This is a genomic window from Cellulomonas telluris (assembly GCF_004886325.1).
Lineage (GTDB): Bacteria > Actinomycetota > Actinomycetes > Actinomycetales > Cellulomonadaceae > Cellulomonas > Cellulomonas telluris.
In genome coordinates, this window is sequence record NZ_QXFN01000001.1 from 1 (window position 1) to 227,004 (window position 227,004).

Below are 227,004 nucleotides of genomic sequence, written 5' to 3' on the forward strand. Positions count from 1 at the left end.
AACGTCCTGGCGGCGAAGCAGGGCAGCAACCGCCTGTACTACGTCCAGGATGCGACGGACTCGGTCATCGGAGTGTTCGACGCCGCCGGCGGGTTCACCGGCGGGTACTCCTACTCCCCGTACGGAGAGCTGCGCGCGGCGACCGACAACCCCGTGATCAGGGACAACCCGTTGCGCTTCGCGAGCGGCCTGTGGGATGCGGCGGCCAACCTGTACCGGCTCGGGGCGCGCTACTACGACCCGAGCCTGGGCCGGTTCACGCAATACGACCCGACCGGCCAGGAGCCCAACCCGTACTCGTACGCGGCAGGCAACCCGGCGAACTTCATCGACCCCTCGGGGACGAAGTCGACGCTGTCGTCTCGCCTCGAGCTGGCTTCGGTCCTGCTGACAGGGGTAGGACTGGTGGCGACCGGAGTGGGAGCTCCGCTCGCCGTCGGGCTGGGGATCGGCGCGGCAGCCACCGCGGCCGATGTTGGCTCGAACCTCGCCAGGGGCAACAAGCGCGGAGCGCTGTTCGCCGGTGCGATGGGCGTCGTCGGGATGCGGACCGGCGTGGCAGGACACCTGCTGGGAGCCGGCAAGCTCTCATCGACACTGTACGAAGGCGCCTACGCGGGCATCGGCCTGTGGGGCGGGTCGCTGACATGAGGAGGGGCACTGATCATGGTCGCTGCTGGCAATAGCGGCAACATCCTGCTGGGCGTTGGCACCATCGTGGTCGCGGTTCTCATCGTGCTCGTGGTGAACAAGCTCCGCGGCGGAAGCGGACGCAAGTAGGTCCACCTTCACCGGCGCAACGCCGAGGGGGCCGGCACCGTACGTTGAGTACCGTGCCGGCCCCCGCGGCCGTTCCACTGCTGCTCTCCCACGGCCGATGGCCGCGCTTCGGGTGCCGACGCACGGTGACGCTGATCAGGTGCATCCTTGCCACGGCCTTCCGCGGTGGACCGCCCCACAGCCCGGCTTCGGCTTATGCCCACGACGTCGCTGAGGCGCGCACGGGCTGACCTCGAACAGCTCGTCGAGCTCATCCGGGACATGCACGAGCGTGTGACCGCCGCCCGCAACGGCAAGCGGACGGCAGTCCTGATGTAGCCCGACAGCGTCGCGAACCTCGAGGAGACGATCGCCGCCATGTCGGACGCAACCGCGACGGTCGAGACCCAGGAGGCCGACGCCGCAGTCGCCCGCGATGAGGCCGGTCCGATGCGGCCCCACTCAGGTTGCCGTCCGGCCGCTAACCAGCCCACGCTCGTCCTCCCCGCCTCGGTCGTGCACTTCAACCTGCGCATGGTCCGCAAGTGGGCCAAGCGCATCGGGTTCCAGAGCGACGACATCCTGCTCGCACGCGACCGTGCCATCGCCGGGTACGAGGAGATCCCCTCGACGACGACGAGCCGCCCGCGGCACTGAGCCCGCCCACCGCAGCCTGACCTCGGCGACAACCCAGCACCCTCGACAAGCCCACGGCCCCCGGCCGGTGGGCCTGCCGTCATGTCCGGGCACCGTCGCCTGAGCGAGCCAACGCCGGCGCACGCCGATCGTCCAGCCACGAACGGCCCGAACGAGCCCAGCTGGAACGACTGAACCCCCCGCGAGGAGCCCTTCCGGGCCCCCGCGAGGGGTTCTGTCACTTCAAGGCACTGAGTTCCGTCAGTACCCCCGAGCGGTAGCGGTGGGATTTGAACCCACGGTGGACTTTCACCCACACACGCTTTCGAGGCGTGCTCCTTAGGCCGCTCGGACACGCTACCTCGGCGGGTAACCCTACCCGCTGGACGCCCCGTGGTCCCAATCCGCTGCCCCGTGACCTGCGGCACGTGCCCCGGCGGCCGCCGTGCCGGCCCGCGAGCGCGACGTACCGTGGAGCGGTGAGCACGTCCCCGGCCCGTCCCGCCGCCGTGCGCGGCACCCTCGACGACGTCGTGGCCCTGCTCGCCGGGCGGCGCCTGACCGTGCTCACGGGAGCGGGTGTCTCGACCGACTCCGGCATCCCCGACTACCGCGGCCCCGACTCGCCGCCGCGCACGCCGATGACGTTCCAGCAGTTCGTCGGCGACGAGGCGTTCCGGCGGCACTACTGGGCCCGCAACCACGTCGGCTGGCGGCACGTGCACGGGACGCACCCGAACGCCGGGCACCGCGCGCTCGCGACGCTGGAGCAGCGCGGCGTCGTCCTCGGCCTCATCACGCAGAACGTCGACCTGCTGCACGAGGCCGCGGGCTCGCGGAACGTCATCGACCTGCACGGCCGGTACGACCGCGTGGTGTGCCTGCGCTGCGGCACGGTGGTGCCGCGCGCGGCGCTCGCGGACCGGCTCGAGGCCCTCAACCCCGGCTTCGTGGAGCGGGTCGGCGGGGAGGTCGGCGACGTGGAGATCGCGCCGGACGCCGACGCGGTGATCGAGCAGACGCAGGACTTCCGCGTGCAGGCGTGCTGGGCGCCGGACCCGGACGACCAGGCGCGCGCGTGCGGCGGGATCCTCAAGCCGGAGATCGTCTACTTCGGCGAGAACGTCCCGCGCGAGCGGGTCGACCGGGCGTACGCGATGGTCGACGCCGGGGACGCGCTGCTCGTCGCCGGCTCCTCGCTGTCGGTGCAGTCGGGCCTGCGGTTCGTGCGCCACGCCGCGCAGGCGGACAAGCCCGTGGTCGTCGTCAACCGCGGCGAGACCCGCGGCGACCGCTTCGCCACCCTGACGCTGCACGCCGGCACGTCGGAGACCCTCGCGGCCCTGGTCACCCTCCTCCCCACCCCCTGACCCGCCCCCCGCCCGGCCTCCGCCACCGTCGAGCGCGGTAGATGCGCGACGAGCGCGGTAGTCGTAACGGGTGCGCTCGTGACGCATCTACCGCGGTCGACGGAGGAAGCGGGGCGCCGGGGGCCCGCGCGGGTCAGCGGTGGGGGGCGAAGAACGTGTGCAGGAGGGCCGCCGACTCCTCGGCGCGCACGCCCGCGACCACCTCGACGCGGTGGTTCGACCGGCGGTCGCGGACGACGTCCCACGCCGACCCGCACGCGCCGGCCTTCGGGTCCCACGCGCCGAGCACGAGCCGCGGCACGCGCGCCAGCAGCGTCGCCCCCGCGCACATCAGGCACGGCTCGAGGGTGACGACGAGCGTGCAGTCGTCGAGCCGCCAGCGGCCCAGCGTCGCCGCGGCGTCCCGCAGCGCCAGCACCTCCGCGTGCGCGACGGGGTCGCCGTCGGCCTCCCGCCGGTTGCGCCCGCGGCCGACCACGGCACCGTCCGGTCCGAGCACGACCGCCCCGACCGGCACGTCGCCGGTCGCCAGCGCCGCCCGGGCCTCCTCGAGCGCGGTGGCCATGGCGGCGTCGTCGGCGGGCGTCGACCAGGGCGACGGGGGCGTCACGACGACGTCGCCGTCGCTGCCCGTGCCGTCCACGCCCCGCCTCCGCGCTCCCGTCGGCCGAAGGTCCGCGGCCGTGCGCCGCATCCTCGCACTACCCTGACGACCATGCGCCTGCACGTCGCCGACCACCCGCTCGTCGCCCACAAGCTCGCCGTCCTGCGCGACGAGCGGACGCCGAGCCCGACGTTCCGGCAGCTGGTCGACGAGCTCGTCACGCTGCTGGCCTACGAGGCGACGCGTGACGTCCGCACCGACGAGGTCGAGATCCGCACGCCGGTCGCGACGACCACGGGTGTGAAGATCGCCGACCCCAACCCCATCGTGGTGCCGATCCTGCGCGCCGGCCTGGGCATGCTCGAGGGCATGACCCGGCTGCTCCCTACCGCCGAGGTGGGCTTCCTCGGGCTGCAGCGGGACGAGGAGACGCTCGAGGCCATCACGTACGCCAACCGCCTCCCCGACGACCTGACGGGCCGGCAGTGCTTCCTGCTCGACCCGATGCTCGCGACCGGCGGCACGCTGGTCGCGTCCATCGACTACCTGCTGCAGCGCGGCGCCCGGGACGTCACGGCGGTGTGCCTCATCGCCGCGCCGGAGGGGCTGAAGGTCGTCGAGGAGTTCGTCGGCGACCGCGCCGACGTGCAGGTCGTCGTCGCCGCGGTGGACGAGCGGCTCGACGAGCACGCGTACATCGTCCCGGGCCTCGGCGACGCGGGCGACCGCCTCTACGGCATCGTCTGACCGGCCGGCGGCGCGCCGCCGCCCACTGCCGGCGCGCTCGGTCGTCCCATGACCTGAGACCCCGCGTCTATGGCGTGGACCCGTTCGTCCGTACGTGTCACGATCGTCCCGTGAGCCCCGTCACGCGCCGACCCGTGCATGCCGCCGGCATGCGTGCGTCCGTCGTCGCGTCCGGGTGGTATCCGCGCCGCTGTCGTCCCTGACGCCGCCCACCACCCGCCCCACCGGCCCGCGCAGCGCGCGCCCGCCGGTCCGCTCTCCCGGAGACCTGCCATGACGCCACCCGCGACCGCGCGCGTCCGCCGCCCCGCGGCGGCCGTCGCCGCACCGCCCGCCACACCCCCCGACATCCCGCCGCGCGCGGCGCTCGTCCTGTACGTGAGCGTGCCCGACGGCGGCGATCAGGCCGCCCCCACCCCGGGCGACCTCGCCGAGGCCGCCGAGATGCTGCGCGAGCTCGCGCAGGACCTGCTGCCGACCGCCCGGGCGTCGGTGGCCCTCTCCCTCGTGCCCGGCACCAGCGGCGACGTGCGCCGCATCGGCGACCGGATCTCCCACCTGCGGCTGCTCGCACCCCCGGAGGGGGACGAGCCGGGTGCTGCCGCACCCGCGCCGCCCACCGACGTCCTCAGCGGCTCGGGGGACGCCCGCTGAGGACACGCGCTGCCGGGCCGTCGCCACGGGATCGGGGGACCCCGACCGGCCCGGCAGCGCACCCCCGGGCCAGGCGGACGCCCGCCCGTGCCCGCACCGGCTGAGCCCTACGGCGCGACGACGCCCACCGGCGCAGCCGTCCGCACCGTGACGACGCCGAGCAGGTACTGGTCGGACCCGGTCGTCGGGGTGAGCGTCGCGACGTCGGACGCCATCGTCACGTCGGCGAAGGCCTTCGCGTCGACCCCGAGGGAGCTGGCCCAGCGCCAGCCGGTCGCCGTGGAGTCGAACGCGTCGGTCGCCGAGCCACCCCCGACCACCCGCGTCCCGTCCCAGCGCAGCGGCGTCAGCGGGCCGACGCCCGACATCGTGAGGCGGTCGCCGCCGGTCCCGCGGTCGCCCTCCCAGGTCACGACGCCGACCCGTGCTCGCGCACCGGCCTCCCCGACGAACGCGAACGCCGGTGCGGCGACGGCACGGCCGACCCACGACGGCCCCTCGTGCACCGTCACCGACGCCCCGTCCGGGCCCTCGACGCCGTGCACGACCACCAGCGACCACCCCGCGTAGTACGTGGGGTCGCGGTCCGTGCGTGCGTCGCTCACCGCGGCGTCGGCGAGCGCCCACGCACCGCCGCCGCCGCGGGCGACCAGGGCCGTGACGTCGACCGCGGCCTGGTAGTAGTGCCGGCCTGCGTCGTCCCGCACCTGCCGCACCGCGGCGGGGTCGGCCCGGACGTCGGTCCACGTGCCGTCCGGTGCCCGCAGCCGCGCGGTGGCGAGGTCGCCGCTCCACCCGTCGCGCGGCCCGCGGACGCCCGACCAGTACAGGCCGGCCCGGACCACCGGGCGACCGGCGGGCAGCGCGAGGCGGGTCTGCGAGGACACGGGCACGCGCGCGCGGACACCCGGCGGTGGCGCGTCGTCGAGGGGGTGCATGTCGAGGCCGTTGTTGGCGTGCGGCTGGTGCACGGACGGGCACGGCACGGCACGCCCGCTGCGGCAGACGAGCAGCGGCGCGCCCACCTCGGTGACGTCGAGGTCGCCGGTCCCGGACCACACGGGCGTGAGCCCGGCCGACGACGCGACGACGCGGACCGCCGTGCGCACGGGAGCAGCCCCGGCGGCCGTGACGACGACGTCCGCCGGGCGGTCGAGGGCGCCCGCCACGCGCAGGTTCACCTGCACGGGCACCCGCCCGCCGGCCGCCAGCCGCCCGAGCCGGCACTCCACGGTGCGGCCGGAGGCGTCGGCGCTGCACGCGGCCGTGCCGGGCAGCACCGCGGCGGGGTCGTGCGTGACGCCGCGCGGCAGCGTCACGCGGGCCACGAGGTCGTCGGCGTCGGCCGCCGGGCGTCCCTGCGCGGGACCGGCCACGCTGACGACGAACGCGAGGACGCCACCGCCGGCGCCGTCCGAGACCGCGGTCGCCTCGCCCAGCGCGAGCACCGGGGCGACGCCCCGCACGCCGAGGGCGGTGGGCGCGGGCAGGTCGGCGTCGTCGGCGGCGATCGCGACCGTCGCCACCCCCAGGTCCCCCACCGCGCCGGCCGCGGCGGTGAGCGGCACGAGCACGCGCACCGTCGCCCCTGCCGGCACCGGCTCACCGACGCGGCACACGGCGGAGGCGCCCTCCGGCGTGCACGCCCCGCCGGCGACGGGCACGGCGCCTCCGGGCGCTCCGAGGCGCACGACGACACCGGTGGCGGGCAGGTCGCCGGTGTTCGTCACGTCGACCGGCACCTGCGTCACCGCCCCGAGCGCCACCTCGACCGCGGCGGGTGCCGCCAGCACGGGCGCGGCGGGCCGCACGAGCGTCCAGGGGACGGTGACACGCGGCGGCGGTCCCGACGGCACGGGTCCGAGGACGGCCTCGACGGCGCCCTCCCGCGGTGCGACACGGGGCGCGGCGGTGAGCGCCAGCACGAGCGTCGTGGCCTCACGCCCGGCGAGCTCGACGAGGCGGCAGCGGACGATCCGGTCCTCGGGCGCGCAGGTCCAGGGGGCGGCGGCGCCGGCCGAGACGCCGGGCGGCAGGGCGAGGTCGACGGTGGCGGGGTCAGAGGCGGTCACGGCGGCACCACCGGCGTTGGCCAGCGGGAGCGCGAGGGTCCGGGTGCGCCCGACGACGAGCTCCACGGGGGCCGGGGCCGCGGCCGGCACGAGCCGCGCGGGCGACGGTGCCACGGACACGCGCAGGGGCGGCGGGGTCCAGGTCCTGTAGCGCCCGCTGATGTGCAGGCCTACCGGGTGCTCGCCGCCGGCGACCGAGTCGTCGACGCTGACCCGCAGCACGAGCGGGGCGGACACGCCGGGCGCGAGCTCGGGCAGCGTGCAGGTCGCCGTGTACTCGGCCGTCGAGAGGCAGAGCCAGCCGTCGGTGACGAGCGGGGCGGCTCCCCCGGCGCCCGCGAGGACGCCGCTCACGGCCTCCACCCGGACCCCCGGCGGCAGCGCGACGTCGGCGCGCAGGTCGACCGCGGCGCGCTCGCCGTCGTTGCGCACCGTCAGCGCGATCCGCTGCCCGCCGGACCCGGCGACCAGCGCGAGCCCGTCCCCGGGCTCGACGACCACGACGGGCGCGGGCTCGGGCGGCGGGGTGGGGTCGGGCGGCACCGGGTCGGGCGGGACCGGGCCGGGTGGCGGACCGGCGGACGGCTCGGGGACGGGGGCCTCCGCGTCGGAGCCGGCGAGCAGGGAGCCGGCGGCGGGTCCACCGGCACGGTCCGGCCCGGTCCCGTCGCCCCCCGCGGACCCGTCGCCGAGGACGGGCTCCTCGGGCACGGCGGGCTCGCCGAGGTCGCCGGGCAGGTCGGTCGGGCTGACGGACGGCACGGGCGGCGGGACCGGCAGGACGTCCTCGGTGGGTCCCGGGGACGGCGCGAGGGAGGTCGCGACCGACGTCCCCGACACGCCCGGCATCGCCCCGGTGTCGCCCGGTGCGAGCACCTGCGTCGCCCCGACCACCGCGGCCGCGACGACCGCGACGGCGCCGACGGTGACGGCGGCGGCGGTCGAGACACCACCGAGCACGGTCGCGGCGGCGCCCCCGGCGGCCGCCGCGGTGCCGGCCGCGGCCGCGGCGCCCGCCCCCGCGACGGCGGCGACCCCCAGCGGGGCGCTCGCCACGCCGGTGGCCACGGCACCCGCGGCAGCCGCACCCCCGGCCGCACCGGCACCCGTCACCGCCCCCCCGGCCGCACCGGCACCCGTCGCCGCACCCGCGGCCGCACCGGCGCCGGCCGCTCCGCCCGCACCGGCCGCTCCGCCGGTCGCAGCGGCACCACCGGTCGTCGCCCCGGCGGCGGTCGCACCACCGGCGCCACCGACCGCCGCGGTCCCGGCACCGGCGGCACCGCCCCCCGCAGCCCCCACGGCCCCACCACCCGCCGCGCCGGGCGCGACGGCGAGCGCGGCGCCCCCGGCCCCCAGGCCGCCGCCGACGGGCAGCGGGTGCCGCAGCGCGCCGAGCCCGGCGAGCCCGAGAACGAGGGGTGCGACGACGGCCCGCATCCCGTGGTTGACGTCCCCGAGCTCGAGCACGAGCGCACGGCACTCGCCGCACTCGTCGAGGTGCCGCTCCACGTGCCCGGTGTCCCGCGGACCGAGGCCGCCGCGCACGTACGTCCCGAGCCTGCCGGCGACGGCACGGCACCCCTCGGCGAGCGGGTCGTGCAGGTGCTGCTGGAGGTACGCCTGCCGCAGCCCCTCCCGCGCGCGGTAGGCGAGGGCGGCCACGCTGTTGGCGGTGAGCCCGAGCACGGGCGCGATCTGCGCCGGCGTCAGCCCCTCGACCTCGCAGTGCCACAGCACGGCCTGCCACCGCTCGGGCAGGGAACGGAACGCGCGCGCGACGAGGCTGCGCTCGAAGCCGGCGAGCGCCGGCTGCTCGGCGGCCTCGACGGGCAGCGCGCCGGTCTCGAGCGTCGCGACGTCGTCGGTGGGCGCGACGCGCCGGCCAGCGGTGCGCCGCACGGCGGCCGCGCGGCGGACGGCGGTGAACAGGTACGCCCGGAACGCGACCTCGGGCCCACCGCCGCCCCGGACCGCGCGGTGCACGGCGGCGAAGGTGTCGGCGACGACGTCCTCGGCGTCGGCCGAGGAGTCGGTGTACTGGCGGGCCACCACGAGCGCGGCGCCGGCGTGCCGCTCGTACAGACGGCCGAACGCCTCGCTGTCGCCGCCACGAGTGGCGCGCAGCAGAGCCGCATCGTCCTCGACGACGTCGTCGACTCCCCCGTGACGCACCACGCCGGACCCCTGTCCCCGCCCACCCCGAGCGCAAGGGTGCCATAAGCGACCGATGGGATGAACCCGGCGTACGGGTGACGAGCGGACGGCGGGCCACGCGGAGACGGCGGCGAGGGGGACGCGACGTGGACAGCGGCCGCGCGACCAGCGCGGACGCGCTCCGGCCCCCGAACGGGTGAAAAGCGGCCACTCATCCCGGGACCGGCGTCATGAGTGCGGTCCTGGACGCTCCCATCCACCGTGACGACCCACATCCGCCCCGACGCGCGCGCGGCCGACGACGGGCTGCGCGAGCGCTGGCGCCGCCAGAGCCTGGGCTCGGCGTGGCGCCGGCCGTCCGACTGGTACCACCCGGCCGTCGACGCGCTCGCCGGCGCCGTCCTGCACGACGAGGACCCGGCACCGCCGGCGTGGGTGCTCGGACGCGCGCGCGGCGAGCAGGGCGTCGGCATCGGCGAGGCGATCGACGACCTCGTCTGCCTGTACCGGAGCACGGGACGCAGCGCGCCGCCGATGCCGGCCGTGCGGGCGCTCAACGAGGGCTGGGCGGACGCGCAGGCCGAGCTCGTCATCACGGGTGCCTGCGTCGACGCCGAGACGGGGCTGCCGACGCAGCAGTACCTCGGCGTGCGGCTCGCGGAGGCCTACCTCGCCGCCCACCGCCAGGGCGTGCACCCCGCACTCCTGCACGGGCTCGCGGTGGTCGACGTCGCGGCGGGGCACGTGACGGGGTTCGTGCGGGCGGCACGCTCCGCGGCGGTGGGAGCGGCGCTGCGCACCGTGTTCGGCGCGGGGCACCCGATGGCCACGCTCGGGGACGGCGTGTTCGTCGTGCTCACCCGCACCGAGGACGACCTCGACGGGCAGATCGCGGCGCTGCGGGCGCAGATCGCGGCCCGCTGCAGCGACGAGGACGTGCGGGCGGCGACCCGCCGCCCGGTGCGCGTGTGGCACGAGGCGCTGCCGGGCACGCACGCCGGGGCCCTGCACCGGCTGGCGTCCCTCGCCCGGTCGGCCCCGTGATGTCGAGATGCACGACTAGATCGAGGATCGGCCTCGGACACGTCAAGTACGACCCGGCTTGCTCCGCCGCCGGGTGACGGTGGCGACCGCGATGAACACGGCCTCCGACGTCGGTGCGCTACGTCGACCGCATCGCGGCGCAGGGCGTGGTCGCTCGGCGAACCGTCGGTGATCCCGCGTAGAGCGTCGCGATCTCCGCGGACGCGCGGGCCAGCTCGGCGCGCGCTTCCGGCGGTTCCAGGATCTCGACGTCGGTTCCGAACTGGAGCAACTGCCGAACTGCTTGGACCACCGGGTAGGTCATCGTCACGTGGACCCGGTCGGGCTCGCCGTCTACGGCGGCCGGTGGTGCCGTGAAGTAGCCGCCTGCGATCCGCGTGACCATGTCGAGGCGTCGCCGGCGCACGCTCACCACGATCTGCGGACCGTCGCCGCGGTCCTCGACCATGCGGCGAAGCTCGGCCCACACCCCGATGAGCTCGACGCCCGGCCGCCGACGCACAGCGTCGGGCGCGAGCGACACGGACGTCACGCGGTCCGCGCGGTAGAGCCGCGGCTTGCCTCGGTGGTCTGCGACCAGGTACCAGGTGCCGGACTTGGCGACCAGCCCGTACGGGTCCACGGTGTAGGTGCGCTGACTCGGGTCGTCGCCGTGTCGGTAGCGGATGCGGACGCGGCGGTCGCTCTCGACGGCGGCGTACAGGGTCTCGACGTCGGCGTTCCTGGCGGGAGCGGCGCGCCACCGCTCCGGCTCGACGAGGATCCGACGACTGGTGAGCTCAGCCGCCGGTCGATGGGGGTCCGGCAGGGCGGCCATGACCTTGCGGAGCGCGGACCGCCACGCGTCGTGGAGCCCGAGGGCCGAGTGCGCGCTCTGCGAGGCGAGGACGAAGAGGGCCCGGGCCTCGTCCGCCGTCAGGCCGGTGACGTCGGTCCGGAAGCCGTCCACCAGGGCGATGCCTCCCGTGCTGCCACGCTCCGCGTACACCGGCACGCCGGCCGCCGACAGCGCCTCCAGATCGCGGTAGATCGTGCGCTGCGACACCTCGAGACGCTCGGCGAGCTCCCTCGCCGTGACCTTCCGGCGAGTCTGCAGCAGCAGCACGATCGAGAGCAGGCGGTCGAACTTCACGCTCCGAACCTAGGACGGGGATATGACGGCCGCTGTCAGGTATCGCCCCGCAAGGTGTCCCCGTCCGACCGAGGAAGGAGACAGGCATGATCGTCGAGGGTGTCGAGGGCCCGGTGCTGACGCCGGGGCAGGACGGGTTCGAGGAGGAGCGCACGGGGTTCAACCTGGCGGTGCGGCACCGCCCGGACGTCGTCGTGGGGGCGACGACACCAGCGGACGTGGCCGCGGCCGTCCGGCACGCGGCGGCGCGAGGGTGGGCCGTGGCGGTGCAGGGCACGGGCCACGGGGCCTCCGTCCCGCTGGACGGGGGGCTTCTCGTGTCCACCCGCCGGATGGCCGAGGTGGGAGTGGAGCCGAGCACCCGGACCGCCCGAGTGGATGCCGGTGCACGTTCCGGTCAGGTGGTCGAGGCTGCGGCGGTCCACGGGCTGGCGCCGCTGAACGGCTCGGCGCCGCACGTCGGCGTCGTCGGGTACACGCTCGGCGGCGGGCTGCCGCTGCTGGGCCGCAGCCACGGCTGGGCCGCCGACCGGGTGCGGGCCTTGGAGGTCGTGACCGCCGACGGGCGGCAGCACCGGGTCGGTCCCGACGACGAGCTGTTCGGCGGCCTGCTCGGAGGTCGGGACAACGTCGGCATCGTCACGGCCATGGAGTTCGAGCTCGTGCCGATCACGGAGCTGTACGGCGGTGGGCTCTTCTTCGACGCGGAGCGGGTGCCGGGACTGCTGGAGGGCTACGTCGCATGGGCGGCCGACCTCCCCCGGAGCATGAACACCTCGCTCGCGCTGGTCCCGTTCCCCGACGACCCGGTCCTGCCCGAGCCCATGCGCGGACGGCGCGTGTACCACGTGCGCATCGCGTGCACTGCGGGGCCCGGCGTCGGCGAGCTCCTCGTGCAGCCGCTGCGGGAGCTCGGCCCCCGCCTGCTCGACACCCTCGCGGTCCTGCCGTACCGCGAGAGCGCCTCCATCCACGACGACCCACCGGTCCCGATGCCCTGGGCCGCGGACAACGCGATGCTCACCGGCCTCGACTCCCGGGCCATCGCGACACTGCTCGCACACGTGCGCGACGAAGCGTCCGTGCCGACGATCGTCGAGCTGCGGCGCCTCGGCGGCGCGCTCGCCGACGCCGGCCCGCACGCGTCTCTCGTCGGCCATCGGTCGGCGGCGTACATGCTCGCCGTCCTGACCCCGCTGGAGGGTCCGGACACGCAGCAGGCCCACCGGGTGCTCGGCCGTCTGTTCGAGGACCTGACCCCGTGGACCACCGGGCGGTTCCTCAACTTCATGGGGCACGGGCCGCACGCCGACCACGCCAGGACACGCACGGCCTACGAGCCGGCAGACCTGGAGCGGCTCGCCCGCCTCAAGGCCCTCCACGACTCGGCGAACACCTTCCGTGCCAACACGAACGTCCTGCCCGTCGCCGACCCCGCACCCGAGGAGACGGCGTGAAGCTCACCGTCTTCGGCCCCACCGGCCGCATCGGGCAGCAGCTGGTGGCGCAGGCCCTCGCGGCCGGTCACGACGTGACCGCCGTCGTGCGGGCCACGTCGGCGCCCGTACCCGGTGCCCGCACCGTCACGGTGGACCTGGCCGACCACGACCCGGCACTCCTCGCGCCGGCGGTGGCCGGTGCCGACGCCGTGCTCTCGGCCCTGGGCCCGAGACGCCGGGCCGAGCACGGCATCGTGTCCGCCGGAACCCGGCGGATCGTCGCCGCGATGCAGGCGACCGGGGCGCGCCGCCTCGTCGTCGTCAGCGGGGTCGGCGTCGCCACCGTCCCGGTGCCGGGCCGGCCACGGCCACCGCGACGGGAGCCGGGCACCGGCTTCCGTATGCAGTACGTGACCGTGCCCCTGATCCGGCGCGTGCTCGGGGGGCACTTCGTCGACGTGGCGCTCATGGAGCACGACCTCGAGAGATGCGACCTGGACTGGACCATCATGCGCGTGCCGCGAGTGACGGACGAACCACCGACGGGGCGGGTCCGGACGGCGTACGACCGACCGCTGCGCGCGGCGCTGCGAATCGGTCGTGCCGACGCAGCAGCCCTGATGCTGCACCTGGCCACGCGATCAGACCTCGCCAGAACCGTGGTCACCGCAGCGTCCTGAGAGGATCGTCCAGCCGATCCAGCGGGATGTCGCACAGCGCCGACAGCGTGAGCCCGCCCTACCGTGATCACCCCGTGACGGAGCCTGACCGATGAGAACGCCGTTCGACTGGCTGGCCGAGCATGTCCGGTTCGGGTACCTCAGCCTGCAGGCGGCCGCAGCCACCGCTCTCGCGGCGAGCGTCATGATCGTGGTCACGGGATCGGTCGTCCGGGTGACCGGCTCCGGTCTGGGTTGCGACACGTGGCCGCGTTGCACCGCCGAGAGCCTGGTGCCGACGCCCGAGATGGGCGTCCACGGGGTGATCGAGTTCGGCAACCGGCTGCTCACGGTCGTCCTGTGCGTGATCGTCGGCTGGCTCATCGTCGTCGCTCGGCTACAACGGACGCCGGTGCGCCAGGTCACCCGATCGGCCTGGGTGCAGTTCTGGGTGATCGTCCTCAACGCCGTCGTCGGCGGGATCACCGTGTGGACGCGTCTGAGCCCCTACGTCGTCGCCGCTCACTTCCTGGCTGCCATGCTGCTCGTGACGGTCACCGCCGTCACGTGGCACGAGGTACGCACGCACGACCAACCCCGGCAGCCAGCGCCGCCGGACGTCCGGCACCTCGCAGCGGTGCTGGTCCTCGCCACAGCGGTGCTCGTCGTGCTGGGCACGCTCGTGACCGGGACCGGACCTCACGCCGGTGACTCGGCTGATGTCCCACGGATGCCGTTCGACTGGACGGCCGTGACCGCCCTGCACGCCGTCACCGCCGCGGCCGTCGGCGTCGCCGCTCTCGTGCTGTGGTTCAGGACGCGGCAGGCGCGGGCCTCGACGGTGCACCGACGCGCGACGGCGTACCTCATCGTGTTCGCAGCCCAGGGAGCCATCGGGGGAATCCAGGTAGCCACCAGGCTCCCCGAGCCGATCGTCGTGCTGCATCTACTCGGGGCCGCCCTGGTCTGGGTCGGTGCCATACGACTACTGCTGGACACCCGCGACCACCCGCCTCGCACGCGGGTGGAACTCGGGTCGCCAGCCACGGCGCCAGCCCGCTCCGCCACCTGACACCGGTCTCTCCTGCTGGCAGCCGCCGAGCACGGGACGCGGGACCACCGCTGACCGGCGGCAGTCGCACCGCAGGCAGGCGGGCCGGTGGTCGTCACCTGACCGTCCCGTGACCGGATGCCGACCTGAGCGAGACACGACGTGGCGGCGGGGTTACGGTCGTCCCATGCCTCCGGCCGACGTCGCTCCGACGGACCCGGCGAGCGCTGCCGACGTCCCCGGCGCCGCCGAGGTTCCCGGTCGCCTGCTGATGTCGGGGAGCTCCGCGGACCTGTACGCCCTCGACGACGACCGTGTGCTGCGCCGCTACCGCGACGGGCGGGACGTCGAGCCCGAGCGGGCGCTGCTCGACCACCTGGCGGCGCACGACTTCCCCGCGCCGCGCGTCCACGGCGACGCCGGCTCGGGCCTGGTCATGGACTGGCTGCACGGGCCGACGATGCTGCAGGCCCTCGGCGCCGGCGAGATGTCGCTGCACGACGCCGGCGAGCTCCTCGCCGACCTGCACCGCACCCTGCACGCGATCCCGGCGCCGACGGGCTGGCACGCGGCGGGACTGCCGGTCGGGGCCTCGACCGGGCCGGTGGTCGTCCACCTCGACCTGCACCCGGGCACCGTGGTGCTCACCGAGCGCGGGCCGCACCTGGTCGACTGGTCGCACGCGCGCCTCGGCACCGCGGAGCTGGACGTCGCGGTGACCGCGCTCGTGATCGCCGAGGTCGTGGTGGACGCCGGCGGCGACTACTCGCAGGCCGCGCGGGGGCTGCTCGCGCACTTCCTGCACGCCAGCGACGTCAGCCCGCGCGGCGCCCTCGACGAGGCGGCCGCGCTGCGCGCCGCCGACCCGCAGCTCGTCCCGGGCGAGCGCGAGCTCGTGCAGGACGCCGCCGCACTGGTGCGCACGCTCGTGGAGCTCACCGCGCACCCCTGATCCCCCCGCCCCGGACGAGCCTGTGGCGCTGCACGCCCGCCCGGGGCCGGGGCCGCACCCGGGGCCGCGGTCCGGCCGCCCCCGCGGCCGGACGCGGCGACGGCCGCCCCCGCGAGGGGAGGCGGCCGTCGGCGTGCGGGGTCAGCGCGGGGCGAACGTCAGGCAGTCGGCCAGGTCGTGCCCGGCGCCGACGCGGATGGACTCCGCGTTGCACTCCAGGTGGTCGTTGTGCAGGCAGTCCTGCCGCTGGCACGCGCCGACGTGGCTGACGACCTTGTCGAGGCCGCCCTTGGAGCTGAGGGGGATGAACGTGGCGCACTGCGCGTCACCGGTGCCGCCGACCGTGATCGCCGCGGCGTGGCAGGAGTGGTGCTCGTTGTAGGAGCAGCCGTCGACCGAGCACTCGGCGACGGGAGGAAGCTCTGCGAGGGTGCTCATTCCGGGTCCTCCGAGTCGGATCGCGGTCGTGCCGTGGCACGTCGTCCTTCTCGACGGTAGACCCGTCCCCGCGGTCCCGCCACCAAGGACGGGCTTGCCCAACCGCAGGTCAGGGGCACTTTTCAGGTGAGGCTAGCCTTCCTGCCGCGCGCATCGGCGCAGGTCGCCGCGGTGCGCGACCCGGTCGGGTGAACCTGCGACGCCTCAGCGGTCCCGCGGGTCGTCGTCCGCGTCGAGGGCCTCCGCCGGGCTCGACGAGAGGCGGATGTGGTCCGCAGGCGTGAGCGCGGAGAGCGAGCGACGCAGGGTCGTGACGACGCTCGAGACGACGAGTCCCACGGCGTCCGAGCCGCCGTCCGCCCCGTACCGGTGCAGCGCGGCGACGAGGGCGGCGACGGCGCGGTCGGCGGACCGCCGGCGCCCCGGCTCCGTGTCGGCAGTGGCGGCGTCGGCGGTGGTGGCGGCGAGCTCGCGCAGGGCGTCCGCCATCGGCCCGCGCAGCTCGTCGGGCAGTCCGCGCATGCTGGTCCCCCACGGCGCGTCCTCCCCGATCGCCTGCAGGTCGTCGACGAGCAGCACGGCCCGCTGCAGGGCACGGAAGTCGTCGGTGCGGCGGGTCACCGCGTCGCTCCGGCGGCGAGCGCGCCGGTTCGCGCGGGCTGCCTGGCGCAGCTCGTCGACCTCCGCCTGCGCCCGGGCCAGCGGCGCGCTGAGCAGGTCGCGGGCCGGCACGTCGACGTCGTCGTCCGCGGCCGGGTCGATCGCGACGGCCAGTGCGTCGAGCTGCTCGACGCAGGCCGCCCGCAGCGCGGCGAGCGCGCGGTCGGCGCGCTCCAGCGGCAGGGCGGGACGGATCGCGCTGACGACGACCGTGCACGCCGCGCCGAGCAGGAACAGCCCGGCGTAGGACGCCGCGTACCCGAGCTCCTGGCCGTGACCGATGAGCAGCACGAACATGCCGGCCACCGGCACGTAGGAACGGCTGTCCCCGAGCCAGGGCGCGCCCGCGAGCAGCATGCCGAGGCCCACCACCAGCGCGATCGCGGCGACGCCGGGACCCAGCAGCAGGTTCGCCAGCACCCCGACCGCCGCGCCCAGCAGGATCGCCGCGACCGTGCGCACCGTGGCGGACACCGACTGGACGACCGCGGAGTACGTCGTCGCGACCGCCCCGAACGGGGCGTAGAACGCGTACTCCCGGACCCCGGGCACCTGCAGCGCGATCAGCCACGCGACGGTGGCGGCGATCGCCGCCTTCACCGCCATGTCGAGGCGCGGGTGGCGCAGCAGCCGGCGGACGGTCCCGCGATCGGTGCGCATGCCCCCAGTCCGCATCCCCCCAGTGCAGCCGAGACGACCGGGTCCGGCAACGCGACCCCTCCGGGCCGCCGGCGCACCGCGGCCCCCGTGACGCGAGGGTCACGGGGGCCGCGGCGGTGCCTAGGCGGGGATCAGAAGTCCCAGTCCTCGTCCTCGGTGTTGACGGCCTTGCCGATGACGTACGACGAGCCGGACCCCGAGAAGAAGTCGTGGTTCTCGTCGGCGTTCGGGCTCAGCGCGGAGAGGATCGCCGGGTTGACGTCCGTCTCGTCGCGCGGGAAGAGCGCCTCGTAGCCGAGGTTCATCAGCGCCTTGTTGGCGTTGTAGCGCAGGAACTTCTTGACGTCCTCGGTCAGGCCGAGCTCGTCGTAGAGGTCCTGCGTGTACTCCACCTCGTTGTCGTAGAGCTCGAACAGGAGGTTGAACGTGTAGTCCTTGATGTCGGCGCGCTCGGCCGGCGAGACGAGCTCCAGGCCCTTCTGGAACTTGTAGCCGATGTAGTACCCGTGCACGGCCTCGTCGCGGATGATCAGGCGGATCAGGTCGGCCGTGTTCGTCAGCTTCGCCCGCGACGCCCAGTACATCGGCGCGTAGAAGCCCGAGTAGAACAGGAACGACTCGAGCATGGTCGAGGCGACCTTGCGCTTGAGCGGCTCGTCACCCCGGTAGTACTCGAGGACGATCTCGGCCTTGCGCTGGAGGTTCTGGTTCTCCTCCGACCAGCGGAACGCCTCGTCGATCTCCTTGGTGGAGACGAGCGTCGAGAAGATCGAGGAGTACGACTTGGCGTGCACCGACTCCATGAACGCGATGTTCGTGTAGACGGCCTCCTCATGCGGGGTCAGCGCGTCGGGGATGAGGCTGACCGCGCCGACCGTGCCCTGGATCGTGTCCAGGAGGGTCAGGCCGGTGAAGACGCGGCTCGTCATCGTCTTCTCGGCCTCGGTGAGGGTCGCCCAGGACTGGATGTCGTTGGAGACCGGCACCTTCTCCGGCAGCCAGAAGTTGCCGACCAGGCGGTCCCAGACCTCGAGGTCCTTCTCGTCCTGGAGGCGGTTCCAGTTGATCGCCGACACGCGGTCGACCAGCTTGAGCTTGCCCGTGGGGCTCATCATGTCGTCGTTCCTCGGTCCTTCGTCGTCGTCGTCGCTCGTCGGTCGCCGGGCGTCACAGCATGCAGCTGACGCAGCCCTCGACCTCGGTGCCCTCGAGTGCGAGCTGGCGAAGGCGGATGTAGTAGATGGTCTTGATGCCCTTCTTCCACGCGTAGATCTGCGCCTTGTTGAGGTCGCGCGTGGTGGCGGTGTCCTTGAAGAAGAGCGTCAGCGACAGGCCCTGGTCCACGTGCTGCGTGGCCTCGGCGTACGTGTCGATGATCTTCTCGTAGCCGATCTCGTAGGCGTCGGCGTAGTACTCCAGGTTGTCGTTCGTCATGAACGGCGCCGGGTAGTACACGCGGCCGATCTTGCCCTCCTTGCGGATCTCGATCTTCGACGCGATCGGGTGGATCGAGCTCGTCGAGTGGTTGATGTACGAGATCGAGCCGGTCGGCGGGACCGCCTGCAGGTTCTGGTTGTACAGGCCGTGCTCCTTGACGAGCTCGGCCAGCTCGCGCCAGTCGTCCTGCGTGGGGATGTGCACGCCCGCGGTCTCGAACAGCTCCGCGACACGGGCCGTCCGGGGCTTCCACTCCTTCTCGATGTACTTCTGGAAGTACTCGCCGGTGGCGTACTTCGACTCCTCGAAGCCGAAGAACTTCGCCTGCCGCTCGCGGGCGAGCAGGTTCGACGCACGGATCGCGTGGTAGGCGACCGTGTAGAAGTAGATGTTCGTGAAGTCGAGGCCCTCGTCCGACCCGTAGTGGATCCGCTCGCGGGCGAGGTAGCCGTGCAGGTTCATCTGCCCGAGGCCGATGGCGTGACCGCCGCGGTTCGCCCGCTTCACCGACGGGACCGACTCGATGTCCGTCTGGTCCGACACCGCGGTGAGCGCGCGGATAGCGGTCTCGACCGTCTTGCCGAGGTCGGGCGAGTCCATCGAGAGCGCGATGTTCATCGAGCCGAGGTTGCAGGAGATGTCGCGGCCGACCTCGGCGTAGGACAGGTCCTCGTTGAAGGTCGACGGCGTCGAGACCTGCAGGATCTCCGAGCACAGGTTCGAGTGCGTGATCTTGCCCTTGATCGGGTTCGCCCGGTTCACCGTGTCCTCGAACATGATGTACGGGTAGCCCGACTCGAACTGGATCTCGGCGAGGGTCTGGAAGAACTCGCGCGCGTTGATCTTGGTCTTGCGGATGCGCTGGTCGTCGACCATCTCGTAGTACTTCTCGGTGACGTCCACGTCCGCGAACGGCACACCGTAGACGCGCTCGACGTCGTACGGGGAGAAGAGGTACATCGGCTCGTTCTTCTTCGCCAGCTCGAACGTGATGTCCGGGATGACGACGCCGAGCGAGAGCGTCTTGATGCGGATCTTCTCGTCCGCGTTCTCGCGCTTGGTGTCGAGGAAGCGGTAGATGTCCGGGTGGTGCGCGTGCAGGTACACCGCGCCGGCGCCCTGGCGCGCGCCGAGCTGGTTGGCGTAGCTGAACGAGTCCTCGAGCAGCTTCATCACGGGGATGACGCCGGACGACTGGTTCTCGATGTGCTTGATCGGCGCGCCGTGCTCGCGGATGTTCGACAGCAGCAGGGCCACGCCGCCGCCGCGCTTGGACAGCTGCAGGGCGGAGTTGATGCCGCGCGCGATGGACTCCATGTTGTCCTCGATGCGCAGCAGGAAGCAGGACACGGGCTCGCCGCGCTGCGCCTTGCCGAGGTTGAGGAACGTCGGCGTCGCCGGCTGGAAGCGGCCCGAGACGATCTCGTCGACGAGGTTGGTCGCGAACTCCTGGTTCCCCTCCGCCAGGGCGAGGGCGACCATCGTCACCCGGTCCTCGAAGCGCTCGAGGTACCGCTTCCCGTCGAACGTCTTCAGCGTGTACGACGTGTAGTACTTGAACGCGCCGAGGAACGTCTGGAAGCGGAACTTCTTGGAGTACGCGTACTGGAACAGCGACTTCACGAACTCGCGGTCGTACTGCGCGAGCACGGCGGGGTCGTAGTACTTGTTCTCGACCAGGTAGTCGAGCTTCTCGTCCAGGTCGTGGAAGAAGACCGTGTTCTGGTTGACGTGCTGCAGGAAGTACTGCCGCGCCGCCTCACGGTCCTTGTCGAACTGGATCTTCCCGTCCGCGTCGTACAGGTTGAGCATGGCGTTGAGGGCGTGGTAGTCCAGCCCCGTCAGCTCTACGCGGGTATCTGCGACCGTCGCTGCCAAAATCGTCCCAATCCGTCGCGGACGCGCGTGACGTCCTCGGCTGTTCCCATGAGTTCGAACGCGTACAGGTAGGGCACGTGGCACTTGGCGGCCACGATGTCCCCGGCGATGCAGTACGCCGCCCCGAAGTTCGTGTTGCCTGCCGCGATGACGCCGCGGATCAGGGCACGGTTGCCCTCGTCGTTGAGGAACTTGACCACCTGCCGCGGCACCGCGCCCTCGCCGTTGCCCCCGCCGTAGGTGGGCAGGAGCAGGACGTAGGGCTCGGTGACCCGCAGGAAGGGGTCCGTCGGCTTCAGCGGGATGCGCTCGGCCGGCAGCCCCAGCTTCTCGACGAAGCGGTGGGTGTTGCCCGAGGCGGACGAGAAGTAGACGAGCGAGGCCATGCCACGCTCACCTCCTTCCTGCACCGTGCGGCGGGCACGCCGGAGGGACCCTCTCCTCCGGCGGACGTGCTGCGGTCCGGCGGCCGAGGCCGCCGGACCGAGGAGTGCCCGCCGGGCCGACGCGGCTCGTGGCCTGCGCCGACCCGGGGCGTCCGTGGGTCGGCGCGCCTCGTGCGGCCGCCGACCGGTGGGCGTCGCGTCAGGCGACCTGGCCGGCCAGCTGGTCCGCGAGCGCCTTGATGCGGTCGGGGCGGTAGCCCGACCAGTGCTCGCCACCGGCGACCACGACGGGCGCCTGCAGGTGGCCGAGCGACATGACGTAGTCACGGGCGTCGGCGTCCTCGGAGATGTCGACGACCGTGTACTCGTGCCCGAGCTTGTCGAGGGCGCGGTAGGTCGCCGTGCACTGCACGCACGCCGGCTTGCTGTAGACCGTGATCGTCATCGCGATGTCCCTCGATGCTCGTGTGGCTGATGTCCTGCGGGCGGCCCGCCGGGGCGTCTCCCCGGCCTCGTCGACCCCGTCGCGCGGGACCGCCGAAGCGTCCCGCCGAGGGGTTCGCGGGCCTGGGGGCCGTCGGGCGAACCGTCGATGACGACACTACACCTGGGGTCCGACATCGCAAGACACCACTAGGGCTTGTGTTGCACCCGTGTCGTTTTCACCCTGTGACCACCGTCCTGCACCGCCTGTGGACGCGGCCACGAGGCCCTGACGTGCACCTTCGTACCGCCGCCCACCGACACGCCGAGGACGCACCCACAGCCGTCCACAACCCACCGGGCGACACCCCCACCGTCGTCCACAGCCGATGCGCCCGGCTTGTCCGGAACGCGCGCCGAGGGGGACCCGGCGTGTCGTCCGCGACACGTCGGATCCCCCTCGAACGGAGGACGTCCGCGACGGTGCGGACACCCTGCCGGCTCAGCCGATCGTGGCGAGCACGCGCCCCAGGGCCGCCAGCACGAGGAGCGTGAGCACGGTCCACAGCACGACGCTGAGCGCGAGGTAGCCCACGAAGCGCAGGCGCCGCCGCAGCGGGCCCTCGAAGTACGGTGCGGACGCCCAGCGGACCCACTCGCGCAGGTGGCGGAGGCGGGTGCGCAGGGGCAGCGGGGTGGACGGTCGACGGGCGGTGAGGACGGACACGGCGGACGCTCCTGTAGGTGCGATGGGATCACTGCGCGCCGCGGTCTCCGGCCCTCCCATACTTCCGCCTCGCGTGGAAGCGCTCGGGTCAACGGCCCCGCTCAGGCATTCGAAAACGCAACTCTGCACCAACCACTGGCGCCACAGAACCGGTCATGTTGGGGCATCCGCAGCATTAGAGAATGCGAGATAGTCGATCTCGTTTCTGAACCACTCGTCGCGGAGTCGCCTTCTGCTACCGTCCGCAAACATGAAGCCGGTCCCCTGGAATATGACGAGGTCGAAGCGGCGCCCCTTCCGGGCGTCAACGAGCGCATCCACGAAAGCACTGCCCTCGCGTTGGCGGCTGGGATGCGCTCCCCCCTCGCGCGCCAGCCGCAACTCGACGTGGCACGCGAGCAACACCCACGCGGCCCACCAGGCATCTTCGTCGGCGTCATTCGCTTGCCACGCCTCGCCAATATCTCCTTGAAGCCAGTCCCCGGCGACCCCAAGGACCTCGGGGAAGACCTGCGGCACACGAAGAACGCGTCCTAGCGTCGACATCTGTCGCCAGAGGAACTGCCTGTTCTCATCCGTCTCGTCTACGGACCCCCTCTCCAAGAGCCGCAGCGAACCTTGCGCCCAATCCACATACCCCCAGCCGAACGGCCGGTGCGCCTGGGGGGTAAATAGCGCTCTAAGCACATCCATGCCAAGGGCGTTCAGGACGATGATGAACTCGTCAATGGTCACCGAGCGACGGATTAGCGCCATTGTCCAGAGGTCGAGATAGTGACGGTCCTGAGCGCTAAGCGACTGCACCAACTTACGCAATTGACTGCTGGCCCAATCGACATGCTCACGATCTATATCCTTGGACACTCCCCTCGCGGCAGGAACACCCCACGAGGCCACGACAAAGCGAGCAAATGCGCGCCGATCCTCGTCGGAGTCCATAACCCACTCGCCGACAACGCATTCCAATTCGCTCAGTAGAATTCGGCGAGACTCTTGCATCACTCCCATAGCCTCGAACAGCGCGACGGCCTCTCGGAGTTCGGCGCGCGGCTCGCTCTCGGACAAGAAGGCGGACTCCATCGACGTGGCGATCAGTCCACGAACGAACGTCGCGCCAGTAGGTGCGAAAGCGAGGCATCGCCAGATGAAGGCGCAGACGTAGTTCACGCCCTTCGCTTCCGCCGCCGGCAGCATCGTGAGAAGTTCGTCAAAGAACCGTTGCGCGCCTCGGACGCTGTGGCTGTCAATAATCTGCACAGCCAACTGCGACACCACGTCCCACTCCTGGGCCATGATGCGTGGGCCCAGTTCCCTCGCCAGACCCTCCGGCCCATCGAAGCGGCGAGTAAGTTCGTAGGCTGCGAAGTACTCGAGGAAGGTGCGGTGTGTGAACTTGAACAAAGGCTGCCCGAAAGGGTCGAGCCCTGTCTCAGACAGAACCCAGGCGCGACCGCGGCAGAAATCGACGAATTCCTGGGCGGCCGACTCGCGTTCACCCTCGTCGTCGAAAGTTGTCTGGAGGAAGCTCGCGACTTCAGCCCTAATCTCGGACTCGAGTACCGCCTCAGCCCGGTCTTGATTCGTGAATATCCAAAGCGCGAGATGCTTGATCGCGTTGTCCATTTGACTCGACGTGCGCAGCTCTACACGAATCTGTCTGCTGCGATCCCACGTCTCGAATAGCAACGTGGCGCAGCGCCGGTAGACCTCCGGCCTGTTTCGCGGAAGGTATCCCTGCCCCCTATAGATTATGCACATCAGCGACAGCATCAGGGGTGTCGCGGTCAGGTCCGATATCGCTGCGGACTCCGCCGCGAACTCGGCGGCCTTCCTTCGCGCCACCTCTGCAGGAAGTTCTTCGACATAGGAGAACCACCGAGCGACATAATTACTAACGTCGGACGAATTGAAGCCGGCAAGTTCCCAGACGTCGAACACACTCGGATTCAGCCTGGCTTGCGCGTACCCGACACGGCGTGAGGTGACAAGAATCCGCGCGTGCGGGTACGCCTCAGCGAACAGTTCAACGCGCTCGGCAACATCCCGCCGGCGGCTCGGATCCAGCAACTCGTCCAGCCCGTCGAATATGACGAGGGCTTGACCTGAGAGAAGAGCGTGTTCCACGGCGCCGTCTGGCGGTTGACACTGGTACAACGCTGCACACTGGTCGGCGATGTGCTGAACAACGGAGGTGACTATGGGCGTTGTTTGAGCGTACTCCCTCAACAGCACGACGAACGGTGTCCGGGCGCCCGTCTCGCGCGCTAACTCAGAAGCGATATAGTCTGCAGCGGTTGACTTCCCACCCCCGGGATCGCCCAATAGTACTGTTCGGTCGAGCTTGTTCGCAAACTCGGCGATGTCGACAACGGTTTCGATGTCGTTCGATTGTGCAGATATCCTCGGCGGCACATACAATTCTCGAATTGGCACTCGCCGCTTCTGGTCGTAATCCGGTGGCACAATATGTCCGTGGCGGGCAACGATTTGGCGAGCGAAAGCACTTCGCCAGCGGTGAAGTTCGCCTAGCCGCTCGGCGGTCGCGAAATTGGTCCAAGATGCTCGGTGTCGATGTGCAGAGTCAATGGCCGAGCGGATGCGCGATTGTTGCGCCTCTTGCCTCAACCGGGCGGCGCCCGCTGGATCGTTCGCCGACAGGGCGCCGACCGTCTTCGCCACCCCAAGTCGCACAGTCTCGGCAACGTGGGACGAGACCGGCTCGATATCTTGACTCGGCGCTTCAGGCCATGCTGCTGCCAGCGCGGCCGTCAAATTATCGGTCGCCACCGGTCGATAGGAGACGTCGTCGCACAGCTCAACAGCGATCACATCCTTGAGTGCGGCCTGACAGGGAAGGCTCCGCATAGCGGCATCAAGGTCGCGGACGCTCTTGCCACTCGGGAGGAGGGGCACGACCGACAGAGGAAGCCGTCGTATCGGGCTGTCCGGCTGCTGAATTGTGGCAGTCAACTTCTTTATTGATGCTCTACTAGTGACATCTCGCGCCTCGCCGTAGCATTGCGCTACGAGGTTCGCGGCGATGTCTGACACAATCCCAAGAGCAGCCGTCGCTGCCATCGCCTCGACTGCGACCATCGTTAGCCCCTCTAGAGGATGCCCGCGCGCCCCCTCTGGCTGCGGTGGACGGATGCACGCTATCGGCTCGAGGCGTTTGGGGCGAAGGGCCGCGAACCGATCTCACCCGCGAATGCCGTGAGCGGTCACGCGATGCGCAGGTGCTCCGCCGGCGGGGCCGGGCGCACGCCGTCCGGGCGGTCGGCGACGGCCTTCTCCAGCACCCCGGTGATCTCCTCGCCGATGAGCTCGTGCCGCTCCAGCAGCGCGTCGCGCAGCGCCTCGACCAGGTCCCGGTTGGACGCCAGCAGGCGACGCACGGTGGCGCGCGCGCTGTCGAGGACGTCCTCGAGCTGCGTGCGGGCCCGCGGGTCGCCGATCACCGACGCCACGAGGTCCCTGTCCATCGCCGCGAACGAGACGAGCGAGCCCGCCATGCCGGCCGCGCCGACCATCTGCGCCGCCGTGCGCGTCGCCGCCGCGAGGTCGGACGCCGGGCCCGTCGTCGTCTGCCCGAAGAACAGCTCCTCGGCGACCATGCCGCCCATGGCGATCTGCACGAGCGCGCGCAGGTCGTACTGCGTGCGCGTGTAGACCTCCTCGCAGTCCCCGTGCGCGAGCAGCCCGAGCGCCTGACCGCGCTTGACGATCGTCAGCACCTCGAGCGTGCGGTTCGGCGCGACCAGCCAGGCCGTCACGGCGTGCCCGGCCTCGTGCGTGGCGATGAGCGTGCGCTCCTGCGTCGTGTACGTCACCGGGTGCCCCAGGCCGACGAGCTCGGTGATGCGCGCCTGCTCGACGTCCACGTACCGCATGGCGCTGTCGCCGCGCCGCAGCGCGTTGACGAGGGCCTCGTCGAGCAGGTGCTCGACCATGACCGGGGTCCACCCGTTCGTCGCCGCCGCGACGCGGTCGCGCACCGCCGGCTCGTCGAGCTCGACGTGGTGGGCGCGGCGCGCGAGGAAGTGGTCGACGAGGGCGCGGCGGCCGTGCGCGTCCGGCGGGTTGAAGGTGAGGCGGCGGTCGAAGCGGCCGGGCCGCAGCAGCGCCGGGTCGAGGTGGTCCGCGCGGTTGGTCGCGGCGATGAGCAGGATCGGGGCGCGCACGGGTTTGCGCTGCTTGAGCTGGCGCCCGGACGGCAGCAGCAGGTTGACCGCCGCGACGAGCCGGTTGACGAGGCGGTCGACGCCGACGGGCTCGTCGAACGACTGCATCTGCACGAGCAGCTCGTTGACGACGCCGCCCGTGCCCTCCGAGATCATCGCCTCGCGCACGACACCGGTCCCGTGGCCCGTCAGCAGCGCCTGCGTCGACGGGACCGTCACGAAGGCCGCCTTCTCCTGCATGCCGAGCAGGCCGCCGCGGCGCAGCGCGATCGCGTCGATCTCCTCGATGAAGCCGATCGCACCGCCCTCCTTGCGCGCCGCGGTGCGCAGCGCGCGGAAGTACGTGCGGATCTTGCGGGCGGTCGCGCCGTAGTACATCGACTGGAAGCTCGTCGCGGAGACGAAGAGGAACGGCACGCCTGCCTCGGCGGCCATCGCCTTGGCGGTCAGCGTCTTGCCCGTCCCAGGCGGTCCCTCGAACAGCAGGCCGCGGCGGGGGGTGCCGCCCATCTGGTCGGCGAAGCGACGGTGGGTCTGGAACAGGTCGATGGAGCGGCGGACGTCGTCGACGATCGGGTCGATGCCCACGACGTCGTCGAGCGTGACGTCCACCTGCTCGGGCCGGTACGTGACGTGCGGCGAGCGGCCCGCGCCGACCTGGGTGCCAACGAGCAGCACGATCAGCGCGACGAAGAACAGGATCGGCACGAGGACGAGCGGGTCGACGGACGGGACCACGACCAGCGGGCGCCCGGTGACGGCCGCCCACACGACGTACGCCTCGAGCGCCAGCACCACGAGGCACACCCGCAGGACGCGGCGGCGACGCACGCGCTCCCGGTCGGCGGCGATGTCGTGGGGCGCGAGCGCGGAGCGCGCGACGGGCGCGGCGGGTGCGTCGGACACGGACGGGCCCTTCGTCGGGGGCGCGGCCAGGGGGACGGGCCGCCGCGGGCGACCGCGACCCGCGGCGGTCCGGCCATCGTCGTCCGGTATGTCCGATTGCGACATCGGGGGCGGTGCAGACCACCCGATCGGCCCAGCAGGGTGTCGCCCGGCGGGGTCGCCGGTCCCCCGTCCGCCGCGCGCGCTGCCGGCGAGGCGCCGCCGTCCCGGGCGCTGAGACGCCGAGCCGCCGAGCCGCTCATTCCGTGGCCCTGGAAGCGTGCAGGGCCCATGGACGAGCGGTTCGACGTCGCCGCGTCCCGGCACGTGGACGCGCGAGGGGTCAGGTGTCCCGGCGGGGGGTCGGGCCGGCCATCAGCTGGCGCGGGACCCAGCGCGGGCGGGCCGGCGCCGGGCGCTCCGCCAGGGGGTGCAGGCGGTCGGCGACGACGTTGCCCGTCGGGTCGGCGCGGAACACCCGGCCGCGCGGGTCGACGAGCGTGCGCAGGAACTCGACCTGGCGGCGCATCTGCCGCACCTCCGCCTCGAGCTCGAGGATGCGCTTGATGCCGGCGAGGTTCACGCCCTCGTCCTGCGAGAGACGCTGCACCTCGCGCAGCATCTCGATGTCGCGCTTGGAGTACCGGCGGCCGCGCCCGCGGGTGCGCGCGGGCTGGACGAGGCCGAGCCGGTCGTACTGGCGCAGCGTCTGGGGGTGCATCCCCGCCAGCTGCGCCGCGACGGAGATGACGTAGATCTTCGCGTCGTCGTCCACGGGTCGGTCCTCCTCCCCCGCCGTCGTGCCCCGGCAGCCGCCGGGGCGCGTCTCAGCGCCGCGCCTCCGCCATGAGGCCGGCGCGCACGTCCTCGCCGGACGTGGCGATGCCGAACGCCTGCACCGCCTCGCGGGCGGCCGGCGTCAGCTTCTGCGGCACGACCACCTGCACGGTGACGAGCAGGTCGCCCGTGCCACGGCTCGTGGTGATGCCGCGCCCCTTGACGCGCAGCGTGCGGCCCGACGGGGTGCCCGCCGGGATCTTCACGCGCACGGTGGAGCCGTCGAGGGTCGGCACCTCGATCGTCGCGCCGAGCGCCGCCTCGTCGAACGCGACCGGCACGGTGACGCGCAGGTTGTCGCCCTCGAGCGAGAAGACCGGGTGCGGCTCGACCTGCACGGTGATGACGAGGTCGCCGGCGGGAGCCCCGGGGTCACCGGGACGTCCCTTGCCGCGCAGGCGGATCTTCTGCCCGTCCCGCACCCCCGCGGGGATGCGCGCGTTGACCACGCGCCCCTCGACGTCGAGCGAGACGGTCGCACCCTCGGCCGCCGTGCGGAACGGCAGCGTCGTCGTCGCCGTCAGCTCGACCCCCGGCTGCGGGCCGCGGGCACCGAACCCGCCCCCGCCGAACAGCCCGCCGAGGATGTCCTCGAACCCGGCGCCACCGGCGCCGCCGGCACCGCCCGTCGAGTACCGGACCCGGCCCGCGGGCCCGTTCGCGCCGCCGCCGAACATGCCGCCGAACAGGTCCTCGAACCCCGCGGCACCGGCGCCGCCGCCCGGGCCGCCGGCGCCCGCCCGGAAGCGGGCGCCGCCGGCCATGGCGCGCAGCTGGTCGTACTGCTGGCGCTGCTCGGGGTCCGAGAGCACCGCGTACGCCTCACCGATGTCCTTGAAGCGGGCCTCCGCCGCGGCGTCCCCGGGGTTCTGGTCCGGGTGCAGCTGGCGCGCCAGCTTGCGGTACGCCTTCTTGATCGCGGCGGCGTCGGCGTCCTTGGGGACGCCGAGCACGGCGTAGAAGTCCTTCTCGAGCCAGTCCTGGCCGGTCACGGCGCCTCCCTCCCGCTTCGCTGGGTCATGGTGGTGATGATGGTCAGCCCTCCGGGTCGACGACCGCGACACGCGCGGCCCGCAGCACCCGGTCGGGTGTGCGGTAGCCCGGCTGGAGCACCTGCTGGACGGTCGGCTCCGTGACGTCGGCCGACTGCCCGTGCATGAGCGCCTCGTGCACGGCCGGGTCGAACGGCTCGCCGGCCTCGCCGTAGCGCTCCACGCCGAACCGCGTCAGCGTCGCCTCGAGCTTCTCGGCGATCGACGCGAACGGCCCCGTCAGGTCACCGTGCTGGCGGGCCAGCGCGATGTCGTCGAGCACCGGGATGAGCGCCTCGGCGACCGCCTCCGCACCGCGCTGGTGGGCGGCCGCCGCCTCCGCCTTGGAGCGCTTCACGTACGCCGAGTACTGCTGCTCGAGGTTGTAGTGCGCCGCCTGGGCGCGCTGCAGCTCCTCGAGCCGCTCGGCGGCGAGCCGCTCCGACTCGGACTCCGCGGCCGCACCCTCGTCCACGACGCCCGCGACCGCCTCGGCGGCCTCGGCCAGCACGGCCTCCTCCGGCGTCTGGTCGCGCAGCAGGTGCGTCTCGGGGTCGATCCGGCGCTTGTCGGTCACACGCGGGGTCTCCCCCTCGCGGGGGGCGGACCCGCCCTGCGGCTGGTCCGCCCCCTCGGGGGTCTGCTTCTCGTCCGTCACTTCTTGTCGTCCTCGTCGTCGACGATCTCGGCGTCGACGACGTCCTCGTCGGAGGACGTGGAGCCGGTCGCACCGGCGGTGTCACCCGCGGGCGCGTCGCCGGCCGGCGACGCCTGGTTCTGCGAGTACAGCGCCTCGCCGATCTTCTGGCTCGCGGTGAGCAGCGCCGCGTGCTTGGCCTTCACGGCCTCGACGTCGGAGCCCTCGAGCGCGGTCTTCAGCTCGGTGACGGCGTTGCGGACGTCCGACTTCACGTCGTCGGACAGCTTGTCGTCGTTGTCGGTGAGCAGCTTCTCCGTCTGGTAGACGAGCTGCTCGGCCGAGTTGCGGGTCTCGGCCTCCTCGCGACGGCGCTTGTCCTCGGCCGCGTGCTCCTCTGCGTCGCGCACCATGCGCTCGATGTCCTCCTTGGGGAGGGCCGAGCCGCCGGTGATCGTCATCGACTGCTCCTTGCCCGTGCCGCGGTCCTTGGCGGACACGTGCACGATGCCGTTCGCGTCGATGTCGAACGTGACCTCGATCTGCGGGACGCCCCGCGGCGCCGGCGCGATGCCGGTCAGCTCGAACGTGCCCAGCGGCTTGTTGTCCCGCGCGAACTCGCGCTCGCCCTGGAACACCTGGATGAGGACGGACGGCTGGTTGTCCTCCGCCGTGGAGAAGATCTCCGACCGCTTGGTGGGGATGGCCGTGTTGCGCTCGATGAGCTTGGTCATCACGCCGCCCTTGGTCTCGATGCCGAGCGACAGCGGCGTGACGTCGATGAGCAGGACGTCCTTGCGGTCGCCCTTCATGACACCGGCCTGCACGGCGGCGCCGACGGCCACGACCTCGTCCGGGTTGACGCCCTTGTTGGGCTCCTTGCCGCCCGTGAGCTCCGTGACGACCTCGGACACCGCGGGCATGCGGGTCGAGCCGCCGACGAGCACGACGTGGTCGATGTCGCTGACCGAGATGCCCGCGTCGCGGATGACCTGGTGGAACGGCGCCTTCACGCGGTCGAGCAGCGACTGCGTCATCTGCTGGAACTGCGCGCGCGTCAGCTTGGTGTCGAGGTGGATGGGGCCGTTCTCGCTCATCGACAGGTACTGCAGCGAGACGTTGGTGCTCGTCGCGGACGACAGCTCCTTCTTCGCCTGCTCGGCCGCCTCGCGCAGACGCTGCAGCGCGATCTTGTCCTTCGACAGGTCGACGCCCGTCGTGTTCTTCACCTCGGTGATCAGGTGCGCGACGATCGCCGCGTCCCAGTCGTCACCGCCGAGGCGGTTGTCACCGGCGGTCGCGCGGACCTCGATGGTCGAGAAGCCGTCGTCGTCCTTGCCGACCTCCAGGAGGGACACGTCGAACGTGCCGCCGCCGAGGTCGAAGACGAGGATGAGCTCGTCCTCCTTGCCGCGCTCCAGGCCGTACGCGAGGGCCGCGGCCGTGGGCTCGTTGATGATGCGCAGGACGTTGAGGCCCGCCACCGTGCCGGCATCCTTCGTGGCCTGGCGCTCGGCGTCGTTGAAGTACGCGGGGACCGTGATGACGGCGTCCGTCACCGGCTCGCCCAGGTACGCCTCGGCGTCGCGCTTGAGCTTGCCGAGGATGCGCGCGCTGATCTCCTGCGGCGTGTACTTCTTGTCGTCGACCGTCGTGGTCCAGTCCGTGCCCATGTGGCGCTTGACCGACGCGATGGTGCGGTCGACGTTGGTGACGGCCTGCCGCTTGGCGACCTCGCCGACGAGGACCTCGCCGGTCTTGGAGAACGCGACCACCGACGGCGTCGTGCGCGACCCCTCGGCGTTGGCGATGACCGTGGGCTCGCCGCCCTCGAGGGTGGCGACCACCGAGTTGGTGGTGCCGAGGTCGATGCCGACTGCTCGTGCCATGTGTGATGCCTTCCTTCCGGAGCGCTGGTGCCCGGGGTTGCCGGGCTGCTCTTGAGTCCGCCGGGCTCAAGTCTGCGGCCTGCCGGGGGCGACCGCCAACTCGGATCCGCGAACTTGAGTCTGATGGGCTCAACTACGGAGGAGGCGTGGTTGTTCCCCGCTGCGTCGTCCGCGTGGCGTCATGACGTCTGAGGCGGCCACCCCCGGCGCTCGCCCGACCGCATGGGCCCAGTGGCGTTCGCCGCCGGACGCGCGCAGCCGTTCAGCTCGCGGGCGAGGACGACGTCAGCGATGACGTCGCGCAGCCGCGGCGGGTGTCTCCCTGGGAGCCGGCGGTCGAGGCGGGCGCCACGTTCGCCCTCGGCGGCTGACGGCTCGCGGTCGCGTCCCGCCGGTTCCGGTCGACTCATCGATCGAAGATCGACTCACCTATTGAATATCGAGCGATCTGCATCGATGCTCGATGCATGAGTCGCCTGGTCTTCAACATCCTCACGCTGCTGATCTTCTTCGGGATCGCCGTCGCCCTGTTCGCTCAGGCCGTGATCCTGCCCGGGATCGCCGCCGACGAGGTCAGGCACTTCCCTCCGTACGAGCCCTACCGCGTCCCGCTCCTGACCGCCGGGATCGCCTTCATCGCCTGCGCACAGGTGTCGCTGGCAGCCGTCTGGATGCTCGTGCTCCGTGCCCAGGCGGGCACCTTCTTCCGGCCGGGCACGCAGCGGTGGGTGGTCACGATCGGCGCGGCGGTCGGCGCCGCGACGATGCTCACCAGCGGCTTCTTCCTGTACCTGACGTTTCTCGGGATCCCGACGCCCGACGACGAGGACATGGGGGAGCTGGGGCTGTGGATGGTGAGCGGCCTGGGGTCCCTGATCGGCGTCGCACTGCTCGGTGTCGTGTTCGTGACCCATCGGCTCGTCACGCGAGCGACGGAAGCCCAGACCGAGCTCGACGGCGTGCTGTGATGGCGATCGTCGTCGACATCGATGTGCTCCTGGCGAGGCGGAAGATGTCGGTCGGCGACTTCGCCGATGCGATCGGTCTGAGTCCGGCCAACGTGTCGGTGCTGAAGAACGGCCGCGCGAAGGCGGTCCGTTTCTCGACGCTGAACGCGATCTGTCAGGTGCTCGACTGCCAGCCGGGAGACGTGCTGCGGTGGGTCGACGACGGCACGAGTCCGGGGGCTGCACCTTCCGGGACACGACGACTGACACCCGTTGACCGAGGACGTCGTCAAGCAGGCTGTTGAACTCGACGCGTTCCCGCCCGAACAACGTGCGCGCTCGATCGCGGCGATCCATGATCTCGTCCGCTTCGCCACGGAGTGGCCGGCGTTCGAGGCGCAGTACGGGATCCCGCTGGCCACTGCCGGCAGGGCTTCGGGGAAGCCGTCGAAGAGCGGCGCGTAGGCGCCGCTCCGGCCGTGCCGCTCGCGCACCTGAGCGAGCTCGCCGCCGGCGTGATCCCCGTCGCGGTGACGTGCCGGGTTCTCAAGCTCGCCGGACAGCCCTACTACCGGTGGCTCGCCGCGCCCGTGGGTGCGCGCGAGCTCGAGCGCGCTCACCTTGCCAACGCCCTGTCCGATGCCCACCGCGACGACCCGGAGTTCGGACACCGACTGCCGGCAGACGAGGCCGACCGCGCGGTTGTGCGGCGGCCGGGTCTCGGCGGCTGGAGGCCGGCGGCTCACAGGTGCCGGTGTACCGGGTAGGGCGTCCGCGGACGTCGGTCGACCGCGCTCGGGTCGCGTGCGAGGTCCTGTTCACCGATCGTCCTGAGAAGCTCGAGCTTCTCGGCGGCGTCGGTTCCCGGTGCGGGGGTGAACCACAGGAGCCGTTGAGTCCCGTCCTCGCTGAGGAGGCTGAGGCAGTTCACCTCGACCACGCCCACCTGTGGGTGGACCAGACGCTTGCGGTCCTGTCGCCGCACAGCCACCTCCTGTTGTTCCCACAGCCCGGCGAACTCGGGGCTGCGGCGGGTCAGGTCCCTGACGAGCTCGGTCACGTCACGGGCACCGGCTCGGCGCGCCGACACCGCGCGGAGGTCGGCGACGAGCACGCGTGACTGGTGGTCGTGCTCCTCCGGGTGGTAGCGCCCGCGCACGACGGGGTTCAGGAACCACTGGTGGATGAACCCGGCGCGGGGGCCTGTGCGGTGCTCCGGTCGGCCCAGCAGGGCCGCCGCCATCGGGTTCTGCACGAGGGGCGCGTGCAGGTCCGTGATCACCTGTGCCGGCGTGCCGTGCAGGTGGTCGAGCAGGTCCAGCATGCCGGGGTGCACGTGAGCGGCGGTGGAGGCGTACGACGGCAGTGCGCGTCCCGCGAGGTGGTAGACGTGATCGCGCTCGTCGGCGGTCAGCCGCAGGGCGCGGGCCAGCGACGCCAGCATCTGCTCGGACGGCTGGGGCCCCCGGCCCTGCTCGAGCTCGGTGTAGTACTCGACCGACGCCTGCGCCATCCGGGCGACCTCGTCGCGACGCAGGCCCGGGACGCGCCGCCGAGGCCCGCTGGGTAGGCCGACGTCGGACGGTGCGAGCCGATCGCGCCTCGACTTCAGGAAGGCGCCGAGCGCCGAGACGTCCACCGCTGGAGTATCCCGTGCTGCTCCGGGGCCGAGGCAGGGGGCAGCATCCCCAGGGAGTGCGCCATCTGGTTGGTCGTCGCCCTCCGCCGCAGTCTCGTGCGACACACCGCCCCGCAGCTGGGACCGGTGCATGTCCACACAGACGGGTGCCGCGCCGGCGGGCCACGAGGAGCAGTCATGAAGGCAGTGCAGATCAGCAGCTACGGAGATCGGCCCGCCGTGGTCGAGGTCGACAGTCCACGTCCAGGCCCGGGGGAGGTCGTGGTCCGTGTCGCCGGCGCCGCGCTCAACCCCCTCGACCTGAAGATGGCTGCGGGCTCCATGCACGACGACTTCCCCGTCGAGTTCCCGTACACCCTCGGGACCGACGTGTCCGGGACCATCGCGTCCACAGGAAGCGGGCGCGCAGGGTGGGACGTCGGCGACCGCGTCGTCGCGCGACTCGATCCGAGCCGCGGCGGCGCGTTCGCCGAGGAGGTCGTGGTCCCCGTCGACCAGCTCGTCGCCGCGCCGAGGTCACTGCCGCTGGCCCACGCCGCGGGGGTCGTCACCACGGCGGCGACGGCGTGGCAGGCCCTCACCGAGGTCGCAGGTCTGCGGGCGGGTCAGACGATCCTCGTCCACGCAGGCGCAGGAGGCGTCGGGACGTTCGCCGTCCAGTTCGCGCGCGCGTTGGGTGCGCACGTGATCAGCACGGCGTCCGGACGCGGGCTGGAGATCGCACGCCAGATGGGTGCGCACCAGGTCGTCGACTACACCGCGACCGACTTCCGCACCGTCGTCCCGCGTGTGGACGTGGTGCTGGACACCGTCGGCGGTGCGGTGGAGAAGGACTCACTCGACGTCCTCGCGCCGGGCGGAGTGCTCGTGGCGACCCCGGCGCCCCCTGACGACGAGCGGGCACGCGCCCGGGGCGCCAGAGCCCGTTTCGTCTTCCACCAGTCCGACGCCAAGCGACTCGCCGACGTCGTGAGCAGGATCGACGAGGGCGCGCGGCTCGTCATCGACGGCACTTCCCCGCTCACCGAGGCCCCCGCTGCCCTCGGTCGGCTCGCAGCAGGACGCGCCAAGGGCAAGCTGCTCCTCGTCGTCGACGAGAGCCTGCCGGGGCAGGTCCCCGCCCGTGGTGCGTGAGGGCGAGGTGGGGCAGGCGCCCTCCCCTCCTGGACGTGGACGACCCGACGGCTCCCACGAGCTCCTACAGCTCCTCCGTGCGCCGGACGCGCGGGGGCGGGTGGCGGGCGATGCCGAGGGTGGCGAGGAGGTCCTCGTGCAGCTCGAACCAGACCCGGTGGCAGGAGTCGAGGTCGGTGCGGTCGACCCAGCCGTGCTGACCTGCCTCGGCGTGCCGGAGCGCGGTGCCGAACCGGGTGTCGTAGCCCCGGAAGCGGGTGAGGAGGTCCTCGAGCCGTCGCACCAGCGGAGCCAGGCCGCGGGCGATCGCCTCCAGCTCGGCCAGGACGCCGGCGTCCCACGCCGTGTCGGTGTGGTCGTTGACGGCGAGCGGGTCGGTGGGGGTGGGTCGCATCTGCCAGTCGGTGCAGGCTCTCAGCAGCCGTGCGTTCAGGGGGAGGAACTCGCGAAGGACCGCGTGGACCTCGGCCTCCGCTCCGACGGCGGCGAGCTCGGCGGCCAGCTGCCGTTCGTTCTCGGCACGGCCGGCGTCAGTGAGCGACCACCCGCTCAGGTCGGCGAACCTCGAGTGCGTCACCCAGCCGCGCGCCTGTGCGTCCTCCAACGCCTCGTCGGCCTCGGCCGGCTCGAGGTCGAAGCGCCGCGCGACCGCGGGACTGTCGGCGAAGCCGAGCACGCGTACCGCGTGCAGCGCGAGGAGCTCGGGCGAGGAGTCCCGGGTCACGTGCTCGCCCGGTTCGTCAGCCGCGTGTAGTGCTGCTGGCACGCCTGCGGGGAGTTGAAGCCCATCGCGTCGGCGATCTGCGCCCAGGTCAGACCTGCGCCCCTGGCGACGAACAGGAGCCCGGCCTCGAGACCGTCCATCTCGGCTCGTGCCGCGGGCAGCAGCGCCAGCGCGCCGAGCAGGTCCGGCGCAGGGAGGTCGGGCGACCGCCAGAGCGCGAAGTGAGCCAGGTCGGTGGCCGACGGCGGGACGGGCGCCGGGCGCCACGGACGCGGGGGGAGGTCGTCGGCGCCCTGCCGCAGGAGTCGATCCCGGGCCTCGTCCTCGCGACGTGCGCGGGCCTGGTCGGCGCCCGCAGCGCGTCCGTCGTCGTGCTTGTGCTCCATGCCCCTGACCCTGCAGACTCAACGAACTGTTGTCAACGAATCGTTGAGTACCGAGCCGAAGGAGGAGCCGGGTGCTCGTGCCGCTGCGCGCCGCGAGCACCCCGAGCTGCGGAAGCAAGGCAGGTGCGCTCGGGGCGCTGCTGCGCGCCGGCCTCCCCGTGCCGGACGGCCACGCCGTCCCGCTCGACGTCTACACGTCCGCCGTCCGCGGGCTGCACCCGGGAACGCTGGCTCGTCGGGAGGGACCAGCGGCGGCGCGCGCGGCGATCCTGGGACGCCCGGTGCCCGCCGGCCTCCGCGAGGCGCTCGCGGCAGCGCTCGAGGCGCTCGGCGGCGGCCCGGTGGCCGTCCGCTCGTCGGCGTCGGACGAGGACGCCCACGACGGCGCTGCGGCTGGGCAGTACACAAGCGTCCTGGCCGTGGACGGCCCCGACGAGGTCGTCGAGGCCGTGCGCACCTGCTGGGCGTCGCTCTACGCGGACACCGCCGTGGCCTACCGCCAGGACCGCGGCCACGACGGGGATCCCGCGATGGGTGTCGTCGTTCAACGGCACCTCGACGCCGAGGCCTCCGGCGTCATGTTCACCCCCGCAGCCCCCGACGCCCCGACGCTCGTCGAAGCCTCCTGGGGACTCGGCCCGAGCGTGGTGGAGGGCACGGTGAACCCCGACGCGTACACCGTCGGTGCCGACGGCTCGGTGGTCACGGTCGTGGCCGACAAGCGGACCCGCCTCGACCGCCGAGGAGACCGGCTCGTGACGCGCGACGTGCCCGCTCCCGACCGCGACCGGCGTGTGCTCGACGACGCCGACGCCCGGCGGCTCGCCGAGCTGGGGCAGCGCATCGCCGCCGCGCTGGGTGGTCCGCAGGACGTCGAGTGGGCGATCGCGGACGGCCGGCCCTGGATCCTGCAGGCCCGGCCGATCACCGCAGCGCTCCCCCACCGGACGGCGCCCTCCCCGACCCCGGCCCCGGCCCCGGCCCCGGCTCCGGCTCCGGGGGCGACGGTCCTGACCGGGGCGCCCGGCAGCCGCGGCACGGCCACCGGCCTCGCGCGGGTCGTCCGCGGCCCCGCGAACTTCGGCCGCGTCGGGCCGGGAGACATCCTCGTCTGCCCCTGGACCGACCCCGGCTGGACGCCGCTGCTGCGGATCGCCGGCGGCGTCGTCACCGAGGTCGGCGGGGTGCTGTCCCACGCGGCGATCGTCGCGCGCGAACGCGGGATCCCCGCCGTGCTGGGCGTCCCGGACGCGACGCTGCTCCTCGCCGACGCGACACCCGTGACCGTCGACGGCACCGCGGGCGTCGTCACGACGACGGTGGACTGACCATGGCAGGCAGCACGACGCGACGGCGGCACCGGCGCGGACGTCCGGCTCGGCGCCTCGGTGCTCCTCACGACCAGCGATCCCGGGTGCGCTCGCCGATGACGTCGACCTCCTCCGCCGCGTGCCGTGGTGCCGCACAGCGGAAGGTCCGCGACGAGACCGTCACCTCAGCGGTGCGCGCACCGGCTCGCCCCCGCCGCCGGTACGGACGACGAGGTGGCTGCCTGCGGGCAGGACCTCCTCGGCCAGCGCGCCGCGCACCGCGTCGACGGTGAGCAGGACGTCCTGCGGGTGGACCCACACCTCGCCGCCCTCAGGGTTCGCGAGGGTGCCGTCCACCGCGGCGGTGCCCTGGAGCGCGCGGTGCAGCAGCCGCTCGACGCGGCGCGCCGCGTCGGCCCCCTCGGGTCCGGGGAGGACGACGCCGACGCGGTCCGGGAGACCGGCGGCCGGCGCACCGGTGGGCCCGGCCGTCCCCATGCCGGCGTCGCCTGCGGGACGGTCGGGACGTTCGGCCGGCAGCCGCCACCAGACCTGCTCACGCACGGGACCCAGCGCTCCCCGCTCCAGCTGGAGCGGCATCCACTGCTCGAGGTAGGCGCTTCCCATCGCGCCCTCGGGCTGGCGTCGCCCGCGCTCGGCGACCGGCACGTGACGCACGTCGAACCGGCGCAACGACTCGTCGAGTCGCGCGACCCGCAGCACCGGTCCGCCGGCAGCGGGGACCTCCGTCTCGACCTCGGGCAGCGGCCACGCCGCGGGGTCGAAGCCGTCCCTGCCGCCGAGGAGCGTCCAGGCGCCGCCGATGGCGAGCCCGGACACGGTGACGGCGAGCAACGCGTCGCCCGGATCGACGTCGCGGACCTCGTCGAGCGTCGGCGGCGACGCCCGCGGCGCGAACACGTAGGTCAGCGTCGAGTGGCGCGCGGGGACGCGGACGACGCGCGCGGGCGCGAACGTGCCGCCGGCGAGCGGGACGACCACCCAGTCACCGGGTGCGTACGCGTGTCGAACCACGGGACGCTCCTCAGGTCAGCGGCGGGGTGGCCCCTGGTCGACCACCCCGCCGAGCACGCCACGTCGTCGGCGGCACCGCGCGAGGGAGCTCTCGACCAGACGTGCGCAGGGGCTGAGCAGAGGGTTGCGCACCGAGGGGGATCACCCGAGCGGCGCAGCATGCGACCGTTCGCACGGATGTCGCCGTTCGCCTCGGGGGGTCAGGCACGCAGGAAGCGGGCGTAGAACACGCGCGGGTCCTCCGCCAGGGACGCCTTCACCATCGCGGTCCACTCGTCGACGACCACTTCCAGGTCGCCCGCCTCGACGGCGTCGAGCGTGCGACGCACCACCACGGCCGGGTCCGTCTTCGGCCCCTCGATCCCCCGCGCCATGTCGGTGTCCGCGAGGCCCAGGTGGACGGACGTGACCCGCGTGCCCTGCCCGGCGAGCTCCAGGCGCAGGGCGTTGCTCATGTTCCAGCTCGCCGCCTTGGACACCGCGTACGCGCCGGCGCCGGGGGCGGCGAACCAGGACAGCGCGGAGGCGACGTTGACGATCGCGCCGCCGCCGTTGGCCGCCAGCACGGGGGCGAAGGCGCGGGCCATCGCCAGGGCGCCCCAGAAGTTGACGTCCATCTCGGCGCGCACGGCGTCGAGGTCGCCCAGGAGCGCGGCGCCGGTGGAGATGCCCGCGTTGTTGACGAGCAGGTCGACGTCGTCGGCGAGCGCGGCGGCCGCGGCGACGGCGCCGGGGTCGGTGACGTCCAGGGCGAGCGGCCGGACGCCCGGCAGGTCGATCGCGCGCGGGTCGCGGGCGGCGGCCCAGACGGTGGCCCCCCGGGCGAGGAGCTCGGCGGCGAAGTGGCGGCCGAGGCCGCGGTTGGCCCCGGTGATCAGTGCGGTGGTCATGGGTGGGACGCTAGGACCTGACGTCGACGTCAGGGTCAAGTGTGGGAGGGACGCGTGCGCATCGGCGAGGTCGCGGCAGGGGCGGGCGTCAGCGTGCGCGCGCTGCGGTACTACGAGGAACAGGGCCTGCTCACCGCCGAGCGGAGCCCCGGCGGGCAGCGTCGGTACGCGCCGGGGACGGTCGAGCGGGTGCGGTTCATCCAGAACCTCTACGCCGCAGGGCTCGGCAGCAAGGCGGTGCTGCGGATCCTGCCGTGCATGGAGCACGGCGTCCTCACGGACGAGATGCACGAGCGGCTGGTGGCCGAGCGGGCGCGCGTGCAGGCGCAGCTCGACGAGCTGACCGCCACACGGGACAAGCTCGACGCCGTCATCCGCGCCGGGCAGGCCCACCGCGACCGGCGGGAGGGCGGGGCGGGCGCCGGGGACCCACGGGGCTGCGCGTCCGCCTTCGCCGAGCGCCCCTAGCTCCCACCCGGCACCGGGGCGACCGTCTGGACCCTCGAGCCCGGCTACATCGGTCTCGACACCTACGACGTGCTGCACCAGCGCGTCGTCTCCCACCACTTCGCCTTCGACGAGGGGCGCCAGGCTCGTCTGTACCGCAGCCCGCACCGCTACGTCTGGCCCGCGGAGCTGGACCTGATGGGCCGGCTCGCGGGTCTGGCGCTCGAGACCCGGCACGCGGACTGGTCCGGCGCCGAGTTCACCGCCGACTCGCGCTCGCACGTGTCGGTCTACCGCTCCCCGTCGACGCCGTAGCGCCGTACCGACCAGAACCGGACCGTCCTGCGGGCGTCGGGGCGGCCGCGGCGTGCCGTCGTCGCCGGCACGAGCGCGGAGGGCGGCGGGCCCGCGTCCGCCACCCCGTGGTCCGCGGTCAGGCCGGGGCCGGCACCAGGCGGTAGGAGGGCAGGCCGCGGCGGCGCACCAGCCACTCCGCGACGACGAGGTTGGGCAGCCAGCACAGGAACGGTACGGCGGCGTACGCGTGAGCGAAGACCACCTCGACGTCGGGCTCGGCGCCGGCGAACGGCAGCTGCACGGCGACGAGCAGGCCGAGCCACGCGCGGAGCGTCACCGCGGCGAAGGTCAGGGCGTAGGTGCGGATCATCCACGCCCGGTGGGAGTCGACGTCGCCGACGCGGATCGCGCGGTAGGCGCGGACGGCCGCCATGGCCCACACCACGGCGAGCGCCCCGAACCCGAAGAACCCGACGATGCCGGCGCTGTTGGTGGGCAGCATGAGCACCGCGCTGACCGCCCCCACCGCGACGCCGCCGAGGTACACGCGACCGAGCAGCCGGTGCGTGCGGCGGGAGCGTCGTCGCAGGCGCTGCGAGAACTGCAGCGGGCCCACGAGCAGGGCGACCGACGAGGCGACGATGTGGACGTAGAGCGCCCCCTGGACGAACGCCGGCAGCACGGCGTAGGCGGCTGCGAGCCCCGCGCCGTCCTCGGCGAGCGCCTCGAGACCGGCGAGCGCGTAGGCGCCGGAGGACGCGACGGTGACGCCGAGAGCGAGGAGGCCCACGACGACGAGGCCGGCCGGGCCGGGTCGCCGGGCGGCGGTCGGGCGAGCCGCTGTCCCGGGCGCAGCAGGACCGGGCGCACCGGTCCCGGGCGCAGCCCTGGTGGGCGCGGCGGCCCCGGACACGACCGTCCCGGGTGAGGCGGCGGCGGGATCCGGCGAGGGCGCCGGTGACGGCGGGGCGACGGTCATCGGGACTCCCGGGATGCTAGTGCCATTCACATTGTGAGCACCATGAACATATGCACGCGATGTTACGGTCGTCAACATGCCGTCCACGACGCGTTCCGACGGTGCACGTCCCGCGCGCCCCGCCTACCACCACGGCGCGCTGCGGACCGCCCTGCTCGACGGCGCCCGCGAGATGCTCGTCGAGCGCGGCCCCGACGGGTTCAGCCTCAGCGCGCTCGCGCGCCGGGTGGGGGTGAGCACCGCAGCGCCCTACCGGCACTTCGCCGACCGGGACGCCCTGCTGTGCGCCCTCGCCGACGAGGGCTACGTCGCCTTCGGCGCGGCGCTCGACGCAGCGGTCCGTGCCTCGTCGGGCCCGCGCGACCGTCTGCGACGGCTCGGCATCGCCTACCTGCGCTACGCCGCCGAGAACCCCGCCGTGTTCGCGATCATGTTCACGGCCAGGCTCGGGGGGACGAGCGAGGTCGGGCCGCCGACGTTCCGGCCCCTCGTCCAGGCCGTGGTCGACGCGCAGGCGAGCGGTGACCTCCCCGCCGACGAGCCGACCGCGGCGATCGCCCGCACGCTCTGGGCGTCGCTGCACGGGCTGGCGGTGCTGGGCGAGCGCGGCGGCCTGGCCAAGCTGGGCCTGGACGACACCCCCGAGCGGCTCGTCGACGACCTGCTCGCCCTCGCGCTGCGCTGACGTCCGGCACGGGTCCGTCCGCGTGCCGGGCCCGAGCCGGCCGACCCCGGGGCCGTGCGGGACTCCGTGAAGCGTTTCACTCGCCGCTCGCGCCCTGTCCGCCGCTCGCGTGGCGTGCCAATGTGAGCGCAAACATCCGGCACGACAGGGTCCGGGGTTCGGACACCAGACGACGACGTCTGCCACACCTGCTCACGACCAGGGCGCTCCCGCGGCGGGACCCAGGCAACCGCTGCGACGTGCGCCGGTTCGGAGGAGGTCCGTGTCCCGGCTCTCCGCCGGGTCCTGGCAGAACGTGCACGTCGAGACCCCCGGCCCTCGCACGGCCACGACGACCGGGCGTCGCCCCGAACCCCCGAGTCCCGCTCGAACACCGTCGATCACCAGGGAGTGCTCTCATGAGCTTGACGTCCTCCGGACGGCGCGTCACCACCGTGGTGTCCGCCTTCCTGGCCACCCTCGCGCTGCTCGCCGGCTGGTTGGTGGTGAGCGCCGAGCGCGCCGCCGCGCTGGACCCGTTCACCGGGTACCTGATGGCCCACTTCACCGGCGAGTCGGCCAACGGCGAGCAGATCTACCTCGCCCACAGCACCGACGGCCTCAACTGGACCGACCTGAACAACGGCGCTCCCGTGCTCACCTCCACCGTCGGCACCCGGGGCGTCCGTGATCCCGCGATCGTCCGCTCCCCGAACGGCGACCGCTACTGGATCATCGCCACGGACCTGCGGATCGCGAGCGGCACCTCGTGGGCCGACGCGGCCAACCGCGGCAGCAGGAGCCTGGTCGTGTGGGAGTCCACCAACCTCGTGGACTGGTCCGCACCGCGTCTGGTCGGCGTCGCCAACGGCATCAGCGGGGCCGGAGACGCGTGGGCACCCGAGGCGATCTTCGACCCCGCCACGAACGACTACGTCGTCTACTGGGCCACGAACTCGCCCCTCAACGGTGTCACCAAGCACCGCATCTGGTACTCGCGCACCTCGGACTTCCGCACCTTCACCTCGCCGCAGGTCTACATCGACCGCGGGGGGAACACCGCCACGATCGACACGCAGGTCGTCGAGGTCCCCAACCGCACCGGCGGCTACCGCTTCTACCGCGCCTCCGCGGACGGGATCATCGCCTCCGACGGCGACATCACCATCGAGGCGTCGAACTCGGTCCTCGACTCCTGGACGAACCTCGGCAACCTGCGCCACCTGAACATCTCCAACGCCGGATTCGGCAACGCGGTCGAGGGCCCGATGTGGATGCCGTTCAACAACGGCACCTCCTGGGCGCTCTGGCTCGACCAGTACGGCACCGGCCGGGGCTACATGCCGCTCCGCTCCGCCGACCTCGGCAACGTGCGGAACTTCCAGACCGTCAGCGGCTACAGCCTCGGTGCCAACCGGAAGCGGCACGGCTCGATCCTGCAGCTGACCGCTGCGGAGTCCAGCCGGGTCCAGGCCCGCTGGGGCCGCAGCACCACCGCCGTCCAGCGGCTCCAGTCGTACAACTTCCAGGACCGCTACGTCCGCCACGCCGACTTCGACGTCCGGATCGACCCCAACGTCACCCCCGCCCAGGACGCGCAGTGGCGCATCGTGCCCGGACTGGTGGGCACCGGCACCGTGTCCTTCGAGTCGGTCAACTACCCCGGCCACTACATGCGCCACCGGGACTACGACATGGTGCTGGAGCAGAGCGACGGCTCGAGCGCGTTCCGCGCCGACGCCAGCTTCACGCCCGTCGCGGGCCTGGCCTCCTCCTCGTGGACGTCGTACCGGTCGTACAACTTCCCCGACCGCTACCTCCGCCACTCCGGCTACGTCCTGCGGATCGATCCGATCAGCGACGCGACCGGACGAGCCGACGCCACCTTCCGCGTGGTGAGCTGACGTCGCCAGAGCGTGACGACGACGGGTGGTGCGTCCCGGCACGGGGCGTACCACCCGTCGCGGCGGGGCCTCGCGACCAGTCAGCGCCCGTGGCGCTACCGTGACGACGGCGGGCGTCCGCGGTGGGAGGCAGCCCGTCGCGCGTCGCGTTCTCAGGAGGTCGTGGTCGTCGTGACTCGGCCGGGCCCGTCCGAGCAGGTGCCGCGGGGCCTCGCGCGCCGACTGGGGCGCGGCGTCGCCCTGGTCCTCGCCTGCGCCCTGGTGCTGGTCACACTGGTGGCCGTGCTGCAGCGAGCGCTGATCTACGCCCCCGACCGGACCGACGTCGGCTCGGTCGCGGAGCGCCTGCCCGGCGGGCGAGACCTCACCCTGCGGACCGAGGACGGGCTCGAGCTGACGGCGTGGCTCGTCCCGCCGAGCGGTGCGGACCGGGACGTCGCCGTCCTGTACCTGCCGGGCAACGGCGGCAACCGGCTCGGTCGGCTGGACCTGGCGCGGGAGATCGCGAGCCGGGGGTTCACGGTGCTCCTGCTGGAGTACCGCGGGTACGGCGGCAACCCGGGTCGCCCGAGCGAGGAGGGCCTCGCGCTCGACGCCCGTGCCGCGGCGGCGGCGCTCCGCGCGGAGGGCTTCGAGCCGGCCCGGACCCTGTACGTCGGGGAGTCGATCGGCACCGGCGTGACGTCGCGTCTGGTCACCACGGACCCGCCCGCCGGTGTGCTGCTGCGGTCGCCGTTCCCGTCGCTCGTCGACGTGGCGCGCGCACAGCTCCCGTTCCTGCCCGTCGGACTGGTCCTGCGCGACCGGTTCCCGAGCGCGGAGCACCTGGCCGGCAGCGAGGTCCCGGTTCTCGTGCTGCACGGCACCGCCGACGACGTGGTGCCGTCCCGGCTCTCGGCCGAGCTCGCGTCGCAGGTGGGCAACCTGCAGGGCGAGGTCGTGGTGCCGGGCGCGGGGCACAACGACCGCATCTGGTTCGGCCCCTTCCTGGCCGACGCCGTCGTCGACCTCGCGGACGGGGTCGTCTCGTAGGCGGCTCCGGACGAGCTCGACGAGCTCCCGCGAGCGCGTCGGACAACGCGCGTGGCGGTCGACGCGGGAGCGAGCAGGCTGGAGATCGGCAACCTGCGGGTGGGCGGGCAGCGCACGGGCTGCGCGATGAGACCGCTCCGCTACTCGATCGACGTCACGCTCGACGGCTGCTGCCACCACGAGGCAGGGCTCCCGCCCGACGAGGAGTCGATGCGCTACTGGACCGCCGAGATGGAGCGGGCCGACGCCCTGCTGCTCGGGCGGGTGACCTACCGGATGATGGAGTCGGCGTGGCGGAGGCCGGCCACGGGCACGTGGCCCGACTGGATGGGCGAGTGGGAGATCCAGTTCGCCGAGGCCATCGAACCGGGCGAGGAAGTACGTCGTGTCGAGCACCCTGAGCAGCATCGACTGGAACGCCGAGCTCGTGCGGGGCGACGCCGGCGGAGCGGTCCAGCGGCTCAACCAGGAGCCCGGCAAGGGCCTGTGGGTGGGTGGGGTGACCCTCCCGCTGGCGCTGGCGGACCTGGGGTTGATCGACGAATACGAGCTCCTCGTGCAGCCGGCCCGCGCGGGATGCGGCGTGACGCGACCATCCGGTAGGACGGAGCCGTGATCCACGCCCAGGCACAGCTCGACGACGCGATCCGCGCCTACTACGACACGTCCGACGAGGGCTCCCGGCTCACCCGCTCGGTCGGCGGGCAGATCGAGCTGACCCGGGTCCGCCGGCTCGTCGGTGCCCGGCTCGCACCCGGCTCACGGGTGCTCGACGTCGGCGGCGCGACCGGCGTGCACGCGCGCTGGCTCGCGGCTGCCGGTCATGAGGTGACGCTCGTCGACCCCGTCCCCTCCCAGGTCGCCGTTGCGGCGCGTGCCGGCACGTTCGGCGCCGTGGTCGGCGACGCGCGCGACCTTCCGGCGCCCGATGCAAGCGTCGACGCCGTGCTGCTGCTCGGACCGCTCTACCACCTGGTCACCCGGGACGACCGGATGGGCGCCCTCGCGGAGGCCCGTCGGGTCCTCCGACCGGGCGGCATCGTGTTCGCTCAGGCCATCGGACGCCTGACGGCCTTCACGGACGCCGCGACGGTCCGCGGCTTCCCGACCCTCGACCAGGACGACATGCGTGTGCTGCGCACCGGAGAGTGGACCAACCCCGGACCGGGCTTCCCCGGTGGCCACTTCCACACCGCCGCGGAGCTGCGCGCGGAGGTCGAGGAGGCGGGGTTCGCGGATGTCCTGCTCCACGGGCTGGAGGGACCGAACGTCGGCATGCTCGAGCTCGTCGCCGACGACGAGGCTCTCGTGCGGTCGGGGACGGAGCTCGTCGAACGCCTCGAGGCACGCGTCGGGGCCGACCGCCGCGACCTGCTCGCCGAGGCGAGCCCGCACATCCTGGCCGTCGGGACCCGCTGACGCGCCTCGTCCCCAGGCCGCGGAGGACGTCGAGCCCCCGTCGCGGGCGACGGACGGCGTGGCGCAAACCGCTACCCCGGGGAAGCGGTCGACTGACACCATGCCGCGCGTGGAGACCGTGACGCTGTGGCGACCGACAGGACCGGAGGAGCTGGCGCTCGTGGAGGCGGCGGGGTGGCGCGCATGGCCGGCCCGGCTTCCGGACCAGCCGATCTTCTACCCCGTGCTCAACGAGGACTACGCGACGCGGATCGCCAGGGACTGGAACGTCAAGGCCAGCGGCGTCGGGTACGTGACCCGCTTCGACGTCGAGAAGGAGTTCCTCGACCGCTACGACGTCCAGCAGGCGGGCGGGCAGACGATCCTCGAGTACTGGATCCCGGCTGAGGACCTCGAGGACCTCAACCGGCACATCGTCGGGACCATCGAGGTGGTCGCGGAGTACCGCTAGATGTGCTCACGCAGACGTCACACACCGACGGGGCGCCGGAGGTCCGGCGCCCCGTCGGGACGTGCTCGGCGCCGTGCGCCGTGCAGCTGCGCGCTATCGATCAGATCCGCGTGCCGTCGCCGTCGACGTCGTCCCGCACCACGAGCGGGTCGGCCTCCAGGCCGCTCGCCGGCGCGGTCGTGGGCGTCACGGTCTCGTCGACGACGGGGACGACGGGCGGCGTCGGGTTCGACAGGTCGGCTCCCACCGCCTCGGTCTCGTCGGAGCCGCTGCTCCTGCCGGCCACCACGGCCGCCGCCGCAGCCGCCGCGACACCGAGCCCGGCGGCAGCCGCCTTGCCGGAGACCCCGGCGTGGCCGCTGTCCCCGCGCGACGCCGCTGCGGCCTCGACCCCGGGCGTGCCCGCGGTCCCGGTCCCGATCGTCCCGCGCCAGGCGCCCGTCGCGTAGCCCTCGTCCTCGATGAACGCCTTGAACCGCTCGAGGTCGCGCTCGGCCTGGTTCTCGACGACGTTCAGCTTGTCGCCGACCTTCTCGACGAGGCCCTCGGGCTCGTACTCGAGCGACAGGTGCACGGACGTCTGGCCGCCGCCGACGTCCTCGAACGTCACGGCGCCCGCGTTGGTCGCGCCCGACGTCGCCGCCCACGACACCTTCTGGTCCGGCACCTGGTCGAGGACCTGCGCCTCCCACTCGCGCTTCACCCCGGCGATCTCGGCGACCCAGTGCAGGCGGTCGTCGCCCAGCTGCGTCACCTTCTTCACGCCGCCCATGAAGTGGGGGAACTCCTCGAACTGCGTCCACTGGTTGTAGGCGACGCTGATCGGCACGTTCACCAGGATCGACTTCTCGACCTTCGTCGTCATGAGCTCTCCTCGGGTTGAGCCGTGGCACCGCAGGGGCCCTGCGATGCCGCTCTGTCAGCATCACCCCGGGCCGGTCGTCGTGCCCGACGAGCAGGTGCACGCGTTCTGGAACGAGCACGAGCGGGGCGTCGGCACGTCCCGCGTGACGAGGCGGTGCGCACGATCGACCGCCTGCAGCGGCGCGTCCCGTCACCCCAGCGGCTGCGCCCCCACCACCGACAGCAGCTCCAGCCGCTCGTAGCTCTCCGACCCCGGCACCGCCGTGTAGACGAGCAGCAGGTGCTGCTGCTGGGGGTCGACGAGCGTCTGGCAGTGCAGCTCGAGCACGCCGACCTGCGGGTGCACGAACCGCTTGACGTCGTCCACCCGCACCCCGACCTCATGCGCGTCCCAGAGCTGTCGCAGCTCCTCGCTGCGGGCGAGCGCGAGCTCGGCGAGCTGGGCGGCGCGGGAGCCGGGCCCCCGTAGCGTGACGAGCCGCCGTAGGTGCGAGGCGTAGACGCGGGACAGGTGGTCGTGGTCCTCCGGCGCGTGGAGCGCGCGGGCGGACGGGTCGGTGAACCAGCGGTAGCCGATGCTGCGGGCGGGCCCGCCGTGGACGGTCGCGTCGCCGGTGAGCGCCACGCACAGCGGCGTCTGGCGCAGCGTCTCGCCCAGCTCGGTGACGATCTCGGCGGGCGTGTCCGTCAGGCGGTCGAGGATGCGCAGCAGCCCGGGGCTGACGTGCTCGCTGAGAGCCCCGCGCGGCGGCGGCCGGTGCCCCGCCAGCAGGAAGAGGTGGTCGCGCTCGTCGAGGCTGAGGTGCAGGCCCTGCGCGATCGACGCGACCATCTGCTCCGACGGCCTCGGCCCCCGCTCGCGCTCGAGCCGCGCGTAGTAGTCGGTCGACATGTGGCACAGCGCCGCGACCTCCTCCCGGCGCAGCCCCTCCGTGCGTCGGCGCTGCCCCCGCGGCAGCCCCACGTCCTGCGGCTGCATCGCGTGCCGCCGGCTGCGGAGGAACTCCGCCAGCCCTGCTCGGTCGATCACTCGTCCACGCCCTTCCGGTCCGGTCCCCCGTTCCTACCGTCCCGGTGGTCCCCGTAGCCACGCCCTGCCGATCCCCCGCTGGACCCGTGCGCGCCCCCGACGGCGCGGCGCCAGGGGCGGATCGGCAGGCCCTGGCTGCGGTCCGGCGGGCGGCCGAGGGTGGGAGCACAGCCCGCCCGACCGAGGAGGAACACGATGACCCAGCACCTGGCCGTCGACGCACGAGCCCACCAGCAGCCCGCCGCCGGCGCCCCGCCCGGCGGCGTCAGCGCGACCGTACGGCGGCTGCTCGACCTGCCCGATCCCGTGGAGGAGTCCGCGGCGCGGGCCACGGCGCGGCGGACCCTCGAGCGCCTCGGCGGGCCCGTCGGGCTGGCCGTCGCCACCGCGCCGACCGTCGCGTTCGTGGCGGCCGACGCGGCCGCGGGCCTGGGGCCGGCCTTCGTCGCCCTGGGTGTCACGGCGGTGTCGGCGACCGCGGTCCGGCTCGCCCGCCGCGAGCCGCCGGGCGCAGCCGTCGCGGGGCTCGTCGTCGCCGCGGTGTGCGCCACGGTCGCGGCCGTCGCGGGCGAGGCGCGGGCGTTCTTCCTGCCCACGATGGTGCTGCCCGTCGTGTTCGTCCTCGCGTACGTCGTGGCGTTCGCGGCGCGCCGGCCGCTCACGGGCTTCATGGTGAACCGGCTGGCCGGCGGCCCGCGCGACTGGTACCGGCGCCCCGCGCTGCGGCGCGTCTACGTCGTCAGCTCGCTCGTGGGGCTGGCCATGGCCGCGGCGAACCTCGTCGTCCGGGTCGTCTTCTACCTCGCCGACGAGCCGGCCGCCCTGGCCGCGGTCCAGGTCGGCGCGACGTCCGCGTTCGCCGTCCACTTCGCCGTGACGCTCGTCGTCGCCCGTCGCGTCGTCGGTGGACGGCTCACGGCGGCCCTGCCGCCGGCGCCCGCACCGGCCTCCCGCTGAACCCCGCCGCCCGTTCCGTCCGCACGAGCCGAAGGAGCACGACCATGCCTCGTACCCCGCACCTGCCCCTGCCCGACCTCACCGGCCGCCGCGCCCTCGTCACCGGCGGCAGCGACGGGATCGGCCTCGGCATCGCCCTGCGGCTCGCGGCCGCCGGTGCGGAGCTGCTGCTGCCCGTCCGCAACCGCACCAAGGGTGGGGCCGCCGTGGAGCACATCCGCCGCGCGCACCCCGGGGCGCGGGTGACGCTGCACGACCTCGACCTCGCGTCCCTCGGCTCCGTGGCCGCCCTCGGCGAGGAGCTGCGCGGCGACGGCCGGCCGGTCCACCTGCTCGTCAACAACGCGGGGGTCATGACCCCGCCGGACCGGCAGACGACCGTCGACGGCTTCGAGCTGCAGCTCGGCACGAACCACCTGGGGCACGTGGCCCTCGTGGCGCACCTCCTGCCCCTGCTGGCCGCGGGCCGGGCCCGTGTGACGTCCCAGCTCAGCGTGGCCGCCCGGTACGGCGCGGTGGGCTGGACCGACCTCAACTCCGAGACGTTCTACGACGGCCGGCGCGCGTACGCCCAGTCGAAGGTCGCGTTCGGCCTGTGGGCCCTCGAGCTGGACCGGCGCAGCAGCGCCGCCGGCTGGGGCATCACGAGCAACGTCTCGCACCCGGGCGTCGCCCCGACGAGCCTGCTCGTCGCCCGCCCGGAGATCGGCCGGGACCGTGACACCCCCCAGATCGCCCTGATCCGCCGGCTGTCGCGCGCGGGCGTCCTGCTCGGCACCGCGGAGAGCGCCGGGCTGCCCGCGCTGCTCGCCGCCACGTCCCCGCAGGCGCAGGGCGGGCGCCTCTACGGCCCGTCCGGTCCCGGCAACCTCGGCGGCGCCCCCGCGGAGCACGCCCTGTTCCGCCCGCTGCGCGACGTGGCGGAGGCCGGGCGCGTGTGGCGGGTCTCCGAGGAGCTGACGGGGGTCCCGTTCCGGCTCCCCGCCGCGACCGGGCGTGCCCCCCGCGCGTGAGCCGGTCCGGCCGGGTGCGTCCCGCCGTCGCCGGGCCCGGGGCGCACCCGTCCCGTCCCTCGCCGGTACCCGCCCCCGGCGAGTGGCGCGGCACGGCGGGCGCCGTGGGGCAGGCTTCCGGCATGCGCGCGATCCGCCCTGCCACGCGGTCGAGGGACGACCTGCGCCGGCACTTCGACGACGCGGCGCAGCGGCTCGGGTCGCTGCCCGACCCCGCGCCACCACCACCTCGTCCTGCCCCTCGTCGCTGCGCTCGAGCGCACGTGCGAGGTGCTGGAGGTCGCAGGGCCGGTGGACCACCGCGGTAGGGCACGGCGGCGCCCGTCCGGGCTGGTCGAGCGGCGCGTGGCTCACGCCGGGCAGCGCCGCCCAGCTGGCCGCCGTGGGCCTCGGTGCGCCGGTGCCGCAGGACCGCCGGCAGCTGCGTGTGGGCGGCCGCCCGCTGTGGACGACCGGCGTGGCGGACGACGTCGTCCACCTCCACTTCACGGAGCTCTGCGAGGCCCCACCTCGACCGGTGACCTGCTGGAGCTGGCCGATCGCTACCGGACCCTCGTCCTCGCCGGTGTCCCTGCGCTCTCGAGCGCGACGGAGGACGCCCGTCGCCGCTTCGCCGACCTCGTCGACGTCTGCTGGGACCGCGACGTCCGGCTCGTGGTCCTCGCCGCCCGAGGTGCGACGGAGACCCTGGACGCCGGCGTCACCGACCACGCGCGCACGGCGAGCCGCCTCAGTTTGCTCCGGCACGCGTGAGGACCCGGGCGTCGCGTGCACCGCGGCGTCGTCACGGGCCGCCTCCTGGTGCGCTCGGCCGGCCTGCGGGCGCTCCTCGTCACCGTCCCCCGTCCCTTGCCGGCGCCGCCGCGTCGCTGCCAGCCTGGAGGTCCCGTGGTCCAGGTGCGCCACGCCGTGAGGAAGGAGCCGCGACCATGGCCACGGTGGCCGACCACGACGCCTACGTCGCCGCAGCGCCGGAGCCCTTCCGGCCCGTGCTGGAACGGCTGCGCGCGATCCTGACCCGCGCCCTGCCAGACGCCGAGGAGATCGTGGCGTACGGCATGCCCGGCTTCCGGGTGGGCGACTCGGTGGTCGCGAGCTACGCGGCGTTCAGCAGGCAGTGCGGGCTGTACGTCCTCCCGCACGCGGTCTCCGAGCACGCCGAGGAGATCGCGGCCGCCGGTCTGAAGGCGACCAAGACCGGCATCACCTTCTCGCCGCGTCGCCCGGTCCCGGACGACCTCGTCGAACGGCTGGCGCGGACGTCCCGCGAGGGCGCCGGGGCCTGACGGCTCGGGACGACCGCGACACCATGTGAAGCGCTTCGACGGGGTGTGCACGGGCGCACCGGTCTGGTGGCATGACCTGCCCCCACTCCTGGAAGGAACCCTCCCGTGCACGTTCTGCGCAAGGTGCTGACCGCGACCGCGGCAGCCGTCGTCGCCGTCGTCGGCTCGGTCGCGGCCACCGGGACGGCGAGCGCCGCCGCCGGCTGCCGGGTCGACTACACCGTGGCCAGCCAGTGGCAGGGCGGCTTCCAGGCCAACGTGCAGGTGACCAACCTCGGCGACCCCGTCACCGGGTGGGACCTGCGCTTCTCGTTCGGCGCCGGGCAGGTCGTCAGCCAGCTCTGGAACGGCGTCGTGACGCAGTCCGGCGCGGCCGTCTCGGTGCGCAACGCCCCGTACAACGCGTCCCTGCCCGGCAACGGCTCGGCGTCGTTCGGCTTCACCGGCACGTCCACCGGCAGCAACCCCGTGCCGACCACGTTCACGCTCAACGGCGTCACCTGCACCGGCCGCCCGGTCAGCCCGACCAGCACGCCGTCCACCTCGCCGACGAGCACGCCCACCCAGTCACCGCGGCCGACCACCACGCCGTCCCCCACGCCCACCAGCGGACCGGTCACGGTCGGCGCCCGGCAGCTCGTCGCCGACATGGGCGCGGGCTGGAACCTCGGCAACCAGCTCGAGGCGAACATCGACGGCGTGCCGAGCGAGACGGCGTGGGGCAACCCCGTCGTCACGGGCGCGCTCCTCGACCGGGTCAAGGCCGCCGGCTTCCGGACCGTCCGCATCCCCGTGTCGTACCTCGCGAAGATCGGCCCCGCCCCGAGCCACACGGTCGACCCGGCCTGGCTCGCGCGGATCCAGGAGGTCGTCGACCTCGCGTACGACCGCGGGCTGCACGTGATCATCAACATGCACGGCGACGGCTACAAGAGCGTCGGCGGCGCCTGGCTCATCTGCGACGCGGCGAACCAGGACCAGATCCGGGACAAGTACCGAGCGGTCTGGCAGCAGGTGGCGACCCGGTTCCAGGGGTACGGCGGGCGCCTGATCTTCGAGTCGATGAACGAGAACTTCGACGGGCAGTACGGCGCCCCCACGCAGCCCTGCTACTCGAACATCAACGCGTACAACCAGATCTTCGTCGACACCGTGCGCCGCACCGGCGGCACGAACACCTCGCGGTGGCTGCTCGTGCCCGGCTGGAACACGAACATCGACTACACCACCGGCGGCTACGGCTTCGTGATCCCCAGCGACCAGCACCGGTCCTCCGCGATCCCCGCGAACGAGCAGCGCCTCATGATCTCCGCGCACTACTACGACCCGTGGGACTTCACCGGCACGGAGAGCGGTGCGATCACGCAGTGGGGCCCGAACGCGACCGACCGCGCGCGGACCTCGACCTGGGGCCAGCAGGACTTCATGGACGCGCAGCTGAAGAAGATGCACGACGCGTTCGTCGTCAAGGGCTACCCCGTCTTCATCGGCGAGTACGGCTCGATCGACAAGACCGCGTTCGACGCGTCGAACGACCGGTACCGCGCCGACTACGCGCGGACCCTCGTCGCGACGGCGAAGAAGTACGGCGCCGCCACCGCCTACTGGGACAACGGCCACAACGGTCAGTACGGGTTCGCGCTGTTCGACCGGCGGACCGCGACGGTGACCGAGCAGGGGATCATCGACGCGATCATGGGCCGCTGACCGCGGCCGCCCGGCGGGCTACCCGGCGTCCCGCTGCTCCAGCCAGGTGAGGATCGCCCGGGTCGTCTCGTCGGGGAGCTCCTGCTGGATCCAGTGGCCGCAGTCGAGCTCGACCACGTCGACGTCCGGCACGAACGTGGTCAGGTGCGGCGCGCGCGCGACGGTGTCCCGGGTCCCGTAGACCATCAGGGCGGGGCGGCGGACGACCGGGTCGACATCCGCGAGCAGGTGCCAGTTGCGGTCCAGGTTCCGGTACCAGTTCAGGCCGGCGGTGAACCCGGACGCCTCGAAGGCGGAGACGAAGACGGCCAGCTCGTCGTCGCTCATCAGCGGCTCGCCGAGCGGCGCCTCCTGGCGGGCGACGTCGATCAGCATCATCCCCGAGGGCGGCGCCGCGGGCGGCAGGTCCGTGCGGTACAGGTTGCGCAGGAAGCGGGCCGGGTCAGCCTCGAGCACGGCGTCCGCGACGCCGGGCTGCCGGTTGAGGTGGACGAAGTAGAAGTCCTCGCCGAGCACGTCGGCCATGACCTCGACCCACGGCCGCTCCCCGCGCTCCTGGTACGGCAGGCTCAGCGCGACCACCTTGTCGACCCGGCTCGGGTGCAGCACGGCCAGCCCCCACACGACCATCGCGCCCCAGTCGTGACCGACGAACACGGCGTCGTCGTAGCCGTAGTGGTCGAGCAGGGCCACGAGGTCACCGGTCAGGTGCGTGATGTCGTAGTCCGTCACCTCGGTGGGGCGGGACGAGCCGCCGAACCCCCGCTGGTTCGGCGCGATGACGTGGTAGCCCGCGGCGGCGAGGGCGTGCACCTGGTGCCGCCAGGAGTACGCGAGCTCGGGCCACCCGTGGCACAGGACGACGGGCCGGCCGGCGTTCTCGCGGCCGGCCTCGAACACCTCGAGCTCCACGCCGCCGAGCGGCACGAGGGTGGGCTCGGGGAAGGCGGCGAGGTCGGGGCGGGACGGGGCGGAGGGACTGCTCGGTGAGGTCATGCCGCCATCGTCCGGACCGAACAGGTCACCTCGTGTCCTGCTCGTCCCGGTCCGGTGCGGCGGGCCGTCGTGGACGGCGTGAGCAAGGCCCGGACCGGACCGGGCGACGGCATCCGCGGCGCTACGGCGCGCTGCTAGCGTCGCGCCGTGGCCGGACGCGCGCGCTCGCACCCCGCGACGGGCTCGGCCGCGCAGCTCGCACCCGTGCGGACGTCCCTGCACGGCGGCGGCCTCTGGTCCCGGCGTCTGGCACGCGTCCTGGCCCCCGCGCTCGTCGTCGTCGGGGTGGTGGCCGCCGTCGTCGGGCTGGCGCACTGGCTGGAGCCGACGAGGGACCCCCTGGGCGAGGTCGCCGTGCCGATGCACCTGCGCCACTCGGAGGGGATCGGCGCGGACCTGCGGCTGGAGATCGGCCTCGTCCCGTACTCGCAGGTCCGGGTGAGCGGCGTGCCGACCGGTGGGCTGCCCGATCGGGACCACCGCACCGAGCCCCTCGGCGTCGTCGTCGTGCACGCCCCGGACGCGTCGTCGCGCGAGCAGCTGCTCTCGCGCGCGGACCTGCTGGTCCGGGGCGTCGCCGTGCTGGTCGCTGCCGTGGCCCTGCGCCCGGTGCTCCTGGCGATCGCCCACGCCCACGCCTTCCGGCCGGCGCACCGGCGTCGGCTGTGGGTGGTCGCCGGCTGCGTCGTGGCCGGCGGGTACGTCGCGCCGCTGCTGCCCTGGGGGGCGAGCGCGTCGGTGCTGGCACGGCTGGAGGGCGCGTACGGGCTGTCGGTGAGCCCGACGCACCACGTCGAGGCCGTCGTCGTCGCGGCGCTCGTCGTGCTCGTCGGCGCCGCTCTCCGCACCGAGGGGCCCACGCCGCGTGCAGGAGAGTGAGGCCGTGGACCCGAGACCCAGCCCCTACCCCCTTCCCCCCGTTCCCGGCCGTGTGCCGGCACGCGAGCGGACGGTGCGGGTCGTGACGCACCCGGAGGCGACCCACCACGTCGACGGCCTGGTGGGCGGACAGTTCGACTCGCCCCTGACGGCGCGCGGGGAGCGGGAGGCCGGGCTGATCGCGGCGGCGCTGCGCGACGTCGTCCCGCCAGACCACCGGGTCGCCGTCGCGTCGTCGGACCTGCGGCGCACGCGGACGACCGCGGCGGTCGTCGGCGCGGCGCTCGGCGTCGAGCCGACGCTCGACCCGCGGCTGCGCGAGAAGTCCTACGGGGAGGCCGGTGGGAGGCCGCAGTCGTGGCTCGACGCCCGCTTCGTGCCGCCGCCGGCCGTCGGCGACCGCCTCCGTCACCGCGAGGGCGTGGCCGGCGCGGAGACTCGGCTCGACGTCGCGGTGCGCGCCTACGCGGCCATGACGGACCTCCTCGGGCAGGACGTCGACGAGCTCGTGGTCGTGACCCACGGGTTCACGGCCGGCCTCCTCGTCGCCGCCTGGATCGGCATGCCGGTCGAGGCCGCGGGCCACGTCGCCTTCCCGGTGCCCTCCGGGAGCATCACGACGCTCCGCGAGGACGGGTACTTCCACAACCGCGCCGTGGTGGCCGTCGGCGACGTCGCCCACCTGCGCGGCCCGGGCACGCGCCCCGGGGACGACTGAGGGTCCGGAACCGCTCGGGCGGACGCTCCGGCTCGGCACCGGGCCCGCCGCCCGTCCCGGTCAGCCCGGGACCGGCAGACCCGCCGGCCGGTCCGCGTAGGAGCGCGGCTCCAGCCGGACGCCGGCGCGCGGCCCCGTCGCGAGCCCGAGCCCCAGGGCGGCCAGCACCCGCGCCACCTCGTCGGCGGCCAGCGATCCGTGCCGCTCGAGCACCAGGTGCACGCGGCCGTGGACCCGCTCCGCCCGGTGCACCGCCAGGATCGTCGTGGAGACGGTGGTGTGGTGCGGGAACCGGGCGCGGGCCGTGGCCTCGTCCGCGTGCTCCAGCACCACGAGGCTGCCCGCGCCGGCCAGCTCGGCGCGCAGCGCGTCGGCGCGCCAGTGCGCCGGCGCGTCCACCTCCCCCGTGACGTGCCGGGAGCGGTTCGCGGACGAGATGACGAGCGGCCCGCCGCCGACCGCGTCCGCGGCCGCCGCGAGGAACCGCTGCGACGGGCACCTGTCACCCGGCACGATCACCTGCGTGGTCGTCGTCCTCCCGTCCCGCGCGGTCAGGCCGGGCGGGACGTGCGCGGCGGCCGGCCCGCGGAACCCGAAGGGGCCGAGCTCGCCGAAGGCCGCGACGACGTCCGCCACCAGGCCCGGGGACACGCCGGGAGGCAGCTGCGACAGGTCGAACGCGTCGAGGACACGCCCCGTCGGCGCGGTGAGGCTGCCCGTCTGGTCCCGGGGCCGCCCCTTGAGGGCGTTGAGCCGCTGCACCGCGTCACCGCGGGCGGTCAGGGCGTAGATGTTCCCGAAGCCGTGCGCGACGGCGTGGCCGTCGGCGAGGAGCCTCGCCGCGAGCGCTACGTCACCGGGCCGGTCGAGGACGAGACGTCCGTGGTCGTCGGACATGGCGGGCCTCCCAGGGGTCTCCTGGGAGGACTGCGCTGCCCTGCCCCGGATACGGGGCAGGGCGGGCGATCTCAGGCGGGCTCGACCGGCAGCCAGAGCTCGACCGTCGCCGTGCTGAAGTCGTCGGCGCGCTCGAGCACCGCGACGACCTCAGGACCCGGGCGCAGGCGCCACGGGTTCGAGGGGAACCATTCCGTCGCCGTCGCGGCCCACACGGTCTGCAGCGTCTCCGGGTAGGGGCCGGCGGCGCGGAAGACCGCCCAGGAGCCCGCCTCCACGGGGATGACGTCGAGATCGCCGGGGACCTCCACCGCGTCCGAGACCGCGACGCCGTGCAGGTAGGTCAGCGGGGTGCCCTCGCGCCGGTCCGGGTCGAGGTCCGCGCTGACGGCGAGCAGGCCGTGCGGCTCGGCGTCCCCGAGCGCCTTCAGGCGCAGGTGCTCCTGCGGTGCGAGCGCGGCGACGTGCTCCTGGATCGCGGGGTTGACCCCCTCGTGCCGGAGCGGGACACGGACGGCGTGGCCCGCCAGGCGGAAGGCGGGTCGGGAGGCGATGCGGACGTCCATGGGGTGCTCTCCTTCGACGGTCAGGCGGAACCTGAGGCGTGGTTGCGTGCGGAAGGGCCCGCCGTCGCGCCGGGCCTGGCCCGGGGTGACGCCGTGGACCGCCTGGAACGCCCGCCCGAACGCCTCCGCCGAGCCGTAGCCGTGGCGGACGGCGATGCCCAGCAGGTCCTGCGACCCGCTCACCACGTCCGCCGCCGCGACGGTCATCCGCCGGCGCCGCACGTACTCCGACAGCGGCATGCCCGCCAGGGACGAGAACATGCGGCGCAGGTGGTACTCGGTGGTGCCGACCGAGGCGGCGAGGCGGGTCACGTCGAGGTCCTCGGTGAGGCTCTCCTCGACGAGGTCGACGAGCCGGTTGAGCCAGGCGATCACGGTGCTCCCTTCCGCCGTCCACCCTGACGGCCGCACGGTCCGCCGGACCCGATCATCGGCGTCCGGATCGATCAGGCGCCGCCGGCGGCTCCCGCAGGGCGGGGCCCGAGCGACCACCGGAGGGCGTCGGGGAGCAGGACGCCCCCGTGGTTCGGGTTGTGCCCGCCGTCCCCGAGGACGAGGCGGAGGTCGTAGCCGGCCTCGGCCAGCGCGGCGCCGACCCGCAGGTTCTCGGCCAGCCAGTTCCGCGTCGGCGCGTCCCAGTTCAGGTCGCGGTGCCCGGCCTGCAGGAACACCCGCAGCGGCTTCCTGGCCACCCGGGGCAGGAGCTCGGGGTACGGGTTGCCGCCGGGCATCTGCGCGAAGCTCGACAGGAAGCACACCACCTGGCGGAAGCGGTCGGGGCGCATCCAGGCCGCGGTGAAGGCGGCGTTGCCCCCGCTGCTGCCCCCGCAGACGCCCCACCGCTCGGGGTCGTCCGTCACGGGGTACCGGTCGGTGACGAGCGGGACGACCTCGTCGAGCAGGAACGTCACGTAGCGGTCGTCGAAGGCGTCGTACTCGACGTTGCGGTTCTTCGGCTGCTCGCTCCCGACGACGACGCCGGGCTCCACGAAGACGCCGATGGTGAACGGGATGTCACCGGCGTGGACGAGGTTGTCCAGCACCGTGGCCCCGCGGACCTCCCCGGCCGGGTCGAGGTACCACCCGCCGTCGTTGAACACCATGAGCCCCGCCGGTCCTGCGTCGTCCCGGTGCGCGGGCACGTGGATCCAGACCCTGCGCGACGTCCCGGGGTAGACCTCGCTGCTCGCCCAGCGCAGCTCGACCGTCTCGCCGGCGGGCACGTCGGCCCGTGGGGAGGAGTCGGGGCCGTGGGCGTACCGGACGTCGGAGAGGTCGAGCGGGAGCGGTCGGTACGGCACGGGAGCGGGCACGGTGACGACGCTAGGACACGCGCCCGGCCCGGTTGACCCTCGACCCGCTCGAGGCCGCACCGTGCGGCCATGACCGTCGTCGACGCACCGGGACAGGCGCTGCCGCGCACCTACCTCGCCTGGCTGTCGGGGTTCACCGTCGGGCGTCTCGGCGACGCCACCCTCGCCTTCGCCCTCGCGTGGGCGGCGGCCGGCCACGGCGCGGCGACCGCGGCCCTCGTGCTCGTGTCCGGCGGGTTGCCGCGCGTGGTCCTGCTCGTCGTGGGCGGCGCGGTCGCCGACCGGGTCGGCGCACGGCGCCTGCTGGTCGCCGGGGAGGCGGCGCTCGTCGCGCTGTCGTGCGCCCTCGCCGTGGCGCTCACCCGCTCCGGGACGCCGGCGTGGCTGCTGCTGGGGGCCTCGGCGGCGCTCGGCACGGTGACGGCGCTCTGCCTGCCCGCGTCGGGGTCGATGCCGCGGCGGCTGGTCCCGGACGACCAGCTCTCCCGCGCGCTGGCCCTGCGCCAGGGCGCGAACCAGGTCGTGCTGCTGGCCGCCGCACCGCTGGGCGGCCTGCTGGTGGGCGGCGCGGGCCTCCCCGCCGTCGCCTGGGGCGCCGCTGCGACGTCGGGCGTCGCGCTGTGCGTCCTCGTCGCCGTCCGCGAGCCGCCGGGTCCCGCCGGCCCCGGGGGCCCGGCTCCGCGCCTCGGGCTGCTGGACGGCATCCGGGTGGCCGTCCGGACGCCCGGCCTGCGCGCGGCGCTCCTCGTGACCGGGGCCGGCGCCGCGCTGATCCTGCCGGTGGCGTCCCTCCTGGTGCCGCTGCTCGGCCGCGCGTCGGGATGGGGTCCGGGCCCCACGGGCGCGGTCGCCGGTGCCGTCGGCGTCGGGGCGCTGTGCGCGGCGCTGCTCGCGGCGCGACGCCCCCGGGCGGGGTCCGGGGCCGGGACGCTCCCGCTCGCGGCCGGGCTCACCGCGAGCGCCGCCGGGGTGCTCGTCCTGGCGGTCGCTCCCGTGCTCGGGGGCCCCGGCGCGGCCGTGGTCGGCGGGCTGGTGCTCGGGTTCGGCAACGGCGCGTTCGCCGCGCGGCTCGCACCGGCGGTCCTGGGCAGCGCGCCGCGCACGCACCTGGCCCGGGTTCAGGCCGTGGTGGGGCTGGCGCAGCTGGTGCCGGTGCTCGTCAGCACGGCCGCTCTCGGTGCCCTCGCCGAGAGCACGTCGCCCGGGTGGGCCCTGGGGGCGACGGCCGTGGGCCTGGTCGGGTGCGCGGCGTGGGCGCGCCGCACGGTCACGGCTTGACCCTCGAGCCGGTCGAGGGCCCACAGTGGTCCCGTGCACGACGACCTGCTCAGCATCGGCGCCGTCGCGCGCGCGAGCGGACTGCCCGTCAGCGCGCTGCGGTACTACGACGCCGCCGCCGTGCTGCGGCCCGCGCACGTCGACCCCGTGACGGGCTACCGCTGGTACACGTCCGCGCAGGTCCGCACGGCCCGGCTGGTCGCCGCCCTGCGTCAGGCAGGGCTCCCGGTGCCCGACCTCGTCACCGTCCTCGCCGAACCCGAGGGGGCGCAGGCGGTCCTGGACCGTCACCGCCGCCGGCTGGAGGAGGACCTGGTCGCGGCACGGGCGCACCTCGACGCGGCCGGCGAGATCCTCAGGCAGCCGGGCCGCTGCACGGTCACCGCCTCGGACCTCGTGGGCGCGGTCGCCGCCGTCCGGCACGCGGTGGGCGGCGACGACGCCGAGTGGCCCGGGCTCGCCGGGGTGCTGCTCCACCTCGACGGGACCGCGCTGCGCCTCGTCGGCTGCGACCGCTTCCGCGTGGCGGTCGCGACGGTCCCGGTGCGGCAGGCCTCGGGCCCGCAGATCCGGGTCGTCGCTCCGCTCGCCCTCCTCGACGAGATCGCGTCCGCGGACCTGCCCGACGTCGGACCGGTCGCCCTGGCCCCGGACCGCCTCGACGTCCTGGGCCGCGTCGGCGAGCCGCTCGCGGCCGCGTACCCGGACTACGAGGCGCTCCTCCCGCCGCGGGCGTCACGGGCGGCGACGGTCGCGTCCGGCGAGCTCGTCGACACGGTCGCGCGGGCGGACGACGTCGTGGCCGTGCGGCTCGACGGCGGCCGGGTCGAGCTCGCCCCGCCGCGCGCCCGGGACACGCTCGGCTACTCGCGCTCGTTCCTGCTCGACGCCGTCCGGGCGGCCCGCGCGGAGCACGTCGCCCTCGCGCTCGACGACGAGCGGTCCGCGCTGAGCGTCTCGCCGGCGGGCCGGCCCCACGACGTCGAGTTCCTCATGCCGGTCCTCCTGCGCCGCTGACCCCCGAGGCACCGCGGGGCTCGGCGGGTGAGCGCCGCGGGACGGGCACATGGTGGTGCAGCAGACCGTCCACGCCGCCCGGGCGGGGCACGGCGCCGAGGTCGCGGGCGACCCGCAGCGAGGCCGTGTTCCGCGGGTCGACGCGCAGCACGACGGTGTGCGCGTCGGTGTGCTCGGACAGCCAGGCGAGCAGCAGCCGGACCGCGCGCGCGGCGTACCCCCGGCCCCGCCAGCGCGGGAAGACGGCGTAGGAGACGTTCACGCCCCCCGGCGGCAGGTCGGGCAGCGCCAGGTGCGCCTCCACCGTCCCGGCGAGCTCGCCCGTCGCGGCGTCCGTGATCCCGAGGTGCCGGCGCGGTCCGCCGCCGGCCCACTCCCGGGCGTTCTGCTCGACGAACGCGGCGAGGCGTCCGGGCTCCGACCGGTGGCCCTCGTTCAGCCAGCGGACCTGGTCGTCGTCCTCCCCCGCGAGCACCGCCGCGACGTCCGCCGCCACCAGGCAGCGCAGCGTCACCACGCCGTCGGTGAGCACGGGCGGGGACGGCGGTTGCGAGGGACCATGCACCCCGGAACGATCTCGCGGACCACCGCCGGCGGAGAAGACCTTTGTCACCGGTCGGGGCGGGCGCGCCGGTGCCGGTCGGTAGCCTCGGGCGCGTGCGGCGAGGGCGCGGGTCCCGGACGGCGGTCGAGCTCGTGGAGGAGGGCGTCGAGGACGCCGTCCCCGGCGACGAGACCGCACCTGCCGACGCGCCGCGCCCGCGCGCTCGCGCCTGGCGGTGGCTCACCGGTGCCGCCGTGCTCGCGGTGGCCGTCGCGGCCCTCGCGCAGGCCGGGGTGGAACGTGCGGACGAGCAGCGGCTCGCGCGCGTCGCCGGGGTCGGCCCGTCGCTGGAGGAGCCGCTCGTGCAGTCGTGGCAGACGGGGTTCCGCGGCTCGGTCGGCATGCACGAGGACACGTTGATCGCCGTCGCCCCGGACGGTCAGGGGATCGTGGCGCTCGACGCGCGCGACGGGACGGTGCGGTGGCGCCAGGAGCGCGTGACCGAGGCGTCGATGTGCCAGCTCACGTCACAGGACGCGCCGTCGGGCGTGGCGGCCACCGGGCCGACCGCGGGCACGGCAGCACCGGAGCCGGCGCTCGTCGCCTGCTTCGGCAGCGGTGGGAGCGGCGCCACCACCGTGCACGTCCTCGACCCCGCGACGGGGAGCCTGGAGCACACCCTCCTGGTCGGCGACCGGACGAGCAGCTGGACGCTGTCGGGCGCGGACCTCGTCGTCATCGGCGTCTCCGAGGACGAGCACGTCACCGCCGGGCGGTGGTCGTTGCGGACGGGCGAGCAGCGCTGGTCCTACCGCAGCCCGGATGCGTTGCCGGATGCCGGTGCCGCCCAGCAGGCGTTCGAGGTCGGCGACGAGGTGGTCGGTGCCACGATCGGGAGCTGGGAGGTCGTCCTCGACGCGCGCACGGGCGAGGTCGCGCCCGACCGTGACGAGGAGGTCGTGGTCGTGGAGCCGGGCACGGGTCGGGTCCTGCCCACCGAGCCGTCCGACGACCCTCCCGCCGAAGAGGTCGCCCGGTTCGACCTCGAGGACGGCGCGGTCGCGGTGGTCCGTCTCGGCGGCGGCACCGTGCGCACCGAGGTGACCGCGGCGGACGGCACGGTGCTGTGGGAGCGCGACGGGCACGCGTTCCCGCCGCAGGTGGACGACGGCTCGGCCCCCGGGCTGCTGCTGATGACGTCCCCGGAGGGCGGAGGCCTGCGGGGCGTCGACGCGCGCACCGGCGACGTGCGGTGGGAGCAGGAGGCCGCCGGCTCCGGGCTCACCGGGCAGCCGCTGGTGCTCTCGTCGCTCGTCCTGGTCGCGACCGGCTCAGGCAGGTCCGCGTCCGGGGGCTCCACCGGGATGGTCGCCCTGGACCCCGGCTCGGGCGAGGTCGTGTGGGAGCACACGGCCGGCGACGTCGCCGGGTGGGAGGTCATGACCGACGGGCACCGGGTCCTCACCCTCGAGCACGTCGACGGCGCGCCGCACCTCGTCGCACGCGAGGTCCGCACCGGCACCGTCGCCTGGTCGGTGCCGGCCCCCGACGACGCCCACAGCCTGTGGCCGCTCGGAGACCACGGCGTCCTGGTGGTGGGGAACGACCACTGGACCGCGTTCCGGCCGCCGGACGGCCGGGCCCGGTGACGACCGCGTCAGGGCGCCGGGTCCGGCCGTCCCCTGCTCACAGCAGCTCGACGCGGTCCGCCTGGGGTCCGCGGTCGCTCTGCCGCACGGTGAACCGGACCCGGTCGCCCTCCTCCAGCACCTCGCCGCCGCGGACGACCGACACGTGCACGAACAGGTCGTCGCCGCCCGCGTCGGGGGTGATGAAGCCGAAGCCGCGGTCCGCGTCGTAGCGCGCGACGACGCCCTCGCCGCCGCGGACGGGTGCGCCGGACGACGCCGGGCGCGCCGGGCGGCCGCGGTCCGGCGCCGCGGGCCGGCCGCGGCCGGACGGCGCGGGCGCGCGCCGCGGCCCGGAGCCGCCCACGAGCCGCACCTCGCGGGCCTGCGGACCCCGGTCGCTCTCGGCGACGTCGAACGTGATGCGGTCGCCCTCGACGAGCTCGGTCACGCCCATGAGCGCCTTGGCGTGGACGAACACGTCCTCGCCGCCGTCGTCGCGGACCGCGAAGCCGAAGCCCTTCTCGGCGTCGTAGAACGTCACCGTGCCGTCGGCCCCGTCGGACGCGGCGGCCTGGCGCGCGGCCTCGGGTCCCAGCGGCAGCAGGTGGTCCGCCTGCGGGCCCTTCTCCCCCGGGACGACCAGGAACGCGACCCGCTGCCCCTCCGAGACCACGCCGCCGCCGACGATGGCCGAGCTGTGCAGGAAGATCTCCGCGCCGCCGCCGTCGGGGCTGACGAACCCGTAGCCCTTCGCCGGCTCGTACCAGCTGACGGTGCCGAGCACCCCGAGCGCGGCGTCGGCGGCCACGTCGCCCGTGACGCGCACACGGCGCGCCACCGGGCCGCGGTCGCCCTCGCCGAGCTCGAACTCCACCGTCTGCCCCTCGCGGAGCACCCGCGGGCCGTCGTCGCCGACGACCTCGGACGCGTGGACGAACAGGTCCTCGGCGTCCTCCCCGAGGTCGAGGAAGCCGAACCCCCGCTCGGCGTCGAACCAACGGACGGTTGCCTGGGGCACGGTGCTACTCCTCGGTGAAACGGCGGTTGCTGTCCCCCAGTGTCCCCGACGGATCCGCGGAGCGGCGACCCACGCCCGCCCACGGGTCCCTCCGGCGGTCCCGTCGGTCAGTCGCCGGGGGTCAGGATCTCGTCCAGCAACCGCTCCACCTGGTCGCGGACGTACGCGGCGGTGTCGTCGATGCCGAGCACCCGCTGACGCGACACCTCGAACGCGACCAGCCCCTGCAGGCGCTGGTAGCCCATGACGAACAGGTAGGCCTCGTCGGGCGAGAAGCCGGGGAACCCCGCGTCGGCCCCCGGCACGCTCCCCACCCCCTCGGGCGGCGGGGGGACGACCGGTGTGCGCAGCCGCCCGGCCTGCCGGGCGGCGTCGTAGACCTGGAAGAAGGCGGTGCCCACGCGCCTCGCGGCGGCGTCCGTCGGCCCGCCGGGAGGCGCCTCGTACCCGGGCAGGGGGTACCCCAGGACGAGCTGGTACTCGGCCGGGTGGGCGAGCGCCCACGCACGGAAGGCGAGGGACGTCGCCCGCAGGCGCGCGCGGTGCCCGCCGGCGGGCAGGGCGTCCGTGGCGCGCTCGCAGGCCGAGGCGAGCTCCGCCCAGCACTCGGCGATGAGCAGGGTGAGGATCTCGTCCCGGCCGCGGACGTGCTTGTACAGGGACGACGGCGCGACCCCCAGGCGCCGTGCGACCTCGCGGATGACGACCTGGTCCGGCCCGCCGGTGACCAGCAGCTCGCGGGCGGCCGTGAGGATGCGCCGCTCGGAGAGCCCGGCACCGCGCGGACGCCGGACGGCGTCGGGGCCGTCGGCGGGCTCACCGGTCGGGCCGGGGACCGCCCTGCCGGCGTCGTCGGGGGAGGCGCTGGTCCGCATCCGGAGAGGTTAGCGAACCCTGTTCGCCCCGTCGGCGCGCATGCGGTGGACACAGGCGAACAGCGTTCGCTACTGTCGGCGGCCATCGGCGAACACCGTTCGCCACTCGTTCGGAGGTGTTCTCCCGATGTCGCTCCTCACCGCCGCGTGGGGCGTGTCCCGCGCCTACACGACCCTCACCGCCCTCCACGTCCTCGCGCTCCCGGTGCTCGTCGCGCTCGCGCTGACGGACGCGACGGTCGTCGACGGCGCCCCGCTGTGGGCCAAGCCGCTGAAGTTCGCCCTGTCCTTCCTGGCGCTCGGCCCGGCGATGCTCTGGATCTACGCGCGCGTGACCCGGACACGGGCCGTCCGGGTGCTGCTCGAGGTCACGGGGTGGGCGATGGTCCTCGAGGCCGTCCTGATCACCGGCCAGGCGGCACGGGGACGGGCGTCGCACTTCAACCACGAGACGCCGCTGGACGCCGCCGTGTTCGCCGTGATGGGCGCGGCCGTGGGCGTCTTCGCCCTGGCCGTCGCCGGCCTCGGCCTCCTGCTGACCCGTTCGCGTCTCGGGTCCGGCCCCCTCGCCCTGGCGGTGCGGCTCGCGGTGCTCGTCATGCTCGGCGGGAGCCTCGTCGGCTTCCTCATGCCGAGCCCGCAGCCCGGGCAGGACGTCGAGGGCCCACGGATCGGGGCGCACTCGGTGGGCGGCGCGGACGGCGGTCCGGGTCTCCCGCTGCTCGGCTGGTCGAGCGAGCACGGCGACCTGCGGGTCGCGCACTTCCTCGGCCTGCACGCGCTGCAGGTGCTGCCGCTGGTCGCCCTCGCCGTGGCGTGGCTCGCCGCCGAGCACCGCCTGGACGTGGGCCTGCGACGCCAGCGCCTCGCGGTCGGCCTCGCCGCGGGCGCGTGGGCGGGGCTCACGGTCGTCGCCCTGGTGCAGGCCCTGCGCGCCCAGCCCGTCGTCGCACCGGACGGCGTGACCTGGATGAGCGCCGCCGTCCTCGTCGGCCTGCCGGGCGCGGCCGCCGTCGTCGCGGTGGTGACCGGGCGCGGGTCCGCGGCCGCCTCGCGCACCGCGGCCGGCTCCGCTGCCAGGATCACCCCGTGGACGTCTTCGCGGAGATCGCCGACGAGCGGCGTGCGCTGGCCGACCAGGTCGCACCCCTGACCCCGGAGCAGCGGGCGACCAGGAGCCTGTGCGCGGCGTGGAGCGTCCACGACGTCGTCGCGCACCTGGTCATGCCGCTCGAGGTGAGCACCCCGAGGCTCGTGCTGGCGGTGCTGCTGGCGGGGGGCAGCTTCGACCGGGCGAACGAGCGGGTGACCGGGCGGCTCGCGCAGCGCCCCTTCGCCGAGCTCGTGGACGTGCTGCGACGCAAGGCGGACACCCGGTTCACGCCACCGGGCTCGGGCCCGGAGGCACCGCTGGTCGACGTGCTGGTGCACGGCCTCGACATCCGCCGCCCCCTGGGGCTGCACCGCGACGTCCCGGCGCCGCGGCTGCGCACGGCGCTGACGTTCCTGATGACGTCCCCCTCGGGCCTGGTGCCGAAGGGGGCGCTCTCAGGGCTGCGGCTCGAGGCGACGGACGTCGACTGGGCGCACGGCCGCGGACCGGCGGTGCGCGGCACGGCCGAGGCGCTGCTGCTGGTCAGCACCGGTCGCACCGCGGGGCTCGACTCCCTCGCCGGCGACGGGGTGCCGACGCTGCGCCGGCGGGTCCTCGGCGCGAGGTGACGGCGTCCGGCTCCCCCGAGCGCGTCGCGGTGCAGGCGGGTGGTCGTCGACGCACGCCGCGACCGCCACGGACACCGGCCGGATCATCTCCTCGCTCGCTGCTCCTCCGCCCGTCCACGCACTGGGCCGCACCTCGGACGGGGGCCGGGGTGCGCTGGGACGATGTGCGGATGCACGAGCACGAACGCCCGGCACCGTTGCGCCTCAGGGCGCTCGGACCCCACGACGAGAGCGCCGCCTGGGCAGCGCACGATGAGATGGCGCGCGAGGGCTTCGAGTTCCTGCCCCGTGCCGAGCGCGACGGCGACTGGGCCGCGTACCTGCGCCGGCTGGAGGACGAGCGGACGGGCGCCGACCTCCCCGCCGGCCGGGTCCCGGCCACCTTCCTGGTCGCGGACGTCGCGGGCGTCGTCGTCGGACGGGTCTCGGTCCGGCACACGCTGAACGACCACCTGTCGGTCGTCGGCGGGCACATCGGGTACGTGGTGCTGCCCGCGTACCGCCGGCGCGGGTACGCCACCGCCATGCTGCGCGAGTCCCTGGTCGTCGCGCGGTCCGCCGGGGTGCACCGGGTGCTGGTCACGTGCGACGACGAGAACGTCGCGTCGATCCGGACGATCGAGCGGTGCGGCGGGGTCCTGGAGGACGTCGTGCACGTCCCGGGCGCCCCTGGGGTCAAGCGTCGCTACCGGGTGGCCACGGACGGGAGCTCCTGAGCGACGTCCGTCACCGAGGTGGTGGGGACCGACGCCGACGGCGCGCCGGTCCTGCCGCCCCCCGTCAGCGCCGGCCTGGGTCGCCGAGCGGGGCGAACACGACTCCGTACGCCGGCCGGCTCGGCCCGTGCCAGGCGTAGAGCGGGTGCCCGCGTTCCCGAGCGAGGCGCGCCCAGCCCAACCTGCCGAGCCGGCCGCTCACGTCGACCACGTCCCGGGGCCACTGCGTCGCGCAGAGCCACGCCCGCCCGACCTCGTGGAACCGCCGCACGAACCGGGTGAGGTCCCTGTCGCCGTCCGCGTCGTCGTCGTCCGCCAGCCGGATCATCTCCTCGTTGGCGGCGGCCATCGCGTCGACGAACGCGTCGCTGCACCGGTGCAGCACGCCGGGACCGGCACGGTCGACGACCACCAGCGCGTCGTCCGCCGGCCGGCCGGTCAACGCGGTGTACAGGGCGGCGGTGTGGCGCGGCAGCTCGCCGTCGTCCTGCCGCGTCGGTCCCGCGAGGGCACGTCTGCGGTTGCCCGTGGGGACGCACGGCCCGGTCGCGGTGTCCATCTCGCGCAGCCGCTTCTCGGGCACCGTGAAGACGACCACGGTGATGCTCGGGTCGAGCATGCCCCGCACGCGCGACCACCAGGCGGCCGTCCTCATGGCCGGAGGCTAGCGCCCGCGGCCGTCGCCGGAACGGCGCGATACTGGTCCCGTGGCCGAGCTCGTCGTCGTCACCGGCCCCCCGGGAGCCGGCAAGTCGACGGTCGCCGCCCTGCTCGTGGACCGCTTCACGCCGTCGGCGCTCGTCACCGGCGACACGTTCTTCGCGTTCCTCGCGCGCGGTGCCCTTCCTCCCTGGCTCCCCGAGGCGCACGCGCAGAACACGGTCGTCGTCGACGCGGCCGCGGCGGCGACGGGCCGCTTCGTGGCCGGCGGTCTGCACGTCGTCTACGACGGGGTCGTCGGTCCCTGGTTCGTCGACCGGCTCGCCGCCGAGGTCCCCGACCTGCACTACGTGGTGCTGCTGCCGCCGCTGGCCACGTGCCTCGAGCGGGTGGCGACGCGCACGGGGCACGGGTTCACCGACGCGGACGCGGCGCGGCGGATGCACCGGGAGTTCGCGAACGCCGACGTCGCGGCCCGCCACCTCGTCACCGGGGCGACCGCCGACGCCGCCGCCGTGGTCGACGAGATCGAGGACCGCCTGCGCGACGGGTCGCTCCGGCTACGCGACGGCTGAGCCCGCCGTCGCGGCGGTCCGGGCGCGCGGCCGCAGCTCGACCTCGACGACGAGCACGCCGTCGGCGTCCACCCCGTACGGGCCCTGCCGCAGCGTGCGCCCGTCCCGGCCCACCGCGAGCGACGCGCCGATGCACCCCCAGCCGTCCCACTCGCCCCCGACGACCGGGCCCACGTTGCTCACGCCGACCACCGGCATGTCGTGCGCGGTCGCGAGCTCCCGGTAGGGCGCCTCCCACTCGGCGCCGTACGGGTCGGCCCCGTTGTCGTGGTCCGGCGGCACCGCCCACGCCGACGGCGAGAGCAGGACCTCCGCACCCATGAGCCCCAGCGCGTGCCCGATGCCCGTGGTCGCCGCGGAGTTGTCCGCGCAGATGTTTAGCCCGATGCGGCCCAGCGGGGTGTCGGCCACCGCGAGCGAGGAGCCGGTCGTGTACACCGCCCGGGCGAAGTCGAGCTCGTGGATCTTGCGGTGCCGCAGCAGCAGCTCGCCGGTGGCCGAGAGCAGGACGGCAGAGTTGTGGACGTGGTCGCCCGCCCGCTCGGTGAGGCCGGCGGCGACGAGGACGCCGTGCTCGCGGGCCGCGCCGGCGAGCGCGTCGACGCGCGGCCCCGGGATCGGCTCGGCGAGCGTCCGGGCGCTCTCGTGCGTCCAGCCGAGATCGAGGCACTCGGGCAGGACGACGACGTCGCAGCCGGCCCGCGCGGCCTCGGCGATCGCGGCGCGGGCGCGGGCCAGGTTGTCGTCGGGCCGTCCGGGCACCACGAGCAGCTGCGCCATGCCGACCCGGATCGTCCGGCTCCCGTCGGTCATCGCGCGCGCACCGCCAGCAGGAACTGCCCGCCGCCGGGCTCGACCTGCGTCGTCACCGGCAGGTCGGGCGCGAACCGCGACAGCCGGTCGGCCAGCCAGTCGGCGGCCGCGTCGGCGTCGGACCGGCTGGGGCAGCGGGCGACGACCTCGCGCCCGCCCTTGCGCCGCAGCCGCTCGACCGTCTCCGCGATGGGCGCGGGGTCGATGACGAAGAGGTCCGGCGACCACGGCACGACCGGCTTCACGGCGCCCTTGCGCGTGTTGCAGGCCCGGTGCGCGAGCCGCTCGACGCCCGTCGTCCCCTTCTTGCCCTTGACGAGTGCACCCGAGTCGACGCTCGGGCCGAGGTCGGAGTTCACCGAGGCGTCGGGGTCCACGGGCTCGTCGCACAGCCAGCAGCGCCACCCGTCGCGGGCGCCGACGTCGCTCAGGTTGCTCATGCGCGCACGGTAGCCCTCTCCCGCCGCTCCCTCGCCGCCGGTCCCGCGCGCCGGCCGCTACGGTCGACCGGTGTCCGTGACAGTGCGACCGGCGGGACGGCGCGACCTCCCGGCGCTGCTGCGCCTGTACGCGCAGCTCTACCCGGAGGTCGCCAGGCCCGCCACGGTCGACGACGGCGCGATCTGGGACGCGATCGAGGCGACCCCCGGCAGGACCGTCCTCGTCGCCGAGGTCGCGCAGGGCGTGGTCGGCACGGTCGACGTCTCCGTCGTCCCGAACCTGCCGCGCCGCGGCGAGCCGGTGCTGCTCGTGGAGAACGTCGTCGTCGACGTGCGGCACCGTCGTACCGGCGCGGGGCGCGCGCTGCTCGCCGCGGCCGAGGAGCTCGGACGAGCGGCCGGCTGCTACAAGCTCCAGCTGGCGGCCGCGGACGAGGACGCGTTCCGGTTCTACGAGGGTGTCGGGCTGCGGCCCGGCGGCCGGGTCTACACGACGTACCTGCGGCGGTAGCGGGCGCGCGGTCACCGCCGTCCCGCCGTCCCGCCCTCGCCGGGCGCGACCAGGCCCGCCTCGTACGCGAGCACCACGAGCTGGGTCCGCGACGTGCACCCGGTCCGCCGCAGCAGGTCGTGCACGTAGGTCTTGGTCGTGGCGAGGGTCAGCCCGAGCGCGTCCGCGACCTCCTGGTTCGACAGGCCGCGGGCGACGGCGACCAGCACGTCGCGCGCCCGCTCCGGCAGGCTCCCGACCACGGCTGCCGCGCCCGCGGCCCGACCCGGCGCCGGCGACGCGCCGGCCGACCACCGGCGCCACTGGGACAGCACGAGCGGCGTCACGGCCGGGTCGAGCACGCTCCCGCCGGCCCGCACGCGGCGCACCGCGTCGACGAGCGAGGCCGGGTCGGCGTCCTTGAGCAGGAAGCCGTCGGCGCCCGCCCGCAGGGCCTGCGTCACGTACTCCTCGTCGTCGAACGTCGTCAGCACCAGCACGCGCACGTCGGCCAGCGCGGGGTCGGCCCGCAGCCGGCGGGTCGCCTCGATGCCGTCCGTGCCGGGCATCCGCACGTCCATGAGCACGACGTGCGGCGCGGTGCTGCGCGCCAGCTCGACCGCGACGTCGCCGTCACCCGCCTCGCCGACGGTCCGCAGGTCGGGCTCGTGGTCGAGGATCATCCGCAGGCCGAGGCGGATCATGGGCTGGTCGTCGACGACGAGCACCCGCACCTCCCGGTCTCGGGAGAGGTCGTCGCTCGCGGGGTCGTCGGTCACCCGGTCGCCGCTCACGGGACCGGCACCTCGAGCGTCACGGCCCACCCGCCGCCCGGCGCGGGGCCCGCGGTGACGTGCCCCCCGCAGGCCGCCGCGCGCTCGCGCATGTGCAGCAGCCCGTGGCCGCCGTCGGGCCCGCGAGTGCCGGCGCGGGCGGGGCCGGGGTCCTCGACCCGGAGCGTCAGCACACCGGGTGCGGCCGCGAGCGCGACCCGCGCCCGCGCGGCGTCCGAGTGCACGGACACGTTCGTCAGCGCCTCCTGGGCGACGCGGACCACCGCGAGCCCGGCGGCGGGCGGGCACGCGGGCAGGACGGGCGGGAGGTCGGCGTCCACGGCGAGGCCGGCGTCGCGGACGCGGTCGAGGACGGCGGACAGGTCGGCGAGCCCGGGCAGCGGGGCACGCGGCGCGCCGTCGCCGCCGCCCGCGGGCTCCCCGTCGCGCAGCACGCGGACGACGGAGCGCATCGACGTCAGCGCCTCCTTGCCGGCGGGTGCGATCCAGCGCACGGCGTCGCGGTACTCCTCGGGGCGCTCGCCGCCGACCCGGTCGGCGGCCTGGGCCCGCACGACGATCGCGGTCACGTGGTGCGCGACGACGTCGTGCAGCTCGCGGGCGATGCGCGTGCGCTCGGCCTGCACCGCGGCGCGCGTGCGGACCTCCTGCAGCGCGCGCAGCTCGGCGTTGCGCTCCTCGAGCGAGCGGGCGGTGGCCGACAGGCGCGCGACGACGGCCCCCAGCGCGGTGGCGGCCGCGACCAGCAGGAGCAGCAGGACGGACCGCGACGGGTCCGGCGGCGGCCAGAGCCCGCCGGCCGGGTGCAGGAGCCGGTGGGTGCCGAGCAGGAGCACCGCGAGGGACGCCGCCGCGGCAGCACCGGCGGGCACGGGACGGACGGCGCCGCCGCGCGTGGCCACGTACGCGGCGAGGACGTACGGGGCCGCGTGGATCTCGGCGAGCAGCGGCACGCCGTCGGTCGTGACGAGGTAGCCGAGGGGGTACGCCGTCAGGGTCAGCGCGAGCGCGACGCCCGGCCCGGACCGGTGCAACGCGATCGGCACGGCGAGCCACAGACCGGTCCACAGGTAGCTCCCGGGCGACCGCGGGTGCCAGTAGCCCGAGCCGACGAGCAGCGCGACCGCCAGCGTCCACGCCCCGAGCACCGCCAGGGCCACGAGGCCGTCCTGCACGGCGGCGTGCCTGCGGGCAGGGGTGGGCATGCCGACGACCGTACGGCGCACGCCGCCGGCGGTGGATCCCCCGCCGGACGGCCGCGCGACCCGGTCCGCTCGTCCCCCGGGCGGACGCGGGCCACCGGAGGATGAGGGCGGCGCCCGCGGCGGAAGCGCACCGGGGGACGACGCCCCGGACGGGTGCCCCGCCGGACCGTGGACGCATGACGACGACCACCCGCCGCGCCCCGGCGCGGACCCCCCACCGCCCGCACCGCCCGCGCCGCCCCGCGCGGCTCGCCGCGGTCGTGCTGCTGCTCGCCGCCGGCGGTGCGCTCGCGCACGGGCTCGCCGACGACGGCGCACCACCGGCCGACGCGCTGACGCACCCCTCGCCGGGCGCGGCGCAGCCGCCGACGGCCGCGTCGGAGCTGCACCCCGAGCTCGTGCTCCGCTTCGCGGAGGCGCAGCGCCGCGCGGCGGCCGACGGCGTCTCCCTCACCCTGACGTCGGGGCTGCGCACGGCCGCCGAGCAGCAGCAGCTGGTCGACGAGGCCGTCGACCGGTACGGCGTGCCCGAGGCGTACCGGTGGGTGCTGCCGCCGGAGCACTCCGCCCACGTGCAGGGCCTCGCGGTCGACGTCGGGCCGACCGAGGGCGCCTACTGGCTGCAGCAGCACGGCCCCGACCTGGGGCTCTGCCCCACCTACGCGAACGAGGTGTGGCACTTCGAGCTGCTCGCCGAGGGTGCCACGGCGTGCCCCGAGCCCCGCCCGGACTCGTCCTGGGCCTGGTGACCGCCGAACCGCGCGCCCTCCGGGCGGAGGGCGCGCGGTCCGGCGTCGCGTCCGGTCAGGCCGTCGCGCGCGCGGCCTCGTCGATCACCCGTGCGACGACGTCGGGCCGGGAGACGGTCACCGCGTGCGAGGCGTCCACCTCCACGACGTGCGACGACGCGCGCTCGGCCATGAACCGCTGGGCCTCGGCGGGGACGGCGAGGTCCTGGAGGGTGACGAGCGTCCAGGACGGGATCGTCCGCCACGCCGCCCGCGTCGCCTTGTCCGCCAGTGCGTCGCCGACGATCGGCCGCTGGGTGACGGCCATCAGCGCGGCGACGTCCGCCGGCACGTCGGCCGCGAAGACGGGGTGGAACTTCTCCTGCTCGATGTAGAGGTCCTCCACGGTCCGCCCGTCCGGGCCGGGCACCGGCACCGGGCGCAGCGCCGTGCCGAGCTCGTTGCCGGGGAACCGCCCCGCGAGCTCACCGGTGCTCTCGCCCTCCTCGAGCAGGAAGCTCGCGACGAACACCAGGGCCCGCACCCGCGGGTGCCCCTGGGCGGCCTCGCTCAGGACGCTGCCGCCGTAGGAGTGGCCCGCGAGGACGATCGGGCCCTCGGTCGCGTCGAGGACGGCGCGCAGGAGGTCCGCGTCGCCCTGGAGGGAGCGCAGCGGGTTGGCCACGGCCAGGACGGGGTACCCGTCCCGGCGGAGCCGCTCGACCACCCCGTTCCAGCTCGAGGAGTCGGCGAAGGCCCCGTGCACGAGCACCACCGTGGGGCGGGCATCGGTGCGGGGCTGGAGCGTGCTGCTGGTCATCGGTCAGTCCTCTCCGTCGCGCGGACGGCGCCTCTGGCCGTCCGATCTGTCCACTGCTGCCCTGCCACGCTTACAACACTTGCGGTATGCGATATATTGCATCCTCGTGGGGTGCGACGGCAAGATCCCGTCCCCGATCCACCGCCGCTCCCCGCGGCCCGCACCCGTGAGGTCCCTGATGCCGATCCCCCCGACCGACGCCGGCGTCGACCGCAGCCTGCTGCGCGACGGCGTCTACCGCTGCCTGCGCAACGCGATCGTCGACGGCACGTTCGCCCCCGGCGAGCAGCTCAAGGACCAGGAGCTCGCGGCCTGGCTGGGCGTCAGCCGCACCCCGGTCCGCGAGGCGCTGCTGCGGCTGGCCCAGGGCGGGCTGGTGCTCGCGCAGCCGGGTCGCTCCACGGTGGTCGCACCGCTCGACGTGCGCGAGACCCGCGACGCCCGGGACGTCGTGGCCGCCATGCACGAGCTCGCGGCGCGGGAGGCCGTCCCCGCGCTGTCCGGGTCGGACGTCGCCGCGATGCGCGAGGCCAACCTCCGGTTCGCTACGGCGGTGGAGTCGGACGACGTCGAGGCCGCCCTGCGCGCCGACGACGAGCTGCACGGCGTGCTCGTGCGCCTCGCCGACAACCGTGCGCTCGAGACGGTGCTGGAGCTGTTCACACCCCTCGTGCGGCGCGCGGAACGGCTGCGGTTCGGCTCGCGGGACGGCCACGCGTCGGTCACGCAGCACGACGAGCTGATCCGCCTCTGCGCCGCCGGCGACGCGCAGGCGGCCGCCGCCGTGGCCTACGACACCTGGCACAGCCTGCCGAGCGCCGACCGCTGACCCGCGCGGCGTCAGGGGGCGATGACCAGCTCGGCGACCAGGTCACCCTCCAGCGCGAAGCGGTAGCCGAGCTCGACGACGCCGCCGGGGAAGTCGCCCTCGAGGCGGTTCGTCGCGACCCAGTGCGTGTCGTCGACGCGCTGCGCCGCGACGAGCTCGGTCGTGTACCGGTACCCGGCGCCGGCGCGGGACAGGAACCGGCGGATCTCCTCCCTCCCCCGGTAGGTCGTGCCGTCGTCCACCACGACCGCGGTCGGGGTGAAGACGCGCAGGGCCGCGTCGACGTCACGGGCCTCGTGCGCGGTCAGGTAGCCGCGGAGGACGGCGGGGAGCTCGGAGGGCGGGATGCGGTCGGTGTCGTCATGCGGCGAGCGTCGGCGCTCCCGCGCGGGGAGTGGCAAGCGCTGGACCCTCCCCCCGGGGGAGGGTGCACGATGGCGCGGTGCTGGCCATCGGCGAGTTCTCGCGCCTGACGCACCTGAGCGTGCGCACCCTGCGCCGCTACCACGACGCGGGGCTGCTCGAGCCGGCGACGGTCGACCAGGCGACCGGCTACCGGTACTACAGCCCGGAGCAGATCCCGACCGCGCAGGTGGTGCACCGGCTGCGCGAGCTCGACGTGCCGCTGGCCGACGTGCGGCGCATCCTGCGCTCCCCCGACCCCGTCACCCGCGCCGGCCTCGTGGCCGACCACCTGCAGCGCCTCGAGTCGGAGCTCGCACGGACCCGGGCCGCGGTCGCGTCGCTGCGCCGGCTGCTCGCACCCGAGCCCTCGCCCGTCGAGGTCGAGCTGCGCGCGCTCCCCGCGACCACGGTGGCCGCGGTCGAGGACGACGTCGCGCACGCGGACGTCCTCGCCTGGTACTCGGGCGCGACGGCCGAGCTCGAGGCCGTCGTCGACGCCCCCTCCGGCGCGCCCGGGGGGCTGTACGACAACGCGCTGTTCGAGCACGGGCGGGGGCACGTGCTCGTGCACCTCCCGACCGACCGGCCGCCGCGCGTCGGCCGCGTCCGCCCGGTGACCCTGCCGGCCGTCGAGCTCGCCGTGGCCACGCACGTCGGCGAGCACGGCGACATCGACGTCACCTACGGGGAGCTCGGCGCGTGGGTGGTGGCGAACGCGCTCGCCGTGGCCGGGCCCGTGCGCGAGACGTACCTCGTCGGCCCGCGGGACACGCCCGACCCGACCGCCTGGCGGACCGAGATCGGGTGGCCCGTCTTCCGCGTCGCCGCCGGCTGACGGCTCCGCGCCTGCTCGGGTCGCAGCGCCGGAGGATCGCGTCCACGACTCCGCCGGACCCTTGACAAACTTCCTTGTCAACGAGCAGGGTGGCGACATGCAGGACGTCGAGGTCATCGAGGACGCCGCCGCGGCGGCCGTCGCGCTGGAACCCGTCCGGGCACGGCTGCTCCGCGAGCTCGCCGAGCCCGCCTCCGCCGCGGGGCTCGCCGCCCGCGTCGGCCTCCCGCGCCAGAAGGTCAACTACCACCTGCGGGCGCTCGAGGCGCACGGCCTCGTGGAGCTGGCCGAGGAGCGCCGGCACGGCGGCATCACGGAGCGCGTGCTGCGCGCGTCCGCGGCGTCGTACGTCGTCTCCCCCGCCGTCGTCAGCGCATCCGCCGCCGACCCCGAGGCCACGGCGGACCGCCTCTCCGCGGGCTACCTCGTGGCACTCGCGGGCCGGGTCGTGCGTGAGGTCGGCGCCCTCGTCCGCCGCGGCGCCACGACGGGCGCACGCGTACCCACGCTGACCGTCGACACGCAGATCGGGTTCCGCTCGGCCGCCGACCGGGCCGCCTTCGCCGAGGACCTCACCGCCGCGGTGCTCGACCTGGCCGCGCGCTACCACCACGACGACGGGCGCCCGCACCGCCTCGTCGTCGCCGCCCACCCGCTCCCCGAGGAGGAGTCATGAGCACGACCACGGACGTCCCGTACCGCCTGGAGTTCGACGTCGAGGTCCCCGGCACGCCGGAGCAGGTCTGGCAGGCGGTCGCCACCGCGCGCGGCCTGAACGCCTGGTACCTGCCCACCGAGATCGAGGAGCACGAGGGCGGCGCCCTCCACTTCACCATCGGCGAGGACATGGGCTCACGAGGCCGGGTCACGCGCTGGGACCCGCCGCACCGGCTCGTGTTCGAGGAGGACTGGGCCGCGCTCATGGGCGTCGAGCCCGGCACCCTGAGCCCGCTGACCTCCGAGTTCCTGGTCGAGGCCCGCTCCGGCGGCACGTGCGTCGTGCGCGTCACCAGCAGCGGCTTCGGGACGGGCGCGGACTGGGAGCAGGAGTGGTGGGACGGCGTCGCACCGGGGTGGCTGCCGTTCTTCGACAACCTGCGGCTCTACCTCACGCACTTCGCCGGGCAGGAGGCCACCCGGATGGAGGTGACCACCACCCGCACCGGTGACGCCGGCGCGGTCTGGTCGGCCCTGCGGGACACGCTCGGCCTCGGCGCCGAGGGGGCGACCGTCCAGGCGCGCGGCGTCGCCGGCACCGTCGAGAGGCTCGGCGAGCGCCAGGCGCTGGTCCGGCTCACGGCCCCGGTCCCGGGGCTGCTGAGCGTCTTCACCTACGGCGAGGGCGACGGCACCGCGTCCGCCAGCGTGCAGGCGTACCTCTTCTCGGCCGACGCCCCCGAGTGGGTCCGACGCGAGGAGCCGGCGTGGCGGGAGTGGCTGCGGGCGCTGCCCGTCGCCCCCTGACGTCGCCGTCGTCCCGGGCGCCGGTCGCGCTCGCGCTACGGCGCGGCCGGCTGCCCGGCGGCGTCGACGTCGGGCTCCGCCGCCCGCAGCCCCGCCCGGACCTGCGCGTGGCGCAGCAGGAACGCGCGCTCGTCGAGCCGCTTGCGCCGCATCCACCCGGTGACCTCGAGGTTGCACTTGCTGGCGTTGCACGGCCCGCACGCCGGCACGACGTTGTCGACCGTGTAGCGCCCGCCGCGCGAGATCGGCAGCACGCAGTCCCGCTGCAGCGGCACGTCCCGGGCGCCGCAGTACGCGCACCCGCCCCAGGCCGCCCGCAGCGCGTCCCACTGGACGCCGTCGAGGTCGTGCTCCACCTGCGCCATGCGGCGCCGGCGCCGGCGCGTCGCCCGCAGCCGCCGCGTCCCGTTGCCCATGGGCCGAGCATAGGAACGCACGCGGCGGGAGGGCGGCACCGTCACCGCCGCCCGGGCGCGCCGCGGCTCCCCGCCGACCGCTCCGCCACCTACGGCGCCGTGACCCCGTGCTCGACCAGGTACTGCCGGGCCCGGTCGACCACCGGCGCGTCCAGGCGCCGGACGGCGGCCTGGAACTCCGCCGTCCGCTCCAGGTAGGCGGCCTGCGCCGCCGCGTCGAGGTCCGCGAGCCGCTGGACCAGGTCGAGGCGGTCCTTGCACGCGACGTCGAGGAGACCGACCCGCACCTGCTCGTCGAACGGTGCCTCGAGGATCCCCTCCGGGACCATCGACTCCGGGTCGTCCGCGACCGGCGCGGCGACCCCGGCCTCGGCCAGGCACCGGACCCACCGGTCGCGCAGCGCACCGCCCTCGTCGGTCCCGAGCGCCCTGATCCACCCGCCGGCGCGGTGCTCCTCGGCCAGTGCGGTCACCCGGTCGACGTCGACCGCCAGCCCTGCTGCGACCATCTCCCCCTCGCACTGCCGGGACGCGACGGCCTCGTCCCCCTCGAGCGACCTGCCGGCGTCGGTACCCGCCGCGTGCTGGTAGCCCGTCGCCCGCACGTCGCTCTCGCGCCAGACGCCGTACGGCGCGGTGCTGCCGGGCGGCACCGCGGGCTCGACGGGCCCGTCGAACGTCCAGTGCTCGCCGAAGCCCCGCTCGGTCATGCAGGTGGAGAGGAAGTGCCGCTGGGCGGTCTGCGTGGTGACGAGCTCGTCGCGCGGGGAGCGGAGCCCGTCGACCGGCAGGGTGATCGTGCCGGCCGCGCGGTCGACGACGGCGCGCGGGGCCGGGGTGGTCACGGCCGGCGTCGGCCCGGCGGGCGACACCGCGGACCGGTCCGGCGTCAGGGCCGCGACCGCCGGGTACGCCGCCACGGCGAGCACCAGCACCGCGGCCGCCGGGCCGAGCGTCCGGGTCCACCGCCGGCGGCGCCCGACGCGGATGACGGCGGCGCGGTCGACCGACACGGGCGCGTCCACGTCGGCGAGCCCACGCAGCCGGCCCCGGAGCAGGTCCTCGTCCATCACTTCTCCTCCCCGCCGTCGGCGGTCTCGGCGAGCACCTCGCGCAGCTGGCGCAGCCCCCGCGCCGCGGCCGACTTCACAGCGCCGAGGGAGACGTCCAGGTCCTCGGCCACCTGCTGCTCGGACAGGTCCAGCACGTACCGGAGCACGACGACCCGGCGGCGCTGCGGGCTGAGCCGGGTCAGCGCCCGCACGAGCACGTCCCGTTCCGCGTGCGCGTGGTCGTGGCCGGGCCCCTGCCCGCGCTCCGCGCGTGCGACGGGCGAGCCCGGGACGTCGTCGGGGGCCACGAGGACCTCCCGGCGGCGCCGGCGCCACATGTCGATCCGGGCGTTGGCCAGGGTGCGCCGCGCGTACGCCAGCGGGTCCCCGGCACGGGCGCGCGGCCACGCGACGTAGGTCCGCACGAGCGCCTGCTGGACGAGCTCCTCGGCGCGGTGCGCGTCACCGCACAGCAGCCACGCGGTCCGGGTCAGCAGCGGCTCGGCCTCGGCCATGAAGGCGGAGAACTCCTCGTCCCGTGACCGCTGCCTCCGGGCGTCGGTGAGGCGGGCGACCACCGGCACGTCGGGCTCGACGGGCACCTCCTCGACCTCCACCGACACCCCTCTCCCCAGCGACATGCCATCTACACGCACGACCGCGGTCCCAGGTTGCTCGCCCGACCGATCTCCCGTCGCGACCTCGGCGAGCAGGGCGTCACGGGTGGTGGGCCGGCACCCGCGCGCGTCCCGGCACGGGGACGCGCCCCGCGGCCCACACCAGCGCACCCGCCGCCAGGAGGACCACGAGCAGCCCGGCCACGTGCAGCGCCAGCGAACGCGCCCCGTGCTCGGGCAGCAGGAAGCCGTACGGCACCCAGCCGTCGGTCGCCCCGCGCACGAGCACGACCACGAGCCACACCAGCGGGTAGGGCAGGACGAGCCACAGCCGCCGCCACGGCAGGGCGGCCCGGTCGGCGCCGAGCACCCAGTCGAGCAGGGCGACGACCGGGAGGACGACGTGCAGGACGGCGCTCACCCAGGGGGCGGCGGTGCCGCCGGCGCCGGTCACCGCGAGGTCGTAGACCACCGCCACCACGAGCAGGCAGGCCGTCGCGACGCCGCGCGCCGACGGCAGCCACGGCGGCGCCGGCCGCCCGCACAGCGCGACGGCCCCGGCGGCGACCAGCAGGACGGCCGCGAGCAGGCTCGTCAGGTTCGTGAAGTAGCCGAGGAAGTCGACGAGCCGGTCACGGCCCGCCGCGCGCTGCGCGCCGTACGAGTACGCGAGCACCGCCAGGACGAGCGCACCCGCGAGGACCCGACCCATGGCGGTCGCCCTCGCGGGTCCGCCGGGCGGCTCGGGGGCGGTCACGGCGCCTCACCCTAGCCACGTCCTCGCGGCCTGACGCCTCCGGCGACCGGGTGACGTCCGGTGCGTGCTCCTCAGCGCGGCCGCGGTGCGGCCGATCGGACCTGCACGGGACCGGCGGCGCACCGCCGCCACGGGGCGGTCACCTCGATCGGACGGACCTACCATGCACGACCTCGCACGCTGCGTCCTCACGATCGGCGAGGGCACGCTGGACGGCCACGTCGCCACGCACGTGGACGGGATGCTGACGTTCGCCCCCGAGCACGGGCTCGTCGGCGGGATCCAGGTCGGCGACGGCGTCGGCGTGCTGGTGCTCGACGAGGTGCGCGGCGAGGTCCGGTACACCGGGTGGGTCACGCACGTCGGCGCGATGACCGTCCAGGTGGAGCACCTCGAGCTCGTCTCGACGATGCAGAAGCGACGCTCGGCGCGGGTGCGCGTCACGCAGATCTGCACGGGCCTGGTCCGGTCCCCCGACGGCGGCACGCGCGAGGTCACGTTCGTCGTCGTCGACGTCTCCGCGCACGGCGTGCGGGTCTCCACCACGGCGGGGATGGACCTGCACGACCGCGTCCGGTTCACGTTCCCGACGCCCGAGCGCCCCGTCGCGCTGGAGGCCGAGGTCGTCCGCGTGCAGGAGACCACCACCGGCACGACGCACTACGGCTGCCGCTTCGTCGCCCTCGACGAGCGGGACGAGGACCTGCTGTTCCGGTACGTGCTGCGCACGCAGGGCGAGCAGCGCCGCAGCCGGGTGCGGGACTGAGCCGAGGCGCTGGCCCGCGCGGGGCCGGCCGGGCAGGCTTGCGCACGTGATCGCGCTGCTCGACCTCGACGGGACGCTCACCGGCCGCGCCGCCGGGTTCGCCGCCTGGGCGCGGTCCTTCGCCGCCGAGTGGTCGCTCGGCGACGACGACCTGCGGTGGCTGCACCGGCTGGACCGGACGGCGGGAGGCCGCGAGCAGTTCTTCGACGCGCTCAGCCGCCGCCTGCCGCACACCGGCACACCCGAGCGGCTCTGGCACGACTACCGCGTCCGGATGCCGGAGCTGACGCCCGCCTTCCCGGGCGTGCTCGCGCACCTGCGCACCCTGCGCGCGTCCGGCTGGCGTCTCGTCGTGGTGACGAACGGGCGGTCGCAGACCCAGGTGGGCAAGCTGCGGCGGACCGGCATCGCGGACGTCGTGCACGGGTGGTGCGTCTCCGAGGACGTCGGCGTCCGCAAGCCCGATCCCGCGATCTTCGCCGCCGCCCTCGCCCTCGCGGGGGGCTCCGACCGCACGGCGGCGTGGATGGTCGGGGACGACCCGGCCGCGGACGTCGTGGGCGGGCACGCGGCGGGGCTGCGCACGCACTGGGTGAGCCACGGGCTGGCCTGGCCGGAGAGCGAGGTCCGGCCGGACGCCGTCTCCGCCTCGCCGGCCCAGGCGCTGGCGGCCCTCGCGGGCTGAGCGGCCGGCCGGGGCGGCCACGTCAGCCCGCCGCCCCCGGCGGGTCCATCGGCGCACCGTCGCCGTGCGGGGGCAGGTCGCCGCGCTCCACGCCGGGTCCGACGGTCTGCACGTCGCTGAACAGGTGCGCCAGCTCGTCCGCGGTGGGCACCCGGACCGCCTCGGCGGCGGCGCGCAGGACGGCGGCCTCGACGCCGTCGCCCTCGAGCACGACGTGCACGTCGCCGAGCGTCACCGCGCACCTCAGCGGCGTCGGCGCGGCGTCGGTGAGCTCGGCGCACGGGACCGCCGAGGGGTCCGCGTACCGGTCCGCCCGCAGCGACAGGGTCCCGACGCCGCCGTCGCCGTGCCGGACGTAGGCGGCGTGCATGCCGTCGTCCCCCGAGACGTTCACGGACTGCGTGGCGAGCTCGAACCCGTCGACGTCGGTGACGTGCACGAGCTCCGGGGCGATCCCCACCGGCTCCGCCCAGCGGGCGATCTCGTCCGTCGACGCCGGAGCCCCGGCACGACCCGCGCACGCGCCGAGCGCGAGCACGGTGGACACGGCGAGGACGACGACGGTGGCGCTCCGCGTGCGGGTCACCGGGGCAACCTACCGCCGCGGCGTGGGTCGGATCAGGCGTTCCGGCCCGATGCCCGGCGACCGGCGCGCCTCCGCCGTCAGCGACGACGGGCGCGGTTCACGAGCCAGTCCCCCACGACCCACAACAGCCCAGCGATCACCCCGACGCCCACGTGGTCGTACCACGGGTCCTCGGGCACGACGAGGTGACGGGCGCCCGCCACGGCGGCGGCCAGGACGACGAACCGGACGAGCACGCCCGTCCGGCGTCGCCCTTCCGACGGCTGGTCGTCCACCCCGGCACGCTACCGCGGAGCGGGGACACGCCCGGGCGGAGCCGCCCGTCCCGACCTGGCCCCCTGGCCGCGCCCGCGCCCCCCCTCGCTAGGGTCACCCCCGTGCTGACGATCCCGTGCACCTGGTGGCAGCCGCTCTAGCGGCGGCTGCGACCGGACCTGTCCGAGCTGCCCACGGCGGCTCGGACCCGTGCCCGCGGCGGCACCGGACGGGGGCGGTGGGTGGTTCCCACCCCGAGGAGCCCCGATGTCCCACCCCACCACCTCCCCCCTGGCGGCCCCCGCGGCCGCCCTGCCGACCGCGTCCGTCGAGGCCGCACGCCGGCGCAGCGCGGAGCTCGAGGACGAGGTCCGCGCGGACCCCCGGCGCTTCCGCGTGCTCACCGGTGACCGCCCCACCGGCCCTCTGCACCTCGGCCACTACCTCGGCACCCTGGCGAACCGCGTCCGGCTGCAGCGCGCCGGCGTGGAGCTCTTCGTCGTGGTCGCCGACTACCAGGTCGTCACCGACCGCGACGTGGCGGGCGACGTGCGGGGGCACGTCCGCGAGCTGCTGCTGGACTACCTGGCCGCGGGCATCGGCGCGCGCGGCGGGGCCGGCACCGCGGGCGAGCCCCCCGCGACGATCTTCACGCACAGCGCGGTCCCGGCCCTCAACCAGCTGATGCTGCCCTTCCTGAGCCTGGTCAGCGTCGCGGAGCTGCAACGCAACCCGACCGTGAAGGCCGAGGCGGCGGCGACCGGCGGTCGCGGCATGAGCGGGCTCCTGCTGACGTACCCCGTGCACCAGGCGGCCGACATCCTCTTCTGTGGGGCGAACCTCGTGCCCGTCGGGCAGGACCAGCTGCCGCACCTCGAGCTGACCCGTGCGGTCGCGCGCCGGTTCAACGACCGGTACGGGGCGGGGCAGGCGCTCCTGAGCGAGCCCGAGGCGCTGCTGTCCGCCGCCCCGCTCCTGCTGGGCACCGACGGCGCGAAGATGAGCAAGAGCGCCGGCAACGCGATCGCGCTGCGCGACGACGAGGACACGACGGCCCGGCTCGTCCGCTCGGCCCGCACGGACGCCGACCGGCACATCACCTACGACCCGGCGCACCGCCCGGAGGTGGCGAGCCTGCTGCTGGTCGCGGCGCTGTGCTCGGGCACGTCCCCGGAGGCGCTGGCGGACGAGATCGGCGACGGCGGCGCCCGCCGGCTGAAGCAGGTGGTGACCGAGGCCGTCAACGAGCACCTGCGCCCGCTGCGCGAGCGTCGGCGGGCCCTCGCCGCCGACGAGGGGTACCTGCGGGCCGTCCTGGCCGCCGGCAACGCGCACGCGAACGCGGTGGCCGACCGCACGCTCCGCACCGTGCAGGAGGCGATGGGCATGACGTACTGAGCGGCGGCGGACCCTCTGCCAGGATGCCCCGGTGCCTGCCGACCTCCCCGCGGTGACCCTCTCCTACGCGCTGCACGGGCCGGCGGACGCGCCCGTCGTCGTCCTCCTGCACGGCATGGGCGCGGCCAGCGACCGGTCCTCGTGGGACCGCGTGGTCCCGCTGCTCGCCGGCGACCACCGCCTCGTCGTGCCGGACCTGCGCGGGCACGGGGCCAGCCCTCGACCGGGCAGCTACGCGCTCGCCGAGATGGCGGACGACGTCGCACGCCTCCTCGACCGGCTGGGTGTCGCCGGGGCGACGGTCGTGGGGCACTCCATGGGTGGGGTCGTCGCGGTCGTCCTCGCGCAGGCACGCCCGGACCTCGTCTCCGCCCTCGTCGTCGAGGACTCCTCCCCGCCGCCGCCGGCGGGGTCGCCGCCCGTGGACGTGACGCCGCCGTACCGGCCCGAGGGGCCTGTGGCGTACGACGTCGAGGTGCGCCCCGGGGTGCTGCGGGCGCTCGCCGAGCCGGACGCGGCGTGGGCGCGACGGGCCGGCGAGGTCACCGTGCCGACCCTGGTCGTCGGCGGCGGTCCCACCAGCTTCGTCGACCAGCGCCGGCTGGCGCGGCTCGCCGCCGCGTTCCCCGCCGGGACCATGGTGACGATCGACGTCGGGCACGACGTGCACCCGAACCGGCCGGAGGAGTTCGTCGCGCTGCTGCGCACGTGGTGGGCGGGCGAGGGGTAGGACGGCGCGGCGCGACCCACCACGAGGACGACGCAAAGGCGTGGTCCGGCGCCGCCGGCTCCTCCTACGGTCGTGTCGTGGCCTCCCGCTTCTCGGAGCTCGTGATCGACTGCCGCGACCCCCAGCGCCTGGCGGACTTCTGGTGCCAGGTGCTCGACTTCGTCGTCCTCGGCGACGAGGGCGGCGCAATCGAGGTCGGACCACGCGAGGGGTTCGGCGGGCTGCAGCCCGCCCTGATCTTCAGCCCGAGCAGCGAGCCGAAGACCGGCAAGCTCCGCCTGCACATGGACGTCAACCCGGTCGACCGGGACCAGGACGCCGAGCTCGAGCGCCTGCTCGCGATCGGGGCGCGCCCGGCCGACATCGGCCAGACCGGCGAGGAGCAGTGGCACGTCCTGCTCGACCCCGAGGACAACGAGTTCTGCCTGCTGCGGGCCCGCCTCCGCTAGGACGCCACCGACCGGCGCCTCGAGATGCTCAGCACGCTGAGTGTTGGCACCCTGGGTGCATGGAGACCACGCGCACAGCACTCGACGCCCCCGTCGCACCCCGCGACCGGGTCCGCCAGGTCACTGTCCTGGTCGGCGCGGCCGTCGCGATCGCCGGCGCCGCGGTCGGCTCGGGCGCGTTCGGCGGCGAGCCCGTCGCCGAGGCCGCCGGCGGGGCGCTGTCCGCGACGGCCACGCCGCTCGCCCCCGACGGCCCGGCGTTCTCCATCTGGTCCGTGATCTACACCGGGCTCGCCGCGTTCGCGGTCGTCCAGGCCCTCCCCCGCAACGGCGCGGACCCGCGCCTGCGCGCGGTGTCGTGGTGGGTGCTCGCCTCGATGCTGCTCAACGCGGCGTGGATCGCGGTGGTGCAGGCCGACTCGGTCGGCGGCGCGCTCCTCGTGATCGTCGCGCTGCTGGCGGTGCTCGCGACGATCGTCGTCCGCCTCGTGCGGATCCCCCACACGCGCGCCCTGGCCTCGTGGGTCACGGACGTGACGATCGGGCTCTACACGGGCTGGGTCAGCGTCGCGACGCTCGCGAACACCGCGGCGTTCCTGGCGGTCGCCGACGTCGGCGAGCTCGGGCTCGGCACGACCGGGTGGTCCGTGGTCGTGCTCGTGGCCGCCGCGGCTCTCGCCGTGGCGTACGCGGTGTTCGCGCGTCGCCGGCCGACCGTGGCCGTCCCGGTCGGGCTGGCGATGGCCTGGGGGCTGATGTGGATCGGCGTCGGTCGCACGAACGGCCCGCTGGTGGACGAGACCGTGGGGGTCGTCGCGTTCGTCGCGGCGGCGGTCGCGCTGCTCGCGCCGGTCGCGACGAGCGTCGCCGCCCGCCGCCGGGGCTGACCCGACGGCACCCCCTCGCTTTTCCCGCGACCGCCGCCGGTCCGGCACGCCACGATGCCCCGATGGCCCCCGACGTCCGCCTGCACATCCGCGGCGACCTGACCGACCCCGAGCTGGAGGCGCTGCACGCCGCCGCGTTCGGGCACCCCGAGGGACGCGTCCCGTGGCGGCGGCGCCTCGACCGGCACAGCCTCACCTGGCTGACCGCCCGCCTCGACGGGCGGCTGGTCGGCTTCGTCAACGTCGTCGGCGACGGGGGCGTGCACGCGATCCTGCTCGACACGTGCGTCGCGCCCGACCTGCAGGGCCGCGGCGTCGGGCGCGCGCTCGTGGCGGCTGCCGCCGACGAGGCGCGACGGGCGGGCTGCACCTGGCTGCACGCCGACTACGAGCCGGCGCTGACCCGCTTCTACGAGCAGGCGTGCGGGCTGCGGCACAGCGAGGCCGGTCTGCTCCGGCTCCGGTGACGGGGCGCGACGCTCACGCCGTCCCAGCGGCGCACCCGACATACTCGCCGCGTGCCGGCACAGCAGGGAGACCCGACGGCTGCGGACGGCGGCGGGCCGGCCGCACGCCGCGGCGCCCCCGCGCGCGTCCTCACTGTCACGGCCCTCGGGGCGGCCGTCGACGTCGCCCACGAGGTGCTCACGGCGCTGCGGTGCACCCACCGCAGGACCGGCACGACCGATGCACGCGTGTACGAGTTCGGCAGCCGGCTGGGCGACCTGGTGCTCGGTGGCGGAGGCGCACGCCTGCTCCTGCCCGCCCCGCTGCGGCGGCACGCGCTGCACGGGTGGCTCGTCGTCCACCCGTCCACGGCGACGCCGCCCACCCTCACCGTCGCGGCGGCCCGCTTCGACCCCGCCGCCGGCGCCTGGGCCGGCGCGGCGATCGACGCCGTCGTCCGCGAGCTCGACCGGCGCGGGCTCCTCACGGACGCCGGCGCCGAGCTCTCGAGCCTCACGCTGCCGGACAGCCCCGCGTTCCCGCGGCGGTTCCGCATGCACCGCGGCGACTAGGGGGCGTGCCTGACGCGGTGGTGGTCAGCCGTGGCGGCGACGGACGGCTCTCGACGCGACCCCGTCAGCCCGACGACGCCGCTGCCGCTGCACCGCCCGCCGCGACGGCCGCGATCATCGCGCTCTGCACCGCCTCGACCGCCTTCCGCGCCGCCTCGCCGCCGACGTCGCCCGCCGCGAGCCGCTTCGCCCGGGCCTTGAGCTCCCGGTTCGGCAGCCCGGTGCCGGGCAGCACCTTGGGGAGGGCGTCGACGGCCGCGAGGAGCGCGACGAGTGACGCCTCCCGGGGGGTGGGCGCGCGCCCCGTGACCAGCACGTCGTGCAGGCCGCGGCGCACCTGCGCCTCGTGCGCGGAGTCCACGGCCGGCCACGTCGTCGTGGGGAAGATGCCGAGCACGCGGCCCTCGTCCGCCCGCAGGACGCCCCGCGCGGCGAGCCGGTCGTAGAGGCGCTCGCGCAGGCCCTTGCGGATGCGGTCGAGGACCGCGGTGGGCGACGCGCTGCCCGGGCCGGCGGCGCGGCGCAGTGCCTCGTCGAGGACCTCGTCGCCGAGCGGCGTGGCGTCCACCACGCGCAGGGTGGTGCGGGAGAACAGGCCCGACGACGTCACCGCGTCCAGCCGGCCCTCCGTCGCCAGCTGGGCGATGACGGCGCCCGCGACGGCGATGTCGCGGCGGGTGCCGTCCACGAGGGGCTTGCCCGTGGCGTCGTCGGTGAGCAGCAGCAGCACGTCCTCGGCGGCGATCATGCGTCCACGCTACGAGCGGGCGGCCCGGCGCGGATCGGCCGCCAGACCGATCCGCGCCGTCCGTCCGCGGGCGGGCGGTCCGGCCCGGTCAGTCGGTCGGCGGCTCGTCCTCGCCGGCCTCCTCGGCCGCGTCGGCCTCCTCCTTGGTGCGGTGCACCGCGCCGTCCGCGTGCTCCGGCGGGCCGTACACCGTGTAGAGGATGAGCGGGTTCTCGCCCGTGTTCACGAAGTTGTGCTTCTTGCCGGCGGGGACGACGACGAGGTCGCCCTGCGCGACGTTCTTCTGCTGCCCCGAGACGATCGCCTTCCCGGTGCCGGAGACGAACGTGAGGATCTGGTCGATGTCCTCGTGCACCTCCTCACCGATCTCCCCACCCGGCGGGATGGTCATGACGACGAGCTGCGTGTGCTCGCCCGTCCACAGCACGCGGCGGAAGTCCGCGCTCTGCTCGGCGACGGTCGCGATCGTCCAGTGCTCCACGGGTGCTCACCTCTCGGTCGGGGCTGGTGACGTCGTCATCCTGCTGCGCCCGGACCGGTTCCGCCTGCGCTGGCAGTCCCCGACGCGGCACGTCAGCGGCAGCCGACGCGCTCCGTGTCGAGCGTGACGTCGTCCATCCAGACGTCGAACCGCTCGGGCGTCGTGCCGCCCTGGTAGAGCTGCCAGCCGACCTTCACCGTGTCCGCCGCCGGCAGGACGAAGTCGACGGGCGCACCGCCGTGCTCGGTGGTCGTCACCGTCATGTCGGGCTGCGGGACGCCGTCGAACCACACCGAGACGCGGTTCTCCGGCGCGGACCACTCGAACTCGACGCACTGCCACCGGTCCTCGACGGTCGGCGCGGACTCCTGCCAGCTCGTCCAGTCGCCCGTCGGCCCGCCGTCGGCCCCGACGCCCCAGAAGATCGCGTCCGGCCCGACCGTCGGGGCGAACTGCCCGCCGAGCGGCCGCACGATCTCGTCGCTGCCGGAGCCGGTGACCTCGACGAGCGTGAAGTGCGCCCAGTCCGGCGCGGTCGGGAACTCGTCGACCTTGATCCGCAGCCGCCCCCAGAAGCTGTTGCCGGGCGCCGCGAAGTCGTGGACGGTGAGGAACGCCTTGCCGTTGTCCTCGGTGTGCACGCGCAGGACCTTGCCGGCGCGGCGGTCCCGCTCGACGTGGAGCGTCCCGTTGCGGCTGTCGATCCCCCAGTCGAGGCTCGCCGCACCGCCCGTCGGCAGGGACTCGAAGTCCTCGCAGAACAGGGCGTCGGTGCGGGCGCAGGGCCCGCGCTGCCCGTGGTGCCCCCGGTCGCCGTGCCGGCCACCGTCCGGCGTCGCCGCCGTCGCCGGCACCCCCGCGAGCGCGGACGCCGCCAGCGCCGTCGTCGCGAGCAGACCCACCGTGAGCGTCGTCCTGACCTTCTTCATGCGTGCACCAGCCGTTCTCTCGCCTCGAGCGTGGGACTCGCACGCTAGGGACGCCGGCGGTGGACGGGCACGCCCCGAAACGATTGGGCAGCCCGGGCGGGGCGGTCGTAGCGTCCCGGCGTGCCCGACGCCCACTTCGCCGACCCGCGCCTCGCCCGGCTGTACGACCCGCTCGACCCCGACCGGTCCGACCTCGACGCCTACCGCGCGCTCGTGGACGAGCTCGGCGCCGAGCGCGTCGTCGACCTCGGCTGCGGGACGGGGACGTTCGCGACGCTGCTCGCCGCCGACGGGTTCGACGTCGTCGGCGTCGACCCCGCGGGCGCGTCGCTCGACGTCGCCCGCGGCAAGCCGTGGGCCGAGCGGGTGCACTGGGTGCACGGGGACGCGACGGCCCTGCGCGGGCTCGCACCCGCCGACCTCGTGGTGATGACGGGCAACGTGTTCCAGGTGCTCACCACGCCCGCCGAGGCCCGGCGGACCCTCGTCGCCTGCCGGGACGCGCTGCGCCCGGGCGGGCACGTCGTCCTGGAGACGCGGGACCCGGCCCGGCGCGCCTGGGAGGCGTGGACGGCGGACCGCACCCGCGCGACCACCCGCGTCGCCGGCGTGGGCGAGGTCGAGACCTGGGTCGACGTTACGGCCGTGGACCTGCCGCTCGTGTCGTTCCGCTCGTCGTTCGTCGTGCCCGGCGACGGGCTGCTGACGTCCGACTCGACGCTGCGGTTCTGGCACCTCGCCGAGGTCCGGACGCTCGTCGCCGAGGCGGGGCTCGACGTGGTGGACGTGCGGGACGCGCCGGACCGGCCGGGGCTCGAGCACGTCGTCGTCGCGCGGCTGCCGCCCGACGACCGGACGCCCCGCCCCTAGCCCTCGGTCACGCCGGCGCGTCCCGCCGCGATCGCGTCCAGGTCGCGCAGCGCGTAGCGCAGGTGCTCCCACTCCTCCTCGAGGATCGTGTGCAGGCAGGACAGCGTCGTCTCCGGGTGCTGCGGCGCCCACGGGTTGCGCCGGGGTACGGCGAGGTCCTCCGCGGTGACGGTGGCGAGCAGGTCCCGGACCATCGCGAGCCGGCCCGCGCGGACGTCGAGCACCTCGTCGTACGGGGGCGTCCCCTCCGCGAAGACGGACGGGTCGTGGCCGTCGAGCGCGTACTCGTCGTTCGGCTGCCCGATCGGGTGGTACGGCTGCTCGACGCCGAGCACCGCTCCCCGCAGCCACGTGTCCGTGGCCATGACGAGGTGCCGCAGCGTCTGCGCGAAGGACCACTCCCCGTCCACACGGACGTCGACGGTCCCCGGGGGCATCGCGGCCGCTCGGTCGAGGGCGGCGTCCCAGGCCCGCTCGACCGCCGCCCACGCGGCGCGCAGCCCGTCCGGGTCGGAGGCCCGCCGCTGCGCGCGGCCTGGGAACCGGCGGTCCAGCTCGGCGTCCACGAACGGGGTGACGTCCACGCCGTTGACGAGCAACCGGCTCCGCCCGTCGAGGAGCCACGGCGCGTCCACGTCCGCGTCGGCCACGTCGACCCCGCGCATGACGACGCCCGACAGGTCGGCGCCGACGAAGCGGGCACCGCGCAGGTCGGCGCCCTCGAACCGGGCCCCCCGCAGGTCGTCCGACCCGGTGAACGTGGTCATGGCGTCGCCCTCCTCACTCGTGGCGGCACCCCGGCCGTCGTCCCGCCCGTCGCGGCGACCGTAGCCGGGGGGACTGACAGCCGGATGACGCCGCACGCGACCGCCGCCGGCCGCCCCGCCCCTTCCCCCGTGCGCCGCCCCCACGCCCGAGCACGGCGAGGTCACCGCGCTGCTGCACGACGAGGAGGCGGGGGCGCTCGTCCAGCTCGGTCGGGGCTGAGCGCGGGTCCGGCCGGCGCGACCGTGGGGCGCCCGAAGCCGCGACGGGCGGGCGCTCCCGGTGGCCCCGACCTAGCGTGGACGCACGACCGGCCCCCGGGAGGCACCGTGCCCACGTCCATCGCCGACCAGAGCGTCACCGAGCTGGGCGGGCGTCTGAGCGTGCTGGCCCGCCAGCGCGCCGACCACGTCCACCTGGACCGCCTGCTGCACGAGCTCGACGGCGCCACCGGCGAGCACCAGCAGCAGGTGCTGCTGCGGCTCTACCGGCTCGTGTTCCCGCACGCGTTCGCGGAGGAGTCCGTGCTGTGGCCGCTCATGCGCCGTGCGCTGCCCGACGGCGAGGAGCTGACGCTCGAGGTGGAGCGTGAGCACCAGGAGGTCAACGAGCTCGTCACGCGGCTCGAGCGGACGGACGCCGACGACCCCGCGCGCGGTCCGCTGCTCGACCGGCTCGCCGCGGTGCTGCGCGAGGACGTGCGCGACGAGGAGGACGAGCTGTTCCCGCGGCTGCAGGCCGTCACGGACCGCCGGCAGCTGGTGCTGCTCGGGCTGCTGTGGGAGGTGGTGCGGCGGGTCGCGCCGACGCGCGCGCACCCGGTGGTGGCGCGGCGCCCCCCGGGCAACGTGATCTCGGCGCTGCCGCTGTCGGTGGTCGACCGGCTCCGCGACGTCGCCGACGCGGTCGTGCCGCACGCGCCGGAGCGCGTCCGGCCGGCGCTGCGGGCGACCAGCCGGGGTCTCGCGTCGGTCGGCCACGCGGTCGAGCGCATCCACCTGCTGCGCATCGGCGAGGACCCCTCGACGCGGGTCGCCGCGTCGGCGGCGTGAGCTCCCCGGCCTGAGCACGGCCGGCCCACGCGTCAGCCGGCGGCCCGGGGCCCCGCCTGCCGCCGGCGCAGCCGACGCTGCTGGGCTGCCACGTACTCGCGCGCGCGCCGCTGGCCGCCGCGCTCGGCGATCGCGCCCGCGAGCGCGTCGAGCGACCGCCCGACGACGTCCTCGTCCGGCTGCCACCCGCGCCGCTCGCACTCCTCGAGCCACTCGACGACCCCGCGGTGCCCGCGCTGACCGTTGCAGCGCCGGCACGCCGGCACCTCGTTCTCCAGCCACGACGGCCCGCCCTTGGCGCGCGGCACCAGGTGCTCACGGGTCGCGGGCACGAGGCCGCTGAAGGGGCGACCGCACCACACGCAGCGGGCGCCGTCCCGCGCCACGGCGAGCCGCAGCCGCTCGCTGCGGTCGGTTTGGCGCGCGTCCGTCGGGGGCACGGGTCGACGCTACGTCCGGGTCCGCCGGCGGGCAGCACGGAGGGACGCTCCGGCGTCGCGTGGTGCGGCGGGACGCGAGGGCGACGCGCGGCCGACACTTTCGAGTCGGAGCCGCCTCTCGCGTGGTCGCGCTCCCGCGTGACGGCGCCGTCGCACGGATGGGTGGCTTAAACGTTTCCTCATCACATCGAGGTGTTCCCAACGCCTCGTCGGCCTCCCCAAACTCGGTCGATATCGATTTCGACGTCGGTCCTCCCCGCCAGCGCGGGGTCCGCGACCCGGCTGCAGCACCGGTCCGCTCACCGCTCCGGGTGACCACGGCCCCACCTGTCCGTCCGCACGAGGGAGTGCAGATGACCGACACTTTCGCCCGCACACGTCCCGGGCACCGCCGCGGCCGCGCGCTCCGTGGGCTCCTCGGCACCGCAGCGGCGGCGTCGCTCCTGGCCGGTGGCCTCGCCGTCGCGGCACCCGCCGGCGCGATCACCGGGTCCAGCTGCTCCGCCGGCTACGTCGGCCTCACGTTCGACGACGGCCCGAACGCCGGCACCACGAACCAGGTCATCAGCACCCTGCGCCAGTACGGCGCGACCGCGACCGTCTTCCCCACCGGGCAGAACGCGCAGAACAACGCCTCGCTCATGCAGGCCTACCGGAACGCCGGGTTCCAGATCGGCAACCACAGCTGGGACCACCCGCACCTCGTGCAGCAGTCGCAGTCGCAGGTCCAGTCGCAGCTGTCCCGCACCCAGCAGGCGATCCAGCAGACCGCGGGCGTCACGCCCACCGTGTTCCGCCCCCCGTACGGCGAGACGAACGCGACGGTCAGCTCGGTCGCGTCGTCGCTGGGGCTGCGCGTCGTCACCTGGGACGTCGACTCGAACGACTGGAACAACGCGAGCGCCGCGTCGATCCGGCAGGCCGCGGCACGGCTGACCAACGGGCAGACGATCCTCATGCACGACTGGCCGGCCGCGACCGTCCAGGCGCTGCCCGGCATCCTGCAGGACCTGCGCTCCCGGAACCTGTGCACGGGCCACATCTCGTCCGGCACCGGCCGGGTCGTCGCCCCGTCCGGGTCGGGCGGCGGAACGACGCCCCCGCCGACGACACCCCCGCCCACCGGTGGCGGCACCGGCACCTGCTCGGTGACGGCCACGAAGGGCCAGGAGTGGGGCGACCGCTTCAACGTCACCTACAACGTCAGCGCCTCCGCCGGCTGGAGCGTGACCGTGTACCCGACCAACGGCCAGTCGATCCAGAGCTCCTGGTCGGCGACCCGCAGCGGCACCACCTTCACCGGCAGCGGCACCACCTCGTTCGGCGTCACCTTCTACAAGGGCAGCAGCAACAACGGGTACACCCCCACCGGCGTCTGCTCCGTGCGCTGACGCCGGCACCCCTCGACCGGGCGCCGGGGCGGGGCGCTCACGGCAGCCCCCGTCCCGGTTCCCCTCCACCGTCCCGCAGTCCCCGCCACACCGATCGCACGAAGGAGTGCACACGCATGACCGCAACCCTCACCCGGGCACGTCGCCCGCTGCGCGCGGTTCTCGCCGCCGCGGCGACGACCGCGCTCGTCGCCGCCGGCCTGGCGGTCGCCGCCACGCCGGCCGCCGCCCAGACCATCAACAGCAACCAGACCGGCACGCACAACGGCTTCTTCTTCACGTACTGGAAGGACTCCGGGAACGTCTCGATGACGCTCGGCAGCGCCGGGAACTACAGCACGTCCTGGAGCGGCATCAACAACTGGGTCGGCGGCAAGGGCTGGAAGCCCGGCGGCCGCAAGACGGTGTCCTACTCCGGCACCTTCAACCCGGGCGGCAACTCCTACCTGACCCTCTACGGGTGGACCCGCAGCCCGCTCGTCGAGTACTACATCGTCGAGAACTGGGGCACCTACCGTCCGACCGGCACGTTCATGGGCACCGTCACCTCCGACGGCGGCACCTACGACATCTACCGGACGCAGCGCGTCAACCAGCCGTCGATCGACGGGACGGCGACGTTCTACCAGTACTGGTCGGTGCGCCAGCAGAAGCGGACCGGCGGCACCATCACCACCGGCAACCACTTCGACGCGTGGTCGCGCGCCGGCATGAACCTCGGCTCGCACGACTACATGGTCATGGCGACCGAGGGCTACCAGTCGTCCGGCTCGTCCAACATCACCGTCTGGGAGGGCACGTCGGGCGGCGGCGGCAACAACGGCGGCGGCGGCTCGACGCCCCCGCCCACGGGTGGCGGCGGTGGCGGCAGCTGCACCGCGACGGCCACGAAGGGCCAGGAGTGGGGCGACCGCTTCAACGTCACCTACAACGTCCAGGCATCCGGTCCCTGGAGCGTCACGGTCTACCCCAACACGGGCCAGTCGATCCAGAGCTCGTGGGGCGCGACCCGCAACGGCAACACGTTCACGAGCACCGGCTCGCACTCGTTCGGCGTGACCTACTACAAGGGCAGCCAGAACATCAACTGGACGCCGACGGGCATCTGCTCGCCGCGCTGACCCACCCGGCCGGGGCGCCCGACGCCCCGGCCGGTCCGGGCCGGCGCCCGACGCCGGCCCCACCGGCGACCGGTGCGGCTCGGTGACCACCGAGCCCACCGCCCCTCGCCCACCCGAACGCCCGGTCCGCACCTCCCTCGCGGACCGGGCGTTCGCACACCCCGCCCCTGCCCCGCCCCCCGCCCAGCCCCTCCCACCTCCGCCCGCACCCCTCCCCGCCCTCCCCCCGTGCGCCGACTTCGCCACTCGGGCCCGAGTTCGCCACTCCGGCCCGAGTTCGACAGGTCCACGTGGCGAAGTCGAGCCGTACTGGCGAACTCGGCGGAGGCGCCGCCCGTCCGGGGTCAGCTGGTGTCAGGCGTCCTCAGGCCTCCGTGGCGAGTGCCTGTCCACAGGATGCGAGCACGCAGCTCGACGCCGGCCTGACCTGCGCGGAGGCTGCGGGGATGCCTCGCCGTCCCGGATCCTCGTCGGTGCTGCCCGCCCCACCCGTGCCTGCGGTGCACCTGCGGGCCGAGCACGCGCGCTCGGACGTGACGGCGCGCGTCCGCTCCGGGTCGTGGACGCGGGCGCGACGGGGCGCCTACGTCGACAGCGCGCCCGGGTGCGACGGGCGCGTCGACGCGCGGCTGGCCCTCGCCCGACTCGTCGCGGTCCACCGGCAGAGTGCGCGGCCACCGGTGTTCGTCCGCGAGTCCGCCGCCCTCGTCTGGGGCCTGCCGCTCGTCGCCCCTCCCGGGCTCGTCCACGTCGCCCAGTCGACCCGGCCGAGCGGCGGCAGCGCCCGCGACGTGCTGCGCCACGTGGTGGACGTACCGCAGGAGTACCGCGTCACGCACCGGGGCTTCCGCGTGACCACGCTCGAGCGGACGCTGGTGGACTGTGCGGCGACTCTGGACCCGTACGCCGGCCTCGTCGTCGCCGACGCAGCCCTGCACCGGGGGGCCGACCGGGACCGAGTGCTGGCGATCCTGGAGGAGTCCGCCGGACGTCGAGGCGTCCGACGCGCGCGTGCCGTGGTGGAGGCGGCCGACGGCGGCGCCGAGTCCCCCGGGGAGACGTGGCTGCGTTGGACCCTGCTGCGCCTCGGACTTCCGACGCCCGAGACGCAGGTCCTCGTCCGGACGCGCTCAGGTCGGTACTGGGCCGACCTGGGGTACCCGGCGGCACGACTGCTGCTCGAGTACGACGGTGCGGAGAAGTACGGCCGCGACGGCGTCGCCGCCGTCGAAGCACTGCGCCGGGAGCGGCGTCGCCAGCTCGCCGTCGAGGACGCGGGCTGGCGGGTCCTGCGCGCCACGTCGGCGGACCGCAGCGACCCGCACGGCCTGGTCGCTCGGGTCCGCGCCCTCCTCCCACCGGCACCCCTCATTCCCCGCCCCGACCTCCAGCCACCCCTCCGGCCCTGACGGCCCTGCCACCACCTCGCCACCGCGCCGCGAGTTCGCCAGGTCGGCGCGAGTTCGCCAGGTCGGCCTGGCTAACTCGGGCCGTCCTGGCGAACTCGGCGTAGACGGCACGGGTGCCGGGCTCGGGGGTCGCATCCGGGCGCGGGAAGCGATAGGTTTCTATCGTTAGTCGATAGGAGGCAGGGACATGGTCGGGTTGAGTCGGGTCGCGGTGCTCGCGCTGCGGGCGGTGATCGTGCTGGTGCTCGGGGGGACGCTGCTGCTGCAGACGTTCATGCTGCCGAGCCTGCTCACGGACGCCCCGGAGGAGGACGCCGCGCTGGCGCACCTGCGCTGGCCGGTGCTGGTGATCGGCATCCTCATGGTCGGGTGCGTGCAGGTCGCGCTGGTGTGCGTGTGGCGGCTGCTCACCATGGTCCGGCGGGACACCGTGTTCTCTCGGGGCGCGTTCCGGTGGGTCGACGTCGTCATCGGCGCCGCCGTCGCGGAGTGCCTGCTGTTCCTGCTGCTCGGGGTGCTGCTGGCGCCGGGCGAGGCCGTGCCGCCGGGTGTCGTCCTCATGCTCGGGATCGTCGGGGCGGGGTTCCTCGGCATCGGGCTGCTCGTGCTGGTCCTGCGGATGCTGCTCGCGAAGGCGGTCGCCCTCGACACCACGGCGACGACCCTGCGGGCCGAGCTCGACGAGGTGATCTGATGCCGATCGTCGTCGACATCGACGTCATGCTCGCCCGGCGCAAGATGTCCGTCGGCGAGCTCGCGGAACGCGTCGGCATCACGCCCGCGAACCTCGCCGTGCTGAAGAACGGCCGCGCGAAGGCTGTCCGGTTCACGACGCTCGAGGCGCTGTGCCACGCGCTCGACTGCCAGCCCGGCGACCTGCTGCGGCACGAGCGGGACGGGGTCACGCCCCCGCGGGACGCTCCCGACCCGACGGCCTGAGGACCTCGACGGGCACGGCGGCGAGCGACCGCACGACGTGTGCCGCCCCGTGCGCCTCGGGGCGCGCGCGGCCGGCCCGGTCGACCAGCACGGCGGCGATCCCGAGCGCGTGCGCTCCCGCGACGTCCGCGGCCGGCGAGTCGCCGACGTGCACCGCGTCCGCCGGCGCGACGCCCAGCCGTTCGAGCGCGAGCAGGAACGGCTCGGGGCGCGGCTTGTAGGCACGCGCGTCCTCGCTCGTCACGACCGCGTCGACGTGCAGCGCGTGGTGCGCGAGGACGGCGGCGGCGTCGTCCCGGTCGACGTCGGAGACGAGGCACACCGGCATGTTCATCGCGTCGATCGCGCCGAGGAACGCCCGCGCGTCGGGCAGCAGGCGCGGGGCGCGCCACGCCGCCCGGGACGTCGTGAGCCACGCGTCGACGTCGACGGCCACGCCGAACGCCTCCGCCAGGTGCCCGAGCGTGGACCGCGTGAGGTCGGCGAGGGCGCGGAAGGCGTCGCCGTGCGCATCGCCGCCGGCCCACAGGTGCGTCGTCCACGCGGCCTCCACGTCGGCGACGGGGGCGCCCGACCGGGCGGCGACGTCGGCGCAGATCCGGGCCACCACCGCGTCGTCGTCCTCCACGAGGGTGCCGTAGAGGTCGACCAGCACGGCGCGGGGAACGGCGCGCGGCACGGGCACGGGCACGGGCACGGGCACGGCGACACGTTACCGGCGCCGCCCCGCCCGGGCGCCGGCGGACGGCCGCCGGCGCCGCGGGCAGAGCGACACCGCCCGCGTCAGCAGCGCTGGACGGGACCGCTGACGTTGCGGATCACGAGGTTGTCGGCGCACGGGCTCTCGACGATCCGCGCGCCGTTGCTGAGGGTGAGGTTCTGCAGCGTGATGTCGCGGTTGCCGGGGAAGTCGGCACGCTCGGCGAGGCGAACGTCCCCGCGGGAGACGGTGCCGCTCGTGGTCGCGAGGCTGACGTTGGTGCAGTTCTCGATGAGCACCGGGTTGTTGCCGGTGTTCGTCAGCTCCACGCGGTTCACGCGCAGCCCACCGCTCTCCGACACGCAGAAGATCCCGCGTCCGCCGCCGCTCGCGCGGACGGTCCCGACCTCGATGTTCGTCGGGTAGGAGCTGCCGACGCGGCCCGCCCGGTTGGCGATGCGGAACGCGGCGTACCCCGTGCCCGCACCGGCGTTCACGGCGTCGACCGTGCCGACGCGCGCGTTGATCGTCTGGTTGAGCAGCAGCCCCGACTCGCGGACGTCACGCGCCGTGAGGGTGCCGAGGGTGAAGCCGTCGACGCCGTACGTCTCGACGGCGTGCGAGCCGGCGCCGGACACGTACGCGCGGTCGATGCTGATGTTGCGGGCGAAGCGCGAGCGGTCGCCGTGGTTGTCCACCCGGATGCCGATGCCGCCGCCCGACAGGCGCATGTCGACGTCCCGCAGCCGCAGGTCGTCGACGTTGCGGGCGAAGATCCCGTAGACGGGCGTGCCGGTCATCGCGAGCCGGGCGACCTCGATGTCGCGGACGCCGCGCATGTAGATCCCGGCGACGTTGCCGGACCCCGACCCGCTGACGTGGATGGTGCCGCAGGACTCGAACGCGGTGTGGCTCGGCAGCGTGATGCGGGCGTTCGCGCTCATGGTCCCGGAGCCGTTGACCACGACGCGCTGCTTGCTGGTGCGGCCGGCGTCGAGACCGTCGACGGCGCGCTGGATGGCGGTGAGCATGTCGGAGCCGGACCACAGCTCGCGGGTGCCGCGGTAGGCGCGCCAGGTGCTGCCGTCCTGGACGGCGGAGCCGTGGACGGTCGAGCCGGTGCAGCTGGTGCCGGGTGCGGCCTGCGCGGCGGGCGCCGCGACCAGGCCGGCCACGAGGGTGGCGCCGGCGGCGAGGGTCGCGAACGCCGCGCGACGGCGCGCGGGCCGGAGGGGGCGCGCGGGTCGTGCGGGTCGCGCGGTGCGGGCGAGCAGGGAGGACGGCATGCGGTGACCTCTCGTCGGGGCCGCCGGGCGACGTGCGGGCGTGCGTCGGTGGACGCCCGGCCGGTCGGCCGGTCCCGACCGTAGGCGGCGTCGCGCAGCGGGAGGGACGGCTTGAATCGTTTCGGAGGGCGCTTTCCACTCGCTCGGCCCCGGAGCGGTGCCTGCGCTCGCAGCCCTTCGCGAGCCGCTACCGTCACCGCGTGCTCCCCTCCCTCCGGCACGCCGCGGACCGGCGTCCGGCCGCCGCGCGTCGCCGGGGTCCCCTCGTGGCCGCGGCCGCCGTGGTCCTCGTCTGCGGCCTCGTCGTCTCCCGCGGCGGCGGCCCGGGCGCGGACCTGGCCGGCGGCGCGCTGTACGCGGCGCTCGTGCACCTGCTCGTGCTGCTGGTCGCCCCGCGGACGCGTCCCGCCGTCGCCGCCACCGTCGCGCTGACGGTGTGCGTGGCCGTGGAGCTCGCCCAGCTGACGCCCGTGCCGGCCGCCGTCGTCGCGGCGTGGCCGCCGGCCGCGTACGTGCTCGGGTCGACGTTCGCGCCCGCCGACCTGCTCGCGTACGCGGCGGGGGTGCTCGTCGTCGCGGCCGCGGACGTCCGGGGGCACCGGGCGCCGGACCCCGCCGCCTGACCGGTCCGCCGACCCGGCTCCCCCCGGCCCGGCGGCACCCGGACGTCAGCCCGCCGGCCGCCGGTACACCGACACGTGCGAGCGCGACTCGGCCGTGAACGGCGTCCCCGACCAGTCGGCGTGCCGCTCCTCGAGCACCAGCCCGGCGAGGCGCGCCATCAGGTCGAGCTCCGCGGGCCACACGTACCGGTGGCCGCTGCGCCAGACCTCCGCCGTCCCGTCGTCGTCCCACCGCACGTGGTGCGAGACGAGCCGCTGGTGCAGCGGGTCGACCGTGTCGACGCCCAGGTACCGGTCCGCGGACGCGAACAGGACGCCCGGCTGCCCCGGCGGCAGCACGCGCAGGTCCGGCACCTCCAGCTCGACGACGAACCGCCCGCCCGGCAGGAGGTGACGCGCCGCGTTGGCGACGCACGCGACCTGCGCGTCCTGCGTGAGCAGGTTCGAGATCGCGTTGTAGACGACGTAGACGAGTGCGAACTCCCCCGGCGCCGTCGCCGTCGCCATGTCGCCGAGCACGACCGGGAGCGTCGCCTCGTCGACCTTCGTCCGCAGCTGCGCGAGCATCGCCGGGGACAGCTCGACGCCCGCCACCGGTACACCGCGCGCGGCGAGCGGCACGGCGACGCGCCCGGTCCCGACGGCGAGCTCCAGCGCTCGGCCGTCCCCGGCCAGTGCGGCCAGGCGGTCGACGGTCGGGTCGAGCACCTCCGGCGCGAACATGCCCACGCCCGGGGTGTCGTAGCGCCGCGCCGTCCGCTCGTCCCAGATCTCCCTGTGGTCCACGCCGCGACGCTCGTCCTGGCGTCGGCGGCGCGTCAACGGGTTTGCGCGCGAGCACCGGGCACGACGGCCGGGCCGCGAGCGTCGGCACCGTCCCCCGACGTCCCGCCCCCGCACGCACCGCGCCCGCCCGAAGCGTTCCGGGGGTTCCGGACGAACCACCCGCGTCCGTACACTCCGATCGAAGCGCTTCGACGTTCCGGTCGTCGCAGCCCGTGGGCACCGTCGCCCGCGCCGCCGGGAGCACCGTCGCTCCCCGCGCCCGAAGGAGAGCACACACGTGAACCGACGCCTGTGGGCGAGCGTCACCGCGCTCGTCTCGACCGCGGCGCTCGCCGCCGGCCTCGCCGCACCCGCGGCGGCCGCGCCCGACGCCGCCACCGCCCGCGCCCCGAAGCAGACGGCCGCGCAGAAGACGGTCGCCGCGATGCAGCCCGGCTGGAACCTCGGCAACACGCTCGACGCGGTCGGCCCCGACGAGACGGCGTGGGGCAACCCGCGCGTCACCGAGGACCTGTTCGACGCCGTCGAGGACGAGGGCTTCAACAGCGTCCGCATCCCGGTGACGTTCGGCCAGCACCAGGGGCCGGCGCCGGAGTACCCGGTCGACCCGGTGTTCCTCGACCGGGTCGAGGAGGTCGTGGACATGGCCCTCGACGAGGGCCTGTACGTCCTGCTCGACGTCCACCACGACTCGTGGCAGTGGATCAACCAGATGCCGACCCAGCACGACGCGGTGCTCGCGCAGTACACCGCCCTGTGGGAGCAGCTCGCCGAGCGGTTCCGCGACCACCCGAGGCGGCTGCTGCTGGAGAGCGTCAACGAGCCGCAGTTCGCCGGTGTCGACGACGCGACGTCGTACGCGCTGCTGCACGAGCTCAACGTCGTGTTCCACGAGATCGTCCGCTCGTCGGGCGGGCGCAACGCCGACCGCGTCCTCGTCCTGCCGACGCTGCACACGAACGCGGAGCAGGGCCGCCTCGACGCGCTGACCGCGACGTTCGAGCAGCTCGACGACCCGAACCTCGCCGCGACCGTCCACTACTACGGCTACTGGCCGTTCAGCGTGAACGTCGCGGGCGGCTACCGCTACGACGCGACCGCGCAGGCGGACACCGAGGGCACGTTCGCGCGCGTGCACGACTCGTTCGTCGCCCAGGGGATCCCGGTGATCCTCGGCGAGTACGGCCTGCTCGGGTTCGACCGGCACACGGGCACCATCCAGCAGGGCGAGAAGCTCAAGTTCTTCGAGCACGTCGGCCACCTCGCCCGCACGACGGGCGTCACCACGATGCTGTGGGACAACGGCCAGCACCTGTCGCGGACCGCGTTCACGTGGCAGGACCCGGCGCTGTTCGCGCAGATCCGGGAGAGCTGGAAGCGGCAGTCCGGCACGGCGTCGACCGACCAGGTGTTCGTGCGTCCCGGCGCCGTGGCGGACCAGACCGTCACCCTGCAGCCGAACGGCAACCGCGTGAAGGACGTCCGCCTCGACGGGCGGCGCCTCAAGCCGTCGCAGTACCGCCTCGACGGCGACACGCTCACCCTGCCGGCGGCGCTGCTGCGGCCGCTGGTCGCCGACGGCGCGTACGGCACGCGTGCGGTCGTCGAGGTCCGGTTCGGCAAGGGCCTGCCGTGGCGCATCGAGGTCGTCGCCGCCGACACGCCCGCGCTGGGTGACGCGGCCGCCACGGTCGACGACTTCGCGATCCCGACGGACTTCCGCGGGGACCGGCTCGCCACGATGGAGGCCCGGTACGCCGACGGCACGAACGCCGGCCCGCACGGGTGGACGTCGTTCAAGGAGTTCGACGTGACGTTCGCCCCCGAGGACGGGCGCATCCTGCTCCGCCCGGCGTTCTTCGCCGAGGTCACCGACGGCGCGCCCGTCCACCTGACGTTCCACTTCTGGAGCGGCGACACGGTCGACTACACGGTGACCCGCACGGGCACGACGGTCACCGGCACCGCCGACTGACCCACCGCCCCCACCCCCGTCCCCGCCCCGCTTCCCCGCCCCGCCCCCTCCCCGTCCCCGTCCCCGTCCCCCCCGCGAGTTCGGCACCTTCGCGCCGAGATCGGCACCCCTAGCCGTCGGACCCGGCACGGAGCCACCGGTCTCGGCGCCGGAGGGGTGGGGGCGGGCGGGGGCGAGGGACGGGTGGGGCCGGCGCGGCGGGGGCCGGGCGGGGGCCGGGTGGGGCGGGGTGGGCGGTCGGCGGGCGGCGGGCCGTCCGCTGCACCACCCTGGACGGCGGGCACGCCGGGCAGGACGGGGGTGGTCGCGCGTGGAGTGGTTCGACGCCGAGGGGTACACGATCGCGCGCGAGGTCGTGCAGCGCGGTGTCGCGGCGGTCTTCGTCCTGGGGTTCGTCGCGGTGCTGCGCCAGTTCCGGCCGCTGCTCGGCGAGCACGGGCTGCTGCCGGTGCCGGCGTTCACGGCCCGGGTGCCGTTCCGCGCGAGCCCCAGCCTGTTCCACCGGTGGTTCTCCGACGGGCTCGTCGTGGCCGTCGGCTGGGTCGGCGTGGTCGTCGCGCTGACGCTCGTCGCCGGGCTGCCGCAGCAGGGGCCGCCGTGGCTGCCGATGCTCGCGTTCCTGCTGCTGTGGGCGCTGTACCTGTCGGTCGTCAACGTCGGGCAGGTCTTCTACGGGTTCGGCTGGGAGTCGCTGCTGCTCGAGGCCGGGTTCCTCGTGGCGTTCCTCGGGTCGGACGACGTCGCGCCGCCGGTCACCGTGCTCGCGCTGCTGTGGTGGCTCGTGTTCCGCCTCGAGTTCGGCGCGGGGCTCATCAAGTGGCGGGGCGACCCCGCGTGGCGGGACCTGACGGCGCTGTACTACCACCACGAGACGCAGCCCATGCCGGGCCCGCTGAGCCGCCTGTTCCACTTGCTGCCGCGTCCGCTGCACAAGGTCGAGGTGGTGGCCAACCACGTGACCCAGCTCGTCGTGCCGTTCGGGCTGCTGGTCCCCGGGCCGGTCGCGTCGACCGCCGCGGCGGTCATGGTCGTCACGCAGCTCTGGCTGGTGCTGTCCGGCAACTTCGCGTGGCTGAACTGGCTGACGATCGTCCTGGCGTGCGCCGCCATCGACGACGCGTCGTGGCGGTGGGCGCTCGGGCTCGTCGGCGTCGACGTCGCCCCCACCGCGCCCGCGGCCGACCCGCCGCTCTGGTTCGTCGTCGTGGTCCTGGCCGTCACCGCGCTGTGCGTGTGGATCAGCCGGCACCCGCTGCGCAACCTGCTGTCGCGCCACCAGGCGATGAACGCCTCCTTCAACGTCTGGCACCTGGTCAACGCGTACGGCGCGTTCGGCTCGATCACGCGCCGTCGCACCGAGGTGGTCGTCGAGGGGACGCGCGACGCCGACCCGGCGACCGCCACGTGGCTCGAGTACGAGTTCCGCGGCAAGCCGACCGACGTGCGACGCCTGCCGCGCCAGTACGCGCCGTACCACCTGCGCCTCGACTGGGGGATGTGGTTCCTCGCGCTCGGCTCGTCGTCGCAGCTGCGCTGGTTCGTGCCGTTCCTGGGCAAGCTGCTCGAGGGCGACGGGCCCACGCTGCGCCTGCTCGCGCACGACCCGTTCGGCGGGGAGCGGCCCCGGTGGGTGCGCGCGCACCTGTACCGGTACCGGTTCGCGACGCGCGCGGAGCGCCGCGCGACCGGGCAGCGGTGGGTGCGCGAGGACGACGGGCTGATGATCGGCGCCATGGACAGCGCCCGGTTCGCGCGCACGCGCTGACGCGCGGGACCCGCCCGCCACCGCCGACCCGCCGACGCGCGGCGCCGAAAGCGCATGCACCGCCGCGTGCGCCCCTGCGACGATGGCCGTCATGTCTCCTCTCGTCCCCGCGGTCCCCGCCCTGCCCGCCCAGCGGCGCGCGGGCACGCGATGACGGCCGGGCCGGAGGCGTCGACGGGGGCGCCGGGGACCGCCCCGGCTCCCCCACCGCGCGGCGCCGCGGGACGGCTCGTCGAGCGCCTGCTGCCCGCACGGCTCGGCACCGGGTTCCGGTGGCTGCTGGCGTCGTCCTGGTCGACCAACCTCGGCGACGGCCTGCTGCTCGCGGCCGGCCCCCTGCTCGTCGCGTCCCGCACGGACGACCCGTTCCTGGTCGCGCTCGCCGCGCTCCTCACGTGGCTGCCCCCGCTGCTGTTCGGTTTGTGGGCGGGGGTGCTGACCGACCGGCTGGACCGGCGCCGCCTCGTGGTGACCGTCAACCTCGTGCGGGTCGGGGTGCTCGCCGCGCTCGCGGCCGCGGTGGCGCTCGACGCCGCGCCCATCGCGGTCGTGCTCGCCGCGCTGTTCCTCGTCGCGACGGCGGAGACGTTCGCCGACAACACCTTCAGCGCGCTCGTGCCGACGCTCGTCGCGCGCGACGACCTCGCGATCGCCAACGCCCGCATGCAGACCGCGTTCATCGCGCTGAACCAGCTCGCCGGGCCGCCGCTCGGGGCCGCGCTGTTCGCGGTCGGGCACGCCTGGCCGGTGGCGGCCGACGCGCTGCTCGTCGCCGCCGGCGTCGCGCTCGTGGCCCGGGTGCGTCTGCCCGAGCGGGCGCCGGACCACGAGCGCAGCCACGTGCTGGCCGACGTCGCGGAGGGCGTCCGCTGGGTGTGGCACCACGCCGCCGTCCGGACGCTGGTCCTGACGATCCTCATCTTCAACGTGACGTTCGGCGCCGCGTTCTCGGTGCTCGTCCTGTACGCGCAGGAGCGCCTGGGCCTCGGCGCGGTGGGCTACGGCCTGCTGACGACGACGCAGGCGATCGGCGGGCTGGCCGGCATCGCCGCGTACGGCTGGCTGACGGCGCGCGTCTCGCTCGCGAACCTCCTGCGGGTCGGCCTGGTCATCGAGACGCTCACGCACCTCGCGCTCGCGCTGACGACGCAGGCGTGGCTGGCGCTCGGCATCTTCTTCGTGTTCGGCGCGCATGCGTTCGTGTGGGGTGCGACGTCGGTGACGGTCCGGCAGCGGGCCGTGCCGCACCGGCTGCAGGGGCGGGTCGGCAGCGTCAACCTCGTCGGCGTCTTCGGCGGGCTCGTCCTCGGGGCCGGCATCGGGGGCGCCCTCGCGCAGCGGTACGGCGTGACGGCGCCGTTCTGGTTCGCGTTCGCCGGCTCCGCGGTGTTCGTCGTGCTCATCTGGCGCCAGCTGCGGCACGTCGCGCACGCGGACGAGCAGGACGCGCCGGCCGGCTGACCGGGCGCGCGACCGCGACGGCGCCGGGCCGGCCGGCCGACCCCGCGCCGGTCAGGCGATGAGCGACTGCCCGCCGTCGACGAACACCTCGGTGCCGCTCACGTGGCTGGCGGCGTCGGAGACCAGGAACGCGATGACGTCCGCGACCTGCTGGGAGGACCCGGACTCGTCGCCGGTGAGCGGGATCTGCCCCTCGGGGTACTCGGCCTGCACGCCGAGGTCCTCGGTGTTCCGCTGCTCGGTGTTCTCGTCGATGTTCGTCTCGATGGCACCGGGGCACACGGAGTTGACGCGCACGCCGCGCGGGCCGAGCTCGACGGCGGCCATGCGCGCGAACGCGACCTGGCCCGCCTTGCTCGTCGCGTAGGCCGAGGCGCCCGAGTTGCTGAACGTGCGGGTCCCGTTGATCGACGCGACGACGACGACGGCGCCGCCCTGCCGCACGAGCAGCGGCAGCGCGTACCGGACGGTGAGGAACGTGCCGGTGAGGTTGGTGGTGAGCGTCGACTCCCACTCCTGCGGCTCGAGCTCCTCCAGCGGCGCCCAGACGCCGTTGACGCCGGCGTTCGCGACGACCGCGTCGAGCCGTCCGAGCTCGCGCTCGACCCGCTCGTAGACCGCGCGCACCGCGTCGGCGTCGCCGACGTCCGCGGCGACGGGCAGCACCTGGCCGCCGGCGCGGCGGATCTCCTCGGCGACGTCGTCGGCGCTGTCCTGGCTGTGCCCGAGCGCGACGACGGTGGCGCCGTCCTGCGCGAGCCGCACCGCCGTGGCGCGCCCGATGCCCGACCCCGCGCCCGTGACCAGCGCGACCTTGCCCTGCAGCGTCATCGTGTCCCTTCCCGTGGCCGACCCCGTCGACGCTAGCCACGCCCGCGCGGACCCGCCCGGCGAGCGGCGGCACGGACGGCCGCACCGTGCTAGCACTGGTGCCATGACCCTCGCCGACGAGCTCATGGCCTCCGAGCGCCGCCTCGCGCACGGTCGCGGCGCCGAGTACGCCGAGTCCCTCACCGACGACGCCCTCGTGGTCGTGCCGGGCGCGGTGCTGGACCGCGACGCGTGCGTCGCGGCGATGGACGCCTCCGAGGGCTGGGACGACGTCGAGCTGGGCGACCCGCGCCTGGTGGCGTCGGGCGACGTCGCGACCGTCGTCTACCCCTTCCGGGGACGCCGCGGCACGTGGACCTACCGCGCGACGCTCGCGTCGACGTACCGGCGCACCGACGCCGGCTGGCGGCTGGCGCTGCACCAGCAGACGCCGGAGCCCCCGGCCTGACGGCTCACGCGGCGGGCCGCGTCCAGACCGCCGACCAGCGCCAGTACACGTGCCGGCGCCACCGCGCGCCGGGCAGCAGCTCGCGGACCAGGGCCCGCATCTGCGCGTACGTCGCCGGCGGCGGCCAGACCGTGGGCGACGGGTGCTCCCAGTAGCCGCGGCGCAGGCGGGCGAGGGGCCCGAGCACGAGCCCGGCCGCCTCGGGCAGGACGTCGGCGGGGCCGGACGGGCGGGCCAGGCCGACCACGACGAGCCGGCCCCCGGGCCGGACGAGCGCGGCGAGGCGCAGCAGCCCTGCGCGCGCGTCCAGGTGGTGCAGCGTCGCCACGGACGCGACGACGTCGAACGACCCCGGCATGAAGGGGTGCGTGAGGACGTCGCCCTCGACGTACGTGACGTCACCGCCTGCGGCGCGCGCCTCGGCGAGGCTCGGCGCGTGCAGGTCGATGCCCGTCACCTGCGGCACCACCGTGCGCAGGTGGCGTGCGAGCATGCCCTCGCCGCAGCCGACGTCGAGCGCGGTGCGGGCAGCGGGCGGCACGGCGCCGAGGACGAGCGGGTGGTAGTGGACGTTGTGGTTCCAGCGGCCGGCGTCGCTCGTCACCGGGCGGCCACCAGGGCGTCGACCGCCGGCACCTGCCCGGCGACGAGACGCTCGCGCGCCTCGTCGAGCCCGCACCAGACCGCCCGGTCGACCTCGGGGAACGTCGTGCGGCGGCCCGAGCGGGGCGGCCACTCGGTCTCCACGGTGCTGACCCCCGGGCGCGTCGTCAGGTCCTCGCACGCCGGGTCGTCCGGGGAGCCGACGAGGTCCGGCGGCACCTCGACCGCGAGCACGTGGACGACCTTGCCCGAGGAGTAGCGGAACGCGCCGAGCTCGACCGCCGGCAGGTCCGGCGCCGGGACGCCCACCTCCTCGAGGAACTCGCGGCGGGCGGCCGTCGCGACGTCCTCCCCCGGCTCGACGAGCCCCTTGGGGACCGTCCACGCCCGCGCGTCCTTCCGCGCCCAGAACGGGCCACCCATGTGGGCGATGAGCACGCGCGGCGTCGGGCCGCCGTGGTGCAGGAGGATCCCGGCGCTGGTCACGGCCATGTGCGGACCGTACCGTCCGGGCAGGCCGCGACGGGGACGAACCGGGACGGACCGACGGGACGGCGAGCGGTGAGGTGTGCCGCGCACTCCTGTCATCCCCCCGCATGAAACTGCTACGGTTCCGGGCATGCCGGGCAAGCCGAGCCCCGGGCACCCTCCTGCCTTCTGGTGGCTGTGGACGTCGTCGGGCCTGTCGAACGCCGCGGACGGCGTGCTCAAGACCGCGCTGCCGCTGGTCGCGCTGCGCTACACCGACTCCCCCGCGGTCGTCGCGGGGATCGCGCTCACGCTCTCGCTCCCCTGGCTGCTCGTCTCCCTGCCCGCGGGTGCGCTCGCCGACCGGTGGGACCGCCGCCGCACGATGCTCGTCGCGAACGCGGTGCGGGCGGGTGCGCTCCTCGTCCTCGTCCTCGCGCCCGCCGACGAGGCGGCGTCGCTGGGGCTGCTGTACGTGCTGGCGTTCACGGTCGGCACGGCCGAGGTCTTCCACGACACGAGCGGGCAGTCGATCCTGCCGCAGGTCGTCGGTCGCGAGCACCTGGACCGCGCCAACGGGCGGCTCTACGCGGTCGAGGTGACCGCCAACCAGTTCGTCGGGCCCCCGCTCGGGGGCGTGCTCGTGGCGGCCGGCACCGCGCTCGCGCTGGTCTCGCCGGCGCTGCTGTGGCTGCTCGCGGTCGCCGCGCTCCTCGCGCTGCGGGGGACGTTCCGGCCCGTGCGCGGGGACGGCGCCGGCCCGACGACCCTGCGGGCGGACGTCGGCGAGGGCCTGCGCTTCCTGTGGCGCAGGCCCGTGCTCCGGACGCTGGCGTTCATGGTGGGGGTCTCGAACCTGGCCGAGTTCGCGATGATGTCCGTCTTCGTGCTGTGGGCCGTCGGCCCCGACTCCGCGCTCGGGCTGACCGAGCCCGGCTACGGCGCCCTCGCGACGGCCGCCGCGCTGGGGGCCGTGCTGGGCTCGCTCGCGGCGTCGCAGGTGACGGCGCGGCTCGGCCGCACGCTCAGCCTGGCGCTGTGCGTGCTCGTCGCCGCCGCCTCGCACGCCGTGCCCGTGCTGACGACGGACGTGCTCGTCGTGGCCGCGGTGTGGGCCGCCGCCGGTGCGGGCATCGCCGTGTGGAACGTCGTCACCGTGACGCTGCGGCAGCGGCTCACGCCCGACCACCTGCTCGGCCGCCTCAACAGCGCCTACCGGCTGCTCGCCTGGGGCACCATGCCCGTCGGGGCGCTGCTCGGCGGGCTCGTGGGCGAGCACGTCGGCCTGGCGCAGGTGTTCGTGGTCGCGACCGCGCTCGACCTGCTGCTGCTGCTCTGCCTGCCGGTGCTGCGCGAGCGGCACCTGCGCGCCGCCGAGCGCGAGGTCGTCGGCGACGCCGCCCCCGCGGGCCGGCTCGCCGTGGTCACACCGTCCGACGCCGGGTGAGGGTCCAGCGGGTCCCGTGACCCTCGGCGGTGCACGTGACGTCCACCAGCGCGGCCACGATCGCCAGGCCCCGGCCGGACTCGGCCTCCGCGGAGGGCATCGTCGGCACCAGGTCGAGCATCGGGGGCGGCCCCGCCTGCCGGGCGACCGCGACCACGGCGTCCGGGCGCACCGTCAGGTGGACGCCGTCCCCGTGCCACGTGCCGTCCGGTCCGTGCCGCACCACGTTGCCCGCCACCTCGACGAGCGCGGTCTCCACCGCGATGCGGTCGATCTCGTCGACGTCGCCGGCGGTCCGCCACAGCTCCTCGAGGGCATGGTGGACCCGGTCGAGGACGGTCGCGGCGTCCTCGCCCTCCAGCGGCAGGTGCAGCTCGGCGTCAGGCGGCACCGACCGCGTCCTCGACCGTCGCGAAGGGCGTGAGCACACGGTCCATCGTCGTCAGCCGCAGGACGGTCAGCACCTGGCCGCCCACCCGCGCGATGCGCAGGTCGCCGCCGGCGGCGCGCGCCCGGCGCAGCCCGCCGACCAGCGCGCCGAGGCCCGACGAGTCCATGAACGCCGTCTCCTCGAGGTCCACCACGACGACCGCGTTGCCGTCGTCGACCGCCCGGTCCACCTCGGCCTTGAGCTCGCCCGCCGTCACCATGGTCAGCCGGCCCTGCGGCCGCAGCACCGCGACCCCGCCGCCGCGCACGTCCGTCCCGATCTCCATCACGCCTCCTTCTCGGCGCCCTGGTACCCGCGGTACCGCAGCGCCTGCACGATCACGCTGAGCACGACCAGGTCGTAGGCGACCCAGGCGAGGTTGACGGCGGTGCCGACCCACGGGGCGTAGCCCAGGGCCCACCGCACGACGCCGACGACCGCGGCGACGACGAGCACCGCCATCGCCACCAGCTGCGGGCGCACCAGGCGCCACGCCCCGGCCGAGGACTGCCGCTGCTTCGGCGTCACCGCGAAGCCCAGCGGACGCCCGAACCACACGTTCGCCGCCGCCGTCCACGTCGCCTTGATCCACACGGGGAACAGGGCGAGGGAGTACTGCTGCCCGCGCCACGTGCGCAGCCCGCGGGCCGACACGAGGAACAGCAGCTGGCTGGCGATCTGGAACGGCAGGAACCGCGCGAAGAAGTCGACGCTCCACGCCGTGACCGGCAGCACGCCGAAGCACAGGAAGATCACGGGCGCCGCGAGGTAGACCACCGCCGTGAACCCGGACAGGTAGCTCCACATCGTCGCGCCGTACATGAGGCGCTGGCCCAGCCGCAGGCCCTTCACGGTGAGCGGGTTCTCCTGCAGGAAGACCTGCAGGGTGCCCTGCGCCCAGCGGAGCCGCTGCGTGATCATCGTGCCGAGGTCCTCGGGCGCGAGGCCGTGGGCGAGCGTCTCGTGGTGGTACACCGTCTTCCAGCCGAGCGCGTGCAGACGCATCGCGGTGGCCATGTCCTCGGTGACCGAGAGCGTCGCCACCGGCATGACCGGCATGGCCTCGTCGCCGCGGTCCACGTCGACGGCCCGCACGAGCGCACGCACCGACTCCAGCGCGCCGAGGGGCGACCACTCCCGCGTGTCCAGGGCCGTGAGCGCGTCCGCGTGCGCCGGGTCCCGGCCGTCCGCGGTCGACTGCGCCCCGGCGGGTGCGGCGGCCAGCGCCGGCGCCAGCTCCCCCAGCGCCTCGAGGTCCGCGCGGATCGCGGCCATGTCCGCCGCGACGACGGACGAGGAGACCTCGTCGACCCGTCGCTGGAACGCGTACGTCACCTCGCCCAGCGGGTCCCCGGCGTCCAGCCGCCGCAGCGCCTGCGTGCTCGCGCGCGCGACCTCGTCCAGGGCCGCGGCGACCCGCAGGTCGTCGGCCTGGCGGCGCGCGCGCTGCAGCACGCGGCGGCTCGTGTGCAGCGCCTCGCGGACCGTGCGCTCGGTCTCCCGCACGTACCCGACGAGGCCGAGCTGCATGAGCGCGTCGCGGCGCAGGATGGCGTTGGAGCCGCAGAAGAACGCCGCGTTCCACCCGTCCTTGCCCTGCTGGATGGGCCCGTAGAACAGCGGCGCCTGGCTGCCGAGCGGGTCCGCCTCGGGCACGTTCGTGAAGAACTGCGGCGTCTGCACGAGCGCGACCTGCGGGTCGTCGAAGTACGCGACCGTGCGGTCGAGGATGTCCGGGGTGGGGATCTGGTCGGCGTCGAGGACCAGGATCAGCTCGCCGTCCGTCAGTGCCAGCGCGTTGTTGAGGTTGCCGGCCTTCGCGTGCTTCGGCCGGTCGGCCCAGTCGGCACCGCGGACGACGTAGCCGACGCCCAGCCGCTCCGCCTCGGCGCGCATCTCGGGCCGCGCGCCGTCGTCGAGCACCCAGGTGCGGTGCGGGTAGCGGATGTCGCGCGCCGCCTCCGCGGTCCGGGCGACCAGCGCGACGTCCTCGTTGTACGTCGTGATGAACACGTCCACCGTGACGCCCTCGGGCGGCGGGCCGGGGTCCTCGCGCGGCTTCGCCTTCCACATCGTGATGCCGAAGAGCGTGACGTCGACGAACGAGTACGTCTCCGCGATCACCAGCGGCACCGCGATCCACCACGCCGACCAGTTCACCGACTCCAGCCAGCGCCAGACGGTGTAGTTGAGGCCCAGCACGAGGGTGAGGGTGACGACGACCCGCAGGACGACCATGCGCCTCATGCGCGGTCCTCGCGGCGCACCGCCACGACCGTGACGTCGTCCGGACGGCTGCCGCTGGTGCGCGGGCCTGCGTCGTTGTCCCCCATGGGACGACGCTAACCGGGCACCGGCACCGGATCGCGCCCGGTGCCGGTCTTGCCCGGAAAGTCATGCGCGCCGCGTCGTTGCTGGTCAGGCGTCCGACGCGGCGGCTCCCGCGAGCGCGGCGTCCACCGCGCCGAGGAAGTCGTCGAGGTCGTCGGGCGTGCGGGAGGTGATGAGGGTGAAGCCCTCGGCGTCGTCGCTCACGACCGACTTGTCGACCCACTCGCCGCCGGCGTTGCGCACGTCCGTGGCCAGCGACGGGTACGAGGTGAGCGTCTTGCCCTGCAGCAGGCCCGCCTCGACGAGGGACCAGGGGCCGTGGCAGATCGCCGCGACCGGCCGGCCCGAGGTGGCGAACTCGCGGACGATCGCGACCGCGTCGTCCTGCAGGCGCAGGTTGTCCGCGTTGATGGTGCCGCCGGGCACGAGCAGCAGGTCGTACCCCTGGCCGTCGACAGCCGAGATCGTCGTGTCCGGGTCGACCGTGCGGCCCGGGTCCTTGTCGCCGACGAGCGTCTGGACTCCGGACTCCTCGACGGCGGCGACGTCGACCTGGGCGCCCGCCTCGCGCAGGTGCTCGACGGGGACGACCAGCTCGTCCTGCTCCACGCCGTAGTTCGTCACGACGGCGAGCACGCGGCGGCCGGTGAGGTCGGTGGTGGGCATGGCTCCGCTCCTTCGGGTCGGGTGCGATGTCCCTGCCACGCTAGGTCGGGCCCGGCCGCACCGCAGGGCGAGGACGCCGCTGTCGAAATCCGGGACCCTCGCGCGTCGGGGTGGGTGACGGGCACAGTGGGTGCCCCGGGTCGAGAGGAGACAGGCGATGGCCGAGGCGCAGACGTACCTGGTGATGCTGTGGGGCGACGAGGCGCCGTGGGCGGACGCGACGCCGGAGCAGATGGCGGCGGCGTACGCCGACCACGACCGCTTCTCGAAGGCGTGCGCCGAGGCGGGCCACGAGATCGTCGGCGGGGAGGAGCTGCAGGGCGCGCGCAGCGCCACGCTCGTGCGGCCGGGGGCCGACGGGTACGAGGTGGTCGACGGGCCCTACACGGAGACCGTCGAGCAGCTCGGCGGGTACTACCTGATCCGCACGGCGGACCTCGCGGGCCTGCAGGCGCTCGTGCCGATGATCATGGACGGCGGCACGGTCGAGATCCGTCCGATCGTGGACCACTCGGGCGACGCGTGACGCACCACCCCGGGCTCGGCGACGGGCCGCGGTGACCGAGGTCGACGCGGCGCTCGCCGACGCCTGGCGCGCGCACTGGTCGTCGGTCGTCGCGCTGCTCGTCGCGCAGTTCGCGAGCCCCGACCTCGCGGAGGACGGCGCCGCCGACGCGTTCGAGGCGGCGGCGCGCACCTGGCCCGTCGACGGCGTCCCCGACCGGCCCGGCGCCTGGCTGCTCACCGCGGCCCGGCGCCGGGTCCTCGACCGGCTGCGGACGCAGGCCGTCCACCGGCGCAAGGAGCCGCTCATGGTCGTCGACGCCGAGCTGCGGGCGCTCGCCGCGGCGGCTGAGGACCCGGGCGCGCACGTGGCCGACGAGCAGCTGCGGCTCGTCCTGACGTGCTCCCACCCCGCCCTCGCGCCGGCGGACCGGGTGGCGCTGACGCTGCGCTTCGTCGTGGGCCTGGGCACGGCGGACATCGCGCGGCTGCAGCTCGTGCAGCACACCGCGATGTCGGCGCGGCTGACGCGCGCGAAGAAGCGGCTCGCGACGTCAGGCATCCCGTTCGCCGTGCCGCCGCCCGACCGGCTCGACGAGCGCCTCGATGCGGTCGCGACCGTGCTGTACCTGCTGTTCACCGCCGGCTACCAGCCGGCCGACGTCCCCGGCGGCCTGCGCGTCGACCTCGCGGACGAGGCGATCCGGCTGACGCGCGAGCTCGACCGGCTGGTCGGCGGACGGCCGGGGCTGCGCGCCCTGCTCGCGCTCGAGCTGCTGCAGCACTCGCGCCGCGACACGCGCGTCGACGCCGACGGGCGGATCGTCCTGCTGCCCGACCAGGACCGCAGCCGCTGGCACGCCGACGAGATCGCGGAGGGTCTCGCGCTGGTGCGCGCGCTGCCCCCGCTCGACGGGCTCGCCGAGGACCACCGGCTGCAGGCGCTCGTCGCCGCCGAGCACGCGGCGGCGCCGTCCGCGGACGCGACCCGCTGGGACGTCGTCGCCGGGCTGTACGCCGCGCTCGAGCAGCGCACGGGCTCGCCGGTGGTCCGGCTGGCGCGGGCCGTCGCGGTGGCGGAGGCCGCCGGGCCGTCGGCCGGCCTGGCGCTGCTCGACGGGCTCGACGCCGCGCTGGCCCACCACCACCGCCTGCCCGCGGTGCGCGGGGAGCTGCTGCTGCGGGCCGGGCGCGCGGACGAGGCGGCCGCGGCGTTCGAGCGGGCGCTCGCGCTGGTCCCGGCGACGGCCGAGCGCGTGCACCTCGCCGAGCGGCTCGCGGCGGCCCGCGCGGCGGCGGGGTAGGCCGCGCGCGAGGCGGTCAGGCGGCGGCGAGGACCGGCCGCTCCCACGTCTCCCCGGCGGCCCGCCGGAAGCCGACGCGCTCCAGGTACGCGACCGATCCCGGGGGCGCGGTCGGCACCACCAGCCGCCGCAGCCCGTGCGCCGCGAACACGTCGCTGTCGCGGTAGACGAACTCCCCGGGCGTGAAGTCGCGGAACCGCGGGGTCACCCAGTCGAGCAGCACGACGCCGGTGCCGTCCCCCGCGTCACGCACGAGCACGACGCCGACGGTCTCGTCGCCGCGGACCACGAGGAACGCGAGCTCGGCACCGGCGCCGGGGCCGACGTCCCGGGCGGGCACGGTGCGGTGCCGGCCGACGTCGTCCGCGTGCACCGCCAGCACGTGACGCAGGTACGCGTCGTCGGGGGCGACCTCGACGACCGCGTACACGGCCGCGTCCCCGCGCTCGCGCCGCAGCCGCAGGAGCCAGTAGACGTTGATGAGCGAGATCGCGCCGTTCATCGCCGCGAACGCCCAGATGCCGAAGACCGCGTTGTACGCGGTCGCGAGCAGCGAGCCGACGAGGTTCATCACCCGGAAGCGCCACACGCGCGCCTGCATGAGGGACAGCACGACCAGCACGGAACCGACCCAGCCGACGACCTCGAGCCACACCACCGCCGCACCCTAAGCCCTGCGTGCCGCGGGCCCCGCGCGCCCAGGCCGGTGGTCCGGCGCCGAGACCGGCACCCGGGGTGCGGTTCTCGGCGCGGAAGCCCCGAGGTCGGCGCTCGGACGGGCGGTGCTTGAGGCGGGTGAGGTTCGGCGACGGGGGACAAATTGGGTCGACCGCGGCGCGCGGCCGCGAGGACAGTGGCAGGCATGGACGGCACGACCACCACCACCTTCGCCCTGCACGAGCTGCCGCTCGTGCTCACGCGCGAGGACCCCGAGGCCTGGCTGCTCGTCGGCATGGTCCGGGCGCGCAACGCGGTCATCCGCGCCGACTGGGGCCACGACGACTTCGGCGGCACCGAGCAGGAGACGTTCTCCGACCTGCAGCACCAGCGGTACACGCGGCGTCGCCGGGTGGTCGCGGTCGTCGACGGCGCCGACGGCGACCCCGACCGTGTCGTCGGGTACGCCCGGCTCGACCTGCCCCTGCAGGAGAACACCCACACCGGCTACGCCGACGTCGGCGTGCGGCCCGAGCACCGTGGCCGGGGCATCGGCGCCGCGCTGCACGCGGCCGCCGTCGAGCTCGCGCGCGGCGACGGCCGCACCAAGCTCGTCGCCGAGACCGACCACGCCGTCGAGCCGCCCGAGGGACCCGGCGCGCTGTCGGCCCCCACCGGGTCGGGACGCGTCCCCGCCGACGCCCCGTCGGTGCGGTTCGCCCAGGGTCACGGGTGGCGGCTCGAGCAGGTCGTCCGGCACTCGCGCCTGCACCTGCCCGTGCCCGCGGACGTGCTCGAGACCCACCGGGCCGCCGCGCTCGAGCGGGCGGGGGCCGACTACCGGCTCGTGCAGTGGCAGGACGCGTGCCCCGACGCGTGGGTCGAGCAGTTCGCGCTGCTCAACACCCGCATGAGCACGGACGTCCCGCTCGGCGGCCTCGACTTCGAGGAGGACCGCTGGGACGCCGAGCGCGTCCGCCGCGTCGAGGAGCAGGTCCTCGCCCGCGGCGAGCACCTGCTGACGTCGGCCGTCGAGCACGTGCCGACCGGCACGCTGGTCGCGTTCTCGTCGTTCCAGGTGCCCGGGCACAGCGACGAGTTCGTGTGGCAGGGCGACACCCTCGTGCTGAAGGAGCACCGGGGACGCCGCCTCGGGATGCTCGTGAAGATCGCGCAGCTCGACCTGCTCGCCCGCGCGCTGCCCTCGGTGCGTCGCATCAGCACGTGGAACGCCGAGGAGAACAGCTGGATGCTCGCGATCAACGCCGCCCTCGGGTTCCGCCCCGAGGGCTGCGTCGGGGAGTGGCAGCGCGAGCTGTGACGCGCGTGCGCGGCGGCGCGGAGGGCGCCGCCGCGCACGTCACTCGAGCACGGTGACCGTGGACCCGGGGCTCAGGCGGTCCCCGACGCGGCGGCCCACCTCGGCGGCCACGGACGCGTCCTCCGCCTCCACCGTCAGCGTGAACTGCACGCCGCCGTCGTCCTGCCGCGTCGCCTCCTCGACGGCGACGCCCTCCTCCCCCGCGAGGGCGTCGTCGAGCGAGGCGACGTCACCGGCCTCGGCGGTGGGCAGCGCGGTGCCGGACACTCGGAACGTGGGCATGGGGTCCTCCCGGGGTCGTCGTGGTCCCGACCGCCGTCAGCGGTCGTCGTTCTCGGGGACGCGCAGGCTCTCCGCCAGGCGGCGCAGGTCGTCCGTCAGGGTGGTGAGGTCGCGGGTGTAGGCGTCGGAGACGCCCTCGGACGTCGCCTCGAGCTCCTCGACGGCGGCCTCGACCCGCTCGGCGGCGTCGGCGCGCCCCTGCTCGGTGCCGCGGTCCCGCACGGAGAGCGCCTCGCCCACTGCCAGGCGCGCCTCGTCGAGCGCGGGCGCGGCCTGGGACCGCACGTCCTCGTCGGCGTCCTGCAGGCGCCCCTCGAGCGCGTCGATGCGGTCGTCGACCGACTCCGCGCGCACCTGGTCGTCGGCGGGGTCCGTCGCGACCGTCGGCGGCACGGCGTCCGGCCCTCCCCCGGCGCACCCGCTCAGCAGCAGGCCCGCGGCGGCCGCCGCGGTCACCATGGCTCGGCGCATCTGCCCCTCCTCGCGCTCGCCCGTCCGGTCCAGTCTGGGCGGACGTCGGGCGCCCCGCCCGCCCGGGCGCGGATCGGCACGGCGGGGCACGCCGGGTGTCGGCGGGCCCCGCTACGGTCGCGTCGCACGGGTGGCCCGTGCACCACGACGAGGGGAGACGTGCGATGGGCTCCGTGCCGCTGACGGGCAGCCGGCAGGTCCGGCTCGTGCGGGACCTGGCCGGGTCGCAGGCCTGGTACCGGGACGTGCTCGGGTGCGAGGTCGACGGCTGGGGGCACGCGCTGCGCGACGCGTTCCAGCTCGTGCTCCAGCAGGCCGCGGACCCGGCGGACGTGCGCCCGAACGCGGTCGCCGCGGCGCGGGACACGTACCCCACCGACTGGCAGGGTCCGCAGGAGGGCTGGGACTCCTACGTCTTCGTCGAGTTCGACGACTTCGACGCCCTCGTCGCCGAGCTCCACGAGCGGGGCGCCGACACGGGTGCCGGGCCGGTCGAGGCCACCCACAGCGACGGCATGACGTTCCGCAACGTCACCGTCCGGGACCCGGACGGCTACGCGATCGTGTTCGGCTGCGGCGCACGCCGCGGCTGAGGCCGCGTCAGGACGCGCTCGGCGCCACGGCGCCCCACCAGCCGGCCCACCGCCGCCGCGCCTCGGCGAGGGTGGCGTCGTCCAGGCCGTACGTGGACAGGACGGCGGACACCCGCCCGTGCGGCGGCCGGTGCCCCGGCGGCTCGAACATGAGGACGAGCAGCGACTCGGCGATGCCGTGCAGGTGGATGCCCACCTGGTGCTCCGTGCGGTAGACGAGCGTGCCGCCGACGCGCGACCCGTCGGGCCGGGTGACGTCCACGTGCGCCCCGACCGGCAGCCCGCGCACGCCGTGCAGGCCGGTGCGGTAGAGCAGCGGGTCGCGGCGGTCCCCCGCGTCCATGCCCAGCGCGGACAGCGTCACGCGCTCGGCGTCCGGGTGCTGCTCGAGCGCGAACCGCAGCTGCTGCACGAACGCGATCCAGCCCTCGTCGATCTCGTCGTACACCCCGTCGAACCGCGCGAGCCCGTCGTGGCTGCGGCGGGTCACGGTGACGTGCGTGCGGCGGGGATCGTCGTCGCGGGCGGTGACCGCGAGGACGTCGTGGTCACGCCACGTCAGCGTGCGGCGCGTGACGCCGTCGGCGTGCTCGTGGTGCTCGCGCACCTGGTCGACGAAGATCTGCCGGATCTCCGCGTCGAGGCCGTCGTAGTCCCACCCGAACCAGCGCCCCACCAGCCGTGGCTCGCGCAGGTGCGCCCACACCGTCGCCACCGGCGCGGCGATCTCGACCGACACGATCTGACGGTGCTCCAGCGTCATCGGTGCTCACTCCTGTCCGCTGTCTCCCGGTTCGTCCTCCGACCGTACCCACGCGGGGGGTCGGGCGCAGGGGCGGTGGACGCGACGACGGCGCTGCGCGCGGTCAGGCGGTCGCGACGTCCGGGGCGACCCACGTGCCCGGCAGCGGCGCGACCGCCGCCGGGTCGGCACGCAGCAGGACGCTCGTGCCGGGCTCGCACGACCACCCGGCCGGGGCGAACGCGGTCACGCGCCCCACACCCGGCACGTCGACGACGACCTCGGTGCGCCCGCGCCGCGACCGCAGCAGCGTCACCGTGCCGACGACGTCGCCGGCGCCCGCCGCCCCGGTCCGCACGACCAGCGCACCGGCCGCCAGCGCGAGCGTCGTGCCGGCCCCGGGGCGCGGCTCGACCGCTCCGACGAGCGCCCGCACGGCGGGCTCGGCACCGTCGCGGTCGGCCGGCACCTCGACGAACGCCTCGTACCCGAGGAACTCCGCGACGCGCCGCGACGCGGGCCGGGACCACAGGGCCGCGGGTGCGGCGACCTGGAGCAGGCGTCCGGCGTCCATGACGGCGACCCGGTCGGCGACGGCGAACGCCTCGTCGTGGTCGTGCGTGACGAACAGCGCGGTCGTGCCGGTGGCGACGAGCACGTCGCGCAGGTCGAGCGCGAGCCGCTCGCGCAGGGAGCGGTCGAGCGCGGACAGCGGCTCGTCGAGCAGCAGCAGGCGCGGGCGCGGTGCGAGGGCACGGGCCAGGGCGACCCGCTGGCGCTCGCCACCGGACAGCGTCGCGACGTCGCGGCGCTGCGTGCCGGGCAGCCCGACGAGGTCGAGCAGCTCGGCGACGCGTGCGGCGCGCTCCGCCCGGGGCCGGCCCGCGAGGCCGTAGGCGACGTTGCCCGCGACGTCGAGGTGCCCGAACAGCTGGCCGTCCTGGAACAGCAGGCCGAACCCGCGCCGGTGCACGGGCACGCCCGTCACCCCGACGCCGTCCCAGGCGACGTCGCCCGCCGCGAGCGGCTCGAGCCCCGCCACCGCGCGCAGCAGCGACGACTTGCCGCAGCCCGACGGGCCGAGCAGCGCGACGACCTCCCCCACCGGCACGTCGAGCGACACCGCGTCCACCGCGGGGCGCGCCGCGCCCGGGTACCGCACCACGACCTCGCGCACGCCCAGACCGTCGCTCACCAGCTGCTCCCCACACCGGGCGAGCGCAGCCGCTCGCACACCGCCACGATCCCCGCGGTCAGCGCCGCGAGCAGCACGGACGCCGCCAGGGCGGTCCCGTAGTTGTCGACACCCGGCCGCCCGAGCAGCCGGAAGATGACGACCGGCAGCGTCGGGTTCTCGGGACGAGCGAGGAACGACGTCGCGCCGAACTCCCCCAGCGACGCGGCGAACGCGAACCCCAGCGCGAGGCCGAGCGAGCGCAGCGCGACCGCCAGGTCCACCGTGCGCAGGACACGCGCCGGGGACGCGCCGAGCGTCGCCGCCGCCTCCCGCAGCCGCGGGTCGATCGCGCGGAGCACCGGCAGCACGGTCCGCACGACGAGCGGCACGGCGACGACCGCCTGCGCGACCGGCACGAGCACGCCGGACGTCCGCAGGTCCAGCGGGAGGCCGAGCGGTCGGTCCATCGACACGAGGAACCCGAACCCGACCGTCACCGCGGACACCCCGAGCGGCAGCATGAACAGCGCGTCGAGCCCTGCCACGGCCCGCCGCCCGGCCGCGGCGCGCGGCCGGCGCGACACCACGAGCGCGACCAGGCCGCCGACGAGCACCGCGATCACGGTCGCGTCGAGCGCGACCCGCAGCGACGTCACGGCCGCCTCCCACGGGGTCACGCGCAGCACGTCAGCGGGCTCGGCGAGCCGGGCGTAGTTGCCCAGTCCCCACCCGTCCGGCGTGCGCAGCGAGCGGACCACGAGGTTGACCAGCGGCAGCGCGATCAGGCCGGCGACGGTGACGGCGGTGACGACGACGGCGACCATGTCGAACGGGTCGCGCAGGCGCACGGGGTGCGCCGCGTCGACGGGCTCGGTCAGGTGCAGCGCCCGCTCGGTGCGGGCGCGGGCGCGGCCCGCGAGCGCGAGCGCGGCGACCACGACGACGAGCTGCACGACCGACAGCACGGCGGCGGCGCGCAGGTCGAGGAACTGCGTGGTCTGCACCCAGATCTCGGTCTCGACCGTGCCGAACTGCCGCCCGCCCAGCACGAGCACGGTGCCGAACGCGGTCGCGCAGAACAGGAACGTCAGGGACGCGGCGGACGCGATCGCGGGGGCGAGCGCGGGCAGCGTCACGGTCCGGAAGGCCCGCCACGGCGACGCGCCGAGCGAGCGCGCGGCCTGCTCGGCGCGCGGGTCGAGCCGCTCCCACAGCCCACCCACCGTGCGTACGACGACGGCGGTGTTGAAGAAGACGAGCGCCAGGACGATCGCCGTCATGGTCCCGTCGAGCCCGAGCCCGAGCCCGCCGAGCAGCCCGCCCTCGACCAGCAGCGAGCGGAACGCGACGCCGACCACCACCGTCGGCAGCACGAACGGCACGGTGACGAACGCCCGCACCGCCGCGCGCCCCGGGAACGTGCACCGGTGCAGCAGGTACGCGGCGGGGACCCCGAGCAGCACCGACCCCAGCGTGCCGAGCGTCGCCTGCGTGAGGGTCTGCCCGACGATCCGCCACGTGCGCGGCCGGCCCAGCACGTCCGCGAACCCGCCCAGGTCGAGCGCGCCGTCGGTGACGAACCCGCGGCCGACGATCGCCGCGACCGGCCAGGCGAAGAACACGCCGAGGAACACCAGCGGCACGACGACCGCGGCGCCCCAGAACAGGACGCGCCCGGGCGGCACGCCGCCGCCGCGCGGCCCGGGGGCCGGTGCGGCGGGGCGTGCCCGCTCGAGCGTCGTCGTCATCTCGTCCCCGGGTCGGTCAGCCGACGACCGTGTCGGACCAGGTCGCCAGCCACTCCTCGCGGTGCGCGTCGATGTCCGCCGGGGCGACCTCGAACGGCTGCTCGGCGAGCGGCGCCCAGCGGGTCCACTCCTCGGGCAGCTCGACGGCGGTGCTGACCGGGTAGACGTACATCGACCCCGGCAGGTCGGCCTGGACGGCGTCGGAGAGCAGGAAGTCGATCAGCTGCGCACCGCCCTCGGGGTTGTCCGCGCCCGCGAGCACCCCCGCGTACTCGACCTGCCGGAAGCACGTGTCGAGGAGCGCGCGCGTGGTGGGCTCCGTCCCGCCCTCGGGGACCGTGAACGGCGGGGACGACGCGTACGACAGCACGATCGGCCGCGGCCCGTCGCCGCCGCCCGCGGTGAAGTCCGTGTAGTACGCCTCGCTCCAGCCGTCGGCGACCTTCAGGCCGTTGTCGCGCAGGCCCGCCCAGTAGTCGACCCACCCGTCCTCGCCGAACGCGCCGATCGTCGCGAGGACGAACGCCAGCCCCGGGGACGAGGTGACGGGGTCGGGCACGACGAGCAGGCCGCGGTAGGCCGGGTCGAGCAGGCTCTCGAGCGTCGTCGGCTCGGGCACCCCCTGCTCCGCGAACCACGCGGTGTCGACGTTGACGCAGACGTCGGAGTAGTCGACCGCGGTCAGCGCGCCGTCGTCGTCGCCCTCGACCGCGTACCGGGCCGCGTCCTCGGCGGCCGGTGCCGTCACGTCCGCCGGGACGACGACGCCCTCGTCGAGCGCGCGCGTCGCGAACGCGTTGTCGAGCCCGTAGACGACGTCACCGAGCGGCGCGTCCTTGGTGAGCACGAGCTGGTTCGCGAGCGCGCCGGCGTCGGCCTGCTGCACCACCTCGACGGTCAGCCCGGACTCCTCCTCGAACTGCTCGAGCAGCCCCTCCGACAGGGCGAAGGACTCGTGGGTCACGAGCGTGACGGTGCCGCCGCCGGCGGTGCCGGTCGCGTCGTCGCTCGCGCCGCTGCCGGAGCCGGAGCCGACGGCGGAGCAGGCGGTCAGGGCGAGGGCGGCGGCCCCGGCCGTCGCCAGGGCACGGGCGCCGGGGCGCCACGTCGTGCGGGGGGTCATCTGTCCTCCGTCGTCGTGCGGAGGGGTCCCCGCCGACGACGCACCGCACGGCGCGACGACCGGCGGGGAAAGAGCTGCCCGACTCCCTACGCCGGTATCACCCGGATCAGGTTCGAGGGTCTGCGGTGGTCCGCACTCTCAGCGTCCGGGCACCCTGCGGCGCTCGACGCTCCCCTGTCGTTCACGGCCGATCCTAGACCCGCGGCGGCGGCGGTCCGGACGCCCGTCCGGGGCGGCGCAGGCGGCACCGGACTGCGGAGCGGGGCGCGCGCCGTTAGCGTCGTCCCCGGCAGCGGACACGGTGCGGGACCTGGGAGGACGCGTGGCGGACAACGACAAGTCGATGGTGGCGAAGATCGTCGGCATGGGCGTGACGCTCGGGGCGGCGTGGGTGGCCCACAAGGTCATCGACGCGGCGTGGGAGAGGACCCGCGGGCACAAGCCGCCGGCGGCGGACTCCACGGACGAGGACATCAACTTCTCGGAGGTCGCCGCGGCCGCCGTCATCACGGGTGCGCTCGTCGCCCTCTCGCGCGTGCTGGCGACCCGCGGCGCCGCGAAGCTCATCGGGCGGTAGCGCCGGCACGGACGTGCAGCGTCCGTCGCGCCCGGTGGGACGAACGCTGCACGGCACCGCCCGGGGCGGGCGCGGGTCGCCTCAGTGGCCGGCGCCGAGGGTGCCCGCGAGGCGGTCCAGGCGCGCCCTGCTGTCCGCGTTGACACCGACGAACTCGACCCGCGTGCCGCGGGCGGCGTAGCGGGTGCGGATCGCGTCGAGCGCGGCGACCGTGGACGCGTCCCACACGTGGGCGCGGGACAGGTCGATCACGACGCGCTCCGGGTCGCCCGTGTAGTCGAAGCGGTGCACCAGGTCGTTCGACGACGCGAAGAACAGCGCGCCCTCGACGGCGTAGACGCGCGTCCCGTCCTCGTCCGACGCGTCGAGCCGCGTCACGGTCGTCAGGTGCGCGACGCGGCGCGCGAACAGGACCGTCGCGACGAGCACGCCGACGCCCACCCCGTACGCGAGGTTGTGCGTCGCGACGGTGACCGCGACGGTCGAGAGCATCACGGCCGTCTCGGACAGCGGCATGCGGCGCAGCGTGCGCAGCGAGTGCCAGTCGAACGTGCCGACGGCGACCATGACCATGACCGCGACCAGCGCGGCCATCGGCATCACGGCCACGACGTCCCCGAGCCCCACGCACAGCGCCAGCAGGAAGACCCCGGCGAGGAACGTGGAGATCCGCGTGCGGGCGCCGGAGACCTTCACGTTGATCATCGTCTGGCCGATCATCGCGCAGCCGCCCATGCCCCCGAAGAAGCCGGTGACGACGTTCGCGACGCCCTGCCCCCACGACTCGCGCGTCTTGTCGGAGTGGGTGTCCGTGACCTCGTCGACGAGCTTCGCGGTCATGAGCGACTCGAGCAGGCCGACGACGGCCATGGCGAGCGCGTACGGGAGCACGATCTGCAGCGTCTCGAGCGTGAACGGCACGTCCGGGACGAGCAGCGTGGGCAGGCTCTCGGGCAGCGCGCCCTCGTCGCCGACGGTCGGCACGGCGATCCCGGCGGCCACGACGAGGACCGTGAGCAGGACGATCGCGACGAGGGGCGCGGGGACGACGGTCGTGAACCGTGGCAGCAGCACCATGATCGCGATGCCGGCGGCGACGAGCGGGTAGACGACCCACGGCACGTCGACGAGGTGCGTGAGCTGCGACGTGAAGATGAGGATCGCGAGCGCGTTGACGAAGCCGACCATCACCGAGCGCGGGATGAAGCGCATGAGCCGGGCGACGCCCGCGAGCCCGAGCACGACCTGCAGCACGCCCGCCAGGACCACGGTCGCGAGCAGGTACTCGACCCCGTGCTCGCGCACGACCGGCGCCACGACGAGCGCGACCGCGCCGGTCGCGGCGGAGATCATCGCCGGCCGCCCGCCGACGACCGCGATGGTCACCGCCATCGTGAACGACGCGAACAGGCCCAGCCGCGGGTCCACGCCCGCGATGATCGAGAACGCGATCGCCTCGGGGATGAGCGCGAGGGCGACGACGAGGCCCGCGAGCACCTCCGTCCGCAGGCGCGCCGGCGAGCGCAGCGCGGAGCGGACGGACCACGCCTCGTCGGCCTCGGGCGCGCCGTCGACCGGCACGGGGGCGGGGGCCGGGTCGGGCATCGGGACGGCTGACGTGGGCGTGGCGTCGGGGGGCGTGTCGGCGGGCACGGCTGTCCCCTTCCGGGGTGACGAGGGGTGGGAACCGCGCGCGACGTCGGGCACGGCAGGGCGAGGCGCCCTGGGGCGACGGCAACTCTACCCTTACGTGAGGGTAGGGTCGAACGTCCGCGAACCGACGCCCCCCCGACCGGCAGGATGGTGCCCATGACCGACGAGCCCCCGACGACGATGCACATCGGCGCGGTCGCCGAGCGGACGGGCCTGTCGCTGCGCACCCTGCGCCACTACGACGAGGTCGGCCTGCTGCGCCCCTCCGCCCGCACCGACGGCGGGTTCCGGCTCTACACGGACGCCGACGTGGAGCGGCTGCTGCTCATCCGCCGCATGAAGCCGCTCGGCTTCACGCTCGAGGAGATGGCCGACCTGCTCGCCGTCACCGACCGCATCGCCGCCGGCGACGTCGACGAGGGCGTGCGCGCGCAGCTCGAGGGCCACCTCGCCGCCGCCCGGGAGCGGCGGGCCGACCTCGCGCGCCGGCTGGCGATGGCCGACGAGTTCATCGCCCTGCTCGAGGCCCGCTGACGCGCGCGGGACCGGCCGGCAGCGGCGTCGGTCAGCGGGGGCCGACGGCCCCGTCCGGCTCCGGTGCGTCCGGTCCCGTCGGCTCCCCCGACTCCGGGTCGTCCGTCGTGTCGTTGCCCGCGGCACGCAGGTCCCGCGTGAGCTCGTCGACCACGAGCAGGTCGTGCCGCACCTTGCCCGTGCGGTAGCCGGCGCGTCCGACCATGTGCGCGGCGACCGGGGCGGTGAGCATCTGGAAGATCGCGACGAGGACGAGCGCCCACACCGCGCCGCCCTCGCGCAGCCGCAGCGCGAGCCCGACCAGCACGAGGATCAGCCCGAGCGTCTGCGGCTTGGTGCCGGCGTGCATGCGCGACAGCAGGTCGGGGAACCGCAGGGCGCCGACGCCCGCCGCGAGCACGAAGAACGCGCCGCCCAGCAGGCAGACGACCGACACGACGTCCGCGACGAGGGTCCACTGGTCCTCGCTCATGCGCGCCCCCTCCCCCGGGTCGCCCCCGTCATCGGACCTCCCCCTCGGCCCCGCCGCCGTGCGACTCGGCGTCCGGCGCGTCCTCGACCGTGTCCTGCGTGCTCTCGGGCACGTGCCGGCGCCGGCGCTGCGCCTCCTCCTCCTGCTCGCGGCGGCGGCGCTCGGCCTCCTCGGCAGCGACCTCCTCGCGCGTGCGCACGCGCCCCTCGCCCTCGGGCTCCACGGACGCGAAGCGCGCGATGGTCACCGACCCGACGAACCCGACGAGGGACAGCACGACGAGGATCGGCACGACGTCGGCCCGGCGGCGCGCGGCCGCGTACAGCGCGACGGCGGCGACCATCGCCGTGACGACGATGTCGAGAGCGACCGTCCGGTCGAGCATCGACGGGCCCTTCTCCGCGCGCACGACCGCGAACGTCGCACCGAGGGTGAGCAGCACGGCGCTGACGCCGACCACCACGTCCATCGCGGTCACCGCGTCACCTCCGCCCGGCTGCGCCCGCGGCCGGCCGCCAGCCCGGCCCGGACGAGCTCCTCGTCCGACGCGAGCGCGCGCAGCACCCGCTCCTCCTGCTCCAGCACCGACCGGCGCGCGACCTCGACCCCGCCCGACGTCTCCACGTCGAGCACGTGGATGTACAGCCGGCCGGTGAGCCGGTGCGCCTCGACGACCAGCGACCCCGGCACGAGGGACACGAGCTCGGCGGTCAGCGTGAGGTACAGGTCGGAGTGGCTGCGCAGCTGCACGCACACGACCGCACCCCGCGGCGTGTGCCGCGGCCGCAGCGCGACCAGGCTGACCTCGAACGACGCCCGCACGAGGTCGACGAGGAAACGCCCGACCAGCACCGCCAGCGCCCCCGGACGCACGCGCCCGTGCAGGTCGATCGGGGTCATGCGCAGTCCCGCCGTCACCAGGACGCCGAGCAGCGCGCCGTTGACGACGTTGCCGAGGCTGATGTCGCCCCACAGCAGGACCCACACGGCGGTCAGCCACAGGACCGTGGGCCACTGCGTGCGCAGCGAGCCGCGGCGCGGGTGCAGGCTCACGGGTCCACCTCCACCGCGTCGTCGGAGCCGGGCTCGTCGTCGGTCTCGGCGACGTCGGCCGACTCGCCCAGCCCGCGACGGCCGTCGGGCAGGACGGCCTCGACGTACGGCGTGCGCTCGATGAGCGTCTCCGCGGCGCGCTCGGTGTACGAGTAGAGCGGACCGGCGAAGACCGTCAGCGCGACGCCGACGGCCACCAGCGCGCCGGCGGGGACGGCCATCGTCGCGGGCACCCGGGTGCGGGGCAGCTCCTCGGGCGGCGTCTGCCAGAACGCCTTGTTCCACGCCTTGACGAGTGCGTACAGGGTGAGCAGCGACGTGACGACGGACCCCACGACCAGCGCGTACGCGAGCGGCGTGCCCACGGCGACGCCGGCCTCGAGCAGCCCGACCTTGCCGAGGAAGCCCGAGAGCGGCGGGATGCCGGCGAGGTTCATCGCGGGCACGAAGAACAGGACCGCCAGCACGGGAGCGAGCTTCGCGAGCCCGCCGAGCCGGTCCAGCGACGTCGTCCCGCCGTACCGCTCGACGAGCCCGACCACGAGGAACAGCGCCGTCTGGACGGTGATGTGGTGCACCACGTAGTAGATCGCCGCGGTCCAGCCGGTCTCGGTGCCGAGCGCGATGCCGAACACCATGTAGCCGATGTGGCTGACGAGTGTGAAGGACAGGAGTCGCTTGACGTCGTCCTGCGCGACCGCGCCGAGGATGCCGACGAGCATCGTCGCGAGCGCGAGCACCATGAGCACCTCGTCGACGCGCCCCTCGGGGAACAGCAGGCTCTGGGTGCGGATGATCGCGTAGACGCCGACCTTGGTGAGCAGGCCGGCGAACACCGCGGTGACCGGCGCGGGGGCCGTCGGGTACGAGTCCGGCAGCCACGCCGACAGCGGGAAGACGGCGGCCTTGATGCCGAACGCCAGCAGCAGGGCGACCTGCAGCACGAGCCGCACGCCCGGGTCGACCTCCGGCAGCCGGAGCGCGAGCTGCGCGAGGTTGAGCGTCCCGGTCGCGGCGTACACGGCGCCGATCGCGACCAGGAAGAGGATCGACGACAGGATCGACACGACGACGTAGACCGTGCCGGCCCGGATGCGCTCGCCGGTGCCGCTCAGCGAGATCAGCACGTACGACGCCGCGAGCAGGATCTCGAACCCGACGTAGATGTTGAACAGGTCGCCCGAGAGGAACGCGTTCGCGACGCCCGCCGACAGCACGAGGTACGTCGGGTGGTAGATCGAGACCGGTGCCCCGCTCTCGCCGTCCTGCTGACCCTGCGCGAGCGAGTACAGCAGGACGCACAGCGTCACCGCCGACGAGACGGTCAGCATGAGGGCGGACAGCCGGTCCGCGACGAGGTCGATGCCGACCGGCGCGGCCCACCCGCCGACGTCGACGACCACCGGTCCGCCGTCGGCCAGCACGAGCAGCCCCGCGGACACCACGAGCACGAGCGAGAGCGCGACGACCGTCACGATCCGCTGGAGGCGTGGGCGACGCGCGAGCGCGAGCGTCAGCCCGGCGGCCGAGAGCGGCAGCACGACGGGCAGCGGGACGAGCCACGTCCAGTCCGTGGTCATCGCGTCACCCCCGCCGTGCTGTCCTCGTCGTCCTGCGCCGGCCCGTGGTCGACGGCGCCGGAACCCGGCCCGCCGCGGTCGGTCTCGTCGCGTGCGATCGCGGCCTCCTCGGCGAGGGTCTCGCCGTCGCCCTCCGTGTCCGTGTCCTCGAAGGCGCGCTCGTCGCGCGCCGCCAGCCGGGCGATGCGGCGGTCCTCGACGTCGTCCTGCACCTCGTCGTGCCGGTGCAGCTGCCACGAGCGGTACGCCATGGCGAGCAGGAACGCGGTGAGGCCGAGCGTGATGACGATGGCCGTGAGCACGAGCGCCTGCGGCAGGGGGTCCGACATCTCCCCCTCAGGGGTCACGCCGATCAGCGGCGGTCCCCCGGCGGCACCGCCCGCCACGAGGATGAGCAGGTTGGCGCCGTTGCTGAGCATGGCGACCCCGACGAGCACGCGCGTCAGGCTGCGCTCGAGCACGAGGTAGGTGCCGGCGGCGAACAGGACGCCGATGACGACGACGAGCGTCAGGTTCGGGCTCATGTCGATCACGGGACCACCTCCGGCCCCTCGCCGGACCCGCGCTCGACGGCGTGCCCCGCCGCGCGCGCCGGGACCGTCTCGCCGGCCTCGAGCCGCGCCACGTCGTCGCCGCCGACCGCGTCGGCCGCGACCTCGTCCTCGCCGGACTCGGCGCGTCGGTCGATCTCGGCGCCGAGGCTGCGCAGCACGTCGAGCACCAGCCCGACGACCACGAGGTACACGCCGACGTCGAAGAACAGGCTGGTCACGAGCTTCACCTCGCCCCATACCGGCAGCGTGAACTCGAGGATCCACGACTGCAGCACCGTGCCGCCGAAGACGAGCGCCCCCAGGCCCACGCCGGCCGACAGGAACAGCCCGAGGCCCAGCAGCACGCCGGGCTGCACGGGTGCGGCCTCGCCGAGCTCGTAGCGCCCGCCCGCCAGGTACCGCACGGCGAGCGCGATGCCCGTGACCAGGCCCGCGGCGAACCCGCCGCCGGGCTGGTTGTGCCCGCTGAACAGCAGGTACACCGAGTACACGATCATCGTGTGGAAGAGGAGCCGGACGACGACCTCGAAGATGACGGAGCGGCGCTGCGGCGCGAGCGTGCGCCCGGCACGCAGCCACTCGCGGGCGCGCGCGCCCGTGCCGACACCGGCCCGGCGGGTGCCCGGGGCTCCCGGCTCGGCGTCCGCCGGCACCTGGACGGAGCCCGCGGGACGGCGGATCGCCGCCATCGGGTCGGGCACCCCGCCCCACACCGCCCGGTCCGCCGGCGCCTCGCGCTCACGGAAGATGCGGCCTGACCGCGCGGACAGGAAGACGAGCGAGGCGACGCCCGTCGCGGCGACGAGCAGCACCGAGATCTCGCCCATGGTGTCCCACGCGCGGATGTCGACGAGCGTGACGTTGACGATGTTCTTGCCGCCGCCGAACTCGTACGCCTCCTCGGCGAAGTCGGCGGACACCGGCGCGTGCACGCGAGCCGAGGGTGCGACGAGCGCGATCCCCGCGACGACGACGCCCACGGCGACGCCGATCGCGAGCCGCACGTACCGCGACAGGGCGAGCGGGCGGTCGGAGAAGTAGGGGGGCAGGCGCCGCAGCACGAGCACGAACACGACCAGCGAGATCGTCTCGACCAGCACCTGCGTGAGCGCGAGGTCCGGCGCACCGTGCAGCAGGAACAGCCCCGCGATCGCGTACCCGCCGATGCCCAGCAGGATGATCGCCTTGAGCCGGCGCCGGGCGCGCGCGGCGAGGACCGCCGACACCACGACCACGGCGCCGAACACGGCCTGCGCGGCGTAGTCCCAGGGCCGCACCGCGTCGGGCCACGACGTGCCGGACGCGAGGGCCGTCCCCACGGCCGTGCACCACGCGACCAGGATGATGCCGAGGTAGACGGGCAGCGAGCCGCGCTGCGTGATCGCCGTGACGTCGGCCGCGAGGTCGTCCAGGCGGCGCATGGACCGGCGGTAGACGCGGTCGGCCTCGAGCACGCGCGGCGCCCGGCCCTGCCAGCGCTCCACCCGGTCCCGCGCGACGAACAGGAGGCCGCCGACGCCGAGGATCCCGATCGTCAGCCAGAAGGCGGGCGTGACGCCCGCCCAGAGCACGAGGTGCCCGGGCTCGCCGTGCGGGTAGGTCGAGGCGTGCGGCAGGAGCAGGTCCTCGCCGAGCCCCGGCAGCAGGGCGACGGCGACACCGAGCAGCGCGAGGACCAGCGCGGGCCACACGAGCAGCAGCGACGGGTGGGTGATCTGCGCGGGCGCCGACGACTCGTGGCCTCCCTCGGCGAGCGACGTCGTCGTCGCGCCGCCCTCGCCGTCGTCCGCCTGCGCCTCGGTGAGCACGGCCTTCTTCGTCGCGAACGCGCCCCACCACAGGCGCAGCCCGTACGCGACGGTGAGCGCGGAGCCGACGACGACCGCGCCGAGCACGACCCAGCCGAGCGGGTCGCCCTCGGCGTGCAGCAGGGCCTCGAGCCCCGCCTCCTTGGCGACGTAGCCCGCGAACGGCGGCAGGCCGATCATCGACGCGGTCGCGAGCGCGCCGGCCGCGGCCGTCCACGGCAGCTCCCGGCCCACGCCCGACAGGCGCCGCAGGTCACGCGTGCCGCACGCGGCGTCGACGATGCCGACGACGAGGAACAGCGACGCCTTGAACATCGCGTGCGCGCCGAGCATCGCCAGGCCCGCGAGCGCGGCCCCCTGCGTGCCCTGCCCGACGAGCAGGACGATCAGGCCGAGCTGGCTCACCGTGCCGAACGCGAGGACGAGCTTGAGGTCGTGCTGGCGCAGCGCCCGGTACCCGCCGAGCAGCAGCGTGCCGGCGCCGAGCAGGACCACGGTCCACTGCCACACCGGCTGGTCGGCGTACGCGGGGGCGAACCGCGCGATGAGGTACACGCCGGCCTTCACCATCGCTGCCGCGTGCAGGTACGCGCTCACGGGGGTCGGCGCGGCCATCGCCGCGGGCAGCCAGTAGTGGAACGGGACGAGCGCCGACTTCGTCACCGCACCGGCGAGCAGGCACGCGATGCCCGCGACGACGAGCGGCCCCTGGGTCGGCGGGTCCGCCAGGAGCGCGGAGAGCGAGTACGACCCGGCCTCGTGCGCGAGCAGGACGACGCCGACGAGCATGGCCAGGCCACCGGCGGTCGTCACCACGATGGCCTGCATCGCCGCTCGGCGGCTCGCCTTGCGGTCCGCGTAGTGCCCGATGAGCAGGTACGACGTGACCGTCGTGAGCTCCCAGAAGACGAACAGCAGCAGCATGTCGTCCGCGGTGACCAGCCCGAGCATCGAGCCGGCGAACGCCGTGAAGACCCCGCCGAAGCGACCCAGGCCGGCCGCGGTCGGCTTGAAGTACGCCGAGCAGTAGACGAGCACGAGCGCACCGACGCCGCCCACGACCACCGTCATCAGCCACGACAGCGTGTCCAGCCGGAACGACAGCTCGAGGCCCAGCGTCGGGATCCACTCGACGACCTCGACGGGCCCGCGCCCGTACCGCACGACCGCGGTGTGCGCGAGCGCCCACGCGGCCGCCGAGGCGGGGGCCAGGGCGAGGACCCAGAACGCCCGGCGACCGAGCCACGCGACGAGCGCGGGCGCGACGAGGGCCGCTGCGAGGTGCACGGTCAGCAGCAGCAGCAACGTCCGGCTCTCCGTCCTGGTCGGGGGCGGTGGGCGGCAGGTCTCGATGTGGCCCGACCCGGACGCCGCGGGGACGGGCGTCCGGGGACCGGCCCGGGGGGAGCCGGGCGGCCGGGCGGTCGAAGGTGCGGCCATGCGCGGCGACGCGGGAGCGCCGTCGTGATGGGCAAGGGAGCACCAGAACTCTATCAACCGCTCGTCGTGCCACCGGTCGCGCGCTCACCCTCCCGGGTGGACGCGCTCCCGCGTCGGGAGGGCTGTGGACGGGTCGTGCGGGCCGTCGGATCAGAGCCGGATGGGCTCCCCCAGGAGCACCATCCCCGGTGGGAACTGCCCGTCCATCACCGTCTCGACCTGCCGCCGCGCCTCCTCCGCGCTCTCGGCGTGCACCTGCAGCTCGAGCGTCGTCGGGCCGGGGTCGGGGCGTCCGGCGTCCGCCTCGCCGTCGTCGACGGGGGCGTCCGGCATCTCGGCGGCGAGGCCGGAGGTCCGCAGCCGGTCCAGGAACGTGCTCCCGTCACGCTTCGCGGTGTCGAGGTCGGGGAACGTGACGGGGATGACGAAGGTCTCCATCCGTCCATGCTCCGTGCGCCCGCCGTCGCGGCAACCGGGGCGGGACGTCCGGTGCCGACGGCGAGCCGACCCCAGCCCGTCCCGCCGCCGTGCCGCCCACTTCCCGGGACGGACGACCGTCCCCGGCGTCGCCGGCCGCCGTTAGCGTGAGCGAGGTGAGCCCCCTGCAGGTGGTGTGCGTCGTGCTGGCGTCCGTCGCGACGGTCGTCGGCGTGGCCGCGTTCGTGCGCGGCGTCGTGGTGATCGTGCGGACGGTGCGGGTCGGACGGGCCGCGCCCGGGCGGTCGGGACCGGCCGGTCAGCGGCTGCGCACGCTCGTGCGCGAGGTCGTCGGGCACGGGCGCTTCCAGCAGCGGCCGGCGGTGCGCGCCGCGCACTGGGTGGTCATGGTGTCCTTCCCCGTCCTGGTCGTGACGCTGCTGACCGGGTACGGGCAGCTCGTCGACCCGCGCTACGGCCTGCCGGTGCTCGGCCACTGGGCGCCGCTGGAGTGGGCGGTCGAGGTCTTCGCGTGGCTCGGGCTCGTCGGCATCGCGTACCTGACGTCGGTGCGCCTGCGCGCGCGCCCGCGTCCGGGCGTCGCCGTGACGACCGACGCCGCCGGGGAGGACGGCCCGCACGCCGTGCCGCACGCCGGCGCCGAGCCGCAGCCCGTGACGGCGCAGCAGCGGCGCTCCCGGTTCTTCCGGTCGAACATGCGCTGGGCGTACGTCGTCGAGGCGACCATCTGGCTCGTCGTGCTCGCGGTGCTGGCCCTGCGCGGGCTCGAGTACGCGCTGGGCGCGCAGGACGGCGAGCCGTGGGCGACGGCGCTGCACTTCCCGCTGACCGCGTGGTTCGGGGCGGCGTGGACCGGGGCCCCGGCCGCGACGCTCGAGGCCGCCGTGCTCGTCGTCGCGACCGTGAAGATCCTCGTCTCGATGGGCTGGTTCGTGTTCGTCGGCCTGTCGCCCACGGCCGGCATCGCGTGGCACCGGTTCCTGGCGTTCGTCAACGTGTACGCACGCCGCGAGCCGGACGGCTCCCCGGCGCTGGGGCCGCTCGCACCGCTGCGCGGCCCGGACGGCGCGCCGCTCGACCTCACGGCCGCCGAGGACCTGCCGGACGACGTGCGGCTCGGCGCCGGCGCCGTCGAGGACCTCACGTGGAAGCAGCTGCTCGACACCTCCACCTGCACCGAGTGCGGTCGCTGCCAGGAGCAGTGCCCGGCGTGGGCCACGGGCAAGCCGCTCAACCCCAAGCTCGTCATGACGGCGCTGCGCGACCACGCGGCGGCGACCGCGCCGTACGTCACCGCGGCGCGCGCGGCGGGTGCGCCGGCCGAGGCCGCCGCCGACCCGCACCTGGGCGTCGACCTGGTCGGCGCCGGCGTGATCGACCCCGACGTGCTGTGGTCCTGCACGACGTGCGGCGCGTGCGTCCAGCAGTGCCCGGTCGACATCGAGCACGTCGACACGCTCGTGGACATCCGCCGCTACCAGGTGCTCATGGAGTCGGCGTTCCCCGCCGAGCTCGGCGGCACGTTCACCAAGCTCGAGCGGCGCGGCAACCCGTGGGGCCTGCCGGCCCGGCAGCGCCTGGACTGGGCGAAGGGGCTGCCGTTCGACGTGCCGGTGGTCGGCGCCGACGTCGAGTCCGCCGCCGACGTCGACTACCTGTTCTGGGTCGGCTGCGCCGGGGCCTTCGAGGACCGGGCGAGGCGCACGACGCGGGCGGTCGCCGAGCTGCTGCACGTCGCGGGCGTCTCGTTCGCCGTCCTCGGCGACGGCGAGACCTGCAGCGGCGACCCCGCGCGCCGCGCCGGCAACGAGCTGCTCTACCAGATGCTCGCGACGCAGAACGTCGAGACCCTCACCGAGGCCGGCGCGCAGCGGATCGTCGTGACGTGCGCGCACTGCTTCAACACGATCGCGCGCGAGTACCCGGCGATGGGCGGGCGGTTCGAGGTCGTGCACCACACGCAGCTGCTCGACCGGCTCGTCGGCGAGGGACGCCTGCGCTTCGCCCCCGGCACCGGCGACGACGGCACGGGCCGGACGGTCACGTACCACGACCCCTGCTACCTGGGCCGGCACAACGAGGTCTACACACCCCCGCGCGACCTCGTCGCCGCGATCCCGGGCGTGGAGCTGGCCGAGATGCCGCGGAACCGGGAGACGTCCTTCTGCTGCGGCGCCGGCGGTGCGCGGATGTGGATGGAGGAGAGCCTCGGCGAGCGCATCGGCACCGTCCGCGCGGCCGAGGCGGTCGCGACGGGTGCCGACGCGATCGCGACCGCCTGCCCCTTCTGCACCGTGATGCTGAGCGACGGCGTCGCCGCCACCGCACGTGCCCCGGAGGCGGGCGAGCCGGTGACGGCGCCGGCGGCGGGCGACCTGCGCGGGACGGCGGCGCCCGTCGCGCGGCCGGGGGTGCCGGAGGTCGCCGACATCGCGGTGCTCCTGCTCGACCGCGTCGCGGACCGCCCGACGCGCTGAGCGCGCAGCATCACGATCGGCCTCCTCCAAGGGAAGCAGGAGGCGTCCAAGTGCCACTTGGATGATTCACTCCCGCACCAAGCGTGACGTGCGAAGAGTTGGAAGTCCGGCCTGCAACTCCTAATGAACTTGAGCAGTCGGGTAGACAATCCAAGGCAGCGCGTGTGGAACTGTGCCGGATGACCAAGTGCGTTGCCGCTATCGTTGGAGCATGTTGCCCACGGCGTACATGGACACCCCGTTCGGCCGCCCTCACCGGACCCCGGGCGACAGTCGCGCGTTCTGGCACTACAGCCCGCGACCGATTCCTCGTGACCTCCAGCTGGACCTCGCGACGGTCTCCGCGCTGTCTCGTGCAGACAACGCGCTGGGTCTCCTTGCGGGATTCGGACACCTTGTCCGCGACCCCGAGCTGCTGCTCGGCCCTTACCTGCGACGAGAGGCGCTCGCGAGCACGCGCATCGAAGGGACTCGCACGACCCTCGATGAGGTGCTTCGAACGGAGATTCACCTCAGCAAAGCGAACGCGGACACGGAAGAGGTCTGGCAGTACATCTCGGCCGCCCGGCTCGGCATGAAGCTGATCGAGGAGCTCCCGCTGAGCCAGCGCTTGATCAAGGCGGTTCACAAGGAGCTCCTCCAGGGAGTCCGCGGACAGGAGCGCATGCCCGGGCAGCTGCGCACCTCGCCCGTGTGGGTCGGGTCTCCTACCGACACCCCTGACACGGCGGAGTACGTTCCACCCCTCCACACCCAACTGCCCGAGCTGATGGGAGACCTTGAGTCGTTCGCGAACGAGCCGAGTCCATACCCGCCCTTGGTCCACGCCGGTCTGCTGCACTACCAGTTCGAGACGATCCACCCGTTCCTCGACGGCAACGGGAGGATCGGGCGTCTTCTCGTATCGCTCTACCTCATCCAGCAGGGCCGCCTACCGTCGCCGATCCTCTACCTCTCGGGCTACCTGGAGAACCACCGGTCCGAGTACTACGCCCGGCTACAGGCAGTCCGCGAGAAGGGGCAGATCCAGGAGTGGCTGCAGTTCTTCCTGACCGCAGTCGAGAAGCAGGCAACGGACGGGGCAACCAGGGCTCGCCTCCTCGTGCAGAAGCGCGAGGAGTACTTCGCGGAGGCGTCGACGAGCCGGTCCCGCCTGTCCGTCATCGCAGACCTTGTCTTCCAGAACCCGGTCATCACGGTCGCTCGCGCAGAGGCTGCATCGGGCCTGACGAACCAGGGCGCGCGCAACCTCGTGGCTGAGGCGGAACGCCGAGGATGGCTCACGAAGGTTGGTCGCATCAGCGGGCGTGACTACTGGTTGGCGCGCGCCGTGTACGCCGTGATGCAGGATCCGCTCGACACACTGGCTCCTGCACGCGGATGAGCGCACGTGCGCTCCATCGGCCCGTCAGCCGCGGCGGGTGACCGCCTCGCGGCGGGCGGCGAGCAGCGCGACCGCGCCGAGCAGCACGGCGCTGCCGAGCACCCACGCGACGTGCACCGCGACCGGCTGCGTGGCCGCCCCGGTGAACGCCGCCACGTCCGCGTCCGGCATGACGAGCCGGTAGGCGAGCTGACCGAAGTGGAACGTCGGCAGGTACGGCGCGATGTCGCCCATGACGTCGGGCAGCTCCGAGAGCGGCATGAAGAACCCGGACGCGAACGCGAGCGGCAGGAACAGCAGGTTCGCGACGACCGTCGCCGCGCGCGGCCGCGCCAGGTACGCGATCGCGAAGCCCAGCGTGCTGAACAGCAGCACCCCCGCCGTCATGAGGGCCGCGAACGCCGCCCACTCCCCCACGTCGAGCCGCACACCGCCCGCGAGCGCCGCCAGCAGGCCGGTGCTGAGCACGATGAGCAGCGCGTGCACCGCCGCGGTGAGCGACGTGCCCGCCAGGTACACGCCCGTGGGGAACGGGGTCGCGCGCAGCGTGCGGAACCAGCCGCGGCCGCGGTCCTTGGCGACGTTCTCGCCGAACGTGAACAGCGCGAGCGAGACGACGCCGTACGCGGTGAGCGAGACGAGCATCGCCAGACCCACGCGGGTCCCGCCCGGCAGCTGCGAGGACGCGTTGGGCAGCCCGAACATCGCGTAGAGCAGCACGGGCACCGCCACGGCGCCCACCGCGAACTCGGCGTTGCGGAACGACGAGCGCAGGTCGACCACCACCGTGGCGGCCAGCAGCCCGGCCCGTCCGCCGGTGGGGCGCGGAGCCGCCGCGCGCGGTGCGGCAGCGACAGGCGCGGCAGCGGGCCGTCCCGTGCCGTGCGTCGCGGAGGTGCGGGGTGTCGCCGTCATCGGTCCTCTCCGTCCGGTCCGGCGCTCGTGCGCTCCTGCGTGAGGGTGAGGAAGACCTCCTCGAGGTCGTCCCGCCCGTGGTGGGTCAGCTCGTCGGGGCTCGCGTCGGCCCGCACGCGGCCGTCCGCGAGGACGACGACGCGGTCGGCCACGCCCTGCGCCTCGGCGAGGTCGTGGGTCGCGAAGACGACGGTGGCGCCGTCGGCGACGCTCTCGCGCGCCCGCTCCCAGAAGGCGCGGCGCGAGGCGACGTCCATGGCGGCGGTCGGCTCGTCGAGCAGCAGCAGGTCGGGCGCGCCGACCAGGGCCATCGCGAGCAGCAGACGCTGCCGCTCCCCGCCGGACAGGGCGGTGACGACCTTGTCCGCGTGCTTGGTTAACGCGGTCCGCGCCAGCACGTCGTCGGTCCGGTGCGCGCGCGGGTACGCCCGGCCGACCAGCCCGACCAGCTCGCGCACCGTCACCTGCTCGGGCAGGCCGGCGCCCTGCAGCATCGCGCCGACGCGCCCCCGCTGCGCCCCCGGGCGGCCGCCGAGCACGCGCACCCGCCCCTGCGTCGGCCGTGCCAGCCCCAGCAGCAGCTCGAACGTCGTCGTCTTGCCCGCCCCGTTCGGGCCGAGCACGGCGACGAGCTCCCCCTCCTCGACGGCCAGGTCGAGGCCGTCGAGCGCCGGCACGCCCGCGTACTCCTTGTGCACGTCGTCCAGCTCCAGCACCGCGCCCACGGCGGCCCCCTTCCCTCGTCCGTCGCCGCCCCGGTCGGGCGGCTGGTCCGGCGTCCTCGACGCTAGGGACACCACCGGGGCGGGCGGACGTGCCGGCGGTCACCGGCTGCACCCATGACCTCCGGCACTCCCGGGGCCGCGGGGCCCGCGCTACGGTCGCCGGGTGGACGCCGTCGGGAGCCCCACCCCTGCGGGGTCCGGCGCGGGCGAGCCGCTCCGGGCGGGCCCGCGGGCGCCCACGGCGACGCAGCCCGCCGACCGGCTCGGCGCGGGCGCCGGCATGCTCGCCGTCGTCGCGGTCGGGGTCGCCCAGGTCGTCACCGACCTGACGTTCACCCAGGCCCCGGCGGCGGCCCGGGCCGTGTGGTGGGCCGCGTTCGCGGTGTACGCGGCCGCGTTCGCCCTCGACGCCGAGCTCGTGCCGCTGCGCCGGCAGCCGCCCGAGCGCGTGCTCGTCGTCGTCCTCGTCGTGGCCGCCTCCGTCGCCTGGGTGGCGAACCCCTCCGCCGACTGGACGCCGGTGCTGTTCGTCGTCACAGCGGCGGCGGCGACCGCGCTGCTCACCCCGGCGGGCGTCGTCGGTCTGGTCACCCTGCAGTCCCTGGTGACGGCCGTGGGCGCGGCGCTCGACGGGCGGGGCACGATCGGCGTGCCCTTCACGGTGGCGATCTACGCGTCGTTCCAGGCGTTCGCGGCGATCGTCGTGCGGACGGCCATGCGCGAGGCGCAGGCGCGCGAGGAGGCCGACGCGGCCCACGCCGCGCTCGCGGCCGTGCACGCCGACCTCGCCGCCGCGCACGCCGACCTGCGGGCGACGACCGTGCTGCTCGGCGCGTCGAGCCGCGACGCCGAGCGGCTGCGCATCGCGCGCGACCTGCACGACGTCATCGGCCACCAGCTCACAGCGCTCGCGCTGGAGCTCGAGATCGCGTCGCACCGGGTCGAGGGGGAGGCCGCCGAGCACGTCGCGCGGGCCCGCGCGGTCGCGAAGGACCTGCTGCGGGACGTCCGTGCGGTGGTCGGCGAGCTGCGCGGCGGCGCGGGCGACCTGGAGCCGACCCTGCGCGAGGTCCTCGACCTGCCGGGCCTGACGGTCGCGCTGTCCGTCGACCCCGCGCTGCGGCTGGACGACGCCCGACTCGTCGCCGTGGTGCGGTGCGTGCAGGAGGCGGCGACGAACGCGCTGCGGCACGCGCCGGGTGCGACGCGGCTCGCGGTGCGCGTGCGGCGCGAGGGCGACGACGTCGAGGTCGACGTGCACGACGACGGCCCCGGTGCCGTGGCCTGGGAGCCGGGGCACGGCCTGCGGGGCATGCAGGAGCGGGTGGCGGCGCTCGGCGGGACGCTCGCCGTGGACCCCGGGCCCGGCCGCGGGTTCCGCGTGACGGCGCGGGTGCCCGCGTGACCCGGGTCGTGCTGGTCGACGACCAGACGCTCGTCCGCCAGGGGGTGCGCGGGCTGCTCGCGCTGACCGACGCGGTCGACGTGGTGGCGGAGGGCGCCGACGGCGACGAGGCGCTCGCGCTGGTCGCCGAGCACCGCCCGGACGTCCTGCTGCTCGACCTGCAGATGCCGCGCCGCGACGGCATCGCCGTGCTGGAGGCGCTGCGGGAGGCGGACGACCCCACGCCCGTGCTCGTGCTCACGACGTTCGACGACGACGCGCTCGTGGCGCGGGCGCTCGGCGCGGGAGCCCGCGGGTACCTGCTCAAGGACGTGACGCTCGACCAGCTCGTCGACGCGGTGCGCCGCGTGGCGGACGGCGAGCGGCTGTGGCAGCCGGCGGTCACCGAGCGGCTGCTGCGCGCGCTGCTCGACCGGCCGGCCGCCGTCGAGGGCATCGAGCGGCCCGAGCCGCTGACCGCCCGCGAGCTGGACGTGCTGCGGCTGCTCGCGGCGGGCTGGTCGAACCGCGAGATCGCGGACTCGCTGCACCTCGCACCCGGCACGGTGAAGAACCACGTCTCCGCCGTGCTGCTCAAGCTCGGCGTGCGGGACCGCACGCGCGCGGTGCTGCGGGCGCTGGAGCTGGGGCTGCTGGGGCGGTGACGCTCAGCGGAGCGCGCGGGCGATCCCCGCGTGCTTGGCCAGCAGCATCTGGCCCCAGGCCAGCCGGGCCACGGGGCGCAGCAGCAGCCCCACCACCGCACGCCAGCCGCCGACCCCGAGCCAGCGGACGGTGAGGTCCACGCGCGTGCCGCCCCCGGACGGGGTGAGCGCGACCGCCAGGCGCTGCACGGGCGCGCCGCCGGGGCGGTCGGGGCGGCGCAGCTCCCACTCGACCAGGCGCCCTTCCTCCCGCGCGACGGGGACCACCTCCTGCCGCTCGAAGCCCGGCGGCACGGGCTTGGCGCCCTCCGCCTCGCCGACCAGCGTCGCGGCGAGGACGCCGTCGGCCCGCTCCTCGACCGCTGAGTACCACGGGTCCCACGCGGTGCGGCGCGCCGGGTCGGTCACCAGCGACCAGACCTCGGCGGGCGCCGCCGGGACCCACCCGCGGCGGGTCACGGTGCGCCACGGACGCGGGTCCGGGCTGAACAGGGCGCCGGAGGGTGCGGTCGCGGTCGGGACCCACGCGTCGAGCGCGGTCAGGACGCCCTCCGCGTCGAGCCCGAGCACGGCGAGCACCTCCGCCACGAACCCGCTCGGCTCGCGCACCAGGTCCCGCAGGATCCGGCGGTCGTCGACCAGGCGCAGGTCCCACTGGCCCGCCGTGAGCACGCGGTCGGCGCGCGGCGACCACGGCAGCCCGCCTCCCGTGCGGGGCAGCGTGCGCGGCTGGGCGGGCGGCGCGGGCACGCCGGCGCGGGCGAGCCGGTCGGCGTGCACCTGCGCGACGGCGGACCGCGCGCGGTCCACGGTGACCCCGAGCGAGCGCAGCACGTCGCCCGCCGGGCCGCCGACGGCCGTGAGCGCGACGAGCAGGTCGTCGAGCTCGAGCTCGGCGTGCCCGACGCGGTAGGCCTCCTCGGTGGCCGTGACGACGATCTGCTGCGAGAGGACGACGGCGTCCGTCAGGCGGCTCATGTGCGGTTCCTCCGAGGGACGGCGATGGTCGGGTCGATGCGCCTGGCGTACTTCTTGTGGACGGCCTGCCGCGTGACGCCGAGGGCGTCGGCGATCTCCTGCCAGCTCATGCCGGCACGCAGCGCGGCCTCGACCTGGCGCAGCTCGTAGGACTCGACGAGCACGCGCAGCGAGGACACGGCCCGCAGCCCGGTGAGCGGGTCGGACGTGTCGCCGGCGGCGACGGCGACCTCGGGTTGTTCCACGCGTGTCAACCTAGGTTGCTCGGCCGAGCCTGTCAACGCCCGTTGCTAACGGCGGGAGGGCGGCGGCCCGCGCCGGCGTCGGGGCGCCCGGCGGCCGCCTGCCGTAGCGTCCGCCTGTGCGTGCGGTCCGTCGGGTGCCCTGGTGGCTGGTGGCCGTCGTCGTCGGCGGCACGCTCGTGGCGACCGGCGCGCTGCCGGTGGCCGACGCCCGCGACCTGGTCGAGCGCACCGGCCCGGTGCTGCTGTTCCTGGCCGCGCTCACGGTCGTCGCCGAGCTCTGCGCCGCCGCCGGGCTCTTCGACGCCGCCGCGGCGGCGACGTCCCGGCTCGCCCGCGGCCGACGCCCCGTGCTGTGGCTGCTCGTCGTGGTGCTCGCGACCGTCTCCACCGCGGTGCTCTCCCTCGACACGACGGCCGTGCTGCTGACGCCCGTCGTCGTCGCGCTCGCCCGCCGGACCGGCTCGGACCCGCTGCGGTTCGCGCTCGTCGTCGTCGCGCTCGCGAACACGGCCTCGCTCGTCCTGCCGGTCTCCAACCTGACGAACCTGCTCGCCGACCGCGCGCTGCGCCGGACCGGCGCCGACTACCTCGCGCTCATGTGGGCGCCCGCGCTGGCCGCCGTGGTCGTCACGGTGGCCCTCCTGGCGCTGCGCGACCGCCGGTCCATCGGCGGGCGGTACGACGCACCCCCGGCCCGCGCGGTGCCGGACCGGCCGCTGCTCGTCGTCGCCGCCGTGACGACCGTGCTCATGGCGACCGCGTTCGTGGCCGGCGTCGAGCCCGTGGTCGCCGGCGCCGCGGCCGCGGCCGTGCTGGCGGTGGCGACGGCGGTGCGCCGTCGCCCGTGGCCCGCTCCCCCGGCCGAGCTCGTGCCGTGGCGCACGCTGCTCGTCGTCGGCGGCCTGTTCGTCGTCGTCGAGACGGTGCGCGTCCACGGCGGCGCGGCGCTGGCGGCGTCCGCGGCCGGCGAGGGCGACGACCTCGGCGCGCTGCTGCGGCTCGCCGCGACCGCGGCGCTCACGTCGAACGTCGTCAACAACCTGCCCGCGTACCTCGCGCTCGAGCCCGCCGCGGCCGCCGACCCGCTGCGGCTCGCGGCGCTGCTGGTCGGCACCGGGGCCGGCGCGGTCCTCACGCCGTGGGGCTCGCTCGCGACCGTGCTGTGGTGGCAGCGCTGCAGGGCGCTGCTGCTGCACGTGCCCGCCGGTGTGATCGTGCAGCAGGGCCTGCTGCTGGCGGCGCCGGTGGTGGCGGCGTCCGTCGCGGCCCTCGTCGCGACCGCCGCCTGACCCCCCGCCCGCCGGCCCCGCCCACCAGTGCGGCAGATGCGTCACGAGTGCGGGTGTTGCAGCACCCGCACTCGTGACGCATCTACCGCAGTCGACGGGCGTGGGGCCGGGGTGGGATCAGGGGGACGGCGGGCGGACCGGCAGGAACGTCAGGCGCGCACGCTTGGTGGGCAGGTCCACCTCGGGCCCGAGGACGGCGCCGAGCAGCTCGGCGCGGCGCAGCATGGCCGTGTTGCGGGCGTCGGGCTCGCCGACGATCCGCGTGGCACCGGTGGTCTCCGCCGCGACCTGCACCAGCGCGAGCAGCAGGCGCTGGGAGAAGCCCCGCTCGCACCCGGGCGGACGGGCGCCCACGAGCACGTGCACGCCCAGGTCACCCGGCTGCACGTCGTAGACCTCGCCCACCGGGTCGTGCGCCGGCTCGTAGACCTGCACCAGCGCGACGGGGACGCCGTCCACCCGGGACAGCAGCGCGTGGTGGTGCTCCAGCCCGTCGACGAACGCGTACGTCTCGCGCAGCTCGTCCGCGGTCAGGTGCTGCAGCCCCCAGAACTCCGTGCCGCGCGCCGTGCACCAGGCGTGCAGGGTCGGCAGGTCCGCGTCGAGGTCGAGCACCGACGTCGTCAGGACGCCCAGCCCGTCGACGGCACGCTCGTCGACCACCGTGCCGCCGGGCAGGACCGCCCACGCGGCGGTGAGCCCCGGCGCCACCGCCGACGTCACTCCCCCACCCCGTCCGGCAGCGGCTCCGGGGTGAGGCGGTCCCAGTCGGTCACGACCTCGACGGTCCGCGCGACGGCCCACCGCGGGTGCTGGTCCGCGAAGTGCGGGCTGCGGGGGTCGCCGCTGGTGCCGAACGGCACGCCCCACCGGCTGCGGTCGCGGTCGGCCAGGTCCCAGACCCAGCGCGCCACCGAGCCGCGGAACGCGCGGTCCGTCACGCCCGGGACGGTGCCCGTGCAGCGCAGCGTGTCCTGGTCGCCCGCCAGGGGCAGTGCGGGCACGGACGGCACGGCGGCGCCGGGGACGTCCGCGAGCACGTGCGCCGGCAGCACCCTGTGCCGCGCGCCCCACGTCTCGTCCTGCGACGCGCCGGCGGCGACCTCCTCGAGGGCCGCGCGCACGTGGGCGGGTCCGTCGATGCCGAGGTCGGCGCGGTCGAGCAGCGCCCCGAGCGCCTGGCCGACGCGTCCGCGCAGACCGAACCACGCGTCGAACGCGGGCCCGGCCCGGTGCGGCGCGGCGAGCGCGACCAGCGCGGGTTCCGCGACGAGCCGGGCGACGAGCGCACCGCGCAGGTCGGCGAGCAGCGCGGCCTCGTGCGAGCCGGCGTCCATGTGCAGGTCCCATGCGAGCAGGCGGTCGCGGACGGCCGCGGCCGCCGGCGTCAGCCCCTCGACGGCCGCGACCTGCCGCAGCAGCCGCCCCGCCCCTGCCCAGTGCGTGTCGCCGTGGATCTCCGCCATGTCCGACGGGCCGAGCGCACGGCCCCGGCGCTCGTCGAGCAGCGCGCGCAGGCGGGTGGCGCGGTCCGGGCTGTAGACGGCACCGTGGTGCCGCTCCGGCGCCGACGGCCAGTCGTTCGCGTCCGCCGCGGTGTCCGTGACGGCCCGCGGTGCGGCGAGCGTCCGCCACGGGCGCGGCGCGTGCGCCGGGTCCCAGGCGCGCAGCGGCAGCAGCCGGTCGTCGGGGTCGCGGTCCGCGACGCGCCCGGCGTCGAAGGAGAGGACGGTGCCGTCGGCGTCGGCGGCGAGCACCCGGTTGACGGGGTCGACCCAGCCCGCGAGCGCGGCGGCGACGTCGTGCGCGGTGCGCGCGCGCAGCAGCGGGCGCAGGCAGGCGAACCCCAGGTCGTCGTCGACCCGCGGCTGCAGGCGCACCGAGCGGGCCTCCTCGCCGGTCACGGCGGGGACCGCGCCGGTGGCGACCTGGTCCTGCCGGGCCGTTGCGGCCTCGTCGGGTGCCACGGGTGCGGCGTCGTCGGGAGCCACAGGTGTGGCGTCGTCGGGTGCCGCGCCGGCACCCTCGTCGACGGCCAGGACCCCGGCCGCGGCGGCGTCCCCGGCGGACGACGCGGCGGTGCCCGGTGCGTCGGACGTGCCGGCGCCCGCGGTGTCCTGCTCGGACGGGATCCCCCGGACCACGACCGGCCCGCGCGCCGTCTCGAGCACGTCGACCGTCAGCGGCTGCCCGCCGCGCACGCGCACGTGCGCCGTCGTCCGCTCGACGGGCTCCCACCCGTCCGGGCCGAGCGCCTCCCACGCCCCGGCCCCCGTCCGGCGCAGCCGCTCGCGGAACACCTCGGCGGCGTGCGCGACCGCGTTCGTGATGCCCCAGGCGGCGGTGCCCGCGTGCCCGAAGTGCGGCAGGCCCGGCACGCCGGGGAACGCGAGCCCGAGCACGTCGTACTCCGGGCACGCGAGCCGGATCTGCTGGTAGACGCCGGGCAGCTCGAGGACGCGGTGCGGGTCGCCGGCGAGCAGCGGGCGGCCGGACACGGTCCGCGAGCCGTGCAGCGCCCACGCGTTGGAGCCGCTGGACGGCCCGTCCGCGGCGGGGTCGAACAGCCGCACGAGGTCGAGGGGGTCGAGCGCGGCGAGCCCCGGGTGGCCGGACTCCCGTGCGGCGCGGACGACGTGGTCGTGCCAGAGCACGCGCGGGAACGTGGAGAAGAGCGCGTGGTTGACGAGGAACACGCCGAGCGGCGCCCACGCGGGCCACGGGTCGTCGGGGGTGCTGCCGCCGAGCACGCGGTCGAGCTCGTCGACCTCGACCGGCCGCCCCGCCGACGCCAGCCCCGCGTTCACGCCCACCGTGTAGGCGTCCACCCACGCGCGGTCGCCGTCCCCGAGCGCCGCGTACGCGCGCTGCGCGGTGTCCGGCAGGCGCAGCCGGTGCGCGACGACGTCCCACCCGACGCCGGCCTCCCCGATGTGCTCGGCGAGGCGTCCCTCGGCGCGCCAGCGGTCCGTCTGCACCTGCCACGTGCGGTCGCGTGCGGTCACCCACCCCTGGCCGTACGCCAGGGCGAGCTCGTCGGACGCGCGCACGTGCGGGACGCCGCACGCGTCGCGGAACACCTCGAAGGCCATGTCAGGCAGTCTCGTCCGCGGGACGGCCGGCGGCCCGGCGCGGGGCGTCCGCTCCCGGCGCGTCACCCGCCCGGTCGTCCTCCTGCCCGGCGACGGCGCCGCGCGCGACCGGGTTGGCGAGCGTGCCCGCGTAGATGAGGGACGACGACTGGTCGGCCAGGTCGACCATCTGCAGCGTGTTGCGCAGCTGCAGCCGGTTGAGGCACGAGTGCGCGAACCGGGGGGCGCGCAGGTCGACGCCCGACGGCAGGTCGGGGTGGTCGGCGAGGTGCCCGTCGATCGTCTCGGCGACGACGCCCCAGAACGCCCCCTCGGTCAGCACGCCGTCGGTGACGAGCACCGCGGCGAGGTGCCGCAGCACGCCGTCGAGCACGTCGGTGAAGATCGCGAGGGCCTTCTCGTCGTCGTCGACGACGGCGCGGATGCGCTCGACCTCGGGCGGCAGCGGGCGGTCGGACAGGACGGCGACCTCCTCGCCGATGTCCTTGAGGAACGCGCCGACGGGCACGTGGTCGGACCACACGAGGATCACGTTCTCGCCGTGCGGCATGAACGCGAGGTCGTGCGCGCGCAGGCAGTGCACGAGCGGGCGCAGGTAGACCCGCAGGTAGGCGCGCAGCCAGTCGGCGGGGTCGAGGCCCGACGCCCGCACGGCCGCCGTCGCGTACGCGTCGCCGGCGGCGTCACGGTGCAGGAGGGCGGCCATCGTCGTCGCCCGCTGCCCGGGCGCGAGCAGGGCGTGCGGCTGCTCGCGCCACAGCGCGGCGAGCATCTTGCGGTGCGCGTTGGGGCGGGGCGTGCGGTGGTAGACGTCGCCCGTGTAGCCGATGGACGCCCGCTCGCGCAGCACGCGGACCCCGCACGCGGCGAGCTCGGGGTCGGAGTCGACGAGGTCCGCGACCCAGTCGTTGATCGCGGGCGTGGCCCGCATGTACGCCGGCGACAGCCCGCGCAGGAAGCCCATGTTCTGGATCGCGACGGCCGTCTTGACGTAGTGCCGGTCCGGGCGGCTGACGTTGAGGAACGTGCGCACGGACTGCTGCGCGCGGTACTCGTCGTCCGACTCGCCGAGCAGGACGAGGTCGCGGCGCGCGACGTCGGGGGCGAACGTCACCGCGACGCGGTGCTCCCACTGCCACGGGTGCACGGGCAGGTAGCGGTAGTCGGCGGGGTCGAGCCCGAGGTCGCGCAGGCGGGCCTCGAAGCGGGCGAGCGTGGCCGGGTCCAGCTCGTGCCGGTACAGCGCGTCCTCGGTGAGGCCCGCGCCGGTGGCGACGTGGCTGACGGCACGGCGCGCGGCGAGCCAGACGAGCCGGACCGGGCGCCCGGCCTCGGGGCTGTAGGCGTCGTGCTCGCAGACCCCGTACCCGATGCGCCCGTTGTTCGCGACGAAGGACGGGTGCCCCTCGGTCATCGCCTGCTCGACCGTGGCGAGGTCCGCGTGCAGCAGCTCGGCGACCGTCGGCTGCGGGTGCGCGCGCCGGTACGCGGCGCTGGCCAGCGTGGACGACAGCTCCTCGAGGTAGAGCGCGAGCAGGTCGTCGGGGATGCGCAGCAGCGGCTGCAGCTCCAGCACGAGGTCGAGGACGTCCAGCGGGGCGGGCTCGCCGTCGACCTCGCGGGTGAGCGTGGTCCGGTCGATCGCCCAGTGCTCGAGGGCGAGGCGCCGGGCGCGGAACCGGTAGGCGGCACGGTGCCCGTCCGGGGCGTCCAGCGTGACCACGTACGCCCGCGTCCCGCCGGTGCCGGGCGCGGCGGACCGGTCCAGCGCGGGGGCCAGCAGCCGCTCGTGCGCGAACTCCGCCAGCGCCTTCGCCACGAGGTGGCGCTGGGCGGCGGCCAGGTGCTCGGGCGTGAGGTGGTCCGCCGGGTGAGGAGGGCGGGCCGGGCCGCGGAGGGCGACGGGCGGGAGGTCGGTCAGCGTCATCGGGGGTCCTCGTGGGTCGTGGTGGCGCCGAGCCGGCTGGCGGCGAAGTCCTCGCGCGTGCACACGGACAGCGCCGCACGCTTGCCGGGCAGGTCGACCTCGCGCACGACGCGGAAGCCCGCGGCGGCGTTCTTGGCGGCGATGGCGGTGTTGCGCACGTCCGGCTCGACGACGACGCGCTGGGCGCGCAGCGTGCCGAAGCAGAAGCGCATGGTGGCGGCCATGACGGCGTCGGTGAGCCCGTGCAGGCGCGGGCCCTGCGGCGGCGCGACGAGCAGGTGCATGCCGACGTCGCCCGTGCGGGCGCGGTACACGCCCTTGAGCAGGACGCGCGAGGGGTCGTACGTCTCGACCATGAACGTCGGCCGGCCGGCAACACGGCCGATCCACGCGTGCTCGTCGGTCGACTCCGCGAGCCGCTGCTCGTAGGCGAGCACCTCGTCCAGGCCGAGGTCCTGCATCTGCCAGAACGCGGACGCCGGGTGCGTGAGCCAGTGGTGCAGCACCTGCGCGTCCCGCTCCGGGACGACGCGGTCCAGGCGGACCGGGCCGATGCGCTTCCACGCCTCGTCGCGGACGACCTGCGCGGACAGCGGCTCGGTGGCCTGCGAGCGCCAGCCCGTCACCGTGCCGCCTCGCCGGCGGGGGCGACGGGTGCGGCCGGGGCGGCGGGTGCGACCGGGGCCGCGGGTGCGGCGGGGACGACGGTCCCCGCCGGCGCCGGCTCGGCCCCCGTCGGCACGCCGAACTCCTGGAACGCGATGCGGCGCTCGCGCGGGTACACCTCGCGCCCGCACACCGCCGCGAGGATCGTCGACGACCGCCACGGCCCGAAGCCCAGGTCCGGCGCCGTGAGCCCGTGCGTGTGCTCCTCGCCGTTCTGCACGAACACGCGCCCCCGCCCGCCGTCGACGGAGTAGTCGCGCGCCACGGCCAGCCGCCCGCGCTCGTCCCACTCCAGCCGGTGCGCGATGCCGAGGACGACGTCCGGCACCTGCGCCGCGTAGCCCGTGGCCAGCACGAGCGCCTCGGTGCTGCGCTCGTGCTCCGTGCCGAGCTGCGCGTGCCGCAGCCGCAGCGTGTACCGCTCGCCGTCCCACACCGCGCCCGTCACCTCGGTGTCGGTCAGCAGGGTGGTGGGCACCGGGCCGACCGCGCTCTTGCGGTAGAGGGTGTCGTAGATGTCGTCGACGAGGTCGGCGCTGATCCCCTTGTAGAGGCCGCGCTGCTCGCGCGTGAGGCGGTCGCGCAGGTCCACCGGCAGGGCGTGGAAGTGGTCGGTGTACTCCGGCGACGTCATCTCCAGCGTCAGCTTCGTGTACTCCATCGGGAAGAACCGGGGCGAGCGCGTCACCCAGTCCACGCGCTGCCCGCCCGGGCCCGTGCCCTCCAGCAGGTCGCGGTACACCTCCGCCGCGGACTGGCCGGAGCCGACGACCGTGACCGAGTCCGCCGACCGCAGCCGGTCGCGGTGCGGCAGGTAGTCGGACGAGTGCACCACCGGCCCGTCCAGGCCGCGCAGGGCTGCGGGGACGACGGGCTGCGTGCCGAGGCCCAGCACGACGTGACGCGTCCGGTACGACTCGACGTCGCCGCCGGGGGTGCGGGCGTGGACGACGTAGAGGTCCTCGTCGTGGGGGTCGACCTCGACCGCCGTCACGGTCCGCCCCCACCGCAGGGCGGGCAGCCGGTCCGCCACCCACCGGCAGTACGCGTCGTACTCCGCGCGGAGGGGGTAGAAGCTCTCGCGGATGTAGAACGCGTACAGCCGCCCGGTCGCCTTGAGCCACGCGAGGAACGAGTACGGGCTGGTCGGGTCGGCCATGGTCACGAGGTCCGCGAGGAACGGGACCTGGATCGTCGCGCCCTCGAGCATCATGCCCGGGTGCCAGCGGAACTCGTCGGCGCGGTCGAGGAACACCGTGTCGAGGTCGAGCGGGTCCGCGAGCGCCGCCAGGCCGAGGTTGAACGGGCCGATGCCGACGCCGACGAGGTCGTGCACGCGGGCCTCGGGTGCGACCGGGGGCGTCGCGTCGCTCACCGCGCCACCGCCGGGTCGGGGCGCAGCAGGTCGTCGCCCTCGACGAGCGCGGCGGCCGCCTGGCGGACCAGCTCGAGCACGTGCCGCACGTCCGCGACCGTCGTGTCCGGGTTGAGCAGCGTCAGCTTGAGGCACGGGCGGCCGTCGACCGTGGTGCGGGCGACGAGCGCGCGCCCGGAGTCGAACAGCACGCGGCGGACCTGCGCGACGAGGGCGTCGGCGCGCGCGTCGTCCAGGCCGTCGGGCTGGTAGCGGAACATCACGGTCGACAGGTCGGTCGGCGAGAGCAGCCGGAAGTCCGGGTCGGCGTCGACCACCCGGTGCACGGCCGCGGCCAGGTCGATGGTCGCGTCGACCATCTCGCCGATGCGGTCGGCGCCGAGCGCGCGCAGGGTCGCCCAGAGCTTGAGCGCGTCGAACCGGCGCGTCGTCTGCAGCGAGACGTCGACCTGGTTCGGCTCGTCCTCGTGCTCCGGGTTGAGGTAGTCCGCGTGGTGCGCGACGAGCCGCAGGTCCGCCGCGTGCCGCACGACCAGCGCCGAGGACGACACCGGCTGGAAGAACGCCTTGTGGAAGTCGACCGTCACCGAGCGGGCGCGCTCGATGCCGTCGAGCAGGTGCCGGCGCGTGCGGCTGACGAGCAGGCCGCAGCCGTACGCGGCGTCGACGTGCAGCCAGACGTCGGCGGCGTCGCACGCGTCCGCGATCGCCGCGAGCGGGTCGATGCAGCCGCGGTCGGTCGTGCCGGCCGTCGCGACGACGGCCATCGCGAGGCGGCCGTCCTGCTCGATGTGCCGCAGCGCGATGGCCAGCGCGTCGGGGCGCATGCGCCCCTGCTCGTCGACGGGGACGAGGCGCACGGCGTCGGGTGCGAGGCCGAGCAGGCGCGCGGACTTCTGGACCGAGAAGTGGCTCGACGCTGTCGCGAGCACGACGAGGTCGCGGATGCCGGCCCCGGGAGCCGTGGCGAGCGCGTGCTCGCGCGCCACGAGCAGCGCCTGCAGGTTCGACTGCGTCCCGCCGGAGGTGAAGATGCCGCCGCCGGCGAGGAAGCCGATGCGGCCGGCCGTCCACGCGACGAGCCGGCGCTCCATGAGCGTGCCGACCGTCGACTGGTCGTACGTGTCGACGCTCGGGTTGATGGCGGCGAGCACGGCCTCCGCCGCGACGGCCGGCACGGCGACCGGGCAGTTGAGGTGCGCGGTGTACGCCGGGTCGTGGAACCAGACGGCGTGCTGCGCGAACAGCTCGTCGACCTCGCGCAGCGCGGCCGCCGTGCCCCGGCCGGGCGCGTCGAGGTCGACCGCGTCGACCAGGGCCTGCAGGTGCTCCCGGCTCGCGCCCGAGAACGGCTGGGTGGTGGTGCGGAACCGGGACGCGACCCGGTCGACGGTGCCGCGCATCGCGTCGACGTAGGCGTCGGCGGTGCCGGCGGACAGCAGCTCGTGCACGCGTGGATCTCCCCTGCGGCGGGCACGTCCCGCTGCAGGGACGCGCGTAGTGAGGTCTGCCTCAGTAAGGCGGGCCTAACATACGCGAAGCGGGCGATCCGTCAAGGTCCGTCCACGCCGCACGGCGGCCGCACCGAGCACGGGGACCGGTGTCCGCCGGCTCGGTGCGGCCGCGCGCCGGGCGGCGTCAGCGGCGCGGGCCGCGCAGGGAGACCTGGATCGAGCCGCCGCCGGTGAGATCCACCCGCGTGCACTCCGCCGCCGGGTCCTCGACCACGACGGTCGGCCAGCGGTGGCCGTCGCCGAGGGCGTCTGCCGCGATCCTCTCCGCCACGTCGAGGTCCACGCAGGCGTCCGCGATGCCCGCACGCAGCGCGTCCCGGATCTCGTACACCACCTCCCCGACGCCCTGACCGCGCAGGGTGTCGCGGTCGGGTGCGGCGTGCGGGTGGACGACGAGGGTGCGCGGCTCCGGCTCGAACGCCTCCCTGCCGGTCGCCGGCGTCGCGGTGCCACCCGGCGCAGCCGTCGCACCGTCGGCAGGCGGCTGCGGGACGGCGAAGCCGACCAGCGCGCACTCCTCCTCGGGCCAGTCGGCCGGGCGCTCCTCCGAGCGGACCGTCCAGCCCTCCAGGCCGAGGCGGTCGAGCTCGGCGTGCGCCGCGGCGACCGCGCCCGCCTCGTCGTGGCACTGCGCGCCGAGCCCGTCGACAAAGTCCTTCAGGGAGCCCTCGAGCTCCTGCCGCGCCAGGTCCTGCGGGTCGGCCGCGACGAGCGTCGCGCCCGGCGGGACCTCGTGGCGCGGCGCGACGTAGAGCGCCGGGTCGTCCGCGACGTGGAACGCCACCGGCTCCTCGATCGGGGGCAGGCCCGTCAGCTCCTGGTAGTGCCGGCAGTCCGCGACGGCGTCACCCGTCAGCCAGGGGCCGCCGGAACGTTCGTCCGCGGGCGCGTCCCACCGGGCCATGCAGGTGAGCCCCTCGTGCCCGCCACCGCCCCGATACCAGTCGTGGAACCCCGCGTACGCGGCTCCCCCGCCGACGAGCGCCGTGGCCAGGGCGGCCACGACGGCACCCCGCCGCACCCGCCGGCGCCCGACCGTCCCGGTCCGATCCGTCGTCACGTCCGTCGCCATGATCGCCTCCCGCATCGCGTCGTCGGCCGCCGTGGGCAGCGCGACGCGGGCCGTCGGGTCGGCCGCCCGCAGGCGTCGCACCAGGTCCTCGTTCATCTCGCCTCCTGCGGTCCGGGACGGGCGTCCGCCCATCCGCTCCTGACGTGTCCGGCGCCTGCCGCGCGTTGCACGACGGGTGGCGGGTCGGCACCGTCCAGCGCGGCGAGCTGCGCGAGCAGCCGACGCCGGGCGCGGTGCAGCCGCACGCGCACCGTCGCGCGCGGGACGCCGAGGACGAGCGCGATCTCGTCCCGGGCGAGCTCCTCCCACGCGACCAGGCGCAGCAGCTCCCGGTCATCGGGCGGCAGCCGCTCCATGGCCTGGAGCAGCGTGCGGTCGACGGGCTCGGGCGGCGGGGCGACCTCGGTGAGCTGCTCGCGCAGCCGGTCGGCGAGCGCGAGGCGCCGGCGGTCGCCGCGGTAGTGGTTCGCCAGGACGCGCCGGGCCACGCCGAACAGCCAGGGGCGCGCGGAGTCGCCGCCCGGGACGTCGTCGAGGCGGCGCCACGCGACGAGGAACGTCTCCGCGACGACGTCGGCGGCGTCCGCCGGGTCGGCGACACGGCGCACCGCGTACGCCAGCAGCGGGCCGTGGGTGCGGTCGAACAGGGCGGTGAAGCGTTCGTGCCGGGCGGCGTCGCCGCTGCGGGTGGGCGCGTCGGCAGGGTCCGCCGGGGGTGACGGGCTCACGGGTCTCCCTCCGTGGGCAGGAGTGTGTCACCGCCCACGTGTCCGGCACGGGCGACGGCGTTACCGCCGCCCGGCCGGCGGGTCAGCCCTGGCGCACCGGCAGCCAGTCGAGGACGTCCCGGATGTGCCGGTCCCAGTAGCCCCACTCGTGGTCGCCCGGGTGGACGTGCGCCTCGACGGGCACGCCCCGGGCCGTCGCCTGCTCGACGAACAGGTGCTGCGCGTCGACGAGGAAGTCCTGCGCACCGCACGTCGCGTACAGCGCGGGCAGCGAGGCCGGGTCGGCGCGGTCGAGCAGGGCCAGCAGGTCGTCGTCGCTGCCCTCCGGGTCGGCGCCCGCCCACACGTGCGGCACCCGCACGTGCAGCTCGGCGGCCCGCGCGCCGCCCACGACGAGCGCACCCGACAGGCTCGCCGCCGCCGCGAACCGCTCGGGCTGGCGCAGCGCCCACTTGAACGCCCCGTACCCGCCCATCGACAGCCCCGCGACGAACGTGTCCTCGCGCCGGTCCGACACGCGGAAGAAGTGCTGCACCACCCGCGGCAGCTCCTCCGACAGGAACGTCCAGTAGGCCCCGCCGTACGCCTCGTCGGTGTAGAACGACCGCCCGCCGCGCGGCATGACGACGGCCAGCCCGCGGTCGGCGACGTAGCGCTCGATCGACGTGCGGCGCAGCCAGATCGACTCGTCGTCGCTCAGCCCGTGCAGCAGGTACAGCACGGGCGGCGGCCCGGCCAGGTCCGCACCGCCCATCCCGATCTGGCCGCGGGCGGCCTCCGGCAGCAGCACGGTCGCCGCCGTGCTCGTCTGCAGCGCCTCGGAGAAGAAGTGGCAGGTCAGCAGCGCCATCGCGGCCTCCGGTCGGTGGGGTCCGGCTTCGACGCTAGCCGGGGTCGGGCCGCCGCGCCCGCGCCCGCCGGCCGGCCCGTCACGTCGTGCTCGCCGCGACGAGCGCGTCGAGCACGACCCGGGCGGCCTCCGCGACGGGCGCGTCCGTCCGCTCGGCGTCCGGTGACGGGCGGTCGGTGCAGACCGCGAGCACGACGGGTGCGCCCTCCGCGGACCCCACGGGGCCGGGCCACACGACCGCGACGTCGTTGCGGGTCGCGTACGCGCCCGCGCCCGTCTTGTCGCCGACGGTCCAGCGGGGGCGGGCGGCGGCGCGGACGAGGGCGTCCCCCGTGGTGTTGCGCACGAGCCAGTCGGTGAGGACGTCGCGCTCGGGTGCGCCGAGGACGTCGCCGACGACGAGCGTCCGGTAGGTGCCCGCGAGCGCCCGGGGGGTGCTGGTGTCACGGTCGTCGCCGGGGACGAAGGCGTTGAGCTCCGGCTCCCAGCGGTCGCTGCGGGTGACGTCGTCGCCGACCGTCCGCAGCCACGCGGTCAGGCCCTCCGGACCGCCTGCGCCGCGCAGCAGCAGGTTGCCCGCCGTGTTGTCGCTGAACCGCATGGCCGCGTCCCCCAGCTCGCGCCACGTCATGGTCCCGCCCACGCGGTCGGCGGTGACCGGCGAGAAGTCGACGAGGTCGTCGGCGGCGACGGGGACCGGCTGGTCGATGCCCGCGACCGTGCGCGAGGCCAGCACGGCGGCGGCGGCGAGCGGCTTGAACGTCGAGCAGAACGCGAACCGCTCGTCCGCACGGTGGCTCGTGGTGCGGCCCTGGGCGGTGTCGACCGCGTGCAGGCCGAGGCGCACGCCGTGCCGCGCCTCGACGTCCGCGAGCGCGGCGGTGAGGTCGAGGGGCGGCGGGGTGGTCGGCGCCGCGGCGGTGGGCGTCGGGTGGGCGGACGCAGACGTGCCCGTGCCGGACGGCGACTCGCGCTCGCGCGGCGGCGTGCAGGCGGCGGCGAGGAGCGCGACCGCGCCGACGTGCAGGACGGCGCGGCGGCTCGGGCCGGACGCGGCGGGCATGGGACCTCCGAGCGGGGGTGCGGTCGTCGGCGGCGCGCGGGGCCGTGGCGCGCGTCAGCCGCCGGGAGGCGCGGTCGCGGTATCGGTCACAGGAACAGGCAGAACGGGTGGTCGTCGAGGTCGAGCATGACGCGGATGCCCTTCTGCGGCTGGACGTCGGCCTCGCGCGCACCACACGCGAGGGCCCAGGCGACCGCGGCGTCCAGGTCGTCGACCTCCACATCCAGGTGCTGGGTCGAGCGCTGCTCCCCCGGCCGCGCCGGCCACACGGGCGGCGTCCACTCCCGCTCGTGCTCGAGGTTGATCGTCAGGCCCGGCTCGCCCTCCGGCGGCTTCACCTGCGCCCACGTGACGCTCGTCGGGTCGCCCGGGTCGGCCTCCTCCTCGACGGTGACCCGCCCCCCGAGCAGCCGCGCGTAGAAGTGCGCCTGCTCGTGCGGCCGGGCCGTGCTGATCGTGATCGACGTGGCCCGCAACCGGGGGGCACCGCCGCGTGCGGGGACGTCGCCGTGGGTCATGCCCCGATGCTGGCACCGGCGGCCCGGCCCGTCACCCGGGGCCCGGCCGCGCCGACGTCCCCCGCCGACGAACCCGGACTTCTCCGCGCCGTCCCGCCACGGGACGCGGACAACTCCGGGTTCACCCGCACCGCCGCCGGCGAACCCGGGGTTCGTCAGCACGGCGGCGCCCGGGTCCTGACCAAGTCCGGGCTCGACAGCCCGACGGCGACGCAAGCGGCAGCCGCCCGCGGCGGCGTCGGCGACACGCCGGGACCGGACACCCCGGCCGTTTTGACGCCTGTCACCCGGACGGCTGAGGTGGACGCCGTTCACGCCCCTGACCTGCACCGGAGGTGACCGTGCGCCGCAGCCGACCGGAGCCGGCGGCGTCGTGAAGGGCGCCCACCACGCGCTCTGCGGGGCCGCCGCGTGGGTCGCGGTCGCGTCGACCGCGCCGTACACGCTCGGCTGGTACCCCGTCTCGCCGCTGGGCGTCGTCGCCGGCACGCTCGTCTGCGCGGGCGCCGCGCTCGCCCCGGACGCCGACCACCACGACGCGACCGTCGCGCACTCCCTGCCGCCGGTGTCCGAGTGGGTCTGCGACGCGGTCGGGCACCTCGCCGGCGGGCACCGCAACGGCACGCACTCGCTGCTGGGCGTCGGCGTGCTCACCGCGATCGCGTGGGGGGCGGGGCAGGTCACGGTCGCCACCGACCGGCTCGGGGAGCTCGCGGTGGGCGCCGGCGTGCTGTCGCTGCTGCTCGTGGCGTTCGCGGCACGCGCGCTGGGCCTCGCCCGGCGACGGCTGGACGCGTGGGCGCTCGCGGTCGCGCTCGCCGCGTTCGTCACGGTGGTCGCGCCGACCGGCTGGGACTGGCTCCCGGTCGCCGTCGGGCTGGGTGCGGCCGTGCACGTCGCGGGCGACATGCTCACCGGGGGCGGCGTCCCCCTGCTGTGGCCGTGGGAGCCGCGACCGCCCCGCTGGTGGCGGCGCACGCCCGTCCTCAACGACCTGTGGAGCCGCGGCGGGAACTTCGCGGTGCCGCTGCTCGGCACGACGGGCTCGTGGCGCGAGCGGCTGCTGGTCGCGCCGCTGACCGCCTACGCGGCGTACGGCGTCGGCGCGGCGCTGGTCGCGGGCTCGCTGACGGCGCTCGGGTACGACGCCGACCGGGTGCTGGAGCGCGCGTGGGAGGCCGCGGGCGTGCTGGTGAGCACGGCGACGGCGGTCGGCGCGGTCACGCTTCGGGCACCGCTGCCGGGCTGACGGCGTGCCCCCGGGCGTGGGAGGCGCGGCGGCGCCGGTCGGCACGGCGACGGCGATCGGCGCGGTGTCCGTCCGGGCCCCCTGCCAGGTGACGACGGGGACCTCGTCGACCCCGGCGCCGACTCAGGCGTCGTCCTGCGGCCCGTCGTCGACGGACGGGACGACCGCGCGCACGACGGTGTCCTGGAAGTACGCGTACTCGAGCAGGACCGGAACCCCGTCCGGCACGACCCACAGCTCGGTCGCCCGCGCCGTCATCTCCCGGACGACGTCCGCGGCGGCCGACGTTGGGACGCGGACGCTCGGCACCGCCAGGGAGCCGTCGAGCACGACGACGCTCGCGGCCTGCTCCGCCAGGGCGACGACCTCGGCGGCCAGGGCGGTGGCGTCGGCCTCGTGGGTGCGCACGACGTCGTCCGGACGACGGTCCCACTCGACCGTGCCGTCCGACCGTCGCGGCAGGCCCCCCAGCGCACGCCGCTCGACGCACAGGTGCTCCTCCAGCGTCAGCAGCTCGACACCGTCACGCGCCACCCAGCGTGCGCCCGCCTCGCGCGTCCGGGTGAGGCGGACGACGGACGGGGGCAGCAGGTCGGGACGGGACCCGTATCCGGACTCGTGCACGCGTCCGTCCGGTGTCGCGGGCGTGACTCGACGCGTCACGAACGGTCCGCCACCCGGCGGAGGAGCCCCAGGAGCTGCCGCTGCTCGTCGGGCGTCAGCACGTCGAGCCGCGCGCGTGCGCCCTCCTGCCGCCGGTCCGACAGCCGCGCGAGCTGCTCGCGGCCCGCGTCCGTGAGCTCGACGAGCGTCGCGCGTCGGTCCGCCGGGTCGGGCACGCGCCGCACCCAGCCGTCCTCCTCCGCCTGGTCCACCTTGGACGTGATCGAGCGCGGCGCGACGTCGAGGACGTCCGCGAGCTCGCCGAGGCGGCGCGGCCGGTCGCAGCGGTCCAGGGTGCGCAGCAGGCGCAGCTGGCCCGGCGTGATGTCGTGCCCGAGGACGGTGGAGGCCTCCCGCCGGACGCTGCGCAGCACGTCGTGCAGCAGCTCGAGGAACTCCTCCGACGGGCTCGCCGGCCCGCCCGCGCCGGCCGTCGGGGCCGCCGCGGGGGCGTCGTCGTGCGGGTGCGCGTCCACGGTCCGAGGCTAGCGGGGAATGAAACCGAGGTGAATCACGCTCATGGTGAGGTAACCTCAGCATCGCGTCCGCACCTGGCCGCGACACCTCCGGACCCAGGAGGCCCCATGACTCCCCCCTCGATGCCCGGCGGAGGCGGCAACCCCGCCGTCCGCGGCTTCACGCGCGACCCGTCCGTCAAGGCCCAGCGCCTGCAGCGCGGCTCGCTGCGCCGGATCCTCGCGTTCGCGCACCCCTACCGCGCCCAGCTCGCGGTCTTCCTCGTCCTCATCGCGCTCGGCGCCGGCGCCGGCGCACTCACCCCGTGGCTGCTGCAGCGGCTCATCGACGACGGCATCACCCGCGGCGACACCGGCGTCGTCGTCGGGATCGCCGGTGCGGTGGCCGGCCTCGCGGTCGTCTCCGCGATCCTCGGCGTGGCCGAGCGGTGGGTGTCCGCGCGCATCGGCGAGGGCCTCATCCACGACCTGCGCACCGCCGTGTTCGACCACGTGCAGCGCATGCCGCTGGCGTTCTTCTCCCGGGCCCGCACCGGTGCGCTCGTGCAGCGCCTCAACGGCGACGTGCTCGGCGCGCAGCAGGCGTTCACGTCCACGCTGTCCAACGTCGTGAGCAACTCGCTCACGGTCGCGTTCGTGCTGGCCGCGATGCTGTCGATGTCGTGGCAGCTCACGCTGCTCTCGCTCGTCCTGCTGCCCGTCTTCGTGCTGCCCGCCCGCTGGTTCGGGCGGAAGATCGCCGCGATCACGCGCGAGTCCTACGAGCTCGGCGCCGAGGCGTCCCAGACGATGACCGAGCGGTTCAACGTCGCCGGTGCCCACCTGGTCAAGGTGTTCGGCGACCCGGCGCGCGAGTCCGCCGCCTACGCCGAGCAGACCGCCCGCGTGCGCGACATCGGCGTCAAGCGCGCGCTGTACTCGACGTGGTTCCGCATCGGCCTGACCACCGTCGCGTCCGTCGCGACCGCGATCGTCTACGGCCTCGGTGGCCTGCTGGCGATCCGGGACGAGCTGACGGTCGGCGTCGTCGTCGCCCTCGCCGCGTACCTCGGCCGGCTCTACGGCCCGCTCACGGCGATGTCGAACGTGCAGGTCGACGTCATGACCGCGCTCGTCTCGTTCGAGCGCGTGCTCGAGGTGCTCGACCTCGAGCCGACGGTGGCGGAGAAGCCCGGCGCGTCGGACCTGCGCACGGCGGTCGCCGCGCGCGGCGCGAGCATCGAGCTCGACCACGTCGGCTTCCGCTACCCGGCGGCCGGCGAGGTGTCGCTCGCGTCCCTCGAGTCCGTCGCGACGCTCAGCCACGACCCGGTCGCGGACACGCTCACCGACGTCGCGTTCTCCGTGCCGGCGGGCGCCATGGTCGCCCTCGTCGGCCCGTCGGGCGCCGGCAAGACGACGATCTCCCAGCTCGTCACGCGCATGTACGACCCCACGCGCGGGGCCGTCCGCATCGCCGGGCAGGACCTGCGCGACGTCACCGCGGACTCGCTGCGCGCGACCGTCGGCGTCGTCAGCCAGGAGGCGCACCTCTTCCACGACACCATCGCGGGCAACCTGCGCTTCGCGCGCCCCGACGCGACGGACGCCGACATCGAGCGCGCCCTGCGCGCCGCGCACGTGTGGGACCTCGTGGCGTCCCTGCCCGACGGCATCGAGACCGTCGTCGGCGACCGCGGCTACCGCCTCTCCGGCGGCGAGCGCCAGCGCCTCGCGATCGCGCGGCTGCTGCTCAAGGCCCCCGACGTCGTCGTGCTCGACGAGGCCACGGCCCACCTGGACTCCGAGTCCGAGGCCGCCGTGCAGGCCGCCCTCGACGAGGCGCTCACCGGGCGCACGTCCCTGGTCATCGCCCACCGCCTGTCGACCGTCCGGCAGGCCGACCTCATCGTCGTCGTCGAGGCCGGGCGCGTCGTCGACCAGGGCACGCACACCGAGCTGCTCGCCCGCGGCGGGCTGTACGCGGACCTGTACCGCACCCAGTTCGCGGAGAAGGCCGCGGCCGCCTGACCCACCCGGGTCAGAGGGAGCGCGTCTCCCCGCTGCGGTCGGCGTACGCGTCCGCGACGCGCCCGTCGAGGACCAGGTGCACACGGTCGGCGAGGTCGAGGACGGCGGCGCGGTCCTCCTCGAGCAGGCCGTCGTCCATCTCCCGGACCACCAGGTCCACCTGGCGCCGCAGCTCCGGCGCGTGGGCGTCCGGGTCGGCGTGCACGGCGACGTCCCGGCACAGCCGCAGCAGCGCGATGAGCGCCGTCGGCTCGCTGCGCCCGTACCGGCGCACCTGGCCGCACGCCAGGTCGAGGTAGTAGCGCAGGTCGCGGTCCATGACGACGGCGCGGTCGACCCCGTCCTCGTCGGTGTGCATCGTCCCGCCCAGCCGGCGGCTCGTGAGGCTCACGAGGAGCTCCGTCATGTGGCCCACGGCGTGGGTGGCCGTGACGGGGTCGTTGATGCTGGGCGACAGCGCCTTGACCGCGATGTCCTCGAGCTGGCGGAACCCGAAGGCCGCGTCCTGCTCGACGGTCCGCTCGCGGCCGAGCGCGACCGCGTCGAGGAGCCCCGCGACGGCGTCGTCGGGGACACGGGCCGCGTCCCGCCCGTCGCCCGTCCACAGGGTCAGGAGGGGGGTGCCGCTGACCACGAGATCCCCCGGGCGCGCCTCGACCCGGACGATCACGTCCGCCGCGCGGGCGCGCTCCACCAGCGGCCCGACGTCGACCCGCTGCACGAACCCGCCGCGCGTCGCCTCCACCACGGTCCCCGGCCGGTCGGGCCCGATCCGTTCCGGGACCTGCGCCGGCCCGTCGCCGCGCTCGGGGAGGAACATCGCGATCGCCCGCTGCGCCTCGTCGTGCACCCTGGCCATCATCGACTCGATGCGGAGCATGCCCGTGATGTGGTGGACGAACGCGACGACGGCGGCGACGCTCGCGGCCGCCGCGACCAGCACGAGCGCCACCGCGGGCGTCGGCACGGGCTCGTCCTCGTGGAGGGTCCGGAGCACCGTGAGCGACAGCGCGACGGTCCCGACGAGGACCGCGAGGACGCCCTTGATCGTCCGGTCGCGCAGGAAGTCGCGCAGCAGCCGCGGGGAGAACTGCTGGGACGCGAGCTGCAGCGCGACGACGGTGATCGAGAACGCCGTCGTGAGCGTCGCCATGGTCGCCGTCGCCACCGTCTGCACGGCCGCGGTCGCGGCCGCCACGTCTCCCGGCCACAGCACGCGCGTGAAGGTCGAGTCCGGGGCGGGACGGACGTGCGAGAGCGCCACGCCCACGACGACGGCCGTGACGCCGGCCACGGCCGGCCACCTCCACAGCTCGGGAGCGGTGCGCTCGGCGTCACGCCGGGCGTCGCGGTGCGGGGGCGCCACGGTGTGCCTCCTTCGTGCCAGGGGACGGGTGCTGCCTCGACCCTCGCCCACGCAGCGCGCCCGTGCAGCCCGGGCGGTCCTTCCGCGTGGTCACGTCCCCCGGGTGGCGGTGCAGGTCAGCGCGTCGGCAGCAGGCGCGGCTGGCCGACCCGGACGTCGACGCCCGGGGACCACGTGGCGTGCGGCGGGCCCGACGGCGCCGGCAGCCCGCACCCCTCGAGCAGGTCCGTCCCCAGGTGCGGGACGGCGGCGGCGTGCAGGGGCCAGGGCGCGTGCTCGACGGGCACGCGCCACAGCCGGCCCGCCCTCCGGGCGTAGGCGTTCCAGCGCCCCGTGACGGCGATCAGCCAGGGGTCGGGTCGGCCGATGCGGGCCCCGGGGACGACCCGTGCGTCCAGGCGCCCGCCCGCGCGGCCGCGCGCCTCGTACCGCGTCCCGCCGCCCGCGTCGAGGACACGCCCGGACGCACGCCGGTACGGCACGCCGGCGGCACGCAGCCCGGCCACGACCTCGGCGCGGTCGCACAGCAGCGTGAGGAACCACAGCCCGTCGGTCCCGCTCGCCGGGTGCCGCACGTAGGTGCGGACGTTGACCTCGACGAACCGGGTCCAGCGCGGCGGCACGGGCAGGCCGGCCGGTCGGACGTCGCGCATGACGAACGGCGTCAGCCCGACCCAGGCGGCCCCGTCGAGGACCTGCGGGACCAGGCCGTCGGGCAGGTGCGGCGCGACGACGTCCGGCGGGTAGGCCCAGTGCAGGAACGCGATGCCCTCCCAGCGCATGTGCGCGACGGGCACGTGCACGGGGGCGTCGGGGAGCCGTCCGCTCATGGCACCACCCCCTGCCGCTCGGCGGCGGGCGCCGCCCGGGCCACCATCGTGGGACGACAGCGGCCCGGGCGCGCGGCGTCCGTCCTCAGGGGCGGCCGTCAGTGGGCGAGCTTGAGCCCGATCACGCAGGCGACGATGCCGAGGATGAGCAGGATCTTCACGAGCGAGACCGTCTCGGCGCCGGTCGCCATGCCGTAGGCGACGGTCAGGGACGCGCCGATGCCGACCCAGACCGCGTAGGCGGTGCCGGTCGGCAGCTCGCGCATCGCGTAGGCGAGCCCGCCCATGGAGGCGAGCAGCGCGACGCCGAAGACGACGGTCGGGCCCAGCTTCGAGAAGCCCTCGGAGCGCCCGAGGGCGGTCGCCCACACGGCCTCGAGGACCCCGGAGACGACGAGCACGAGCCAGGACATGGTGGACCTCCGCTGGCTGCCGTCTTGTCGCTCTCCGGGTACGGCGCCGCTCGTCCGGGGGACCGCGACGACATGGGGTGGGGGCGCGGTCCCGCCGCCATGGTGGCACGCGGGGGCGCGATCGGGCAGGGGCGGGCGAGGTGGCGTCGGCCACCACCCGCGCGGCGCCGACACACCGAGGCGCGGGCCGCCCGGCAGACCCGCCCGCCGAGCGCGGTGGATGCGCGACCAGCGCACCTGATACGACCACCGCGCTCGTGCCGCATCTACCGCGCTCGCCGGTGGGCGGCCCGGTGGGGTGGGACCCCGGATGGTGGACTGCGCTTTCCGTGACGGGGGTGCCGGGTGAGGATGGGGGCGTGACCTCCCCCGCCTCGCGGCGAGCGTCCGTCGACGTCGACGGTCAGCATCCCGTCCGGTCCGTCTTCCACCTCCTGGGCATGCACCGCCGGCGCATCGCCACGGCGGTGTTCTTCTTCGCGCTCAAGGACACGCCGCTGTGGCTGATGCCGTTCATCACGGCACGGGTGATCGACGTCGTCGTCGACCGCCGGCCGCTGCACGAGCTGTGGCTGTGGGCCGGGGTGGCGTTCGTCGCGCTGCTGCAGAACTACCCGAACCACGTCATGTACACGAAGCTGTTCATGGGCGCGGTGCGGCAGATCGGCGCCGACCTGCGCAACGCGCTCGCGGCGCGGCTGCAGAGCCTGTCGATCGGCTTCCACACCCGCACGTCCGCCTCGATCGTGCAGACCAAGGTCGTCCGGGACGTCGAGAACGTCGAGCTGATGCTCCAGCAGGTCACGCACCCGCTGCTGTCGTCGTCGATGGTCGTCATGGGCGCCGTCGTCACCACCGCGACGTCGGTGCCGCAGTTCCTGCCCGTGTACGCGCTGACGATCCCGCTGGCCGTGCTGCTGCGGTACGGGCTGGCGCGCCGCTCCCGCGAGCGCAACGAGGCCTTCCGCAAGCAGGTCGAGCGGTTCTCCGCACGCGTCGGCGAGATGGCGACGCTCATGCCGATCACCCGCGCGCACGGGCTCGAGGCGACGGCGCAGGAGCGGGTCGCGGAGGGCGCCGAGGGCGTGCGGACGTCGGGGTACGAGCTCGACGTGCTCAACGGCCGGTTCGCGTCGCTGTCGTGGGTCGGGCTGCAGCTGCTCGGCGTCGGGTGCCTCGTGCTCGCCGCGACCGCGGCCCTGACGGGGTGGTTCCCGGTGACGCCCGGGCAGGTCGTGCTGCTGTCGTCGAACTTCACGCTCATCACCGGCGGCGTCACGCAGCTGCTCATGCTGCTGCCGGTGGCGGCCAAGGGCACCGAGTCCGTGCGGTCGATCGCCGAGGTGCTGGCCGAGCCGGACGTCGAGCAGAACGAGGGCAAGGCCGCCGTCGGCTCGGTGGAGGGCCGGCTGACGTTCGACGCGGTGCACTTCCGCTACGACGACGCCGACGGGCACGCGCTCGACGGCGTCGACCTCGACGTGCGCCCGGGCGAGACCGTGGCGTTCGTGGGGCCGTCCGGGTCGGGCAAGTCCACCGTGCTCAACCTGGCGCTCGGGTTCCTGCGGCCGACGTCCGGGCGCCTGCTGCTCGACGGTGTCGACGCCGCCACGCTCGACCTGCGCACGTTCCGCCGGCACGTGTCCGTGGTGCCGCAGGAGTCGGTGCTGTTCGAGGGCTCGATCCGCGACAACGTCACCTACGGGCTGGGGCACGTGCCCGACGAGCGGGTCCGTGCCGCCCTCGAGGACGCCAACGCGGCGGAGATCGTCGACGCCCTGCCCGACGGCTGGCACACCGTGGTGGGCGAGCGCGGCGCGCGCCTGTCCGGCGGGCAGCGGCAGCGCATCGCGATCGCCCGGGCGCTCGTGCGCGACCCCCGGGTCCTGCTGCTGGACGAGGCGACCTCCGCGCTCGACCCCGAGTCGGAGGCGCTCGTCCGCGACGCGCTCGCCCGCCTCATGCGCGGGCGCACCACGCTCGTGGTCGCGCACCGCCTCTCCACGATCCGCGACGCCGACCGCATCGTCGTGCTCGACCAGGGCCGGATCGTCGAGACGGGCCGGCACGAGGAGCTCATGGCGGCCGGGGGCCGCTACGCCCGCCTGGAGCGCGCGCAGCGGGTCTGAGCGCGCGCAGCGGGTGTGGCCGGGCGTCGGCGGGTGCGACCGCGCGTCAGCGGAGCCGGCCGAGGTGGAGCGCCGCGAGCGCGAGGGCGGCCACCGTCTCCCCGTCCCGGATGCGACCGTCCCGCACCATCGCGAGCGCCTCGCCGAACGGCACGGTCCGCACCTGGCTGATGCCCTCGTGCGCCTGCTCGTCCGCGGTGGCGGCCGCGTCGCCGGCCGGCGCGAGGCCCCGGGCGACGAAGACGTGCTCGGGGGCGCGCGCGATCCCGTTGAGCGCCTCCGTGACTCCCAGGTGCACCCACTCGCGCGCGACGAGACCCGCCTCCTCGGCGAGCTCGCGCTGCGCGGCCACCAGCGGCTCCTGACCGTCGGTACCGCCCGCGGGCACCTCCACCGACGCCGGCCCGGTCGTGTACCGGTCCGTGGTGACGAGCACGACCTCGTCGTCGTCCGTGAGCGCGACGACGAACACCGACGGGCGCAGCTCCACCCACCCGTACAGCGCCGGGCTCCCGTCGGGCGCGACCGCGTCGTCCTCCCGCACGACGATCCACGGGTTCTCGTACACGACACGCGAGGAGACGGTGCGCCAGGCCATGCGACGAGGCTAGGTCAGCGCCCCCTCGGTGCCGGCCTCGTGCGTCAGGACGCGGGCCGCGCCGGTTCCGCCGAGGACCACCGGTCCTGCCCGTGCGTGTGCGGCCGCGACGGCGGGTCGCCCGGCGACGGGTAGGCGCGCTCGTCCTGCGCGTCGACGACGTGCGCGTCGGTGTCGCCGCCGACCGCGAGCGCGGCGTGCACGAGGGCGAGGTGCGAGAGCGCCTGCGGCAGGTTGCCGAGGAACTCGCCCGTCCGGCCGTCGATCATCTCCGACCAGATACCCACGTCGTTCGCCTGCTCCAGCAGGTCGTCCATCCAGGCGCGCGCCTCGTCGACGCGGCCGAGCAGCGCGGCCGCGCGCACGCCCCAGAACGCGCACGCGACGAACGTGCCCTCCTCGTCCTGCATGCCGGAGTACCGCCACAGCAGCGGCCCGGAGCCGAGCTCGCGGCGGATCGCGTCGAGCGTCGACGACAGCCGCGCGGGGGTGTCGAACTCCTGGTCGACGAAGAGCAGCACCGAGGCGTCGAGCGCGTCCGTGCCGGGGTGCATGACGTACGCCTGCTTCTCGTCCGACCAGCACTCGGCCCGCACCCACGCGGCGATCGCCTCCGCCTCGGAGCGCCAGCGCACCGCGTCGCCCGGCAGGTGCCCCTCCTCCGCGAGGTGCGCCGCGCACAGCAGCGCGTGCCGGCAGCCCAGCGCGGAGGACGTGTAGCGGTGCTCGTCGGTGAGCTCCCAGATGCCGGCGTCGGGCTTGCGCCACGCGTCGCAGGCGCGGTCGGCCACGCCGGTGAGCACGCGGGCCGTCTCGGCGTCGAGCAGGTTGCCCGCGTCGACGTAGGTGCGCACGACGCCCATGAGGTCGCCGTAGGTGCCGAGCTGGAGCTGGCGCGAGGCCCGGTTGCCGTCGACGACGGGACCGATGCCCCGCCACCCGGGCACGTCGCGGTCGGCGCGCCCGTGCGCGAGCTCGCCGTCGAGCGTGAAGAACACCGACGGCGGGTGCTTGGCGACGGTCCGCAGGGTCCACGCCATCGCGGCGTGCGTCTCCTCGCGCAGCCCGAACCGCGTGAGCGCGTCGACGACGTACGCGACGTCGCGCACCCAGGCGTACCGGTAGTCCCAGTTCTTGCCGCCGTCCCAGGACTCCGGCAGCGCGGTGGTGCCGGCGGCGGCGACGGCGCCCGTCGGGGAGTGGATGAGCAGCTTGAGCGCGAGTGCGCTGCGCTGCACCGCCTGCGCCCACGGCCCGCCGTAGTGGAACTCGCGGGTCCAGGTGCGCCAGTTCTCGACGGTGCGCTCGATGCCCCGGTCCATCTCCTCCGGGTCGGGCACGTACACCGGCTCGTCCTGCGTGCCCGCGAGACCCAGCACGTGCCGGGAGCCCGGTGCGGTCGTGAGCACGCCCGCGACCTCGCGGTCGTCGACGTGGGTGGTCATCTCGCCCAGCGTCGAGACGACCACGGAGACGCCGTCCAGCGTGATGACCGGCCCCCGCCGGGTGCGGCGCACCCACGGGGACGCCGTGCCGAGCATGGTTCCCGGCACCACGCGCCACGCCATCGGCACGCTCCCGGTGACGCCCTCGACGCGCCGCACCAGCTCGCACCACGGCAGCCGGCCCGCGACGCCGGTGGTCATCGCGTCGGTCACGCGCGCCTCGCCCGTGGCCGTCACGAACCGGGTGACCAGCACGTTGGTGCCGGGCACGTACGCGCGGGCGACCTCGAACGGCACGGTCGGCGTGAGCTCGAGGAACCCGCCGCCGACCGCGTCGAGGACCGCCGCGAACGCGGGCTGCGTGTCGAGCACCGGCACCGGGAACCAGTCGATGCGGCCGTCGTCCGCCACCAGGGCGACCGTCCGGCCGTCCCCGATCGCCGCGTACGCGCGCAGCGGCACGTACCCGTCGGTGCGGGGCGTGGGCGGCCGCGGGTCGTCGGCGTCGCGCCGGCCGGACCCCGGGATGCCCTCGTCCGCGGTGAGCGAGTCCGGCAGCGCCGGGTCGTCGGTCACGGGGTCGGCATCCCGCCCGTCACCGCGATCGTCGCGCCGCTGACGTAGCTCGACTCCTGCGACGCCAGGAACACGTACGCGGGCGCGAGCTCGGCCGGCTGGCCCGCGCGGCCGTACGGCGTCTGCTCGCCGAACTCCGGCAGCGCCTCGGGCGGCTGACCGCCCGCGGCCTGCAGCGGCGTCCAGATCGGCCCCGGCGCCACGACGTTGACGCGGATGCCCTTGGGCGCGAGCTGCCCGGCGAGCGCTTTGGAGATCGTGTTGATCGCGGCCTTCGTCGTCGCGTAGTCCACGAGGTTGGGCGACGGCTGGTACGCCTGGATCGAGCTCGTGTTGATGATCGACGCGCCCTTCGGCAGGTGCGGCAGGGCCTCCTGCACGATCCAGAACAGCGCGTGCACGTTGGTGCGGAACGTCTGGTCGAAGCTCTCGCTCGTCAGGTCCGCGAGGTCCTCGACGTGCTGCTGGCGGCCCGCGATGTTCGCGATGACGTCGATGCCGCCGAGCTCGTCGACGGTCGTCCGCACGAGGCCGCGCGCGACCTGCTCGTCCGACACGTCACCGGGCGCGAGCACGCACCGACGGCCGGCGTCCTCGACGTGGCGCCGCACGACCTCGGCGTCCTCCTGCTCCTCCGGCAGGTACGACAGCACCACGTCCGCGCCCTCGCGCGCGAAGGCCACGGCCACCGCGCGGCCGATGCCGGAGTCGCCGCCCGTCACGAGCGCCCGGCGGCCCTCGAGGCGCCCGCTGCCGCGGTAGGTGTCGAAGCCGTGGTCGGCCTGCGGGGTCAGGTCCGCGTCGAGGCCCGGGCCGTCGAGCGTCTGCTCGGGGATCTCCGGCTGGGGGTACTGGGAGATCGGGTCGGTCATCGTGTACTGGTCGGCCATGGTGGGCCTCCTGTCGCGGCGTGGGGTGGTCGGCGGCGTCGGGTGGGTCGGGCAGATCGGGTGGTGGGGCACGGCCGGGGTGGTCACGCAGGGCGGGACCGGGTGGCGCGGGGACGCGGCGGGCTGTGCCGCACCGGCGTCAGCGCGACGTGGCGACCAGCTTGTTCGCCGTGGACAGCACGACGGCGTCCTCGGCGAAGCCTGCGGCGCGTCCGCTGAGGAACGCCGGTCCGTGGTCGGCCGCCCACTCGCGCCACGACGCCCCGCCGACGGCTCCGGCGAACGCGCCGGCGGCGCCCGCCAGCCCGGCGAGCACGACGGCGGGCACCTTGCGCCGCTCGACGAGCGCGAGCGCGACCGCACCGCCGGCGCCGGACAGCACGCGGCCCGTCAGCATCGGCGGGATCAGCCGGCTCGGCAGACCCGGCAGCTTGTCGGTGACGGTCTCACCCACGAGCGCGGTGCGCGCCAGCGTGCGCGCGAGCGCCGGTCCGACGCCGCGCTTCCCCTCGGTCGCGGCGAGCACGGGGACCGCCACCCCGACCGCCGCCCGTCCGCCGGCCGCCAGGCCGAGCGCTGCAGATCGCACGAGAGCTCCCATGCGTCGTGTCTACCTGCGCCCGCGCGGCCCGGCATCCCGAGCGGCGGGGCGGGCGGTCGCGCGGCGAGGGCGTCGCCGCGCCCGCCGGGGCGGGCGTCTCAGAGGTCCGCCGGGTCCACCAGGAAGTCGGACTCGTCGGCGATCTCGCCGCCCACCTCGGCGTGCAGGACGCGCGCGACCGCGCACACCAGGGGCGCGGAGCGGCTGCGCGCGACACGGTGGTCGAGCGTGGGACGCTCCTGCTCGAGCTGCTCGATCTCGCGCGGCTCCCAGCGCACCCGGTAGGCCACGACACCGTCCGCGACCCAGGGCAGGCCCTCGAGCAGCGGCGGCAGCTGCTCGGTCGCGGAGACCTCGACGGCCAGCATGCCGTCGACGCCCAGGTCGACGAGCACCCCGAACGCCTCGGCGGGCGGCGGCGCGGCGAGCATGAGCTCGTCGTACGCGTCGGCCTCGGCCATGAGCCGGTGCCGCTCGTCCTCGTCCGCGACGCCGTACCGCTCGAGGGCGGCGCGCAGCCCGGAGCCGCCCGCCTCCGGGGACCCGCCGACCGCGCCCTGCGACCCGCGGCCCGTGCGCGAGGCGGGCCCCGCCCACGACCCCGGCGTCGCCACGGAGAGGTACGCGCGCGGCTGCACGCGCTGCACGATGCGCAGGACGTCGTCGGGCTCCAGCCAGCGGGACGTCAGCACGGTCAGGTCGGTCGACGCGTCGGGGTCGGGCGTGAGGATCGCGCCGGTCTGCGTCCGCACCGCACCGCCGAGCCGTCGCGCGGCGGCCACGAGCCACTGGAGGACCCGCTCCTCCTCCCGCACGGGCAGACCGTCGGGGAACGCGCGCTTGAGCCCGTCCCGGTCGCCGCCCGGCCAGGGGCGCTCCCCGCGCTCGCGCGGCGCCGACAGGACCCACACCGTCCGCGTCGACGCCGGCAGCCCGAGCGCGACGGCGTCCTCGACGGCGACGCCGTACGGCCCCGCCAGGCTCGACAGCCGCGCGAGCCGCAGCGCGCGCACCGGCGTCGTGTTCGCACGGGCCCCGACGGACCGGATGCCGAGCGCCGCCGTGACGGCGGGCAGCACCCCGGTCCGGGTGGCCGCGTCACCGGGGGACGCGGCCTCCCACCGGACGTTGCGGAACCGGCTGGACGCGAGCACCTCCACCTCGTCCGGCTCGACGCCGTCCGGCAGCGCGAGCAGGTGCCGGTCCGCCAGCGCGGGGTCGTGCACGGGCAGCGGGGGCAGCGGCGCCACGCGTCAGACCTCCGTCCGGTGGAACCCCTGCCAGGACCGCGACGCCGTCGGCCCGCGCTGCCCCTGGTAGCGCGACCCGTACGCGGCGGACCCGTAGGGGTTCTCGGCCGCGGACGACAGCCGGAAGAAGCAGAGCTGCCCGATCTTCATGCCCGGCCACAGCTGGATGGGCAGCGTCGCCACGTTCGACAGCTCGAGGGTCACGTGCCCGGAGAAGCCCGGGTCGATGAACCCGGCCGTCGAGTGCGTGAGCAGCCCGAGCCGCCCCAGGGACGACTTGCCCTCGAGCCGGGCGGCGACGTCGTCCGGCAGGCTCACGCGCTCGTACGTCGATCCGAGCACGAACTCCCCCGGGTGCAGCACGAACGGCTCCTCCGGCTCCACCTCGACGAGCCGGGTCAGGTCCGGCTGCTCCGCCGAGGGGTCGATCACCGGGTACTTGTGGTTGTCGAACAGCCGGAAGAACCGGTCGAGGCGCACGTCGATGCTCGACGGCTGGATCATCGCCGGCTCGTACGGGTCGAGGGCCACGCGGCCGGACTCGAGCTCGGCGCGGATGTCACGGTCGGAGAGCAGCACGCGCCCACGGTAGTGGGCACGCGGCGTCCGGCGGTGCGGTGGTCCGCGAGGCCCGCGGCGGCGGTTGCTACGGTGGCGGGCGTGGTGGGGACCGACGGCCGGGAGGCCGTGCAGCGCGGTCCCCTCGTCGGCTCTCTCGCCGTCGTCGCCGCGGCGCTCGCGGCCTGCTACGGCGCCGTCGTCGCCGTGCTGCTGCCGGCGCAGGTCGCGGCGATCGACCCGGCGGCGAAGGTCGGCAACCTCGCCCTCGTGAGCACCGTGTCGTTCGCGTGCACGATCGCCGCGCAGCCGCTGGTGGGGGCGCTGAGCGACCGCACGCGCGGCCGCTGGGGCCGGCGGGTGCCGTGGGCGGTCGCCGGGACGCTCGTCGCGGCCGCCGGCCTGCTCGCCCTCGGCGGTGCGACGACGCTCGCCGCCGTGACCGTGCTGTGGGTGGTCACGCAGGTGGCGCTCAACGGGCTCGACGTCGCGACCTCGGCGGTCGTGCCGGACGACGTGCCGCCGCGGCGGCGTGGGCGGGCGTTCGCGCTCATCGGGCTCGGGGCCGTCGCCGGGGGTGCCGTCGCGGTGCTGGCCGCCGGGGCGTCGGCCGCGCGTCCGGGCCGCGTATGGACGGGGCTGGCGGTGACGGTGCTCGTGGCGACGTCGGTCTTCGTGGCGGTCGAGGCACGGCGCCGACGCCCGTGGGACAGCGACGCCGCCGCGGGCGACGCGCCGGTGCGCCCGCCGTTCTGGCGGGGCCTGCTGGTCGACCCCCGCCGTGAGCGCCGCTTCACCGACGCGTTCGTGTCCCGCCTGCTGTTCGTGCTGGCCTACCAGCTCGTCTACGCCTACCAGCTCTACGTGCTCACCGACCACGTGGGGGTGCCCGCACGGGCGGCGACCGCCCTGACCGGCACGCTCACCGCGACCACCCTCGCGGCCGTGCTCGTCGCCGTCGTCGTCACGGGCTGGTGGAGCGACCGGGTCGGGACGCGCACCCCGTTCATGCTCGGGGCGTGCGGGCTGCTCGCCGTGGCGATGCTCGTGCCGCTCGCGGTCCCGACGACCACCGGCATGACCGTCTTCGCCGTGCTCAAGGGCGTCGCCTTCGGGGCGCACATGGCGTCGGGCACGGCCCTGGTGACGGAGGTGCTGCCCGCCGGCGGCGCGAGCGCGGGCAAGGACCTCGGCCTCTACAACGTCGCGACGAACCTGCCGCAGACCGTCGCCCCGGCGCTGGCGGCGACGGTCATCGCCCACCTGGGCGGCTACCCGGGGCTGTTCGCGACCGCGGCCGGTGTGGCGGTGCTCGCGCTGGTCGTGGGCGTCCGGCTGGCGCGGCGCGGGCTCCCGACGGCGGGCGGGGCGGGGCCGCACGTCGCGCAGCCGGTGGTCACGGGCGGGGGGCGGACGTGAGCGCCGACGACGTGCGCCCGCGGCCGGAGCGCGAGACGCCGGCGCTGCACGGGGCGCCGCGCCTCCCGTCGTGGGCCGTCCCCCGCCCGCGGCTCGTCGCCGCGCTCGACCGGCGCGCGCCGCTGACCGTCGTCCGCGCCCCGGCCGGCGGGGGCAAGACCGTGCTGCTGGCCGAGTGGGCCCGGGCGTCCGGGGACCCCGCCCTGCGCGGGGTCTGGGTGTCGGTGACGGCGCCGTCACCGGGGCGGCTCGCGTTCTGGGGGCAGGTCGCGGCGCTCGTCTCCGACGCCGGGCTGGGGCCGCCGGACGGTCCGCTCGCCGACGGCGACGGGTCCCTCGCCGAGGTCGTCGACCTGCGGGCCTTCCTCACGCGCGCGTTCGCGGGGCTCGGGTCCGCGACGCTCGTCGTCGACGACGCGGACCGCCTGGACGACGACGTGGTCGAGGACCTCGTGCACGTCGTCACCGCCGTGCCGACCGTGCGGCTCGTGGTGGCCTGCCGGTCCGTCACGGCGTTCGAGTCCGCGCGGGTGCGGCTCGTGCTCGACTCGGAGGTGCTCGACGGGGCCGCGCTCGCGCTGACCCCGCAGGAGACGGCACGGGTGCTGGGCGTCCCGGAGCCCGACGCCGCCGCCGTGCACCGCGCGACCGACGGCTCACCGCTCGCGGTCCGCGCCGTGCTGCTGGAGCGGGAGGCGGGCGGCGACGTGGACCCGCGCCAGGCGCTCGAGCAGCTCGTGGCGGCGGCCGTGGACGCGCTCGACGCCCCTGTGCGCGCGTTCGCCGCGGCCACCGTGACGGCCGACGTCCTCCCGCCCGACCTGGCCCGCACGCTCTCCGGCGCGCAGGACGCGGACGCCCTGCTCGACCACGTGGCCCGCCTCGGCCTGGGGACGTGGACGCACGTCCGCGGCGAGCGGGCGCTGGCGTACACGTCGGTCGTGCGGCAGGCGCTGCGCGCGCGGCTGCGCCGGGAGGACCCGGCCCGGTTCCGTGCCCTGCGCCGCGCGGTCGCCGTGTGGGCCGACGCGCACGGCCGCCCCGTGGAGGCGGTGGAGGCGGCAGTCGACGCCGACGACCTCGACCTCGTGACGGCGGTGCTGCGGCACCACTGGCGGGGGTTCCTGTCGGAGCACGCGGGCACGGTGCGCCGCACGGTCGCCCCCCTGGGGCTCGTGCGGCTGCGGCGGCACCCGGTGATCCTGTTCCTGCTCGCCCTCGGCCACAACGCCGACCGCCGGTCGCGGGCGGTCGCCGTCGCCCTGTTCGGCCTCGCGACGGCGACGGCGCGGGCGCAGCGCCACCGGGCGTCCGCGCCGGACCGGGTCGCGATGCGGCTGATCGAGACCGTCGCGCTGCGCGTGACGGGTCGGGCCGGCGCCGCCGCGCACGCCGGGGACGACCTGCTGGCCCTGCTCGAGGACCTCGCGCCCGCGGACCGGTCGGAGGTCGAGGACCTGCTCAACCCCGCCTACCTGCACACCGGGCTCGCCTACCTCTACGACGGCCGCCCGGACGACGCCGCAGCCGCGGGCGAGCGCGCCCTCGCCGAGGCGCGCCACGACCTCGGGCGCCTCGGGGCGCTGTCCCTGCTGGCCGGGCTGCACGCGCTCAGCGGCTCGCTCGAGGCGGCGGAGGGGTACGCCGCGGACGTGCGCGGCCGCCGCTGGCCGGAGGGGTCCGTCGACGGGTACACCGGCGCCCTGCACCAGGTCGCGGAGGCGGTGCTCGCGCTCGAGGCGCTCGACCCGGCCCGGGCGCAGGCGCACCTCGACCGGCTCGCGCCGCACCGGGAGACGATCGAGCACTGGCCGCTGCTCGCGCACGTGCAGGCGCACGTCGACCTGCTGACCTCCGGTGCCGAGACGGCGATCGAGCGGCTCGCCAGCACCCGCCGCGCCCACGCGCGCCGGCAGTCGACGCACCGCGCGACGGCCGCCCTGCTGGACGCGACGCACGCGCTGCTCGTCACCGCCGCGGGCCGCCCGCTCGCGGCGGCGGCGGCCCTGCCCGACGCACGCCCCGGACCGGCGCTGACGATCGCCCGGGCCCGTGCGGAGCTCGTGGCGGGCCGGCCCGCGCAGGCGGTCGCGTCGCTCGCGGGCTCCGCCGTACCCGGACTGCCGCCGCGGACGCAGGCCGAGCAGGCGCTGCTCGAGGCCGCCGCGCTCGCGGCCGACGGCCGCCAGACGCAGGCCGTGCCCGCCCTCGCACGCGCCCTGGCGCTGCTGCGGGTCCACCGCCTGCGCCTGCCGCTCGTGCTCCTGCCGGCGGGGCACCGCGCCCGGCTGCGGGCCCTCGCCGTCGCGCGCGGCCTGCCCGACGCCGACCTGCTCGCCGCCGACGTCCCGGCGGTCCTGCCCGACGTCGCCGCCGCCCCGGAGCTCACACCGCGCGAGGCGGTCGTGCTGCGCGCGCTGACGCGCTCCGGGTCGACGTCCGAGATCGCGGCCGAGCTCGTGGTCAGCCCGCACACGGTGAAGTCGCAGCTGCGCACGCTCTACCGCAAGCTCGGTGCGACGTCCCGGGCGTCGGCGCTGGCGTCGGCACGTGCGCACGGGCTGCTGGAGGCGGACGAGACGGTCCCCGGCGCCTGAGCGCCGGCCCGGCCCCGCACGCACGCCGGCCGCGCACGCACGCCGGCCACGCGCACGCCGGCCACGCGCACGAGGGCCGCACGCGCACGAGGGCCCGGTGCCGCTGCTCGACACCGGGCCCTCGTCCCTCACGCGGTCAGGGCGTCAGCCCTCGGCACCCCGTCGCCGCAGCACCAGGGCCCCGGTGCCGCCGAGCACGAGCAGCGCGGCGAGGGCCGCGAGCCCGAGGCCCGCCCCGCCGGTCGCGGCCAGCGGGGACGTCGCCGCCGGGGCGGCCGGCGTGGCCGTCGGCGTCGGCGTCGGCGTCGGCGTCACCGCCGCCGGGAGGTAGGTGACGCGGGCCGAGGCCTCCGTCGCGTTCCCCTCGACGTCGAGCACCCGGTACCGCACCGGCGACGGGTCACCGGTGAAGCCCGCGGCGGGCGTGAAGGTCAGCACCCCCGTGGCGGGGTCGACGGTCCACGTGCCCTCGCCGGGCACCGTCAGCGTCAGCACCTCGGCGCCGGACGGGTCGAGCAGCCGGACCGTGGTCGGGTCGAGCTCGCCGCGGTCGTTGCCGACGACGTCGACCGTCGCCGGGGTGCCGGCCGCCACGCCCTCGCGCACGTCGTCGAGCGCGCGCGGCAGGTACGTCACGACGACGTCCGCGCCGGCGGTGCCGCCCGCGGCGTCCTGCGCCTCGTACCGCACCGGCGTCGGGTTGCCCCAGAAGCCGTCCTCGGGCGTGAACGTCGCCGTGCCGGCGGTCGTGTCGACCGTCCAGACGCCCTCGCCGGCCACGCGCAGCGTGGTGACGCGCTCCCCGGTGACGGGGTCGACGAGCCGCAGGGTCGAGGCGAGCAGGGCGCCCGCGTCGTTCGGCAGGACGTCGACGGTCACGGGGCTGCCGAGCTCGTTGCCCCGGCTCGCGTCGGTGTCGGCGACCGGCTGGTACGTGACCGTGACGGTCGCGGCGACGGTGTCGCCCGTGGTGTCCGTGACCTCGTAGGTGACCGGCGCGGGGTTTCCCGTGAACCCGTCCTCGGGCGTGAAGGTGACCGCGCCCGTGGCGGCGTCGACGGTCCACGTGCCCTCGCCCTCGACCACGAGGGTCGTGACGCGGTCGGTCCCGTCCACCAGGACGACCGACGTCGGGTCCATGTCGCCCGCGTCGTTCACCAGGACGTCGACCGTCACGGTGTCGCCGATGGTGTTGGCCAGGTCGACGTCGTCCGTCGCGTCCGGCACGTAGCCGACGGTGGCGGTCGCGGAGACGGTGTCGCCGGTGCTGTCGGTGACCTCGTAGACCACGGGGGCGGGGTCGGTGAGGAAGCCGGGCTCCGGCGTGAACGTCACGGCGCCGGTGCGCGGGTCGACCGTCCAGCGGCCCTCGCCCTCGACGACGAGCTCGCTCACGCGCTCGGTGCCGCGCACCAGGACGACGGACGCGGGGTCCAGGTCGCCGCGGTCGTTCGCCAGCACGTCGACCGTGACGACGTCACCGATGGCGTTGCCGAGGTCCTCGTCCGCGACGGCCTCGGGCACGTAGCCCACCGTGACGGTCGCCGTGGCGGTGAGGCCGTTCTCGTCGGTGACGCGGTACGCGACGGGCGCCGGGTCGACGAGGAAGCCGTCCTCCGGCGTGAAGGTCAGGGCCCCGGTCGCCGTGTCGACGCGCCACGTGCCCTCGCCCTCGACGACCAGCTCCGTGCCGGCGGACCGACCGGCCGCCGCGTCCCACAGGACGACGGACGACGGCACGAGGGCCCCGCTCACGGCGGTGTCGTTGTCGAGCACGGGGACGCGCACGACGCTGCCGATGGTGTTCTCGAGGTCGGCGTCGTCCTGCGCGAGCGGCGGGCCGACCACGGTGACGGTGGCGGTCGCGGAGTCGTTCGCGTCCGGGCCGCGGTCGGTCACCGACGCGGTGTTGGTGAGGACCGTGTTCGGCGCGTCCGTGACGTCCTGCTCGTAGACGACGGTGAGCGTCTCGCCGACGTCGAGGCCGCGCACGCCGTCCTCGTCGCCGCCGACCGGCGCGAAGGGCCGCGCGCAGACCAGGGCGGCCGGCATGGCGTCGCCCACGGCCGCGTCGCACGTGACCGGGCCGCGCTCGAGCGCGTCGTTCGTGCCCCCGTCGACCGTGACGGAGCGGATGGTGGTCGGACCGGCCCCGGGGACCGTGTCGGTGAGCGTGACGACGTCGCCGCGCGTCATCGCCGCCGGGCCCGCGTTCCGGACCGTCACGGTCCACACGAGCGTCGAGCCGACGGGCGCGACCGCCGTTCCGGCGGGGGCGTCCTCGACCGCCACCTGCTTGGTGACGGCGAGGTCGTAGGCGCACTCCACCCAGTCGAGCGTGATGGAGCCGTTCGCGCCGGCACCCGTGCCGGTCTGGCGCCCGACGGGCGTCGCGGCGACGTCGCGCGCACCGGCCGCGACGGTGCTGGAACCGCCGCCACCGCCGCCGCCCGCGACGGTGTCGATGCCGTTGTCGCCGTTCTTCAGGACGGTCGAGGCGCCGCCGCCACCGCCGTACAGGCCGCCACCGCCGCCACCGCCGGCGTCGTAGTTCGGGTCGGGCGCGCCCGCGCCACCCGTGCCGCCCTGGCCGGGCAGGCCGTTCAGGCTGGTGTCCGTGCTGTGCACGCCGCCCGCGCCGGGGGCGTCCGCCCCGCCGCCGGCGCCACCGCCGACGACGACGCCCGCGCCCTCGTACCCGGCCGTGCCGGCCTCGCCCGCGGCGACCGTGCCGGGGCCGGTGGGCAGGCCGGCGTCGCCGCCGAAGCCGTCCGTGGTGACGGAGTGGCCGCCGCCGCTGCCGCCACCGCCGCCGGCGAGCACCGCGGGCGCCGTGGCGTCGCCGAGGTGCAGCACGCTGTAGCCACCACCGCCGGCACCGCCGTGCTGGGTGACGGCGGTGCCGCCGGCGCCGCCGCCGTTCGTGCCGCCGACGCCGCCGACCCGGCCGACGTACACACCGCCGCCGCCGCCCACGACGCCGCTGAAGGACGTGCCGGGCAGGACGTCGAACGTCGCCGTGATGCTCGCCGCGGCGCCGTTGGACCCCATGCCGTTCGCACCGGCCGCGCCGCGGCCGCCTGCGCCGCCGACGACGGTGGCCGTGACGGCGCAGACGCCGTCCGGCACGGTGCCGGCGACGGTGTCGCCGACCTGGAACGTACGGGTCGGTGCGGCCGGGGCCGGAGCGGCGAGAGCCGCGGCGGGCAGCGCGACGACGCTCGCGAGCGCGAGGCCGAGGGTCGTCAGGGTCGCGGCGCCGGAACGGGCGGCGCGCGCGGCCCCGCTCGGGCGTGCGGTGGTCGTCCGCGGGTGTGACGCGGGCAGCCTCTTGGGCACGTGGTCCTCCAGGTTCGGGTGGGCGCGCCCTCTCCCCGCGGTGCTGCGACGGCAGGGGCGGGCCGGACGGCTCGTGGGTCCGGTGGACGGGCGCTCGTCCGATGCTCGGGGTGCGGAGAGCGCCTCCCCGACGGGCGGCGGCCTTTTCACACCGGACTTCACACCGGCCGTGCCCGGCCTCTCCCGATCCGTCGGGAACGTCCGTTTCCGCTGGTCACGCCGACAGCGCGCCCGCTCGCCGGTCGGGGCTCGCGCGTCGCGGCGGCGCGGGGTCCCCGACGCCCGGCGCCGTGCCGCCGCGGTGAAACCTGCCGACCCGTTCCGGGCCGGGGCACCGGCGGCTATGCTGTCGGTCGACAGGCGTGGGAGCGCTCTCGCGCACCACGCCGCACCAGCAGAGACATCACGACCAGGTACCCGAGCAGGGCCGCTGACCTGGGCCGCACCGCTCGGTGCCGACCCGTGCCGACGGCCACGTGCGACGGCGCACGCGAGAGGCATGACATGCGTTTCGGCCACTTCGACGACGAGGCCCGCGAGTACGTCATCACGACGCCGCACACGCCCTACCCCTGGATCAACTACCTCGGGTCGGAGCGGTTCTTCTCGCTGCTCTCCCACCAGGCCGGCGGGTACTCGTTCTACCGCGACGCGAAGATGCGCCGCCTCACGCGGTACCGCTACAACAACATCCCCGCGGACGCGGGCGGCCGCTACCTGTACGTGCACGACGAGGGCGACGTGTGGACCCCGTCGTGGCTGCCGGTGAAGGCCGAGCTCGACCACTTCGAGACGCGGCACGGCCTGGGCTACTCGCGCATCACCGGTGAGCGCGGCGGCCTGCGGGTCTCGACGCTGTTCTTCGTGCCGCTCGGCGAGGACGCCGAGGTGCAGAAGGTCACCGTCACCAACACCTCCGACGCGGAGAAGACCGTCACGCTCTTCTCGTTCGTCGAGTTCTGCCTGTGGAACGCCCAGGACGACCAGACGAACTACCAGCGCAACCTCTCGATCGGCGAGGTCGAGGTCGAGCAGGACGGCCCGCACGGGTCGGCGATCTACCACAAGACCGAGTACCGCGAGCGCCGCGACCACTACGCCGTCTTCGGCGTGAACACCCGCGCCGACGGCTTCGACACGGACCGCGACACGTTCGTCGGCGCGTACAACGGGCTGGGCGAGGCCGCCGTGCCCCGCGCCGGGGCCTCGGCGGACTCGGTCGCGTCGGGCTGGTACCCGATCGGCTCGCACTCCGTGCACGTCACGCTCGCCCCGGGCGAGTCCCGCGAGCTCGTCTACGTGCTCGGGTACCTCGAGAACCCGCAGGACGAGAAGTGGGCGGACGACGCCCACCAGGTCGTCAACAAGGAGCGCGCGCACGCGCTGCTGGGCCGCTTCGCGACGAGCGAGCAGACCGACGCCGCGTTCGACGCGCTGCGCACCTACTGGACCGACCTGCTCTCGACGTACTCGGTGCGCTCCACCGACGAGAAGCTCGACCGGATGGTCAACATCTGGAACCAGTACCAGTGCATGGTCACGTTCAACATGTCGCGCTCGGCGTCGTTCTTCGAGACCGGCATCGGCCGCGGCATGGGCTTCCGCGACTCCAACCAGGACCTGCTCGGCTTCGTCCACCTGGTCCCGGAGCGGGCGCGCGAGCGCATCATCGACATCGCGTCGACGCAGTTCCCGGACGGCTCCGCGTACCACCAGTACCAGCCGCTGACGAAGCGCGGGAACAACGACATCGGGTCCGGCTTCAACGACGACCCGCTGTGGCTCATCGCCGGCACCGCGGCCTACGTCAAGGAGACGGGCGACTGGTCGATCCTCGACGAGCCCGTGCCGTTCGACAACGAGCCGGGGTCGGAGGTGCCGCTGTTCGAGCACCTCACGCGCTCCTTCGAGTTCACGGTCAACCACCGCGGCCCGCACGGCCTGCCCCTCATCGGCCGCGCCGACTGGAACGACTGCCTGAACCTCAACTGCTTCTCCACCGAGCCCGGCGAGTCGTTCCAGACCACCGAGAACAAGGGCGGCGGCGTCGCCGAGTCGGTCTTCATCGCCGCGCAGTTCGTGCTGTACGGCGCCGAGTACGCGGAGCTGGCCGAGCGGCGGGGACTCGGCGAGGTCGCGTCCCAGGCGCGCAAGGTCGTCGAGGAGGTCCGTCAGGCCGTGCTCGACCACGGCTGGGACGGCCGCTGGTTCCTGCGCGCGTACGACTACTTCGGCAACCCCGTCGGGACCGACGCGAAGCCCGAGGGCAAGATCTGGATCGAGCCGCAGGGCTTCGCCGTCATGGCGGGCATCGGCGTGGGCGACGGCCCGGACGACGCGGACGCCCCCGCGGTGCAGGCCCTCGACGCGGTCGGGGAGATGCTCGGCACGCCGCACGGCCTGGTGCTGCAGTACCCCGCGTACACGACGTACCAGCTCGAGCTGGGCGAGGTCTCCACGTACCCGCCGGGGTACAAGGAGAACGGCGGCATCTTCTGCCACAACAACCCGTGGGTGATCATCGCCGAGACGGTGCTCGGCCGCGGCGACCGCGCCTTCGACTACTACCGGCGCATCACCCCCGCGTACCGCGAGGAGATCAGCGACGTGCACCGGCTCGAGCCGTACGTGTACGCGCAGATGATCGCGGGCAAGGAGGCGCCCCGCGCCGGCGAGGCGAAGAACTCCTGGCTGACCGGCACGGCGGCGTGGAACTTCGTCGCGGTGTCGCAGCACCTGCTGGGCGTGCGCCCGGACTACGAGGGCCTGGTCGTCGACCCCCAGATCGGCCCGGACGTCCCGTCGTTCACGGTCACGCGCGTCGCCCGCGGGGCGACGTACGAGATCGCGGTGACGAACTCCGGTGCGCGCGGCTCGCGCGGGCGGCTCGTGGTCGACGGCGCACCCGTCGACGGCAACCTCGTGCCGTACGCCCCCGCCGGCAGCACCGTCCGCGTCGAGGTCACGCTCTGACGCGGTCCGAACCGACCGTCACGCCGCCCGGGGGCACCGCCATGACGCTGATCGAAGCGATCGAGACGCTCGACGCACCCCTCGTCCGCCTGCAGCCGCGGGCGGGCGGGGTGCCGTCCCCGCTCGTCCCGGCGGACCCCCGGGTCGTCACGGTGCGCAGCGACGTGTGGGAGCTCGACGTGCTGCCCGCGACGGGCGCGTGCCTCGCGGCGGGGCGGGTGCGCACGTCGGACGGCGTCTGGAAGGACCTGCTGCGCCCCACCCGGCGCACGCACCTCGGTGACCCGGAGAGGACCGCGAGCTTCCCGATGGTGCCGTGGTCGAACCGGGTGCGCGACGGGGTGCTGCCGTTCCGGGGGCGGCGGTGGCAGCTGCAGCGCAACGCGGCGGACGGCACCGCGATCCACGGTGCGTCGCGGTACGCCGCGTGGGACGTCGTCGGCCGCACCGACGGCGCCGTGGCGCTGCGGCTGGACTCGTCCGAGCTCGTGGGCGTCAACTTCCCGTGGCGGTTCGCGGCGTCGGTGACGTACGCGCTGCACGGGCCGACGCTCACGGTGACGACCACCGTGCGCAACGTCGACACCGAGCCGTTCCCCGCGGGCTTCGGCCACCACCCGTACCTGCGGCGCGCACTCCTGCCCGTCGGCGCGCCGGCCGCCGAGTACCCCCTGGTGCCGGGGCCCGTGGTGCACGTCCCCGCGTCGGCGGGCTACCGGCTGTCGGCCGCGATGGCGACGGGCCCCGCGGGCGACGTCCCGCCGCGCGCGGACTACCGCACGCCCCGCCTGCTCGGGAGCACCTTCGTCGACGACGTGCTCACCGGGCTGGCGCCCGGCGCGCCCGTGCGGCTGGAGTACCCCGACGACGACGTGGTCGTGGAGATCGGCATGGACCCGGTGTACGAGCACCTCGTGCTCTACGCACCCCGCCGGCGCTGCTACTTCGCCGTCGAGCCCGCGACGAACGTCAACGACGGCTTCACCCTGCACGAGGCCGGCGTGCCCGGCACGGGTGTGTTCGAGCTCGAGCCCGGCGAGGAGCGCACGGGCGCGTTCACGATCACCGTCCGCGGCTGACCGCAGGCACCACCACGGGGACGGGGCCCGGGCACGCGCCCGGGCCCCGTGCCCGTGAAGGCGTCAGTCGAGGCGGGTCGCCCGTGCGGCGACGGCGGTCCCGGCGACGACGAGCAGCAGCGCACCCGCCAGGACGACGAACCAGGGAGCCGTCGCACCGGTGGCCGCGAGCGTCCCGTCGAGGGCGCCGGCGGCCCCCGTGGCCGGTGCGGCGGTCTCGCCCGGCGCCGGGGCCGGCGACGCGACCGCGACGGGCGTCGGGGTCGTGACCGGCGCGGGTGCCGCGACGACCTCGAGCCGTGCGGGGGCGCTCACGACGGAGCCGGCCGCGTTCGTGGCCACGGCGCGGACGAGCGCGTCGTCGTCCGCCGGCCCGACGGGGTCGAGCACGAGGACGTCCGTGACCGCTCCTGCGACGTCCTGCCAGGTGGCGCCGTCGTCCGCGGACCGCTGCCACCGCACCGCCGGCTCGGGGTCGCCGGCCACGTCGACGGCGAAGACCGCCCGCCCGCCCTCGTCGACGCGGACGTCGACGGGCGCGGCCACCGTGGGCAGCGCCGGCGCGACGGAGAGCGTCGCGGGACCGGTCTCCACCGAGCCGCCGGCGCTCGTCAGCACGGCGCGCACGAGCAGGCCGTCCGCGGCGGTCGTGACACCGGCGAGCGTGAGGGTGGTGCCGTCCTCGCCGTCGAGGTCCGCCCAGCTCGCACCACCGTCCGCGGAGACCTGCCACCGCACGCCCGGCGCGGGGTCGCCGCCCGCGCCGACCGTGAAGACCGCGTCGCCGCCGGACGCCACCGACACGTCGGCGGGTGCACCCGTCACGACCGGAGCGCCGGGGCCGACGGTCAGCGTGGCCGCGGCGGACGTGACCGTGCCGGCGGTGCTGGTCAGCACCGCGCGGAACCGCCGGCCGTCCTGCGCCGTCGTCACCGCGGGCAGCGTCAGGGTCGTCCCCGTGGCGTCCGGGACGACGTCCCACGGCGCGTCCGCGTCGTCCGAGACCTCCCACCGGACGGTGACCGGGACGAGGCCGCGCACGGCGACGGTGAACGTCGCGTCGGCGCCCGAGGCGACCGCGGTGTCGACCGGATCGGTCGTGACCTCGGGCGCGGCCCACGTCAGCGGGACGGCGGTCGGCGTCGTCGGGCCCGCACCGCCGCACCAGCCGTTCCCGCGCGTGACGACGCGCTGAGGGCTCGGCTGGGTGACGGTGCCGTCCTGCATCCACCCGCTGACGGCGAAGGAGCGCGCGTCGACACCGAACGGGGTGCCGCGCAGGTCCGCGCTGCCCTGGCCGTACTGGAGCGATCCCCAGGGGTAGTTGCAGGCGCTGCCGGTGGCCCAGTCCGCGGCCGTGCTCTCGCCGATCCTGCCGGTGCTCGTGGCGAACCGCCGGTCCGTCGCGTCGACCGTGGCCGGCTCGCCGGCGGACGTGGGGAGCGTCAGCCGCAGGCGCGCGTACCGGGTCGTGATCGTCTCGCCGGGGAAGTTCTCCCAGTCCGCGACGGTCTGCCCGACGTTCGTCGCGTCGCCGGCGGGCAGGGTCAGGTACTCCACGGGGGCGGAGGCGAGGTCCGCGCAGTGCACGTCGAACGTCCGGCCCTGCACGGTGAGGGTGTACGTGCCGTCGACGGCGTCGGGCAGCGCGGCCGCCACGTCGGCGCACGAGCCGTAGGGGCTCACGGCGGCACCGGCGGGTGCGGCAGCGGCGACGGGAGCCGCCAGGAGCGTCGCGGCGACCACGGCGGTGGCCAGGCGGGAGGATCTCGGCACGGATGTCCTTCGTCAGGGCGAGCGCACCGAGCGGCTGCCGGGCGGGCTCTCCATCCTCCGGTGCCGCACGCGCGCCCTGGACACTCGTCCGAGGGACCCGGGGGTGAAGAACTCCGACATGTCGGCCGTTCCGGACGGCACGAGCAGCGAAAATGCGGTGGGCCGCACGAGGCCCGCACGCCACAGTGAGCCGCATGAGCACCATCCCCGACGTCGTCCCCCACTCCTGGCGCGTCCTGCCCGCGCCGCCCGTCCCCGCCTCCGCGGACGAGCCCGACGCCTGGGCCTACGCCGGGATGGCGGAGGTGAGCCGTCGCGTGGAGCTCGCCACGTGGGGCTGGCCGGACCTGCACATGCCGACGCCCGTGCTGCTCCCGACACTGCGGACGACGCCGTACCGCGAGTCGGCGGTCTGGGTCGCGGTCCGCGGCGACGCGGCCACGACCCCCACGGCCGAGGACGTCGTCGGCTACGGGCTCGTGCACCTGCCGCTCGCCGCGAACACGCACCTCGCGGAGGTCGAGGTGGAGGTGCTGCCGGGGCACGAGGGCGCCGGGGCCGGCACCGCGCTCCTGCGCGCGGTGGAGGACCACGCCCGGGCCGCCGGACGCACCACGGTCACGACGTACACCTCCCACAGCCCGGAGCCGGAGCCCGGCCCGGGTGCGCTGACAGCCCCGACCGGCACGGGCCGCGCCCCCGCCGACGCCCGCCCCGTGCGCTTCGCACGGCGCCACGGGTACGCCCTGGAGCAGGTCGAGCGGTACTCGGTGCTGCACCTGCCGGGCGACCCCGGGGCCCGCGCGGACCTGCTGGCCGACGCCCGCGCCGCAGCCGGCGAGGAGTACCGCACCCACACCTGGCGGGACGACGTCCCCGCGCAGTGGTACGACGACCTGGCCGTGCTGTTCACCGGCATGAGCACGGACGTCCCGCTCGGCGGGCTCGCGATCGAGGAGGACCGGTGGGACGCCGACCGGGTCCGCGCGTCGATCGCGCGCACCCGCAGCCGGCACCAGCACGTGCTGCTCACGGCCGCCGAGCACGTACCCACCGGCCGCCTCGCGGCGTTCACCTGGCTGCAGGTGCCGGAGCCGGACGTGCCGTTCGCGTTCCAGCAGGACACGCTCGTGCTGCGCGAGCACCGCGGCCACCGGCTCGGGATGCTCGTCAAGGCCGTCAACCTCGACGCCTTCACCGCGTGGCGGCCCGGCGAGCGGCGCATCCACACGTGGAACGCGCAGGAGAACGACCACATGCTCGCGATCAACGTCGCGCTCGGCTTCCGGCAGGAGGGCGTCGCGGCGGCGTGGCAGCGCACGGGGCTCTGAGGCCCCGGCCGGCTCAGCCGAGCGGCAGCACCATCCGGTGCCCCCACGGGTGCGACCGGTCCACCCGCATCCCGAGGCGCTCGTAGAACGCGATCGCCCCGGTGTTGCGCGCCGCCACGCCCAGGTGCAGCCCGGGCACGCCGCGCTCGCGCAGCGCGTCCGCGAGCGTGCCGACGAGCCGCCTCCCCCAGCCCTGCCCCTGCAGGTGCGGCAGCAGGTCGATGTGCAGGTGCGCGGGGAACCCGGGCGGCGGGTCCGCCGGCTCCCGGCGGTGGATCTGGCCGACGAGCACGTGGTCCTCGGTGCCGTCGCGCGGGTCCGGCCGCTCGGGGTAGCGCTCGCGCAGGCCCGGCCACCAGTGCGCCTCGGTCCACGCGTCGAACCCGGCGGTGTCGGCCGTGGCCACCACGTACCCGCCGACGCCCTGCTCGTCCGTCACGACGAACGTGAGCCCCGGGTCCGCCAGAGGGTAGGGACCGGCGTAGAGGTGGCCGAGCAGGTCCGGGTCGCGGTAGAGGTGCGTCGCGTCGCCGCCGGCGTCGCCCGTGCGCAGGCAGACGCGGTACAGGCCGGGCTGGTCGGACGGGTGGTACGGACGCAGGACGGCGGGCACACACCGAGCCTGCCACGCGCGTCGCGAGGGCCGCCGCGGATTGGGTAGGATCATCGGCGCACGTCCCCTCGGGGCCGTCGCGCGGGTGTAGTTCAATGGTAGAACTTCAGCTTCCCAAGCTGACAGCGCGGGTTCGATTCCCGTCACCCGCTCCCTCCAGGGCCAGGTCAGGACGTCGTCCGACCTGGCCCTGACGTATGTCCGGGGTGCGCGGGCACGGGTGCGGCGGGACGATCGTCGGGTCGGTGCGACCCCAGGAGGCGACCATGCCGAAGACCGCACGCTCGGGGAAGGCGAAGCAGGACGAGATCCCCTCGACGCTGCAGCGCTCGGACGAGAAGGCGCAGCGCACGTTCGCGAAGACGTACGACTCCGCGATGGAGTCGTACGACGGTGACGAGCAGCGCGCCGCGCGGGCCGCGTTCGCGGCGCTCAAGCACACGCACGAGAAGGTCGGCGACCACTGGGAGCCGAAGGAGGAGAACGGGCCCTCCGACCGGCGCGCCGAGGGCGGCGGGCCCGACGGCGACGCCCCGACGGCCGGCGGCGTGGACGCGAACGCCAGCAAGAAGCACCTGTACGACGTGGCCTCGCGGCTCGAGATCAGCGGGCGCTCGAAGATGACGAAGGACGAGCTCGTCGAGGCGATCGGCAAGGAGAACGACCGGCGGTCGCGGAAGGCGCGCGAGTCGGGGAGCTGACGCCCGCGTGCCCCCTCGCTGACGGTCGGGGCAGCGCCGGCACCGCAGGCTGAGGCGCACCTGAGCAAACGCGGGGGGACCCTCTTGCCGCACGACTGAACGCCCGGTTAGTGTGCTGAACATGCGGTCAGCCACCGACCCTCGCGACGACCTCACGGCGCGCGCCCGGATACGCGACGCGGCGGTGGCGCGCTTCGGCCGGGACGGGTTCGGCGTGAGCCTGCGCGCCATCGCCCAGGAGGCCGGTGTGAGCGCGCCGCTCGTGCTGCACCACTTCGGCTCGAAGGACCGGCTGCGCGCCGAGTGCGACGCGCACGTGCTCGCGACGATCGCCTCGCACAAGGAGGGCGCCGTCGGCCCCTCGGGCCCCGACCACCTGCTCGTCGACCTGGCGCAGGTCGAGTCGTTCGCCCCGCTGGTCGCCTACGTCCTGCGCAGCGTGCAGCACGGCGGGGAGCTCGCGCGCACGTTCTTCGACGCCTTCGTCGCCGACGCCGAGGAGTACCTGCACGCAGGCGTGGCCGCCGGCACCGTGCGTCCCAGCCGCGACGAGCACGCCCGTGCCCGGTTCCTCGCGCAGCAGGCGATGGGCGGCCTGCTCGTCGCGCTCACGCTCGAGCCGGTGGACGACCCCGCGCAGCTCGGCGCCCGTCTGCGCGCCCACATGGACGCCGTCGCGCTGCCCGCCCTCGAGCTCTACACCGAGGGCCTCATGACCGACCGGCGGATGCTCGACGCCTACCTCATGTACGTGACGGACCCGCCCGGGGGCACACCCGACCCCGACCCCACCCCGTCGTCCTGAGAGAAGACCGCCATGCCCGTCGTCGACGTGCACGACCTGACCAAGTCCTTCGGCGCCGTCCGCGCGCTCGACCACCTCGACCTGAGCGTCGAGGCCGGCGAGGTGCACGGGTTCCTGGGCCCGAACGGCGCCGGCAAGACCACCACGCTGCGGGTCCTGCTCGGGCTGATCCGCGCTGACGGCGGCACCGCCCGGGTGCTCGGCGCGGACCCGTGGGCCGACGCCGTCGCCCTGCACCGGCGCACGGCTTACGTCCCCGGGGACGTGACGCTGTGGCCGCAGCTCACCGGCGGGGAGACGGTCGACCTGCTGCTGCGGCTGCACGGCCGGCACGACCGCCGCCGCCGCGACGAGCTGCTGGAGCGGTTCGCGCTCGACCCGACCCGCAGGGCGCGCACCTACTCGAAGGGCAACCGGCAGAAGGTCGCGCTCGTCGCCGCGCTGGCCAGCGAGGCGGAGCTGCTCGTGCTCGACGAGCCCACGTCCGGGCTGGACCCGCTCATGGAGCTCGTGTTCCAGGAGTGCGTGGCCGAGGCGGCGGCGGAGGGCCGCACGGTGCTGCTGTCGAGCCACGTGCTCGCCGAGGTGGAGCGCCTGTGCGAGCGCGTCACGATCGTCCGGGACGGCCGCACGGTGCTGACCGGCTCGCTCGCGGACCTGCGGGCGCTGCACCGCACGAGCGTCAGCGCCACGACCGCGGCGGACACCGCCGCCCTCGCCGCGCTCCCCGGCGTCCACGACGTGCGCCGCGACGGCGAGCGCGTCCAGCTGTCCGTCGACGACGACGCGCTCCCGGCGCTGCTCGCGCGGCTCGCCGCCGACGGCGCCCGCGGGCTCGTCGCGACCCCGCCGTCGCTCGAGGAGCTGTTCGTGCAGCAGTACGCGGGGGCGGCGCGATGACCGCCGTGACGCAGGCGCGCACGCCCGTCGTCGCGCCCGACCCGCGGCCGCTGGCCGGCACGGGCACCCTCGTGCGCGTCGGCCTGCGCCGCGAGCGCGTGCGTCTCGCCGTGTGGGTCGCCGTGCTCGCCGGCCTGCTCGCGACCTTCGCGGCGGCCCTCCAGCAGGCCTACCCGGACGCCGCCGCGCGCCAGGGCCGCGCCGCGATCATGCGCGAGCCCTCCGGTGCGCTGCTCAGCGGCCCGGGCTACGGGCTCGACGACTACTGGATCGGCCCGATGGTCGCGAACGAGCTCCTCGGCATGCTGGCGGTGGCCGTCGCGCTGATGTCGTCGTTCCTCGTGGTGCGGCACACGCGGGCGGAGGAGGAGCACGGCCGGCTCGACCTGGTCCTCGCGGGGGCGGTAGGCCGGCGCGCTCCACTCGTGTCCGCGCTGGTGCTCGCGGTCCTGGCCGACGCCGCCGTCGCGCTCGCCCTGGCCCTGGCGCTCCTGGTGGCGGGCCTGCCGCTGGCCGGCTCGCTCGCGGTGGGCGCAGGCGTGGGAGCCGTGGGCCTGGTCGGGGCCGCGCTCGCGGCCGTCACCGCGCAGCTGACGTGGCGCGCGCGGGCCGCGAACGGTCTCGCCGCCGCCGTCGTCGGGCTGGCGTTCGTCGTGCGCGGCGTCGGGGACGTGCGGCAGGCCGGCGGCAGCGCGCTGTCGTGGGCGTCGCCCATCGGGTGGGTGCAGCAGATGCGCGCGTTCGTCGACCTGCGGTGGTGGCCGCTGCTGCTCGTGGTCGTGCTGGCCGGGGTGCTCGTCGCCGTCGCGCTCGGGCTCGGGCGGCAGCGGGACGTGGGTGCCGGCCTGCTGCCCGAGCGGAGCGGGCGCGCGGCCGCGTCCCCGTTCCTGCGCTCCCCGTTCGCGCTGGTGGCGCGGCTCGAGCGCGGCGCCGTCGTGGGCTGGGCCGCGGGGCTCGCGGTGATGGCGGTGCTCACGGGGTCCCTCGTCGAGGGCGTCCTCGACAGCATCGCCGCGGACCCGGCGCTCGCCGCCGCGTTCGGCGCCACCGGGGACGACGTCGTGCTCGGCATGCTCTCGGCGTTCGTCGGCTTCCTCGCCATGGCCGTGACGGTCTTCGCGGTCGTGTCCGTGCTGCGCGCGGGACGGGAGGAGGCGCACGGGCGGACGTCGACCGTGCTCGCCGCGTCGGTCGGGCGGCCGGCGTGGCTCGGCGCCCACCTGGCCGTGGCCGTCGTCGCCTCCGCGGTGCTGCTCGTGCTGTCCGGCGCGGCCGTGGGCGCCGGCGCCGTGGTCGCGACCGACGACCCGGCCCTGGTCGGGCGGCTCGCCGTCGCCGCGCTCGTGCACCTGCCGGTGGTCGCCGCGTTCGCCGGGCTGGCCGCGCTCGTGCACGCGGTCCGGGCGCCGACGTGGACGGTGTGGGTCGTCGTCGTCGCCTGCGTCGTCGTGGGGCTGTACGGCGGGCTGCTCGACCTGCCGGACGCCGTGCTCGACGCGGTGCCGTTCGCGCTCGTCCCGGCGGCGCCCGCCGAGGCCTTCGACGCGCCCGCCGTGCTCGGGGTGACCGGCGCTGCGGCGCTGCTGTCGGCCGGCGCCCTGACCGCCTACCGGCGCCGCGACCTGGTGGCCTGACCGGCACCTGAGACGGCGGTCCGAGCGGCGCGGCCGCAAACGTTTAGGGGGTCCGGGGCGTCGCTACGGTCGTCGCCGACGTCGCCCCCGGACGCGCTGCCGCCCCGGGTCCTCGGCGTCGTGCGCGCCGCGCTCGTCCGCCGGCGCCCGTCTCGCGACCCCCGTCACCGGTACGCCGGTCGCACGGTCGCGCCCACGTCCAGGAGGCAACGCCGTGACCACGCCCCGCTCCCGCACCGAGGGGTCGCTCCCCCGCACCGAGCCCGGCGGGACCGTCGACGACGCCGCGGGTCCGAGCCGGCGCCGGCGGGTGTGGGCCGTCCTCGGACTCGTGGTCGCGCTGGTGGCCGTCGGGGTCGTCGTCCGGTCCGCCCTGGCCCCCGCACCGGGCCTCGCCACGGGCTCGGCACCGAGCGCCGGCGTGCTGGACGCCGGCCACACCGCCTTCGGCGCCGCGTTCACCTACCGCGACGGGCTGAGCGTGGAGGTCGACGAGCCGGAGCGGTTCACCCCCTCCGAGACCGCCGCGGGCGCCGGTGACGGCCTCGCGACGGTCGTCGTCGAGGTCGCCGTCACCAACGGCACCGGGAAGACCTACCGGGCGAGCACGTTCGCGGTGACCGCGTCGTCCGGCGGCGTGGAGGCGGAGCAGGTGTGGGACCCGGCGCAGGGGGTGGAGCTGTCCGGTCCCGCGTACGCCGTTCCGCCCGGCGGCACGGTGCGCTTCCGGCTCGCGTTCGCCGTGCAGCAGGCGGACGACCTGCGGCTGACGGTCCTGCCGGCGATCTACGGCTACGCACCGCTCGTCGTCGGGACGATCTGACGCACCGGGGCGCTGCCCGCCGGAGCGGGCGCAGCGGGCCGACGAGGGCGGCGGTCAGGCCGAGGTCCGCTCCCCCAGCCACGGGGCGAGGACGTCGGGCCTGCCCAGCCAGGGCGCGAGGCCGGCGCGCATCTCGGCGGCGCTGAGGACGAGGTCCTCGAACGCGTCCTGCAGGGCCGGAGCCTCGTCGCCCGTGCCGACGACGACCACCCGGGTGTCCGGCAGACGCGTGCCCCACGGTCCGGCGGCGCCGATGCTCAGCTGCCCGCCGGCGCCGTCCCACACGCAGAGCGTGTCGGGGCGGCTGGGCACCCAGAACCGACCGCGGCTGCGCAGCCGGCCGTCGCCGAGGCGGTGGACGCCGTGCAGGAGGCGCTCGGGGTGGAACGGCCGGGGCGTGCGCAGGTCGAGCGACCACACGCCGTGCTCGGTCGGCGCGCCCGGGACGGGCCGCACGTGGGCGGGGTCGAGGCGGCGCTCGGCGGTCGCGGGCCGGTGCTCGTGGGCGACGAGGTCCGCGAGCGCGGCGCCGTAGCGCCCGTCCTGGCGGCGGCCGTCGGCGGCGCGGGCGTGGTCGAGGAGGTCGGAGGCGACGGGGTGGTCGCGCCGGTCCCCGGTGACGAGCACGAGGTCGGCGTGCGCGACCTGGGCGGCGAGCGCCTCGCCGACGGCGCGGCGGTCGTCCTCGGTGAGGGCGTGGCCGCGCTCGACGAGCAGGTCGTCGCCGAGCAGGTCGTCCTCGAACGTCGCGAGGTCGACGGTGGCGACGGCGTCGGCCAGACGCAGGCGCACCAGCGGCTCGCCGGGTCGCATCGCCCACCCGAGCGCACGGACGACGGGCAGCGACTCGGCGCTCACGGGCAGCGCCAGCACGATGGCGTCCCACCGGCCGTCGGCGGCGAGGCGGGCGAGCGTCGGGACGGCGTCCTCGCGCACGGCGCACGACAGGCAGGCGTGCTCGAGCGGCACGGTCTCGTCCTCGACGACCCCCGACGCGTCGGCGACGACGCGGCGCAGGCTCCCGCCGTCCTCGTCGTCGTGGATGTCGTGGCGCAGGGCGACGACGCGCGGCGAGTCGACGAGCAGGCCGAGGACGACCGCGTCGCGCTCGACGGGGTCGATCGAGGACAGGACGACGACGGGCGTGCGGACAGGGCCCACGAGGGCCTCCTCCCAGCAGGGCGAACGGATGGCGTTGACGCGAACGATAATCATTAACTAGCGTTCTCGTCCATGAGCCGTCACTGCCAGGTGCTCGGGAAGGTGCCGTCGTTCGGCAACGCCGTCTCGCACTCGCACCGCCGCACGTCCCGCCGCTTCGACCCGAACGTCCAGCGCAAGCGGTACTGGGTGCCCTCCCTCGGGCGTCACGTGCGCCTGCGGGTCTCGACCGACGGCATCAAGGTCATCGACCGCCGCGGCATCGACGCGGTGGTCGCCGAGATCCTGCGCCGCGGGGAGAAGCTCTGATGGCGGGCGGCAGGCGGGCCGACCTGCGGCCGGTGATCAAGCTCCGGTCGACCGCGGGCACCGGGTTCACCTACGTGACGCGCAAGAACCGCCGGAACACCCCCGACCGCCTCGTGCTGAGCAAGTACGACCCGGTGCTGCGCCGGCACGTCGACTTCCGCGAGGAGCGCTGAGATGGCCAAGAAGAGCAAGATCGCCCGCGACGCGCAGCGGCGCGAGATCGTCGCCCGGTACGCCGAGCGCCGCGCCGAGCTGCGCGCCGCCTCGGTGAACCCCCACCTGACGGAGGACGAGCGCCGCGCCGCCCGCGCCGAGCTGCACCGCCAGCCGCGCGACGCCTCCCCCGTCCGCCTGCGCAACCGCGACCTCGCCGACGGCCGCCCGCGCGGCCACCTGCGCACCTTCGGCCTCTCGCGCGTGCGCTTCCGGCAGATGGCGCTGCGCGGCGAGCTGCCCGGCGTCACCAAGTCCAGCTGGTGACGGCGCCCGCCGTCGCCCCGAGCACCAGGAGCCACCCGTGAAGAAGGGCATCCACCCCGACTACCGCCCCGTCGTCTTCCGCGACAGGTCGGCCGACTTCGCGTTCCTCACGCGGTCGACCGCCACGTCGTCGGCGACGGTGGAGTGGGAGGACGGGAACACGTATCCCGTCATCGACGTGGAGATCTCCAGCGCGTCGCACCCCTTCTGGACCGGCAGCGCGCGCGTCATGGACACCGCCGGACGCGTCGAGAAGTTCCAGCGCCGCTACGGCCGCGGGACGGGGGGCACGCGATGAAGGTCCGCGCGTCGCTCGCGTCGCTGAAGAAGAAGGACGGGTCGATCGTCGTGCGCCGGCGCGGCAAGACGTACGTGATCAACAAGCGCAACCCGCGGTGGAAGGCGAGGCAGGGCTGATGGCGGTCCCCAAGCGGAGGACGTCCCGCTCGCGGACGCGGTCGCGCCGGGCGCAGTGGGTCGCGACGCCGGTCGACCTGGTGCCGCTCACGGTCGACGGCCGCACGGTGGCCGTCCCGCGCCGGCTCGTGGGCGCGGTCCGCCGCGGCCTCGTCGACGTCACGACCCTGCCGGACCACCCGCGCTGACCCGCTGCCCCGCTGCCCCGCACCCCGGCGCGTCGCGCGGGGACCGGAAGCCGCACCCGGGGCGCGTCGCCCCGCGGACCGGGACCTTCTCCCACGCGCGTACGCCTGACGTGCGTACGCCAGGCGTACGCCCGCGAAGAACATCCCGCCGACCCGTGCGGCGTCCGCCGGCGGCACGGCGCACGGGCAGCACGACACCTCGACCGACGACGGCGGCCGCACCCGGTGCGGCCGCCGTCCCGTGCGTCAGGAGGCCGGTGCCGGCGCCCCGTCCCGTCCCGGGTCCCGCGCCCCCTGCGTGCCACGCGCGCTGATGCGCACCAGCAGGGCCGCGAGCGCCGTCGTCGCGGGGATCGCGAGGACCAGGCCGATGGACCCGACGAGCGTGCGCACGACCTCCTCGGCGATCTCGCCCGCCGTGAGCAGCTCGAGGAACGACCGGTCCGCGAGGCTGACCAGCAGCACCATCGGCAGGGCCGCGCCCACGTAGGCGAAGACGATCGTGTAGACGGTCGAGGCGATGTGGTCGCGGCCGATGCGCATGCCCTGCCCGAACAGCTCGCGGGCCGCGGCCGCCGGCCGCGCGGCGTGCAGCTCCCACACCGCGGACGCCTGCGTGATCGTCACGTCGTTGAGCACGCCGAGGCCGGCGAGCACCATGCCGCAGACCAGGACCGCCCGCAGCCGCACTTCGGGCGCCGACGCGAGCAGGTCGAGCGCGTACTCCCCCGACAGCCCGGTCAGGTGCGCGGCCCCGCCCGCCCACGCGGCGATGGCGCACGTCGCGGCAAGGCCGACCAGCGTGCCGAGCAGTGCCGTCGACGTCCGCACCGACACCCCGTGCGCGAGGTACAGCACCGCGAACATGATGACGACGCTGGTCACGAGCGCGACCGGCACCGCCGGGCGGCCCTGCAGCAGCGCCGGCAGCGTGAAGAACCCGACGACGCCGAGCCCCACGACGACGCCCGCGAGCGCGGCGAGCCCCCGCCACCGCGCGACGAGCACCACCAGCACGGCGAACACCCCCGCGAGCAGGGCGATGGGCGGCCCGCGCACGAAGTCGACGAAGACGTACGACGTCGTCATGACGTCCGGGTCGCCGAGCGGGTCCAGCGCCGTCTCCGGCACCTCCATGCGCGCGACCCGCAGCGTGTCGCCCGCGGCGAGCTCGGGCACGTACTCGGGCGGGACGTGCGCGTCGACCTCCTCGCCGTCGGCGAGCCGGACCGTCGCCTGGTCCATGCCGGTCGCGTCGGGGCGGACCTCCACCACGTCGGCGCGCACGTAGGTCACGCCCGGCCCGGCGGTGTCGATGCGCGGCGGGGCGGCGTCCGGGTCGGGCCACAGCCACCACGCGCCCGCGAGTGCGGCGGCGAGCGACGCGAGCAGGAGGACCGTGAGCAGCACCCGCGCGCGCGGGACCGCGGCGGCCGGTGGGGCGGACGGGCCGGCGGACGAGGTCGGGGCGTGGACGTGCACGCTCCAGCATGGGCCGCACCCCCACCCGCCGAGCACGGGACGCGCCGTGCACCCCCGCACCGACCCCCTGCCCCAGCCCCCTCCTCCCTCCCCCGCCGAGTTCGGCAGCTTCGCGTCGACCTCGCGACCCGGAGGTCGCTGACTCGGCGCAGAACTGCCGAGCTCGGCGCGGAGGGGGTGCGGAGGGGGCGGGAGGGGCGGGCTCGGCGGGCGGGGTCGCGGTGGGGCGGGGTCGCGGTGGGGCGGGGCTCGGGACGGGACGGATCGGGCGGGGCGGCGGGTGGGGGCGACGGTCCGCGCCGGCGTGCGTCAGACTGCCCGCGTGACCGACCTGCTCTCGTCGCCGCGCCTGGTGGGCGACGGACCGGCGGTCGCGCACGCGCCGGACTGGACGTGGCTGCCCGACCCGGTGGACGCGCCCACGGCCGACGACCTCGCGCGGGCCCGCCGCGAGGCGGAGCAGATCCTCGCCGAGCACGGCGTCACGTACGGCGCCGACCTGCCCGACGGGCACGGGCGGTGGCGGCTCGACCCGCTGCCGGTGGTGGTCGACGAGACCGAGTGGGCGGCGCTCGACGCGGCGCTCGTGCAGCGCGCCGAGCTGCTCGACGCCGTCCTGCACGACCTGTACGGGCCGCGCCGCCTGCTCGACGACCGCCTGCTCCCGCCGACGGCGGTCCTGGCCCACCCCGGGTTCCTGCGGGCGGTCGACGGCCTGCGCACGCCCGGCGGGCGCGAGCTCGTGCTCACCGCGACGGACCTGGTCCGCGACGCCGGCGGCGACTGGTGCGCCGTCGCGGACCGCACGCAGGCGCCGTCAGGCGCGGGGTACGCCATGGAGGACCGCCGCGTCACCGCGCAGGTCCTCGCCGGCGTGTACCGGCAGGCGCCGATCGCGCGGCTCGGGCCGTTCTTCCACGCGCTGCGACGCGCGCTGCGGGACGTCGCGCCGCGCACGGCGTCCGACGACCCCCGCATCGTCCTGCTCTCCCCCGGCCCCGGCAGCGAGACCGCCTTCGACCAGGCGTACCTCGCGTCGATGCTCGGGCTGCCGCTCGTCGAGGGACGCGACCTGCTCGTGCGTGACGGACGGGTGCACCTGGAGGGGATCGACGGCCTGGAGCCGGTCGACGTGGTCCTGCGCCGCGTGGACGCCGAGTGGTGCGACCCGCTGGACCTGCGCGCCGGCTCACGCCTGGGTGTGCCGGGCCTCGTGCGGGCCGTGCGCGGCGGCGCCGTCAGCGTCGTCAACCCGCTCGGCGCGTCGGTGCTGGAGAGCCCGGCGCTGCTGACGTACCTGCCGCGCCTCGCGCGCGCCGTGCTCGACCAGGACCTCGCACTGCCGTCGCCGCCCACGTGGTGGTGCGGCGAGGAGCGGTCGCTGCGGCACGTCCTCGCGCACCTCGACCGCCTCGTGCTGAAGCCGACCGCCCACGGCGCCGACCTGGCGACGGTGCCGGGCTGGACCCTCTCGTCGGCGGAGCGTGACGAGCTCGCGGCCCGCATCCGGGCCGAGCCGTGGGCGTGGGTCGGCCAGGAGCCGGTCGGGCGGCACACGCCGGGCGGCGTCGGCACGGACCGGCCCGACGCGGACGGTGTCGGCCCCGCGGACCTCGGGCCGCGGGCGGCCGTGCTGCGCACGTACGCCGTCGCGCACGCCGGCACCTATGCGGTGATGGCCGGCGGGCTCGCGCGCGTCGCCGACTCCGCGGTCGTGTCGTCCGCGCACGGCGCGGTCGCGAAGGACGTGTGGGTGCTCGCCGCGCAGCCCGCGTCCGTGCCGGACGTGCCCGCCCGCGAGGACGCGGTCGCCGCACCGGGCCGCGCGGTCGGCGCCGGCATCTCCCCGCGCAGCGCCGAGAACCTCTACTGGATGGGCCGGTACGCCGAGCGGGCCGAGGGCGAGGCCCGCGTGCTGCGGGCCGTCGCCGACCGGTGGGACGACTACCACCGCAGCCCCGGGTCGGCGGGCGGGCGCGCGCTCGCGGTGCTGCTGCAGGCGCTGACCCCCGCGGCCCTGCCCGACGGCACGGCCGCGGACGGCGGCTCGGGTCTGGCCGCGCCCGTGCCCGTGCTGCGCGACCTGCTCGTCGACCGCGCGACGCCGGGCAGCGTGGCGCGGGCCGTGCACCGCCTCGCCGCGGCCGCCGCCGCGGTGCGGGACCAGCTCTCGACGGACGTGTTCGGACCCCTCGCGCGCGTGGAGCGGGCGCTGCGCGACGAGCGCGGCCGGCACCGCCCCCGCCCCGACCAGGCCCTCGACCTGGGCGCCGCACCCGCCGCGGTGGAGGCCGCCGCCGTCACCGCCGGGCTGCGCCCCACCCTCGACCACGTCCTCACCGGCATGCTCGCCCTCTCCGGCGTCGCCGCGGAGGGGCTCACGCGCGACGTCGGCTGGCACCTGCTCGACGCGGGCCGGCGCATCGAGCGCGCGCAGAACCTCGTCGACATGCTCGCGGCGACGCTCGTGGTGCGGCACCCGGCGGACGTCGAGGACCTGCTGCTCGAGTCCGTCCTGCTCGCCTCCGAGTCCGCCATCACCTACCGCCGCCGCCACCAGTCGTCGCCGACGGTCGCGCACGTGCTCGACCTGCTGGTCCACGACCGCACCAACCCCCGCTCGCTCGCATTCCAGCTCGACCGCCTGCTCGCGGACCTGGAGGCCGTGCCGGCCCCCTGGCGCTCGGCCGGGCAGCGCGACCACCTGCTGCACGGCGTCGCGGAGCTCGTCGCCGAGCTCGACACCGTCGCCGTCGGGGCGGTCGTCGCCGACGACGGGCGGCGCGTGCGGCTCGCCGAGGCGCTGGACTCGATGCTGTGGCGGCTGCGCGCCGCGTCGGACGAGATCGAGCGCGTCCACTTCGTCCGTCCGGCGGCGAGCCGTGCGCTCGACGACCTGTGGGGCTCGACGAACGAGCACGACGGCCGCGACGACGACGCGCCCCCCGGAGGTGCCGCGTGACGGCCGACGAGCGTGCCACCCCCGCCGTGCGCGCCTACGACCTGGTGCACCGGACCACCTACGAGTACCCGGCGCCCGTCACCGACTCCTACGGCCGCACGACGATGACGCCGCGGGACCTGCCCGACCAGCGCCTGGTGACGACGTCGCTGACGGTGGACCCCGAGCCGGCGGACACCGCCACGCACGTCGACTGGTTCGGCAGCACGACGACGTTCTTCGGCGTGACGACCCCGCACACGCGGCTCGTGGTCACGTCCCGGTCGACGCTCGAGGTCAGCCGCGCCGCGCCGGACCGCGCCGACCTGCCCGACGTGCGGTGGCGAGCCGTCGCCCGCGCCGCGGCGGCCGGCGACCTCGGCACGCTCCACACCGACACCGCGGGCCTCGTCGCGCTGCGGGAGGCGCTGCTGCCGTCGCGGCACGTGTCGTTCGCCGAGGAGGTCCGCACGTGGGCCGCGCCGTCCTTCGCGGACGACCGGCCCCTCGCCGACGTCGTCCTCGACCTCGTCCACCGCGTCCGCACCGAGCTCACCTACCGCTCGGGCTCGACGACCGTGCAGACGACGCAGGCCGAGCTGCTCGCGCAGCGCACGGGCGTCTGCCAGGACTTCGCCCACCTCGTCATCGCGGCGCTGCGCCTGCACGGGCTGCCCGCGCGCTACGCGTCGGGGTACATCGAGACCCGCCCCCGCCTAGGCCGGCCGAAGCTGCGCGGGGCGGACGCCTCGCACGCGTGGGTGTCGGTGTGGCTGCCCGGGTACGGCTGGCTCGAGGCGGACCCGACGAACGACCAGCTCGTCGACGACCGGTACGTCGTCCTCGGCTGGGGCCGCGACTACGGCGACGTCCCGCCGCTGCGCGGCGTCATCTTCACCGAGGGCGGCGGGGCGTCCCCGCGCGTCGAGGTCGACCTGGTCCCTGCCGGTTCCGAGCCGTTCCTCTGACGGGCGACCCGCGGGACCCCGGCCGGCGGCGTCACCGCACCGCGGCGGCGACCCGGTCGTCGAGCTCCGCCGGCGGCACGACGAACCCGCCCGCGTCGACCACCGTCCCACCCGCCGCGCGCCACAGCGTCGCGACGACCCGGGTGACCGCCGGCGCGACGCGCGCCCGCGCGACGAGGTGCTGCTGCGAGGGGTGCGAGGCGTCGAGCTGCGACGCGTCCGGCGGCTGCCACGCCACGCGGTAGCCCCACGGGCCGTGCTCGCGCCGGTCGAGCGTCGACAGGACCAGGGGCACGTGCGCGGCGCGTTCGAGCCGCACCACGACCTCGCCGTCGTACGGGAACGCGGCGGTCAGCTCGAACCCCCCGCCCGGCGTCGGCGCCGGGGCCAGCCGGCTCCCCGACAGGGCCGGACGCACGAGCGGCAGCGCCTCCTGCACCGGGACGGGCACGGCGGACCACAGCGTGAGGTCGAGGACGCCGGCCGGGTCGGGCACGACGGCGGCGCCGCCGGCCGGCAGGACGCCCCCGCCCGTGCGGCGCGCGGCGGCCGTCGCCCACGCGGCGACGAGACCCGCCGGGACGTCGGCGCCGGGCGGTGTCGCGACGGGCAGCCCGTACAGGTCGGCGTCGCGGGACGGCAGGCCGAGGCCGCGCGCGCTCGTCGCGTCGCACGCGTGCGGGCCGAGCAGCGCGACGCCGGGTGCGAGCGCGAGCACGCCGGTCGTCACGACCGGCTCGACGGCGATCCCGCGGAACCGCGCCCCCGTGGGCCGCACGGGCGCGGCCGCCGCGGCCGGCTCCCGCTCCCAGCGCGCCTGCGTGAACCACGCGCGGGCGAGCGTCATGACGTCGGTCCCGGCCGGCAGCGCGAGGACGTGCAGGCCGTCGAGCGCGGGCGGGACCGGTGCCGGCGGGGTCATGGCCGGACGCTAGCGGCCGATCGTCACGCCGGTGTTTCCGCGTGCGGCCGACCGGGCGACGCGCCGACGCCACGCCGGTGGGACGGTCCCGCCCGTCCGGCGTCCGGTCAGGCGCGCACGTCGTGCAGGTGGTGCACCACGTCGTGCAGGAAGTACTGGCCGAGGGTGCGGACCGTGAAGCGCGAGCCGTTGCTGCGCCGGCCCGGCCGCTCCCAGGCGTCGTCGGCGACGGCGTCGAACAGCGTCGCGGTCACCTCCGCCGCGGCCGCGAGGTCGACGGCGACGACCTGCGGGTCCTGCAGGTCGTAGCGGTCCTCGAGCGCGGTGGCGTCCTGGTCCCAGTTCGCGAACAGCGGGTCGTCCTCGTCCAGCATGAGCTGCAGGCGCTCGCCGAAGAGGCGCATGACGTCGCGCACGTGCGCGCCGTACTCGAGCGTGGACCACGTCGTCGGCGCGGGGCGCTCGCGCGCGTCGTCGCGGTGCAGCGCGGAGACCCAGCGCGGGACGAGGTCGCGCACCGTGCCGCCGACCGCGTCGGGCGGCACGTCCGAGGCGGCGAAGCCGCACTCGGGGCAGCGGCGCTCGACGACCCAGGTCCAGTCCTTGTCGTCGGGCGCGATCGCGGGCGGCTCGGGCGTGTGCGCGGGTGACGCGGGCGTGTCCACGCCGTCACGGTAGCGGCAGGTCGCCCGGTCCCGTCACGCGTCACCCGCTGCGGCGCCGTGGGTGCGGGACGGGGAGAGGGTCGGGCGACGCGCCCCCTCCCGCGCGCCGCCCGACCGGGCACCGGTGGGCAGGAACCCCCTCAGGTCCCACCCGGTGGTGCCACTGCGCGGAACGGTAGCCGGGGCACCGTTGCACGACCGTTGCACGGCGTATGCACCCGTCTGTGCGTTTTCGCGCAACCGCTTCGCCCGTCCGGACGGGCCGTGCACCGGTGCCGCGGTCAGCGCAGCGTGCGGTCGAGCTGCGCGAGGCGCGTGTGCGCACGCAGGTGGGCGGCGGACCCGATCGGGGCGATCCGCGCGAGCGTCTGCCACGCCTCCCAGTCGTCCGCGCCCTCGTCGCCGCCGGTCCACCGGGCCACGAGGTCCACGTCGCCCGACGCGAGCGTCGACGCACGCAGCCACCCCACCAGCGCGTCCCGGACGCGCACGACCCCGGGGGCCGTGGAGCGCGGGAGAACGGGTCCGGGGTACGCGGCGAGGGCGGTCGAGACGTCGCCGACCGCGAGCGCGTCGCGCACGTGGTCGACGTCCGTGTGCAGCGGCGAGGTCAGGCGGTAGGGGCGGGACTCGGACAGCAGCGGACCGACGAGGCGGCGCAGCCGGGAGATCTCGGCGCGGACGGTCACCTCGGACAGCTCCGCCTCGGACAGCAGCACGGTGAGCTCGTCGCCCGTGAGGCCGCCGGGGTGCTCGGCGAGCAGCAGCAGGATCTCCGTGTGCCGGCACGTGAGCCGGCGCCGGCCCTGCGGGGTGTGCAGCGTGCCGCCGTGCGCGCCGAGCACCTCGAGGCGGGTCGTCGGCGGCTGCGGCGCGCTCGACGCGATCGTCGCCTCGACGGCGGCGACCGTGGCGCGGACGAGGGCGAGCGCCATCCAGGACGCGGTCTCGTCCCGGCCGGTGACGTCGAGGACGCCGACGAGGCGTCCCGACGGGTCGTGCACCGGTGCGGCCGCGCAGTTCCACGGGTGGACGACGCGGGCCCAGTGCTCGGTGCTCAGCACCTGCAGCGGGCGGCGCGTGGCGAGCGCGGTGCCGATGCCGTTGGTGCCGACGGCGTCCTCACGCCACGCCGCCCCCTCGACGAGGCCGACCTGGTCGAGCGGGCGACGCAGATCGCGGTCGCCGTCCACCCACAGCAGCCGGCCGGTCTCGTCGCTGAGCGTGGCGACCCACCCGGACGCGGGCTCGACGAGCAGGCGGCGGACCACGGGCACGGCCCCGGAGATGGGGTGCGCGGCCCGCAGCCGGTGCAGCTCGGGGTCGGAGAGGTCGACGGGCGGGTTCGGCAGCTCGGGGTCGACGCCCACGCGCCGGCTGCGCCGCCACGACTCCGCCACCACCGGCCGCACGCCGTGCCCGGGCTCCCCGCCGGCCAGCACGAAGCGCTCGTGCGCCTCGCGGACGCGCCCGACCGTGCCCGGGCCGAAGCCGCGCGGTGCGGGCTCGGCGGGCCGCTCGGTGCCGCCGGTGGCGACCCGGACGTGTCGGCTCATGGGCAACTTCCACGGGTGGTGCGGGGCCCGGCGTCGACCGCCGGAGGGTGGGGCGACGGTCGAGGGACGACGACGGGCGGGGACGGTGCTGGTGTCGCCCTCGCATGGTACGCGAATGCGGCAGGACGGACGTGACCGACGTCACAGGAGTTTGCACGAGTTCGTCGGCGCGGCGGCTTTTCCTGACACCGTGTGCGAGACTGTCAGCATGCCCAAGATCATCGGCGGGTCGCTCCACGAGCACCGCGAGCAGACCCGCCTGCGGCTGTTCTCCGCCCTGTCGACGCTCATGGCCGAGCGCGGGTTCGACGGCATCACGCTCGCCGACATCGCCGCCGCCGCGGGCGTCGGCCGCACGGCGGTCTACAACCACTTCCCCGACAAGGAGTCGCTCCTGCTCGGGTTCATCACGCACGAGACCGAGCAGTACGCCGCGGGCCTGCAGGCGTCCCTCGACGACATCGACGACCCCGTCGAGCAGCTGCGCGCCTACGTGCGCGCCCAGGCCTCCCTGACCCGCGTCTACCACGTCGCCCCCGGCCCCGAGCTGCGGTCCGTGCTGTCCCGCGGCGCCCAGCAGCGGGTGCGCGAGCACGTCGGCGTGGTCGAGCAGATCCTGCGCCGCATCCTCGAGGCCGGCATCGCCTCCGGCGCGTTCCCCGAGCAGGACCTCGCGACGACCGTGCCGCTCGTCAACGCGTGCCTGACCGGCCGGAACCTGCCCGACGTCGACGGGCCCGAGCGGGACCGCGCCGTCGCGCAGACCGAGGCGTTCGTCCTGCGCGCGGTGGGTGCACCCGTGCCGGTGCCGGCCTGAGCGCGCGGCGCGGCGGCGGTCCGCAGCGCGGCTCGGGACGCCCCGACCGCGGCGGAGCCGGCCGTCCCGAGCGCGGGACCGGGCGCGGCGGGTCCGGACGCCCCGAGCGCGGCGGGTCCGGGCGCGACGGGTCCGGGCGCGACGGCGACCGGCGTCCCGTCCGCGGCACCGCTCCCGGTCGGGACGCCCGCGGCGGACGGCCCGAGCGCGCGACGACGACGCGGTCCGTCACCCGGCGCCCCGGCACGACGGACGTCGAGCTGACCTTCCTGCCCGGCCTGCGCGACGTCGTCGCGGCGGAGGTCGCCGACGTCCTGCCGGACGCGCGTGGCCTGCACGACGTCCCCGGGCGCGACGACGCGGTCGCCCTGCGCCTGACGGGCCCGCTCGCGCCCGTCGCGCGGCTGCGCACCGCGGTCGCGGCGTGGGTGGTGGTGCACCTCGACGTGCCGCGCCCGCGCTCGATCACCAGCCCGGACCACCTGCAGCGGGTGGTGGACGCCGTGTACGCGTCGCTGCGCGTGGCGGGGTCCTCCACGTTCCGGTTCGAGGCCGCGGGCAGCGACTCCGCCGTGTTCGCGCGGCTCGCCGAGCTGCTGCACGAGGCGACCGGCCTGCGGCACGACGCCGAGCACGGCGACCTGGTCGTGCGCGTGCGCCGCGGCGTGCGGGCGCCGGCGGCGGGGTCCGACCGGGCACGGGGCGCCGCGCGGGACCGCACCGGCGACGCCCCGGACCCCGGCTGGGACGTCCTCGTGCGCGTCGGGCCGCGGCCGCTGTCGGCGCGCACCTGGCGCGTGGTCGACTTCCCCGGTGCGGCGAACGCGACCATCGCGGCCGCCATGACCCGCCTCGCCGGGGGGCGGGAGGACGACCGCGTCCTCAACCTCATGTGCGGCTCCGGCACCCTGGTCGCGGAGCGGCTCCTGACCGGGCCGGCCGCGGCGGCGCTGGGCCTCGACCTGGCCGAGCCGGCGCTGGAGGCGGCGCGCGCGAACCTCGAGGCGGCCGGCCTGCTCGGGCGCGGGTCGCGGACCACCCTCGTGCGCGCGGACGCGACCGACCCCGCGGCGGTGGCCGACGCGGTCGCGGCGCACCTCGCCGTCGACGACCGCCCGGCGGCGGCGGACCTCGTGCTCGCGGACCCGCCGTGGGGGACGCTGCACGGCTCGCACGCGGCGAGCCCGGCGCTGCACGCGGACCTGCTGCGGGTCGCGCACGCCGTCACCTCGCCCGGGGCCCGGCTCGTCGTCCTCACGCACGAGGTGAAGGTGATGGAGCGCGTCGTGCGGGACACGGCCGCGCTGTGGGCGCCGGTCTCGGTGACGCGCGTCTTCGCCAAGGGCCACCACCCGCGCGTGCACGTCCTGCGGCGCGTCTGACGGCCCCGGCCGTCGTCCCACGTCACCGCCGTCGAACCGCTTACGTCCGAATCGCTTCAGGGCCTTCCCGCGGACGGCGCACCGCCGCGACCGTGGCACCGACGCGCCCGGCGTCGGCCGCCCGGCACCGTCGCCGGCCGCCGGTCCGGCGCCAGCCCGGCGGGCGCGTCCCGACCCCCGGGAGACCGCATGCACTGGAGGACCCGGCTGCGCACGCTCGCGCTGGCCGTCCCGCTGGCCGTCGCCGCCACGACCGTCGTCGCCGCCGTCCCGGCCGCGGCGCACGGGTCGGTGACCGACCCGCCCACCCGCAACTACCGCTGCTGGGACGTCTGGGGCGGTCGCTTCCAGGACCCCGCCATGCAGACGCAGGACCCGATGTGCTGGCAGGCCTGGCAGGCGGACACCAACGCGATGTGGAACTGGAACGGCCTGTACCACGAGGGCATCGGCGGCCGGCACGAGGAGCTCATCCCCGACGGCCAGCTCTGCTCGGGCGGACGCACCGAGGGCGGCCGCTACGACGCGATGGACACCCCCGGCCCCTGGGTCGCCACCACGGTGCCGCAGCGATTCACGCTCACCCTGACCGACCAGGCCAAGCACGGCGCCGACTACCTGCGCGTGTACGTGACGAAGCCGGGCTTCGACCCGACGCGGGAGGCGCCCGGCTGGGACGACATGCAGCTGCTCAAGGTCACCGGCCGCTACGCCCCCGCCGGTGAGTACCGGACCGACGTCGACCTGACCGGCCGGTCGGGCCGCGCGATCCTCTACACGATCTGGCAGGCGAGCCACTCCGACCAGCCGTACTACCTGTGCAGCGACATCAGCATCGGCGGCCCGGCGCCCACCCCGACGGCCACGCCGACGCCCACCCCCACCGCGACCCCGACCCCGACCCCGACCCCGACGGCCACGCCGACGCCCACCCCGACGGCGACCGCCACGCCCACGCCCACCCCGACGCGGACCGCGACGCCCACGCCCACCCCGACGCCGGGCACCGGCACGTGCACCGCCGCCGTCCGGGTCGTGAACTCCTGGCCGGGCGGGTGGCAGGGCGAGGTGACCATCACCGCCGGCGCCGGCGGCACCACGGGCTGGCGGGCGACGGTCGCGGGGGCCACCGTGACGCAGGCCTGGAACGCGTCCGCGTCGGGCGGTGCGCTCACGAACGCCGCGTGGAACGGGACGCTCGCCCCGGGCGCCACGACCACGGCGGGCTTCCTCGCGTCCGGCACGGCGGGCACGCCGACCGCGACCTGCGCGTCGGCCTGACGCCGCGCACGCGGACCGCACGCAGCGCCACGGGCCTGCGTGCGGTCCGCGTCGCGTCCGGGCGTCGGCAGCGGCAGGCTGTGCGTCGACACCCGCGCGAGGCGGAAGGATCGTCATGACGTCGACGGACGGCACCCGGGAGGACCGCACCACGTGCGCCGTCGTCGGCGGCGGGCCCGCGGGGCTCGTCCTCGGCCTGCTGCTCGCCCGCGCGGGCGTGCGCGTCACCGTGCTGGAGAAGCACGCCGACTTCCTGCGCGACTTCCGAGGCGACACCGTGCACCCGACCACGCTGGCGATGCTCGACGACCTCGGCCTCGGGGAGCGCTTCGCGGCGCTGCCGCACTCGCGCGTCCGGCGCGTGCAGGTGGCCACGGACGCGGGCGAGGCCGTCCTCGCGGACTTCGGCCGGCTGCCGCTGCGGCACCCGTACGTCGCGATGGTGCCGCAGTGGGACCTGCTCACGCTGCTCGCGGACGCCGCCGCGCAGGAGCCGACGTTCGACCTGCGGGTCCGGCACGAGGTCACCGGGGTCGTGCGCGAGGGCGACCGGGCGACCGGCGTCGAGTACCGCTCCCCGGACGGGCCCGGCCGGCTGCTCGCCGACCTCGTGGTGGCGTGCGACGGGCGGTGGTCGGTGGTGCGCCGCGCCGTCGGGCTGCCCGCGCGCCGGTTCCGCGTCGGCTTCGACGTCTGGTGGGTGCGCGTGCCGACGTCACGGCGCGTGGGCGAGTCGCTGCTGCCGCGCCTGGCCCGCGGACGAGCGGTCGTCGCGATCCCGCGGGAGGGGTACCTGCAGCTCGCGTACCTCGGGCCCAAGGGGACCGACGCCGCGCTGCGCGCCCGGGGCCTGGAGGCGTTCCGAGCGGAGGTGGCCGCGCTGGTGCCCGAGGTCGCGGACGACGTCGGCCGGATCTCGTCCCTGGACGACGTCAAGCACCTCGACGTGCGGATGGACCGGCTGCGCCGCTGGCACGCGCCGGGCGTGCTGTGCATCGGGGACGCCGCGCACGCGATGTCGCCCGTGGGCGGGGTCGGCATCAACCTCGCGGTGCAGGACGCGGTGGCGACGGCGCGCCTGCTCGCCGGGCCCCTGCGCCACGGGGCGCTGCACGGCCCGCGGGGCGACCGCCCACTGGCCCGGGTGCGCCGGCGCCGCGCCCTGCCGACCGCGGTGGTGCAGGCCGTGCAGCGCGTCGTGCACGCCCGCGTGCTGGGGCCGGCGCTCGCCGGCAGGCTCACCGGCCCGCCCCGCCCGCTCGTCGCGGTGGTCCGGCGCGTGCCCGCGCTCACCGCGCTGCCGGCGGCGGTGGTCGGCGTGGGACCACGCCCCGAACGGGTGCCGCGGTGGGCGCGCCGCCCCTCCTGAAACGGTTCGACCCCTCCCGCGGACGGGGAGGGACACCGCACGGTGGTGCACACCCCCGGTCGTCCGACCGCCGGAGTCCGACATCGATGTCGAACCGGCCGGTGCGGGCACCGACCCCCCTGCGGACAGGAGAACCTGCATGTCCACCCGTGTGCGTGACCGGCTGCGCCGGATCGCCCTCGCCCTGCCCGCCGCCATGCTGGCGGCCGGCCTCGGCATGACCCTCGCCGCCACCCCTGCCGCCGCCCACGGCTCCGTGACCGACCCGCCCAGCCGCAACTACGGCTGCTGGGAGCGCTGGGGCGACGACCACCTGAACCCCGCCATGGCCACCCAGGACCCGATGTGCTGGCAGGCGTTCCAGGCCAACCCGAACACGATGTGGAACTGGAACGGCCTCTTCCGTGAGGGCGTGGGCGGCCGCCACGAGGCCGTCATCCCCAACGGCCAGCTCTGCTCGGGCGGCCGCACGCAGAACGGCCTGTACGCGTCGCTCGACAACCCGGGCGCGTGGACGATGAAGACGGTCCCGACGTCGTTCCGGCTGACGCTGACCGACGGCGCCAAGCACGGCGCCGACTACATGCGCATCTACGTCTCCAAGCCGGGCTTCGACCCGACGCGGGAGGCGCTGGGCTGGGACGACATCACGCTCGTCAAGGAGACCGGTCGCTACGGCACCACGGGCCTCTACGAGACCGACGTGAACCTCGCGGGCCGCTCGGGCCGTGCGGTGCTCTTCACGATCTGGCAGGCCAGCCACCTCGACCAGCCGTACTACATCTGCTCGGACATCAACATCGGCGGCACCGCGCCCACCCAGCAGCCGACCCAGCAGCCCACGCAGCAGCCCACGCAGCAGCCCACCCAGCAGCCCACCCAGCAGCCCACGCAGCAGCCCACGCAGCAGCCCACGCAGCAGCCGACGCAGCAGCCCACGCAGCAGCCGACCCAGCAGCCCACGCAGCAGCCCACGGGTGCCTGCACGGCGACGGTCTCGGTGACCAACTCGTGGGGCAGCGGCTACCAGGCGGACGTCCGGGTGACGGCCGGCACGTCCGGGGTCCGCGGCTGGAAGGTGACGGTCAACGGCGCGACCATCACCCAGTCCTGGAACGCGACCGCGTCCGGGAACACGCTGACGAACGTCGGCTGGAACGGCACGCTCGCGGCGAACGCCTCGACGAGCTTCGGCTTCATCGGCTCGGGCTCCTCGTCCGGCCTGACGGCCACCTGCTCGGCGGCGTGACCCTGACGGCCTGAGCGACCGGCGGCACGAGCCGGACGCCCGGCCACGCACCACCCGAGGCCCGGGTGCAGCACCTCTCCGCTGCACCCGGGCCTCGGCGCGTCCGGGGGGCGGCCGTTCCCCTGCGGGGTGTGACGGACGCCCGGGACGACGTCGCCGCCGAGTCGTGTTCACTACGTACGTGACGACGAGCAGCACCCGACTCCCCCGCGTCCGCGCCTCCGAGCTGGCCGGCCGCGGCTGGCTGAACACCGGCGGCAAGGACGTGACGCTGGCCGACCTGCGCGGCAAGGTCGTCGTCCTGGACTTCTGGACGTTCTGCTGCATCAACTGCCTGCACGTCCTGGACGAGCTGCGCGAGCTCGAGGAGCGCCACCGCGACGTGCTCGTCATCATCGGCGTCCACTCGCCGAAGTTCGTGCACGAGGCCGACCCGGTCGCGATCGCCGCGGCCGTGGAGCGCTACGAGGTGCACCACCCGGTGCTCGACGACCCGGAGCTCGTCACGTGGCAGGCGTACACCGCGCGTGCGTGGCCGACGCTCGTCGTGGTCGACCCCGAGGGCTACGTCGTCGCGCAGATGGCCGGCGAGGGGCACGCGCACGCGGTCGAGGCGCTCGTCGAGGAGCTCGTCGCGGAGCACGAGGCGAAGGGCACGCTGCACCGCGGCTCCGGCCCGTACGTGCAGCCGCAGCCGCAGCCGTCGACGCTGCGCTTCCCCGCCAAGGCGGTCGAGCTGCCGGGCGGGAACCTCCTCGTCGCCGACGCCGGGCACCACGCGCTCACCGAGCTCGCCGCGGACGGCGAGACGCTCGTGCGGCGCGTCGGGTCCGGCGAGCGCGGGCTCGTCGACGGCGGTCCGGACGAGGCGCGGTTCAGCGAGCCGAACGGGCTCTGCCTGGTGCCGGAGGAGCTGCGCGAGCGGCTCGGGTACGACGTGCTCGTCGCCGACACCGTCAACCACGCGCTGCGCGGGGTCCGGCTCGTGGACGGGCACGTGACGACCGTCGCCGGGACGGGCGAGCAGTACATGGTCGGCGCCGTCGACAACGTGCGACCGGCGGACGGGTCGGGTGCGGCGCCGGTCGAGTCCGGGGTCGGCGACGTGTGGCCGGCGCGGGGCGTGAAGCTCTCGTCGCCGTGGGACGTCGCGTGGTCGCCGGAGGCGGGCACGTTCGTCGTCGCGATGGCGGGCAACCACACGCTGTGGGCGTTCGACGCGGTCGCGGGCACGGTCACGTACCTCGCGGGGACGATGAACGAGGGCCTGCTCGACGGCGCACCGGGTGACTCGTGGTTCGCGCAGCCGTCCGGCCTGTCGGTCGCAGCCGACGGGCGCATCTGGCTCGCGGACGCGGAGACGTCGGCGGTGCGGTGGGTCGACCCCACGGACGCGTCCGTGACGACCGTCGTCGGCACGGGCCTGTTCGACTTCGGCCACCGCGACGGGTCCGCCGACCAGGCGCTCTTCCAGCACCCGCTCGGCGTGGCCGCCCTGCCCGACGGCTCCGTGCTCGTCGCCGACACCTACAACGGCGCGCTGCGCCGCTGGACGCCCGGCACCGACGGCGCGCCCGGCGAGGTGACGACGCTCGCCACCGACCTCGCCGAGCCGAGCGGCCTCGTGCTGCCGGCCGGCGACGCCGACCACGTGCTCGTCGTCGAGTCGGCGGCGCACCGGCTCACCCGTGTGCCGCTGCCCGCGGGCGCGACCGGCGAGCACGTCGACGGCGGCGCGCACCGCACGCAGCGGCCCGTCACCGAGGTACCCGGCGGCGAGCTCACGCTCGACGTCGTGTTCACACCCGCACCGGGTCAGAAGCTCGACACGCGCTGGGGCCCGTCGACGTCGCTGCGCGTCTCGTCCACCCCGCCCGGGCTGCTGCTCGACGGCGCCGGCGACGACGTCGACCTGACGCGCACGCTGCGCATCGACCCGGCCGTCGGCGAGGGCGTCCTGCACGTCACCGCCCGGGCGGCGAGCTGCGACGCCGACGAGTCCATCGAGCACCCCGCCTGCCACCTCGCCGCGCAGGACTGGGGTGTGCCGGTGCGCGTCGTCGACGGCGCACCGGACGTGCTCACGCTGCCGCTGCTCGGCTGAGACCGGGCGACCCCGCCGCCCCGGTGGCGGGGTCAGGTCGCGTCGCCGACCGCGATCGCGGCGAGCACCGACAGCGCCGTGCGCACCTGCGGCCCGGTCGACGCGGCGCTCGACGCCGCGATCTCGACGACCCACTCGCCGCGCTCGACGGTCAGGGACTGCGTCTCGCCCGCGTCGGCGGGGCTGCCGCCCCGGGCGATCGTCGCCGGCTCCCCCTCGCCGGCGCGGCGCAGCACCGCCCACTCGTCGCCGCCCAGCGTCTCCGTCGCCGCGCCCGCGAGCGCCAGCAGGCGCGGCACGACACCCGGCTGCGCGGCTCCGATCGCCACCGCCCCCGTCGCGACGAGCCGCTCGACGGCGACCGTCGGGTCCGCGACGGCGGGCAGGGTGCGCGCCCGCGCCCGTGCCCGGCGGCGCTTGGCCTGGTACTGGGCCTGGTCGGCCCGCCGGAACAGCGACCGCGCGCCGACGGCCCCCATGACCGAGGTCGACGCGATGCCGTAGGAGATCGCGGCCCCGTGGGGCAGCGGGAACTTCGCCACGGTCGTCGCCATCGTCTCGGTCACCACGGCACGCGGCTGGCCCACCGTGACCAGGCAGAACTCGTCGCCGCCGATGCGGGCGGCCGTCGTGCCCGGCAGCGCGTCCGACGCACGGCGCAGCACGTCCGCCACGGCACGCAGCAGGTCGTCACCGGCGTCGTGGCCGAGCTCGTCGTTGACGCGCTTGAGCCCGTCGACGTCGCACATGACGATGCAGACCTCACCGCCCGAGGCGAGCGCGGCGTCGGCCGCCTGGTCGGCCACGCGACGGTTCGCCAGCCCCGTCAGGGGGTCGTCGGCGATCATGTGCCGGACCTGGTGCTCGAGGTCGACGCGCGCGATCGCGCCGGCGGTGAGCGCCGCGAGCACCTCGGCCGTCGCGACGTCGTCGACGTCGAAGCGCGGCGCGTCCACCGGGCGCACCACGGTCACCTGGCCCCAGACCGAGTCGTTGACGACGATCGGCGAGCTCAGCGCCGAGCCCGCGCCGAGCTCGCGCAGCGCCTCCACCTCGACGCGGTCGCCGGCGGACTCGTCGCCCGGGAGCACCGAGCGCCCCCGCTCGTCGAACGCGTGCGCCACCCAGCTCGCTCGGTCACGGATGAGACCGCGCAGCGCCGGCCGGTCGTCGGCCCGGAAGGTGGCGGAGAAGAACGCGAGGGACCGGGCGTCCTCGGCGGGCGGCTCCAGGCGCAGGACGCGGCAGGTGTCCTGGTCGATGCGGCACAGCGCCGCCGTGTCCGCGGCGAGCACGTCGAGGGCGATGGTCGCCGCGACCGCGAGCACCGACTCGACGTCGCGGCAGGCGTCGAACCGGTGGGCCGCGACGGCGAGACCGCGCACGCCACCGAGGTCCGCAGCCGAGAGCCCGCCCCGGTGCGCACCCTTGGCAGCCGTGCCCCGACGCGTCACCGGGACATCATCGACCCTCCACGGCCCGCGTGCCGAGACCGACCCGTGAGAGGTCGGTGAGATCACCCTCGTGCGCGAACGACGGGTGGCGCTGCAGCGGGAAACGTTTCGGGGGGTTGTCGGGCGGGCGGGTGCTCACGAGCCTGTCGGCACACCGTCTCCCCCGTCCGGAGGCCGTGCCCCCACACGACCGCGGCGAGGACGCCGCTCCTGCGAGAGGGACACCCATGACCCGACACCGCCTCGCCCGTCGAGCCCTCGCCGGGCTCGCGGCCACGACCGTGCTGGCCGGGGCGCTGGTCGCCCTGCCCACGGCCGCCCAGGCCCACGGCGGCCTGACCTACCCCGCGACGCGGACGTACCAGTGCTACGTGGACGGCCTCGCCGGCGGCCAGGCCGCGGGCCAGGGCGGCAACATGCTGCCCACCAACCCGGCGTGCAAGAACGCGCTCGCGGCCAGCAACTACGGCTTCTACAACTGGTACGGCAACCTGCTCGGCACGATCGCCGGCCGGCACGAGACCATCCCGGACGGCAAGCTGTGCGGCCCGGACTCCCGCTTCGACGCCTTCAACACCCCGAGCCCGTCCTGGCCGACGACCCGCGTGCAGCCGGGCCAGCGGATCACGTTCCAGTACGCGGCGACCGTGCCGCACCCCGGCTGGTGGACGCAGTACATCACCAAGGACGGCTGGAACCAGAACGAGCCGATCGGCTGGGACGACCTCGAGCCCGTGCCGTTCGACCGCGTCCTGAACCCGCCGACCCGTGCCGGCGGCCCGACCGGCCCGGAGTACTACTGGGACGCCACGCTGCCGAACAAGTCCGGCAAGCACGTGATCTTCTCGATCTGGGAGCGCACCGACAGCCCCGAGTCGTTCTACAACTGCTCTGACGTCGACTTCGGTGGCGGCACCACGCCGAACCCGACGCCCACCGCGACGCGCACGCCGACGCCCACGCCGACCCCGACGCCCACGCGCACGGCCACGCCGACGCCCACGGCCACCGCGACCCCGACGCCCACGCCGACCGCGACGCCGACCGTCCCGGCCGACGCCCGCTGCGAGGTCGAGATCGACGTCACCAACGCGTGGCAGGGCGGGTTCCAGGGCAACGTCACGGTCTTCAACGCGACGATGGAGCCCGTGAACGGGTGGGAGCTGACGTGGCGCTTCACCAACGGCGAGAGGATCACGCAGTCGTGGAGCTCGACCGCCACGCAGTCCGGTGACACCGTGACCGTCCGCAACGCCGGCTGGAACGCCACGATCGCGCACCACAACGCGGTGTCCTTCGGCTTCATCGGGTCCGGCACCCCGAAGGCGGCGACGGCGGCCACGCTCAACGGCTCGCCCTGCATCGTCCGCTGACACGCACCTCCCCGAGCGGCCCACGACGCCCGGTGCTCCCAGGGGGCACCGGGCGTCGTCGTGTCGCGTCGTCGTGTCGCGTCGTCGTGTCGCGTCGTCGTGTCGCGGCGGCGGCAGGGAGCGCCGACGTCCTTCTTCCGCGTGCACGTCCGCCGTACGCACGCCGGGCGTACGGCCGCAGGAAGGAGCCGGCCTCCCCGCAGGGACGGCAGCGGCCCTCAGGACTGGGCGTGCACCGTCCCGCCGGGGCTGACCCGCACGTGGACTCCCCGCACCTCGCGCGGCACGCCGTCCGCCTGGGCGCTCACGACGTCGCCGCGCAGGCGCACCAGGAGGCCGTAGCCGTCCTCCTCCGGAGCGATCCCCACCGCGGTCACGTCCTGCCGTCCTGCCAGGACGGCTTTGAGCTCGTCCTTCGCACGGCGCGCTTCGCCCAGGTCCGCCACGGGTCCACCTTCCGGCCCCCGGCGGCGGGCACGGGCCCGCGTCAGGCGAGCAGCGTGGCGTCCAGCGCGCCGAGAACGGCGTCGATCGGGTTGACGTACGTCAGTCCAACTCCATTCTGACCCCCGGACTCCGACCCGGCAAAGAGAAGTCCGAGCGCGACACCGTCCTCGCGGTAGACGAGCGAGCCCGAGTCGCCGCCGCGCGAGAACGGAACGCGCCCCGTGCTCTCCACCTCGATCTGGTCGTCGAACGCGAGCTCGCCGAGCTCCTCGCCGTACCCGACCACGACGTCGTCGAGCTCGATGGCGGTGACGCGCCCCGTCGTCACGGCGGTGGTCCGCCCGATCTTGCCCACCTGCTCCCCGCCGACCGCGCGCGCGGTGGCCGTCACCCGCCCCACCGGGTACGTCGGGTCGACCTCCTGCTCGTCGAGCAGCGCGACGGCCGCGTCGACGTGGGCCGTGGCGCCGCGCTTGAGCGGGACGCCCGCCGCGAGCGTGCCGATGCGGTCCCGGGACGCCGTGCCGCCGTCGGCCGGTCCCGGCTGCACGACCACGTCGCCGACCTGGGCACCCGGTGCCCCGGCGAGGACGTGGTGGTTGGACAGCGCGTGCAGGCGGCCCCCGACCAGCACGAACGCGCCGAGGGTGCCGGCGCTGACGTCGACGTGCGCGACGGAGACCCCGGGCCGCAGGGGCCGCACGCGGCCCGTCTCGCCGAGTGACTGGGCGGTCACCACGGGAGGGCGGGTACGCACGGGACGGTCGTCCGCCGCGAGGGGGCGGATGCGCCCGGTCCGGCGCACGTCGACGGGCGGGCCGATCTCGTCCACCAGCCGGCGGGCGATGGACCGGATGCCGGGCAGCCCGAGCCGGTACCGGACGGCGACGCCGTAGCCGCCGTGCCCGTCGACGGCGACGCCGATCGCCAGCGGCGCCTCGGCCGGCCCTGCGGTCGACACCCGGACGCGGCGCTCCGCGAGCTCGCGGGCCACCGTCGACGCGTGCGCCTTGGCCTGCCTGGCCTCCCCGTGGTCCATCCTCATCCGCTGCTCCCTGCGTCGTGCGCCGTCCGCGGCCGACGCGCGCTCACCGCGTCGCGCCGCCCCGTCCGATCCGTCGGGTCCGTCCCGTCGGGTCGTCAGTGTGGCGGCGGCCACCGACAGCCGCGCGCGCTGCGGCGGTGCGTCCCACCGCTCGGACGCACCGGACCCGCCCTGCCGTGGCACGACGACGCCGGCCGGGACCGCACCCGTGCGGGCGGTCCCGACCGGCCCCGGGTGTCACGGCGGCGTGCCGTCGGGCGGCCCGCCGGACCCGCTCAGGCGCGCGGCGCCGGCGGGTTGTCGTGCCGCTCGATGACCTCGCGGTGCGACGTGTTGCTGCGCTGCGCGTTCAGGGCGATCGCCGCGATCAGCCAGATCAGGCCGCCGCCCATGAGGATGTACCCGATCACCGTCAGGTCGACGCCCTCGAACCGGTCGGCGACGCCGAACGAGAGGATCGCGCCGATGACCAGGAGTGCGATGCCGCCTCCGATGCCCATGTCCGCTCCTTCAGCCGGGACCGGGACGGCGCCCCGGTCGTGGTGGCGGCGAGTCTTCCGGTGACCGGGCGGGCCCGCACGTCGAGCGGTCGGCGGGCGGACCGGACCATCCCCTCGGGCGGTTGTGCCCCGCGCGTTCGTGCTACGCCAGCTCGACGGGCTCGGCGAACCAGTTGTCGATCACCCAGGTGCCGCCCTCGTGGACGAACCACAGCGACTGGCTCCAGCCCGTCTCGTACAGCTCGCCGTCGGCCAGGGTGAACGACCGGACGTAGGGGAAGGTCACCTTCAGCCCCGGGGTGCCGTCGTCCTTGACCACGAGCTCCACCGCGGGCGCCCCGTTCCGGCGGTACGGGTTGGCGCTCTCCACCGTCATCGTGTCTCCGGAACCCGCGTCCGAGCCGGCGACCTGCGAGGACGGCACCAGGGCGTTGACCGCGTCGGTGTCGCCCGCGGCGAGGAGCTCCGTGAGACGCCCCCAGGCCCACGCGGTCAGGTGCGGTCGGACGGGCTCGTACTCGTCGAGCGTGCGTGCGTCCTCGTTCTGGGTCTCGCGGGAGGTCTCCAGCAGGACCATGAACGTGTCGAGGACCGACTGCGGGGCCGCGGCGAGCGCGTCGGCGGGCAGGTGCTGGGCGGCGTCCGGCGGGAGCACGAGCTCGTCCGCGCGGAAGCCGACGTGGTCCGTGAGGTCGGCGGCGACCGGCGGGCTCGCCTCCGCAGCGTCGGTGGGTGCGGGCGTCGAGACCGTCGAGCTGGTCGGAGCCTCGCCGGGCGCCGGCACCGAGCACGCGGTGAGGGCGGCGAGCAGCACGACGGCTGCCAGCAGGGGTGAGCAGCGGTGCGGTGCGCGGTCGGCTGCGATCGTCTCCACACCTGCTCATCGGCCTCTCCCGGGGACGACGTGAGGACGGCGGCGCGCGAGGTGCGTCACGGCCGGGACGACGACGCCCCGCCGTCCCCACGTCGAGAGTCAGACGGTCGCCCAGGGCCGGTCGACGCGCGCGTGGTCGAGGGCCCACTCGAGCGCGAGGTCCGCGACCTCCTCCCAGCCGGGTGCGCCGCACGTCCAGTGGTCGCGCCCGGGCAGCTCGACGTAGTCCGTGACGGCCGGCGACCGGTGGTAGTGCCGGGCGTTCGACCGGTTCACCGAGGGCGGCATGATGTGGTCCTTCTCCCCCGCGACGAACAGCAGCGGGGCGCGGTCGGCGTCGTAGTCCACCCACGTCTCCTGCCGCCCCGGCTTCACGTTCGCGAACAGGCCGTACTCGAAGATCCAGTGCCCGGGAGCGGCGATCGCGTACCGCTCCCACACCCGCAGCGAGTCCTCCTCCGAGAGGGTGTTGGTGAACGCGTACCGGAACTCCTCGGGGGTGAACGCCACCGCCCGGCGGCGGTTGGCCGGGCTGCGCAGGGCGGGCAGCAGGGACCGCGCCTGGGACAGCGGGCTCACGCGGACGCCCTCGGTCGGCGCGGAGTCGATCGCGACGCCCACCGAGCCGAGCCCCCGGGCCAGCAGCAGCTGCGTGAGGGTCCCGCCGAACGAGTGGCCGATGATGATCGGCGGGGTCGGCGTGGACTCCACCACCTGGGCGAGGTGGTCCACCACCTCGGGGACCGTGAGGCGGGCGATGCGCTCGGGGTCCTCCCGGAGCCCCTCCACCTCGACCTCGAAGCCCGGGTAGCCCGGGGTGAGGACGGTGAACCCCTTCTCCTCGTAGTACGGGACCCAGTGCTCCCAGCTGCGCGGTGTCATCCACAGCCCATGGACGAGGACGATCGTGCCGGGTGTCGTGGTGCCGGTCGGGTCGGACATGGCGGTGCTCCCTCAGCCGTCGACGAACGCGAGCAGGTCGGCGTGCAGACGGTCCCGGTCGGTGTCGGGCAGCGCGTGCCCGCTCCCCTCGTAGACCGTCAGCGTGGCGCCGTCCACGAGGTCGACGGTGCGCTTCCCGCCGACCTCGAACGGCACGATCTGGTCGTCGTCCCCGTGGATCACGAGCGTGGGGACGTCGACCTTCGCGAGGTCGGGGCGGAAGTCCGTCCCGGAGAAGGCCGCGATGCACTCGTACGCGGCCCGGTGCCCGCACGCCATGCCCTGCAGCCAGAACGCGTCGCGGAACCCCTGCGGCACGTCGTGCGTGCGGTTGTGGCCGAAGAACGGGCCGTCGGCGAGGTCGCGGTACAGCTGGGACCGGTTCGCCCGCTCCCCCGCCCGCAGCCCGTCGAACACGTCGACCGGCAGGCCCTCCGGGTTGTCCTCGGTCCGCAGCATGAGCGGGGGCACCGCGCTCACCAGGACGAGGCGTGCGACGCGCGCGGTGCCGTGCCGGCCGACGTACCGCACGACCTCGCCGCCGCCCGTCGAGTGCCCCACGAGAGTCACGTCGGTGAGGTCGAGCTGGTCGAGCAGGCACGCGAGGTCGTCGGCGTACGTGTCCATCTCGTTGCCGTCCCAGGTCTGGGTCGACCGGCCGTGGCCCCGCCGGTCGTGCGCGACCGCGCGGTGGCCGTGCTCCGCGAGGAAGAGCGCCGCCGCGTCCCAGGCGTCCGCGTTCAGCGGCCACCCGTGGCTCAGGACGACCGGCGGCCCGTCGCCCCAGTCCTTGTAGAAGATCTGCGCCCCGTCGTGCGCTGTCACGTACGGCATGTCGTTCCTCCCCCTGCTGGACGGACGGACACCTCGATACTGTCCGCATTCGCCCGTTTCGCACCAGACCCGGGGTGCGCCTGGTCGGGGGACGTCCGGCGGGACGGCGACGCCCCGCCGTCCGCACGCGGCGGGCGACGGGGCGTCGTGCGTCGGCCTACGGCGTCAGCCGAGGATCTCCGGGTAGGCGACCGCGTCGTCCCCGGTCTGCTCGAGCACGTGCGTCGCGAGGAACGCCTCCACGGTCTGGTACCAGACCTTCGCGTGCTGCGGGGTCAGGATCCAGTGGTTCTCGTCCGGGAAGTACAGGAACCGGTGCGGGCTGCGGCCCTCGTCGTCCGCGGGCAGGCCGGAGGCGGACAGCAGCTCGTACCACAGGCGCAGGCCCTCGCCGATCGGCACGCGGTAGTCCTTGTCGCCGTGGATGACGAGCATCGGCGTGACGATGTCGCCGACGAACCGGTGCGGCGAGTTCTCCAGCGCCATCTCCGGCGTCATCTCGCGCTGCCAGTAGTACGACGCGTCGGTCGTCGGCCCGAACTGGTCGAGGGCCCACAGGCTCGCGTGCGTGACGATCGCCCGGAAGCGGTCGGTGTGGCCGGCGACCCAGTTGGCCATGTACCCGCCGAAGGAGCCACCCATCGCGGCCGTGCGGGTCTCGTCGAGGTCCGGACGCTGCAGCGCGGCGTCGGTGACCGCCATGAGGTCCGTGTACGGGGCCTTGCCCCACGCGCCCCAGCCGCGCTGGATGAACTCCTGCCCGTACCCGGTCGACAGCGCCGGGTCGGGCAGCAGGACGGCGTACCCCTGGGCGACGAGCAGCCACGGGTTCCAGCGCCACGACCACGCGTTCCACGACCCGAGCGGCCCGCCGTGGATCCACAGCAGGAACGGCGCGGGGTCGTCGGCCGACGCACCCTCGGGCAGCGCGAGCCACGCGCGCACGCGCGAGCCGTCCTCCGCGGTCGTCTCGACCTCCTCGATCCGGCCCGGCAGGGCCGGCAGCGGGGCCGGGGCGGGCAGCGGGGTCGCGGCGACGGGGGCGCCGCCCTCGAGCGCGGCGGCGAGGTCGATGCGGACGGGGTGCGCGGGCGCCTCGTAGGACGTCCGCAGGGCGTACGCCGTGCGGCCGTCGGGCGCCACCTGCACGTCGCTGAACGCGGCGTCGTCGCTGGTGAGGCGCGTCACGGCGCCCGAGCTCAGTTCCACGTGGAACATCGGCGCGCGGCCGTCGTCGTCGGCCACGACGACCAGCCCGTCGGACGTCGGCAGCCACACCTTGGCCCCGGGCCAGCGGTCCCAGTCGGCGCCCAGGCGGCGCGGCTCGCCGCCGGTGAGCGCGACGACCCAGAGCTCGTAGCGCGGGGCGTCGTACGGCGTCGACAGCGTCTCGCGGGTGTAGGCGACCCAGCGGCCGTCGGGCGAGACGAGGGGGTCGCCGAGGTCGGCGTCCGGGTCGGTGACGAGCACCGTGCGCTCGCCCGTCGCGACGTCGATCGTCACGAGGTCGGTGCGCACGTTGCCGCGAGCGGCGTTGCGGCCCCAGGACGTGACGACCGTGCGGCCGTCGGGCGTGAGGACGGGGTGCTGCTCGCGCAGCGCGCCCGCGGCGTCGGGCGTGACGTCGCGCAGCTCCAGGCGCGGGTCCCGCTCCCCGGCGACCGGCGCGGCGACGTCGTCCGAGACCGTCGCGACGAACGCGTGCGGCGTGGCGGGGCCCAGGTCGTGGTCCCAGTACCGGATCGGGTACGAGTCGTGCAGGATCGCCGCGACCTTCTTGTCCTTGCGCTCCTTCGCGATGCGCGCGTCGGCCTCGTCGTCGGCCGCGGACGGCAGGACGTCGGAGACGACCAGCACGGTCGGGGCGTCGGTCGCGACCTGCACCCCGCCCACGCCGGACGCGCGGGACGCGACGACGCGGGCCTCCGCGCCGTCGGCCGGCAGCAGCCACAGCGCCGCCTTCGGGTCCGCGTCCGGGTCGTCGGCGTCGGGGTCGGGACGGGCGCTCGTGAACAGCAGGTCGCCGGACGGCGTGAACGCCGCGGACGACTCGCTCTTCGCGCTGCGGGTCAGGCGCCGCGCGGGCTTCTCACCGGCGGGGTCGACCTCCCACAGGGCGGTCACCCAGGCGGTGCGCTTGCGGTCCAGGGTCTGCACGGCCGTGACGAGGCGCGTGCCGTCGGGCGAGAGGCGCAGGCCGCCGAGGCGCGGGAGGGCGAGGTACGCGTCCAGGTCGTGGAACGGCGTCGCGGGGACGTCGGGGGTGGTGGGTTCGCTCACCGGACCGGTCTATCACGGCCGCCCGCCGACGGGCCGAGCGCTTTCCGTGTCGCCTGGCGTCGTGCTCGGTCGCGCCTCACGTCCGGTCGTCAGCGGGTCGTGTGCGCCCCGGCGTCGACGTGCAGAGTCTGGCCCGTGACGTTGCGCGCCGCTGGTGAGGCGAGGAACGCCACGACGGCGGCGACGTCCTCCGGACGGCTCGCCCGTCCCAGGTGGGTGCGCGCGACCAGGCTCGCGCGGCGCTCCTCGGTGAGGGGGCCGCCGAACAGCTCCGTCCCCTCCACGTACCCGGGGGCGACGACGTTCGCGGTGACGTCGCGCGGGCCCAGACGCTCCGAGAGGCCGACGTTCCAGGCCGCGAGGGCCGCCTTCGCCACGGAGTACGGGTTCGCGGCGTACTCCGCGCCGATGGACCCGATGCTCACGACCGCGCCGCCGGCCCTCAGGACGGGCTCGAGGACGCGCACGACGAGCGCGGCGCCCACGACGTTGACCTGGAGGTTGCGCTGCCAGTGCCGGGCCACGTCCTCGATCGGGGCGTCGGCAGCGGGTGGGGTGCCCACGAAGGCGCCGGCGTTGTTGACGACGACGTCGACCCCCTCCGGGAACGCCTCGGCGAGCGCCGCGACCGACGACACGTCCTCGAGGTCCAGCCGCAGGGCGCGGGCGCCCAGCGCGGCCGCGGCCGCGTCGAGTCCCCGACCACGCCCCGTCACCGTGACGAGGTCGCCGGCGTCGACGAAGGCCCGCGCGACGGCGCGGCCGATGCCGCGGCTGCCGCCGGTCACCAGCACCGCCCGGCCTCGCCGCCCGCACCCGTCCATGTTTAGATCTAAACGTGCGACCCGACGACCCGCAAGCCCCTCCCGCGCCCTCGGCTCCCACGGCCCGCCCCGACGCGCACGAGGTCGCCGCCGCGTGGGCCCGCGAGCTGCCCGGCGTGCCGACCCGCTCGGTCCCCGTGGTGACGGCTGCGAAGCTGCTCGCCGCCGCGCTGCGTCGACGACGCGAGTCGGTCCTGTACGAGCTGGGCACCGACGCGGCGACGCTGGACCTGCTCAGCACCCTCCGGCGCGCCGGCCCGCCCTACCGGCTCACGACCCGGGAGCTCGCCGACCGGTGCCTCGTCACCGCCGGGGCGATCTCGCAGCGCGTGGCACGCGCCGAGCGTGACGGGCTGGTCGAGCGGCGCGCGGGCGCCGGCCGCACCGTCGAGGTCGCCCTGGCACCGGCCGGCCACGCGCGCGTCGAGACGCTGGCACGGTCCGTCCTCGAGGCGGACGACGAGCTCGTCGCCGGCCTCGAGGACGAGACCCTGGTACAGCTCGAGGACGTGCTCGACCGGTGGCGGCGGCACGTCGAGGGCCGGGCACCGGCCCCTCGCGGCAGCGCGTCTCCGGCCTCCTGACCTCGCCGGGTACGGCGACGCCGGCCCGCCGCACGCGTGGTGCGGCGGGCCGGCAGGTCACCGCGTCAGTCCCGCCAGACCTGCACGACGCTCGGGCGCGGACCGCCCCAGCGGCCGCGGTCGAGCGTGCCCGGGGCCACGTAGTCGGGGAAGAACGACTGCTGGGCGTCCCACGAGCCGTCCTCGCCTGGGTGCTGCACCGCGACGTAGACCATCTCGTCCTTGTCCCGGATCACGGGCCCGCAGGTCTCCGCGCCCGCGGGCACGGAGAGGAACTGCTGCACGTGGCCGCGCTCGCGCCCGGTGAGCGGCACCTTGAACAGGCCGTCGCCGTACCCGATCGTGCCGGGCTGCCCGTCCGTGGAGATCCACAGGTTGCCCTCGGAGTCGAAGGCGACGTTGTCGGGGCAGGAGATCGGCGAGACCTTCTCCGGCGGGAAGCCCGCGAAGTAGGTGCCCGACGTGGTGGCCGGGTCGCCCGCGAGCAGCAGGATGCTCCAGCCGAAGGTCGTCGACCGCGGGTCGTTGCCGGCCTCGGTGATCTCGACGACGTGCCCGTGCCGGTTCTCCACGCGCGGGTTCGGCTCGGTGGCGCCCTCCTTGCCGGCCTTGCCGCGGTCGGTGTTGTTCGTGCACGCGACGTACACGCGGCCCGTCACGGGGTTGGGCTCGACGTCCTCGGGGCGGTCCATCTTCGTCGCGCCCACGGCGTCGGCGGCCAGACGCGTGTGCACGAGCACCTGCTCCGTCGTGAAGCCGGGCACCTGGCTGACGCCGTCGAGCACCAGCGGCACCCACTCCCCCGTGCCGTCGAACGCGCCGTCGGACGGCAGCGCACCGGTGCCGGTGATCTCCTCGACCGGCGAGTCGCCGTGGAAGCGCGCGACGTACAGGTTGCCGGCGGACAGCAGCTGCTTGTTGCGCGCACGGTGCCGGGTGCCCGGGCGGTACCGGTCCTTCGAGACGAACTTGTAGAGGTAGTCGAACCGCTCGTCGTCGCCCATGTACGCGGCGACGTGGCCCGACCGGCCGACGATCACGTTCGCGCCCTCGTGCTTGAAGCGGCCGAGGGCCGTGTGCTTCACGGGCGGCGCCGTCGGGTCCTGCGGGTCGACCTCGACGACCCACCCGAAGCGGTTGGGCTCGTTCTCGTAGCCGGGGGTGCGGGCGTCGAAGCGCGGGTCGACGTGCTCCCAGCCGCGCGTCGTCTCCTTGTCCGCGAAGCCGTAGCGCCTCTCCTCGGCCGTGCCGCGCGCGCGGAAGTACTGGTTGACGTTCTCCTCGCCCGACAGCACGGTGCCCCACGGCGTGGTGCCGCCCGCGCAGTTGTTCAGCGTGCCGAGCACCGTGGTGCCCGTCGGGTCGGCGACGGTCTTCAGCAGGTCCGAGCCGGCGGCCGGCCCGTCCAGGACGAACGGCGTCGTGGCGGTGATGCGCCGGTTGACGCGCGCACCCACCTGGTACTGCCACGGCTGGCCCTTGCGGCGGCGGTGCAGCGCGACGACGGACATGCCGTGCGCGGCCATCGCGACCCGGCGCTGGCGGTCCAGGTCCTCGGGCGTGGCGGCCGGCGGGAACATGATGTTCTCGTTCGTGTACTCGTGGTTGGCCACGAGCACGGCGCTGCGCCCGTGCGGCTCCTCGAGGATGTCGACGTAGTCGCAGTTGTAGCCGAACAGCCGCTCCGCGAGCTCCGGCGTCATCGTCGCGGGGTCGAAGACGTCGCGCGGCGACAGGATCGGGTCGCCCCAGCGCACGAGCGGCGCCCACCGGTAGCCCTGCGGCACCGTGAAGGCGTCCGTCGCGGCCGGCACCGGCGGGATCGCGCGGAACGGCAGGTTGCCCCGCCCCCAGCCCCACCCGCGGTCGTGCGCGGCGGCCGGCGGGGCGTCGGCGACGACCGAGCCGACGACGACCGCCGCGCCCGCGACGAGGCCGCCCGCGAGCACCGCGCGCCGGGACAGCGCGGCCGACGCGACGTCGCGGAAGTAGTCGTTGCCGCTCTCGTTCGGCACGGGCTGCGCGCACGCGTCGCCGCAGCGCAGGTGGCAGGTGACGGCGGAGCGGCGGCCGTGCGTGCGGCCGGCCATCGGGAGCAGGGGCAGGAGGGTGCGGCGCGGGACGCCGGCCGCGACGTCGCGGTCGTCGGTCGTGGTCATCAGGGCTCTCCGGTCGTGCTCGGTGCTGGGGCGGGCACAGCGTGGCAACCGGACGAACCGGTCACCGGCACGCAGGGTGAGCGGTGGGTGAAGCCGCGACGAACTCTCGTCACCGCGGACCCCGCGCGCCGGCGCGGGGTGTGCAGCGCGGGGTGTGCAGCGTCGGTGCCGTGCGGCGCGACGAACGCTGCACGGCGCTCGGTCGGGCCGTCGGGGCGTGCGGTCCGGGCGGGCGTCAGGACGGGCGGGCGGAGTCCCGGTCCGCGAGGCCGGCGAGCATCGCGTTGTACTCGTCGAGCTCGGTGTCGCCGTCGCGGTCCGCCCGCCGGTCCCGGTGCCGGGCCGTCCGCTCGTCGTCGCGGGTCCACTGCACGGCCACGACGATCGCGACGAGCACGGTCGGGATCTCGCCGATCCCCCACGCGACCGACCCGCCGAGCTGCTGGTCCCGGATCGCCGACGGCCCCCACGGGCGCCCCATCAGCCCGAACCAGTCGGCCGCCAGCAGCGACTCCCCGCCCACCAGGGCGACCCCGAAGAACGCGTGGAACGCCATGGTGGCGAACAGCAGCAGCAGCCGCATCGGGTACGGCGGGCGGGTCGGCCCCGGGTCGACGCCGACGAGCGCGTTGACGAACAGGTACCCCGCGACCGAGAAGTGCAGGACCATCGCCAGGTGCCCGACGGGGCTGCGCATCGACCACTCGAACACCGGCGAGTAGTAGAAGACGACCATCGAGCCGGCGAAGTTGATCGCGGCGACGATCGGGTGTGCGAGGAACGTGCCGACGCGGGAGTGCACGAGCGTGAGGACCCACTCGCGGGGCCCGCGGGACGCGTCGCCGCGCAGCTGCGTCGACCGTGCCGGCAGCGCGCGCATCGCGAGGGTCACCGGCGCGGACAGCGCGACGAAGATCGGCACGACCATCGCGAGCACCATGTGCTGCACCATGTGCGCGCTGAACAGCACGTGCCCGTACATCGCCGGCCCGCCGGACGTCGTCCACAGGAACGTCAGCATGCCGAGCACCCACGAGACGGTGCGCAGCCACGGCCACGCGTCGCCGCGGCGACGCAGCCGCACGACCCAGCGGACGTACACGACGATCCCGGCGACGGCCGCCGACGCCATGAGCAGGTCCCAGCGCCACTGCGCGACCCACTGCACGGCGGTCGGCTCGGGCGGCAGGGCGTGGCCGGTGAGCAGGTACGCGGGCGACGCGTCGGCCACGGGCTCGTCGGGCACGGGCGGCGGCGAGGACGCGAGGGCGACCGCGACGCCGGACACCGCGCCCATGACGGCGAGCTCGACGAGCACGAGCCGCCAGAACGGTCGGCCCACGCGCTCGCCGACGAGCTGCGGGATGGTGCGCCGCCGGTGCGCCAGCCCCAGCAGCCCCAGTGCCCCGAACAGCACGACCTTCACCACGAGCAGCGCGCCGTACCGCGTGCCGAGGCCCTCCCAGCCGCCGAGCCGGACCAGGCTGTTGACGACGCCCGACGCGGCCACGGCGACGAAGCACCACGCGGCGATGGTGGAGTACCGCGCCACGGCGGGGCCGGCGTCCGTGCCGAGCCGCCCGACGAGCAGCGCGAGCGCGGCGAGCGCACCGATCCACACCGCGGCCCCCACCAGGTGCAGGAACAGCGACGACGTCGCGAGCTCGTGGCTCGCCGCACCCGCCGCGTGCCCCGTCTGCCCGAGCTGCCACAGCGCGGCGACGACGAGGGCGGCTGCCCAGGCGGCCCCCGTGGGCGTGGCGACGACGAGCGCGACGACCGTCGCGACGGCGGCGAGCGTGGTCAGCGTGAGGAGCGCCCGGCCCAGGTCGATCTGCGTGACGAACAGCGCGAGCTCGTCGCCGAAGCCGGGCGCGGTGGGCGAGGACCCGGCGACGGACGCGTACGCGAGCACGAGGTGCACGACCGACAGGACGGTCCACGTGCCGGCGGCGACGCCGGCGAGGACGAGGCTGCGGGGGTAGGCGCCGCCGTCCGCGGTCGCGCGGGCGGAGGACGCTGCGGTCGCGCGCCGCTCGTCCGCAGCCGCCACGCGGCGCGGCAGCACGCACACCGCGAGGACGAGCGCCCCGAGCGTCAGGGCGCCGGCGAGCTCGGTGAGCGTCTCGACGACCGGCAGGCCCCACCGCACCACGGCCCCCGGGTCGCCGAGCGCGACCGCCGCGGCGGTGCCGCTGAACGCGACGCCGACGAGCACGGCGAGCACCCCGGTGACGGTGAGGACCGCGGGCGCGCCGAGCCGGCGCGCGCCGGTGACGGTCGACTGCTCCACCCGATCAGCCTAGGCGTCGTGCGGTGCTCATCCGGCCGTCGGACCCCCGCCCGACGGGCCGGCGCCGGTCCCCTCACCGCTGCCGCCCTCGCGGTCCCCACGGCGACGCCGCCGGCGGAGCGTGGCGACGGTGAAGACGGTCACGATGACCGCCACGATGAGCAGGATCGGCAGCCACGGTCCGCCGCGACCCGGGCCGCCGTCGGTGCCCGCCGCCTCGCCGGCGCCGGCCGCGTCCTCGGTCGGCTCGTCGGTCGCGGACGTCGTCGCCGCCTCGGCGGTCGGGGTCGCCGTCTGCGCCTCCTCGGTCGGCGCGGTCGTCGGGGCGGTCGTCGTCGCGTCGGCGGCGGACGCGGCCGCCGGCCCCACCGGGGTGGTCGCCGTGAAGGCGAACGTGCCGCTGATGGGGTGCCCGTCCGCGCTCGTGACGCGCCAGTCCACCCGGTACGCGCCGGCCGGACGGTCCTCGGCCAGCGGCTGCACGACGGACGTGTCGGCGAGCTGCACCGGGCCGGCGCTGACGACCGTGCCGTCCTCCGCGGTCACCACGACCTCCGACCCGAGCTCGAGCGCGGCCTGGTCGAACGTCAGCGTGACCTGCGCGGGGGCGGCCTCCACGGTCGACCCGTCCGCCGGGTCGGTCGAGCGCAGCGCGTTGTGCGCCGACGCGGGCGCCGCCGTCAGCAGCAGGGCCGTGACGGCCGCCGCCAGCGCCACGAGCAGCGCGAGGGCCGCGGTCCACGGCGCGGGACGCGCCGCCACCGGCGCGACGCCCCGGCGCGCTGCCGCGGCGAGGACGGGACGGGACGACGGACGCATGGTTCTCCCCGGAGGTCGCGGTGCTCTGCTGACGTCCCTCGATCCCATCACGTCCGCGCGGGCCCGGCCGCGC

General features: G+C 75.4%; 224 protein-coding genes, 2 tRNA genes, 1 pseudogene and 1 riboswitch (1 of these 228 only partly in view). Of the genes and pseudogenes, 105 read left to right on the plus strand and 122 right to left on the minus strand.

Annotated features, from left to right (window positions below):
• A partial coding sequence (locus tag FB586_RS00005) for an RHS repeat-associated core domain-containing protein (protein ID WP_136517312.1) occupies positions 1-651 on the plus strand: 651 nt, incomplete at its 5' end.
• Between the two features lie 486 nt (positions 652-1,137).
• Complete coding sequence (locus tag FB586_RS00010) at positions 1,138-1,416, plus strand: hypothetical protein (protein ID WP_136517313.1); 279 nt, start codon at positions 1,138-1,140, stop codon at positions 1,414-1,416.
• Positions 1,417-1,670: 254 nt separating this feature from the next.
• On the opposite strand, the gene FB586_RS00015 is transcribed toward FB586_RS00010, so the two are convergent.
• A tRNA-Ser gene (locus FB586_RS00015) sits at positions 1,671-1,757 on the minus strand.
• A 117-nt stretch (positions 1,758-1,874) separates the two neighbouring features.
• Here FB586_RS00015 and FB586_RS00020 point away from each other — a divergent pair.
• Positions 1,875-2,765 (plus strand): Sir2 family NAD-dependent protein deacetylase, encoded by an 891-nt coding sequence (locus FB586_RS00020; protein WP_136517314.1) that lies wholly within the window; start codon positions 1,875-1,877, stop codon positions 2,763-2,765.
• A gap of 133 nt (positions 2,766-2,898) precedes the next feature.
• Here the strand turns inward: FB586_RS00020 and FB586_RS00025 are convergent, their stop codons facing one another.
• Complete coding sequence (locus tag FB586_RS00025) at positions 2,899-3,330, minus strand: nucleoside deaminase (RefSeq protein WP_136518212.1); 432 nt, start codon at positions 3,328-3,330, stop codon at positions 2,899-2,901.
• Between the two features lie 150 nt (positions 3,331-3,480).
• Between FB586_RS00025 and upp the strand changes: the two genes are divergently transcribed.
• Together upp and FB586_RS00035 are read left to right on the plus strand one after the other, a co-directional pair.
• On the plus strand, positions 3,481-4,116 hold the full coding sequence (gene upp / locus FB586_RS00030; protein WP_136517315.1) for a uracil phosphoribosyltransferase: 636 nt from the start codon (positions 3,481-3,483) through the stop codon (positions 4,114-4,116).
• A 273-nt stretch (positions 4,117-4,389) separates the two neighbouring features.
• Entirely contained in the window at positions 4,390-4,770 is a 381-nt protein-coding gene (locus tag FB586_RS00035) for a hypothetical protein (protein ID WP_136517316.1), read from the plus strand.
• Between the two features lie 107 nt (positions 4,771-4,877).
• Here FB586_RS00035 and FB586_RS20135 read toward each other — a convergent pair whose 3' ends face one another.
• Positions 4,878-9,017 carry a sigma-70 family RNA polymerase sigma factor gene (locus tag FB586_RS20135; RefSeq protein WP_187697828.1) on the minus strand — a complete coding sequence of 1,380 codons (4,140 nt, stop codon included), beginning with the start codon at positions 9,015-9,017 and terminating at the stop codon, positions 4,878-4,880.
• 243 nt (positions 9,018-9,260) lie between these two features.
• Between FB586_RS20135 and FB586_RS00050 the strand changes: the two genes are divergently transcribed.
• Positions 9,261-10,043: a hypothetical protein gene (locus FB586_RS00050; protein ID WP_136517317.1), complete on the plus strand. Its 783-nt coding sequence runs from the start codon at positions 9,261-9,263 to the stop codon at positions 10,041-10,043.
• Between the two features lie 118 nt (positions 10,044-10,161).
• Here FB586_RS00050 and FB586_RS00055 read toward each other — a convergent pair whose 3' ends face one another.
• Positions 10,162-11,175, minus strand: coding sequence for a helix-turn-helix transcriptional regulator (locus tag FB586_RS00055; RefSeq protein ID WP_136517318.1), 1,014 nt, complete (start codon positions 11,173-11,175; stop codon positions 10,162-10,164).
• A gap of 86 nt (positions 11,176-11,261) precedes the next feature.
• Between FB586_RS00055 and FB586_RS00060 the strand changes: the two genes are divergently transcribed.
• From FB586_RS00060 to FB586_RS00075, 4 genes are all read left to right on the plus strand, one after another.
• The gene (locus FB586_RS00060; RefSeq protein ID WP_136517319.1) at positions 11,262-12,632 is read left to right on the plus strand and encodes an FAD-binding oxidoreductase; all 1,371 of its coding nucleotides are present in this window, start codon (positions 11,262-11,264) and stop codon (positions 12,630-12,632) included.
• Positions 12,629-13,294, plus strand: a complete 666-nt coding sequence (locus FB586_RS00065; protein ID WP_136517320.1) for an NAD(P)-dependent oxidoreductase — start codon at positions 12,629-12,631, stop codon at positions 13,292-13,294. The genes FB586_RS00060 and FB586_RS00065 overlap by 4 nt, the downstream gene beginning before the upstream one ends.
• Before the next feature lie 91 nt (positions 13,295-13,385).
• Positions 13,386-14,345, plus strand: a complete 960-nt coding sequence (locus FB586_RS00070) for a COX15/CtaA family protein (RefSeq protein WP_136517321.1) — start codon at positions 13,386-13,388, stop codon at positions 14,343-14,345.
• A gap of 166 nt (positions 14,346-14,511) precedes the next feature.
• Positions 14,512-15,276, plus strand: coding sequence for a phosphotransferase family protein (locus FB586_RS00075; protein ID WP_136517322.1), 765 nt, complete (start codon positions 14,512-14,514; stop codon positions 15,274-15,276).
• Between the two features lie 141 nt (positions 15,277-15,417).
• On the opposite strand, the gene FB586_RS00080 is transcribed toward FB586_RS00075, so the two are convergent.
• From FB586_RS00080 to dnaK, 13 genes are all read right to left on the minus strand, one after another.
• Positions 15,418-15,714: a DUF1540 domain-containing protein gene (locus FB586_RS00080; protein ID WP_136517323.1), complete on the minus strand. Its 297-nt coding sequence runs from the start codon at positions 15,712-15,714 to the stop codon at positions 15,418-15,420.
• A 204-nt stretch (positions 15,715-15,918) separates the two neighbouring features.
• On the minus strand, positions 15,919-17,034 hold the full coding sequence (locus FB586_RS00085) for an FUSC family protein (protein WP_136517324.1): 1,116 nt from the start codon (positions 17,032-17,034) through the stop codon (positions 15,919-15,921).
• A 131-nt stretch (positions 17,035-17,165) separates the two neighbouring features.
• Positions 17,166-18,146, minus strand: a complete 981-nt coding sequence (gene nrdF, locus FB586_RS00090) for a class 1b ribonucleoside-diphosphate reductase subunit beta (RefSeq protein ID WP_136518213.1) — start codon at positions 18,144-18,146, stop codon at positions 17,166-17,168.
• A 55-nt stretch (positions 18,147-18,201) separates the two neighbouring features.
• On the minus strand, positions 18,202-20,349 hold the full coding sequence (gene nrdE / locus FB586_RS00095; RefSeq protein WP_136517325.1) for a class 1b ribonucleoside-diphosphate reductase subunit alpha: 2,148 nt from the start codon (positions 20,347-20,349) through the stop codon (positions 18,202-18,204).
• On the minus strand, positions 20,319-20,735 hold the full coding sequence (nrdI, locus tag FB586_RS00100) for a class Ib ribonucleoside-diphosphate reductase assembly flavoprotein NrdI (RefSeq protein ID WP_136517326.1): 417 nt from the start codon (positions 20,733-20,735) through the stop codon (positions 20,319-20,321). Before nrdI ends, nrdE begins: the two co-directional genes overlap by 31 nt.
• Before the next feature lie 199 nt (positions 20,736-20,934).
• Positions 20,935-21,180, minus strand: coding sequence for a glutaredoxin-like protein NrdH (nrdH, locus tag FB586_RS00105; protein ID WP_136517327.1), 246 nt, complete (start codon positions 21,178-21,180; stop codon positions 20,935-20,937).
• Between the two features lie 480 nt (positions 21,181-21,660).
• The gene (locus FB586_RS00110; protein WP_136517328.1) at positions 21,661-21,885 is read right to left on the minus strand and encodes a chemotaxis protein CheW; all 225 of its coding nucleotides are present in this window, start codon (positions 21,883-21,885) and stop codon (positions 21,661-21,663) included.
• A gap of 153 nt (positions 21,886-22,038) precedes the next feature.
• Positions 22,039-24,981, minus strand: a complete 2,943-nt coding sequence (locus FB586_RS00115) for an NACHT domain-containing protein (RefSeq protein ID WP_136517329.1) — start codon at positions 24,979-24,981, stop codon at positions 22,039-22,041.
• A gap of 125 nt (positions 24,982-25,106) precedes the next feature.
• The gene (locus FB586_RS00120) at positions 25,107-26,972 is read right to left on the minus strand and encodes an AAA family ATPase (RefSeq protein ID WP_246036270.1); all 1,866 of its coding nucleotides are present in this window, start codon (positions 26,970-26,972) and stop codon (positions 25,107-25,109) included.
• A gap of 322 nt (positions 26,973-27,294) precedes the next feature.
• Entirely contained in the window at positions 27,295-27,726 is a 432-nt protein-coding gene (locus tag FB586_RS00125) for a heat shock protein transcriptional repressor HspR (protein WP_136517331.1), read from the minus strand.
• A gap of 52 nt (positions 27,727-27,778) precedes the next feature.
• Entirely contained in the window at positions 27,779-28,780 is a 1,002-nt protein-coding gene (locus tag FB586_RS00130; RefSeq protein WP_136517332.1) for a DnaJ C-terminal domain-containing protein, read from the minus strand.
• A gap of 43 nt (positions 28,781-28,823) precedes the next feature.
• Entirely contained in the window at positions 28,824-29,477 is a 654-nt protein-coding gene (locus tag FB586_RS00135) for a nucleotide exchange factor GrpE (RefSeq protein WP_136517333.1), read from the minus strand.
• Entirely contained in the window at positions 29,474-31,345 is a 1,872-nt protein-coding gene (gene dnaK / locus FB586_RS00140) for a molecular chaperone DnaK (protein ID WP_136517334.1), read from the minus strand. The genes FB586_RS00135 and dnaK overlap by 4 nt, the downstream gene beginning before the upstream one ends.
• A 467-nt stretch (positions 31,346-31,812) precedes the next feature.
• On the opposite strand from dnaK, the gene FB586_RS00145 reads away from it, so the two are divergent.
• The 3 genes from FB586_RS00145 to FB586_RS00155 are packed head-to-tail and all read left to right on the plus strand — an operon-like array spanning position 31,813 to position 32,757.
• Positions 31,813-32,313: a DUF2975 domain-containing protein gene (locus tag FB586_RS00145; RefSeq protein WP_136517335.1), complete on the plus strand. Its 501-nt coding sequence runs from the start codon at positions 31,813-31,815 to the stop codon at positions 32,311-32,313.
• Positions 32,313-32,597, plus strand: a complete 285-nt coding sequence (locus tag FB586_RS00150) for a helix-turn-helix domain-containing protein (RefSeq protein ID WP_136517336.1) — start codon at positions 32,313-32,315, stop codon at positions 32,595-32,597. The genes FB586_RS00145 and FB586_RS00150 overlap by 1 nt, the downstream gene beginning before the upstream one ends.
• Entirely contained in the window at positions 32,566-32,757 is a 192-nt protein-coding gene (locus FB586_RS00155) for a hypothetical protein (protein WP_136517337.1), read from the plus strand. The genes FB586_RS00150 and FB586_RS00155 overlap by 32 nt, the downstream gene beginning before the upstream one ends.
• A gap of 277 nt (positions 32,758-33,034) precedes the next feature.
• Here FB586_RS00155 and FB586_RS00165 read toward each other — a convergent pair whose 3' ends face one another.
• Positions 33,035-33,931 carry a helix-turn-helix transcriptional regulator gene (locus FB586_RS00165; protein WP_136517338.1) on the minus strand — a complete coding sequence of 299 codons (897 nt, stop codon included), beginning with the start codon at positions 33,929-33,931 and terminating at the stop codon, positions 33,035-33,037.
• A 177-nt stretch (positions 33,932-34,108) separates the two neighbouring features.
• Between FB586_RS00165 and FB586_RS00170 the strand changes: the two genes are divergently transcribed.
• The gene (locus FB586_RS00170) at positions 34,109-35,065 is read left to right on the plus strand and encodes an NADP-dependent oxidoreductase (protein WP_136517339.1); all 957 of its coding nucleotides are present in this window, start codon (positions 34,109-34,111) and stop codon (positions 35,063-35,065) included.
• A 64-nt stretch (positions 35,066-35,129) separates the two neighbouring features.
• On the opposite strand, the gene FB586_RS00175 is transcribed toward FB586_RS00170, so the two are convergent.
• Together FB586_RS00175 and FB586_RS00180 are read right to left on the minus strand one after the other, a co-directional pair.
• On the minus strand, positions 35,130-35,789 hold the full coding sequence (locus FB586_RS00175) for a transcriptional regulator (RefSeq protein ID WP_136517340.1): 660 nt from the start codon (positions 35,787-35,789) through the stop codon (positions 35,130-35,132).
• Positions 35,786-36,175, minus strand: coding sequence for a DNA-binding protein (locus FB586_RS00180; RefSeq protein ID WP_136517341.1), 390 nt, complete (start codon positions 36,173-36,175; stop codon positions 35,786-35,788). Before FB586_RS00180 ends, FB586_RS00175 begins: the two co-directional genes overlap by 4 nt.
• Before the next feature lie 71 nt (positions 36,176-36,246).
• Between FB586_RS00180 and FB586_RS00185 the strand changes: the two genes are divergently transcribed.
• Positions 36,247-37,503 carry a PEP/pyruvate-binding domain-containing protein gene (locus FB586_RS00185; protein ID WP_136517342.1) on the plus strand — a complete coding sequence of 419 codons (1,257 nt, stop codon included), beginning with the start codon at positions 36,247-36,249 and terminating at the stop codon, positions 37,501-37,503.
• A gap of 162 nt (positions 37,504-37,665) precedes the next feature.
• Here the strand turns inward: FB586_RS00185 and FB586_RS00190 are convergent, their stop codons facing one another.
• Entirely contained in the window at positions 37,666-38,520 is an 855-nt protein-coding gene (locus FB586_RS00190) for a hypothetical protein (protein ID WP_136517343.1), read from the minus strand.
• Positions 38,521-38,720: 200 nt separating this feature from the next.
• Entirely contained in the window at positions 38,721-39,410 is a 690-nt protein-coding gene (locus tag FB586_RS00195) for an SDR family oxidoreductase (RefSeq protein ID WP_136517344.1), read from the minus strand.
• 54 nt (positions 39,411-39,464) lie between these two features.
• On the opposite strand from FB586_RS00195, the gene FB586_RS00200 reads away from it, so the two are divergent.
• Entirely contained in the window at positions 39,465-39,878 is a 414-nt protein-coding gene (locus tag FB586_RS00200; RefSeq protein WP_136517345.1) for a MerR family transcriptional regulator, read from the plus strand.
• 69 nt (positions 39,879-39,947) lie between these two features.
• Positions 39,948-40,172: a hypothetical protein gene (locus tag FB586_RS00205; protein WP_222928248.1), complete on the plus strand. Its 225-nt coding sequence runs from the start codon at positions 39,948-39,950 to the stop codon at positions 40,170-40,172.
• A gap of 118 nt (positions 40,173-40,290) precedes the next feature.
• Here the strand turns inward: FB586_RS00205 and FB586_RS00210 are convergent, their stop codons facing one another.
• Complete coding sequence (locus tag FB586_RS00210) at positions 40,291-40,944, minus strand: DUF2306 domain-containing protein (RefSeq protein ID WP_246036271.1); 654 nt, start codon at positions 40,942-40,944, stop codon at positions 40,291-40,293.
• Positions 40,945-41,209: 265 nt separating this feature from the next.
• Here FB586_RS00210 and FB586_RS00215 point away from each other — a divergent pair, with 265 nt between their 5' ends.
• From FB586_RS00215 to FB586_RS00240, 6 genes and pseudogenes are all read left to right on the plus strand, one after another.
• Positions 41,210-41,818, plus strand: coding sequence for a TetR/AcrR family transcriptional regulator (locus FB586_RS00215; RefSeq protein WP_136517347.1), 609 nt, complete (start codon positions 41,210-41,212; stop codon positions 41,816-41,818).
• Between the two features lie 398 nt (positions 41,819-42,216).
• Positions 42,217-43,701, plus strand: a complete 1,485-nt coding sequence (locus FB586_RS00220) for a glycoside hydrolase family 43 protein (protein WP_136517348.1) — start codon at positions 42,217-42,219, stop codon at positions 43,699-43,701.
• A gap of 162 nt (positions 43,702-43,863) precedes the next feature.
• The gene (locus FB586_RS00225) at positions 43,864-44,733 is read left to right on the plus strand and encodes an alpha/beta hydrolase (RefSeq protein WP_246036273.1); all 870 of its coding nucleotides are present in this window, start codon (positions 43,864-43,866) and stop codon (positions 44,731-44,733) included.
• 126 nt (positions 44,734-44,859) lie between these two features.
• Positions 44,860-45,343 (plus strand): annotated as a pseudogene (locus tag FB586_RS00230) (dihydrofolate reductase family protein); the annotation flags it as partial.
• 2 nt (positions 45,344-45,345) lie between these two features.
• Positions 45,346-46,152, plus strand: a complete 807-nt coding sequence (locus tag FB586_RS00235) for a class I SAM-dependent methyltransferase (protein ID WP_136517349.1) — start codon at positions 45,346-45,348, stop codon at positions 46,150-46,152.
• 100 nt (positions 46,153-46,252) lie between these two features.
• A complete protein-coding gene (locus FB586_RS00240) occupies positions 46,253-46,603 on the plus strand; it encodes a hypothetical protein (protein WP_187697829.1) in 351 nt (116 codons plus the stop codon).
• A 100-nt stretch (positions 46,604-46,703) separates the two neighbouring features.
• On the opposite strand, the gene FB586_RS00245 is transcribed toward FB586_RS00240, so the two are convergent.
• Positions 46,704-47,468 carry an SRPBCC family protein gene (locus FB586_RS00245; RefSeq protein ID WP_136517351.1) on the minus strand — a complete coding sequence of 255 codons (765 nt, stop codon included), beginning with the start codon at positions 47,466-47,468 and terminating at the stop codon, positions 46,704-46,706.
• A 189-nt stretch (positions 47,469-47,657) separates the two neighbouring features.
• Positions 47,658-48,497 carry a helix-turn-helix transcriptional regulator gene (locus FB586_RS00250; RefSeq protein ID WP_136517352.1) on the minus strand — a complete coding sequence of 280 codons (840 nt, stop codon included), beginning with the start codon at positions 48,495-48,497 and terminating at the stop codon, positions 47,658-47,660.
• A gap of 195 nt (positions 48,498-48,692) precedes the next feature.
• Here FB586_RS00250 and FB586_RS00255 point away from each other — a divergent pair, with 195 nt between their 5' ends.
• The 5 genes from FB586_RS00255 (at position 48,693) to FB586_RS00275 (ending at position 53,460) form a co-directional block, all read left to right on the plus strand.
• A complete protein-coding gene (locus FB586_RS00255) occupies positions 48,693-49,454 on the plus strand; it encodes a DUF3159 domain-containing protein (protein WP_136517353.1) in 762 nt (253 codons plus the stop codon).
• Positions 49,455-49,498: 44 nt separating this feature from the next.
• Positions 49,499-50,467: an SDR family oxidoreductase gene (locus tag FB586_RS00260; RefSeq protein ID WP_136517354.1), complete on the plus strand. Its 969-nt coding sequence runs from the start codon at positions 49,499-49,501 to the stop codon at positions 50,465-50,467.
• Between the two features lie 444 nt (positions 50,468-50,911).
• Entirely contained in the window at positions 50,912-51,220 is a 309-nt protein-coding gene (gene zapE / locus FB586_RS20285) for an AFG1/ZapE family ATPase (protein ID WP_168800398.1), read from the plus strand.
• Between the two features lie 176 nt (positions 51,221-51,396).
• Positions 51,397-51,753 (plus strand): iron chaperone, encoded by a 357-nt coding sequence (locus FB586_RS00270; protein ID WP_136517356.1) that lies wholly within the window; start codon positions 51,397-51,399, stop codon positions 51,751-51,753.
• A gap of 105 nt (positions 51,754-51,858) precedes the next feature.
• Positions 51,859-53,460 carry a cellulase family glycosylhydrolase gene (locus FB586_RS00275; RefSeq protein ID WP_136517357.1) on the plus strand — a complete coding sequence of 534 codons (1,602 nt, stop codon included), beginning with the start codon at positions 51,859-51,861 and terminating at the stop codon, positions 53,458-53,460.
• An 18-nt stretch (positions 53,461-53,478) separates the two neighbouring features.
• Here the strand turns inward: FB586_RS00275 and FB586_RS00280 are convergent, their stop codons facing one another.
• Positions 53,479-54,456 carry an alpha/beta fold hydrolase gene (locus FB586_RS00280; protein WP_136517358.1) on the minus strand — a complete coding sequence of 326 codons (978 nt, stop codon included), beginning with the start codon at positions 54,454-54,456 and terminating at the stop codon, positions 53,479-53,481.
• 147 nt (positions 54,457-54,603) lie between these two features.
• Here FB586_RS00280 and FB586_RS00285 point away from each other — a divergent pair, with 147 nt between their 5' ends.
• On the plus strand, positions 54,604-55,335 hold the full coding sequence (locus FB586_RS00285) for a hypothetical protein (protein ID WP_136517359.1): 732 nt from the start codon (positions 54,604-54,606) through the stop codon (positions 55,333-55,335).
• An 82-nt stretch (positions 55,336-55,417) separates the two neighbouring features.
• Positions 55,418-56,053 carry a histidine phosphatase family protein gene (locus tag FB586_RS00290; protein WP_246036275.1) on the plus strand — a complete coding sequence of 212 codons (636 nt, stop codon included), beginning with the start codon at positions 55,418-55,420 and terminating at the stop codon, positions 56,051-56,053.
• A 60-nt stretch (positions 56,054-56,113) separates the two neighbouring features.
• Here the strand turns inward: FB586_RS00290 and FB586_RS00295 are convergent, their stop codons facing one another.
• The 3 genes from FB586_RS00295 to FB586_RS00305 all read right to left on the minus strand — a co-directional run bounded on the left by FB586_RS00295 (position 56,114) and on the right by FB586_RS00305 (position 58,829).
• Positions 56,114-56,950, minus strand: coding sequence for a hypothetical protein (locus tag FB586_RS00295; protein WP_136517361.1), 837 nt, complete (start codon positions 56,948-56,950; stop codon positions 56,114-56,116).
• 71 nt (positions 56,951-57,021) lie between these two features.
• Positions 57,022-57,891 (minus strand): AraC family transcriptional regulator, encoded by an 870-nt coding sequence (locus FB586_RS00300; RefSeq protein WP_136517362.1) that lies wholly within the window; start codon positions 57,889-57,891, stop codon positions 57,022-57,024.
• Positions 57,892-57,962: 71 nt separating this feature from the next.
• A complete protein-coding gene (locus FB586_RS00305; protein ID WP_136517363.1) occupies positions 57,963-58,829 on the minus strand; it encodes an alpha/beta hydrolase in 867 nt (288 codons plus the stop codon).
• A gap of 69 nt (positions 58,830-58,898) precedes the next feature.
• On the opposite strand from FB586_RS00305, the gene FB586_RS00310 reads away from it, so the two are divergent.
• Together FB586_RS00310 and FB586_RS00315 are read left to right on the plus strand one after the other, a co-directional pair.
• On the plus strand, positions 58,899-60,107 hold the full coding sequence (locus FB586_RS00310; protein ID WP_136517364.1) for an MFS transporter: 1,209 nt from the start codon (positions 58,899-58,901) through the stop codon (positions 60,105-60,107).
• Between the two features lie 33 nt (positions 60,108-60,140).
• Positions 60,141-61,124: a MerR family transcriptional regulator gene (locus FB586_RS00315; RefSeq protein WP_136517365.1), complete on the plus strand. Its 984-nt coding sequence runs from the start codon at positions 60,141-60,143 to the stop codon at positions 61,122-61,124.
• Here FB586_RS00315 and FB586_RS00320 read toward each other — a convergent pair.
• Positions 61,099-61,656 (minus strand): GNAT family N-acetyltransferase, encoded by a 558-nt coding sequence (locus tag FB586_RS00320; protein ID WP_168800399.1) that lies wholly within the window; start codon positions 61,654-61,656, stop codon positions 61,099-61,101. The genes FB586_RS00315 and FB586_RS00320 overlap by 26 nt on opposite strands.
• A gap of 125 nt (positions 61,657-61,781) precedes the next feature.
• Between FB586_RS00320 and FB586_RS00325 the strand changes: the two genes are divergently transcribed.
• The gene (locus FB586_RS00325; RefSeq protein WP_168800400.1) at positions 61,782-63,317 is read left to right on the plus strand and encodes an outer membrane protein assembly factor BamB family protein; all 1,536 of its coding nucleotides are present in this window, start codon (positions 61,782-61,784) and stop codon (positions 63,315-63,317) included.
• 37 nt (positions 63,318-63,354) lie between these two features.
• On the opposite strand, the gene FB586_RS00330 is transcribed toward FB586_RS00325, so the two are convergent.
• Positions 63,355-64,317 carry a cold-shock protein gene (locus FB586_RS00330; RefSeq protein ID WP_136517368.1) on the minus strand — a complete coding sequence of 321 codons (963 nt, stop codon included), beginning with the start codon at positions 64,315-64,317 and terminating at the stop codon, positions 63,355-63,357.
• Between the two features lie 107 nt (positions 64,318-64,424).
• Entirely contained in the window at positions 64,425-65,192 is a 768-nt protein-coding gene (locus tag FB586_RS00335) for a TetR/AcrR family transcriptional regulator (RefSeq protein ID WP_136517369.1), read from the minus strand.
• A 127-nt stretch (positions 65,193-65,319) separates the two neighbouring features.
• Here FB586_RS00335 and FB586_RS00340 point away from each other — a divergent pair, with 127 nt between their 5' ends.
• From FB586_RS00340 to FB586_RS00350, 3 genes are all read left to right on the plus strand, one after another.
• Entirely contained in the window at positions 65,320-66,345 is a 1,026-nt protein-coding gene (locus tag FB586_RS00340; protein WP_136517370.1) for a hypothetical protein, read from the plus strand.
• The gene (locus tag FB586_RS00345; protein WP_136517371.1) at positions 66,282-66,914 is read left to right on the plus strand and encodes a maleylpyruvate isomerase family mycothiol-dependent enzyme; all 633 of its coding nucleotides are present in this window, start codon (positions 66,282-66,284) and stop codon (positions 66,912-66,914) included. Before FB586_RS00340 ends, FB586_RS00345 begins: the two co-directional genes overlap by 64 nt.
• Positions 66,915-67,084: 170 nt before the next feature.
• Positions 67,085-67,630 (plus strand): GNAT family N-acetyltransferase, encoded by a 546-nt coding sequence (locus tag FB586_RS00350; RefSeq protein WP_136517372.1) that lies wholly within the window; start codon positions 67,085-67,087, stop codon positions 67,628-67,630.
• Between the two features lie 64 nt (positions 67,631-67,694).
• Here FB586_RS00350 and FB586_RS00355 read toward each other — a convergent pair whose 3' ends face one another.
• Positions 67,695-68,285 carry a hypothetical protein gene (locus FB586_RS00355; RefSeq protein ID WP_136517373.1) on the minus strand — a complete coding sequence of 197 codons (591 nt, stop codon included), beginning with the start codon at positions 68,283-68,285 and terminating at the stop codon, positions 67,695-67,697.
• A gap of 52 nt (positions 68,286-68,337) precedes the next feature.
• Between FB586_RS00355 and FB586_RS00360 the strand changes: the two genes are divergently transcribed.
• Entirely contained in the window at positions 68,338-68,865 is a 528-nt protein-coding gene (locus tag FB586_RS00360; RefSeq protein WP_136517374.1) for an AAA family ATPase, read from the plus strand.
• Here FB586_RS00360 and FB586_RS00365 read toward each other — a convergent pair.
• Together FB586_RS00365 and FB586_RS00370 are read right to left on the minus strand one after the other, a co-directional pair.
• Positions 68,851-69,678 (minus strand): carbon-nitrogen hydrolase family protein, encoded by an 828-nt coding sequence (locus tag FB586_RS00365; RefSeq protein WP_136517375.1) that lies wholly within the window; start codon positions 69,676-69,678, stop codon positions 68,851-68,853. The genes FB586_RS00360 and FB586_RS00365 overlap by 15 nt on opposite strands.
• Entirely contained in the window at positions 69,675-70,118 is a 444-nt protein-coding gene (locus FB586_RS00370) for a hypothetical protein (RefSeq protein WP_136517376.1), read from the minus strand. Before FB586_RS00370 ends, FB586_RS00365 begins: the two co-directional genes overlap by 4 nt.
• Positions 70,119-70,188: 70 nt before the next feature.
• On the opposite strand from FB586_RS00370, the gene FB586_RS00375 reads away from it, so the two are divergent.
• A complete protein-coding gene (locus FB586_RS00375) occupies positions 70,189-70,629 on the plus strand; it encodes a GNAT family N-acetyltransferase (RefSeq protein WP_136517377.1) in 441 nt (146 codons plus the stop codon).
• Positions 70,630-70,640: 11 nt separating this feature from the next.
• Here FB586_RS00375 and FB586_RS00380 read toward each other — a convergent pair whose 3' ends face one another.
• Both FB586_RS00380 and FB586_RS00385 read right to left on the minus strand, forming a co-directional pair.
• Complete coding sequence (locus FB586_RS00380) at positions 70,641-71,402, minus strand: response regulator transcription factor (protein ID WP_246036277.1); 762 nt, start codon at positions 71,400-71,402, stop codon at positions 70,641-70,643.
• Positions 71,399-72,607, minus strand: coding sequence for a sensor histidine kinase (locus FB586_RS00385; protein WP_136517378.1), 1,209 nt, complete (start codon positions 72,605-72,607; stop codon positions 71,399-71,401). Before FB586_RS00385 ends, FB586_RS00380 begins: the two co-directional genes overlap by 4 nt.
• 176 nt (positions 72,608-72,783) lie before the next feature.
• On the opposite strand from FB586_RS00385, the gene FB586_RS00390 reads away from it, so the two are divergent.
• The gene (locus FB586_RS00390) at positions 72,784-73,356 is read left to right on the plus strand and encodes a M15 family metallopeptidase (protein ID WP_136517379.1); all 573 of its coding nucleotides are present in this window, start codon (positions 72,784-72,786) and stop codon (positions 73,354-73,356) included.
• A gap of 55 nt (positions 73,357-73,411) precedes the next feature.
• Here FB586_RS00390 and FB586_RS00395 read toward each other — a convergent pair whose 3' ends face one another.
• Positions 73,412-74,155: an alpha/beta fold hydrolase gene (locus FB586_RS00395; RefSeq protein ID WP_136517380.1), complete on the minus strand. Its 744-nt coding sequence runs from the start codon at positions 74,153-74,155 to the stop codon at positions 73,412-73,414.
• 178 nt (positions 74,156-74,333) lie between these two features.
• On the opposite strand from FB586_RS00395, the gene FB586_RS00400 reads away from it, so the two are divergent.
• Positions 74,334-74,984 (plus strand): GntR family transcriptional regulator, encoded by a 651-nt coding sequence (locus FB586_RS00400; RefSeq protein ID WP_136517381.1) that lies wholly within the window; start codon positions 74,334-74,336, stop codon positions 74,982-74,984.
• An 11-nt stretch (positions 74,985-74,995) separates the two neighbouring features.
• Here FB586_RS00400 and FB586_RS00405 read toward each other — a convergent pair whose 3' ends face one another.
• Positions 74,996-75,385 carry a nuclear transport factor 2 family protein gene (locus FB586_RS00405; protein ID WP_222928249.1) on the minus strand — a complete coding sequence of 130 codons (390 nt, stop codon included), beginning with the start codon at positions 75,383-75,385 and terminating at the stop codon, positions 74,996-74,998.
• Between the two features lie 41 nt (positions 75,386-75,426).
• Between FB586_RS00405 and FB586_RS00410 the strand changes: the two genes are divergently transcribed.
• From FB586_RS00410 to FB586_RS00420, 3 genes are all read left to right on the plus strand, one after another.
• Complete coding sequence (locus tag FB586_RS00410) at positions 75,427-76,224, plus strand: MerR family transcriptional regulator (protein WP_136517382.1); 798 nt, start codon at positions 75,427-75,429, stop codon at positions 76,222-76,224.
• A 97-nt stretch (positions 76,225-76,321) separates the two neighbouring features.
• Positions 76,322-76,900: an ArsR/SmtB family transcription factor gene (locus tag FB586_RS00415; RefSeq protein WP_136517383.1), complete on the plus strand. Its 579-nt coding sequence runs from the start codon at positions 76,322-76,324 to the stop codon at positions 76,898-76,900.
• Positions 76,897-77,688: an SRPBCC family protein gene (locus FB586_RS00420; protein WP_136517384.1), complete on the plus strand. Its 792-nt coding sequence runs from the start codon at positions 76,897-76,899 to the stop codon at positions 77,686-77,688. Before FB586_RS00415 ends, FB586_RS00420 begins: the two co-directional genes overlap by 4 nt.
• Before the next feature lie 35 nt (positions 77,689-77,723).
• Here FB586_RS00420 and FB586_RS00425 read toward each other — a convergent pair whose 3' ends face one another.
• The 4 genes from FB586_RS00425 to FB586_RS00440 all read right to left on the minus strand — a co-directional run bounded on the left by FB586_RS00425 (position 77,724) and on the right by FB586_RS00440 (position 80,530).
• Complete coding sequence (locus FB586_RS00425; RefSeq protein ID WP_136517385.1) at positions 77,724-78,104, minus strand: HNH endonuclease; 381 nt, start codon at positions 78,102-78,104, stop codon at positions 77,724-77,726.
• A gap of 89 nt (positions 78,105-78,193) precedes the next feature.
• On the minus strand, positions 78,194-79,174 hold the full coding sequence (locus tag FB586_RS00430; RefSeq protein ID WP_136517386.1) for a hypothetical protein: 981 nt from the start codon (positions 79,172-79,174) through the stop codon (positions 78,194-78,196).
• Entirely contained in the window at positions 79,174-79,797 is a 624-nt protein-coding gene (locus FB586_RS00435) for a SigE family RNA polymerase sigma factor (protein WP_136517387.1), read from the minus strand. The genes FB586_RS00430 and FB586_RS00435 overlap by 1 nt, the downstream gene beginning before the upstream one ends.
• Before the next feature lie 76 nt (positions 79,798-79,873).
• Positions 79,874-80,530 carry a Pr6Pr family membrane protein gene (locus FB586_RS00440; RefSeq protein WP_246036279.1) on the minus strand — a complete coding sequence of 219 codons (657 nt, stop codon included), beginning with the start codon at positions 80,528-80,530 and terminating at the stop codon, positions 79,874-79,876.
• 163 nt (positions 80,531-80,693) lie between these two features.
• Between FB586_RS00440 and FB586_RS00445 the strand changes: the two genes are divergently transcribed.
• Entirely contained in the window at positions 80,694-81,296 is a 603-nt protein-coding gene (locus FB586_RS00445) for a flagellar brake protein (protein WP_136517388.1), read from the plus strand.
• A 46-nt stretch (positions 81,297-81,342) separates the two neighbouring features.
• On the plus strand, positions 81,343-81,981 hold the full coding sequence (locus tag FB586_RS00450; protein ID WP_136517389.1) for an HAD family hydrolase: 639 nt from the start codon (positions 81,343-81,345) through the stop codon (positions 81,979-81,981).
• A 22-nt stretch (positions 81,982-82,003) separates the two neighbouring features.
• Here the strand turns inward: FB586_RS00450 and FB586_RS00455 are convergent, their stop codons facing one another.
• Both FB586_RS00455 and FB586_RS00460 read right to left on the minus strand, forming a co-directional pair.
• Positions 82,004-82,567, minus strand: a complete 564-nt coding sequence (locus FB586_RS00455; protein WP_136517390.1) for a hypothetical protein — start codon at positions 82,565-82,567, stop codon at positions 82,004-82,006.
• A gap of 77 nt (positions 82,568-82,644) precedes the next feature.
• Positions 82,645-82,842, minus strand: coding sequence for a hypothetical protein (locus tag FB586_RS00460; protein WP_136517391.1), 198 nt, complete (start codon positions 82,840-82,842; stop codon positions 82,645-82,647).
• 247 nt (positions 82,843-83,089) lie between these two features.
• Here FB586_RS00460 and trpS point away from each other — a divergent pair, with 247 nt between their 5' ends.
• The 6 genes from trpS to FB586_RS00490 all read left to right on the plus strand — a co-directional run bounded on the left by trpS (position 83,090) and on the right by FB586_RS00490 (position 87,305).
• Entirely contained in the window at positions 83,090-84,220 is a 1,131-nt protein-coding gene (gene trpS, locus FB586_RS00465) for a tryptophan--tRNA ligase (protein ID WP_136517392.1), read from the plus strand.
• Positions 84,221-84,251: 31 nt separating this feature from the next.
• Positions 84,252-84,950 (plus strand): alpha/beta fold hydrolase, encoded by a 699-nt coding sequence (locus tag FB586_RS00470; RefSeq protein ID WP_136517393.1) that lies wholly within the window; start codon positions 84,252-84,254, stop codon positions 84,948-84,950.
• Positions 84,951-85,027: 77 nt separating this feature from the next.
• Positions 85,028-85,399 carry a VOC family protein gene (locus FB586_RS00475; RefSeq protein ID WP_136517394.1) on the plus strand — a complete coding sequence of 124 codons (372 nt, stop codon included), beginning with the start codon at positions 85,028-85,030 and terminating at the stop codon, positions 85,397-85,399.
• A 59-nt stretch (positions 85,400-85,458) separates the two neighbouring features.
• A complete protein-coding gene (locus FB586_RS00480; protein WP_136517395.1) occupies positions 85,459-86,286 on the plus strand; it encodes a TspO/MBR family protein in 828 nt (275 codons plus the stop codon).
• A gap of 62 nt (positions 86,287-86,348) precedes the next feature.
• Positions 86,349-86,753, plus strand: a complete 405-nt coding sequence (locus FB586_RS00485) for a GNAT family N-acetyltransferase (protein ID WP_136517396.1) — start codon at positions 86,349-86,351, stop codon at positions 86,751-86,753.
• Between the two features lie 51 nt (positions 86,754-86,804).
• Positions 86,805-87,305, plus strand: a complete 501-nt coding sequence (locus FB586_RS00490; RefSeq protein WP_136517397.1) for a hypothetical protein — start codon at positions 86,805-86,807, stop codon at positions 87,303-87,305.
• A gap of 64 nt (positions 87,306-87,369) precedes the next feature.
• On the opposite strand, the gene FB586_RS00495 is transcribed toward FB586_RS00490, so the two are convergent.
• The 3 genes from FB586_RS00495 to FB586_RS00505 all read right to left on the minus strand — a co-directional run bounded on the left by FB586_RS00495 (position 87,370) and on the right by FB586_RS00505 (position 89,463).
• The gene (locus FB586_RS00495) at positions 87,370-88,053 is read right to left on the minus strand and encodes a GOLPH3/VPS74 family protein (RefSeq protein WP_136517398.1); all 684 of its coding nucleotides are present in this window, start codon (positions 88,051-88,053) and stop codon (positions 87,370-87,372) included.
• Between the two features lie 88 nt (positions 88,054-88,141).
• Positions 88,142-88,534 carry a cupin domain-containing protein gene (locus FB586_RS00500; RefSeq protein WP_136517399.1) on the minus strand — a complete coding sequence of 131 codons (393 nt, stop codon included), beginning with the start codon at positions 88,532-88,534 and terminating at the stop codon, positions 88,142-88,144.
• A 92-nt stretch (positions 88,535-88,626) separates the two neighbouring features.
• Positions 88,627-89,463: a hypothetical protein gene (locus tag FB586_RS00505; RefSeq protein ID WP_136517400.1), complete on the minus strand. Its 837-nt coding sequence runs from the start codon at positions 89,461-89,463 to the stop codon at positions 88,627-88,629.
• 120 nt (positions 89,464-89,583) lie between these two features.
• On the opposite strand from FB586_RS00505, the gene FB586_RS00510 reads away from it, so the two are divergent.
• Positions 89,584-90,333, plus strand: coding sequence for a class I SAM-dependent methyltransferase (locus tag FB586_RS00510; protein WP_136517401.1), 750 nt, complete (start codon positions 89,584-89,586; stop codon positions 90,331-90,333).
• Here FB586_RS00510 and FB586_RS00515 read toward each other — a convergent pair.
• Positions 90,330-91,100: a DinB family protein gene (locus FB586_RS00515; protein WP_136517402.1), complete on the minus strand. Its 771-nt coding sequence runs from the start codon at positions 91,098-91,100 to the stop codon at positions 90,330-90,332. The genes FB586_RS00510 and FB586_RS00515 overlap by 4 nt on opposite strands.
• A 327-nt stretch (positions 91,101-91,427) precedes the next feature.
• Between FB586_RS00515 and FB586_RS00520 the strand changes: the two genes are divergently transcribed.
• Complete coding sequence (locus FB586_RS00520; protein WP_136517403.1) at positions 91,428-92,150, plus strand: hemerythrin domain-containing protein; 723 nt, start codon at positions 91,428-91,430, stop codon at positions 92,148-92,150.
• A gap of 32 nt (positions 92,151-92,182) precedes the next feature.
• Here FB586_RS00520 and FB586_RS00525 read toward each other — a convergent pair whose 3' ends face one another.
• The gene (locus FB586_RS00525; RefSeq protein WP_136517404.1) at positions 92,183-92,590 is read right to left on the minus strand and encodes an HNH endonuclease; all 408 of its coding nucleotides are present in this window, start codon (positions 92,588-92,590) and stop codon (positions 92,183-92,185) included.
• Between the two features lie 353 nt (positions 92,591-92,943).
• Between FB586_RS00525 and FB586_RS00530 the strand changes: the two genes are divergently transcribed.
• The 5 genes from FB586_RS00530 to FB586_RS00550 all read left to right on the plus strand — a co-directional run bounded on the left by FB586_RS00530 (position 92,944) and on the right by FB586_RS00550 (position 97,450).
• Positions 92,944-93,981 (plus strand): polysaccharide deacetylase family protein, encoded by a 1,038-nt coding sequence (locus FB586_RS00530; protein WP_246036281.1) that lies wholly within the window; start codon positions 92,944-92,946, stop codon positions 93,979-93,981.
• Between the two features lie 116 nt (positions 93,982-94,097).
• Complete coding sequence (locus FB586_RS00535) at positions 94,098-95,102, plus strand: glycoside hydrolase family 11 protein (protein WP_136517406.1); 1,005 nt, start codon at positions 94,098-94,100, stop codon at positions 95,100-95,102.
• Positions 95,103-95,548: 446 nt separating this feature from the next.
• A complete protein-coding gene (locus FB586_RS00540; protein ID WP_136517407.1) occupies positions 95,549-96,511 on the plus strand; it encodes a type IV toxin-antitoxin system AbiEi family antitoxin in 963 nt (320 codons plus the stop codon).
• 187 nt (positions 96,512-96,698) lie between these two features.
• Positions 96,699-97,205, plus strand: a complete 507-nt coding sequence (locus FB586_RS00545) for a DUF2975 domain-containing protein (RefSeq protein WP_136517408.1) — start codon at positions 96,699-96,701, stop codon at positions 97,203-97,205.
• Complete coding sequence (locus FB586_RS00550; RefSeq protein WP_136517409.1) at positions 97,205-97,450, plus strand: helix-turn-helix domain-containing protein; 246 nt, start codon at positions 97,205-97,207, stop codon at positions 97,448-97,450. Before FB586_RS00545 ends, FB586_RS00550 begins: the two co-directional genes overlap by 1 nt.
• Here FB586_RS00550 and FB586_RS00555 read toward each other — a convergent pair.
• Entirely contained in the window at positions 97,413-98,153 is a 741-nt protein-coding gene (locus FB586_RS00555) for an HAD family hydrolase (RefSeq protein WP_136517410.1), read from the minus strand. The two genes, FB586_RS00550 and FB586_RS00555, sit on opposite strands and share 38 nt — an antisense overlap.
• 80 nt (positions 98,154-98,233) lie before the next feature.
• On the minus strand, positions 98,234-99,436 hold the full coding sequence (locus FB586_RS00560) for a hypothetical protein (protein ID WP_222928250.1): 1,203 nt from the start codon (positions 99,434-99,436) through the stop codon (positions 98,234-98,236).
• 200 nt (positions 99,437-99,636) lie between these two features.
• Here FB586_RS00560 and FB586_RS00565 point away from each other — a divergent pair, with 200 nt between their 5' ends.
• Positions 99,637-100,059 (plus strand): DUF2809 domain-containing protein, encoded by a 423-nt coding sequence (locus FB586_RS00565; RefSeq protein ID WP_222928251.1) that lies wholly within the window; start codon positions 99,637-99,639, stop codon positions 100,057-100,059.
• A 45-nt stretch (positions 100,060-100,104) separates the two neighbouring features.
• On the opposite strand, the gene FB586_RS00570 is transcribed toward FB586_RS00565, so the two are convergent.
• A complete protein-coding gene (locus tag FB586_RS00570) occupies positions 100,105-100,845 on the minus strand; it encodes a class I SAM-dependent DNA methyltransferase (RefSeq protein ID WP_136517411.1) in 741 nt (246 codons plus the stop codon).
• A gap of 277 nt (positions 100,846-101,122) precedes the next feature.
• Here FB586_RS00570 and FB586_RS00575 point away from each other — a divergent pair, with 277 nt between their 5' ends.
• From FB586_RS00575 to FB586_RS00585, 3 genes are all read left to right on the plus strand, one after another.
• Positions 101,123-102,820: a cellulase family glycosylhydrolase gene (locus FB586_RS00575; RefSeq protein WP_222928252.1), complete on the plus strand. Its 1,698-nt coding sequence runs from the start codon at positions 101,123-101,125 to the stop codon at positions 102,818-102,820.
• 310 nt (positions 102,821-103,130) lie between these two features.
• Positions 103,131-104,585, plus strand: coding sequence for a lipase maturation factor family protein (locus tag FB586_RS00580; RefSeq protein WP_136517412.1), 1,455 nt, complete (start codon positions 103,131-103,133; stop codon positions 104,583-104,585).
• Between the two features lie 150 nt (positions 104,586-104,735).
• On the plus strand, positions 104,736-106,046 hold the full coding sequence (locus FB586_RS00585) for an MFS transporter (RefSeq protein WP_136517413.1): 1,311 nt from the start codon (positions 104,736-104,738) through the stop codon (positions 106,044-106,046).
• A gap of 51 nt (positions 106,047-106,097) precedes the next feature.
• Here FB586_RS00585 and FB586_RS00590 read toward each other — a convergent pair whose 3' ends face one another.
• The gene (locus FB586_RS00590) at positions 106,098-106,877 is read right to left on the minus strand and encodes an SDR family oxidoreductase (RefSeq protein WP_136517414.1); all 780 of its coding nucleotides are present in this window, start codon (positions 106,875-106,877) and stop codon (positions 106,098-106,100) included.
• 103 nt (positions 106,878-106,980) lie between these two features.
• Here FB586_RS00590 and FB586_RS00595 point away from each other — a divergent pair, with 103 nt between their 5' ends.
• Positions 106,981-107,325, plus strand: coding sequence for a nuclear transport factor 2 family protein (locus tag FB586_RS00595; protein WP_168800401.1), 345 nt, complete (start codon positions 106,981-106,983; stop codon positions 107,323-107,325).
• Positions 107,326-107,329: 4 nt separating this feature from the next.
• Here the strand turns inward: FB586_RS00595 and FB586_RS00600 are convergent, their stop codons facing one another.
• Entirely contained in the window at positions 107,330-107,929 is a 600-nt protein-coding gene (locus FB586_RS00600; protein WP_136517416.1) for a class I SAM-dependent methyltransferase, read from the minus strand.
• The gene (locus tag FB586_RS00605) at positions 107,926-108,420 is read right to left on the minus strand and encodes an NUDIX hydrolase (RefSeq protein ID WP_136517417.1); all 495 of its coding nucleotides are present in this window, start codon (positions 108,418-108,420) and stop codon (positions 107,926-107,928) included. The genes FB586_RS00600 and FB586_RS00605 overlap by 4 nt, the downstream gene beginning before the upstream one ends.
• A gap of 127 nt (positions 108,421-108,547) precedes the next feature.
• On the opposite strand from FB586_RS00605, the gene FB586_RS00610 reads away from it, so the two are divergent.
• Entirely contained in the window at positions 108,548-109,843 is a 1,296-nt protein-coding gene (locus FB586_RS00610; protein WP_136517418.1) for an MFS transporter, read from the plus strand.
• Here FB586_RS00610 and FB586_RS00615 read toward each other — a convergent pair.
• The 4 genes from FB586_RS00615 to FB586_RS00630 form a co-directional block, all read right to left on the minus strand.
• Positions 109,821-110,234, minus strand: a complete 414-nt coding sequence (locus tag FB586_RS00615) for an ATP-binding protein (protein WP_136517419.1) — start codon at positions 110,232-110,234, stop codon at positions 109,821-109,823. The genes FB586_RS00610 and FB586_RS00615 overlap by 23 nt on opposite strands.
• Positions 110,224-110,559: an STAS domain-containing protein gene (locus FB586_RS00620; protein ID WP_136517420.1), complete on the minus strand. Its 336-nt coding sequence runs from the start codon at positions 110,557-110,559 to the stop codon at positions 110,224-110,226. The genes FB586_RS00615 and FB586_RS00620 overlap by 11 nt, the downstream gene beginning before the upstream one ends.
• Complete coding sequence (locus FB586_RS00625) at positions 110,559-112,520, minus strand: glycosyltransferase family 2 protein (protein WP_136517421.1); 1,962 nt, start codon at positions 112,518-112,520, stop codon at positions 110,559-110,561. Before FB586_RS00625 ends, FB586_RS00620 begins: the two co-directional genes overlap by 1 nt.
• A 171-nt stretch (positions 112,521-112,691) precedes the next feature.
• Positions 112,692-113,270: a type 1 glutamine amidotransferase domain-containing protein gene (locus FB586_RS00630; protein WP_136517422.1), complete on the minus strand. Its 579-nt coding sequence runs from the start codon at positions 113,268-113,270 to the stop codon at positions 112,692-112,694.
• Positions 113,271-113,427: 157 nt separating this feature from the next.
• On the opposite strand from FB586_RS00630, the gene FB586_RS00635 reads away from it, so the two are divergent.
• Both FB586_RS00635 and FB586_RS00640 read left to right on the plus strand, forming a co-directional pair.
• On the plus strand, positions 113,428-113,796 hold the full coding sequence (locus tag FB586_RS00635; RefSeq protein ID WP_136517423.1) for a YciI family protein: 369 nt from the start codon (positions 113,428-113,430) through the stop codon (positions 113,794-113,796).
• A 31-nt stretch (positions 113,797-113,827) separates the two neighbouring features.
• A complete protein-coding gene (locus tag FB586_RS00640) occupies positions 113,828-115,078 on the plus strand; it encodes an RNA polymerase sigma factor (protein WP_136517424.1) in 1,251 nt (416 codons plus the stop codon).
• Positions 115,079-115,094: 16 nt separating this feature from the next.
• Here FB586_RS00640 and FB586_RS00645 read toward each other — a convergent pair whose 3' ends face one another.
• Positions 115,095-115,736, minus strand: coding sequence for a YgjV family protein (locus FB586_RS00645; protein ID WP_136517425.1), 642 nt, complete (start codon positions 115,734-115,736; stop codon positions 115,095-115,097).
• Between the two features lie 204 nt (positions 115,737-115,940).
• Between FB586_RS00645 and FB586_RS00650 the strand changes: the two genes are divergently transcribed.
• Positions 115,941-117,056 (plus strand): GNAT family N-acetyltransferase, encoded by a 1,116-nt coding sequence (locus FB586_RS00650; RefSeq protein WP_136517426.1) that lies wholly within the window; start codon positions 115,941-115,943, stop codon positions 117,054-117,056.
• 39 nt (positions 117,057-117,095) lie between these two features.
• Here FB586_RS00650 and FB586_RS00655 read toward each other — a convergent pair whose 3' ends face one another.
• Positions 117,096-117,338, minus strand: coding sequence for a hypothetical protein (locus tag FB586_RS00655; protein ID WP_136517427.1), 243 nt, complete (start codon positions 117,336-117,338; stop codon positions 117,096-117,098).
• A gap of 36 nt (positions 117,339-117,374) precedes the next feature.
• Entirely contained in the window at positions 117,375-117,809 is a 435-nt protein-coding gene (locus FB586_RS00660) for a hypothetical protein (RefSeq protein WP_136517428.1), read from the minus strand.
• A 164-nt stretch (positions 117,810-117,973) separates the two neighbouring features.
• Here FB586_RS00660 and FB586_RS00665 point away from each other — a divergent pair, with 164 nt between their 5' ends.
• Positions 117,974-118,402: a VOC family protein gene (locus FB586_RS00665; protein ID WP_136517429.1), complete on the plus strand. Its 429-nt coding sequence runs from the start codon at positions 117,974-117,976 to the stop codon at positions 118,400-118,402.
• 7 nt (positions 118,403-118,409) lie between these two features.
• Here FB586_RS00665 and FB586_RS00670 read toward each other — a convergent pair whose 3' ends face one another.
• From FB586_RS00670 to FB586_RS00685, 4 genes are all read right to left on the minus strand, one after another.
• Complete coding sequence (locus FB586_RS00670) at positions 118,410-119,165, minus strand: SRPBCC family protein (RefSeq protein WP_136517430.1); 756 nt, start codon at positions 119,163-119,165, stop codon at positions 118,410-118,412.
• A gap of 103 nt (positions 119,166-119,268) precedes the next feature.
• Positions 119,269-120,339 (minus strand): ABC transporter ATP-binding protein, encoded by a 1,071-nt coding sequence (locus FB586_RS00675; RefSeq protein ID WP_136517431.1) that lies wholly within the window; start codon positions 120,337-120,339, stop codon positions 119,269-119,271.
• Complete coding sequence (locus FB586_RS00680; protein ID WP_136517432.1) at positions 120,336-122,069, minus strand: ABC transporter permease; 1,734 nt, start codon at positions 122,067-122,069, stop codon at positions 120,336-120,338. Before FB586_RS00680 ends, FB586_RS00675 begins: the two co-directional genes overlap by 4 nt.
• Positions 122,070-122,085: 16 nt before the next feature.
• Positions 122,086-123,192, minus strand: coding sequence for a thiamine ABC transporter substrate-binding protein (locus FB586_RS00685; RefSeq protein ID WP_136517433.1), 1,107 nt, complete (start codon positions 123,190-123,192; stop codon positions 122,086-122,088).
• Between the two features lie 322 nt (positions 123,193-123,514).
• Between FB586_RS00685 and FB586_RS00690 the strand changes: the two genes are divergently transcribed.
• Positions 123,515-123,769, plus strand: a complete 255-nt coding sequence (locus FB586_RS00690; protein ID WP_246036283.1) for a DUF4235 domain-containing protein — start codon at positions 123,515-123,517, stop codon at positions 123,767-123,769.
• A gap of 81 nt (positions 123,770-123,850) precedes the next feature.
• Here FB586_RS00690 and FB586_RS00695 read toward each other — a convergent pair whose 3' ends face one another.
• Positions 123,851-125,374, minus strand: a complete 1,524-nt coding sequence (locus FB586_RS00695) for a SulP family inorganic anion transporter (protein WP_136518222.1) — start codon at positions 125,372-125,374, stop codon at positions 123,851-123,853.
• 204 nt (positions 125,375-125,578) lie between these two features.
• On the opposite strand from FB586_RS00695, the gene FB586_RS00700 reads away from it, so the two are divergent.
• Complete coding sequence (locus FB586_RS00700; protein WP_136517434.1) at positions 125,579-125,956, plus strand: MerR family transcriptional regulator; 378 nt, start codon at positions 125,579-125,581, stop codon at positions 125,954-125,956.
• Positions 125,957-125,987: 31 nt separating this feature from the next.
• Here the strand turns inward: FB586_RS00700 and mnhG are convergent, their stop codons facing one another.
• From mnhG to FB586_RS00735, 7 genes are all read right to left on the minus strand, one after another.
• A complete protein-coding gene (mnhG, locus tag FB586_RS00705) occupies positions 125,988-126,428 on the minus strand; it encodes a monovalent cation/H(+) antiporter subunit G (RefSeq protein ID WP_136517435.1) in 441 nt (146 codons plus the stop codon).
• 28 nt (positions 126,429-126,456) lie between these two features.
• The gene (locus FB586_RS00710; protein WP_136518223.1) at positions 126,457-126,897 is read right to left on the minus strand and encodes an MrpF/PhaF family protein; all 441 of its coding nucleotides are present in this window, start codon (positions 126,895-126,897) and stop codon (positions 126,457-126,459) included.
• 5 nt (positions 126,898-126,902) lie between these two features.
• Positions 126,903-127,481: a Na+/H+ antiporter subunit E gene (locus FB586_RS00715; RefSeq protein ID WP_136517436.1), complete on the minus strand. Its 579-nt coding sequence runs from the start codon at positions 127,479-127,481 to the stop codon at positions 126,903-126,905.
• Positions 127,478-129,061 carry a Na+/H+ antiporter subunit D gene (locus FB586_RS00720; RefSeq protein WP_136517437.1) on the minus strand — a complete coding sequence of 528 codons (1,584 nt, stop codon included), beginning with the start codon at positions 129,059-129,061 and terminating at the stop codon, positions 127,478-127,480. Before FB586_RS00720 ends, FB586_RS00715 begins: the two co-directional genes overlap by 4 nt.
• Positions 129,058-129,585: a Na(+)/H(+) antiporter subunit C gene (locus FB586_RS00725; protein ID WP_136518224.1), complete on the minus strand. Its 528-nt coding sequence runs from the start codon at positions 129,583-129,585 to the stop codon at positions 129,058-129,060. Before FB586_RS00725 ends, FB586_RS00720 begins: the two co-directional genes overlap by 4 nt.
• Positions 129,586-129,590: 5 nt before the next feature.
• Positions 129,591-132,728: a Na+/H+ antiporter subunit A gene (locus FB586_RS00730; protein ID WP_136517438.1), complete on the minus strand. Its 3,138-nt coding sequence runs from the start codon at positions 132,726-132,728 to the stop codon at positions 129,591-129,593.
• Between the two features lie 285 nt (positions 132,729-133,013).
• Positions 133,014-133,301 (minus strand): hypothetical protein, encoded by a 288-nt coding sequence (locus tag FB586_RS00735; RefSeq protein WP_136517439.1) that lies wholly within the window; start codon positions 133,299-133,301, stop codon positions 133,014-133,016.
• Between the two features lie 155 nt (positions 133,302-133,456).
• Here FB586_RS00735 and FB586_RS00740 point away from each other — a divergent pair, with 155 nt between their 5' ends.
• A complete protein-coding gene (locus tag FB586_RS00740) occupies positions 133,457-135,778 on the plus strand; it encodes a (Fe-S)-binding protein (RefSeq protein ID WP_136517440.1) in 2,322 nt (773 codons plus the stop codon).
• A gap of 211 nt (positions 135,779-135,989) precedes the next feature.
• Entirely contained in the window at positions 135,990-137,162 is a 1,173-nt protein-coding gene (locus tag FB586_RS00745; protein ID WP_136517441.1) for a Fic family protein, read from the plus strand.
• A gap of 24 nt (positions 137,163-137,186) precedes the next feature.
• Here the strand turns inward: FB586_RS00745 and FB586_RS00750 are convergent, their stop codons facing one another.
• A complete protein-coding gene (locus FB586_RS00750; RefSeq protein WP_136517442.1) occupies positions 137,187-138,077 on the minus strand; it encodes an ABC transporter permease in 891 nt (296 codons plus the stop codon).
• On the minus strand, positions 138,074-138,802 hold the full coding sequence (locus FB586_RS00755) for an ABC transporter ATP-binding protein (protein WP_168800402.1): 729 nt from the start codon (positions 138,800-138,802) through the stop codon (positions 138,074-138,076). The genes FB586_RS00750 and FB586_RS00755 overlap by 4 nt, the downstream gene beginning before the upstream one ends.
• A 163-nt stretch (positions 138,803-138,965) precedes the next feature.
• Here FB586_RS00755 and FB586_RS00760 point away from each other — a divergent pair, with 163 nt between their 5' ends.
• Complete coding sequence (locus FB586_RS00760) at positions 138,966-140,207, plus strand: sensor histidine kinase (RefSeq protein WP_136517444.1); 1,242 nt, start codon at positions 138,966-138,968, stop codon at positions 140,205-140,207.
• Complete coding sequence (locus FB586_RS00765; protein WP_136517445.1) at positions 140,204-140,851, plus strand: response regulator; 648 nt, start codon at positions 140,204-140,206, stop codon at positions 140,849-140,851. Before FB586_RS00760 ends, FB586_RS00765 begins: the two co-directional genes overlap by 4 nt.
• A gap of 3 nt (positions 140,852-140,854) precedes the next feature.
• On the opposite strand, the gene FB586_RS00770 is transcribed toward FB586_RS00765, so the two are convergent.
• Both FB586_RS00770 and FB586_RS00775 read right to left on the minus strand, forming a co-directional pair.
• The gene (locus tag FB586_RS00770; RefSeq protein ID WP_136517446.1) at positions 140,855-141,829 is read right to left on the minus strand and encodes an SRPBCC family protein; all 975 of its coding nucleotides are present in this window, start codon (positions 141,827-141,829) and stop codon (positions 140,855-140,857) included.
• Entirely contained in the window at positions 141,826-142,074 is a 249-nt protein-coding gene (locus FB586_RS00775) for a helix-turn-helix domain-containing protein (RefSeq protein ID WP_136517447.1), read from the minus strand. The genes FB586_RS00770 and FB586_RS00775 overlap by 4 nt, the downstream gene beginning before the upstream one ends.
• A gap of 116 nt (positions 142,075-142,190) precedes the next feature.
• Between FB586_RS00775 and FB586_RS00780 the strand changes: the two genes are divergently transcribed.
• Positions 142,191-143,363 carry an SLC13 family permease gene (locus FB586_RS00780; protein WP_136517448.1) on the plus strand — a complete coding sequence of 391 codons (1,173 nt, stop codon included), beginning with the start codon at positions 142,191-142,193 and terminating at the stop codon, positions 143,361-143,363.
• Positions 143,364-143,480: 117 nt separating this feature from the next.
• Here FB586_RS00780 and FB586_RS00785 read toward each other — a convergent pair whose 3' ends face one another.
• The 11 genes from FB586_RS00785 to FB586_RS00835 form a co-directional block, all read right to left on the minus strand.
• Complete coding sequence (locus FB586_RS00785; RefSeq protein ID WP_222928253.1) at positions 143,481-144,086, minus strand: GNAT family N-acetyltransferase; 606 nt, start codon at positions 144,084-144,086, stop codon at positions 143,481-143,483.
• Positions 144,083-146,455 (minus strand): penicillin acylase family protein, encoded by a 2,373-nt coding sequence (locus tag FB586_RS00790; protein WP_136517449.1) that lies wholly within the window; start codon positions 146,453-146,455, stop codon positions 144,083-144,085. Before FB586_RS00790 ends, FB586_RS00785 begins: the two co-directional genes overlap by 4 nt.
• Position 146,456: 1 nt before the next feature.
• Positions 146,457-148,382, minus strand: coding sequence for an IucA/IucC family protein (locus FB586_RS00795; protein ID WP_136517450.1), 1,926 nt, complete (start codon positions 148,380-148,382; stop codon positions 146,457-146,459).
• Complete coding sequence (locus tag FB586_RS00800) at positions 148,379-149,008, minus strand: GNAT family N-acetyltransferase (RefSeq protein WP_136517451.1); 630 nt, start codon at positions 149,006-149,008, stop codon at positions 148,379-148,381. The genes FB586_RS00795 and FB586_RS00800 overlap by 4 nt, the downstream gene beginning before the upstream one ends.
• The gene (locus FB586_RS00805; RefSeq protein WP_246036284.1) at positions 149,005-150,423 is read right to left on the minus strand and encodes a lysine N(6)-hydroxylase/L-ornithine N(5)-oxygenase family protein; all 1,419 of its coding nucleotides are present in this window, start codon (positions 150,421-150,423) and stop codon (positions 149,005-149,007) included. The genes FB586_RS00800 and FB586_RS00805 overlap by 4 nt, the downstream gene beginning before the upstream one ends.
• Positions 150,420-151,874: a pyridoxal phosphate-dependent decarboxylase family protein gene (locus FB586_RS00810; RefSeq protein WP_370741037.1), complete on the minus strand. Its 1,455-nt coding sequence runs from the start codon at positions 151,872-151,874 to the stop codon at positions 150,420-150,422. The genes FB586_RS00805 and FB586_RS00810 overlap by 4 nt, the downstream gene beginning before the upstream one ends.
• A 187-nt stretch (positions 151,875-152,061) precedes the next feature.
• Complete coding sequence (locus tag FB586_RS00815) at positions 152,062-153,105, minus strand: hypothetical protein (RefSeq protein WP_136517452.1); 1,044 nt, start codon at positions 153,103-153,105, stop codon at positions 152,062-152,064.
• Entirely contained in the window at positions 153,102-153,737 is a 636-nt protein-coding gene (locus tag FB586_RS00820; protein WP_136517453.1) for an RNA polymerase sigma factor, read from the minus strand. Before FB586_RS00820 ends, FB586_RS00815 begins: the two co-directional genes overlap by 4 nt.
• A gap of 82 nt (positions 153,738-153,819) precedes the next feature.
• Positions 153,820-154,587: an alpha/beta hydrolase gene (locus tag FB586_RS00825; RefSeq protein WP_136517454.1), complete on the minus strand. Its 768-nt coding sequence runs from the start codon at positions 154,585-154,587 to the stop codon at positions 153,820-153,822.
• Between the two features lie 79 nt (positions 154,588-154,666).
• Positions 154,667-155,650 carry a class A beta-lactamase gene (gene bla, locus FB586_RS00830; RefSeq protein ID WP_136517455.1) on the minus strand — a complete coding sequence of 328 codons (984 nt, stop codon included), beginning with the start codon at positions 155,648-155,650 and terminating at the stop codon, positions 154,667-154,669.
• 86 nt (positions 155,651-155,736) lie between these two features.
• On the minus strand, positions 155,737-156,168 hold the full coding sequence (locus FB586_RS00835) for a VOC family protein (protein WP_136517456.1): 432 nt from the start codon (positions 156,166-156,168) through the stop codon (positions 155,737-155,739).
• Between the two features lie 373 nt (positions 156,169-156,541).
• Here FB586_RS00835 and FB586_RS00840 point away from each other — a divergent pair, with 373 nt between their 5' ends.
• Positions 156,542-157,417 carry a metal-dependent hydrolase gene (locus tag FB586_RS00840; RefSeq protein WP_136517457.1) on the plus strand — a complete coding sequence of 292 codons (876 nt, stop codon included), beginning with the start codon at positions 156,542-156,544 and terminating at the stop codon, positions 157,415-157,417.
• A gap of 123 nt (positions 157,418-157,540) precedes the next feature.
• On the opposite strand, the gene FB586_RS00845 is transcribed toward FB586_RS00840, so the two are convergent.
• Positions 157,541-158,041: a hypothetical protein gene (locus FB586_RS00845; RefSeq protein ID WP_136517458.1), complete on the minus strand. Its 501-nt coding sequence runs from the start codon at positions 158,039-158,041 to the stop codon at positions 157,541-157,543.
• A 35-nt stretch (positions 158,042-158,076) separates the two neighbouring features.
• Complete coding sequence (locus FB586_RS00850) at positions 158,077-158,556, minus strand: MarR family winged helix-turn-helix transcriptional regulator (protein ID WP_136517459.1); 480 nt, start codon at positions 158,554-158,556, stop codon at positions 158,077-158,079.
• A 108-nt stretch (positions 158,557-158,664) separates the two neighbouring features.
• Here FB586_RS00850 and FB586_RS00855 point away from each other — a divergent pair, with 108 nt between their 5' ends.
• Complete coding sequence (locus tag FB586_RS00855) at positions 158,665-160,566, plus strand: ABC transporter ATP-binding protein (RefSeq protein WP_136517460.1); 1,902 nt, start codon at positions 158,665-158,667, stop codon at positions 160,564-160,566.
• A 10-nt stretch (positions 160,567-160,576) separates the two neighbouring features.
• On the opposite strand, the gene FB586_RS00860 is transcribed toward FB586_RS00855, so the two are convergent.
• From FB586_RS00860 to FB586_RS00870, 3 genes are all read right to left on the minus strand, one after another.
• On the minus strand, positions 160,577-161,932 hold the full coding sequence (locus FB586_RS00860; protein WP_168800403.1) for a DUF2254 domain-containing protein: 1,356 nt from the start codon (positions 161,930-161,932) through the stop codon (positions 160,577-160,579).
• A 116-nt stretch (positions 161,933-162,048) separates the two neighbouring features.
• On the minus strand, positions 162,049-162,762 hold the full coding sequence (locus FB586_RS00865; protein ID WP_136517462.1) for a YqjF family protein: 714 nt from the start codon (positions 162,760-162,762) through the stop codon (positions 162,049-162,051).
• Positions 162,763-162,860: 98 nt separating this feature from the next.
• Entirely contained in the window at positions 162,861-163,175 is a 315-nt protein-coding gene (locus tag FB586_RS00870) for a DMT family transporter (RefSeq protein ID WP_136517463.1), read from the minus strand.
• A 12-nt stretch (positions 163,176-163,187) separates the two neighbouring features.
• A riboswitch (guanidine-III (ykkC-III) riboswitch) is annotated at positions 163,188-163,252 on the minus strand.
• 282 nt (positions 163,253-163,534) lie between these two features.
• On the opposite strand from FB586_RS00870, the gene FB586_RS00875 reads away from it, so the two are divergent.
• Complete coding sequence (locus tag FB586_RS00875) at positions 163,535-165,304, plus strand: ABC transporter ATP-binding protein (RefSeq protein ID WP_246036287.1); 1,770 nt, start codon at positions 163,535-163,537, stop codon at positions 165,302-165,304.
• Positions 165,305-165,350: 46 nt separating this feature from the next.
• On the opposite strand, the gene FB586_RS00880 is transcribed toward FB586_RS00875, so the two are convergent.
• The 6 genes from FB586_RS00880 to dcd all read right to left on the minus strand — a co-directional run bounded on the left by FB586_RS00880 (position 165,351) and on the right by dcd (position 171,243).
• Positions 165,351-165,902, minus strand: a complete 552-nt coding sequence (locus FB586_RS00880) for an NUDIX domain-containing protein (RefSeq protein WP_136517464.1) — start codon at positions 165,900-165,902, stop codon at positions 165,351-165,353.
• A gap of 44 nt (positions 165,903-165,946) precedes the next feature.
• Positions 165,947-167,923, minus strand: a complete 1,977-nt coding sequence (locus FB586_RS00885) for a glycoside hydrolase family 15 protein (protein ID WP_136517465.1) — start codon at positions 167,921-167,923, stop codon at positions 165,947-165,949.
• Positions 167,920-168,813, minus strand: a complete 894-nt coding sequence (locus FB586_RS00890) for an SDR family oxidoreductase (RefSeq protein ID WP_136517466.1) — start codon at positions 168,811-168,813, stop codon at positions 167,920-167,922. Before FB586_RS00890 ends, FB586_RS00885 begins: the two co-directional genes overlap by 4 nt.
• A 139-nt stretch (positions 168,814-168,952) precedes the next feature.
• Positions 168,953-169,414 carry a hypothetical protein gene (locus FB586_RS00895; RefSeq protein WP_136517467.1) on the minus strand — a complete coding sequence of 154 codons (462 nt, stop codon included), beginning with the start codon at positions 169,412-169,414 and terminating at the stop codon, positions 168,953-168,955.
• Positions 169,415-169,512: 98 nt separating this feature from the next.
• Positions 169,513-170,664, minus strand: a complete 1,152-nt coding sequence (locus FB586_RS00900; RefSeq protein WP_136517468.1) for a hypothetical protein — start codon at positions 170,662-170,664, stop codon at positions 169,513-169,515.
• A gap of 3 nt (positions 170,665-170,667) precedes the next feature.
• Positions 170,668-171,243 carry a dCTP deaminase gene (gene dcd, locus FB586_RS00905; protein WP_136517469.1) on the minus strand — a complete coding sequence of 192 codons (576 nt, stop codon included), beginning with the start codon at positions 171,241-171,243 and terminating at the stop codon, positions 170,668-170,670.
• Between the two features lie 81 nt (positions 171,244-171,324).
• Here dcd and FB586_RS00910 point away from each other — a divergent pair, with 81 nt between their 5' ends.
• Both FB586_RS00910 and FB586_RS00915 read left to right on the plus strand, forming a co-directional pair.
• A complete protein-coding gene (locus tag FB586_RS00910; RefSeq protein ID WP_168800404.1) occupies positions 171,325-172,641 on the plus strand; it encodes an MFS transporter in 1,317 nt (438 codons plus the stop codon).
• Positions 172,638-175,238 (plus strand): helix-turn-helix transcriptional regulator, encoded by a 2,601-nt coding sequence (locus FB586_RS00915; protein ID WP_136517471.1) that lies wholly within the window; start codon positions 172,638-172,640, stop codon positions 175,236-175,238. Before FB586_RS00910 ends, FB586_RS00915 begins: the two co-directional genes overlap by 4 nt.
• A 144-nt stretch (positions 175,239-175,382) precedes the next feature.
• On the opposite strand, the gene FB586_RS19675 is transcribed toward FB586_RS00915, so the two are convergent.
• Positions 175,383-178,577 carry an Ig-like domain-containing protein gene (locus FB586_RS19675; RefSeq protein ID WP_187697830.1) on the minus strand — a complete coding sequence of 1,065 codons (3,195 nt, stop codon included), beginning with the start codon at positions 178,575-178,577 and terminating at the stop codon, positions 175,383-175,385.
• Positions 178,578-179,081: 504 nt separating this feature from the next.
• On the opposite strand from FB586_RS19675, the gene FB586_RS00950 reads away from it, so the two are divergent.
• Both FB586_RS00950 and FB586_RS00955 read left to right on the plus strand, forming a co-directional pair.
• Positions 179,082-181,550, plus strand: a complete 2,469-nt coding sequence (locus tag FB586_RS00950; RefSeq protein WP_136517472.1) for a glycoside hydrolase family 94 protein — start codon at positions 179,082-179,084, stop codon at positions 181,548-181,550.
• Between the two features lie 41 nt (positions 181,551-181,591).
• Positions 181,592-182,629 (plus strand): aldose 1-epimerase, encoded by a 1,038-nt coding sequence (locus FB586_RS00955; RefSeq protein ID WP_136517473.1) that lies wholly within the window; start codon positions 181,592-181,594, stop codon positions 182,627-182,629.
• Between the two features lie 63 nt (positions 182,630-182,692).
• On the opposite strand, the gene FB586_RS00960 is transcribed toward FB586_RS00955, so the two are convergent.
• A complete protein-coding gene (locus tag FB586_RS00960; RefSeq protein WP_136517474.1) occupies positions 182,693-184,405 on the minus strand; it encodes a GON domain-containing protein in 1,713 nt (570 codons plus the stop codon).
• A 194-nt stretch (positions 184,406-184,599) separates the two neighbouring features.
• Here FB586_RS00960 and FB586_RS00965 point away from each other — a divergent pair, with 194 nt between their 5' ends.
• Entirely contained in the window at positions 184,600-185,736 is a 1,137-nt protein-coding gene (locus FB586_RS00965; RefSeq protein ID WP_136517475.1) for a GNAT family N-acetyltransferase, read from the plus strand.
• A 13-nt stretch (positions 185,737-185,749) separates the two neighbouring features.
• Here the strand turns inward: FB586_RS00965 and FB586_RS00970 are convergent, their stop codons facing one another.
• Positions 185,750-186,349: a GNAT family N-acetyltransferase gene (locus tag FB586_RS00970; RefSeq protein WP_136517476.1), complete on the minus strand. Its 600-nt coding sequence runs from the start codon at positions 186,347-186,349 to the stop codon at positions 185,750-185,752.
• Positions 186,350-186,430: 81 nt separating this feature from the next.
• Here FB586_RS00970 and FB586_RS00975 point away from each other — a divergent pair.
• From FB586_RS00975 to FB586_RS01000, 6 genes are all read left to right on the plus strand, one after another.
• Positions 186,431-186,501, plus strand: a tRNA-Gly gene (locus FB586_RS00975).
• A gap of 114 nt (positions 186,502-186,615) precedes the next feature.
• The gene (locus tag FB586_RS00980) at positions 186,616-187,050 is read left to right on the plus strand and encodes a ChaB family protein (protein ID WP_136517477.1); all 435 of its coding nucleotides are present in this window, start codon (positions 186,616-186,618) and stop codon (positions 187,048-187,050) included.
• Between the two features lie 121 nt (positions 187,051-187,171).
• The gene (locus FB586_RS00985; protein WP_136517478.1) at positions 187,172-187,855 is read left to right on the plus strand and encodes a TetR/AcrR family transcriptional regulator; all 684 of its coding nucleotides are present in this window, start codon (positions 187,172-187,174) and stop codon (positions 187,853-187,855) included.
• 12 nt (positions 187,856-187,867) lie between these two features.
• A complete protein-coding gene (locus FB586_RS00990; RefSeq protein WP_136517479.1) occupies positions 187,868-188,755 on the plus strand; it encodes an ABC transporter ATP-binding protein in 888 nt (295 codons plus the stop codon).
• On the plus strand, positions 188,752-190,389 hold the full coding sequence (locus FB586_RS00995; protein ID WP_136517480.1) for an ABC transporter permease: 1,638 nt from the start codon (positions 188,752-188,754) through the stop codon (positions 190,387-190,389). Before FB586_RS00990 ends, FB586_RS00995 begins: the two co-directional genes overlap by 4 nt.
• Before the next feature lie 214 nt (positions 190,390-190,603).
• Positions 190,604-191,212 carry a hypothetical protein gene (locus FB586_RS01000; RefSeq protein WP_136517481.1) on the plus strand — a complete coding sequence of 203 codons (609 nt, stop codon included), beginning with the start codon at positions 190,604-190,606 and terminating at the stop codon, positions 191,210-191,212.
• 54 nt (positions 191,213-191,266) lie between these two features.
• Here FB586_RS01000 and FB586_RS01005 read toward each other — a convergent pair whose 3' ends face one another.
• Complete coding sequence (locus FB586_RS01005; RefSeq protein ID WP_246036288.1) at positions 191,267-192,373, minus strand: CobW family GTP-binding protein; 1,107 nt, start codon at positions 192,371-192,373, stop codon at positions 191,267-191,269.
• Between the two features lie 72 nt (positions 192,374-192,445).
• Here FB586_RS01005 and rpmB point away from each other — a divergent pair, with 72 nt between their 5' ends.
• Genes rpmB through rpmF form a run of 6 tightly spaced genes read left to right on the plus strand, consistent with a single transcriptional unit; the run spans position 192,446 to position 193,767 of the window.
• The gene (rpmB, locus tag FB586_RS01010) at positions 192,446-192,682 is read left to right on the plus strand and encodes a 50S ribosomal protein L28 (RefSeq protein WP_136517483.1); all 237 of its coding nucleotides are present in this window, start codon (positions 192,446-192,448) and stop codon (positions 192,680-192,682) included.
• Positions 192,682-192,855 carry a 50S ribosomal protein L33 gene (gene rpmG / locus FB586_RS01015; RefSeq protein WP_136517484.1) on the plus strand — a complete coding sequence of 58 codons (174 nt, stop codon included), beginning with the start codon at positions 192,682-192,684 and terminating at the stop codon, positions 192,853-192,855. Before rpmB ends, rpmG begins: the two co-directional genes overlap by 1 nt.
• Position 192,856: 1 nt before the next feature.
• Positions 192,857-193,162, plus strand: a complete 306-nt coding sequence (gene rpsN, locus FB586_RS01020; RefSeq protein ID WP_136517485.1) for a 30S ribosomal protein S14 — start codon at positions 192,857-192,859, stop codon at positions 193,160-193,162.
• 37 nt (positions 193,163-193,199) lie between these two features.
• Entirely contained in the window at positions 193,200-193,460 is a 261-nt protein-coding gene (locus tag FB586_RS01025) for a type B 50S ribosomal protein L31 (RefSeq protein ID WP_136517486.1), read from the plus strand.
• A complete protein-coding gene (ykgO, locus tag FB586_RS01030) occupies positions 193,457-193,579 on the plus strand; it encodes a type B 50S ribosomal protein L36 (protein ID WP_034625243.1) in 123 nt (40 codons plus the stop codon). The genes FB586_RS01025 and ykgO overlap by 4 nt, the downstream gene beginning before the upstream one ends.
• Positions 193,579-193,767 carry a 50S ribosomal protein L32 gene (gene rpmF / locus FB586_RS01035; protein WP_136517487.1) on the plus strand — a complete coding sequence of 63 codons (189 nt, stop codon included), beginning with the start codon at positions 193,579-193,581 and terminating at the stop codon, positions 193,765-193,767. Before ykgO ends, rpmF begins: the two co-directional genes overlap by 1 nt.
• Before the next feature lie 246 nt (positions 193,768-194,013).
• On the opposite strand, the gene FB586_RS01040 is transcribed toward rpmF, so the two are convergent.
• The gene (locus FB586_RS01040) at positions 194,014-195,249 is read right to left on the minus strand and encodes a YibE/F family protein (RefSeq protein ID WP_136517488.1); all 1,236 of its coding nucleotides are present in this window, start codon (positions 195,247-195,249) and stop codon (positions 194,014-194,016) included.
• 322 nt (positions 195,250-195,571) lie between these two features.
• Here FB586_RS01040 and FB586_RS01045 point away from each other — a divergent pair, with 322 nt between their 5' ends.
• Together FB586_RS01045 and FB586_RS01050 are read left to right on the plus strand one after the other, a co-directional pair.
• Positions 195,572-198,211, plus strand: coding sequence for a circularly permuted type 2 ATP-grasp protein (locus tag FB586_RS01045; protein WP_136517489.1), 2,640 nt, complete (start codon positions 195,572-195,574; stop codon positions 198,209-198,211).
• Positions 198,208-199,158, plus strand: coding sequence for a transglutaminase family protein (locus tag FB586_RS01050; RefSeq protein ID WP_246036289.1), 951 nt, complete (start codon positions 198,208-198,210; stop codon positions 199,156-199,158). The genes FB586_RS01045 and FB586_RS01050 overlap by 4 nt, the downstream gene beginning before the upstream one ends.
• A 31-nt stretch (positions 199,159-199,189) precedes the next feature.
• On the opposite strand, the gene FB586_RS01055 is transcribed toward FB586_RS01050, so the two are convergent.
• The 3 genes from FB586_RS01055 to FB586_RS01065 form a co-directional block, all read right to left on the minus strand.
• A complete protein-coding gene (locus tag FB586_RS01055) occupies positions 199,190-200,080 on the minus strand; it encodes a hypothetical protein (RefSeq protein WP_136517490.1) in 891 nt (296 codons plus the stop codon).
• A 107-nt stretch (positions 200,081-200,187) separates the two neighbouring features.
• Positions 200,188-200,745 (minus strand): DinB family protein, encoded by a 558-nt coding sequence (locus FB586_RS01060; protein WP_136517491.1) that lies wholly within the window; start codon positions 200,743-200,745, stop codon positions 200,188-200,190.
• 281 nt (positions 200,746-201,026) lie between these two features.
• Positions 201,027-202,301: a helix-turn-helix domain-containing protein gene (locus FB586_RS01065; protein ID WP_136517492.1), complete on the minus strand. Its 1,275-nt coding sequence runs from the start codon at positions 202,299-202,301 to the stop codon at positions 201,027-201,029.
• A 208-nt stretch (positions 202,302-202,509) separates the two neighbouring features.
• Between FB586_RS01065 and FB586_RS01070 the strand changes: the two genes are divergently transcribed.
• From FB586_RS01070 to FB586_RS01095, 6 genes are all read left to right on the plus strand, one after another.
• Positions 202,510-203,118 carry a TetR/AcrR family transcriptional regulator gene (locus FB586_RS01070; protein WP_136517493.1) on the plus strand — a complete coding sequence of 203 codons (609 nt, stop codon included), beginning with the start codon at positions 202,510-202,512 and terminating at the stop codon, positions 203,116-203,118.
• A gap of 431 nt (positions 203,119-203,549) precedes the next feature.
• Positions 203,550-204,500 (plus strand): class I SAM-dependent methyltransferase, encoded by a 951-nt coding sequence (locus FB586_RS01075; protein WP_246036290.1) that lies wholly within the window; start codon positions 203,550-203,552, stop codon positions 204,498-204,500.
• Positions 204,501-204,689: 189 nt separating this feature from the next.
• Complete coding sequence (locus tag FB586_RS01080; protein ID WP_136517494.1) at positions 204,690-205,781, plus strand: lytic polysaccharide monooxygenase; 1,092 nt, start codon at positions 204,690-204,692, stop codon at positions 205,779-205,781.
• 115 nt (positions 205,782-205,896) lie between these two features.
• A complete protein-coding gene (locus tag FB586_RS01085) occupies positions 205,897-207,150 on the plus strand; it encodes an FAD-dependent oxidoreductase (protein WP_136517495.1) in 1,254 nt (417 codons plus the stop codon).
• 139 nt (positions 207,151-207,289) lie between these two features.
• Positions 207,290-208,399, plus strand: coding sequence for a lytic polysaccharide monooxygenase (locus FB586_RS01090; RefSeq protein WP_222928254.1), 1,110 nt, complete (start codon positions 207,290-207,292; stop codon positions 208,397-208,399).
• Between the two features lie 181 nt (positions 208,400-208,580).
• Complete coding sequence (locus tag FB586_RS01095; protein ID WP_136517496.1) at positions 208,581-210,503, plus strand: NHL domain-containing thioredoxin family protein; 1,923 nt, start codon at positions 208,581-208,583, stop codon at positions 210,501-210,503.
• Positions 210,504-210,535: 32 nt separating this feature from the next.
• Here the strand turns inward: FB586_RS01095 and FB586_RS01100 are convergent, their stop codons facing one another.
• Positions 210,536-211,957: a GGDEF domain-containing protein gene (locus FB586_RS01100; protein WP_136517497.1), complete on the minus strand. Its 1,422-nt coding sequence runs from the start codon at positions 211,955-211,957 to the stop codon at positions 210,536-210,538.
• Positions 211,958-212,184: 227 nt separating this feature from the next.
• Here FB586_RS01100 and FB586_RS01105 point away from each other — a divergent pair, with 227 nt between their 5' ends.
• Positions 212,185-213,330 (plus strand): lytic polysaccharide monooxygenase, encoded by a 1,146-nt coding sequence (locus tag FB586_RS01105; protein ID WP_136517498.1) that lies wholly within the window; start codon positions 212,185-212,187, stop codon positions 213,328-213,330.
• 218 nt (positions 213,331-213,548) lie between these two features.
• On the opposite strand, the gene FB586_RS01110 is transcribed toward FB586_RS01105, so the two are convergent.
• From FB586_RS01110 to FB586_RS01145, 8 genes are all read right to left on the minus strand, one after another.
• The gene (locus tag FB586_RS01110) at positions 213,549-213,776 is read right to left on the minus strand and encodes a hypothetical protein (protein ID WP_136517499.1); all 228 of its coding nucleotides are present in this window, start codon (positions 213,774-213,776) and stop codon (positions 213,549-213,551) included.
• A gap of 41 nt (positions 213,777-213,817) precedes the next feature.
• Positions 213,818-214,822 carry a chymotrypsin family serine protease gene (locus tag FB586_RS01115; RefSeq protein WP_306419135.1) on the minus strand — a complete coding sequence of 335 codons (1,005 nt, stop codon included), beginning with the start codon at positions 214,820-214,822 and terminating at the stop codon, positions 213,818-213,820.
• A gap of 275 nt (positions 214,823-215,097) precedes the next feature.
• The gene (locus FB586_RS01120; RefSeq protein WP_136517500.1) at positions 215,098-215,322 is read right to left on the minus strand and encodes a DUF6458 family protein; all 225 of its coding nucleotides are present in this window, start codon (positions 215,320-215,322) and stop codon (positions 215,098-215,100) included.
• Positions 215,323-215,464: 142 nt separating this feature from the next.
• Complete coding sequence (locus tag FB586_RS01125; protein WP_136517501.1) at positions 215,465-216,196, minus strand: hypothetical protein; 732 nt, start codon at positions 216,194-216,196, stop codon at positions 215,465-215,467.
• Positions 216,197-216,295: 99 nt separating this feature from the next.
• Positions 216,296-217,138 (minus strand): alpha/beta hydrolase, encoded by an 843-nt coding sequence (locus FB586_RS01130; protein ID WP_136517502.1) that lies wholly within the window; start codon positions 217,136-217,138, stop codon positions 216,296-216,298.
• Positions 217,139-217,150: 12 nt separating this feature from the next.
• Positions 217,151-217,972: an alpha/beta fold hydrolase gene (locus tag FB586_RS01135; protein ID WP_136517503.1), complete on the minus strand. Its 822-nt coding sequence runs from the start codon at positions 217,970-217,972 to the stop codon at positions 217,151-217,153.
• A gap of 165 nt (positions 217,973-218,137) precedes the next feature.
• A complete protein-coding gene (locus FB586_RS01140) occupies positions 218,138-220,252 on the minus strand; it encodes a S9 family peptidase (protein WP_136517504.1) in 2,115 nt (704 codons plus the stop codon).
• An 89-nt stretch (positions 220,253-220,341) separates the two neighbouring features.
• Entirely contained in the window at positions 220,342-221,040 is a 699-nt protein-coding gene (locus FB586_RS01145) for an SDR family NAD(P)-dependent oxidoreductase (RefSeq protein ID WP_246036291.1), read from the minus strand.
• Positions 221,041-221,090: 50 nt separating this feature from the next.
• Between FB586_RS01145 and FB586_RS01150 the strand changes: the two genes are divergently transcribed.
• Positions 221,091-221,660, plus strand: a complete 570-nt coding sequence (locus tag FB586_RS01150) for a MarR family winged helix-turn-helix transcriptional regulator (RefSeq protein ID WP_136517506.1) — start codon at positions 221,091-221,093, stop codon at positions 221,658-221,660.
• 65 nt (positions 221,661-221,725) lie between these two features.
• On the opposite strand, the gene FB586_RS01155 is transcribed toward FB586_RS01150, so the two are convergent.
• The 4 genes from FB586_RS01155 to FB586_RS01170 form a co-directional block, all read right to left on the minus strand.
• Complete coding sequence (locus tag FB586_RS01155; protein WP_136517507.1) at positions 221,726-223,819, minus strand: PhoX family protein; 2,094 nt, start codon at positions 223,817-223,819, stop codon at positions 221,726-221,728.
• 235 nt (positions 223,820-224,054) lie between these two features.
• Entirely contained in the window at positions 224,055-226,112 is a 2,058-nt protein-coding gene (locus FB586_RS01160; RefSeq protein ID WP_136517508.1) for a bifunctional copper resistance protein CopD/cytochrome c oxidase assembly protein, read from the minus strand.
• 27 nt (positions 226,113-226,139) lie between these two features.
• Positions 226,140-226,931 (minus strand): copper resistance CopC family protein, encoded by a 792-nt coding sequence (locus FB586_RS01165; protein ID WP_168800405.1) that lies wholly within the window; start codon positions 226,929-226,931, stop codon positions 226,140-226,142.
• A gap of 47 nt (positions 226,932-226,978) precedes the next feature.
• A protein-coding gene (locus tag FB586_RS01170) for a hypothetical protein (RefSeq protein ID WP_136517510.1) crosses the window boundary here: on the minus strand, positions 226,979-227,004 show its final stretch. Its footprint extends 859 nt past the window's final position; the window shows 26 of its 885 coding nt (coding positions 860-885); the start codon falls outside the window, past its right edge; the stop codon is at positions 226,979-226,981.

Bases quoted from the DNA above. Each gene is read 5' to 3' on its own strand.
- FB586_RS00010 (WP_136517313.1), top strand. From the start codon at position 1,138: ATGTCGGACGCAACCGCGACGGTCGAGACCCAGGAGGCCGACGCCGCA.
- FB586_RS00025 (WP_136518212.1), bottom strand. From the start codon at position 3,330: ATGGCCACCGCGCTCGAGGAGGCCCGGGCGGCGCTGGCGACCGGCGAC.
- upp (WP_136517315.1), top strand. From the start codon at position 3,481: ATGCGCCTGCACGTCGCCGACCACCCGCTCGTCGCCCACAAGCTCGCC.
- FB586_RS00035 (WP_136517316.1), top strand. From the start codon at position 4,390: ATGACGCCACCCGCGACCGCGCGCGTCCGCCGCCCCGCGGCGGCCGTC.
- FB586_RS00060 (WP_136517319.1), top strand. From the start codon at position 11,262: ATGATCGTCGAGGGTGTCGAGGGCCCGGTGCTGACGCCGGGGCAGGAC.
- FB586_RS00070 (WP_136517321.1), top strand. From the start codon at position 13,386: ATGAGAACGCCGTTCGACTGGCTGGCCGAGCATGTCCGGTTCGGGTAC.
- FB586_RS00075 (WP_136517322.1), top strand. From the start codon at position 14,512: ATGCCTCCGGCCGACGTCGCTCCGACGGACCCGGCGAGCGCTGCCGAC.
- FB586_RS00080 (WP_136517323.1), bottom strand. From the start codon at position 15,714: ATGAGCACCCTCGCAGAGCTTCCTCCCGTCGCCGAGTGCTCGGTCGAC.
- FB586_RS00085 (WP_136517324.1), bottom strand. From the start codon at position 17,034: ATGCGCACCGATCGCGGGACCGTCCGCCGGCTGCTGCGCCACCCGCGC.
- nrdF (WP_136518213.1), bottom strand. From the start codon at position 18,146: ATGAGCCCCACGGGCAAGCTCAAGCTGGTCGACCGCGTGTCGGCGATC.
- nrdI (WP_136517326.1), bottom strand. From the start codon at position 20,735: ATGGCCTCGCTCGTCTACTTCTCGTCCGCCTCGGGCAACACCCACCGC.
- nrdH (WP_136517327.1), bottom strand. From the start codon at position 21,180: ATGACGATCACGGTCTACAGCAAGCCGGCGTGCGTGCAGTGCACGGCG.
- FB586_RS00115 (WP_136517329.1), bottom strand. From the start codon at position 24,981: ATGGTCGCAGTCGAGGCGATGGCAGCGACGGCTGCTCTTGGGATTGTG.
- dnaK (WP_136517334.1), bottom strand. From the start codon at position 31,345: ATGGCACGAGCAGTCGGCATCGACCTCGGCACCACCAACTCGGTGGTC.
- FB586_RS00145 (WP_136517335.1), top strand. From the start codon at position 31,813: ATGAGTCGCCTGGTCTTCAACATCCTCACGCTGCTGATCTTCTTCGGG.
- FB586_RS00150 (WP_136517336.1), top strand. From the start codon at position 32,313: ATGGCGATCGTCGTCGACATCGATGTGCTCCTGGCGAGGCGGAAGATG.
- FB586_RS00170 (WP_136517339.1), top strand. From the start codon at position 34,109: ATGAAGGCAGTGCAGATCAGCAGCTACGGAGATCGGCCCGCCGTGGTC.
- FB586_RS00180 (WP_136517341.1), bottom strand. From the start codon at position 36,175: ATGGAGCACAAGCACGACGACGGACGCGCTGCGGGCGCCGACCAGGCC.
- FB586_RS00195 (WP_136517344.1), bottom strand. From the start codon at position 39,410: ATGACCACCGCACTGATCACCGGGGCCAACCGCGGCCTCGGCCGCCAC.
- FB586_RS00215 (WP_136517347.1), top strand. From the start codon at position 41,210: ATGCCGTCCACGACGCGTTCCGACGGTGCACGTCCCGCGCGCCCCGCC.
- FB586_RS00220 (WP_136517348.1), top strand. From the start codon at position 42,217: ATGAGCTTGACGTCCTCCGGACGGCGCGTCACCACCGTGGTGTCCGCC.
- FB586_RS00240 (WP_187697829.1), top strand. From the start codon at position 46,253: ATGCCGCGCGTGGAGACCGTGACGCTGTGGCGACCGACAGGACCGGAG.
- FB586_RS00245 (WP_136517351.1), bottom strand. From the start codon at position 47,468: ATGACGACGAAGGTCGAGAAGTCGATCCTGGTGAACGTGCCGATCAGC.
- FB586_RS00255 (WP_136517353.1), top strand. From the start codon at position 48,693: ATGACCCAGCACCTGGCCGTCGACGCACGAGCCCACCAGCAGCCCGCC.
- FB586_RS00260 (WP_136517354.1), top strand. From the start codon at position 49,499: ATGCCTCGTACCCCGCACCTGCCCCTGCCCGACCTCACCGGCCGCCGC.
- FB586_RS00270 (WP_136517356.1), top strand. From the start codon at position 51,397: ATGGCCACGGTGGCCGACCACGACGCCTACGTCGCCGCAGCGCCGGAG.
- FB586_RS00280 (WP_136517358.1), bottom strand. From the start codon at position 54,456: ATGACCTCACCGAGCAGTCCCTCCGCCCCGTCCCGCCCCGACCTCGCC.
- FB586_RS00295 (WP_136517361.1), bottom strand. From the start codon at position 56,950: ATGTCCGACGACCACGGACGTCTCGTCCTCGACCGGCCCGGTGACGTA.
- FB586_RS00310 (WP_136517364.1), top strand. From the start codon at position 58,899: ATGACCGTCGTCGACGCACCGGGACAGGCGCTGCCGCGCACCTACCTC.
- FB586_RS00335 (WP_136517369.1), bottom strand. From the start codon at position 65,192: ATGCGGACCAGCGCCTCCCCCGACGACGCCGGCAGGGCGGTCCCCGGC.
- FB586_RS00340 (WP_136517370.1), top strand. From the start codon at position 65,320: ATGTCGCTCCTCACCGCCGCGTGGGGCGTGTCCCGCGCCTACACGACC.
- FB586_RS00350 (WP_136517372.1), top strand. From the start codon at position 67,085: ATGCACGAGCACGAACGCCCGGCACCGTTGCGCCTCAGGGCGCTCGGA.
- FB586_RS00355 (WP_136517373.1), bottom strand. From the start codon at position 68,285: ATGAGGACGGCCGCCTGGTGGTCGCGCGTGCGGGGCATGCTCGACCCG.
- FB586_RS00365 (WP_136517375.1), bottom strand. From the start codon at position 69,678: ATGACCGACGGGAGCCGGACGATCCGGGTCGGCATGGCGCAGCTGCTC.
- FB586_RS00370 (WP_136517376.1), bottom strand. From the start codon at position 70,118: ATGAGCAACCTGAGCGACGTCGGCGCCCGCGACGGGTGGCGCTGCTGG.
- FB586_RS00385 (WP_136517378.1), bottom strand. From the start codon at position 72,607: ATGCCCACCCCTGCCCGCAGGCACGCCGCCGTGCAGGACGGCCTCGTG.
- FB586_RS00390 (WP_136517379.1), top strand. From the start codon at position 72,784: ATGACGACGACCACCCGCCGCGCCCCGGCGCGGACCCCCCACCGCCCG.
- FB586_RS00395 (WP_136517380.1), bottom strand. From the start codon at position 74,155: ATGACCAGCAGCACGCTCCAGCCCCGCACCGATGCCCGCCCCACGGTG.
- FB586_RS00400 (WP_136517381.1), top strand. From the start codon at position 74,334: ATGCCGATCCCCCCGACCGACGCCGGCGTCGACCGCAGCCTGCTGCGC.
- FB586_RS00415 (WP_136517383.1), top strand. From the start codon at position 76,322: ATGCAGGACGTCGAGGTCATCGAGGACGCCGCCGCGGCGGCCGTCGCG.
- FB586_RS00420 (WP_136517384.1), top strand. From the start codon at position 76,897: ATGAGCACGACCACGGACGTCCCGTACCGCCTGGAGTTCGACGTCGAG.
- FB586_RS00425 (WP_136517385.1), bottom strand. From the start codon at position 78,104: ATGGGCAACGGGACGCGGCGGCTGCGGGCGACGCGCCGGCGCCGGCGC.
- FB586_RS00430 (WP_136517386.1), bottom strand. From the start codon at position 79,174: ATGGACGAGGACCTGCTCCGGGGCCGGCTGCGTGGGCTCGCCGACGTG.
- FB586_RS00435 (WP_136517387.1), bottom strand. From the start codon at position 79,797: ATGTCGCTGGGGAGAGGGGTGTCGGTGGAGGTCGAGGAGGTGCCCGTC.
- FB586_RS00445 (WP_136517388.1), top strand. From the start codon at position 80,694: ATGCACGACCTCGCACGCTGCGTCCTCACGATCGGCGAGGGCACGCTG.
- trpS (WP_136517392.1), top strand. From the start codon at position 83,090: ATGTCCCACCCCACCACCTCCCCCCTGGCGGCCCCCGCGGCCGCCCTG.
- FB586_RS00480 (WP_136517395.1), top strand. From the start codon at position 85,459: ATGGAGACCACGCGCACAGCACTCGACGCCCCCGTCGCACCCCGCGAC.
- FB586_RS00485 (WP_136517396.1), top strand. From the start codon at position 86,349: ATGGCCCCCGACGTCCGCCTGCACATCCGCGGCGACCTGACCGACCCC.
- FB586_RS00495 (WP_136517398.1), bottom strand. From the start codon at position 88,053: ATGATCGCCGCCGAGGACGTGCTGCTGCTGCTCACCGACGACGCCACG.
- FB586_RS00505 (WP_136517400.1), bottom strand. From the start codon at position 89,463: ATGAAGAAGGTCAGGACGACGCTCACGGTGGGTCTGCTCGCGACGACG.
- FB586_RS00515 (WP_136517402.1), bottom strand. From the start codon at position 91,100: ATGACCACGTTCACCGGGTCGGACGACCTGCGGGGGGCCCGGTTCGAG.
- FB586_RS00530 (WP_246036281.1), top strand. From the start codon at position 92,944: ATGACCGACACTTTCGCCCGCACACGTCCCGGGCACCGCCGCGGCCGC.
- FB586_RS00535 (WP_136517406.1), top strand. From the start codon at position 94,098: ATGACCGCAACCCTCACCCGGGCACGTCGCCCGCTGCGCGCGGTTCTC.
- FB586_RS00540 (WP_136517407.1), top strand. From the start codon at position 95,549: ATGCCTCGCCGTCCCGGATCCTCGTCGGTGCTGCCCGCCCCACCCGTG.
- FB586_RS00545 (WP_136517408.1), top strand. From the start codon at position 96,699: ATGGTCGGGTTGAGTCGGGTCGCGGTGCTCGCGCTGCGGGCGGTGATC.
- FB586_RS00550 (WP_136517409.1), top strand. From the start codon at position 97,205: ATGCCGATCGTCGTCGACATCGACGTCATGCTCGCCCGGCGCAAGATG.
- FB586_RS00560 (WP_222928250.1), bottom strand. From the start codon at position 99,436: ATGCCGTCCTCCCTGCTCGCCCGCACCGCGCGACCCGCACGACCCGCG.
- FB586_RS00585 (WP_136517413.1), top strand. From the start codon at position 104,736: ATGACGGCCGGGCCGGAGGCGTCGACGGGGGCGCCGGGGACCGCCCCG.
- FB586_RS00590 (WP_136517414.1), bottom strand. From the start codon at position 106,877: ATGACGCTGCAGGGCAAGGTCGCGCTGGTCACGGGCGCGGGGTCGGGC.
- FB586_RS00595 (WP_168800401.1), top strand. From the start codon at position 106,981: ATGACCCTCGCCGACGAGCTCATGGCCTCCGAGCGCCGCCTCGCGCAC.
- FB586_RS00605 (WP_136517417.1), bottom strand. From the start codon at position 108,420: ATGGCCGTGACCAGCGCCGGGATCCTCCTGCACCACGGCGGCCCGACG.
- FB586_RS00610 (WP_136517418.1), top strand. From the start codon at position 108,548: ATGCCGGGCAAGCCGAGCCCCGGGCACCCTCCTGCCTTCTGGTGGCTG.
- FB586_RS00620 (WP_136517420.1), bottom strand. From the start codon at position 110,559: ATGGAGATCGGGACGGACGTGCGCGGCGGCGGGGTCGCGGTGCTGCGG.
- FB586_RS00625 (WP_136517421.1), bottom strand. From the start codon at position 112,520: ATGAGGCGCATGGTCGTCCTGCGGGTCGTCGTCACCCTCACCCTCGTG.
- FB586_RS00630 (WP_136517422.1), bottom strand. From the start codon at position 113,270: ATGCCCACCACCGACCTCACCGGCCGCCGCGTGCTCGCCGTCGTGACG.
- FB586_RS00635 (WP_136517423.1), top strand. From the start codon at position 113,428: ATGGCCGAGGCGCAGACGTACCTGGTGATGCTGTGGGGCGACGAGGCG.
- FB586_RS00650 (WP_136517426.1), top strand. From the start codon at position 115,941: ATGGACGGCACGACCACCACCACCTTCGCCCTGCACGAGCTGCCGCTC.
- FB586_RS00655 (WP_136517427.1), bottom strand. From the start codon at position 117,338: ATGCCCACGTTCCGAGTGTCCGGCACCGCGCTGCCCACCGCCGAGGCC.
- FB586_RS00660 (WP_136517428.1), bottom strand. From the start codon at position 117,809: ATGCGCCGAGCCATGGTGACCGCGGCGGCCGCCGCGGGCCTGCTGCTG.
- FB586_RS00665 (WP_136517429.1), top strand. From the start codon at position 117,974: ATGGGCTCCGTGCCGCTGACGGGCAGCCGGCAGGTCCGGCTCGTGCGG.
- FB586_RS00670 (WP_136517430.1), bottom strand. From the start codon at position 119,165: ATGACGCTGGAGCACCGTCAGATCGTGTCGGTCGAGATCGCCGCGCCG.
- FB586_RS00680 (WP_136517432.1), bottom strand. From the start codon at position 122,069: ATGACGACGACGCTCGAGCGGGCACGCCCCGCCGCACCGGCCCCCGGG.
- FB586_RS00685 (WP_136517433.1), bottom strand. From the start codon at position 123,192: ATGACCCCCCGCACGACGTGGCGCCCCGGCGCCCGTGCCCTGGCGACG.
- FB586_RS00695 (WP_136518222.1), bottom strand. From the start codon at position 125,374: ATGCCCGACCCGGCCCCCGCCCCCGTGCCGGTCGACGGCGCGCCCGAG.
- FB586_RS00700 (WP_136517434.1), top strand. From the start codon at position 125,579: ATGACCGACGAGCCCCCGACGACGATGCACATCGGCGCGGTCGCCGAG.
- mnhG (WP_136517435.1), bottom strand. From the start codon at position 126,428: ATGAGCGAGGACCAGTGGACCCTCGTCGCGGACGTCGTGTCGGTCGTC.
- FB586_RS00710 (WP_136518223.1), bottom strand. From the start codon at position 126,897: ATGGACGTGGTGGTCGGCGTCAGCGCCGTGCTGCTCACCCTCGGTGCG.
- FB586_RS00720 (WP_136517437.1), bottom strand. From the start codon at position 129,061: ATGACCACGGACTGGACGTGGCTCGTCCCGCTGCCCGTCGTGCTGCCG.
- FB586_RS00725 (WP_136518224.1), bottom strand. From the start codon at position 129,585: ATGAGCCCGAACCTGACGCTCGTCGTCGTCATCGGCGTCCTGTTCGCC.
- FB586_RS00735 (WP_136517439.1), bottom strand. From the start codon at position 133,301: ATGGAGACCTTCGTCATCCCCGTCACGTTCCCCGACCTCGACACCGCG.
- FB586_RS00745 (WP_136517441.1), top strand. From the start codon at position 135,990: ATGTTGCCCACGGCGTACATGGACACCCCGTTCGGCCGCCCTCACCGG.
- FB586_RS00750 (WP_136517442.1), bottom strand. From the start codon at position 138,077: ATGACGGCGACACCCCGCACCTCCGCGACGCACGGCACGGGACGGCCC.
- FB586_RS00770 (WP_136517446.1), bottom strand. From the start codon at position 141,829: ATGAGCCGCCTGACGGACGCCGTCGTCCTCTCGCAGCAGATCGTCGTC.
- FB586_RS00790 (WP_136517449.1), bottom strand. From the start codon at position 146,455: ATGGCCTTCGAGGTGTTCCGCGACGCGTGCGGCGTCCCGCACGTGCGC.
- FB586_RS00795 (WP_136517450.1), bottom strand. From the start codon at position 148,382: ATGACGCTGACCGACCTCCCGCCCGTCGCCCTCCGCGGCCCGGCCCGC.
- FB586_RS00815 (WP_136517452.1), bottom strand. From the start codon at position 153,105: ATGAACGAGGACCTGGTGCGACGCCTGCGGGCGGCCGACCCGACGGCC.
- FB586_RS00825 (WP_136517454.1), bottom strand. From the start codon at position 154,587: ATGGCGCTGCTGACCTGCCACTTCTTCTCCGAGGCGCTGCAGACGAGC.
- bla (WP_136517455.1), bottom strand. From the start codon at position 155,650: ATGCCCGCCGCGTCCGGCCCGAGCCGCCGCGCCGTCCTGCACGTCGGC.
- FB586_RS00835 (WP_136517456.1), bottom strand. From the start codon at position 156,168: ATGACCCACGGCGACGTCCCCGCACGCGGCGGTGCCCCCCGGTTGCGG.
- FB586_RS00855 (WP_136517460.1), top strand. From the start codon at position 158,665: ATGACTCCCCCCTCGATGCCCGGCGGAGGCGGCAACCCCGCCGTCCGC.
- FB586_RS00865 (WP_136517462.1), bottom strand. From the start codon at position 162,762: ATGAGCGGACGGCTCCCCGACGCCCCCGTGCACGTGCCCGTCGCGCAC.
- FB586_RS00870 (WP_136517463.1), bottom strand. From the start codon at position 163,175: ATGTCCTGGCTCGTGCTCGTCGTCTCCGGGGTCCTCGAGGCCGTGTGG.
- FB586_RS00880 (WP_136517464.1), bottom strand. From the start codon at position 165,902: ATGGCCTGGCGCACCGTCTCCTCGCGTGTCGTGTACGAGAACCCGTGG.
- FB586_RS00890 (WP_136517466.1), bottom strand. From the start codon at position 168,813: ATGGCCGACCAGTACACGATGACCGACCCGATCTCCCAGTACCCCCAG.
- FB586_RS00895 (WP_136517467.1), bottom strand. From the start codon at position 169,414: ATGGGAGCTCTCGTGCGATCTGCAGCGCTCGGCCTGGCGGCCGGCGGA.
- FB586_RS00950 (WP_136517472.1), top strand. From the start codon at position 179,082: ATGCGTTTCGGCCACTTCGACGACGAGGCCCGCGAGTACGTCATCACG.
- FB586_RS00955 (WP_136517473.1), top strand. From the start codon at position 181,592: ATGACGCTGATCGAAGCGATCGAGACGCTCGACGCACCCCTCGTCCGC.
- FB586_RS00965 (WP_136517475.1), top strand. From the start codon at position 184,600: ATGAGCACCATCCCCGACGTCGTCCCCCACTCCTGGCGCGTCCTGCCC.
- FB586_RS00980 (WP_136517477.1), top strand. From the start codon at position 186,616: ATGCCGAAGACCGCACGCTCGGGGAAGGCGAAGCAGGACGAGATCCCC.
- FB586_RS00985 (WP_136517478.1), top strand. From the start codon at position 187,172: ATGCGGTCAGCCACCGACCCTCGCGACGACCTCACGGCGCGCGCCCGG.
- FB586_RS00990 (WP_136517479.1), top strand. From the start codon at position 187,868: ATGCCCGTCGTCGACGTGCACGACCTGACCAAGTCCTTCGGCGCCGTC.
- FB586_RS00995 (WP_136517480.1), top strand. From the start codon at position 188,752: ATGACCGCCGTGACGCAGGCGCGCACGCCCGTCGTCGCGCCCGACCCG.
- rpmB (WP_136517483.1), top strand. From the start codon at position 192,446: ATGAGCCGTCACTGCCAGGTGCTCGGGAAGGTGCCGTCGTTCGGCAAC.
- rpmG (WP_136517484.1), top strand. From the start codon at position 192,682: ATGGCGGGCGGCAGGCGGGCCGACCTGCGGCCGGTGATCAAGCTCCGG.
- rpsN (WP_136517485.1), top strand. From the start codon at position 192,857: ATGGCCAAGAAGAGCAAGATCGCCCGCGACGCGCAGCGGCGCGAGATC.
- ykgO (WP_034625243.1), top strand. From the start codon at position 193,457: ATGAAGGTCCGCGCGTCGCTCGCGTCGCTGAAGAAGAAGGACGGGTCG.
- rpmF (WP_136517487.1), top strand. From the start codon at position 193,579: ATGGCGGTCCCCAAGCGGAGGACGTCCCGCTCGCGGACGCGGTCGCGC.
- FB586_RS01055 (WP_136517490.1), bottom strand. From the start codon at position 200,080: ATGACCCCGCCGGCACCGGTCCCGCCCGCGCTCGACGGCCTGCACGTC.
- FB586_RS01065 (WP_136517492.1), bottom strand. From the start codon at position 202,301: ATGAGCCGACACGTCCGGGTCGCCACCGGCGGCACCGAGCGGCCCGCC.
- FB586_RS01070 (WP_136517493.1), top strand. From the start codon at position 202,510: ATGCCCAAGATCATCGGCGGGTCGCTCCACGAGCACCGCGAGCAGACC.
- FB586_RS01080 (WP_136517494.1), top strand. From the start codon at position 204,690: ATGCACTGGAGGACCCGGCTGCGCACGCTCGCGCTGGCCGTCCCGCTG.
- FB586_RS01085 (WP_136517495.1), top strand. From the start codon at position 205,897: ATGACGTCGACGGACGGCACCCGGGAGGACCGCACCACGTGCGCCGTC.
- FB586_RS01090 (WP_222928254.1), top strand. From the start codon at position 207,290: ATGTCCACCCGTGTGCGTGACCGGCTGCGCCGGATCGCCCTCGCCCTG.
- FB586_RS01105 (WP_136517498.1), top strand. From the start codon at position 212,185: ATGACCCGACACCGCCTCGCCCGTCGAGCCCTCGCCGGGCTCGCGGCC.
- FB586_RS01115 (WP_306419135.1), bottom strand. From the start codon at position 214,822: ATGAGGATGGACCACGGGGAGGCCAGGCAGGCCAAGGCGCACGCGTCG.
- FB586_RS01120 (WP_136517500.1), bottom strand. From the start codon at position 215,322: ATGGGCATCGGAGGCGGCATCGCACTCCTGGTCATCGGCGCGATCCTC.
- FB586_RS01130 (WP_136517502.1), bottom strand. From the start codon at position 217,138: ATGTCCGACCCGACCGGCACCACGACACCCGGCACGATCGTCCTCGTC.
- FB586_RS01135 (WP_136517503.1), bottom strand. From the start codon at position 217,972: ATGCCGTACGTGACAGCGCACGACGGGGCGCAGATCTTCTACAAGGAC.
- FB586_RS01155 (WP_136517507.1), bottom strand. From the start codon at position 223,819: ATGACCACGACCGACGACCGCGACGTCGCGGCCGGCGTCCCGCGCCGC.
- FB586_RS01165 (WP_168800405.1), bottom strand. From the start codon at position 226,931: ATGCGTCCGTCGTCCCGTCCCGTCCTCGCCGCGGCAGCGCGCCGGGGC.